Origin of the sequence: Clostridioides sp. ES-S-0005-03 (assembly GCF_020658455.1) — a bacterium.
Classification (GTDB): Bacteria; Bacillota; Clostridia; order Peptostreptococcales; family Peptostreptococcaceae; genus Clostridioides.
Map to the genome: position 1 here is coordinate 403,700 of NZ_JACVWI010000002.1, position 230,686 is coordinate 634,385.

Consider the following 230,686-nt stretch of genomic DNA (forward strand, 5'->3'; position numbering starts at 1 on the left):
AGCTTGAAAAAAATATTGAAAAAAAACATATTAAGTTATGGAATGAAGGGAAAATTGATTTTTCTACTACTCGTTTTAGTAGTATTGTCCCTATGTTACAAGATGCAGGAGTAAATTTTCACTTCATATATCCTGACATAAATTTATTGAAAAGTACTTTTAATGAATTAATAAAGGACATTCATCTGCATAGAATGAAGGTAAACCAACCTGGTGTAATATATATAACAGTTAAAGATATGAACCATTATGATTATACTATAGACCAAATTTATAAAATATTAAACAATCTAAAAAAAGATAAATTAACTGATTTTATAATTGAAAAGGATACTAGCTCTTTTAAGATTTTTACTAAATGTGAGACCATTAAATCATTAACTAAAAATTTCACTACATGTTATATAAAAGAATCTATTGAAAATAGTATAAACCTTAAAGTATGTGTTGGGTATGGAATTGGTAATAATATAAAACAAGCCATGTCTAATGCTATAAATGCTAATAAGGAATCTAAAATAAATCCTTTAAACTACAGTTTCTTAGTTAATGAAAGTTATGAGACAATAGGCCCTTTACTATGTGATAAATTACTTACTGTTTCAAATAAAGTAACTCCACACATAAATACAATTGCTAAAAATTCCAAATTGTCTACTCTTACTATTCAAAAGATTATATCCGTTATTGAAATTCTACAAAGAGATGAAGTTACTCCTAAGGAATTATCTTCTTGTTTAAATGTAACAGTAAGAACTGCCAATAGATTTTTAAGTAGTCTACTAAAGTCTGGAAATGCTACTATATTATACGAAAAACAAAACTCAACAAAAGGTAGACCTGAGAGGGTATACAAATTATTTATATCAGAAAACAAACATTAAAATCTAGAGTACATAAAAATATTTTATCATTGAATAGTAAATAAAGTTATATGATTTTCTAAAAGGTATATCCCATATTTGTTTTTTAAGATATACCTTTTGTGATATTTATTAATAATTTATGTTATTCCCTATTAAAATTATTTTCTAGCCATTTCACTTCGCAATGAGCAAATAAACAGTAAAATTTTATGTTCTTTTGATAATGAAAAAATGCTGGCATAAAAATTGTACTCTTATATTTTAAACTTTATATCTCATTTAAGGAGTTGGAATATCATCTGGAATAGGACACTTATATGTTTTTCCATTCATAGATTTATCGAATTCTTCTTTTGCCTTTTTAGCTATATCTGGATTATTCAGTATCTTAGCTCCAAACATAGCCATAATTTTTGCCGCATATATCATACCTTTTTCTCCAATAGAACTTCCTGCACAAGATGTAAACTGCCAACTATGCCCAGGTGCCCCTAAGTTTGTACATCCTGTAAAAAAGTAGGCTGTAGGAACTATATGCATTACATCTCCAATATCAGTAGAACCATAGCTATTAAAGTTCGTAACATTTCCTCCACCATAATATAGATGAGTTCCTTCTGGTAAATTATATTTATTTATCATAGCCTTATATTGTTGTGGGCTTTGTCTATCTAATTCAGCTGCAAAATCCAATTCATCTTGAGTCCAAGGATCTTGTTTAATATTATCCATACATTCTGACACAAGATTTGCTAAGACATGATTATTTAGAGTATTATAACATCCTCCTAAAAACTCTACTTCAACCTCAGTCTCAGTCATCATTGCAGCTCCTTTTGCTACTTTTATAAGTCTTTCATATGTATTTTCTACAGCTTCCCTACTTAAAGCTCTTGTATAATACCATACTGATGCTTTATCAGGAACTATGTTAGGTGCTACTCCTCCACCTGTAATGGTATAATGAATTCTTACATCAGAAGTAACATGTTCTCTCAAATAATTAGCTCCTACATTAGTAAGTTCTACAGCATCTAAAGCACTTCTTCCATTTTGCGGGTCTGAACCAGCATGTGCAGTTTTTCCTTTAAAATGAAATTTTACAGAGTTAACAGCTGTTGATATGCCAACTGTAGCTTCACTAATTTTATTTGGATGGAAATTTATAGCTAAGTCTAATCCTTTAAATGCACCACCTCTAGCCATAAATCCTTTACCTGTTAACTGTTCTTCTCCTGGACATGCATAAAATACTATAGTTCCACTTAAATTGTTTTCTATCATTTCTCTTTTAAGTCCTACTACTGCTCCTACATGTGCAGTACATAATAAGTTATGTCCACATCCATGACCATAACCGCCCAATTCAAATGCTTCTTGCTTTGTTGAAACTTTTTGGTTTAAACCAGGTAGCGCATCAAACTCTCCCATAAAACCTATAACTGGTTTTCCTGAGCCAAAACTAGCCTTAATAGCTGTATCTAAACCTCCTACTCCTATTTCTACATCAAATCCTTCACTTCTTAGAAAATTTGCTGTATTTTCACATGCTTTGAATTCTTTAAATGCTTTCTCTGGATTTTTCCATATTTTCTTACTTAAATCATCAAGTTTGAGTCTTTTTTCATCTATCTCATTTATAGAAATATTTCCTATCATTAACTTTACCTCCCATAAATCTATTTTACATTAACCAAATATAAGTGGACCTATTATACTAGCAAATGCCACTGAAGCAATAGTTACAGTAACAAATCCCCCTATAATCATTTTTGGTAATAAATAATCTGTTGCCCTTTGCTTCTCTTCTACAGTTCCTTCCATAGCATCAATACCTTCATTAGAAATTATCTGTGTTGCTGGATAAGCAAGCATACAAGTTACACCAATTGCTGCTGACATTCTTGGAGAGTATCCTAATAACTTTCCTACAATTGCAGTAAATAGTATTATGAATACAGCTCCTACAACTAGAATTCCTATAGTTGGAACAATCATTGCAAATAATGCTGTTGGAGTTACCTTAGCAAGTCCTCCAGGTAACATTAACATACATCCAAACATTATAATTCCATTAGATTGAGATTTATCTAAAATTCCCTTTTCTAAAAATCCTATTCGTGTAAAAATTAAACCTACTAACAAGCATGCTATATTTGGATTTAAATAATAATTTGCTGGAGTAAATCCTGGTATTAGAGTAGCTAATCCTACAAAGTTCCCAATCATAGCAACAAATGAAAGTTTTGCAAGATATACTAGATTGGAGGATTTCTTATTTGATTCTTCTTTAAAAATTCTCATACTTGGAAGCTTAAAATTACTCTTTGATACATCCTTTAAGAAATCTCCCCTATCTCTTTTAAATTTTAATTCTTTATTTATGCAATATGTTGTTATAGGAATACCAAAGAATTTTTGAAATGACAATACTAGGATTACAAATGCTGCAAGTTCAGGTCTATTTGCTGCTTCTGCAACCGTTGTTACAATAATACCAGCAACAGTAGAACCTGCTATTGGAGGTGCTGCTATTAAAGCATACTCTCTACCAAATAACATACTACCAACTGTGAAACAACCAACCGCTATGCCTACAATACCTACTAATGCAATTACAACTGTTTTCCATTCATGGCATAAATCCTCAAGGTTTATAAGCGTTCCCAAGTTGGTTATTAACAATGCTATACCAAAGTTACTCATTGCAGCTAATATCCCTGATGCTCCTGTAACGTCTTTTGGAAGAATATTTGTCCAAAAGCCTAATAAAAATATAATACATACAAATAGCAATGTTGAAATTGCACCTTTTGTTTTCTTAGATAAAAACTCACTAAAAGCATAAATCATTACACATACAGTAAAGCAAGTAAGCGGATTCCAAAAATTTTCCATTGTTGTTTCCTCCTAAATATAATAATTTTTATCAATAAAACAATAATTATAAAGTGTGTATTCTGTAGTTATTCTCAACTACATATAGCACAATTTGATATTTTTTGATGATATTTTATACGTCTCAAATTATTCCTAAAATACCTAATATAAATTAATAACATATCCATTAATATTGTTAAGAGATACCTTATTTTAACTATTTCTTTTAAGTCTTCTTTAGGTGCAAACTTGTATTTGCTAATGCCTCCCCTCTTTAAGTTAGACTATATCTAGCGACTTTAGAAATCGTATTCCTAGCAATAACAATTATTTGTCATATTAAATAAATGATAAACTATATGTCTATAGTAGTCCTAAATTATTCTTAAATTAGTAAAAAAAAATAAATTTACTAAAATAAGGTCACTAGTTTTTATTTTGTCAAACTATTCTTGATATAAATTATAATTTCAAACTTTACTTTTGTCAATATATTCTGACAATAAATTACAAGTTTATAGTTTTAGAATTATTCTTAATCTTCTTATATCACCATGTACTTTATACTTAAATGATTATCATTCAGAAGTTATTCTAGAAGATTCCTACTATATATTACTTTTTATACAATATACTTTTTTAAGATTGAATATAATGTTATGTATCTATTTTTCAATAAAAATACTCCTATTTTATCATGAGCTATTTATCCAACATGCCTTTAAGATAAATTGGTGGATACTTTACACCTTTTAATTCTTCATTGCTTTTTAAAAGTTTATTATTATTTTCCATATCATAAATTTGTAACATTACTTTATTTACATATAGAGCATAATAATCATCACTATAAAAATATTGATATTCATATTGAGGGTCATCTTTGTAATATACTCTATATAGTATTCCTTTGTAGCTTGCTTTCTTTGCTTTTTCTCTTGTAATACTCTTTATATTATCTTTTGAAATATCTTGCTTTACCATATACTTGTTAATATATATTTCAGCCTCCTTCCATGGTTTAATGTAGTTTTTATACACAACAAACCCTGTTACACTTATAATACTTATAATTAATACTCCTAAAATAACTTTATACTTTTTCATATTAATCCTCCCTACTTCAATCTAAATTTTTTTCAGTTCTAATGTTAAAAACTTGATATAATATACTAAAAAAGAGATGTTATATTTTTTTATTAAAATATAACATCTCTCATATTTAGTATCAATATATATGCCCCAACTGGTAGGTTAAGTGACCCCACTGTCAGTATTTTGATTAAGTGGTATGTATTGTCCATTTTAACCAATTTACTATATTTTAATTGCTCTACTATCACATATAAACTGTAATATCACATCTGCTGCTTTTTTTGAACCTCCTGCATTATAAAAACTTTTTGATAGTTTAGTTGCATTTTCTTTGTATTCATTATCATTCATAACTTGAAATACTGCATCTTTAATATCTTTTGATTTATTTTCTTTTAACATGAGCCCTGCGCCCAAATAAGTAACTCTATTAGCTACCATTCTCTGCTCCGAATGTTGTGGAAATAATACCATAGGTACTCCATAATATAAACTTTCATTAACACTATTCATCCCACAATGAGTAATAAACACATCAGTTTCTTGAAGTACAGTAGTCTGTTTGACACTATTTTTAACTTCAAAATTATTTGGTATATGTCCTAAACTTTTAATATCAGTATCACTACCAACAGACATAATTACATCAACCTCATAATCTTCAAATGCATTTATACAGTTTTTATAAAAGTTAATATTTTTATTATTAATTGTACCAAGTGAAATATATATTAGCTTTTTCTTTCTCTCTTTGGATCCAATAATTACCTTTGATACTGATGGCCCTACAAATGAATATTTACTAGAAAAAGTTTCTACCATTGGTTGAAATTCTTTTGATGTATATACAATAGTATTCGTATCATCATCATTAGAAACTATAGAAATAAAGTTTTTTACCTCATATCCTTTTCTTCGTAAAAGCTTTATTTTTTTATTAATGCGTCTCATACCAAAAACCATACGTATAATTTCTATAAAGCTTTGTTTCATCATCTTCGCTGTATGTTTATTAATCGCGAAAGTTGTTGTAGAACATATATATGGAATATTAAGTTTTTGTGCAAATAATTTTCCCCAAAAACTTAGTGAATCTGATACAATACAATCTGGATTAAATTCTTTAAGTTCTCTACAAACTTTTTCATCTAAAGATATGGTAGTATCTACTATCATCTCAATTAACCCAGAAAAATCTTTACCAATTTTTTTCTCATCTCCAGGACGTAATTCTGGAAGATATTTATCACAACAAATAAATTTTGCTCCAGCACCTTCAATTTTATCTTTAAATTCATTAAAAGAATAGTACAATACCTCATTCCTTCTATCTACCAATTCACGAACTACTTCAACGGTAGGATTGGTGTGACCATATGCAGGAATACTGAAAAATACTATTTTACCCATATTTTATCCATCCTTTTATAATTTTTTTAAATTACTCTTCTTTACTTATTACCCCCATATGACCTATAAAATTTATCAAATCACGTTGATGAACAATTCCTAATCCTCTTTCTTCATCTCCTAGTATCAATAATTTGTCCCCTGAGTTTGTATTAAATACATCCCTTGCTTCTTTTGGAATAACAATCTGACCACGTTCACCAACTACGACAGCTCCAAAGAAAAATTTTCCTGTAGGTGGTACTATAATCCCTGATTTTTCTTCAGAATGATTAACTAAATCATCTAATCTGACATTATACAATTTTGCAAGTTTAATACAACTATCTATATCAGGAGTAGATTCTCCATTTTCCCATTTTGCTACTGATTGTCTAGAAACATTAAGTTTCTCAGCTAATTCTTCTTGTGTGTACTGGTGAATTTTTCTTAGTCTTTTCAAATTCGTATTAATCATATTTTTCATACCTCCTATGTTTATAGTATTAGATTTATTACTTAAATTCTATCAACTAATCTTAACATTCATGTATATATTTTTATACATAAAAAAGAGCTATCACAGAACAAATTTAATTTATTCATGCGACAACCCCTTTTTGCTAAATCACTTTACTTTACTCACCTTTTCTTACATCATCTTCACCAATATGTTGTATTCCAACAAATATAAGATTTATTAGCTCTGTTAGTGATTTCCATTGTGATTTTTTTGAATCAAGATAATAATAATTTCTAGTTCCTTCTCTACGTACATTAACAATTTCTGCTTCTTTCAATATTTTAAGATGATGAGATACAGCAGGACGAGAAAGATGTGTTTTTTCTGTAATTTCTCCTACTCGTATACCATTGAAGTCACTTTCTAGGAGTGTTATTAAAATTAACTGTCTAGTTTCATCTCCCATAGCAGAAATAGCTTTACGACATTCTTTAAATTTAGATGTTATTTCTTGTATTCTTTGCTGACATTCTTTTTCCATAAACTCCTCCATACCTTATAAGTATCTAACACTTGCTGGTTCTTTTTGTGCAGTACGTCTATATTTAACATCTGGATATCCAATCACTAGTGTCATAAGTACATGATTCCTGTGTTTTAGACCTAAAAGTTTTTTTAACTTTGGTGAATTATTTGCTACATCTGAAAAATATCCACTAAATAAAACCCCCAGACCATAAGATTCTGCCATTAGTGCCATATTAGATGCTGCAAGTGAACCACTAATCTTATCTTTTGTTACTATCATTATTGCAATAGGAGCATGCTTGAAGAAAAAGTTATCATCAACCTCAACTTCCTTTGAATATTTAACAGCAATATTTGCAATAGGTTTTATTTTTCTAAAAAATCTCACTGCTTCCTTTTCATATATTGCTTTTTTATTGTCTAAAACAATATATGATACATCTTGTGAATTTTTAGCACTAGGTGTGTATCTACCTGCTTCAATAATTTGCTTTACAATTTCTGAAGAAACTTCTTTATCTTTAAATTTCCGGATACTTCTTCTAGATTTAATTGCCATTAGTAATTCATCTGAGTCTAAGTTTGGCTTATTTGTAAGTTCTATTGGTGGTTCATCAAACCCTGTAAGTGTAATAGCTTCTTTGGGACAGATTGCTGCACAGTGTCCACACATTAGACAATCTTGCTTTTTAATTACTGATTTTTTATTTTCTATAATTATATTATTTACTGGACAATCATTTTTACAAAGTCCACATCCAATACAAAGGTCTTTATTAACTTCAATTATATGTTGATATTTCATATACATTCATCTACCTTTCGTTCATTAGTTTAAACTATTATAACACGAAGATGTTTTTTATATTCATTGGTAAAGAATTTGATTACCATTAAATTTTTAATACCTCTATTACACAAGTTTTTCATAGATTTTAAAGTATTATAGGTTTTGTATAATAAAAAAGACAAGCTTGAAATTTAAGCTTGTCTTTTTTATCTCTTACTATAAAATAAACCCTCTCTTCCTTTTTAGCAAATCTCTCCATGAATCCTGCTACATTATTATCAACTAATAACTTTCCTTTGTTTAATCCTAATAACTCATATCAATAATTTGGCACATGTTTAGAATCGGTAACGATGATAACACATTTTTCATTCCAAAATAAATTCAAATTTATAGTTTATACAATATCTATGCTTCATAAAATACACCTACTATTTCTTTTTTGGTATGTGCACTTAAAAGCCTTTCACTTATATCTTTACCACCTAAAATATAAGCTATTTTAGATATTAACATTATATCTTCTTTACCTTCAGATTGTGGCATAGCAAACATAATTACTAATTTTACAGGCAAGCCATCTATACTTGGCCAATCTACACCTTCTCTAGATTTACCTATTACCACAGATGCTTTCTTTACATACTTTGTTTTTCCATGTGGCATAGCCATTTGATAACCTATACTTGTAGAGCCCATTTTCTCTCTATGCTTTAGTGCCTTTATAAACTTACTTTTTGAAGTTATACTTCCTTTATCATATAATTTATCTACTAATTCTTGTATTATACCTTCTTTTGTAGTTGATTTTAAGTCTAAAATAACACTTTCTTCGCTTAATATTTCTCTAATTTCCATTTATTTTCTCCAGTACATTGTTATCAAATAATATTTTAATATCCTCTTCTCTTTCGCAATCTATTATATAATTTATATAGTTCTTTTGCCTATATAGATTTGATACTTCAATCAGAATATGTTTTAAAAAACTATGATTACTAGTTTCTAAGTAAAGGTCAATCGTTCTATTAATATTATCGACATTCATTATTCCCTTATTTACTTTACTTTGATTGCATATATATATATTTAAATCTTTTCCTAATGCAATAGATTCATACTTACTGCTTAAATTCATACCTATTAAACTTCTCATCTGGCTTACATCAAAATTAAAATATATATTATCTTTTAAATATACTCCTAATAAGTTTGTATCTAAGTCCATACTTTTTCTAGGTTTATTAAGTAAAGCATTTTTTATATTATTAATATCACTTTCCATTAATAGTACTGATACAACTATATGTGATTTCTCTTTCAAATCTAAATTTACAGTAGATATTACAAAATCTACATCATCCAAATTTCGCTTATTCAACTGATGCATGGGAATTATATCAACTATAGTCCATTCAGGAAATTCTCTTTTTAATCTAGCAGCAAGAAGCTGAGATGTTCCATATCCTGTATTACAAACTACTATTACTCTTTTACTACTCATATTTCTTTCTATAGCTGCTTGAAAATATGTAGCAATATACGAAACTTCATCTATACTAATATTCTTCAGATTATAATGCTCTGTCATAATATTTATAGTCATCATGCATAACCCCAATACCTCAGAAAATCGCTCTTGTATCTCTTCTAATAATGGGTTTTTTATTTGGATATCATATCTTAATCTGTTTAACATGTGTCTTACATGAGATGTCAGACTTTTTTGCAGTAGTTCATCATCTTTAAGATTTATATTTAAAAACTGTGACATATTCTCTATCATTATAGATGATATTTTTTCACTATCACTTAATATATCTGATTCATCATTGCAACGCTTATTGCTTTCGCTACTAAATCCAGATGATACTAAATATATATATATATATTTAATTTCATCTTTAGTTATTTTTACTCTGTATCTATTTTCTATTTTACCTATAAGTGTAGTGACCTTTTGATATACTAACTCATCCAAATTACATATAGAGACTTCCTTTTCTTCCTGAAAATCTATTTGATTACCTTCTTCAACTCTCTTTAAGCATATAAGTATATGTGTAATTAAATTTATATAGTAGGGCTGACTTATAACATATCCTAAATTATCTTCTAATTCTGTAATTATAGTTTCTACAAATATGATAGAATCAATATCAAATAAATTTATCAATGCACTAAATGTAGCAGAATCTAATCTGGTTAACTCAGATATATCGTGCTGTTCATAATTTTCATCTAATAAATCATCTACCATCTTAGCAATCGATTTCCTTATATCTACTTCTTTACCTATAATTTTAGTTCCCTCTAAGGTTTTATTAAGTTTTAAATTATATTCTTTTATCCATTCCTCTATATATTTAAAATCATTTACTATAGAAGTTTTACTTACATAATATTTATCCGATAACTGATTTATTGAAGTTATATTATTTGAATTTAATAATAGATATTTTAAAATTTCCATTCTTCTTTGCTCTACTGATAAAGACTTATTTCCCTTTGGTTGTATATTTAAACTATTAATTAGGTCTATATCTTTCTTTGCTGACGCTTCTATTAATATTCCGCAACCCCTTTTTATATCAATTTTTATATCGAAAGTTTCTAAATATATCTCAATCATCTTCAAATCTTTTTGTAATGTTTTATCTGATACATTTAATTTATCTTTAAAGTATTTTATAGGTCTATATTCACTTTCATTTAATATCAATTTAAGAAATTCAATTTGCCTTGATGCAAGCATACTTATGCCCCCTACCCATTTTTTGATATTTCTATTAATTACTATTTTAGCATATTTAATAACTATGTAAAAATACTAAAATACTTCTGTATCATAAAAGAATTTATGATACACTTTACAAAATCGATATAATATAGGATATAATTTTAAAATAAAAAATAAGGATATTGAGAGGTTGCTAACTACTTCCAATATCCTTATTTTAGCTCTTATTTATAATTTAAGCACCAAGTACTTCAACTTCACCACTTCCACTCTTTATAGTAGGCTTTGTTATTCCTATAATTAAAGTTGTTATTACTGTGCCAGCTAATATACAAGCTATATACGCAACTGGTGCACTACATGCAAATGGTATTACAAATATTCCTCCATGTGGTGCCATCAAGGTTATATCTAAACTCATACATATTGCCCCACCTATACAAGAACCAATTATGTTTGCCGGAATCATTCTTAACGGATCTGCAGCTGCAAAGGGTATTGCTCCTTCCGTTATAAAAGATGCTCCCATTATAGCAGTTGGTAGTGCTGACTTTCTTTCTTCTTTAGTAAACTTATTTTTAAATATTAACATGGCTAATGCTATTGCTAATGGAGGTACCATTCCACCCACCATTAATGCTGCTGATGGTTCAAATACATTACTAGAAAACATAGCTAATCCAAATGCAGAAGCTGTTTTATTAATAGGTCCTCCCATATCTGATGCCATCATTCCTGCTAATATTGCACCTAATAATACTTTATTAGTTCCAGACATACTTTGTAACCAGGACTGTAAAGCTTCATTTAACCATGATGCTGGTGTATTAACTACGAAGAACATTATAGCTCCACTTGTGAATGCAATCAGCAGTGGACATATCAGTACAGCATTTACCCCTTTTAATACATCTGGTAAGTTTTCTGTTATCTTCATTACTCCTAAAGCTATATATCCAGTTGCAAATCCTGCTACCATACCTCCTAGGAATCCTGAACCTCCAATAACTGCCATAAAACCAGCTATCATAGCAGGAGCAAAACCTTGTCTTCCTGCAATTGATTTAGCTATAAAACCAGCAAGTATTGGTATGAATAACTTAAATGCTGAATCGCCTCCAAGTTGTCCAAAGAATCCAGCTATAGGATTGTATGTTTCATGAGTTGGGTCTGATGCAAATATACCAAACATAAATGCTATAGCTATACCAATCCCACCTATTACTACAAATGGAATCATTTCAGATACACCATTCATTAAGTGCTTATAAATACCTTTTTTCTCTGACCCTTGAAGTATTTCTTTTGAATCTTCTAAAGTTTTTCCACCTGGCTTAATTTCTTTAGCCATTCCATTTTCAGCATTTATAATTAAATTTTTGGCTAATGAAACATTCTTAGCATCTGCTACTTTCTTTTGTAATACTTTCTTTCCTATAAATCTACTTGTTTGAACTTCTCTATCACAAGCTATTATTACGTATTCAGCTCTTTTTATATCTTCTTTAGTTAACTTATTTTCTACACCTATGGCTCCATGTGTTTCTATTTTAACTTCATATCCAAGTTCTTGACCTGCTTCTTCTAACGCTTTTTTTGCCATAAAAGTATGAGCTATACCTGTTGGACATCCTGTTATTCCAACTATAAGACCTTTATTTTGATTATTACTTGAATCTCCTGATTCTACAGCTTTATAATTAAATATATCTAATATTTCATATGGAGTTTCTGCACTTAGTAGGTTCTTAATAAGATTTTCATCCATTAAATATGTAGCTAGTTTAGATATAATCTTAAGATGCTCGTCTAAACCTGACTCTGGAACTGCTATCATAAAAAATGACCTAAGTTTTTGACCATCATTATCCGTGATATCCTTATCTGTTCTTAAATACATCATTACAGGTCGCTTTACTGTACTTGACTTAGCATGAGGGATAGCTATTAAATTTCCCATGTTAGTTGGTGATTCTTTTTCACGTTTATTAATATCAATTATAAACTTTTCTTTATCATTTATATAATTTCCATGATACAAATGATTTGCCATATAATCAATTACATCTTTTTTAGTTTGTAATTGTTTATCTAATACAATACAATCACTACGTAATATTTTATCTACCATAAATTCGCCCCTCCCTTTAATTTGTTATCCAATCACTGATTCTTCTTTTGGTGAAAAGCATTTTAATTTATCTATGTCATTGAATAAATTCATTTTAAATTCTATAACTTCCCTTGCAGCTTCTATACATTGTGGATATATAGCATCTGGTTCATATAAACTTGGATTTTGTTCTAATACTTCTCTGCACTTCTTATAATACGCTGATTTAACATCACTTGAAATATTTACTTTACAAACTCCTAGTTTAACTGCTTGTGCTATTTCTTCATCTGGATTTGACGATCCGCCATGAAGAACTAAAGGTATATCTACTACTTCTTTTATTTCTTTTAATAAATCTAATTTAAGCTCTGGTTTAAACCCTTTTGGATATATACCATGTGCTGTACCAATTGCAATGGCTAATGTGTCTACACCTGTTTTTTCAACAAAATCCCTAGCTAATTGTGGATTTGTATATATTATTTCATCAGAACCACCTTCTCCTGATGTTCCAGTTGTTCCTATTGTTCCAAGTTCTCCTTCTACAGATATATTTAATCCTTTTGCAATTTCTACTACTGCCCTAGATATTGTTACATTTTCTTCATATGATAAATGTGAGCCATCAATCATTACTGATGTAAATCCACATCTTATAGCTCTTAATATTTGACTTTTATTTGCTCCATGATCTAAATGTATTACCATAGGTACCTTACTCTTATGTGCTTCTTCTATACAACTAGCTACAAAGCTATCTTCTAGGAAACTTAACTCATTTGGGTGTATTGCAAGTATTACTGGTGCATTTTTTTCATTAGCACTCTGTACTACTGCTTTAAGTATTTGCCCACTCCCTATATTAAATGCTGGTACTGCAAATTGATTTTCTTGTGCTACTTTTAACATTTCCTTCATATTTATTAACATATTATACCTCCTGATATTTTAAATTTTAGTTTTGATTTGTTTGTGATTTATTTTGTTGTTGTTATATTTAAATAATATCAGGATAATAAAAGTTCGAAAATGACAATAGTTTTCCTTTTGAAAAAGGAACTTTTATTATACATTCTGAGTTCCTTTTCACTAAATAATTTTTAGAAGTCTATATCATAGTTAATTGCAAAGACTCTTTTAAAAAAACTATTCCATTAGATGATAAATTCCATTCTCTATACTCAATAAGCTCAAAAGCAGACTCCAGTAATTGCGATTGTTTTATAAGTATTCATTTAAACTCTACAACAGGTAGTATCTTCATGGATTATAGAAATAATTTTTAAAATGGTAAAAGTGTAATAGTATATGGTCATCATTTGAGAAATAAAACTATGTTTGGTGAGCTATTTAATTTTAAAGATACTCGTACCATAGTGCATGCTATATTAGTATCAAAAATATTAAAAAGAAGTTGTCTCAAAATTGATTTTTTCTAATCAAACTTTAAGTTCAACTTCCTTTTTGGATTTTTATATATTATTTTTTATTATTTCTTTTTTAATTATCTTAAATTTTGATGGTAGGTAAAATAGAAAAAATCATACATATCATTAGTTTTATATTCTTCTTCCCTAATCTAAATCTTCACCATTTGAAGCAATTACTTTCTTATACCATTCAAAACTTTTCTTTTTCGTTCTTCTCAAACTTCCATTACCAATATTATCTCTGTCTACATATATAAATCCATAACGCTTTTCCATTTCACCTGTACCAGCACTTACTAAATCAATAGGCCCCCATGTAGTATAACCTAATAAATCTACACCATCTATAGAAACTGCATCGTACATAGCTTTTATATGCTCTCTTAAATAATCAATTCTGTAATCATCTTCTACATAGCCATTTTCATCAGCTATATCTTTTGCACCTAATCCATTTTCTACAATAAATAATGGCTTTTCATATCTATCATATACATGATTTAATGTAATTCTTAGACCTAGTGGGTCAATTGGCCATCCCCATTGGCTGTATGAAAGATATGGATTTTTAGCAGATGTAAATATATTTCCTTCAGCTACATCATCTGAGTTTTCATCAGTTCTAACACAACGGCTGTTGTAATATGAGAATGAAATAAAATCTACTGTATATTTATTCAATAATTCAATATCACCAATCTCCATTTCTGGTGTAATACCCTTTTGTTCCATATATTTTAATGCATAATTAGGATATTTTCCTCTAGATTGCACGTCTACAAAGAAATAATTTTCTCTATCTAACTTCGTAGCTTCCCATACATCATTAGGATTGCAACTATAAGGATATACACTTCCAGCCGCAAACATACATCCAACTAAGTTATTTGCATCAACTTCATGTGCTATTTTAGTTGCAACTGCACTAGCTACAAGTTCATGGTGAGCAGCCTGATATTTTATCTTTTCAACATCTTCTCCTTCCTCAAAACAAATACCAGCACCCATAAATGGAGCATGTAAAATCATATTTATTTCATTAAAAGTTAACCAATACTTCACTAATCCTTTATATCTTCTAAAGATAACATTACATAGTTTCTCATAAAAACCTATCATTTTACGATTACGCCATGCACCATACTTTTCAATCAAATGCATTGGACAATCAAAATGTGTAATAGTAACTAGTGGCTCTATTTCATATTTTTTACATTCTTTAAATATATTTTCGTAAAACTGAAGCCCCTTTTCATTTGGTGTTTCTTCGTCACCTTTTGGGAATATTCTACTCCATGCAATACTCATTCTATATACTTTAAATCCCATTTCACCAAATAACTTTATATCTTCTTTATAATTATGGTACATATCAATACCAGTTTGAGCTGGATAATAATGCTCATCATCAAAATCAAACATTTTTAATTTTCCTGTAATAACTGCTGTTCTATCTTTTCCTGTTGGACATACATCTACATTTGCTAGACCTCTTTCATCTTCATTATATCCACCTTCACATTGATTAGCTGCAGTAGCTCCTCCCCATAAAAAATCTTTTTTAAAACTCATAGTTAAGCCTCCTAAAATTACAACTAAAGCATTAACTTATGCTAATGCTTTAGTCTTTTATTAATACTTTAATCTCTTCCTAAAATATAACTGTAATCAGATTATCTTCTAATTCAGCATTTTTACTTTTTGTTTCTACCACATCTAAAAATTGTGATGAATTTGTAATAACAACTGGAGTTACAACACTATATCCCGATTTCTTTATTACATCAATATCAAAGTTTAATATAGTTTGACCTTTTGTAATCCTATCACCTTGCTTTATACATGCCTCAAAACCTCTTCCTTCTAACTGAATAGTATTTAATCCAATATGAATAAGCACTTCAACACCTTCATCTGAGAGAATTCCTATAGCATGTAAACTTGGGAATAAAGTTGTAACCACTCCATCTACTGGCGCAACTACCTTTCCATCACTAGGTATTATTGCTACACCTTGACCTAGTACACCAGATGCAAATGCCGCATCCTCTATATCACTTAAATTTAATACTTCACCTTTTATAGGGCTTACTACTATTTCTTTTTCTAATTTAGTAGACTTAACTTCTTTTGTTTCTTCTTTTATTTCCTCTTTTCCCTTATCTTTTGCTTCCTCTTTCTTGTCTTTATATAACACCATAGTTAATACAAAAGCTACAACCATTGATATAGCTATACCAGAAAGAGCTACTATTAAGTTACCCGTTCCCCCATCTGGTTCAATCATTGCTGGAAGTTCGAATATTCCCATCCCTCCAGTTATAAACTTTCTAAGATTAAAGAATCCATAGAAAGCTCCTCCAATACCACTAGCAATACAACTTATTATAAATGGTTTCTTTAAAGGTAATAATATTCCATAAATTGCTGGTTCTGTAACTCCAAATATACCAGATATAAAGTTTGGTATTGCCATCTCTTTTAATTTCTTATCTTTAGTCTTAAAGAATATCGCTAATACAACTGCTGAACTTGCAAATGTACAAGCAAAGAATGGCATCATAACATTATCGTATCCTAAAGTCATAACATTGTTTATATATACAGGAATGAATCCCCAGTGCATACCAAAAATAACAAGAATTTGCCAAGTGAACCCTACTATAGCACCTGCTAATAGTGGACTAAAATCTCTTATCGAAATTACAATTTGCGAAATAAGTGTAGAGCCAAATGTTGCTATAGGACCTATAACTATAAGTGCAACAGGTATTGCTACCAATAATGTAAGCATTGGTACAAAGAAAAACTTAACTAAGTCTGGAACAATCTTGTTAAATAATTTTTCACACTTAGATGCAAAATACACTATAAATATAATTGGTACAACTGTTCCAGTGTAATCCATTGATATTATTGGTAATCCAAAGAAATCAATATATACTGGTGATGCAAACATTGTTCCTTTAAATAAAGTATACATTGCATCTGTACCTGCGGATATACTGCTACCTTGTATGGCAGGATAACACATTGCAGCTCCTAGTGCTAATCCCAACATTGGTTTTAGACCAAATTTTTTAGCTGAAGTATATCCTAAAAATAAAGGAAGGAATATAAATAATGCATCTCCTGCTGCATTTATTACCATATATCCACCAGACACATTACTATATAATCCCATTGCTACAAATAAAGCATTAAATCCTTTTAACATACCACAGGCTGCCATTATTCCTAGTACTGGCTGAAAAATTCCTGATATTATATCTATACATTTATCCAACATACTACCAGACTTTTTCGTTTCCGAATTTGCACTTGAGTCATCTAAGCCAATTATTTCAACTACATCTTTATAGACAGCTTCAACATGATTTCCTATAACTACTTGATATTGCCCTCCACTTTTCATTACAGTAACAATACCTTCCATATTTTTCAACACATCGTCATTTGCTATACTTTCATCTTTTAATGTAAAACGTAGTCTTGTAATACAGTGTACTAATCCACTAATATTTTCTTTTCCACCAACATTTTTTACTATGTCTTGTGCTAATTGTTTGTATTTTCCCATTTTTTCCTCCATATTTCTTTTAAATTAATTTTTTGAAATTTGAAGGTTTGGCCAACTCAATGTTACCATCCAACCATAGGTATAGTTTTGTTAGTATCACTCCTTTCAATAACCCTTACTATATACTGCCTATATACTGCTGAAAAATTATCAACTTACATATTTGAATCTTTAACTACTTTAGCTAAATGTATTGTTAAATATATAAGTTCATCATCTGTTAATATGTAGTTATATTGTTTTTTAATAAAATTGTTAATTTTAACTACACATTCAAACTCTTTATTATATTTAGACCTAATAATAATTAATAAGTCTTTATCTGTCTCACCTTCATGTACACTATTTGAAAGTAATCTCTGTGCAAAAAATTTCAGATGCATTATAAATCTATAATAAAATACTGATTCCTCATGAAATTCTATCCTAAAATGATATCTAACTATACTAAGTACTTCTTGTATTAACTTTGTAATATCAGATGCCAAAGTATGACCTTCACTTAACTGAGCATTTACTATATGAAAAGCTATAAATCCAGCTTCATCTTCAGGTAATTTTACACCTGTTTTGCTTTCAATAATATCTAGCGCTTTCATTCCAATTTCAAACTCTTCTTTATAGAACTTTTTAGTTTCCCAAAGTATTGCATTCTTTACGTTTATTCCTTCTTTCATTCTTTGAATTGCAGAATATGTATGGTCACTTAATGATATATAAATACTTTCATTTAACTTCTTGTTTAACTTTATTTGTGCATACTCTATAATTTCACTTGATAATTTCATGTGCTCCATAGGAATATTATTAAGTAATTCCTGCAACTTATTTGATATTTCTTTATTTGATATTCTAAATACTTTATTTACTTTAGTTTTATCTATTAAATCGCCTTTTGATTTTTGATATCCAATGCCTCTGCCCATGACAATAATTTCTTCATCATTGCCATCTAATGTAATTACAACATTATTATTTAATATCTTATTAATTATCATGATTATCCTCCTTTTGAGCATAAAAAAAGCTTATCCATAATAATGGGCACAATCCTTCCTAGGATACTGCTATTATTAATGAATAAGCTTAGCTTGTACTTAAACAATTACTACCTAATTCCAATTATTATGATAAAACATTAGATATATTTTGTCAACGTTTTCTTTCAATGTATTTTATAATGACAGTACACGCTCTACCCATAATCAAATTTATGGAGATATTAATAATCGACTTTTGTATTTCTTCACAAGTAAATGAAATGTCTCTACAGTCTATCCATGCCAAATATATGCTTTATGGCTTTGTAAATTTAATATATTCAAAATTCTCTTTTATAAACTATGACACATAACTTAAGTTATTATCTATTTATTCATAATTCTTAATCCATAGTGAGATTTTCTTTCTAGATTAAGATTGTTTTTTTCTAAATAAGAATCAATATCTTTTTTATATCCTTTTACTACTAACCTACTTGCCCTTAATATTTCTAGTATCTTGTATATAGTTATATTAACCTCCATTTAAGATAATACATGAGATTATACTTTCAACGTTTGACTTAGGTTGGTCTAGATACTTTAGATAAATATGAAAAATCATTTTGTAGTGTTCTTTTGGAGGCAGAATACTTATCTATGAAATATGCTATAGATAGATATTTATTTGTGTTTTCTAAATCATTTATAATATTTAATATTCGCATTCTTACACCTCCCTATTATTTATTCTTACGTTCTAAAAATAATGTGAAATTATTTTGTTTTTTATTACTTGTGTAATTTAATATCCATTTGTGTAAGATGCTTATACTGTTATTATATTATCTATAGTTCAGAATAAGCATCTTTTATTGTAAATGTTTAATTATTTACTTTAAAGTCAATTTATATAGATTATTATTATACATACATTTTACACTTTTTTGTAATCTATTTTTAAATTTAAACTTAATTATTCATTAAATAATTAAATCCTCACTTAATTATGTGTATTCATTAGAATTTAGGTATTTTCTATTATTATATTTAATAACACAATAGGATATTTTTTGAAATAAAAACTAAATGATAGTTCAACCTTTTATTGTTGTTTAAATATTATGAACACAGAGATAACTATAATAAATTATTTATAGCTATTCTATTTTACTTAAAAACAAAGAGCCGCGCTTGTGCTGATAATTTAACTTATAAAAAAAGGTATTGACTATATAGCCAATACCTTTTTCTGCATGTTCCCTTTATCTAGTATTAAATCTACCATGTACTAGTTTAGACATATATTCTATGAATTTTAAAAAGACGGTGGAGTTACTGCAAATACAACCTCACAATCACAATTTCCTATATTTTCCCATTTATGACTTGAGTGTGGAAGTATTTTTACACTATCACCACAATTTAAATCAATTACATTATTCATTAAATAAAGCCTTACACTTCCTTTAATTACATAAGCAACTTCTTCCCCTCTATGGCTAAATTCTTCTTTTGAAGATGATCCTTGAGGTGGTATTTTCATAAGCATAAATTCTATTTCTCCTTTTGAGTTTGGAGTTAGTAATTCATATGCAAAGCTATCATCTTCAGAAAACATAATCTTTTTACGACTTTCCTTTCTAACAACTAAACTTTCTGTTGCTACATCATTTATAAAAAAATTAAATAGCGGTATATCTAAGGCACTAGAAATTTGTTTTAATGTATTAATAGACGGATTAGCACTTCCTTTTTCTATCTGACTAAGCAAAGATGAAGTAACACCTGTTAAATTAGCTAATTCTTTAATAGTCATATTTTTTCTTTTTCTATATTCAGTAATATTTTTTGATATATCTACCTCATTCATCTATAATCTACCTCATTCATCTATAATCTACCTCATTATTATATATTTTTACTATTATATAAATTATTATATCAATCTATACTATATTACGCAATTACACAATCCAAGTAAATTTAATTATATTTACTTTTTCTAATTATAATTAAATTACATTGACTACACAAATAAAAAATGTTAGTATTAATTAAAAATTATTAATTTTAATCATATATATTTTAATATAATTTAATATACAACATAAATTATATTAACTAAAGTGAAAGTAGAGGTACATGTTATGATGAATATAAACTCAAGCACATGGGCTGAGGTAAATTTAACTAATATAAAATATAATGTAGATAACGTAAAAAAAGCTTTAACTAAAGATACTATGCTATGCTGTGTTGTAAAAGCAGATGCTTATGGACATGGAGCTATAGAAGTATCTAAGTTCTTAGATAAAGAAGAAAATGTTGATTTCTTTTCAGTAGCTCGATTAGAAGAAGGTTTAGTACTTATAAAAGCAGGTATAAAAAAACCTATTTTATGTATGGGTTATACAAATACTAATAAAATACAACATGCAATAGATAGTAACATAAGAATTACTGTATATTCTTTAGAAATGGCTATGAAAATAGATGAATTAGCTAAATTAAGCAATAAAAAAGCTTATGTACACATAAAAATTGATACTGGTATGAGCAGAATAGGTTTCTTAGTTAATGAACAATCTATATCAGAAATAAAGAAAATGTTTACTTTAGAAAATTTAGTGATAGAAGGTATTTATACTCACTTTGCAAAATCAGATGAAGAAAATAAAGAAACTACTTACAAGCAAGTAGAGAAATACAATAGAGTTATAAGTTCATTAGAACAATCTAAGTTAAATATACCAATAAAACATGTATCAAATAGTGCTGCAATTTTAGATTTAAGAGAATGTGATTTTAATATGGTTAGATTAGGAATATCTTTATATGGTTCTTATCCATCATCTGAAGTTAATAGAGATATAAAACTAAAAACAGCTTTAGAATTAAAAACTATAGTTAATAATATAAAGAATATAGAGAAAGGAACTAGTGTTAGTTATGCTGGTATATATACAGCAGATAAAGATGTTAAGATAGCTACATTATCAGTTGGTTACGCGGACGGATTCCCTAGAACACAAAAAAATCCTCAAGTATTTATAAATGGTAGATTATTAAATATAGTAGGAAGAATGTGCATGGATCAAACTATGGTTGAAATACCAAATGATCTTGATATCAAGATGGAAGATGAAGCTATCTTAATAGGTGATATAGACGGAATAAGAATAGGTGACATATCAAGTAAGGTGGGAACAATAGACCATGAAATACTTTGTTGTATAACTAAAAGGGTAAACAGAGTATATATAACAAACTAGAGCAAGTAAATAATTAATTATCTGTTAGATTAATTTTTATGATATAGATTTAAATTTTGTATTAATATTATCTGGTAATACTTTGCTTTGTTGCATCAACTTAATCTATCTAATCCACATTGCTTTATAATATTATTATTTCTTACCCTAGCTTATCTCTGAATATTTATATTTTTTATAGTATCAGTACATGTACATTAATTTACTTGTATTATTTAATCATTTCAAAATAAAAAGGTATTGACTTTCGAGCTAATACCTTTTTATGGATTTAAGCGGTGGAGACGAGTGTACAAGAATCATGCCCACGATTAACTTATCCCCAACCTTATTATAAACCTCTAATAAAAACTCACATGCATTTATTATTCTATAATATAATACAACAGAAGAAACTACAGTTTATGAGTGGTGGCTTCATATAGTCCTAGTTTCTACAGTAAGTAGGGAGGAAGGTGTATTCTGTGTAACTAATGATAAATTTTATTATAGGAGCTATTAACTCTGTTTGTATTGATTTAAGTACTAATTACATATATGATAAAGTAAAAAACCACTTATCTATTAGCTGTAGAAAAAGTGGTCTAGAATTTGAATTTAAAATTAAATTCAAGTTCACTAAAAAGTAATCTATACTAGAAACCACTGTTCTACACAATTAGATTGTAGTTTCTTTTTGTTTTATCTATAATTATATCATACTACATTAAATTTAAAAATAAACCTTAAATTTATTTATTACAATTCATTAGTTTAAAAAAATATTTTGAATCATTAGTTTTATAAAGGTTTAACCAAGAACTTAATGCTTCCTCTTTAAAAACATCTAAAACTTTTAAAACTTGTATCGTAAATTCTAAGGGTGCTATTCCTGAAGCAGTAATTAAATTTTCATCGCTAACTGCAGATTCCATTTTATAATATTTTTCTCCAGAATAACTTGGTATCATCATTTTAAGAAATTCTAAATCATTACTTGTATGATTTCTAAAATCTAGTAATCCTTTTTTAGCTAACCCTAAAGCAGCACCACAAATAGCTGCAACTATAGACCCTTGTGTGAAAGCTTCTTTAGTTTTTTCTAATATTTCTTCATGAATTTGCGATGTCCAAGTACCTCCTCCTGGTAAAATTAATACATCATTACTTTCAATATTGCACTCTTCTATTGTCATATCTGGTAACACTTTCAATCCACCCATTGTTATAATAGGATTTTTATCAATTCCTACTGTAATTACTTTTAATGGTTTTAATCCTTTTTTAAAATATCTTCCTGTATTTAATTCAGCAGTTAAATATCCAACTTCCCAATCTGACATAGTATCAAATACATACATATATACTTTTCTATTTTTCATTTTTTTCTCCTTATATGATTAATTAATATACCTTATTGTAAAATAACTTAACTGACATACTCTGTCAGTTAAGTTATTAAATTTGATAGTGATTAATTAATTCGAGTAAATTTTCAACCATTTTATCTCTAAGACTTAATGGTTCAATTATTTGTATCGATTTTCTATAAGGTATAAGTATGTTTGGTACATAGGTAAATATTATATCTTCTTGAAGTTTAAATATTACTTTATTTGGAGCCCTTTCTTTCAAATAGTATGCTAAAAACCAATGCTGACATAAGTTGTCCAATGCATTCATCCTTCCTTCTATAACTAATGTTATAAGATTATCTTCATCTTTTGTTTCATCTATAATCCCTTTTATAAAAAATTCACTTGCAGAGAATTCCTTTGGTCTACTAAAAGTATTTGATGTTTCTATGATACTACTAATTCTATCTACCCTAAAACTACGAATCTCATTTCTCATTTGACAAAATGCTACTATGTACCAATTATTATTCCAACGAACAATTCCATATGGATTTATAATCCTACATTTTGATTTTTCTTCACGACCTGTACGATAGTTGATTTCTATAGATAATTCATTTACTATACTATTTTTCAACTTTTTAAGTACAGATTCTATAGATATTTTTCCAGTGGGTTTTATTACTTCAAAACCTATTAAATGTTTTGTTAAAATTTCTTCTTGTTTTTGATTTGAATACATTTTTAACTTTGATGTTACTTTATCTAATGTGTCATCTAAGAAACATCCCTCTTCTTTAGCAAATATAGCTGCATGAAGTAGAGCAGTTTGCTCTTCTGTATCAAAAAAAAGAGGTGCTTTAATGAAGTTATTTAAAAGGCTATACCCACCATTATGACCTGTATCTGAAATTATAGGTACTCCACTAGCAGATAATGCATCAATGTATCTGTAGACAGTCCTTATATTTATTTCTAGTTTTTCAGATATTTGTTTTGCAGTAACTTTTTTATCTGAGTTTAATATCCATAATATAGACATCATATTGTCAATTTTAGCCATGAGATTCACCTCTTTATATCTGTTGTATAAAGTTATTATATAACATTTTGATTGATTTTCTACAAATAAAAAAATATCAGCAAGTTACTAATATTTTTTGTGGATTTTAATGGTGGAGACGAATCACAAGAATTATACCCACGATTATATTTTTATATTACATTTTTCAAAGTAGATTTCAATAGTGAAAAATGTAATATTATCTAACCTTTATTTATACATGAAAAACGATATATTCTCACCTAGCAATTGCTCATAGAATTTACTTAATATAGGATTACTCCCTTCCTTTTCTTTCTGAACTTGAATTATCATTGGAGATTCAACCTTTTTTATATTTTTCTTATCAAAAAATTGAGCTCTTGTTTTACCTACCGAATATTTATTATATAAATAATCCTTATACTGTTTTTCAAATTCTAATTTCTTTTCTTTCTTTAACTTATAAAATATCTGATATTTAAATAACCAAAATTCATTATTCCATGTATATGAATTTGATAATTTAGATTCAATTGTTTCAAATAAAATATTCCAGTTTATAACTTTATTTTTTAAATATATTTCTATGCCTATTATTGAGCTAAAATCATCTTGTGTTCTAATAATTTCTAATAATATTGATTCATCTAATATATATCCAATATCTAGTTTGTAAATTATACTCAATATAGCCAATAATTCTTCATTATATTCTAGTTCAATATATTGATTTATATTATCACAAACCTGATTTTTCATATTACTTATACTCTTGCCTATATATCTTAATATATCTGGTTCGTTTATAACCTTTATAAAATCTAAAAAATAATTTGATATTTGAGGTCTCATCAAAACAATATTAAATAGATATTCCCATATATTACTTTTCCATGCATTTTTACTTAATTGATTATTTTCAAATGCCTGAGTAAGAGCCTTAAATAATAGCTTTAAAGATCCTTTTTTTCCTTCTTTTTCTTTTAGTATTGAATAATCTATAAAATTATAAATTATCCTTCTTTCTTTAGATATAGTTAGTGTGTCATAGTTTAACTTGGATGATTTAATATATGTAAAAAATTTATCTATATCTTCATCAACACCAAAAGGAAATATATCTATTATATTTTTATCTTTTTTTATTTTCAAATTTAATTTTTTTAATTCTTTATATAATGTATTATAAAATTCTATTTGTTCATCTTCACTATTATATGCAAGTTCAAAATCATCAACATATCGTACATAGTTAAACTTATCTAATTTCTCGTCAACTTTACACATATATATCTCAGATATTAATCTTGATGTGAATGGTCCGGTTGGTATGCCATGAGTTTCTCCGTATTGGCATCTCTGGATTAAAGAATCCAATTGATTATAGTATTTATTATCTATATGTTTATTCCTTTTAGCTACCTCTTTTCCTACTAATGCCCATGGTATTGAGTGTGTATATATACTAGGATAAAAATTTTCTATATCAGTCTTAAATATACGCCTTTTCCCTAATCTATTTTTATATCTTAATATTTTCCCCTGTAAATAGCTTTTATTATAAAATTCATTAGATAATGACTTATTACTACTATTTAAAATATCTATGTATATTGCTTTATTTATATTTATGTGTTTGCATAAAGAGATATAAGAATACATGTTAGGATACTTATATATTCTTCTTTCTTCATCATTTTTATATATAGAAAATATTATCGGTTCAGTTTCCCTCTTATAACCCGATTCAAATTTATCTAGTATTTTACCTAAGTTTTTATATAAATCATTACAATTAAATATATCTTTATGTATTGTACTCGATGAAGTGTAATTTAATTCCCTAGCGTATATCGAAGTTTTATTATTATTTTTCTTAAAATCAAAATATCCATATCTTAATAAATAATCTAATGTAAAGTATTTTTGTAGTGTCATAATTTTCCCCTAATAATTATTTTCACATCAAAAAATGTATTGATAAACTCACCAATACATTTTTCGTGGATTTCAATGGTGGAGACGAGGGGAGTCTATAAGTGGTTATTTGATTGTTTTGTTGGTTTTTATAAGTGCAGGTATATAGCTATTTAGTTATGATGTTGGAGCAATTTTTCGGTTATTTTTTATTGTTTATTTTTGTAGTTGGGGTATTATTGGGGTATAATTTTCTACTTTTCAAAATTATTGCTAATTCAATAATATAAATCAAACTCTCAGTTAAGTTTTTTAATGAATAAGTAAATTTACGACTAATTTAGTGTAATTTAAACAATACAATGATTTAGAAAATAGTTTGAAAAATTCTAAATTTATAACTAACTTAGTGTAATTTAAACTCTTTAGACATTATTCTTCCTTCATAAGACATCATTTCATTTATAACTAACTTAGTGTAATTTAAACTTGAAGTTCACAATGGATGTTTTAATGGAGTTACAAACATTTATAACTAACTTAGTGTAATTTAAACCTGCGAATAGCACAAGAAGTGAATTCTATACTCAACAATTTATAACTAACTTAGTGTAATTTAAACTTTAAAGTTCCGTACAAATAATGCTAAGTCAAAAGAATTTATAACTAACTTAGTGTAATTTAAACTAGAAATTATGTCCTATTTGTACTGGGAATAGGTACATTTATAACTAACTTAGTGTAATTTAAACCTTCAACTTCATGGCATATCTAAACTATAATAAGATAAATTTATAACTAACTTAGTGTAATTTAAACTATAGTATCCCACATTTCTATTTCATGCTTTAATTTATTTATAACTAACTTAGTGTAATTTAAACTCTCCAAAATCAAAACCATAACCAGGACAAGACCAAATTTATAACTAACTTAGTGTAATTTAAACCTTTTTGCTTTCACCTGCATTTTTTACTTTTACCTCATTTATAACTAACTTAGTGTAATTTAAACGATATGGCAACACAAGCATCTGCTAGACTTAATGGATTATTTATAACTAACTTAGTGTAATTTAAACCCCAAATAAAACTATAGTAATTCCAACACTTGTAGGGTTATTAAAATAAGTAATTTGCAGTGAGCCACCAGTAGTGTTTTTAGCTAAAAATAAAAATACAGTTATAAACCTTGCCATCACTAGCTCACAGACATTCACACATATTTTTCGCTCACTGCAAAATTATTCTACTGTAACATATAAAACTTATAGTAGATATAAATTATAACAAATTCTCAATAAAATATTTTAATTATTTATATTATAACTCTCTTAACAATCAAGATTTAATTAAAAATCTAATCAAATATTAGACCTAGTTTATCGTTATAACTATAACTTGTAACGACTATATCTCCACATTCATAAAACATCTTTTTATTATAATTGTATCTTTTTACAGATACATTTACAAATAATGAACTCGCTTCTAAATACATTTTTTTATCAATATACAACTTGTACTCTTCTAAAAGACATTCAGGCACAACACTAATTGTATCATTATTTAACATATCATTATTAGCAGATTTATTCCAGACCCCTAACCTCAGATTTTTCATTATAATTTCTAAAGCAACTTTATGTTTATTATATTTATCCATATCTATATCTAAATAGACATTATCTAAATAAAATGGAACTTTACTCTCATCAACTATAGAATTATCATTATGTATTATATCTGATATTACTATATCAGTCCTATTTATTATATCTTCATCATATATATTAAGCTTTCTATCATAATCATATATATAAATATTGCTCAACTCAATATTATCTCCTTTTCTATTTACTCTACCAAACCTTTGTAACAATGAATCTAAAGGAGCTAACTCTGTATAAAGAACATCATAACTTATATCCAAACTTACCTCTATACTTTGAGTCCCTATCAATAAAAAACTCTCATCTATTCCTTTTTCCGCCTGTTCTCTATCTCTAGTATTAAATCGACCATGTATTAATTTAGGATTATATTTTTGAAGCCTTCCATATAACTCTTGAGATAAATCTACTGAATTAACACATATTAATACTCTTTTTCCTTGCATTAAATCATTTTCTATTTTATGTATGCTATCAAGTATTCCTTCATTTAATCTATTCAATCTATGTCTAAATATTAAATCTTTACTATCTGGTTCAATAATTGTACTTATTTGCAATCTTTCCTGTATTAACTTTTTTAAGCAAGTTGGTATACTTGCACTCATTATACATATTTGTACATTTAAGTTTTCTTTTAAATATTTTAAAAATTCCAATGTATAACACAATACTCTTGTATCAAAACAATGTATTTCATCAACTATAAATATACTATCTTTTAATTGTGATAATAGCATTTCAAATCTCTTACAAGAAAATACTGACTTTACTAATTGAAATATAGTACATACATTAATTTGTTTTACACTCTTTTTGTATATCTGGTAAAGTTGTTTTATATCTTCTTCATCACTAATTTTATTCAAAAAATATGGAGCTTTACTGTGTAACATACTTACGCTTATATTTCTATTATATAAATTTTCATATAAAGAATTTATGCTTGCTGTATAAGGAAGTATATAATACACTCTCTTACTTTTATCTTCATTTTGGACTAAGTTACTCCAATACAATGATGTTGCTGTTTTTCCAAGACCTGTCATAGCCATTATCATTATATCTTCATTTTTATCCATATTTAAAACTTTTTCTTGTATTGAATTATAACTTACACCCTTTGGTAGACTAAAATCTTTAATAGAATTAAATCCTTTATCTATACTTTTAATTCCAGCAGAAGCTATATGGTCACAATATTGCAAGTAACCTTTTAATAATATATTTTCAAGTTTTCTAGTATCATCATTTCTTGCTCTTGATATTTCCTTTATAAATGGTCTTATATCTTCTACTTCAATATCTAATAGTTCCTTTAATTCCTTTAATTCAATTTCATAAATAGAATTTGTTATTTGACCCTCTAGAAACTTTATATCTTTATGGTGGGTTAATATAGCTAACTTCTGACCTCTATTTAAATACTTAATACTTGCTGATAATAACTCATGTCTAACCCTTCTTGTGCTACTTTCAATATTATCTTGAAAGCTTTTTACTACTTTCCCTACATCATGACATACAATTGCCTCATATAAATCATTTTTCATATCATTAGATATATTATATATACTAACTAATTGATTCATTATGTAATTCATATCTTCATTATGCTTATCTATACTTGTCCCATCTGATTTAGCTTTATATTTATATAAATTATTCATGATATATCCTTTATAAAGTCTCCTTTAAATATTTTAAGTAACTTTCAAAAGCTTGATGTACATTTGATATTTTCATAAAATCATACTCTTCAAACTCTTCTTCTAAATACTTCTTTATTTGTTCCTTTTCATTATTAACTTCTATCTCATTAAATGTATCATCATAAAATTTATTTATTCCAATCCATATATCGCTTTTTCTAAATTCTTCATTTTGTTCTATAGATTCTTTTAACATCTCTACATCTAAGCCATTTTCTTTGATAATACCCTGAAATACATTATTTCCCCATGAATACTCTCCCAATATAACAAATTTTGGTTTTGTATCAGTTAAATGATTTGTCTTATTACCTTCTACGCTTAAGTATTCTAGTGATTTTAGGAGAGCTTCTATTCTTTTAAACTTTTCTTCTTTATCTAACTTTTCAACTCCAATTGATTTAGCTTCTAAAGTTGTATAATCTCTATGCTCACTTGCTATATCAGATATATCATATTCTCCTATCTTTCCTATATTAAGATTTGCTATATTTGTATGTACCCCTGAATATACCTCAACTTGATATGGCATACTATCTCCTGTAGTTCCACAAACATTCCACTCCCATTCAACCTTTCTATTTGATACATTTATTAAAGAGTTCATTTGCCATCTTGACTTTCTTTTTTTAGTTATATTTGCTTCATATTTCTTTTTATTTTGTTTATATATTTGTTTTTCTTCATCTGATAATTCTTTGTATACATCTTCTTCTATAGATAATTTTTCTGCCATCATAAACCCAAATATATCATCTGTCGCATATTTAAATGGGTTTGGAACCAATTTTACTTGTTTACCATCTTTAGTTTTAACATTTTGTTCATAACCACAAACTTGTTCCATAAATAGCTTTTGATTGTATTTTTGACATTGACTTGAGATTCTACTTCTGCTCCCTATTTTTTTAGTATAAGTAGAATTCTTATATGAATTATTTTTCTTTTCTACTTCACTACTACTTCCATTTAATCGCCCACATAAAACTTCTATTGCATACCCTATATTTAACATTCTATTTGAATTTTTATTTTCCATTTTAACCCTCCATAATATTATTAAATTAAACTTACTAATATTAAATTTTTAATCTGTCTAAAGCTTCTTATATCATCCAACTCAATATAATCCTCTGCTTCAAATAGTTTTTCTCCAGTTTTTTCATAATACATTTCATTTAAGTTAACTAACCAGTCCTCATATGCATAAAATTTTCCTAACATTTTAAGCTCCTTATATATTTTGTCTATATCTAAGTCACTAGTTTTTAATTTATCCGTTAATTTTTTTATTATATCTATTTTGACTTTTTTCAATACATTTACCTCCCTGTTTAAAAAAATAACAAGTTCATCAAAATTCTTTTGTTCTTTCTCATCCATTTTTTCTTCCTTTTTTACCCTATATACTTCTCTGAGATAATTGCTTTCTAAAGTCCCATTCAAGATATACCTATCCAAATGTAACTTTTCAAAGTTTGATAGTAGTGCTTTTTCCTGTAATTTTATTAATAAATTCACATATTTATTTTTTATTCTATTTACCTGAATATCCTGAGATTGGCCAGAGTTATTAAACATATATTGCTCTATATCACCATCAAATAAGTTATATTTACACACTAGACTTTCTAATAATTTTACAATTGAATACTTTTCTTTTTCTTTCTTTGCTCCTAACTCTACATCAGTTAAATTTTCTTTTTGAATACGGAAAGTATAATCTTCCATAAATTCGCTTGATGTAGAATTGTATAAAAAAGCATACCTACTTACTCTACAATTCAGAATTGAATACATAGTCAATACTAAACAATATGGACATACATTCAAACCTTGCAAATTATTGGAGAAATTATAAAATGTATTTGCAACCAAATTAGGCATATAACTTCTCCCTATATTGTATTCTTTATCTTCAATTTTGACTTTGGCCTTATATTGACCACATAAACTACAATATTCATCTCCTTGATTTTTAACAAAACCTTTTAACTTCTCATTTAAAGTAACTTTTCCTTTTGGTTGAGTTAGCATAGAATTGCTAAAGCACATACTTTTTAAATTAGAGTATTTTTCGCAACTTACAAATTCTTCAATTTTATCACTCATTAAATCTATACTATTCTCTATATCTTGATAAGTTATATCATTAATATCTTTGTTCAGATAATAAGCCAACACATATAGACCATTATCAACAAATACATTGTAACTTCTATCCATATTAAGCCCTCCTAGAAGTTATATAAGTTAGTAACCCCATTCCTATACTATTTTTTTCACCTAATCCACAATAATAAATTACTTCTTGCATATCTTTATTAGCTTGTACAAATATTTCAAAATCTGTATATCCAATTATAAATCCTTTTCCTTTTATATTAGTTATATATTTCTTTTTTACTGCTAATACATCCTCAATATCAAAGTATAGTTCACCAGTATATTCTTTATTATGTATAAGCTTATACTTATTTCCTAAATTATCATGTAATGCTTTATAAAACTCTTCTTGCATTGGATTTAAGTATACTTGTTTCCTACTTTTTAAATCATATAAACTCACTACAATAGGTGACCTTACTTTATAAAGTGTTATATTATTAAAATTTTTCTTTGAATCTTCTTCTATATCTGAAACTTTAAACTCTATATTATTCAATTTAAATACTTTAAATTTAATAAAACCTTTTATAATATTATTCAATATATCATCATATCCACTTAAAATTAATTTGATTTTTGTTTGGGGATTTAAATGTATTCCCTCTTTTAAATACTTAGCATTTTCAAACATAATTGTGTAATTAAATAATTTAAATACTTTCTTATCCACCTTATAGCCTTCATTGTGAAGACTTAGTGCTTTTCTTTTATCATTAATTTCTATAGCCTCATATATCCTTTTCATTAGCTCATACTGGTAATTGTAATCTAATACAACTTCATTATCCACTGTGAGTATCAAATGTCTTCTTACTAAATGCATTTAATTACTCCCCCTTTTTTCCATTTCCATAAAAAAATATTCTGTTGCTCATCTTCATCATAATATTTACCATATTCAAACTCATCATTTTCTCTTACCATTGAAGAATATATATCATAATAACCTTTTTTTTCATTATACTCTGTCAATGTATTTATTCTTTTTATCATTCCATCTCCAATATTAATATCTGTATATTGATTGTATCCAATAGCTTTTTTATCTATTAGATTTACTTCAATTTCACTTAAAGATAATACCTTCGCTAAACAATTAGTCTTACCTAAGCATAGCGGCTCATTAAATTCTATATTTTTATCTATGTTAGTATATATGATAAGTTTAGGATTAATTAGGTATTCAATGGGACATACATCAGTTTGAAATCTATCGCTATCTGTCAATGTTTTTACATTTGGATTGATTTCTTTATATATAGTCTGTAAATCTTTAAATGTACCATCATGATATATAACATATCCTAATATAAAATCATCTATTTCTTCACCATATATATTTTTTAAAATTCCGACAACTGTTGATATTGGTGGAATTTCATATGTTCTTTGTATCTTGCTATGCATAGGAATTTTAAAGTGAGCCATATCTCCAATTATTTCGATTTTATTTAATATCATTTTATCTCCTCAAATATTTAGTTAAAATACTCCATTTTATTTATAAAATTAGACATTCATTTATAAAAACCTTTAATTTTTACCATTATTTTCCTAAAAGTAACAATATATAACTTAATTAGATTATTTTAGTGAAGTTTTTAAAAACTTTACACTTACCTTAAATCAAGGTTCTCCTTCAAACTTTCAATATAGTACTTGTAATTTTTTAAAATATTTCTATGTATGTTCATTTATTTAACAATAAAAATACATTTCTATGGATTCATCATACATGTTAGTACTTAATTGATTTTCATCAATAACTTAAGATATACCTAATCGGTTAGACTAATATACCTCAAATACTTAATTTCTAAAAGTAGCTGTTATACTTTAGCAACTACCTTTTCCTAATAAATTCTTTGATTTTTTATATCAGTATTTGTTGTTAACTAGTTTAGAATATATACTTTATACATCTCTGCCATACATAAGTATTATTTACTATCTTTTATAATTTGCTTCAAATCATCAATACTCAAAACATTATCTTTCTTCCTGTGAATCATTCTATGACAATTTGAACATATTGGCACCAAATCTGTTTTGGGATTTATATTGCTTTCTTCTCCAACAGAACTTAATGGTTTAATATGATGAATTTCTATGTATCCCTTACCTCTGTCTCCATACGTTTTTTCGAAGTCAAACCCACATACAATACACTTTGTGCCATGATATTTTATTGCTTCTATTCTATTTCTGGGGTTACGCTCATACTGTTTCCCATAAACATATTTAACTTTCCCTTCTTTTCTAATTTCAGTTTCTAATTCTATGTTAATAGTATTAATGTTCAAAGGATTATCTTGACTTATCTCCTCTAATACATCGTCTTCTATTTCAGTAGTAAAAATGAATTCTATGTTAAAATTATTACTATCAAGTTTTATGAATCTTATTTTAGGTAAATTTGTTTTTCCTTCTATTTTATTTTCTAAGAATTTCTCATAATACTCAGGAAATATACTTCTTAGTAAATCTCTAAACTTAGATTTCCAAATTATTCTACTTCTTGGATTCTCTAATTTATCCATCTCTATAACTGCACTATAATAATTATCATTATATTTAAAATTCACATTTTTCTTTTCATTCTTTCCTAAATTATTTATCTCAAAAAAATGTCTTATTTCTATTGGAACTCCTGTCCCATTATGTTTTAATGTAGATTTATCAATTGTTTTTAAAGCTATTTTCTCATCTAATAACTCCCAAGAGTCAACTATTATAGGATACTCATTTATATTTTTAATTTCTAAAAGTATATTAATAATTTGACTGAAATGTATCTCATCTTCCTTAAGAACTTCAATTGCTTTATCTATTGTGTATCCGCTAAAAATACCTTTATGATTTTTATTTATTCCTAAATGATGTAATATACCCATTGATTGATAATCTTTACTTTGTTTTGATGATAAATCTAGTATCTCATCATCTATATTTCTATTACTCATATTATTTTTAAATAAATAATTATAAACTACTTTGTTTATTTGCTCTGATGTGTATTTATTAAACTCTCTTTTTCTATCATTAGACTCTAACTTAGGTATTGTCATATTCTCCTCCTCAATTGATTATTTTAGATTTTAATAAAATTATTGTATCATATATTTATTATTAAAATATATTGTGCTATTTATCAAAATACATAAATCCTACAATATCATTGATTGCATAAAAACAAAAGAGGGCATACCTATACCCTCTTTATTAAATATATTTATTTTAAACAATATAATTAATATATACTTCACTTAAAGTATTCTAGTACAACTTATTAATAATCTCGATTTACTATTTAATTATTCTATTGAGATACACAAATTAATTACTTCAACAACTCTATTATAAATTTTGCTCCTGTTTTAAATCCTAATTTATAACTAAGTTCCCTTTCAAATTCTATTAATGAATTAAACAAATCATTTAATTCAACCAACAGATATTTCTTATCATCTTCCAAATTTTTTTCCAATAATTCATTAATTTTTTTAACCTCTTTCCAACATTCAATATAATACTCATCTTTTTCTAAAATACTTCTATACATATGTTCATTTATCCAATAATCAAAATATATTTCTATAATTTCATCATACATTTTAGTACCTCCTTGACTTTCATCAGGTACTTAATATATACTTAAGTTGCTAGGTTAGTGTACATTAAGTACCTAATTTATAAAGGTAGTTGTTATATTTATATGGCAACTACCTTTTTCTAATAAGCATTTAAATCTAAACTCAATATATTTTAAATTTCTATTACATCTAATTAAGTTTTATATATTTACCATTCAATACTTCTTGAAACATAATTTATCTATTACTTAATAAGTCATACTTCTTTTTTATATCTCTTGTATCTTCTTACATTCTTCAAAAGAAAACAAATTTCCTATATACCAATATGGCCTAAATCCTGACTCACCATCTCTATTTTTAGCAACAATAATCTCACTTAAATTAGCACCAAAACCTTTTTCTCTTCGTCTCAGCTCTCTTATATCCTCAATTCCCATTGTCTTACAATAATTAAGAGCTTCTTTTTCTGTAGGTCTATGAATATATATAACTGAATTAGAATCCATATATATCTGCTTTGAGCTTCTCATTACTCTATCACCCTTAGGTCTTTCATCCTTCAATTCATCATTTAATTGAGCAAGCTGAATAACTGGTATATTAAAATCTAAAGTAATCTTTTTTATTTGCCTTGATAAGTCAGCAAATTTAGCTTCTCCTACTTCTTTGCCTTCATAATCCAAAATTTGCAAATAATCAATTATGACTAAGCTAGGCTTAATACTCTTTATTTCTCTCTTTATCCCTGATATTGTATTTACAGAGTCATTTATATAAAGATTATTTTCCTGATTTATTATGCTTAAAGCTTGTATATATTTGACTATTTCTTCATCATTTAGATTTCTATTTTTCATCTTTACAACTGATATTCCAGTTAGTGATGCTATATTTCTAAATAGAATCTGTATATCGCTCATTTCTCCACTTATAAAAAGTACTTTCTTACCTTGAAATATTACATTTCTAAGTATTTGTAACGCCAATGCTGTTTTACCTCTTCCACTTTTAGCTGCTATTGTAGTTAGTTCACTCCCATATAAACCTCCTATAGTATCATCTAAGAACTTTATTCCAGTCTTAATACCTTCATTTATTTCATCATTTATATATTCAAAGGCTCTCTCTGATATGGCTGTTATACTTGAATCCTTTTTTATTAATTTCTGATTAGCTTTATTTATATCATTTTCTAACTGATATATAAGGGTATTATCATCTATTTCGCCAAGACTGAATTTATTGAATTTATCAATTATATTTCTATTTTTATATTTTTCAATAACTATACTGACATAACTCATAAAATTTGATACTGTTGGGACTATTGTTGACAAACTGGTAATATAGCTTATACCTCCAATATTATTCAAATGACCTTTTCTCTTTAATTCTTCTGTAAGAGTTATTATATCTATTACTTCATTTCTCTTATTTATTTCTTTTATAGCCTTAAATATGTATTTATGTTCCTCATGATAAAACATGTCTTCATTTAACATTTGATCTAACTCTTCTACTATTGTTGAGTCTAATAAAATGCTTCCTAATATTGATTGCTCTGCTTCTGTATTTTTAATTAAGTTGTTTGAATTATTTATAATATAACCTCCCTACCACTTTAATTGTGAGTCATCTGGATTATATACCTTTTCATCTTTATTTAGGTCAGTTTCCTTGCTATGATAATTGCCCTCTAGTATCTTGGTAAAATTACTTGAATTCATTATCCAATCAAAATTTGCTTTCCATCCTGTATTATTATTTCCATTCAGAAAACTTGTTTTACTAACTATATTTATAACCTCTAATACAGCTTCTTTATCATATTCTCTTATTATTGAATTTATTCTCCTCTTTCTTGTGTCTGTTAGTTTCTTGACCTTTGAAAGTTCAATACAAGTTGAGTTAAATTTGCTTATAATTTCACTATATATAATATTATTTTCATTCTTTATATTCTTGATTGTTGTTGATTGATTGTTAATCGTCTGTTGATTAGGTTGTTGATTTTCTATGTTCTCTTGGTAAAGCTCCCAGTTTTCAATAGTTATGACTATATATTTGTTTGTTGTTTCGTATGTTAGAAAACCAGCATTTTTAAAAACCAACAAACAACTTCTAACCATTTGATAACTAACTCCTTTACCACATCTTTCAGCTATTTTGCTATAAGAAGAAATAAATTGTCCAGACTTTATTTTTATCCTTTTATTATCTATAAAAACATGATTTTCTTTATGACTAGCCATAAGTAATAGAGTTATTAATATTACTTTTCTTTCTGGTTTAATATCTTTCCAAATTGATTTATCCAACAACTCCCTGTAAAGCTTTATCCACCCTTTATTGCTCAATTGCAAACACCTACTTTAAGACTATAACTTGATACCATTTGCATTTTCAATAAACCAATCATCCAATTTGTTTTTTATTATGTATACTCGATTATTTATCCATATACAAGGGAAACCTTTATTTTTAGAGTGACATAACTGCCTAAATTTTGATTCTCCTATAGGATAAAGCTTAGATGCTTCTTTACATGTTATAAGTTCAGCTTTATTTCTTTTCGCATTTTCAATAATTTTATATCCTTGCTTTTTTTCTTGTGCTTCTTCTTCATTCTTTACAATAATGTTTAAAGTAGCTTGTAATGTCTTTAAAACTTCTAAATTATTATTCTCTTTCATATTTTACTCCTCCTTACTAAAAAATAATTCTTCTACTGTTGTATCTAAAGCTCTAGATAGTTTAATCATCAAATCATTGCTTGGATTATTAGCCTTACCTGTTTCCAAGTTTGACAAATAATATCTTGATATGCCAACTCTATCTGCTAGTTCTTGTTGCTTTAGACCTTTTTTAATCCTAAATATTTTTAAATTGATTCCCATACTTTTTCCTCCTTTTTTCTAGTTTACATTCGTAAACTTTACATTTTAATTATAATGTCGACATATGTGTGCTGTCAATAAGAATATATTATTTTTCTGTTCTCATTTGTGTACTTTTGGGATATACTTTATACGAGGTGATAATATTGCAAATTGGAAAAAACTTAAAAAAGATAAGAAAACAAAAAGAACTAACACAGATTCAACTTGCTGAAATTAGTGGCATCTCAAGAAATGCTCTAATAAATTATGAAAATGATAAAAGAATACCTAGTATAGATACCTTATCAAAACTCGCTAAAGCTTTGAAAATTGAAAAGACTATCTTTTATTTTGATATTGAAAATGAAGTAATGACTAATGAAGATGTTTTATACTTTTTACAGTCTTTATTCCCAGAAGAATACTATTCTTTTGATGAATTTTTAAATGCTATTTCAAATCTTATGGAAGATGATGATATTAGAATTACCTCAAGTTTATTGCTAGGTGCTTGGTCTGATAAAGACCAATATTATAAACTTGGTGAGAAATTAGAACTAAATGAAAATCAAGTTTATAATTGGATACTTTCAGATTGTATATCTAATACTGAATTAGATTTTTCATTACATCCTGATGACATAAAAGAAATTATTAAAAATGATGTTCTTACAAAACAATCAATTGATGATTTACTAGATATTGGTCTATCAGAAGAAAATATAGAAGCAATCTATGATTACTTTAGTGAGGCAACAGATAATGGGAGTAACATTCGACTAAAAAAGTTAATATCTCAAAAAGAAAATATGACTATTAAAAATAATGATTACTTTAAATTATTACAAGAAAATAACGAATTAAAGGAAAAAAATAAAAAGCTTGAAAATACACTTAAAGAAATAAAAAAACTACTAACTAAAATATAAAATAATATCAATACTATCTAAAGCAATGATAAAAAACTATGAAAGGAGCTACAATCATGAATAAATCATATATACCAAAATACATATATAAATTCCCTACTAACCTACCTCATGGAGATAAAAAATATACTTTAACATATATTAGAAGAATGATAAGTGAATTTGTATATGATATGGGTAACCTAGAAAATAACCCCTTTACATTCCCAGAAGTACAAACATTACTTGATGGTATAACAGTAGGTGGCCATAAATTAAGTGACCAAAATCAAATACTAAATATAAAATCATCATGGGATTATGTAATAAAATTAAGTAACAAAGAAAACTTATCTTTAAATAAAGATACAATTTGCTCTATACATAAAATAGTTGCAAAAGATGAAGCTCTAATTGTTGGAGATTTTAGAAACGGTAACATAGGTATAGCTGGTACTACTCAATATGAGTGCATAGAAGCCACTCTATTAAAGGATTTATTTATAAGTGACATAAGTATCATAAATAAAATAACTAACCCCTTAGAAAAGGCTATAATAATAAATTTATGGTTGTCCTATTGTCAATTCTTCTATGATGGCAACAAAAGAACTGCTAGACTTACCTCAAACCTAATACTTATAAGTAATGATATAGGAGTTCTATCAATACCAGCTAAGCATAAACAAGAGTACAACACATTGATGCTAAACTTCTATGAAACACTAGAAGCTGATGAAGTTATAAAATTCTTATTAGAAAAATGTATTACATTCTTTGATGGATATAACTATAAATCATATAAGGAGCTGTTTAAAAATGGCAACTAAAAGAGCTAATGGTGAAGGCTCTATCGGAAAATATAAAGATGGTTGGCGTTCTCGTATAATGATTGGTTATAATGAAGATGGTAAACCAATAAGAAAAGAATTTTATGGTAAGACTCAAAAGGAAGTTAAAGATAAATTAGAGGCTTATAAAAAACAATATTATTTAAGCTCTGATATTTCAGATGATAAAATAACTTTAGAGCATTGGTTTTACAATTAGTTGTTTGAATATAGAATAAAAGATTTAAAACCTAAGTCATTTGAAAGATATGAAAGCATCTATCGTAATTATATTAAAGATACTGATTTAGGCAATGTTAAATTAAAAGACTTAAGAGTATCTCACATACAAAAATATTACAATAGATTGCTTGATTCTAATAAAAGTATACCTACTATAAGACAAATAAACACTAAACTGAAAACCTGCTTATCAGAAGCTGAAAAACAAGGTCTTATACAACGTAATTATTGTACTATGGTAAATATACCAGTTGAGAAAAAGGAAAATAAGCTTGAAATATTGACTCTTGAACAACAAAAGAGTTTTATAAAAGCTATAGAGGGGCATAAATTAGAGGTATTATTTTTACTTGCTCTTGGTACTGGACTTAGATTAGGAGAATTATTAGGACTTAAATGGTTTGATATTGATTTTAAAAAGTCTAATTTAACAGTTAAAAGAACTCTTCAAAGAACATATTTTATAGATAAGACTGGAAATAGAGAGCTTAAAGTATTAGAACAAGAGCCAAAGACATCAAATTCTTACAGAACTGTGCCTATTCCAAAGGATGTCTTAAATAAATTGAAAGAACATAAAGTAAATCAAAATACAGATATATTAAAGGCTGGAGAATTATATAGAAATGATAATTATGTATTTTGCAATGAATTAGGTGCCCCTATAGATGATAAAAGACCTTTAAGGAATTTAAAATCTATATTAAACAGATTAAATATAGAACCTATAAAGTTTCATGGTCTTAGGAAAACTTATGCAACTAGACTTTTTGAAAATGATGTCCCTCCTAAAACTGTACAAGTTTTAATGGGTCATTATGATATATCAATAACTTTAAATATATATACTCAAGTTATGGAAGATAAAAAAGTAGAAGCTGTAGAAAAACTAAATGATATATTTTCACTATAATAATTAAAAGGATTGTAATCATATCTATGAAGTAAATATAATTACAATCCTTTTAATCTACAAATTTAATAAACTCAAAATAACATTCATAATTCAAAAATATTTATATACTAAGCATAAGTTTAGTTATAAATATTACACTCTAATAATTTTTTTGCCCTACATCTTACTATATAGTGATTATCTAATTTATATTTTTCAAGAATATCTCTATACTGGAATGCATTTTCTTCCTGTCTTTTTATATTACTTATTATAATCAGTTTGATCCTATAATCAGTATCATTACCCATTTGATTAATAAAACTTAAACTTAACTCATCATTGTATTTATTAAAAAAAGCAAAAAAAGTATCAATTACTTCAGATCTTACTTCATAGTTATTATCATTTATATATCTTGATACAAATTGAATTAGTATAATGTAAATATCTTCAGGTATATTTCCTATATAACTATTTTGAATAAAAATGTTTATAACTTCCAATATCTTAATATTTTCATACACATTATCATTATTGTAATACCCTAATAAATTCATAATTTCATTTTTATTAATATCTAGATTAATAATTTTATAAAATATATAATTTGCAAAAAGTGTAAGCTCACTCTCTTTATTGAAAAAACCCTCACAAAAACCCTTTTGTACTTTTACCTCAGATAAGCCATTATAATATTTCTTCCAATCGAAATGCAAATTTTTATTCTTGCTAATATACATTAAGTATATTAATAAATGTATTGTACTTATTTTTTCATGTATGACTTGTCTTTCATTCATTAAACAATCTCTACATACTGTTGCTATTGGATTTATCAAATCATAATGACATAAAAGCATATCTGAATCTTTAATTATATTTTTGATTATATCTTGAGGATTATATCCATATCCAACATATATACCACTTTCTTGCTTTAAATTTCGAGCTTTAATTTCTTCTATACATTTAAGTATTTCATTATAGGAATCTTCCTCTCTATTAAATATATTTAATTTATAAACTGTATTGAAATCACTAAAATTATTTTCAACTAAATTATCTAGAGTCTCACTATATCCTAAATCTGATTTTCTTAATATTATAATTAATAGTTTTAAATACTCATAATTTACGTTCATATTTTTATTTTTTACAATAGTACTTATAATATCTATTATTTCTTTAAAATTATATTCTTCTACATTGTTGAAGTTTATTAATTTTAATATTTCAAGTATCTTATCTAAATAAACATATTTCTTATTTTTAATTGTCCTAATTAAAAACACTATAGTTTTGTTAATATTTATACGAGATATATTATTTTTTATTGCTTCAAAAATTATATTATCTAAATCATTAACAGTTCTTTCAGAATATAGCCATTCATCAAATATAGTAAAAATCTCTTCTTCTACTTTAATATAATAATTTTCTTCGAGATAATAACCTAAACAGCTAAATATATTCAATTTAACTCTTTTTCTTTGATATGTAAGAGAAATTCTATTTGAGATGCTATATAAATCATTTATTTTATTTAAACTACATGTTGAAATTATATCTGAATGCCTGTTACATATGTCTTTAACTGTTTTTAAATCAGAACATAAAATACTATATCTTAAAGCCTCAAATCCAAAAAAACTACTTTTATAAATATTATAAAAGTTATAAAATATATCTTTTAATAATTTTATAACTATATTTATATGTATATAAGAACCATAGTATACTGAAAGTGTATAATATTTACTCAATTCTTCTAATATCCCATTTAGTTCAATACCAAATCTAACTGTATATGGTCCATCCATATTATTCTCATTAATAACTTTTAGCAGCTTATTGTATATATTCTTTGATATTCTATCTAATACAGGATAATATAATATGTCAGGTTTATCATTTAATATTTTTTGAGTTTCACTTTCAAATAAATATACATTACTTCTGTTATTATGAATATAATTTTCCAAATGTCTTTTATCTATTAAAATATCATTAATAATCCACATATCTATCTTGTTATTTAATGCTTCATCATAAGCTTTATTTAAATATTCAATAGCCTTATCAACATCATCATTATAGCAGCATTTTATGCTATACCATCTCTTTTCTACTATGCTTTTAATAATATTAACATGTGATTTAGATACTAATTTTATTAAATTATCAATGGAACTTTCATCATAATCTACTTCACATAATAATAATTTTATAAAATATAAAAATCTTTTTTCTATATCACTAATATTTTCAATAGATTCTTCTTCTTTCTCATGAAAGGTATTTTTAGATTTGAAATACTCACTAATTATAGTAAAATCATTAATCATATTCTCATTTATTTCCACTTTATTTATTTTGTTAAAAAATAAATTATTGTTTTCAACAATATTATCGTTATTATATTCCTTATGAGAATTTCTGTCTATCATCCTATTCTTGCAATATTCTCTATAAATTCTAATTATGTCTTCTATAATAGCTTTATATCCCTCTTCTAAAAAATCTTTTTTATTTGTTATAGTCATCCATTTATTAGAATTGGGTTTTTGAAGTTCTTTTTGTATATTAGTTATATCTTTAGCATTATCATTATAAAATAAATATATTGACTTTTTCTGTAAAGTTGTAGCATGCTTCCACTCTCTCATGACTCCATCAGAACAATTATATCTTTCATTATCTATAAGAAATAGTATTATATCGCTATCTTCAAGTCTATTTAGGTATTCTTCCTGTATATTCATAGAAGAAGGTGTAGTTTCTTCAAATACATATGTATGAATAAATCCAGTTTCCTCAAGCAAATTTTTTAGTCCAATTCGTATAATCTCATAGTCTTCATTATACGACCCACATTTTGAACTAATAAATACTTTTATCTTATCATTTAAAAATTTAAATGCCATGTATATATCTATCCTTTCTATAGTAATTTTCCAATCAATTTAATTTTAAGATATCTACTTTTCAGCTTATAACCACAATACTTCTCAAATTTATTATTTTTATTAAAACAAAATATAACTTTTTTTATTTTAATATCTTAAATAATCATTCTTATATATCTCATTTATTCTAAATAAATCTATTTCATTTAAAGATTCACAGTTCAATATAATTTTTATTTTAGATGGATAGTTGAATTTAACTCTACTTATTTTAAGAGACCAAAGCATATGCTCTAAAAGTTCTTGATTTGAAATTCTATTTCCAATATTACTAAATCTTATAATCCCTGAACCTAATAAAGGTATTTCAATTATCCTAGAAGCATACACTCGATCCAACTCACTCCAAAAACCAACTAAAAATTCTATATATTCTGATAGTGTTATTTCTGCTTTATTCTCATCATTAAATCTACTAAAAGCTGTTAATAGATACTTTTCTTTGTATTCTAAAACAGTACCTATCTTATACTTTTGTTTTTTCTCAGATTTTCTACTTTGGTTAATTTCTCTTCTATTTCTCTTTAAGTATGTATCATTTTCTATTGTATAATCTAATTCATTTGTATCACCATTAAGTATGTTATTTATAAATTTTCCATTTAAAGACTCTCTTGAAATTATTTTATCATCAACTTGTGTATCAAAATACTCATTAAAAGTTATAACTTTTAATATTCTATCTTCTCGTAATTCATTATTAACACCAAAGATATCACCTTCAAGAATCTCTATTTTAGAATCATTAATATTCAAGCTTATCGATTTTAGTCTACTTGCTTTATTCCAACTATATAAATAATATATAAGAAATGAAATTAAAGATCCTATAACTATCTCCATTTTATAATTAGATAGCAGGTTATTAAATAATGCTGAAGCAATACCTATAATCCAACCAGTAAATGCTCCAATTTTCATTATAGTATTCTTCAGTAATATTTTATTATTTATACTTTTATTTCTTTTCATAAAATCACCCCTCCTTGTTAAAATTAGATATTTTATTTCTTTAAAAATATACTATTCTACATATAATCCCTATCCACTTAATATATTTACTTAGCTTTTATTCAATATTTTTTATTATTTTACTTTTCTATATTTCTCATTAGCAATTTTAAAAAATTCTATAATTATAGTACAATTTAGTATTTTATTCCTAAAATAAAAGATACTAGTTAATAGAAACTATCATTCCCAAGTATTTTATCACTAATTTTTTAAAATCAATGGATGTGAATCACAAAAATAATATCCACAGTTTATTATTTTTATATAATGTAACATGAACTTATCATTAAATTTCTTCTTAGCTTCTTCTAAATTATACTTTAGTGGTTTTCTGGTGTCACTATCTAAAATCCATTGTTTACACCCAAACCACCCTATTACATAAATCCCATAATTACAATATCTTTTGAGCACATATCTCTTAGCTAACTCTTCTTCTAAATCTGATTCTAGTGATTTATTCCAGCAACATTTAACTTCAATGTATAGATTTAATTCATTTGTACCACATAGTCCATTAATTTTTATATCAATAATTTCACCATTATCTCTACCTTGAGTCTTAAATAATTTAACCTCTCTATTTACAGATATATAGAGCCTATAAAGTTTCATGGTCTTAGAAAAATTTATGCAACTAGACTTTTTGAGAAAGATGTTCCTCCTAAGACTGTACAAGTTTTAATGGGTCATTATGATATATCAATAACTTTAAATATATATACTCAAGTTATGGAAGATAAGAAAGTTGAAGCTGTAGAAAAGTTGGATAAAATATTTTCATTGTAAAAATTAAATCCATAAAACTACTATGATTTCATATAGTTAATTACAAAATCAAAATAAGGATACAAATTAATTTCATATTATCTTGTATCCTTAATTCGTATCTAGTTTTAACTATTTATCTTGGATAGCCTTTATGATACATTAATCCATTTTCTAGCATTAATTCTTGAGCCAAGTATATATGACCCTTACAGTGCATATCTGATACACCCTCACTTATAAGTTTATATGTTTCAGAAGTATATAAATAATCCATACTTTCTTCCAAGCTTTTTCCTGTCTGTTTGGAAAATTCTAATATGATTTTTTTATATAGTATTTGTAATAATATTTTATTTGCTTCCATAAGCACTATACCTCCTCTTCACATCTAAACTTTAAATATTTATCTATTACATTTTGATTAGTTATACATATTTGTTCATTTGGTTTATAGTATTTTAATCTTTTTAAAGCTCCATCTTTTTCAATAAGATTATCTTGATACAGTTCTATTGTATTGTAAATCTTATCATCAGCAATGCCACCTATTATAACATCATATTTCATATATACATCACTCATGTTTCTACATTCTAATATAAAATCAAGCCATTCTAAATTATAACTATTGAAGATTTTTACCTTGCAGTTTTCTTTTAATTTATCAATATCTAGAGAATAGCTATTTAAATATGCTTTTTTACCCCTTTTCTTAAAACGTTCTGTCCAGTTAAGTGCCTGTGTTTTTATACTAGTTAAATAGAATCCTTTTCCAAAATCTAAAGAATCTCTTGAGAAGATAATATTAGGCGTTTTTACCACACAGTATGAACCATGATATACAATCATTACATCACGCCCTTTTCTTTAAGCACTTGTATTAAATCTTGCACTATATAACTTTTACTTTGAGAATGTAGTGCTTCATAGCAAGGTATTATATAGTTATCTAAAATATCAGTATCATGTTTAAGAAGTTTATAAACTCCTTCTGAATCTATATCCAATTTTTCTGCTAAAGCTTCAATGCAAAAAATAGAAAATTCTAGTTTTCTTTCATCCATTACAAACCTCAACTCCTATCAAACTTATATAATATATATTTTTATTAATTAACAACTTAAACTATTTTACATTTATAAAAATATTATATCATAAAGTAGATATTAAAATTCTATGTTACCTAATATCATAATAAATAAAGGCTTTTTATACACCCTAAATGCACCCCAATATACCCCAAAAAAATCTCTTTTTCTGTAGTTGGGGTACGGTTGGTGGATTTCATCACCAAAATAAAAAATACCAGTCAATAAAGACTAGTATTTTCAAGTATTTCATCATTCTTTTTTAAAAATTGGTGGAGACGAGGGGAGTCGAACCCCTGTCCGCAAATCTTTTCCTCGCTGCATCTACATGTGTAGCCAACTTTACTAATATCTCACCTTACATAACGCCAAGTGGCAGGCTCTATGCTTAGCCAGTCCCAATTAATCTACCCTAAGTCGAGACACCCTCAAAGTAGTTCCCTGCATAATGACGTCCAGTCTTAGCCGGCAGGAGGGCTAAGAGGGACGAGCAGCAACTAGGCTGCTATCGCGAAATTATCGTCTGCGTTTATTTTAAAGTTCCCCAGTTTTTACGTGACCCAGAGTAACACGACACGCAGCCTCAAGTTCCAAACCCACGTCGAAACCTTTACGCCCCCTTGAGTAGTTTATAGTCCATTAGACTCTTCGCAAACTTTATCACCATTCTTATTAAATTTTTAATGTATATATAATATAATACTTTTAAGAATAAAAATCAATGTTATGTTCTAGATAATAAAGAATTTTATTCTAAAAAATACATTTTTAACTAGTTTAATATTTCCCTGTCATTTCTCTTTCTATACGTCTTTGGGCATCTTTCTTAGCCATATCTTGACGCTTGTCATATAACTTCTTACCTTTTGCTAAAGCAATCTCTACTTTAACTTTACCATTTTTTAAATATAAACTAAGTGGTATAAGTGAATACCCCTTTATAGTAGTTGCTCCAATAAGTTTTCTTATCTCATGCTTGTGAAGCAATAACTTTCTCACTCTTAGAGGGTCAACATTAAATATATTTCCTTGCTCATATGGACTTATATGAACTTGTTTTAAAAATACTTCACTGTTATCTACAGATGCAAATCCATCACTTAGGTTGACTTTACCCTGTCTTATTGATTTTACTTCTGTTCCTTTTAATTCAATTCCACACTCATAGGTTTCCTCTATAAAATATTCATGTCTTGCTCTTTTGTTTGTTGCTAATATTTTTTTACCAGCCATATAAATCTCACCTTCTTTGCTAGAAATTTCTTTAATATATACTAAAAATTTACTAATTATTTTATATCTACAAATCTTTTGACTACCCTGTATGATAACATATTCAAGTACTTTAGTCAATATGACAACTCATACATTAAACTAATTAAGCAAGATATATTAAATAATATAACAACATATTGTAAGAAATTGCATCTACTCTATTTAATGCAAAGTCAAAATAAATTACTAAAAATAATCTATCAAACTCAAAACAAAAATTTTAATACTCTAATACCTACTTCTAACTTTTCACTTTTCACTTTTCACTTTTCACTTTTCACTTTTCACTTTTCACTTTTCACTTTTCACTTTTCACTTTTCACTTTTCACTTTTCACTTTTCACTTTTCACTTTTAAATAATTTTAACACTCCCATAAAATATAATACCCACAAATTATAAATACTACTCAAAATACGTACTCAAACAATATACTTCAATTATAAATATTCTTAAAATTTCTTAATATCTATGTAAAACTTTGATGATAAAGTAGCTAATTTTTCAAAAAAAATGTAATATATAGTTATATCTTATAATATTTTAGAGATAAATTTTAATATAGTAGGGAGAAATTTGTATGGATTTAAGCAAAAAAGTAAAAATTTTAGAAAATACATCAGATGGTAGAAGTGAATTTGAAATATTAGAATTTGAAAAACTTGAAGGTGCTTCTAGCCCAATGATGGCAATGGGATTATATTTTGCTAGAGAAGCTGGCTTGAAGGCTAGACAAATTAAGATAAAATTAAATAATTCATCAATAAAAACAGAAGCTGGTGCACTGTACTATTATAAAGGAAAGATATCTTCTGAAACTAAAATTGGTGGTGTTGGAGGTCTTTTCAAAAAAGGAATATCAGGAGCACTTACTAATGAGTCAATGATGAAACCTACATATAAGGGTACTGGCGAAGTTTACTTAGAGCCTTCTTTTAGACATTATTTATTTATGAGCCTTGATAATGATTCTATAATCGTCGATAAAGGTCTATTCTATTGTTGCTCTGACACTATAGAAATAAAGGCATTTACGCAAAAGAACTTCTCTTCTGCTTTACTTGGCGGTGAAGGTTTCTTCCAAATAGAGTTAAGTGGTACTGGTGTAGTTGTTCTAGAATGTGTTGTGCCTCAAAGTGAAATTGTAGAATATGAATTGAGCAATGGAGAAGAATTAAAAGTAGATGGTAACTTTGCAATAGCCAGAACATCTGGAGTTAATTTTTCTGTTACAAAGTCAGATAAATCTTTAATTGGTTCTGCTTTAAATGGTGAAGGTTTCTTAAATACATTTACTGGAAATGGTACAGTTTGGTTAGCTCCTACTCAAGTAATGTACGAAAAACTAAGCTTTGGAGCCATGCCTACTAATGATAATATGAATAATAAGGTTTCTAAGCAAAAATAGAAATTTTATGAAAATTTTATAAAACCATTCATGTAAAGTTAATATAAAATATACTTTTGACATCTTTAGATAAAATTTAGTAAATAGATATATTTTATAATATAAAGACATCAGTGTAAATATAAAAAAGCTGTAGGTAAATTTGTTTCTACACAAATCTACTTACAGCCTCAAATCTACTAATAGCCTCTTTTATAAATATAAATTCATATTTAAAAATATATTCTTTTTATCTGATGCTCTAATTCAAATCTTATCTGCGTTAAATCATTCAATTATCAATAAATCCAATTAAATAAAATTATTGATAGCATGTATTATAAATCTAATAACTTTTATTATAGTTCTGATTATTAACCTAAAAATGCCTATTATTAATCTATTTAATTTACCTACAATAAACAATTTTAATCTAACTAACCAATCTTTCTCTTTATTGGCTTTATCAAAAGAGATACAACTATAAGCACAATACTTCCACATATCAACCAATACTTTTCATCAAAGCTACCTCGACTCATAGACATTATAAAGAAATTTCCAACATACTTATCTTTAGTCATCATATTTAAAATTAAATATCCTATAGATAACATATATCCTATAATAGTATTGTTAAATAAATTAGAAAATAACATACCTAAACTTCCTATAAACATAGCTGATGCAAAACTCCCCACAATATATTTAAATATAGGAAAATTGCCTCCAAGATGTTTTAACATCAGTACAAATCCAGCAATTAACACAAGCATACTTATAATTGACATTATTATTCTTATTAATTGTATAACTACTTGAGATACTGATTTTGATGATACTATCTCATCAATTTCCTTTGATTGTTCTAAGTAAAATATAGGAACTATCATTATTATTCCTACTATTATAACATAGTTTTCAAGACATATAGCTGCTGAAACACTATCTAAATTTGCTACCCCTTGTATAAATGGAATCAAACATAACATACCAATTGAACATATTAGATTAATTAGAGTGCTTAATTTGAAGTTTTCTTTTATTAAAACTAAATAATTTTGAAAACTTTGAACCAACATTAAGATTCCCCCTTCTTTTTTGTTCATATAAAAATGTAGTTATCAAGACAATTATTAATGCTCCCAATCCTATTAAAAGTCTATTACTCATAATAGTATTAAAGTTTTCTGCTATAATAGTTCCATTTAGTACATTATTATGTCTTATCATTAGTCCCATTGATGGATAATCTCCTTCAAGACCTATAGAGTTTATACTGTAAAACCACCAAATTAATTGAACAATAATTGCTACTGGTGTGTCTGTTAAAACAGTCAGACTCACTCCTACAGCTGTAACTATCATAAGAGTTGGCAATAACCACCACAGTGTATATTTTATAAATGCTAAATTATCAACAGAAATTCCTTCATCTTTAGCAAATGAAATTAAAGGAAGTAATTCTTTTATACCTAAAATTAAAACTGGCAACATCATCATAAATACAAGAGCAAAATATCTTGATAAAATTATTTTAGATGTTGATACTTGTTTTGAATAGACAATTTCGCTCATTCTTGAACGTCTATCTTTCATTGACATAAAAACTGCTACAAATACTGGAAATATACTTAAAATTATACCAATATAGTCACAAAAAATTCTTGCATAACCATTAGTTACTTTATCTTTTTGAATTGTATAGTTATAATTTTGCATAGCTTCTTCATAAGTAATTGGAACTATACCAAATCTTTGTAATTTATCAATGGCATATGCAGACCCACCACCTAAAATTTCATCTACGCTTTGCATTATTTCTTCAAATCTTTCAAATGATAATTTAGAAGAATTTATTTCTATATTTTCTCCACTTTCCCAAATTGAGTTTACTTTGTCAATACTGTTACCAGTTATCTCCTCAATATACTTCTCTATAGTTTGAGTTTTGCTTTCATTTAATTTTATATGCTTAATAATTCCCATTGGATATGTTGTATATGAATTTTCTTGATATTCTCTAATTAAACTTATAGTTGCACTTGGAATTACTTTATCAGACTTCAAAGATTCTTTTTGACCATATGGATATTGATTGTGTTTTAAGTAGTATTCATCAATGTTTTCTACTCTTTGAGGAGCAACTAATGGATTCCCTTCATTAGGAATATTTTTGCTTACATCTTCTGAAACTGAGCTTCCAAGTTGTGAAATATAGAAAACTACTAATACTACAATAAAAACATAATAGACTGTACTTTTTAATATGTTTTTACACTCTTTTATAAATAGATTCATATCTTATTTCCTCCCATCATAAGCATATAGCCATCTTCGATAGTTGGATTACATTCTACTGCTGTTTCAAAAGGTTTTTCTTCTGATATGATTCTAAGTGTAGCTTTTCCACCTTGAGTCAACATACCTATAACTACAAATCTATTTTTTATATTTTCTATGTCCTTTTTATCTACTTCAACACTATATACTTTTCCATAAGCAAGTTTTGTTAATGCCTCAGTTGTTCCATTATATATAACTTTTCCATTATCTAATATAGCTATATTTTCACAGGTTGCTTCTATGTCTCCTACAATATGTGTTGATAATATAACTATTCTATCATTGGCAATCTCACATAATAAATTTCTAAATCGTATACGCTCTTCTGGGTCAAGTCCTGCCGTTGGTTCATCTACGATTAAAACTTTAGGATTGTGAATCAGCGCTTGGGCAATTCCAAGTCTTCTATTCATACCTCCAGACAAAGATTTTACTTTTACTCTTTGATGATTAGTTAAATTTACTTTACTTAATAACTTATTGATAATTTTTCTTCTTTTTCCTGATGGTATATTTGATAAAACAGCTAGATAATCCATTGCTTCATACACTGTCATATTTGGATACATTGAAAAATCTTGAGGAAGGTAACCAACCATATCTCTAATTTCTTTCGTTTTTTCTATAGGAATTCCACACATATCTATTGAGCCATCAGTTTTTGACAATAAAGTAGCTAGAATTCGCATAAATGTTGTTTTTCCTGCTCCATTTCTTCCCAAAAGTCCAAACATTCCACTATCAATTTCAATGTTTACATTTTCAAGAGCCAATTTTGAACCAAACCTCTTACTGAGATTAGACACTGATATTTTCATTTCCATATATAAGTACACCCCCATAAATCATTTTATAGTATTTTATTTTTATTAATTTTTTATTATATTTCCATAATAAATTCTAAAACTTAAGATATTATTTAGAAATTTCTAAATTTTTTCTAAAGATTCTAATTTCTCTTAATAAATAAAATAAATACGCTTATATACTAATGACTTCTGTACTATAGTGATTTAAAAATAATTGAAGTGTCTAAAAATAATATTACTATTTAAAAAGTTCTTTTAAAATTACTATAATTGGATTACATTCTACTGCTGTTTCAATATGTACGTTTATAAAGGCATCATTTACTCATATCTAACTTTATTAAAATTTACAACTTTATAGTAAACAACTTTATAAAACTTACAATCTTATGATAAATAGCTTTATAATAATCATTACATTATACAAAATATTACAGCTTGTCCCTCATTAGAAGCTACTTGCATAAATTTTTTAAGTTCGATTAAATTAGCCCATACATATTCAAAAAATTCATCCTCATCTTCATCATCCATAACAGGATAAATTTCATTTTCTAGCATTTCACTGACACTAAATTTTTTTCTAAATTCTTGTTCTTCCAAATTGTTCATTGCCTCTGATAGTTTTTTTACATCATCGGGTGTAATCAGCATAGGATAAAATTCTCCTTCAATTTCCATAAATGTGTTTCCACTCAACACTAATTTACTAAAAATATTAGCATCATCTCCACCAAAAGGACAACCAGTTAGAGTAAACTGAATTGCATGCCATGCTTTATCAATATTAATACTGCTATCTTCCTGCACATCTTCAAACATAAAATCCTCTAAGTTATCTGTTGATTGTTGTAATTTCAAAATATTTTCTTCACTTATTCTAAAGTAACTTCCTATCATGCCCATAATTACTTACCTCCTAAGTAGTATTTTTATAATTTTAACTCATAACAAAAGGTATTGACAAGAAAATTCACTAAAAAAAATGTCATTACATCTTAAAAATCAAAGTATACATGAGGTAATATTTCTGATGTTGAACCAAAGAATTTTATTACGCACACACATGCACTAATATTGCATAAATTAGTTCTATCTTTTTAGTAAAATACATGTGTTATCGTGTCAAAATTATATAAAATAAAAAATAAGTGTATCTCAATTTCTAAATGATACACTTATTTCCTATAAAAATCTATTTTTTTAATATATATTTTTGCTAAATGCTAAATATGGTCTAAACATCTACTTTTTATCAAATATTCTACATTTAGTCATACCATAAACACTACAAATTTTCATGTCTACTTTTAAATATTTCTGTATTTTCCTATTTTAAGATATTAATTTTTTCCTGTTTACTCTTATTTTCAAATATTAAACCTTATTCTTTATATTTTGTTTATTCTTCAATCTTTTCAACTATCTCAAAGTCAATTTCTTTAAAGTCTACATTTACACCTTCAACTTTTATCTTAACAAGGTCACCTATTTTATATGACTTCTTGGTTCTCTCACCTAACACACTATAAGAACTTTCATCATAGATATAATAGTCATCATTCATATTTGCAAGTCTTATCAATCCTTCTATAGTATTATCTAGCTCAACAAATATTCCAAATGAAGTTACACTAGATACAACACCTTCAAACTCTTGACCAACTTTATCCTTCATATAAAGAGCCTTATAGAAGTCATGTACATCTCTTTCAGCCAATTCTGCTTTTCTCTCTTTTTCAGATGATTGAACAGATGCATAATCTACTATAGTAGTAAGTTGCTCTTGTCTCTTTCCATTTATCTTATTATTTAAAGACTCTTTTATTATTCTATGAATTTGAAGGTCAGGATATCTTCTTATTGGTGAAGTAAAGTGACAATAGAATTTAGCAGCTAACCCAAAATGTCCACTACATTCTGGTGAATACTTAGCCTGTTTTAAAGAACGAAGCATTATGGTACTGATTGCTCCCTCTTCTGTTTTGCCTTTTATCTTCTCTATTATTCCTTGTAATGCCTTTGGATGTACTTCTTCTTTATCACCTTTTATCGTATATCCAAATGTAGATATAAATTTACTCAATTCTTCCATTTTTTCTAAAGATGGTGTTTCATGTATTCTATACACAAATGGTATACCCATCCAATAAAAATGTTCAGCAATTGTTTCATTACTTATAAGCATAAACTCTTCTATTATTTTATTAGAAATTCTTCTTTCATATGGTTTTATATCTGCAACTTCTCCATTTCCATTTAGAATTATCTTTGCTTCTGGGAAGTTAAAGTCTATAGCCCCTCTTTTTTCTCTTCTTGACATAAGAATTCTAGCCAAAATTTCAGAATTTTTAAAATCATCTACAACATGTTCAAAAGTCTTTTTAAGCTTTTCATCATCTTTTTCTAATATATCGGATACTTCTGTATAAGTCATTCTAGCCTTTGAATTTATTATAGATTCACATATTTCATGCTTAACTACATTTCCCTTATGGTCTATTTCCATAAATATAGAAAGAGTTAATTTGTCTTCAAATGGATTTAAACTACATACTCCATTAGAAAGAGTCTTTGGCAACATTGGAATTACTTTATCTACTAAATACACAGATGTAGCCCTTTTTAAAGCTTCTTTATCTAATTTATTTTTTTCTCTTACATAATGTGTAACATCAGCTATATGAACCCCTAATTTAAAGTTTCCATTAGATAATACCTCTATTGATATAGCATCATCTAAATCTTTTGCGTCATCTCCGTCTATAGTAAATATATTTAAATCTCTTAAATCTCTTCTTCTTTTTACCTCTTCTTCTGGAATTTCAACAGCAACAGCTTCTGCTTCTTGCAATACCTTTTTAGGAAATTCTTCTGGAAGACCATGTTCTCTTATTATAGAGTCTATTTCTACTCCTCTTTCACCTTTTTGACCCAGTATTTCTATAATCTTTCCTTCTGGTTTTCTATCTTCTTGTGGCCATACTGTAATTTCACAAACTACCTTATCATTATCTACTGCACCACTAAAATATCTTTTAGGTATATATACATCCTTAGTAAATTTCTTATTGTCTGGTGTTACAAATCCAAAAGTTTTACTTGATTGAAAAGTACCTACTATTTTAGTTATTTCTCTCTTTATAATTTTTACGATTCTTCCTTCTGCTCTTTTTTCTTCAGTTGCAGGTACAACTATCTCTGCCATAACTCTATCATTATGCATAGCTCCATTTATATTGTCACTTGAGATAAATAAATCTTGTGTGTATTCAACATCAGATTCTACAAATCCAAAACCTTTTTTATGTGATGTAAATTTACCAACAAAATATCCCATTTGATTTGATGATACTATTTTATTTTTCTTAGTAAAACATATATATCCATCTTCCTCTAATTCTTCTAAAAAATTATAGAACATTGGCATTTCTGATGAATGTATATCAAAAATTTCTGCTAATTCTTCCTTTTTTAGAGGATTATATGCACTTTCGTTTATTAATCCTAACAAACTCTCTTTAAGTCCTGGTATCATTTTTTCCTCCTATTTTACTTTCTTGTTATATTATTTTTTTAGTTTTCTATTATATTACCCTTTGTATATCTTCTATATTACCTTTCATATATCTTCACACACCGTTTTTTATATTCTTTTATTATTGTTTCAAGTTAAATCAATTATTATATGTTTTTTATATTTAATTGAAATTATCTTAATAAATCTTTAAAAAAGTTATGATAATTCTCTAATAATAGTTTAAGTTATCATAAGCACAATTGTAATTTACTTAAAATATCATTATTACAGCTACTTTATCACCTAATTATACACCATCATATAGAATTGGTAAAATATTCATTCCATCTAAGTATTACTATATAATAATTTATTCTATTAGTATACTCAAATTAAGTTAAATTTATATAACTCAATTAATTTTTTAAATATAACTTTTTATAATATAAAACTTATAATAAAAGTAAATTTATATGTTAAATTAGGTTGATTTTTTATTGTTTTTTATTTATTCTAATATTAAAGGCTTGCAAACGTTTTTTGACAAGTCTTTATTTTATATAAATTAAATAAATTTTTTTATTATAAATAATATATTAAATTTAAACTAATCTACTTATTGGAGGAGATAAACTTGGAAGAAGTAATTGCAAAAATTATTACCATAGAAAATGGTTTTAAAGAAATCGAAAATATTGCTAAAAAAATTGTGAAAAATAATGACTCAAAGAAGTGTTATTATCTATCAATTTACTTATATAGATCAGAATACTATCAAGTAAGAGAATTAGCAGTGTTTATATTAGGCTTTATATCAATAGATATTTCTGAAGCCTTATTATTTTTAAAAAACAATGTGAGTAAAGATGAAAACTGGAGAGTACAAGAAATATTAGCTAAATCATTTGATTATTATTGTAGTGAAGTTGGATATGATAAATCACTTCCTGTGATAAAAGAGTGGTTAAGTTCTGACAACCCAAATATAAAGAGAGCTGTAACAGAAGGACTTAGAGTTTGGACTATCCGAGACTATTTTAAGACCAACCCCACTGTAGCTATATCATTGCTTTCTAGTTTAAAAGATGAGGACAGTGAATACTTAAGAAAATCTGTTGGAAATGCTCTCAGAGACATAAGTAAAAAACATCCAGATTTAGTAAAAAACGAATTAAACTCATGGGATGTTTCAAATAAAAAAGTTGAACTTGTATATAAACTTGCTTCAAAACGTATTTTGGCAAAATAAATTGGAGGTGACTATACTTGAAGCTTCGTGAAAAATATACATGTCCATTAGAACTAACACATGATATGATAAAAGGTAAATGGAAGTCTATTATATTATGGAGATTACGTATAGGTCCAACTTCTCTATCAAAACTAGAAAAAGAGATTAATGGAATCAACCAAAAAATGTTGCTTGAACAACTTAAAGAATTGATTGAATTTGGTCTGGTTGATAAAAAAACCTATGAAGGATATCCACTTAAAGTTGAATATTCACTTACACCTATTCGTGGAAAGCAGATGTTAGATGCTTTGGCTATAATGCAAGATATAGGAATTAATTTCATGCTAGAGAATGGTAAAGTAAGTAATTTACCATTATTTACAACTGGTATATAATAAACTTACAGAAAATTTTTATTAATTTATTATATATTTAGGAGGCAAATTATTATGAAAGTAACTAGTACAGGTATAGTAAACGGTGTTATAGAAGATAAATATGGAAAAAGAGGAAATCAATTTAATAAAGGTGGTATGCCTACATATTCATTACCTCTAAAATTTGAAGATGCTCCAGAGCATACAGTGTCCTTTGCTGTATTTTTAGAGGACAAAGATTCAGTTCCTGTATGTGGATTTGCATGGATACATTGGCTAGCTGCAAATATAACAAAAGATGAATTAAAGGAAAATGAAAGCATAACAGCTACTGATTTTATTCAAGGGACTACTAGTTGGCATAGTAAATTAGGTGATATTGGTAGATTAGAAGCTAGTGTTTATGGTGGTATGGCTCCTCCAGATAGACCACATGTTTATGAAATACATGTGTTTGCCCTTGATACTACTCTTAATCTTGAAAAGGGATTTTATATGAATGAGTTTTTTGAAGCCATGGATGGGCATATTTTAGATAGATTTACACTTAAAGGGAGTTATTCTAATTAATTAGATTTACTATAGCTAATCATTAATTTGTTACACTTAATTAATGATTAGCTTAATTGCTATTAAATTATTTTTCTATTTTAATTAATTGTTGATTCAATGGATTCGAATTATTTTTTATATTTTATTTAACTATTAAATCAATTAATTTCAGGTTATTTCTTATATTTAACTAATTATTATTTTATGCCTTATTAAAAGAAGATATCAACACATTTAATAAATCTATATAAAATTTCGAGGAGTTATTATGATAAAAAAAATAGACCATGTGGTCATTACTACTAATAATATAGAAAACTGCATAAATTTTTATAAAAAGCTTGGTTTTACATTAAAGATGGCAAATGAAAGATATGAACTTTACTCTGGAGATTTCAAAATAAATGTCCATTTAAAAGGTCATGAACTTTCACCTCACAGCAAAAACGTACAAACAGGTAGTGCTGATTTGTGTTTTGAGATAAATACTAATATTGACATGATAAAAACAAACTTAGAACAAAATGGGATTAAAATTGAGCAAGGAATTGTAGAACGCACAGGAGCCTTTGGTAAAATGAAGTCTATTTACTTAAGAGACCCTGATGGAAATTTAATCGAATTGTCAAGTTATGGAGAATAAACTTTGGAAAATTTAATTCTATCTATAAATGTCGTTCTTCCTTTGTTTCTCACAATGTCACTTGGGTATGCTCTGAAAAAATTAAGTTTATTTGATGAACATACTTTAAATAAAATGAATAATGTTTGTTTCAAATCTTTCCTGCCATTACTATTATTTTTTAATATATACAATACGGATTTAAATGGTTCTCTTAACCTCAAGCTTATGGCTGTAGCTATTATAAGTATTTTTTCAATCTTTTTACTCTTAGTTTTTATTATACCTAAAATTGAAAAAGATAATAAAACAAGAGGTGCATTAATACAAGGTATCTTTCGCAGTAATTTTGTTATATTTGGTATACCTGTAACAATCTCACTATTTGGTGATAAAAATATTGGGGTTACATCTTTATTAATTGCAGTTATTGTTCCTATGTTCAATGTATTATCAGTCATAATACTTGAGATTTTTAGAGGTGGTAAAATAAATATAAAGCACATGATTAAAGGTGTTTTAACAAATCCTCTCATAATAGCTTCTGTAATAGGATTGATAATGCTTATTTTAAATATTAAAATCCCTGAATTTTTACATAAAACCATTGGTGATATTTCCAAAATTGCTACTCCCCTATCACTTATAATTCTAGGTGGGTCTTTCAGCTTTTCTGCTATAAAAGGACATATAAGACCAATTATACTGGGGGTGTGCGGAAAACTTATTCTTATACCTGCTATATTTTTACCAATTAGCATTTTTCTTGGATTTAGAAATGTAGAATTAGCTTCACTTATGATAATGTTATCTGCTCCAACTGCTATTTCTTCATTTACAATGGCCCAACAGATGAATTCTGATAGTGAACTTGCTGGACAAATTGTAGTATTTACCTCTGCATTTTCCATAATCACAGTATTTATAATAATATTTATCTTAAAACAGAATAATCTTATTTAGTAATATCCTATAGTATAATTTGGTATAATAAGAAATATATACTTGTATTGTAAGAAACACATATTGATAGCATAGTAAATATGTATTGATATTGTAATAAATATATACAGAAAATAAGTACTACTCATAACTCAAAAAAATATAAAAAAGGTGGACTATAATAAATATAGTTCACCTTTTATATTGAAATTTATATTCTCTATTGAAACTTGCATTCTTTACTGAAACTCATAAAATTTCAAGCTTTTTTTAAAAATAGCATATAGCTTATTACTTATAAAAATTATATTGGCATATCCTCTTTTTTTATATTATTTTTTAGCTTTATCAGTTGATAATTCACCTACAGTTGTATACTTAACATCCCCCTCTTTAGGATTTCCTACTTGTACTGGCAGATTAGGTTGTGTTTGCCATTGCCACCATCCACCATCAAATAAAGTGATGTTTTTCCATCCATTTTCATAGCACATTAACCAAGGAATAGTTGCTCTCCATCCAGTTCCACAATAAAATGCTGTATTTGTATCTTTTGTCACATCAATATCTCTAAAATAACCTAATACTTTATCAAAATCTACATAGCTTCCATCTTCATTCATATAATCTTGCATACTGCTTGCATCAGTACCTGCACGCCCCCATACAGCACCCTTTGGCTCTCCAGCTTTATTAATATAATTGTAACCACTTGTTTTTCCAGAGAACTCTTCTAAGCTTCTTATACTTACTAGTCTAAAGTTAGGGTCATTTTTTAATTTATTTTCTACATCTTTTATATCCATTACATATTCTGGATGAGCTGGAACTTTTACACCAAACTCTTTTTGAGATTTTGGCTCTACTGCTCCTTTTTCTACATCATATTTTGCATTTTTCCATGCTTCAATACTCCCATCCATAACTTTAACATTTTTAACACCAGCCCAAAGACAAATGAATGCTATTCTATCTACTCCTGAATCAGAACCATATAGTATAACAGTTGTATCTGATGTAATACCATTGCTAAGTAATACTTTTTCAACTACATCTGCTGGTTTGATATTGTAGTTATCAAAGTCTTTTACTCCTTCATCATTATCATATTCTAAAGAGTCTGTATCAATATGAATAGCTCCTGGTATATGCTGTTTCAAGTAGCCTTCATTTTGTTCAGTTGCTCCCCATGAGCCTTCTGCAATAACATAATTTTTAGACTCTGGTTGATTTCCATCAATAACACTTTTTACCCACTTAGGTGATACAAATACTTTTGTTGTATCAACTGGGTCAGCTGTAACCTTTTCCGCATTAGCATCTTTATTACTTGCTTCATTTGAATTGTTGTTTGAACACCCAACTAATAAAGTCGCAATCATAGCTATACATAATATTAAACTTAATAACCTTTTTTTCACGTTTTTCCCTCCATCTTATCTAGTTTTCATCTAAAAAGTATATCATATAGCTTTTTTCTATTCAATAATTCTACAGCTTATACATAATATTGGCTATACAAAATATCTATACTTCATCTTACTTTTTATACAAAATTTCTATACAGCATTCTATTTATATCTTACTATTAAATTATATTGATTTATATTATAATATTTTAGTAGTAAACATTATAATATAAATCAATATAATATTTTTAGTTTGTCTATAATTTAATATAATAAGGAGAAATACTAATGAAGAAAACACTCTATAGTATTACAATACTATTTCAAATTGCTTTTCTAATAGGATGTAAGATTTTTGAAAAATATGCAAATACAAGAATGGGAATGCATAGGTGGGTAACATACACTAACAGAAACTTTGAAAGAGATTATCCTATTGAATCACTTAAAATAGCTCTAATAGCTATTCTTATCGTTTTTACTATAATTGCAATTATACTGCTAATTCAAAACACTATTTTAAAAAAGAACTATAATTTATTTGGTAAATTAATGGGTCTTTTAACAATAATAATCAACACTCTTTTATTAAAGTTTATATTAACAAATACACAATATACTAACAGTTCCTACTTTTTTTTAATAATGATGCTTAGTATGGTATCTATTTTGCAAATTATCAAGTTGATTGTGCATACTAGAATGATTAAAAATTAGATATATCAAAACTAGATATCAAAAGCTAGATATTAAAAACTATATAACAAAAAATAGATATATCAAAAATTTATTTTATAAATATCTGACTCAATTCATAAAATAAAAACTGGACCAATAATATAAAATCATTAGTCCAGCTTTTATTTTACGTACTTTTTTATGTTGACGTACTTTTATTAAAAACTAAATTTAATTTTTAAATGTAACCAAAATGCACTAATTAAATAATGGCCAGTTATTCAACAATACCACTACTTCTTAACTATAAGTAGTGCCAATGCATTTATAAAAAATAATACTGCTGTTATTTTTGTAACTCTAGCAAGAAATGCTTGTTTTCCTTTTGGTTTAAAGTAAGCTTGACTTCCTTCTCCACCAAACTCTGAAGGTAAAGCATTCTTAGAATCTTGAGGCATTATGCTAATTACTAGTAAAATCCCTAGTACTACTTGCACACCCATTAAAATGTTGCCCATTCTTGCCCCTCCTATCTTTCTATTACTTAAATTTCATTACTCTTTAGTGTATCACAATAATATAGTCATTTCAAGACTATTATGTTATAAATCACAAACAAAACTGATATCAAAAGCCATCAAAATATATCTATAGTTTTTAATTATAGCAATTATTTCAAAGCTTTTATTTATTTTCCTAATAAAAATGGCTTACATATAAAAAGGGATAAGTGCTTTGAAAAATCAATTAACACTTATCCCATTTATCTCTTATAAGATAAACTTAAAATCTTTTATACTATCTTTTTAATCCTTAAAAACTATTTTTTTAAGTTATAGAAAGATTTTAATCCACAGTATCTAGCTTGCTCTCCAACCATTTCTTCTATTCTTAATAATTGGTTGTATTTAGCAACTCTATCAGTTCTTGATGGAGCACCAGTTTTTATTTGTCCAGCATTTACTGCAACAGCTAAATCTGCTATAGTAGAATCTTCAGTTTCTCCTGATCTATGAGATATAACAGCAGTGTACCCTGCTCTCTTAGCCATTTCTATTGCATCTAGAGTTTCAGTTATTGTACCTATTTGGTTAACTTTAACTAATATAGAGTTAGCTACTCCATTTTCAATTCCTTTTTCTAATCTTTCTGTATTAGTAACAAATAAGTCATCTCCAACTAATTGTAATTTGTTTCCTAATTTTTCAGTTAATAATTTCCATCCATCCCAATCTTCTTCATCTAAACCATCTTCTATAGTTATTATTGGGAAGTTGTTTGACCAATCTTCATATAAAGCAACCATTTCAGCAGCAGTTAATTCTTTTCCTTCTCCAGCTAAAACGTATTTTTTAGTTTCTTTGTTGTACATTTCTGTAGCAGCAACATCAAGTCCTAACATAACATCTTCTCCTGGCTTATATCCAGCTTTTGTTATAGCTTCAACTATTAATTCTAAAGCTTCTCTGTTTGAACCTAAGTTTGGAGCGAATCCACCTTCGTCACCTACACCACAAGCTAATCCTTTTTCTCCTAAAACTTTCTTTAATGAATGGAATACTTCTGCTCCCATTCTTAAACCTTCTTTAAAGCAACAAGCTCCTACTGGTAATATCATGAACTCTTGAACATCAACGTTATTATCAGCATGTTCTCCACCATTTAATATGTTCATCATTGGAACAGGTAATTGCTTAGCATTTACTCCACCTAAGTATTGGAATAATGGTAAACCTATTTCATCAGCAGCTGCTCTAGCTACTGCCATTGAAACACCTAATATAGCATTAGCTCCTAATTTACCTTTGTTTGGAGTTCCATCTAATTCTATCATCATTGCATCTATAGCTGGTTGGTCAAATGCATCCATTCCTTCGATTTCTGGTGCTATTATTTCATTTACGTTAGCAACAGCTGTTTCTACACCTTTTCCTAAGTATCTTCCTTTGTCTCCATCTCTTAATTCAACAGCTTCAAAAGCTCCTGTAGATGCACCTGATGGAACTATTGCTCTTCCCATTGCTCCATCTTCTAATACTACTTCAACTTCTACAGTTGGATTTCCTCTTGAGTCTAATACTTCTCTAGCATATACTAATTCAATAACTGACATTTGTATATCTCCCTTCGATTTTTCTATTAGTTAAATTTTCATTTACTGTAAACATCCGTCTACTAGTTTTAATCTACTTATTATATTATAGTACAGAAAGTTATTTTTGAAAATTAGATACAAATTTATTTGATGGGTAAATTTGTAAAAGTTTCTATTTTTATTTTATTTTTTATAATTTTTAACTTATCTATTAGCCAAAATCAATCTTCAATACATAAATATACAGATAAACTTAAAACATGAAACACAAAATTTACAACTAATGATTCTAATAATTTTTGATTTTATAATATATATTAATTATTATTTTTTACATCATTTTATTTAAATTTTATAAAATTCACTTAGACTGAAATACTTTTAAGTTTACTTTATTGTAAGTTACTATTCTACTTATCAATTCAATTTATAAACTTATTAATTCAATTTCTAGCACCTAATTTTGCATATTCAAATTCTTTAGCAAAAATTTCAAATGGCACTAGATTAATAGATAATACTTATTAAGCTTAACTATTTTGAAATAAGTGAATGACCAGTCATTTCTTCTGGTTTTTCTAACTTCATCATATCTAAAACAGTTGGCGCTATATCAGATAATCTTCCTGCGTCTAATAATTTTGCACCTTCAAATTCTTGTCCAACAACCACAAATGGTACTGGATTAATAGAATGGGCTGTTACAGTCTTTCCTGTTTGTGGGTCTAACATGTATTCAGCATTTCCGTGGTCAGCAGTTATTATTGCGCTTCCACCTAGCTCTATTATTTTATCTACTAATTTTCCTACACAAGTATCTACAGTCTCAACAGCCTTTATAGCTGCTTCAATATTTCCTGTATGACCTACCATGTCAGGGTTTGCAAAGTTTAAAACTATAAAGTCAAACTTATCTTCTCCTAGTTTTTCTAAAGCTTTGTCTGTTAATTCATATGCAGACATCTCTGGTTGTAAGTCGTAAGTTGCAACCTTTGGAGAAGGTATTAATAATCTCTCTTCACCTTTGTTTGGCTCTTCTACTCCACCATTGAAGAAGAAAGTAACATGCGCATATTTTTCAGTTTCAGCAGCTCTTAATTGAGTTTTTCCATTTTTCGCAAGATATTCACCCAGAGTATTAGTTAAAGATTGTGGTCCAAATGCTATGTGCACTTCTTTTATAGTTATATCGTACTCTGTTAAACATACAAAGAAGTTTTTAATTTCTTCTCTTTTAAATCCATCAAACTCTTCACTTACTAAAGCTCTTGTTATTTGTCTTGCTCTATCTGGTCTGAAATTGAAGAATATAATTGAATCATTTTCTTTTATACTTCCAACTGCTTTATCATCTTTAACAATAACTGTTGGCATTATAAATTCATCATTTTTTCCATTATCATAAGAGTTTTGAATAGCTTCTTCAATAGAAGTTGCTTTTTCGCCAATACCTCTAGCCATGGCATTGTATGCAAGCTCTACTCTTTCCCATCTCTTATCTCTATCCATTGCATAGTATCTACCAGAAACTGTAGCAAATTCACCTACTCCAATTTCATTCATACTAGCTTGTACTTCCTTAGCATATTCCAATGCGCTTTGAGGGTCAGTATCTCTACCATCAGTAAATGCATGAACATATACTTTTTCTACACCTTTATCTTTTGCCATTTTGATTATAGCTTTAAGATGGTCTATATGTGAATGTACTCCACCATCAGACAAAAGACCCATTACATGAAGAGAATGTTCTTTTGCGTTGTCCATAGCTTCACATAAAACTTTATTATTAAAAAAATCACCATCTTTTATAGATTTTGTTATTCTAGTTAAATCTTGATATACAATTCTACCTGCACCTATATTAGTATGGCCAACTTCTGAATTTCCCATTTGACCATCAGGTAGACCAACATCAAGACCACTAGCATTTATTAATGTGTTTGGATATTCTTTCATTATTCTGTCTAAATTAGGAGTTTTGGACTCAGCAATTGCATTTCCCTTAACTTCCTTATTATATCCAAATCCGTCCATAATAATTAAAGCAACTGGTTTTTTCATCATTTCACTCCTTAGAAATTAACAAGGTCTAAATAGTCATTAGCAGCTAAACTAGCTCCACCTACTAAAGCTCCATCTATATCACTTTGACCCATTATTTCAGCTACATTTGAAGGTTTAACACTTCCACCATATTGTATTCTAACTTCATTAGCTAATTCTCCATATAATCCTTTTATAACTTCTCTTATATAAGATATAACATCATTAGCATCTTCAGCAGTTGCAGTTTTACCAGTTCCAATAGCCCAAATTGGCTCATATGCAACAACTACTTTTGCTAAATCATCTTTAAGAACATTTTCTAAAGCTTTTTCAACTTGAACTTTACAAACATCTTTAGTTTTTCCAGCTTCTCTTTGCTCTAAAGTTTCACCAACACATAGTATTGGGTCTATTTCTACTTCTAAAGCTTTTAAAACTTTTTTGTTTACAGTTTCATCAGTTTCATTGAAGTACTGTCTTCTTTCTGAATGTCCTATTATAACATAGTCCATATCTATTTCTTTTAACATAAGAGGTGAAACTTCTCCTGTAAATGCTCCTTTTTCTTCAAAGTGCATGTTTTGAGCACCTATCTTTATATTTGTACCCTTAGTAGCTTCTTTTAAATCCTTCAATAAAGTAAATGGTGCACATATAACAGCTTCTGCCTTATCAGCATTAACTTTTCCTTTAACTTCATTTACAAATTCTAAAGCTTCCTTTATTGTTTTATGCATTTTCCAGTTTCCTGCAATTATAGGTTTTCTCATTTTACAATCTCCTCTATATAGTAGTTTATTTATTATCTAATGCTGCAATACCTGGTAATTCTTTACCTTCTAAAAATTCTAGTGATGCTCCTCCACCTGTTGATACGTGAGTCATCTTATCACCAAATCCTAATTGATTAACTGCTGCTGCACTATCACCACCACCAATTACAGTAGTTGCGTCAGTTAATTCTGCCATAGCTTTGGCTACTGATAGTGTTCCATTTGCAAAGTTTTCAAATTCAAATACTCCCATTGGTCCGTTCCATACTACAGTTTTTGATTCTTTTATAGCTTTTACAAAGTTTGCTATAGTCTTAGGTCCCATATCTAGTCCCATATAATCTTCTTTTACATTAGCATCTTCTGTTACTATTGGAGTTGCATCTGGTGCAAAGTGGTCTGCCATAACAACATCTACTGGCAATAATAAGTTAACGCCTTTTGCCTTAGCTTTTTCCATCATTTCTTTTGCATATTCTACTTTATCTATTTCAAGTAAAGATGTTCCTACTTCATAACCTTGAGCTTTTAAGAATGTATAAGCCATTCCTCCACCTATTATTAGATTATCAACTTTTTCTAATAGTTCATTTATAACAGCTAATTTATCAGAAACTTTAGCTCCCCCAAGTATAGCTGTAAATGGTCTTACAGGATTGGCAACAGCTTCTCCTAAGAATTTTAATTCTTTTTGAATTAAGTATCCGCAAACTCTCTCTTGTAAAAATTCTCCTGCTCCAACTGTTGAACAATGCGCTCTATGAGCAGTTCCAAATGCATCATTTACAAATATTTCAGCAAGTGAAGCTAATTCTTTAGAGTAGTTTTCTTCATTTTTAGTTTCTTCTTTTCTATATCTAGTATTTTCTAATAACACTACATCTCCGTTTTCCATTTTTTCAGTAGCTTTTTTTGCATTTTCTCCTACAACATTATCATCTGCTGCAAATACAACTTCTTTACCTAACATTTCAGATAATCTCTTTGCAACTGGTGCTAAAGATAATTCTGGTTTAGCTTCTCCCTTTGGTTTTCCTAAATGAGAACATAATATAACTTTTGCTCCTTTAGAAATTAAATATTGAATTGTTGGTAAAGCTCCGTTTAATCTATTTTCATCAGTAATTACACCATCTTGTAATGGTACATTAAAGTCACATCTCACTAATACTTTTTTCCCGCACACATCAATATCTTCTATAGTTTTTTTGTTTAGCATTGACATAAATATCTCTCCTTTTAATAAAGTAATTTTTTATTGCCAAGTATAATATAGTACATACTTTTACCCTATTAAATATATCATATTATCATATTTTTATATATAGTATGTAACATTATTTAGGTGTATTTTATATATTTTTTCTTAAAAAAAGTCCAGAGTCCGTAGTGTTAAACTACAAACTCGGACTTTGTCAATCTACTTTTCTATTTTCTAAAAGCTGACTATTTTGCTAATTGTGCAAAGTATCCTAAAGTTCTTATTAATTGAGAAGTATAAGACATTTCATTATCATACCAAGAAACAACTTTAACTAATTGTTTTCCATCTACTTCCATAACTTTTGTTTGAGTAGCGTCAAATAATGAACCGTAGCTTATTCCGATTATATCAGAAGATACTAACATTTCTTCAGTGTATCCGAAAGATTCGTTTGAAGCTTCTTTCATAGCTGCATTTATTTCTTCAACTGTAACATTTTTTCCTAATGTACAAACTAATTCAGTTATTGAACCAGTTACAACTGGTACTCTTTGTGCTGCTCCATCTAATTTTCCTTTTAATGCAGGTATTACTAAACCGATTGCTTTTGCAGCTCCTGTAGTGTTTGGAACTATGTTTCCAGCAGCAGCTCTAGCTCTTCTTAAATCACCTTTTGGATGAGGACCATCTAAAGTATTTTGGTCATTAGTATATGCATGTATAGTAGTCATTAATCCTTTTTCTATACCATATTTATCATTTAATACTTTAGCCATTGGAGCTAAACAGTTAGTTGTACAAGAAGCTCCTGATATAACTGTTTCAGAACCATCTAATATGTCACTGTTTGTGTTGAATACTATTGTTTTTAAATCTCCAGTTGCTGGTGCAGATATAACAACTTTTTTAGCTCCTGCTTGTATATGAGCTTCTGCTTTATCTTTAGAAGTAAAGAATCCTGTACATTCTAATACTATATCTACTCCTAATTCAGCCCATGGTAGGTCAGCAGGATTTCTTTCTGCTGTTACTTTTATTTCTTTTCCGTTTACTATAAAAGCACCTTCTTTAACTTCTATTTCACCGTTAAATCTTCCTTGAGCTGTATCATATTTAAATAAATGAGCTAACATTTTAGCATCTGTTAAGTCGTTTATTGCAACAACTTCAAACTTATCTTGTTGCTCCATCATTTTTCTTAATGCTAATCTTCCTATTCTTCCAAATCCATTTATAGCTACTTTAACCATTTTCGCTACCTCCTATAAAGTAAATGTATGTTGTCTAGCTCTGTGCTAGTTTTCGACTTTTATAATAATGACAATATCTTATAAGCACTTTCTTCATCTGTTACAAGAACCATGTTTTTATGCATATTTGATATGGCTAATAAGGCTTCTACTTTTTCTGTTCCTGCAAAGATTGCAATAGTTTCTTTTACTTCTTTAACTGTCTCTAAATCAATTCCAACAGTATTTAATTTATAAACTATTTCTCCATCTTTGTTGAAATAATATCCAAATGCTTCTCCAACTGCATTTTTAGATAATATCTCGTTAACTTTATCTTCTGGAAGTTTTCTTCTCTTTGCCATGACATCTGCTCTACCTATGCTGAAAACTAAAATGTCTGTTCTTTTAATATACTCCAAAGTTGTCTTAATCTCTGGCACTTGGCTAAGAGTTTTCATTGCACTCTCGTCCAATTCATCTGGTATATGTAAAAGTTTGCAATTAGAGTGTAATTTCTTACTTACTGAAGCAACTATACTATTAGACTGCATCTCTACATCAGTTCCCATACTTCCTCTAGCTGGCACTATTGTAGAGTTTGGATATCTCTTATCAGTTTTAATAACATTTGAAAACTCTAACATAGTGCTTCCCCCTGTTATTGAAACTATATCTCCATCTTTTAAAATACCTAAGAAATACTCGCATCCATATCTAGTTACATCTTTTAATAAGCTTCCATTTTCATCACAGCTTCCAGGAACTAGTATTACCTTTTTTATTCCAAGCTTTTCTCTGACCCTATCTTGTAACTTAGACAATCCCATGATGTCACTCATGATGTCTTTAAGTTTATCTAATAAATCAGAACCTTCTTTAGTGATAGTCATTCCAGATACAGCAACATCTATAAGTCCTTGTTCTTTTAAAAACTCTGTTTCTGACCTAATTATTCTTTCACTAATTTCTAATACATTTGATAAAGTTCTTCTACCTATTGGTTCACTTAAAGATATTTGTCTTAAAATAGAGTATCTTCTTTCCATAAGTTCAATTGCCTGTGGAATTAGTTTCTTTTGAATTTCTAATAAGTTCTTCATAACATACTCCTTATTGCTTTCCTTTAGGGACTTTTTTTGTCCCTAGTGTTTATTTAAGTCCCACAAGATAATTTTATTTTATAGGATTTGCGTATAGATTTCAATAGTTTTTCAAAAACTTTTTTATTTTTTTGTTTTATAGCAATTTCTCCACCATTTTCAAAGTACAGTATTTTTTATTTTTTATATAATATTTTTTCCATATATTTTTTGGTTTTTATTCTAATATTTTTGGCTCAATCTTGTATGTTCTACTCTGCTAGATTCTATATGTCTTTGTTTTTATACTTTATGTTTTTATTTTTATGCTCTTAAAATTAACAATAACAGTTTATTTATCTCTGTATTTTTTTGACTCTAGTTATCGTTCTAATTCCTGATTTTTCCTAATATTTAATTTTATTTCTAATACTTTTCTTTCCAATACTTAAATTCATTTGTATAATGCTCATTTGTATTTTAATTAGCATTTCCCCTCATTTTACTGATACTTCTTTCTCTTTTCACTAATATTCTTTTCTCTTACTTGAAGACAAAATTCCTAATTCTTCACGATACTTGGCAACTGTTCTTCTTGCAACATTGATTCCTTTTTCTTTTAATAGCTTAGATATATGGTCATCACTTAAAGGTTTCTTTTTATTTTCGTCTTTTATTGTTTCCTTTATAATTTTTTTTATGCTTGTACTAGATGCCATTTCATGATTTTCAGTTTCAATAGCACTACTGAAAAAGTACCTAAATTCATATACTCCAAAAGGTGTCAGCATATATTTCCCATTTACACCTCTACTTATAGTAGATTCATGAAAATCTAATTTTTCTGCTATGTCTTTCATTTTTAAGGGCTTTATATATTTTGTTCCTTTTCTCAAAAACTCATCTTGAGCTTTTACTATTTCTTCTGCAATTTTAAGTACTGTAGTCTTTCTACTTTCTATATTTTTCATAAGCCCTGTTGCCGAATTTAGTCTTTCTTTTATAAATTCTTTTGCACTTTCGTCAGACTGTGAATTTTTTAGTATGTCTTTATAATAACTGTTTATTTTTATTTGATAGGAGTCTTTTTCATTTAAATACACAATAAATTCATCATCAATTTTTTCAACTGTTACATCTGGTTGTATATATACACTTTTTTCTACTGAACAGGTTCTTCCTGGCTTAGGGTCTAATGTTTTAATTATATTTATTAGTTCAACACATTTTTGTAGTGACATATTGTACTTCTTGCTTATCTCTTTATATTTATTATTTGCAATTAAATTTAAGTCTTTTGTAACGATTTCCTCTAAAATTTCATTATATATTCCTAAGCTTGCCATTTGAATCATCAGACATTCTGAAAGACTTCTTGCACCTACTCCACTAGGTTCCAACTGCTGAACACTAATCAAGCATTTTTCAAAAAGTTCCTCATCTATCTTTAAAGTATCAACAATTACTTTTTCCTCAGTTCTCAAATATCCGTCCTCATCTAAGCTATCAATTATATACTCACAGACTTCCATTTGTTTATCTGTTAGCTTATATAAGCTTATCTGAAACTTCAAATCCTCATATAAATTTGACGAATATTTAACTAAATTTTCTAGATTAACTTCATTGTCAGGGTTATAACTTATTTCTGTTCTATCTAAACGTCTTGATTTTTCCATATCTTTTATATATTCTTCCCAATTTATCTCCCCACTTTTCTCAACTTCGACTAATGGGTTATTCTCTGCTTCCCTTTTAATCTCTTCTTCTAACTCCAACTTACTCATATTTAATATTGATAATGATTGCTTAAGTTGTGTAGTCATGATTAGCTTCTGAGACTGAGTTAACTCTAGACTATTATTAAAATTCATTTTGCTCACCTCTCAATTTTATTAAACTTATTTTATAAAAGAAAAACCCTCCTGTATATGTATATTCTATCATTTAAAATATACCTTATGCAAAAGGGTTTTTTTTATTTACAATTTAATTGATTTTTTTTATTTAATATTTATTTTTTTGTTATTTTTTTTTACTATATGGCGTATTTTGAAGTGGTAGTTCAGTTCTAAACTCTTTATCAAATACATAATAGGCATTTTGCACTGCTGGTGCAGTGGGAACTGTACAAATCTCTCCTACTCCTTTTGCACCATATGCCAATAAATCTTTGTTTTTTTCAACTATTACGGCTTGTATTTCTGGTATATCTGTAGATTTAAATAAGCCTAATGTACCAAATTTAGCTGTAGGTACAGAGTTGACTACTGGGTAATCCTCTGTTAAGGCATATCCAAGGCCCATAACAACTCCACCTTCTATTTGCCCCTCTAAACTGATTGGGTTTATAGCTCTTCCTACGTCATGTGCTGCTACTACTTTTTCTAATTTTCCATTTTCATCTAGCATTACAACTTGTGTTGCGTATCCATAAGCTACATGGCTTACTGGATTTTCTTTATCAGAACCCATTTTGTCTGTAACACTTGCATATTCTCCGTAAAATTCTTCTCCCTCTAAATCAGATAATGCTTTTCCAGTTGCTAAAGCTTCTTTTAATTTAATTGATGCAACCTTAGTAGCCTCCCCTGTAAATACTGTCTGTCTTGAAGCTGTAGTATTACCAGAATCTGGTGTCAAGTGAGTATCTGGAACTTCATGCACTATGTTTTCAGGTAGTAAATTTGCAGTTTCACAAACTACTTGAGTCATAACCGTACCAAGACCTTGACCTATACAAGAGGCACTTGTTCTTATATGAACTTTACCATCTTTTATTACCAGTCTACATCTTCCCACATCAGGTATCCCAACTCCTACACCACTATTTTTCATTGCACAAGCTATACCTGCACGTGGGTGTTTTTCATACTCTTCTTTTACAGCTTCTAATGTTTCTGCCATTGCTGTTCCTTCATCTGCAAATTGACCATTTGGTAAAACTTGACCAGGTCTTATTGCATTTTTATATCTTATTTCCCAAGGTGATATTCCAGCCATTTCAGCAAGTAAATTTAGATTACATTCTGTAGCAAAACAACTTTGTGTAACTCCAAAACCTCTAAATGCTCCTCCAGGAGGATTATTAGTATATACTGCTGTTCCAGTTATATCAATATCCTGATAATTGTATGGTCCTGCTGCATGAGTACATAATCTTTGCAATACTGGTCCTCCAAGAGATGCATAAGCACCTGTATCAGATATTATAGTTGCTTTCATACCTGTTAGATATCCATTTTCATCACATGCTGTTGTAAATTCCATTTCTGTAGCATGTCTTTTTGGATGAACAATTATACTTTCTTTTCTAGTAAGCTGTACTTTTACAAATCTCTTTGTGTGGTATGCAAGTAAGGCTGCATGGTGTTGAACACTCATATCTTCTTTTCCACCAAATCCGCCTCCTACCATCTTATTTATCACTCTTACTTTTTCATGTGGTAATCCTAACATATCTGCACATTCATGTTGAGTAGCAAACACACCTTGGTCTGTTGAGTAAATTATTACTCCATCTTCTTCATAAGGACCTGCTACTGCACATTCAGGTTCTAAAAATGCATGTTCTGTTGCAGGTGTAGTGTATTTTTTAGTTACAACGTATTTTGAGTTCCTTATTTTTTCTTCAGCATTTCCTCTTACTAAATGTTCCTTAACAAGTACATTACCTGTTTCATGTATATTTGGAGCATCTTCTTTAAGAGCCTCTGCTGTAGTACTTAAAGGTGTCAATTCTTCATAATCTATCTTAACTAGTTTTTTCGCTTCTTCTAATGCTTCTCTAGTTTCTGCTGCTACTAAAACTATTCCATCTCCTAAGTATCTAGTTATTTCACCTTCTGGAATTAAAGTATCCCAATCTTTCTTTAAGTGACCTACTTTTATAGTTCCTGGAATATCTTTAGCTGTAAGAACTGCAACAACTCCTGGGTAAGCTTTTGCTTCTTCTATATCTATCTTTTTAACTAATGCTCTTGGATATTTGGCTCTAACTGCTGAACCATAAATCATACCTTCTAATCTTATATCATCTACATATTCAGAGTATCCAAGTGTTTTGCCTACTGCATCAACTCTATGAAGACTTTCACCAACTAGACCTTTGCAGTTTACTTTTGGCACATCTATATCTTCTCTAAATATCTTTGCTGCCAAACTCACAGCTTTAATTATTTTTACATAACCTGTGCATCTACATATATTACCTTTTAAAGCTTTTTTTATGTCATCTTCAGTAGGATTATTATTAACGTCTATAAGCGCTTTTGAACTAATTACCATACCTGGGATGCAAAATCCACATTGAACAGCTCCTTGGCTGGCAAAAGAATATGCAAAAACATCTCTTTCTCTTTCTGATAATCCTTCTATAGTTGTTATATTTTTCCCAGCTAATTTATCAGTTTTAAATACACATGCTTTAGTTGCTTTACCATCTATTATGACCATACAAGTTCCGCAAGCACCTTCTGAACATCCATTTTTAACTGAAGTTATATTCATATCTTCTCTAAGGAAGTCTAAAAGTTTTTTGCCTTCTTTTGCAACAACTTTCTCTCCATTTAATATAAATTCTACCATTCTCTAGCCCCCTCTGTTAGACGCCTTTTTATATATCTCCCACTTGGAGTATTACAAATTAATTCTCCCTCTCTAACAACTTCTTTTCCTCTTAAATAAACATGTTCTATTTGACAATTTACTTCATAACCTTCATAAGGCGTATAATCTACATTTTGTAATTGTTTTTTTGCTTCTATTTTAGATTTTTTATTTGGATTTAAAACTAATATATCTGCATCACTACCTATTTCTATAGTTCCTTTTTCAGGATACATTCCAAATAGTTTGGCGGCATTAGTCGATGTTACTTCTACCATCTTGTTGATAGATATTTTATTTTTACAGACTCCATATGTGTATAAAAGACTCATCCTATGTTCCACCCCTGGCGAACCATTAGGAATTTTACTGAAATCGTTTATTCCAAGTTCCTTTTGCCCCCTATAATTAAAAGAACAGTGGTCTGTACCTATAGTATCTATTTGATTATTTAAAATAGCATTCCATAAAATTTCATTATTTTCTTTATCCCTTAAAGGTGGTGACATTACATATTTAGCACTTTCAAATCCTTCTAAATCATATAATTCATCACTTAATAGAAGGTATTGAGGACAAGTTTCAACTATCACATCTACTCCTCTTTGTTTAGCTTTTAGAACTTCTTCCAAAGATTCTTTACAACTTAGGTGAACAACGTACACCTTAGAATTTGCCACTTCTGCTATCTTCATCAGTCTTGAAGTTGCTTCTGCTTCTAATATAGCTGGTCTAGTTAATTGATGATATTTTGGAGATAGATTATTTTCTGCTTTTGCTTTATCCACAAGTTCACATATTATATCCCCATTTTCACAATGGAATCCAATAATTCCTCCTACCTCTTCTGCTTTTCTCAAAGCTTCAAAGATGACACCATCATCAACTTGAAGGCTTCCTTTATATGCCATATACAATTTAAATGAAGATACTCCCTCTTTCACCATGTCTTCCATTTCATTACAAACTGAAGCATTCCAATCTGTTATAGCCATGTGAAAACCATAGTCTGAATAAGATTTATCTCTAGCTTTTTCATGCCATTCATCTAATCCTTCTTTTAAAGAACAACCTCTAGATTGTGTAGCAAAATCTAAGATAGTAGTAGTACCTCCAGCTATTGCAGCTTTTGTTCCTGTTTCAAAATTATCTGCTGTCTTAGTAGTTCCTGTATCTAAATCAAAGTGAGTGTGTGTATCTATACCTCCTGGTATAATATAAGAATCACTAACATCAACTACTTCATCATTTTCTTTTGATATATCAACACCTATATCAACTATTTTCTCATTTTCTATTCTTACATCTGCACAGTAAGTTTTTTCACTTGTTACTACTTTCCCACCTTTTAAAACAATTCCCATATAGACTCCACCTTACTTATAACGTATCAATTTATTTTATCTGAAGAAATTAACTTAAAGTAATTTGATTAGAGAACTTATACACAGTAAATTTATATTTAGATTAAACCATTATTTAATTAAACTAATGTTTAGTTAAATCAACGTCATAAAATTATTAACTTCACGTTGTATTGTTAATGTATAAACTTGCTTATCTAATATATTTTATTATCTTAATATATTTATTACTCTAAGTTAATTACTAAAATTCTATATAATTATTATTCATTAACAGCTTCTACTTGATTGTAGCAAATACTTAAAGCACCTTTTGGACATCTAGTTACACATAATCCACAACCAAAGCACTTATCCACATCTATATTTAATTTATCTGTCACTTCTAAAGCTTCATATACACAGCTTGTTACACATTGTTTACATTTGATACACTTATTATCATCTACAACTGGAGCCACTGCATGAGTTCTAAATCCTCTAGCTGCCATTTTCTTATGAGTTAATCCTTTGATTTCATTAACATCAGCATATCCATTTTCATCTAAGAAATCATTTAATTCTTTAGCAATTTTTCCATATATAGAAGGCCCTTTAAGGATTGCTTCTGTACATACTTGAACAGCACTTGCTCCTGCCATCATCATTTCAGCTACATCTTTTCCACAAGTTATTCCACCAACACCTATAATTGGTATATTTACAACTTGAGAAGCTTCATATATACATCTTATTGCTAATGGTCTTATAGGAGCTCCTGATAACCATCCATATCCTGCTTTACTTCCCATTATAGGGTATCCTGTGTTTACATCTATTGCCATACATGGTCCAAATGAGTTTATCATTACAAGTCCATCTGCTCCTGCTTCTTCAACAGCTTTTGCAATAGTTTGAATATCAGTATGAGGACTCATTTTCATAAATACTGGTACATCTAAAACAGTTTTTGCAGCTTTTAAAGCATTTACTATTGGAGCAACATCTGTGCCTACATAATGAGTTGATAATTCAACTGCATCTGCGTAAGGTTTTACTAAAGGTGCAACCTCAGCTATTTGTTCTGCTGAATATCCCATACTTACTATTACTGGAAGACCTGCTGCTTTTACTTTTTTGTATTCTTCTTCTATCCATTGTTCTTTTGGAAGCTCTGACCATAATTCTGTATTTAAGAAACCACTGTTAGTTTTTGCCATACATGGTCTTGGTACATCTGCTGGTAACACAGATATAGTTTTTGTACATATAGCTCCTGCTCCACCTTTTGCTGCCTCTTGACAGAGATCACCATCTTTTGCTCCAGGACCTGCCGCTGTCATAACTGGATTTAAGAATTCCATTCCATATAAATTAACTTTTAAATTAGCCATATTATTATCTCTCCCTTAATTAAATATATTTTTTAATATTTAGCTTAGATACTCTTTTATATATGTTGCTTTTCATTTATTTCTTCCTATTTTGCTTCTTCAGTCTTAGGAGCTTTTTCCTTTTTTGAACCTAATTCATTGAAGAAGATATTCAAAAGTACTGCTGATAAACTTCCTGTTGTTATTCCACTGTGGAATATCGTTTGCACCCAAGTTGGAAAATTATGATAGAAATCAGGATTTGTCAGTGGTATCATAGATAACCCAACACTAACTGCTACTATCACTCCATTTTTAGTTCCATCAAATTTTACTTTACTTAGAGTTTTTACTCCTCCAACCATTACCATTCCAAACATTGCAAATCCTACTCCACCAAGAACAGGCTTAGGTATTGCTCCTATTATTGCTGCAAACTTTGGTAAGAAACCAAGTACTAGCAATATTACCCCTGCATAAACTGCAATAAATCTTGATTTTATACCTGTAAGTCCAACAATTCCTGTATTTTGACCAAACGGAGTTATTGGAAATGAATTGAATATTCCAGATAAAGCTGTAGATATTCCATCTCCAAATAGACCTCTTTTAATATTTTTACCAGTTACCTCTTTGTCTACCATTTCGTGAATAGCTATCATATTACCAACTGATTCTGTCATAAGTACTAACATAATTAAGCATAATGATAATATTGCAGATGGTTCAAATCTAGGCATTCCAAATTTTAAAGGTACATTTAAGTTAAGCCAACCAACTCCACTTACTGCACTAAAATCAGCCATTCCAACTGCCATAGAAAGTAATGTACCAAGTACTATACCTACCAATATCGCTGTACTATTCCAAATTCCTTTTAAGAACTTAAATGAAAGTAAAGTTATAGCCAATACTGCTAAAGCTAATGCTAATGAGTTTGGTTCAACCGCTTCCAATTTGTTGTCAGTTATCCACTTTATCCCAACTGGGAATAGTGAAATACCTATTACCATAACAACTGTTCCAGTAACTACACTAGGGAAGAATCTTATTAGTTTTTCAAATACTGGAGCAAGTAATATACAAAACAGTCCAGCTACTATTACAGAGCCAAATACTGTCTGTATTGCAACTTGAGAATCACTGTATGATGAGGCTATTGCTGTCATACCTGCCACAGCGGCAAAACTAGTTCCTTCAATTACTGGTATTTTAGCGCCTACAATATTTCCTATACCAACACTTTGTATGAGTGTTCCTATACCTGCCATAAACAAGCAAGCATTTATTAAAAAAACAATACTAGCATGATCTAGTCGTGCAGCACTTCCTATCATCATAGGAACTGCTACCGCTCCTGCACACATTGCTAAAACGTGCTGTAGTGAAAATACCCAGGATTTGGATACAGGTAACCTTTCATCTACTGGAGCTATTTTAGGGCTTTCATTTTGAGACATGTTGGGTCTCCCTTCTATATTTAGTTTAATATTCTATTCCATATATTTTTTATCTATATACTTCATTTAAATTCTACTTTTGTCTAAGTTTTATTTTTAAAACTTATATTCTTCTCTCTTACTTGTATATCAATATCAATTATTTAGATTCTATTCCATAGGTTCTGACTTAGTTCTCTACTCTTAGCTAGAATACTTTCTTCATCAATGTTTACCAATTTTCTGTCTTTCATAAGTACTTTTCCATTTATAATAGTTGTATCCACGCTTCTTCCACTCATTCCAAATATGATGTGTCCCCCTATTGTGTTTTCTGTCAATGGAGTATGTGGTGTATAATCAACTACTATGACATCCGCATAAGCACCTTTTTTAAGTATGCCTAGGTCATTTTTATAATAAGACTTTGCTATTTTTTTATTGTTATCAAATAACATTGTTTGTGATTCTCCAAATCCAACTCTTGGGTCACTTAAGTGGTGTTTATGAATTATATTAGCAACCTTTAACGATTCAAACATATCACTAGTGTATCCGTCAGTTCCTAGACCTACTGTAACACCTCTTTTTAGTAATTCTATTGCAGGAGAACATCCAACTGCATTTCCCATATTAGATTCTGGATTATGAACTACAAATGTATTTGTTTTATTTAAAAGATTGATTTCATCTGTACTTATATATATACAATGAACTGCTATAGTCTTTTCTTTTAGAACACCAAAATCATTAAATCTTTCTAAAACTCTTTTTCCATATTTATCTACATTATATTGTAAGTCTGCTAATCCTTCAGCAACATGTACATGATAACCTGTATCAAGACCAGCCATTTCTGAGGCACACTTATTTAATGTATCATCAGACAATGTAAATGCAGCATGAAGACCAAACATTCCCTTTATCATGTCTGTATCATCTTTTTGAGCATATTTTATGAAATTTACATTTTCATTGATACCTTGTTGTATTGTATCTCCACCATCTCTATCAGATACCTCATAACAAAGGCATGTTCTTATTCCCAAATCTTTTGCAACATCTGATATTGTAAATAAACTACCTTCAATTGCATTTGGACTTGCATGATGGTCATAAACTGTTGTGACACCATTTTTTATACATTCTATATAAGTTGCATATGCACTGTATTTTGTATCTTCTAGTGTAAGTTGTTTATCAAGTCTCCACCATAAATTGTTTAATATTTCTAAAAAATTTTCAGATGGTTTTCCTGGAACTGCCATACCTCTAGCAAATGAACTGTATATATGCATATGTGAATTTATTAGACCAGGCATGATTATCTTCTTGCCTGCATCTATAAATTCATGTCCTGGATATTTCGCTTTCATTTCCTCAGTAGTACCTATATCTTCAATCAGATTGTCATTTATTACAACACATCCATCTTCCATATAGGGATTTAAAGAATCTTGGCTTATTAGCCTCCCATTCCCCACTAAAATCATAAATTTATTCCTCCTTAAAGCTAAGATTTAATTTTTAAGTACTTTTCCTGCTTTAATTTTATTGTATTTTCCTTCTTCAACAACACAATTTCCATTTATAATTACATAATCTATACCTGTCGGATATTGCATGGAATTGATAAAATCATCACATCCACTAACAGTATCCTTGTCAAATATAACTAAGTCTGCAAAATATCCTTCTTTTAGTTCACCTCTATCTTTTATACTAAAGCTTACTGCTGCTTTTTTAGTCATTTTATAAACAGCTTCTTCAACTGTTAGTACATTTAATTCTCTAACATATCTTCCTAGTATTTTAGGGAAAGAACCATATGCTCTTGGATGTGGCTTACCTGCTAAAAGACCATCTGTACATACATTTTGCTCGTCTCTTTTCATAAAACCTATTATATGTTCTTCCAAGCCATAGAAATCTACCATTCCAACTGCATTTTCTTCTTCTTTCAATAAATCAAACGTTGCATCTAACGGGTCTTTACCTCTCATCTTTCCAATTTCTAGCAGGCTCTTACCAATTGTATCTTGATTTTTTTCTGTCTTTACACTTGTTACAAAGATTTGGTCTATTCCAGCAAATTCTATAAAGTTATCCCAACCTTCGATTCCATTTGCTATATCTTTTTTCATTTTTGCTCTTTCGTTTTCATCACTTAATCTTTCTATTAATTTATCAGTTCCTCCTGAATGTGCCCATGGAGGTAAAACTACTCCAAGCATTGTACTTCCAGCTGCATAAGGATATTGGTCAAATGATACTCTTATACCTTCTTTTTCTGCTTTTTCTAAAAGTTCTATAACTTGAGGTATATACTTCCAATTTGATTTACCACAAACCTTAAAGTGTGAGAAGTGAACTTTTACTCCTGATTGCTTTCCAATTTCTATAATTTCTTCCATTGATGTTAAAATTGTATCTGCTTCACTTCTTTGATGAACCACAAATACTCCATCGTATTTTGCTACTACTTTACACATCTCTATAATTTCTTCTGTCAATGAATACGCACAAGGTATATATATAAGTCCAGTTGATAATCCTATAGCTCCTGCCTTTAATTCTCTTTCTGTGATTTCACACATCTTTTGAATTTCCTCTTTAGTGGCAGGTCTATCTTCAAGCCCCATTGCTTCCATTCTTACATTTCCATGAGGTACTAAATAGGTTTCATTTAACCCTACCCCATTTTCATCCATCATTTTTAAATAGTTTTCTGTTGTTTCATATTTCCAATCAATTTCATCACTTTCACCATCTAGGCCTGCTAAATTTTTTCTCCAAGAAGATATATGCTCTTGAGGTAGAGGGGCCATAGATATTCCATCTTGGCCCAACACTTCTGTTGTAATTCCCTGTCTAATCTTTACCTCATTATATGGATTAACCAAAATCACTAGGTCTGAATGGCTATGAGTATCTATGAAACCTGGACATATAACTCTACCTTTTGCATCTATAACTTTGTCAGCTTCTTCGTTTAAATCCTGTGATATTTTTAATATTTTTTCGTTTTCTATTAAAATATCCCCTTCATATGCTGGTGTTTTATTTCCATCTACTATAAGCCCATGTTTTATTAAAGTTCTCACAAAACCATCTCCTAATTATTTTTTATAAACTGATTTTAATATTCCATAATATCCTTCTGCACCTTTGAATAATTGGTCTAACTCTATATGTTCATCTATTGTATGAGCAAGATTTTCTCTAGAAGGACCAAATCCTATAGTTCTTATTCCAGCCTCACCTGCATAATGGCTTCCATTTGTACAGAATGAGTATTGAGTTATTTCTGAATCTATTCCAGCTTCTTTTAATCCTTTGTATGCTGCTTGAACAAATTCATCATCTTCATCGTATAACCAACCTGGGAAGAATCTTTCACTTTCTATAGTATTCCCTGTATAACATTCAGCTTTTTCAGATGCATAAGAAACTTTTGCATTTAATTCTGAGTCTTCTTTCATCATTTCATCTAATAAGGCTTGTATTGGAGCTAGTACTCCTTCTCTTGTTTCTCCAACTAATAATCTTCTATCAAAAGTAGCTTTACAATAATCTGGCACCACTGATGCACCTGGATATGGAGAAGATTTTATATCTGTTAAAACTAATATTCCATCACCTAAAACTGGATGAGTTGGAGGTACTAATTGTTGTATTCTTTGAATTACATTAGCCATTTTATAAACTGCGTTTATACCTTTTTCTGGGTTAGCAGAGTGAGCTGGTTTACCAAAAGTTTCTACAACTATTTCTCCTCTACCTCTTTGACCAATCTTTAAGTTTAGTTCTGAAGATTCTCCGATTACAACATAATCAGGTTTAACAGCTTTACTTATTTCTCTAGCTGAAACTCCTTCAAATATTTCTTCATGAACAACTCCTGCTACATATAATTCACCTTCGAAGTCTTTATTAGTATCTTCTGCAAAGTATGAAACAGCCGCCATCATAGCACTTACTTGACCCTTCATATCAGAAGTTCCTCTACCATATATTTTTCCATCTACTATTCTTGCTTCAAAAGGAGGAACACTCCACTTACTTGCATCTGGAACTGGAACTGTATCTATATGCCCATCAAATAATATTTTTTTCCCTGGTTTGTTTCCTTTTATGCATCCTATTATATTTCCATATCTATCTCTTGACCAGCTGTCAAAACCTAGCATAGCAAAATTTTCTTCAATTGCCTTTACTACATTTTCTTCTTGACCTGAATAACTAGCATTTCTTATTAAATCTTGGCATACTTCAGTTAATTGTTTTTTTCTTATTTCATTTAACATTTTGATATTCCCCCATATAATTTTTAATTTATTGATGCTTCACTTTATTTATTGTTATTTTACTTATTTACTTATTAATATTTCACTTATTAAACTTTTATTTATTTTTTATTTTAAATTTTTTATTTACTTTGGTATTCTCCATTCCAAACTATATCTTTATATTTGTCTGGGTCAGTGTCTCCTTCTGTACTTATTAATAATACTTTAGAGTTTTCATCTAATTTCAAAGCCTCTCTTAAATCTTTTAAATCTTCACTTTCAAGTATTGAAACTAATGCTCCAGTTGTAACTGCTCCAGATTCTCCAGAGATTACTTTTTCATCTCCTCTTAGAGGATTTCCTAAAACTCTCATACCTTTAGCAGAAACCCAGTCTGGTGCTGAAACGAATGCTGATGAATAATTTTTTAATACTTCAAATCCTATAGTATTTGGTTCTCCACAAGCAAGACCTGCCATTATAGTTGGCATATCTCCACCTACAAATCTTGGTTTTCCATCTCCTGCTTCTGCTGATTTATAGTAACAATCTGCCTCATCAGCTTCTACTACTACTGTTATTGGGCATTCGTCATATATTGAAGCAACATATCCTTGAACTGCACCAGCAAGCGAACCAACTCCTGCTTGCACAAATACATGCGTTGGTCTATCTACTCCATATTCTTTTAATTGTTCTATAGCTTCTTTAGCCATAGTTCCATATCCTTGCATTATCCATGCTGGTATTTCTTCATATCCATCCCATGCTGTATCTTGAACCATTACTCCATGGTCATCAGCTTCTGCATAATCATTAGCTAATCTTACTGCATCATCATAATTTAAGTCTGTTATACTAGCATCTGCACCTTCTCCCTTGATTTTATTTAATCTAAATTCAGAAGAACCTTTTGGCATTAATACAACAGATTTTTGACCTAATTTATTAGCTGTCCAAGCAACTCCTCTACCATGATTTCCATCTGTAGCTGTAAAGAAAGTTATTTCTCCTAACTGGTCTTTTATTTCTTTTGAAGTTAATTTTTCATATCCTAACTCTGATATATCTTTATTTAATCTTTGAGCTAAGTATTTACCCATAGAGTAAGAACCACCCAAAACTTTAAATGCATTTAATCCAAATCTATAAGATTCATCTTTAACATATATTCCGCTAACTCCTAATAATTTTGCTAAGTTATCTAATTTAACTAAAGGAGTTTTTTCATATTGTGGAAAACTCTCATGAAATGCTTTAGCTTTTGCAATTTCTTCGTCCTTTAAAAATTCAATTCCTTTTTCTTTTTCCTCTGCTTTAGGTAAGTTATTTAATTTCCATTTTATTTCTCTCATTTATTTTATATTCCCCTTTCAAATTTTTCGATGTCATTATTAATTTTTTATCTTTGTGTCTTTATATAAAGCAATTACTGTGCCAATATTATTTATTCTAAAAATATTTTTTTTATGTTGGAATTACATACTTTTTTCAAATTTATTTAAATGTTGTAAAATCTGAGTGTGAAAAATAAGATTTATAAAAGAAAAAATTCTCATATTGGGAAATTTTTATCAATACGAGAATTATCATTTCGAGAAACCGTTTCTTTGTTTTTATTTTCCTTTATTATGCTTTTACTTTTCTATATGTCTGTTATTTTGTCTTGTATATTACTATTTTTACCTTCTATATTTATATTGTTATAACCTTCTATATTTTATGTTTTTATTTTAGCTTTCTATAATACTGTTATTTTTATGTTTTACATATTTGTACTTTATAAGCTCAAACTTTTATTTTCTATTATTTATACTGACTCAATATCTTACAAGCTTATAATTTTATTTTTATATAGTATTATTACTATATTAGTCTCTTCTAGTGACACTTCTATTATAGAGGCTTTATTTTTATTGACCTACAAATCACATTGCCATACATTTAAAACTATTTTCTATGTTTAATTTATTGTTGTTCCTCTTCTAGTTTTCTGTATAATGTAGCTAAACCTATCCCTAAATCTTTTGCTATTTTCTTTTTTGTCTTTGTATCTCTTCCATATTTATTTAACAACTTATGTATGTAAGTTAACTCCAATTCTTTAATTGAAAGTATTTTTTCTTGGTTTTCTACTATTCCCCCGACTATATCATCTTCAAACTTTTTTACCTCATTATTACTCTTAAAACTATTTCCTTCAATATTATAATAGTTCAAAATATCTAATGGAAGCATATCTTTATAGATTATTCCATCTTCTCCAACTAAATTCATCATATATTCAACTGCATTTTCTAATTCTCTTATATTTCCCGGCCAATTATAATTAACCAACATATTCATTACATTTTTTTCTATTTGATTCAATTTTATATCTAATTCTAAAGAATACTTGGAAACAAATTTCATCATTATAGTTTCAATATCATCTTTTCTTTCCCTAAGAGGTGGCAAATTTATAGGAATTACGTTTAACCTATAGTACAAATCATCTCTAAACTTACCTTCATTCACCAACTTAAGTAAGTTTTTATTCGTTGCAGCAATTACTCTTATATCTAAATCTATAAGTTTATTTGAACCAATTCTTGCAAATTTTCTTTCCTGCAAAACTCTAAGTAACTTTGCTTGTAAAGGCATAGATAAGTCTCCCATTTCGTCAAGAAATATGACCCCTTCATTTGCAAGTTCAAACTTACCAACCTTACCTCCACTACTAGCCCCACTAAATGCACCTTTTATATAGCCAAATAACTCACTTTCAAGAAGGTTTTCTGGAATAGCAGCACAGTTTATAGCAATAAATGGCTTATTCCATCTACTTCCTTCAGCATGTATAGCTCTAGCAATTAGCTCTTTCCCTGTACCACTTTCACCAGTTATAAGAACTGTTGAATTTGACTTTGCTAATTTCTTAGTTCTCTCTTTAACTTTCACCATTGATTCTGAGTTCCCAATTATAGACTCTATATCACTATTTCCCCATCCACTATTGACTTTCCCATGTCCTTTATGGTTTATATATGTCTTATCAAATATAATTATCTTGTCATATTGATTTATATATGGATATACAGGAATTATTTTGGCATTTATATTATAAATTTTGTTATCAATATCAATTTCTAGTAATTCATGTCCATTTGAAGAAGATTCAACAGATACTATTTTTACTGTATTTTCTATTATATCTTTTCCAATATCTAATTTTTTCAAAGCAATATTGTTTATATAAGATATTTTGCTATTTATATCTAATATAACAACACCTTTTTCAACATTTTCAATTATTTCTATCATCATGTTCATTTTTCTACTGCTACTTTTTGACACTTCATGTTCTTCTATCTTCATAGAAATTAAATCGCATATATGATTGACAAACTTCAAATAATTATCTATTTTTGCACTTATTTCTACTTTTTTAGTTTTATCTGTACTAATAGCGCCAATTACTCCTATAGTACGATTATTATATTTTATTGGAACTGCTATTATTACTTTATTTAGGCATTTCATGTAATGGGAACATTCTATACAAAGCTGATTATCACATATATCTAATACGACTAATTCCTGACCTGTCTGTATAACTTTATCATAAAGAAAACCTTCAGTAACAACGCTTTCATTTATTTTTGATTTATACAGACCTGTGCCACTAATTCTTATTAATCTATCATCAACTATTTCAATATCTACATCTAACACGCTAGCTACTGTTTCAGTGTATTTTATCATTTCCTGTTGAAATTCTTTTAATTTACTTACCATAGTTTCCCCCATTAGAATTTAATTTACTAAATTATCAGTTTAGCTATATTTTAACATATAGTTAATTTTTAAAATATATATAAAACATTACTTATTTATATATTTACATTGAAATACATAATAATAATTATAAAAAGATTGTTTTATATTAGGATTACTTTAATTATAATACACAAATAATAAAATAAAAAAAGCTTTCCTCCTATAACAAATATATTTTTGGCACAAAAATATATGTTATATAAGAAAAGCTCAATAGTTAAATATTTAGATAGATTTTTATATAGACTTTTTTAATATAAACTTTTTAATTGTAGACTTTTTTTATTAGTTTTTAATTTTCATTAGTTTTGTCATTGGTTTTATTATTATAATACTGCCATTGCTTCAATTTCTAAAACTGCATCTTTTGGTAATTGAGCAACTTGTACACATGATCTTGCTGGTGGATTTTCTTTAAAATATGTAGCGTACACTTCATTAATATCATTAAAATCTTTTAAATCTTTTACGAAAACTGTAGTTTTAAATACTTTATCCATAGTTGTACCAGCTTGTTCTAGTATTGCTTTTACATTGTCTAAAGAAGCTTTTGTTGCTTCTTTTGGGTCAGATACTAACTCGCCTGTCTTCATGTCTATTGGAAGTTGACCTGATGTAGAAACTATATTTCCAACTTGTATTGCTTGAGAATATGGTCCAATTGCTCCTGGAGCTTTCTCTGTAGCTATTACTACTTTTGACATGATTTCACCTCCTATTATTAAGTTATATTTACAGGAAAATAAAATTTCCTAAACACCAATATTAATATGAACCTCTAGACAAGAAATCAAGTCCAAAGTTTCAAATAATCAATACTCAGATTATTATATTTATTTGTGTTCATGTTAATATTTATTAAAGCAATTAGCATGCCAATTTCTTTTTATTCATAAAACTTTATAGAACCACTTAAAACACCTAAATTGAAACCTTTCCATAAAAAATAATCCGAAAATAGTTTTTTTATAGTACTAATTTTTTTCTCATATCTGGAATTTTACCAACTTGAGAATTCTTGTTTTGAGAATTTGCGAATTTTATTTAAATAGTTCTAAAGTTTTAAGTTATTATGCTATCATGTATGAAAAAACTATGGTTGACAATCCTACTGCTACAAATAGCAACACTTTAATCCAGACCTTATTTACTTTTGTTATCATAGAACCTATTGAAAATATAATAGCCAAGTATAATAGTAACCAAAAAATTATCATTCCACTACTGCTGCTGAAAACTTACAAAACTATTTTTTAATGACCCCATTTATTTTATAAGATATACGTTTATTTTATAAAATATAAGTAAAGTATAAAATTATTTCAGCAACTTTCTCCCTTCTTATTTTTTAAATCTTTTATAGAATTGTATCATGTTTGAGTGAATTTTCATACTATTAAGTCTTTACCTCTACAAAACAATACCTCTCATTTCATGCCTAATAATGTAAGATTACAGCTATTTTATTGATTTTGATAACTTGATTGACTATACTATTATTAGTTTTTATTTGTATATAAAGCTACTATTTATATGCAAAATTTTTATTTATATAGGGGTTTTTAATTATGAACAAAAGTCCATTAACAGCAGAAACAACAGAAGAAATGCTAAAAGTACTAAGTGGGAAAGATTATAATATTGCTTATGATTTTCATAAGCTTGGTCAATCACTCGATTGCAAGATTGAACCACGAACAGGAGCTCGCTCTTATCGTATATTATATTCAACTAAAAAACCAAAGCGTAGTCTATTTACTATTGAATGTAATGAGAAAAAATGGAGAGTTAAAGCAAACCTTTATAATCTAAATACATATAGAGATACTGTGGAGGAATGTTCTAAAACTATTAAAGATAGTATTACAAAAACTCGTACTTGTAAAAAATGTAATCCAAAATGTATTGGTGGTTCTTCATTTGAATTAGATGGCAAGTCCTATTTAACTTGTGTAGGAAGTGGACATTATTTTGCTAATATGGAAGAAATAGATTGGAAAAACCTAAAAAAGTTAATTAGTAAAGAGAATGATATTATGCAGAAATCTGTTTAATATGCTACTAAAACACACATAAATTTAGATATCAAATAAATGATAAAAATGTGCATAGATTTGTATGTATATCAAAATTCTGTGCATATAAAAAAACTGTGGATACCAAAAGGCTGTGGATAAATTTACTTTTCTGTAAATCTAATTATAGCCTTTATGTATTGCTTTTACTATATAATCATTAAAGTTATTTTGTAATCTTAAATTTCCTCCTACGTGTACTGCTTCTATTATATAATCATAAGCATCTATGTTACATTTCAATATCGACTTTATCATATAATAAGTTTTAGATGCATAAGCTTAAGGAGTTATTTGAAAATGATATTACTTTATCCGCAACAGAATAACATATATTAAAATATATTTATAGTAAAGATAATTATTCTATGACATTAGAAAACTATATCAAAAAGAATAAAAGTAGATACTTAAAGGCTTGAATAAAGGAAATCGAATTAGTTGACCAGTTAATGAAAGTGTTTAAGAACCTTGAAAAGATAGAAATTTTGTCTAGAAAAAATGATGTATATAAAGTTAATGTTTTTTATAGTCTGATTTGTCTCTGTCAATGTGACAATACTCATATTAGAAAATCCTCTAGTTATGAAATTTGTTGCTCCTATTAATGTTTTTTTATCTTCTTCACTTTCACTTAATTCTGGAACATCTCCCCCATAATAAGAATTTCCTTGAAGTGTTATATGCTATCATTAAAATTCATCTTATCAGTAGTTGATTTGTTTATAAACCGTTTATATTTTATATATAATTTATTTATATTTATTTTATAATTTATTCACTTTATAAAATTAGTATTTATATTTATGATATGATAATAAAATATGAAGACTGATGCTATGGATGAAAAAACTAATTATCTAGTTTACCAATTATATACAACAAAAAGCTGTAGGTAAATTTGTTTTACACAAATCTACTTACAGCCTCTAAATGGTAGAATACATTTTAGTCTACTATTTATTTTATCAAGATTATTTTGTCTAGATTATTCTGAACTCACTCTATCAATAAAATTTAGTAAATCTGATACTCTTAAAAATCTCTCTTCACTACACTGACTTGCCCATTTCATAGGCATGATTCATTGCTACACTTTCTTTGATGTCACCTACATGCCAAGCTCCTATGCCATACACTATACCTTTTTCCTTAGCACCATTTAGACATGACGTAAATCCTCTGAATCCTTCTAATGTTCTTTCCATAGCCTGCTCACTATTGTCGGCTGCAGCAACGATGAAATAAAACTCTTTTCCAGAAATTTCAGTGTATCTCGAACAAGTTCTATCAATCATAGTTTTCATCTGTGCATTCATAGTATAAAAATAAACTGGAGTTGCCAAAACAATCACATCTGCTTTAATCATTTTTTCAAGAATTTCTTCCATGTCATCTTTTTGTGAACAGTTTCCACCTTTCTCGTAACAGACTCCACATCCTATACAATATTTAACATCCTGATCTTTTAAAAATATTTTCTCTACTTGGTTTTTAGATTCTAATGCCCCTTGCATAAATTGGTCACATAATAAATCAGAATTACCACCTTTTCTAGGGCTTGCAGACAATACAAGTACACTTTTATTCATAAGACAATACCTCCGTTTTTTGACTCTCACTATTATTTTTTAATGTTTTTTCTTTTTCAATAACTTTATCCTCATATCCATCAATTTTACTATTTAATCGTTCTAAAGTTTTCTGCATATCTTCAATTCTTTTAGAAAGCTGATTTCGTTGTTCTATTAAAAGGTCTTTTCTCGCTTTGACAGTTTCGTTCCCTTGTTGAAACATAGTTACATATTCAATCAATGTCTCAATGGAAAGTCCTGCACTTCTCATACATTTGATGAAATTAATCCACTCACAATCTTTTTCTGTAAAAGACCTAATTCCACTTTTATTTCTATTTACAGGTGGTATTAAACCAATTCGTTCATAATATCGTAAAGTATCTGCTGAAAGTTCGTATTTTCTACTTACTTCTGAAATTGTCATACAAATCCTCCTCCTTTCTTGATACTGTATAATTTAAAATCGGATTAAATAGTTTAACTGATATTTCATTAACTTCGACTTTTCTATATAACATTAATTATTTTACTTATATTTCATAAACTTCAACTTTTCTATATAACATTAATTATTTCACTTATACTTAATTAACTTCAAGTTCTTTATATATCATTAATTATTTTATAGTAGCAATTATTTTTCAAATATTTCTGCTACATTCTTTAGAGATTCTACAATTTTGATATGTTGTGGACAATTTTTTTCACACTGTTTACATCCAATACAATCTGATGCTTTTCCATAAGTTTTAGTGTAGTTATTATAATAAACCATTTGTGTTGAAAATCCAGTATTAAGAGCTTGCTTTTCTGCATTGTATAAAGCAAAATAGTTTGGAATAGCGATATTTTTTGGACATCCTTCTACGCAATACTGGCAAGCAGTACATGGAACTGCAATTGCTTCATTTATAATTTCCACCGCTTCATTTATAACATCATATTCTTCCTGTACAAATGGTTCAAAATTTTGCATATACCCTGTGTTGTCTAATAGTTGTTCCATATTTGACATTCCACTTAAAACCATCATGACATTATCTTTACTTGCTGCAAAACGAATTGCCCATGATGGCACTGACATATCTGGATTATAATCATTAAATAATTTTTCTGCTCTTTCTGGTATTTTTGCTAGTGTACCACCTTTTACTGGTTCCATAACTATAACAGGTTTATTGTGTTTCTTTGCTACTTCATAACACTTTCTAGATTGTATACTTTCATTATCCCAATCTAAATAATTAATTTGTAACTGCACAAAATCTACTTCTGGATGCTCATTCAATACTTTGTCTAATAGTTCTGCACTATCATGAAAAGAAAAACCAATATTTTTTATTTTTCCTTCTTTTTTCTTTTCTTCAATAAACTTGAAACTGTCAAATTTTTTAGCTATTTCATAATGTGATACACCAATGTTATGTAAAAGATAATAATCAAAATAATCTACACCACATTTTTCTAACTGTTCATTAAAAATAGGCTCCTGCTCTTCTTTTGTTTTTAAAGCCATTAGTGGTAGTTTTGTAGCTACGGTAAAACTTTCTCTTTTATGTCTCTTTACTAGAGATTCTCTAAGTGCTATTTCACTTTTACCCATATGGTATACATATGCTGTATCAAAATATGTGAATCCTCTCTCTAAAAAAGTATCAACCATATTATTTAAGTAGTCCATATCAATACTTGTAGCATCATTTTCGTCTTTTATTGGTAAACGCATTAACCCAAACCCTAATTTTTTTTGTTCCATTGTCCTGCTTCCCCCTTTATGTATTCTCTACTTTAATTTATGTTTTTAAATATTTATAAATTTTCTATAATTATACTTTACTACTTAGAGTTAACTTCAAGTCAATAGTTTTTTTATTTTTTAATTAAATACTATAAAAATTTATCAAGAAATTCCACCTAAAGTAGAATATTTCCTAACAGATTTAGGAATAAGCTTTGTCCCTGTTTTAGAACACATGAAATAATGGGGAAAAACCTATTTATCAAATGATAAAAATAATCCATCCTGATTTACATATATTCAATGTCGAAAACATTTTCCCAAAGATTTATGATACAATGTTAAATAATAAAATAAAAGCTTTATATTGAATAATCTTATCTGTTAATTTTAAAATGTTACATTTAATAGTAACTTGATTTTAAGATTATATTTTACTAGTTCATACTAAATAATAAAATATAAGGATTGTGAGGTAAAAAATATGAATAAGAAAAACTTAGCTATATTAGTGGCAGGTATGATGTTTTTTTCTAGCTCTTCAGTAATCTTTGCAAACAACGTAACAAAGCAAGAAAGATTAATAGGTAAAACAAGATATGAAACGGCTGTAGAAGTGAGTAAATTAGGATGGGTTCAATCAAAAGTAGCAATTATAGTCAATGGCAACTCTATTCAAAGTGCACTTTGTGCAAATCCTTTTGCTAAATTAAAAAATGCTCCTATACTATTAGTAAATGATAATAGTATAGAAAGTTCAACTAAAACTGAACTTAAAAGACTTGGCGTAGATAATGTATATATAGTGGACAGTGGAAATAGTATATCTAATAAAGTAGAAAATGAAATAAAATCACTCAACATAAAGGTAAATAAAATAGTAGGAAATAATATCTATGAAATGTCTACAAATTTACTTAAAGAAATAGATAAAATAAAAAAAGTAGAAAATGTAGCAGTTGTAAATGGATTAAAGGGGTTATCTGATGCAGTTAGCATAGCTTCTCCATCAGCAATACATAATATGCCTATAATACTAGTATCAGAGGAAAACAGCAATAATAGCAGTATAAATTTCTTAAACAATAGGTATATAAAAAAATCTTATATAGTTGGTGGAAATAAGATTTTATCAGACAATACAGTAAAAAAATATCCGAATAAAGAAAGAATCAGTGGTTCAGATAGAAACAATACCAATGCCAAAATTATTGAACAATTTTACAAAACCAAAAGTATAAAAAATGTGTTTGTTACTAAAGATGGTATGAACAAGGAAAATGCACTAGTAGACGCATTATCAATAGGAGTATTGGCAGCCAAAGAAAATTCTCCTGTAATAATATCTAATGGCACTCTTGTAAACAGCCAAAAAGATTTTATTAACAATAAAGACATAAAAGAAGTAACACAAGTTGGCGGAGGTGATAACCAAAAAGCATTTGAGGATATCTTAAAGCTAAAAAATGTCGATATAAGAAATAAAACTAAAAAAATATCTTTAATTGAAGCTAAGGAAATATTAAAACAAGCTGTTCCAGAAAGTAATGTTTTAGTTTGTTACTACGACCAAGATGATAATAAATACGACAGTAAGGTTATAAAGGATAATATTGTATATGAAGTAGAAATAGATGCCTACTCTGGTAAAATAATAGAAATTGAAAAAGATGATATAAATAATAATTTAGGTGTCAAAAATATATCTTTAGATAAAGCTAAATCTATAATACTAGATGCCATTCCTAATGGTAATTTAATATACTGTAAATATGATGCTGGCGATAATGAATATGAAGCTAAAGTTGTAAAAGATAATAAAACATATGAAATAGAGATAAATGCATTTGATGGAAGAATTATAGATATTGATATGGACGATGATTATGATGATAATGATTATGATGACTCTGATAATAATCACAATAATAGTGATTCTAATTCTAATAACAATAACTCTATAATTAGCATTGAAAAAGCTAAGTCAATAATGCTAAACAAAGTACCTGGTGGTAAAATAGTAAAATTTGAATATGATAAAGATGATAAAGAATATGAAGGCGAAATAATAAAGGGAAATAATGAATATGATATAACAATCAGTGCAATCACTGGAAAAATATTAGAATATGAAGTTGATACAATATAGTGTATGACTCTAATGATACAGTTTATAAAAATTTTCTTATTTGATATTGCTGTAATTTAAATTTGATATTACTGGAATTTTAAAAATTCCAGTAATATTTTTTATTATTAATAACACTAATAACCCTATTTTCCATACATATAATATATCTGAACATAAACTATATATGAATTTTAGATTTTTCATAATATCTATTCTAGTATATCTCTTCTAAACTTATATCTCTTATCCACTATAATCACTTTTTATTTAAGTAAGTCTTGAATTCATGACCAAATAGAATCTCTGGCTTTATATCCACTAGCGTAGGAGTCTCCTTCCAGCTCTTCACTCTTGATTCTATAACTTTATAAAAATCTTCTAAGCTATGGCCTTCTTTTCTTCTTTCAGCTATAAGTTTATTATCTGTTTCTGAATCAAACCTAAAACTTTCCCCTGACTCTTTATTTAACTTTTTTATAATATTTTCATAAATACTTTCTATATAACAATATTCCTCTTCCACATCAGTATTTTTCTTGGAGTTCTTTTTTAATAACTCTTTTTTTAAATTTTTTTTTAATAATTCTTTTTTCTTTGTTACATCTTCTGTTTCATCTACAGTATGAAGTTCTGGGTCATAACCCCATTGTCTATACTCTTTATCTACATAGCTATACATATTGGTATCACTGGTCTTATCTTTGTCATACTTATATTCATGTTTTGATACCTTTTGGATACTATTATTTGTTTCATTAATATTTTCTAATATATCTTCAAAAAAACTTCTACGTTTCTTTATTACACCTGTATCATTACTTTCAGAGCATATATAACTATATACAGAGCAACAATTTCCCTTCACTCCTCGACTTATTAGTCTCAATATTCCTAAATTTATAAATTCATTTACAAGCCTACTTATTGTAGATATTGATAAATCAAGGTCAGATGCAGCCTTTCTTACAGTCATCATAAACTGTCCCCTTGGTAAAGTTCCCCTTAATCTTTGTATATTTTCTTTTCTCATTATATAGTGATTAAACCTTATTTTGTTTACATCACTTCGCTCGTTAAAATATAATACTGCTGAATTTAATTGATAAAAACCATTGTTCATATTCTTATTCCCCCAATTCAAATAAATAGTTGTTTGTAAGTATTTTTGTATTTCTTAATAATTTATTAGATGATTATATTTTATTAAAAATCATTCTTCTATATTTTTCATTTTAAAGTTTTAAAGGCTCTATGTTAATAGATGAGATTTAACTTTTTTATTTAAACAATAAATTTAATAATTTTTTTAATATAAATATTTTATTATTTAGTAAACATTTTCTTAAAATTGATATATTGTTCTTAGTATCAAAGTTTACAACCCTACTAGATATTAAGTTTTTGTCTATGTTATAGTCTCTAACTTTATATAAATGTATAATCAAATATACAATCTAAAAATATATCACTATGTTATACTAAGTGTTACAAAGTAAGATAGAAATTCTCTTATAATATAAATTGTTGTTATATATAAGAAAAACTCCTAATAAAAAATCTATTTAACATTTTTTTACTTTAAATTTCACATACTCAACGCTTTATTTACTATAAATAAGGGTATTTAAAATATATATTTTTACAATAAGGAGGTATACTTATGACCGATTCCCAAATTAAAAAAGAATACTTACGTCGTATTTGCAAAGTACAAGACTACATAGAAGAGCATTTGTATGATTCTCTTTCTCTTGAAGAGCTTTCTAATATAGCAGGTTTTTCAAAGTTTCATTTTCATAGAATTTTCAAAGCGATAGAAAAAGAAACATTGTCACAGTATGTAAATAGGTTAAAACTAGAAGGAGCCACTTCTTTTCTTATTCATCGTACTGATATGACAGTTACTGATATTGCACATTATTTCGGTTTTACTGATTCCGCAGTTTTTTCGCGAGCCTTCAAAAATTATTATAAGATAAGCCCTATAAAATATAGAAACAATTATAGCAAGAATTGCAAAGAACCATATAAAATTTCTCAGTATAATAGACACATATCAAAACTTAAATCTAAAAATAAGAGAGAGGTTAAGGGAGAAATTGAAATCTTAGAACTTGATAATGTAAATACAGCTTATATTAGATACACTGGGTCATATGGAAATTTGGCCAGTCACTTTCCAAAGATTGTAGAAAAACTCTTTGATTATGCAAATGAGCAGAATCTAATTGAACTTGAAAAGACAAAGATATTAGCTATTTATCATGATAATCCTCAATTTACACAAGAACATCATTTGAGGACTAGTATTTGTATGACAATTCCAGATAATATTGTTGTCAAAGAAAATAGCGACCTTGGCAATATTACAATACCTTCTGGGAAATATCTGGTGGGGCATTTTAGTATTTTTCAAGATGAATATAGTGATGCTTGGGATTTTATGTATAATGAATGGCTATCAAATGATGAACATAAACTACGTAATTCTTTTCCTTTTGAAGTATATCTTAATGACCCAAATAGTCACCCACAAAATAAACATATAGTTGATATATATTTACCTATAGAGCCTTTTTAATACTATGATTTCGCTTAACCTCTTCTTATATTAATGATTAAAACATACCAATTTTATAGTTTGATAAAATTAATAAAATGAGGTGAATTAATGAAAGAAATAAAAATCAAAGGTGCAAAAATACATAACCTAAAAAATATAAATATCTCTATCCCCAAAAATAAGCTCGTAGTTGCAACAGGTGTTAGTGGTTCAGGTAAATCCAGTCTTATGTTCGATATTGTATTTGAGGAGGGGCGTAAACAGTACTTACAGTCCTTAGGCATACTTTCAGGCATTGATAATGAGAATAAATTTGACAATATTCAAGGATTAGCTCCTACTATCGCTGTTAAACAAAATATCATCCGTCAGAGTAATCCTCGTTCAACAGTAGGTACTAGAACCAATATTATTAGTATGCTTACACTATTATATACAGGAGAAGGACAAGTAATATGTTCTGCGTGTAACACTCCTGTAGACAACAATCTTATTTGTAATAATTGTGGTAATAAAGAAGAACGCTTAAGACCAAGTTATTTCTCATATACCTCTTCAGATGGAATGTGTATGAAATGTTCTGGACGTGGAGCATACTTTGAGATTAATATTGAAAAACTTATCTTGGATAAGCGCACTACTCTAAAAAAAGTTTTGGATAGAGCCCAAATCACACCAGGATATTTGAGAGTGTTATCTAAAAAATTCAAAGATTACTTAGATATACCATTCTTACAATTGCCTGAGGAAGTACAAAACGAGGTACTATATGGTCACTATGAAAATGGAAAACAAAGTTCTTCTTTAGCAAAAGTACTTCATGGTCGTCACCAAAGAGGTGAAGACTTAAATGGTATTTATAGCATGACTACTTGTTCTGAGTGCCATGGTTTTAAAATTGGTGAAGAAGCACGCCAAGTTTTATTAAATGGAAAGCATATTGGTGAACTTGGAAAGATGAGCATTTTAGAAGTTCATGAATTCCTAAAGTCATTATTGAATCAAGACAAACTAACTATTCTAGGTAAAAATTTAATAGCTGATATTTTAATTAAGACAAATAATCTAATAAAGGCACGACTAGGTCATCTGTCCTTATACAGAGAGATGTCAACTTTAAGTGGTGGAGAAATACAAAGGCTATTTTTAAATTCTCACCTTGATTCAGAGATGGACTCATTAATTTACGTACTTGACGAACCAACTGCGGGATTACATGAATCCGAAAAAATCGACATTCTAAAATCCATTAAAGATTTAAAAGATTTAGGTAACACTGTCATTGTAGTTGAACACGACAAAAATACAATTAATATGGCAGAACATATTATTGATATAGGGCCAAAAGCTGGTATTGAAGGTGGACAATTAATATATCAAGGAGATTTAGAAGGTCTACTTAAGTCAAATGAATCAATTACTGGACAATATATCTCAGGAAAATACTCCATGCCTACTAGAACATCATCTAAAAATATTACGGACATTGAAAAAATGCATTGTATAGTTGTTCAAAATGCAAGTACAAATAATCTTAAAAACATTACTGCATCATTACCTTTAGGTGCTATGGTTGGAATAGCTGGAAAATCTGGTAGTGGAAAAAGTTCCCTTATATCAGATACATTACTCCCTCTTCTTAGAAGTTACTTCAACAATCAAGCAAGTAATAATAAAACCACTCTTAAAGAAAATGAAGTAAGTAATGAGGATGATTATACAATTGTAGAAACTATTGCTGATAAATTAAGTGGTACACAATATATCTCTGGATATTCAGAAATATCTCAAACTCCTATTGGTAGAAATATGAACTCAACTCCTGCCTCTTATATTGGGATATGGGATAAGATACGTGTTTTATTTGCAGGTCAACCAGAATCAATAAAACAAAATTTCACTGCTGGGCATTTTTCATTCAATTCAAAAGGTGCTTGTCCTAAGTGTAGTGGTAGTGGATATGAAAAAATCTGGTTGGGAAATAATTTAAGTATGGACAGTATATGTAATGAGTGTCATGGAAAAAGATTTAATGATGAATCCCTATCCATTAAATATAAGAATAAAAATATCTATGATGTCTTAAATATGAGTGTATCTGAAGCTGTTGTTTTTTTTGAAGATACTCCAAATATTGTTTCACACTTAAAAGTACTAGAACAAATTGGTATGGGTTATATAAAACTAGGTCAACCTACCCCTACTTTAAGTGGTGGAGAATCTCAAAGAATCAAGCTTGCAAAAGAGATTGGTAAAAAACGAAAAGGCAATATCCTCTATGTGTTGGATGAACCCACTACTGGTCTAAGTCTGTATGATACTGCTAAACTAATTCAATTGTTGGATGAATTAATCGAAAATGGAAATTCTGTAATTGTTGTTGAACATGATATAGAAGTTCTAAATACTTGTGACTGGATTATTGAACTTGGTCCAGAAGGAGGAGACAAAGGCGGATATATCATTGCAGAGGGTTCTCCTCAACAACTAAAAGAAAACTCAAAGTCTATAACAGGGAGGTATTTATAATGGATAAAGGCTACTGCTTAGATTTGAAATTTGAAAATATAGACCCTTCAAGTGTTGGAATGGATTCAAAAAAACTTTCACAGCTTGAACCTTTAATAATCTCACAATATAGCAATATAAACGCAATAATCATAGCAAGAAGAGGAAGTATCGTCTTTGAAAAATATTATAATGGTTATAATGCCGACGATACTTTTCATGTTGCATCTGTCACAAAAAGTATCATATCAGCCCTAATTGGTATCGCAATAGACAAGGGTTATATAAAGGATGTTGAGCAAAAAGTTGTTGATTTTTTTCCTGAATATAATTGTAGCCCTGCTGATATATACAAAAAAGCAGTAACTATACGCCACTTGCTTACGATGACCGCACCATACCCTTTTAAAAATACAACTGAATCATTAGAGAGACTTTCTAAACAACGAGATTGGGTAAAATATGCCCTAAATCAACTTGGTCAAAACAAAAATATTGGAACTTTCAAATATTCTTCAGCTGGAGTTCACCTACTTTCAGCTATTATTACAAACACTACAGGAAAGTGTGCTCGTGAATTTGCTAATGAACATCTATTCAAGCCTATTGGTATGAGAGAAATACCCGATTATGATATAGAAAATTTTGATTTTGAAGATTTATTTGGAAAAAATCTTAAAGGTTGGGCAAAAGACAGACAAGGTAATACTGCTGGTGGCTGGGGACTTACATTGAGTGCCAGAGATATGTTACGATTTGGTTCTCTGTATTTAAATGATGGTATTTGGAATAATAAACGTATTATATCTAAATCATGGATTGAAGAATCAACCAAAATGAATTCCAATGAGTATGGTTATCTATGGTGGCTATGTGAAGAAGATGGAGTTCTTTGGTATTCAGCAATGGGAGCTGGAGGAAATGCCATCTGTTGTATACCAAAGTACGATTTGGTTATAGCAATACCATCTAAGATAGTTTTTAAAGCTCGTGATAGATGGCAGCTTATTAAAAAACATATACTTACTTCTATAATAGAATAGTTGTATATGGAATGATTATAACAACCCTCCACTATAACACCAGACTTTCGTTTAGTGATATTATTGTTGATGCTATATACACACAAGAGGAGTTGAATATAAATGAATACCTATACGACATCAGAAATAGCAGACTTGATTAGTATACATCCTAATACAGTACGTTTATATGAAGAACTTGAACTAATACCTAAACCTAAGCGTAACCATAATGGCTATCGTATTTTTAACGATTTTCATATAGAGCAATTTAAATTTGCTCGTACAGCCTTAAAAATTGAAGTTACACAAAGAGGATTGAGAAAAAATGCAATTGAGATTGTCAGAACATCAGCAAATAAAGATTTTGACAAAGCTATTTCTCTTGTTAGTCATTATTTACAACAATTAGAAATAGAAAAATCAAATGCTGAGGAAGCAATCAATATTGTCAAAGAAATTTTAAATGGAAACACACAAGAGACAGACAAGTTATTTTTAACTAGAAAAGAAACCTCAGAATACTTAAAGGTTACAATAGATACTTTAAGAAATTGGGAAATGAACGGGTTGTTAAAAGTAAAAAGAAAGCAAAATGGTTATCGTGTATATACTGATGAAGATATAAAGCGCCTTAAAATTATTAATTCGTTACGCTCTGCAAACTATTCTCTTTTAGCTATTTTAAGAATGTTAAATGCTTTGTCTTGTAATCCCAATGCTAATATTAAAACTGTTATTGACACTCCAAAAGACGATGATGAAATTATCTCAGTATGTGACAAATTGATAACCTCATTGAAAGAAGCGGAATACAACGCAAAAACAATGAAATCTCATCTTCAAAGCATGAAAGAACAATTTTCTTAACCCTCCACTCTAACTCCATACTTTGATTTGTGTGTTATTCTTAAGAGCAAGAAAAATTAAACACACAAATCAAAGGAGGAATAGAATGGAAAACAAAAATACTCATTTTACATGGAAGCAAAAAATCCTTACCTTTTTAGTGAGCCAATATATTTCCCTATTTGGTTCATCACTTGTACAGATGGCAATGATATGGTATATCACACTTCAAACGTCATCAGGCATATGGGTAACAATCTTAACCGTATGCTCCTTCATACCACAAATGCTAATATCTTTTTTGGCAGGTGTATGGGCAGATTACTATAATCGAAAAATACTCATCATTGTATCTGATGCTATAATCGCTGCTTCTACACTAATACTACTTATGCTTATGATGTCAGGAATTAAAGGAGAAAATGAATTAATCGCAATTGCTGTTGTATCTATTATTCGTTCTTTAGGAAGTGGTGTACAGATACCTGCTGTAAATGCACTGATTCCTCAACTTGTGCCAGAGGAACACTTAATGCGTTTTAATGGTATAAATGGCAGTATTCAATCTATAGTACAATTTATAGTTCCTATTGTATCCGCAGCAATTCTTGGTCTAGGAAATAAAATATCTCAAGTACTTTTAATTGATATTATTACTGCAATTATTGCTATTGTATTACTCTGCTTCATTAAAATACCTAAACATAATATAATAAAACAAACTGAAAAAGTATCATTTTTAACAGACATGATATCTGGAATAAAATACTCTTTTTCGGATAAATTTATTAGAAAAGTAGTTTTTACTTATGGCGCTTTCATTTTTCTTTGTGTACCATCAGGCTTTCTTATAGGATTATTGATTGAGCGTACATTTGGTAAGGGGTATATTTATCTATCTATTATTGAAATGATTGGCTTTTCAGGTATGGTTCTAGGTGGATTAGTTATAGGAATATTTGGTGGCTTTAAAAATCGAAATAAGACATTTTTCTTGGCAATGTTATCTTATGCTATCTTTTCTATTATTTTGGGGTCTGTTACACAAGCTTGGCAATTTTTCATATTCATGTTTTTTACCAGTTTTTCAATCCCAATTATTCAAGCAACAGCTATGACCATGTTGCAAGAACATGTAGTACCAGAAATGCAAGGTCGTGTATTGGGCTTACCTACTATTATATATACTGGTCTTATACCTCTTGGGATGATACTCTTTGGACCACTCGCTGATATAGTATCTATTAATTTCTTGATTATTGTTTCAGGTGTAATAATTGCATTTTTTGCTTTATCTATTCCTTATTCAGGACAATTTTATAAGCAAGGCATCTTTAAATCAAAAGAAATTAAATAATATGCCAAAGAAACTAAATAATATACTAAAAAAAATTAAGTAATACACTAAATAAGCTAAGTAATATACTAGAGAAATTTTAATTGTTCTATTTTGATTTTTATACATAATACACTAAGATAGTTTTAATCACTACGATAGTTTTAATTAACCTAGTTCAAATTTTATAGACCTCCGTTTCATTTACATCTTCATTTTCATCAAGAATTAAATGAAACGGAGAAAAGCTATATGCCAATAAGGTTATTATTATTTTGATTCATTTTTAGCATGACACTCAGAACATTCAGAGTCATGTAAAGAAATAATGCCACCACAATAAATACAAGTCCATTTTTTTGATTCCTCTTCCATCAAAGTAGTTATTCCAGACTCTTTAGCTAAAATACTATTTTTTATAAGGCTCTCTTCGTATCTTTTATTGTAACTTTTTTCCAAATTTTTGACCAATTTGCATGGAAATTTTTCACACTCAAAACAGTATTTAATCTTTTCTATCTTTGTACACTCTTTTATAGTACACTTTCTGCAATGTTCTGGTTTCCCCAAGTCACCTGCATAACATCCCTGACAAGGTTTCTTTGAATAACAATGTTTATAACAGACTTTACAGTTCATCCCACAGGGAGCAAACATAATATTTTCAATCTTATTGGGCATTTTCATAATACATTACTCCTTTATATAATATTCTTAATTATTGAATAACCTTAATTATTGAAATCGTGAAATTTTTGAATAGTATCATTATGAAAAATCATTTTAATAAGATACTTTCATCTATCATAACTCTTTATAATCAAATCATCTACTTTACTTACCTTAATCATATAATAAACACATAATATAAGTATATCAATCAATTGTATTTAATTATCTACTGAAAAATAGACTTCTTCTTTTATCCAAAGTCATATACAGCAAAAACCATGCAATACAATGTACAGCTAAAACTACAGCCTCTTTTATAACATTAATATTTCCATCAATAATTTCCATAATTCCTTTAAATGTTGCTATTGATGGCATTATATAACATAAATTTCCTATTCCTCTAATATCAAACCCTAAAAGGTACACTAGTAATGGAGCTCCTATAAATAAAATCATTATTAACTTAATATAAATAATCCCTATCATAAGACCTTCTGATAATTTACCAATAAATAAACCTATTAGTGAGGATATAAATGTAGAAAATACGATAAGTAACAACATCATTACCATATCTAATATTGAAATCCTTAGACATATAAATACAGTTACAATTGAAGATAGACATCCACATAGAAACCCTATAAATATTTTCTGAATAATATATTGACTCCTAGTTTGTGGTAAGATTTCATTGATAAATGAAATTCCATCTTCTTTTTCAGATATGATATTCATTGCATTAAAAGTACATCCCATAAACATAGCTGTAATTAGAATCATAGCAATAAAAATATTTTGAAATTCTTCTAGCACATTGTCTTTAGGTAATATTGTAACCTCAGTATTTTTTAAATTTCCTTTTAATCTAAAAATTCTAGGTAACCTCTTTGCTACATTTTTTATAGCATTAATCTCATTTCCATAAACTATGGTTTGAATTCCCTTACCATTACTAACAACTCCTATTGTATTTGTTTTAATATTTTTAACTTCACTTATTAAATGGCTCTCAGTTTGATATTGTTTCACTGACCCATATCTACTTAGCCATTGCTCTGTTTGTGTAGAAAGGTTGTCTTTTATTGTACCAAATTGCAACTCTCCTATTGAAGATATATCAATAGTTCCAACAAGATTTATTAAAACAGCCATAACAATTGGTAAAAAGAAAGAAATTATGCACATTTTATCTTTTCTTATACTTTTCAACTGATAACGTAATCCTATCAACACTATCCCTCCCTAATCAATTCTTTATCAAAACCATATTTAACAAGTAAAAAAAGAACTATTATTGTCAAAGAACATGCAATAAAATAACTAATTTCACTTGAGAAACTTATAAAAAAAGCATTTTTTAACTCATTGTAAACATGATAAAAAGGGTGATATTTAATCCAACTTATTTCAAAAGATGTATTTGAAGATAAAAACACAGGTGTAGTTATAAATACAGCAACTAAAAGATATGCAAGAGAAAATTGTTTAAAATCCTTTAGTAACATTGAACATCCAAATCCAATTAAAGACATAATAATAGATAAAATTCCAGTTTGAACTAGTATCTGAGGAAGTATTTTTATTCCTTCAAAAAATCCAATATTAATTATTAACAAAAGCACTGTAAAACATAGGTCACATATCAAAAATATAGATACTTTTGATAATATAAAAAGACTTCTTTTTACAGGCAAAATACCTGTGATATACATTACACCCATTTGCTTTTCTTTAAACAGTAATGAAGCAATACCTAAAAATCCAATTGCTACAATTTCAAAGAACAAAATCTCACAAGTCATTTCTTTTCGAAGTTTCATCTCAGATGTATCTTTATCTTTTATTTGAATTACTTCATCTTTTCCTAATATTTTTGTATCATTATCTTTTTCTGATAGTAACAAGTACAATGCATAATCAGCCCTATAATTATCAACTTTTTCAAGACTTTCATGCAAAATTACCTTTGGTCTATTCTCACTAGCATCAATCCCAACTGCATTTGTATCTTTAGATAACTTTGATTTTAAATCATCAATAGAAGAAACAGGATAAATTAGTGAAGATTCATTCACACTTACACTTTTTGCTTTGTACATATAAACACTATTGTGATATGAATCTTCCTCCATAAATTTTATATAACCAAAATTAATATAGCATGAATAAAGTATAAGAGATGAAAATGCCAATATAAAGAATTTGCCATAAATAATCATCCAAAAATCTTTTTTAATTAAGGTAAAAAATTTAGAATACATCAATATAACATCCTTCCTGTATATTTAATAAAAATTTCTTCTAAAGTAGGTTCTTTTGAATGCATACTCACTATTTCATCATATTCAAAAGTTATACCAGATTCTAATTCATCTATATTTAAACTCTTAATCTCTCGTTTCCCATGATATATAAACTCAACTTCAACCTTATTATTACTGTTTTTCACCTTTAAATTTTTAGGGCTATCTATTGCCATAATTTTACCATCTGCAATGAAAGCAACTCTATTACACATTAAATCAGCATCCAACATATTATGAGTAGTTAAAAATATAGTCGTTCCTTTTTTTCGTTCCTCTTCAATAATTTTACGAAACAATACAGCTCCAGATGGGTCAAGCCCACTAGTAGGTTCGTCTAAAAATAACAATCTTGGATTACTTATCAATGCCCTTGCCATACTGATACGTTGTTTCATTCCTTTTGAATAAGATGATACAGGCTTGTTTATAAACTCTTTCTTAAACTCTAACAAATCTAAAAGTTCACCTATATCTCTTCTTTGTCTCTTAGGATAAAATGATGAAAAATATTCAAGATTGTCAATTGCACTTAAATTTGTATATAAATAGGGGAACTCAAATAGGACACCAATTTTTTGATATAAAGATTCTGTATATGCTTCAACTTCTTTTCCAAAAAGCGATACTTGACCACCATACCCTTTTAAAACTCCATTCAAAATTTTTTGTGTTGTGGATTTTCCTGAACCATTAGGTCCAAGAAATCCAAATATCTCCCCTTCTTTTACAGCAAAATTAAGCCCATGTAATATCTGCTTATCTTTTCCATAAGAGAATGTCAATTCTTTGACTTTTATCATACATCATAATCCTCCTTGTCATTTTTTTCTTTTTGTCGTCTATCCCACCATTTTATGAATTTAACTTTAAATGGAATAGAAACTAAAACTATTAATACAATGATTAACCATGTATACCATTTCACAAATACCCCTCCCTCCTGTTTTACTTAGTGGTTTTACCTAGTTGTTATGTTTTATTTATTTCTTTAACTTATTTTATTGTTATCCAGTGAAATCAAAGTGTCTCTCTTGTGAAATCGAAGTGAAATAATAAAAAAGAGGCTTATCTCTATTTTGAGACAGCCCCTTTTTATTAAGTACTTTTTATCAGGATTTTTATTAACTTTTTTAGTTGTCATTTTTATCAACCATTTTCATCTTTCATCTTTTATGATTTATAATCCACTCCTCACTTATCATCAATTGGAATCATAAAGTAAAACTCTACCCCCTTATCACGATTTTTAACTCCATATTTTAAACCTTGCATTGTAAGTATTTGTGAAACAATAGCAAGCCCTAAACCAGAACCCCCTTTTCTTTGAGATTCAGTACTACGATAAAATTTAGACCAAATCTTTGGAATCTCATCCAACGCTATAGTTTTCCCATCATTATAAATCTTAAAAACAAGTAAACCATTACAGCATGTAACAGATAAGTCTAAATTGCCATTATACTTGACATGCTTCTTTGCATTGATAATTAAATTTTCTACTACTTGCTCCATTCTCATTTTATCTACAACAACAAAAACTTTATTTTCTGGCAACTCATAAGTAAAATAAAAATCAATATCTGGAACATCAATTAATATACGCCCTGCTACAGTTTCAACAAATTCTATAAAATCAAAACGCTCTGGATTAAGTTTAGATACTCCTGCTTCTAAAGCAGATAAATCCAATAAAGATACAATCATATTGTTCATTCTGCCAGTTTCTTCTATAATGATATTCATATAAAGCTTCTTCTTTTCTTCATCAGCTTCATCCATAAGAGCCTCTGTATAGGCACGAATAATACCAAGTGGTGTTTTCATTTCATGTGAAATTATGTCCACTAATTCCTTTCTTTGCTCTAATAACATTCTTTCCTTATTTACATCTTTTTCAAGTTGGATATTTGCATCTTCTAGTTCTACTAAAGCCTGTTGTAAATTTGTGGACATTGTATTTAGACTCCTAGAAAGCTCTCCAAATTCATCATTCGTATTAACAGTACATGGATTAGAAAAATCTAGTTGTGACATACTCTTTGCAGATTTATTTATAGAGGTAATCGGTTCTGAAATAAACCTTCCCAATAGAAAATCAATACCTAAAATAAATATAATCATTATTATAAACCAAATACAAAATCCAATCTTACTATTTATTGGAAGCTCTTCAACAATAAGATAAAACAATATAATAATCGCTCCTGCTAATTTAGAAAGAAAAAATACTTTCTTTCTCACCGAGTATAATCCAAAATTTTTCTTAATCCAACTTGACATATTTACATTCTTTAATTTATTTATAAACATTCTTAGATTATCCATTATTTAACCTCGAACTTATATCCTGAACGAATTAATGTAACTATATGATGACCTTCATTACCAAGTTTTTTACGCAGAGTTTTTATGTGTGTATCTACAGTTCGTGTATTTCCTTCAAAATCATATCCCCATATACAATTCAATAGTTTATCTCTGGAAAAAACTTGATTGGGATTTTCCACAAATAAACGTAATAATTCAAATTCCTTATATGTTAAATCAATAAGTTTATCTTCTACATATACTTGCCTTGACTTCAATATAATAAATATCTTCCCTACACTTAATGAACTTTTTGGAATGTCAACAGTATATCTACGAAGTAAGGCTGTCACTTTTGCTAATAACAACTTTGGGCTAAACGGCTTTTTTACATAATCATCAGCTCCATACTCATAGCCTTTTAATTTATCTTCTTCTTCACCTTTAGCTGTCAACATAATAATAGGTATATTAGTCATTTCACGTGAAACTCTACATACTGAGAATCCATCTAAATATGGCATCATAATATCCAATATCATTAAATCTATATCATTATTCTTTAGTATTGTAAGTGCTTCTACTCCATCATCAGCAGTTATGCAAGTATATCCTCCTTTTTGCATATATTCTACAATAATATCTTTCATTCTTTTTTCATCTTCTACTACTAATATTTTAGCCATTATTATTTTATCACCTCAGTTTTTTAACTTTATTTTAGTTTATATTAATTTATTTATTTTGTAACTATTTTTTTAGAAAATAATATGTTTATAAAAATAACCTACCAATTTATAAAAATAGCCTGCCAACTTTGATTCATGTTGGCAGGCTAAGAATTTATAAAATACTTATTATATTATTTTAATACTAGTTTATTTTTTTGATTAAAATATATTCTAAAGCAAATCTCTTCAATTAATGCATAAATTGCACTTGTTATAAAATATAGACCTAGGGCTACTGGAGTTCTAACAGTTATTATAAGACTCGTTATAGTAGTCATTATAATCGTTTGTTTATTAAATGTTCTTTGAGAACTCACCTTAAAATATGGTATATAATTTATTAAATTTGGAGCTAGCATAGTTAATGTGTATATACAAGGTAGTATAAATAAATTATCAGCTGTATTTAAATTAGCAATCCAAGGAATTATAACTGTCGTAAATCCCTTTGGCATGTTTAAGCATACATGATACAGTGCATATATTACTGGCATTTGTAGTAAAATTGTGGAACACCCAATCATACTCTTCATACTTTCCACAGAGTGCATCTGTAGTTGCTTTTCAAGTTCTTTAGCATTATCCTTATATTTTTCTTTTATATGTTCCATCTTTTCTGCCAATTCTTGTTGTTTTTTCATAGAAAATCTTTGTTTTAATGACAATGGCATTAGCATCAACTTTACTATTAAAGTTATAAGTACTATTGCAATCCCAAAATCTCCTGTAAAACTAAATAATATATTTAATACCTCTTGTAGTATATTTGAAATGAAATCCATTCTATTCTCTCCTTTTATCTTAAATTCTTGAACTGTAATAGAATCATTTCAAATTAAAATATACTATAATACCTCCAAATATCATATTTTTGAAAAACAATATAATGCTTAGGCAATCTTTTTTCAGAATATGTAAATCTATTTATAAATATGTTTTTCCTTAAAACATATTTAATTTTATGATATAAGAGGTCTTTACAAAAGTAAATTATGCATCCAAGGATAGATACTAATAATGTCATATAAATTAGTATATATAACAGATTATCCATATCAAATCTCATTACATCACCTCATAAGTATTTATTTTTGTTTTTATGTTTATGTTTATGTTTATGTTTATGTTTATGTTTAAATAATTATAGTATGTTAATCTCTTAATGTCAATATTTTTATACACTATCTATGCTATCCATCCACACCTAAAAGAGTGAGCTTTCTGCACTAGGTTGTAAATATACAAGTACTAATACCTTGATAAAGCTACATTAAATTTTCAGTGTTATTTTTACCAGAATTCTCATGTTCTACTTTTAAAGACAATGACTTTTTTCTAAATTAATGATAAAATAATTAAAACAATTCTTCTATATGTGAATATGTTTTTTGTAAACATAACGTAAATATATTTTATATAAATAGATTTTATCTAAATATATTTTTAAAACTAATATAATCTTTTAAATGAAAACCTTACTTAGAAAAATTAACAAAAATAAATGGAGGTTACTATAATGATAAGCAATTCTATATCGAAAAGACGTAGCATTAGAAAATATAAAAATCAAAATATTTCACATGAAACTATAGAAAAAATAATTGAAGCTGGAATAGATGCACCTTCATCTAAAAATAGACAACCATGGAAATTTATTGTTGTCACTGAAAAAGAAAAAGAATCTATGCTTAGAGCTATGAGCAAAGGTATTCAAAATGAAATTGATAACAATGGACTTCTTCCAGAAAGTCGTCAACATATTGCAGGAGCAAATTATACTGTTGAAATTATGAAACAAGCTCCCATAACAATTTTTATTTTAAACAAGTTGGGAAAGTCACCTTTAGAAAACTTATCTGCTGAAGAACGTTTTTATGAGATGGCAAACATACAATCAATTGGAGCTGCAATTCAAAATATGTCTCTTACAGCTGTAGAATTAGGTTTAGGTAGTCTTTGGATTTGTGATGTGTACTTTGCATATCGTGAATTATGTGAGTGGTTAGATACAGATAGTCAATTGGTTGCAGCAATATCGTTAGGTTATCCTGATGAACAACCAGCAAAAAGACCTAGATTAAAGTTAAATGATGTAACTGAATGGAGATAAATAACTATTTATAATTAAAATATGGTAAGTAAATTCAATAAAAACAATTTACTTACCACAAAAAATAATTTGATTACTATGCTGTTAGAACTATTGAAGATTATCTTATACCTCTACAATCTCCTTATGATTACTCACTACTTTATTTTGCTTTATAGTCAATGATTTCATTTCATGAACTGCAAAATATATACATACCATTGCAGCAGCGGCATCCGCTATTGGCCCCGCATACATTACTCCATCAATACCCATAAACATTGGTAAAATCACTATTAATGGAATTAAAAACAGAATCTGACGAGTCAAAGAAGTAAAAAGTCCCAGTACTGATTTCCCAATTGATGTAAAGAAAGTTGATGATACTATTTGAACACCATTTATAAATGTTAAGAACAAGAAAGTTCTAAAATAATGTTCTGCAAATATAAAGTAAGTTTCATTCCCATTACCAAATATAGATGTAATTTGTCGTGGGAAGAATTGGAAGCATAAGAATGCAATAACAGATATAACAGTTGCACTTCCTACTGCTAACTTATATGCTTCTTTTACACGATTATATTTTTCAGCTCCATAATTGTATCCTATAATTGGTTGCATACCTTGTGATATACCAATAATTATAGATATAAAAATCATATTTACTTTAATAATGATACCAACACAAGCAAGTGGAATTTCACTTCCATAAACTGACCTAGCTCCGTAATATGCCAACGTATTATTCATAACTATTTGTGTTACAGTCATTGCTAATTGGTTAAAACATGAACTTGAACCTAGTGCAAATATATGTTTATAAATTATACTCTCTAATTTAAAACTTTTCTTATGTAGTTTAATATGTTGAAAATTCATTACATAATAAACACTAAAGCCAAAAGATATAAGTTGACCAATAACAGTAGCTAAAGCAGACCCAGCAATTCCCATATCAAGCACAAATATGAATAGTGGATTTAAAATTGTGTTAATAACTGCTCCTACCAACATACAAAACATAGAAGCTTTTGGTTTTCCATCAGCAAGTATCAACTTACTCATTCCAGTAGACATTATAAGAAATGGCAATCCAATTGATGTAATCTTTGTGTATGTGTGTGCATAAGGTAATATTTCTGATGTGGAACCAAAGAATTTCAATAGTGGTGTTAAAAATATTGATACTATTATAAACAAACTTATTCCAAAGATAGCCATTAGACAAATAGAATTTCCCGCTGATTTTGTAGCTTTTTCTGAATTTTTAGCACCTAATTCTAATGAGCACTTAGATGCTCCACCAATACCTAATAATAAAGCAATTGCAGTACATATTGTTGTTAGTGGAAAGCTAACATTTGTAGCAGCATTACCTAACACTCCAACACCTTGCCCGATAAAAATTTGGTCAACTATGTTATATAACGCACTTACTAACATTGCTATAATGCTAGGTATTGCATACTTAGTCAATAATTTTGAAACTTTCTCATACTCCAATGGTTCTTTATATTTTTCTTCCATCTTCCTTCGCCTCCAATTTTGCTTCTTCATTCATATCAATAGCTATAAAAGCAGTCTTTTTTAACATTGACATGAACAACTCTTGCTCTTCTTTTTTAAATGAACTTAACAATTCCTCTACATATCCATTCGTTATTTTTATTATTTCATCATAACATGCCAAAGATTTTTCTGTAGGATACAGATGCCATGTTCTTTTATCTTTAACACTTGGTTCTCTAGTGATAAACCCTTCTTTTTCTAGGTTTGCCAAAGCTCTTGTTATATTACTAGGATTTACAAGAATTCTTTTAAATATAGTATCCTGTGTAATACCTGGATTACTACATATGTGTAATACATAAAAATATTGGCTATTATTAATTCCAATATCAGCCAATTTCCTATCAATATAGTTTGCGTTATATCTATTTATAATGGAAACCCATTTTAATAGCTCTCTCATGTTCTCTCCTTAATATTGTTATTTATATTTTTGTTGCGAGCGCAACAATCTATTTGCTCATGCAATTATTTTACTGCTAAATTTACACTTTGTCAATAGTTCCTAATTCTTAATTCCTTTTAAGCTGTCATGTCAATGTGACATAATATAGTAAATTAGACAAGATGCAAATCCACAGAATTAAAATTAAATGACAACAAGTAAAATCAAGCCATAACTTCTCTATTTCGTTATAATGAATGTAGGGTAATTGAAACGAGGTGAATAGTTAAATGTATGAGTGGCAACAACAAATTCAGATAATCATTGACGAGATTGACAAATGTATTAAAAATTACAACGGCGAAGTCTTAACGTTACGCTTTCTTTCTCGCAAATTGGGATATTCTGAATTTTATACAACGAAAAAATTCAAAGAAATATCGGGTATGCAGTTTAGAGATTACTTGCGGAATAGAAAATTAGCCTTTGCATTAAAAGAGGTTAGGGACAGTGATAAGAGTCTATTGGACATTGCTTTTGATTATGGATTTTCATCACATGAAGCTTTTACCAGAGCTTTCAAAAGAACTTATGGTGTAACACCAAGTGAATATCGAAAAAATCCTAAGCCAGTCGTTCTTCGTACAAAAATAACCCCTTTTGACCGCTACTTTTTAGGATTAGGAGAAATAGGAATGATTAAATCAACAGATGGTGTCAAGATTTATTTTGCAACCATACCTGCACATAAATTTTTGTACATTAAAAACAATGAGAGTAACGGGTATTGGGATTTTTGGAGAAAACAAAACCTTATTCCAGGACAGGACCACGAAACAATTTGTGGTTTGCTCGACAGCATCAAGGGTAAATTGGATGATGATGGTGGAAGCGAAGCTAACTGTGGAAGTGGTCAGATTATGGCTTATATAAACAGTCCAGATGGCAGGCTCTGCGATTGGGGTATTCTCCGTACAGAGTGTTGGGGCGTACGACTTCCTTTTGATTATAAAGGGGAACTTCCGCCACAAATGCTTATGATTGATATTCCTGAAGCCGAGTATATCATCTTTGAACATGGTCCATTTAATTATGAACAGGAAAATTGTAGTGTTGAAGAAAAGATTGAAATGGCTATGGCAACTTTTGATTACATTGGTAAGGGTTACTGTCCTGATATTACCCCTGGAAGAATCATGTACTTTTATTATAACCCAGACCAGTATTTTAAGTACATTAGACCTGTGAAAAAGATGTACGCCTATCCACTGTAAAATCCAAACTAAGTAGATAAGACGTACTCGATAAAATAAAATTTAAGGAGGAAAATTAAAAATGACTAAGTCTATTTGCGGAGTTGATTGTAGGAAATGCGAATTGAGTAACACTTGTAATGGATGTGCTGAAACGAAAGGTCATCCTTTTGGTTCAGAGTGCTTGGTTGCATTATGTTTGAAAGAAGGTAAAGATGCTCTATACAAATTCAAAAAGAATTTGATTGCAGCATTTAATGCACTTAATATACAAGATATGGAAGAAGTCACAGAACTTAATGCACTGAAAGGCTCTTTCATTAACATTGAATATACCTTGCCAAAAGGGCAGCTTGTAAAGTTTTGGGACGATAATAAAATTTACTTTGGAAATCAGCTTAGCAAAAAAGACAGTGACAGATATTATGGAATTATTGCTGATGAAAAATATCTCATGGTATCTGAGTATAGCGTTTATGATTCTGATGCTGAAATTGTAGTATTTAAGCGTTGGATGTAAATGCAAATTGAAAGTTGAATCAAAGATTATTTATAATAGATGGAGGTTCTTTAAGTTAGAAAAATATATTGCTCTTTTTCGTGGCATAAACATTAGTTGTAAAAACAAAGTGTCAATGCCATTATTAAAGGCGGCATTTGAAGGTATGGGATTTTTGAATGTTAGCACCTATATCAATAGCGGAAATGTTCTTTTTCCAGTGAAAGCAACGATAAAAGTGAATGCCAGCACTACAAAAAAATTATTTTTGTTATCTAGCAAGTAAATCTATTATGGGCATAACATGGAGTTCCCAAATTTCAGTTTATCTTTATCATTGACTGACTAGAAAATTTGAAATTGACTAGAAGGTTATAACTGGATGGAAGTAGTTAAATTTGCAAAAAAACAGCTATACGAAAGCATCTGGAGCTATGACAATACCATAAAAGGTTAATAATCTAACGTCGTCATTTGTACAAAACTAAGAAAAAAATAGAGGCTGACTCAGACAATCCACAATATATTGGCTGTTTGGGGTGTTGGCTATAAATTCAGCGAATAAAAACCGCAGATTGTATATAATTCACTAATTAGTGAATTATATACAATCTGCGGTTTTGTGCACTATTCAAATAATTTATATGCTTTTAATCATATTATCATATCAAAGTTCTTATGTAAGTGGTAAATTCAACTCTTAAAACTTAAGATATTGATAATAAACCTAGTGTTTAAGCGATAATCTGTATTTCTGTTTAAAACTTAATTGAAAAACATATTGACAGTCTACCCATTATTTGTAATAATCAATATATCAAAACGATATATAACTAAACAATATATACATAAACGATATTAGGAGGCACTATGTTAGAATACATTATTTTAGGATTTCTGATGGAAAAAGAATTAAGTGGATATGATTTAAAACAAAAGATGTCACAAAGTACTTCATACTTTTTTGATGCTAGTTTTGGTAGTATTTATCCTGCGCTTAAAAGATTAGAAGAAAAAGATTATATCTACTATCGCGAAGTTATAGATGGGGGCAAATTAAAAAAACTATATTCCATAACTGATATAGGGAAATCATACTTTCTCGAGTGGTTAGAAAAACCAATTAAATTTTCTAAGACAAAGCATAACCACCTTGTTAACATATTTTTTTATGAGTACTTACCTAAAGAAATAATTGAAACAAACTTAAAAATGTTGATAGCTGAAATTGAATTACTTTTAAATAAATTAGATGCACAAAAAACTGAGGTAGAACAAAATTGTTGTATTGACCAATACACATGTATGTATTTCACAATGATTTATGGCGTTGACTATTATAGTTTTGTAATTAATTGGTGTAATGATTTATTAAAAAAATTGTAGGATAGAATTACAAAAGTCAACCTACATAATATAAAGGGGTAAAACTTATGAGACTTTTAATACATGATTTAACTGAAAAAGATTTAGATAATTTATTACCTAAACTTGATGACAATATAAAAATACTTTCAAACACTGAAGAAATCCACAAGTGTATTGGTTGTTTTGGTTGTTGGATTAAAACACCTACTACATGTGTCATAAAAGACTATTACAGAAATATGGGTAAATTGATAGCTGATTCTGATGAATTTATTATAATTAGTAGATGTTGTTATGGTGGCTTTAGCCCATTTATTAAGAATATACTTGATAGAAGTATAAGCTATCTCCTTCCATACTTTGTAATAAAGAATAATGAAATGCATCATAAAAATAGATATGAAAAACAGATAAATTTAAAGGCTTTATTCTATGGGGATTGTATTACAGATACTGAAAAAGACACTGCTACTAATCTAGTACGTGCAAATGCTGTAAATCTCAATATGAAGGAACATTCTGTTTCATTTTTTAAAAATCCACAAGATGTAAGAGGTGAATCTTTATGAATATAGTAATGATAAATGGAAGCCCAAAAGTAAAAGAAAATAATTCACAATACTTTTTATCTGAAGTAGAAAAACTTATACAAAAGGATAATGACATTCTCACATTTAAAATAGACAATGTATCTAAATATCCTAAAGCTATTGAAGCCATACTTACTTGTGATAGGTTAATAATTGCATTTCCTCTTTATGTAGATGGCATTCCTTCTCATTTAATTCGTTTTTTAGAGGAATGTGAAGAATGTGCGAAGAAACTAAATAAAAAATCTATTCCAGTATATGCAATAGTTAACTGTGGATTCTATGAAGGGAAACAAACTCATTTAGCAATTCAAATGATAGAAAATTGGTGTAAAAGGGTTAACTTTACATGGGTTCAAGGAATAGGAATTGGTGGAGGAGAAATGCTAGGTTCATTACAATCTACTCCTTTAGGTAAAGGTCCAAAAAAAAGCTTAGGAACTTCATTAGGAGAACTATCAAAGAATATACTTAGTAACAACATAGATAGTAACAACATAGATAGTAACAACATAGATAGTAACACTTCTAGTAAAGATAATATTTTTATATCACCTAACTTTCCTAGATTTCTATTTAAATCTATGTCTAATTATCATTGGACTCCTCAAGGTAAATCAAATGGACTGACTAAAAGTGATATATTAAGAAAATAAAAAATTAATATTAAAATAAATTTTACATAAGATATAAGTATTTTATTTGTCTTTAAAATTATGCATACAAATCTATACAAATCATGTAAAGCTTAAAATACTATATTAAAAACAACTTCTAAAAAGGGGCTGTCTCAAAATAGGGATAAGTCTCTTTTTCATTGTTTAAATAATGAAAATATATTTGATTTCATACAAAAAAAGAGTGCCTCATGAACCAAAAAGCTCATTTTGAGACATCCTCTTTCTATTGTGCATATAAAAAAATATCTTTTTATGCTACATTTAATTATTATTTAGCTTGAATTATATTTAACCATTATTCAGTTTCTATTATATTTAATTATTATTCAGCTTTCCTAATTCTTTCAACAATACTATCCTTAGAAACATTATGATAAACTATTAAAGGCACTATAGACGTTATCAAAAATACTATTAATATACTTATTATAAGCGCCCCTAATGGATAAGCATACACAGAATATCTTAATTTCATAATATTAAACCCTAAAAATGTTGCGATACTTCCAAAAGTAAGATTTACAATAGTTATTATCACCCCATAATAAAAACCTTCAAGCATTATCATTCTTTGAAGCTGTTTTCTTGTCATTCCTACTGCCTCAATCATTGCAAACTCTTGTTTACGAGACATTATATTTGTTATCATAGTATTTATAAAGTTTAGCACTCCAATCAATCCTATTATAAATACCGCACTCATACCTACAATCTTTATAACCTTTTGACTCTCTCTTGCCTCTTCTATATAGATATTTTTTGAATAAACTTTTGTATATGGATTATTGTATTTCTTATTCAAATTATTTATTTTATTTTCAACAGACTTCACATCACCATTTATATCAATTACCAGATTTTCTATATATGGCTTTATAACCATATTTTTAAAGTCATTTTCATTAATGTACATCCCCATATTAAAATTTTGTGCACCATCAAAAACTGCCATGACTTTAAACTCTTTATCTATATATCCTTTCCCTATAGTATCTCCTTTTAAATATCTAAACTTAATTTTATCTCCTGCTTTTATTTTACTTCCTTCATGTCCAGTAATTACTACATATCCACCTTCATCAAATTTTTTCTCATCTATAGAACCTGACAGTATTTTAGAATTCTTTTGAGAATATATAATATTGTTTTTTGATAGTTTACTTAATAATCTACCTGAAGATAATCCAACTGTATCTGAGGCTAAAAAACCATTATTTTCTGCAATTTCTTTTGGGTCTCTGCCCTGAAGAAATTGCTTTTTATATTCTTCATCTACTTTTTGAGTCAATATCTCATCTTTTAAATCTCCTTCATAAACTATATAACTTAAATCCTTGTACACCTTACTTACATTACTCACTCCATCAAGATTCTTAATATCTTTTATAAGATTTTCGTCAATTGGAGCAACTTCGTTATCTTCAGATTTAGCAGTGTCTGCAAGTCCATGACGTATTTCTATATCCCCTAACATCATACCTTCAGCAGCTCTTTCTGGATTAGAGCTACTTATAATTGCAGATACAGTCAAAAATATTATACAACTTAGTGACATAGAAACTAAAACTAAAATAGCTTTGCGTCTATTTCTAAACACATTTGCAAATGCCATCTTATGAATTTTAGAACCACTTTTCCCTCTTTTAGACTTACGTTTAATCTTATTACTTTTATCACTATATCTTACAGCATCTATAGGAGATACAGAACTTACAATCTTAGCAGGTTTTTTGCATGACAATCTAACAGTTACATATGAAAATACAACGGCAAATACAAATATTAACGGATTAAAATATTCAAATGCAGTTTTATTTAATCCATCCATAAACTTACCAACTAGAGGAACAAACACTATTCCTATTAAAAATCCCAATAATAAACCTATTGGTATAGCTATTATACATAATCTATTAGCTTGTTTAATAATCAATTTTTTTAATTGATATGGAGATGTTCCTATTGTTTTTAATAATCCATAATATTTTATATCTTTAACAACTGAAATATAAAAAATATTATAAATTAATAAATATCCACTTAAAAGTATAAGCATTACAATTAAGATTATTGGTAATACATTTTTAACAACTTCTTTGAAAGTAGTTGCTTGTTTACTTAAATATATAGGATTTATAGTTGATTTTCCTGAATAAGGTTGGATTTTCTCAGTTAGTTTATCAAATTTAGACTGCAAATCTTTATCATTAAAAAAATTAAAGGATACACTTGTAGGAGCTACTTCATTTGTTTTTTTGTAATTATCATAGAAAGCTTCACTCGTAAATACATCATGAAGAGGTATTGCTGTAGCTGTTTTGTATTCAAAATATCCAACTAGTTTAAATTTGAACGTTTCTTTTTCATTAGTTAGTACCCCATCTTTAGTTTTTGGAATTATTAATTTTACTTCAGCACCTATTTTATGAGGTATATCTAACATATCTAATATCTTTGTAGGCATGACTATTTCATCATTATTTTTTGGTAAACTCCCTTCAATCATCTCTACATTTGCAGCATTTTCAAGACTTTTTTTATCATAAACGGTTAAATTCACTGTCTGAGTTGAAAACTCTGGATTTTTTAAACTTGCTATGTTTTTTACTATTCCAATACTGTTTTTGTCTACTGAACTATCTTTTTTTATAATTTCAATTTGCCTATTACTTAAAGCTTGAAATTGAACATGGTTCTTTGTCCCATATTCCATAGCTTTGTAACTATTAAAAGCGTCCAACATACTATATCCCACTGTAAACAATGATGTAAACAAAACTGTTGTCAATACTATTGCAAGCACTGAAACTATATTTCTCATTTTATTTGTTTTGAAACTTCTATTACTTAACTTTTTTATAATTTCCTTATTGTTATTCTGTAACATTGTTCTCACCTCTATTTACAACTTTTCCATCCTCAATCCTTATAATTCTATCAGCCATTTGAGCAATTTGTTCATTATGAGTTATCATAATTATAGTTTGGCTAAACTTATTACTAGTAACTTTTAAAAGTCCTAGCACATCTTGTTCTGTTTTGCTATCTAAATTACCTGTTGGTTCATCAGCTAGTATTATTGATGGTTTTGTTGCTAAAGCTCTTGCAATAGCTACTCTCTGTTGCTGTCCTCCTGATAGATTATTTGGTAGGTCATCCACTTTTTGACTTAATCCTAAAACTTCTATTATCTCATCTATATATTTAGTGTCTATTTTACATCCATCAAGTTCTATAGGTAATACTATATTTTCATAAACATTTAGTATTGGAACTAAATTATAATTTTGAAATATAAAGCCTACATTACGTCTTCTAAATATTGTAAGTTCTTCATCATCCATAGCAAATATATCATTATTATCAACAATTACTTTTCCATCACTTGCTCTATCAAGTCCCCCTATCATATGTAACAAGGTACTTTTTCCACTACCTGAAGTCCCAACTATAGCTACAAACTCCCCTCTATTTATACTTATATTTATTCCATCTAAAGCTTTTACTATATTTTCACCTTTTCCATAATATTTTTTTAAATTATTAGTCTCCAGTATTTTCATAATCAAATCTCCCTCTTACTTTATTTTATATATTTTTTAATTGTATATTAAACTTTCACGCTTATTGATTCCTTACTTAGATATTATCATGTAAGCCCCTATCCAATCCTCACAGTGCTGTTATATTTTAGATCTGAATTATAACAATTTCGAGATGTTTTGTGATATTTATTGAAGTGAAACTAAAAATAGTGCATATAATGTTATCTAATAAACACTATATACACTACTTCTAAGAATTTTTGATTTTATTTTCAAGTTATATATTATAAACATCAATTTTAAATAAATGCTAAGTCTAATTTTTCATATAAATATTAAATGTAGTTCCAATATTTTTTTGAGAATCTACTTTTATATATCCATTCTGTTTATTTATAATTTCTCTTGCTAAGTACAATCCAACTCCAATACCTTCTATATTCCCAACTTCTCTACTTCTATAGAACCTTTTAAATATATTGTTTATTTCACTCTCATCTATACCCATTCCATTGTCACTTATGATAATTTTAGTGAATATATCCATTTTATCAGTCTTTATACTTATCTTTCCTTCCTCATTGGTATACTTTACTGCATTTTCTATAATATTAAATAAAGCTTCACTAGTCCACTTTTTATCGTGACAAACTTCAATTTTATCATCTAAATCAATTTCTAGTAATATATTTTTTTCTTCTAATTTTAAAAACACTCCACTTAATGCACTTGCAATAGTATCACTTATTCTGCTTTTAGTCGTATTCAAAGATATAATACCAGTTTCTAACCTAGAAATTTTTATAAGTGCTTTTCCCAACCAGTCCAATTTATTTACCTGACTTTGCATGTTTTCTAAAAACAATACTTGATTCTTTCTATCTAACTCTTTTTGCATTAGAGTCTCATTATACATAGATATATTAGCTATTGGTATTTTTATTTGATGCGATATATCTGATATTAAAGTTTTTATATTTTCTTTTTCCTCTGAATACCTGCTGTTTTTAACTTCCATAACCTCTATCATATATTTAATTTTATTTTGAACTTTTGCAGTTAAAGTATCTTTATTTAAATCAAAGTGCATATTTTTATTACCCGATATAAATTCATCTATGTTATATATGATATTACTACTAAATTCAACTATGTCTTTTCTTATTTTATATACAAAAAATAACGATATAAAAAACATAGTAAATATAAAAATTAAAATTATACAATTAATATTTACAATAAATTCAGCTAAGTCAGGATGCACATATAAAATTTTGTTAGTTTGCATTCTTATTATTATTAAGGATAAACATGACACTATGAAATATATAATAGAAATGTTCTTGTAATAGTTCTTATTTAAACTTTTATTATTTTTCATCTTGTTCACCAACCCACATATAACCTATTCCATAAATAGTTCTTATGTACTTATGCTTTGATGTTTTCTGGTCTATTCTCTTTCTCAATCTATTTATATTTACAGTCAATGCATGTTCTTCCATATACTCACTATCATTGTCCCATATTGCATCTATCAATGCTTGTCTTGTAACTATTTCATTTTTATGTTGCACCAATTTCTTTAGAATTCTATATTCTATAGGTGAAAGGATTATATTTTCGCTATTTCTAGTTACAGTCATATTATCAAAATTAAATTCAAATTCTCCCTCAAATAAGACCTCTTCTTGTATTTCAACATTACATCTTCTAAGCAGTGCTTTTATTCTTTGTATCAATATGTTTATACTAAATGGCTTTGTTATGTAATCATCTGCTCCTATCTTAAATCCATTTACAATATCAGATTCCATATCACATGCTGTCAAAAACAGAATACCTACTTTTGAACTAGCTCTTATTTCTTTGCACAAGTCAAATCCATTTCCATCAGGAAGATTTACATCTAATATCATTAAATCTATTTTTTCTTTCTCAAATTTCTCTTTAGCTTCTTTTAGACTATATGTTGGTACAACTCGAAATCCATCACTTTGTAAGTTAAAACATATACCATTATTAAGCATAATATCATCTTCTACAACCATTATAGTTTCCATTTTATTTCCTCCATATTTTTTATACACATTAAATCATTGAGTTTCCTATTTTATTATACTAATTTTATTTTCTAAAAAACTACTATTCTCTTAACTTTTCATTAATTCAAAATAAAAAGAGTGTATATTTAGTAATTTTAACTAATATACACTCTTCATTTTTTATAAGTTTATAAATATTCTATTTTAGTTTACCATAGTCTTCATCAGATACAGGCTCCAACCATTCATTGAAGGCTCCCTCTGCTGGTACTTCTACAGCTAGATGCTGAAACCAACTATCTGGTGCAGCTCCATGCCAGTGTTTTACATCTGGTGGTATATTAACTACATCGCCTGCATGCAATTCCTGAGCTGGTTTTCCAAACTCTTGATAATATCCTCTACCTCCAGTTACAAGTAAAATCTGTCCACCCTTATGATGTATGTGCCATGAATTGATTGTAGAAGGAGCAAAAGTCACATTACCAATTCCCACACCCTTAGTAGTAAGCATATTTAAATAACATTCTCCTGTAAAATACTGTGCAAATGCTTTGTTCTCTTCCCCAATAGGGAAAACTGCTCCTGTACCTAAATCTCTTTCTCTATCCATATTTAATACCTCCTATGCCTCGCTTAACTATTCTTACATTTTTAGTATACGACTTAAAGTTAACTCAAGGTCAATAGCTTTTCAGTATTATCATAATTTAATTTTTAGATTAACTTTATTCTTTTAAATCATCATAACTCGTTATAGATTTTTTTACATTCAGTAATTGGTCTACAAATTGATTCGCAGGAGCATTTAAAATATTTTCAGGAGTATCATATTGTTGAATGACTCCATGATTCAATACTAAAGTTTTTGTACCCAAAATCAAGGCCTCATAAATATCATGTGTAATAAAGATAATCGTAATTCCTGTTTTTTTATGAATTTCTTTTATCTCTTTTTGTAACTGTTTTCGTGTAATTTCATCAACAGCTCCAAAAGGTTCATCCATCAATAAGATTTCTGGTGAAGAAGCTAAAGCACGTGCAATCCCTACACGCTGTTGCTGACCACCTGATAATTCAGATGGGTATCTTGTTTTCATATCATTTGGTAATCCCACGATTTGCATCCATTTGTCTACAGCATTTTTTATCTCTAACTTATTTTTTCGATTAAGGAGATTTGGCACATATGAAATATTTTCTTCAACAGTCATATGAGGAAAAAGAACACTTCCCTGCACACAATAGCCTATTTTTCTTCTTAATTTAATTAAGTCCTCATTTTTAATGTCTGTTTTATTAATTAAAATATCTCCTCCATCTGGCAAAATAAGACCATTAATCATTTTTAGAAGTGTTGTTTTTCCACTTCCAGATGACCCAATAACAGTTAAAAATTCTCCTTTTTCTATATCTAAATTTAGATTATTTATGATTGTTTTATCATTATATTGTTTTTCAATATTTTTAAATTGTATAATAGGTGTCATTATATTTCCTCCAATTATAAAAGTCCCTTTTTGTTCAAAAACTCACGTGCAACTTCTCTAGGCTCTAAATTATTATTTTCTACATCGTAATTCAATTTAGCCATCTCTTTATCAGTTAAAATATTTTTAACCATCTGAAATACTTTTGAAAGTTCTGGATGTTCCTCTAACACCTCTGAACGAATAACATTTCCACATTGATAAGATGGATAAAAGCTTTTATCATCATTTAAAACTACAACATCTGAAACACTATACTGACCATCAGTTGTAAATATAGGCATTACATCAATTTTTCCCTCATTGATTGCCTGATATTTAAGTCCAATATCTAAATCAACTGTGTTTTTAAAGTGTAAGTCATAGGTATTACATAGTGGAGTATAGCCATCTTCTCTTTCATAAAAATCATACTCTGCACCAAATGTCAATTTAGAAGATATATCTCTCAAATCTGAGATATTCTTTAATTTATACTTATCTGCAATTTCTTTTCTGACTGCCAACGCATAACTATTAGAAAAACCATACATCCCAGTCCACTGCATTTTAAGTTTAGTTTTATATTCAGATTGTAATTTCTCAAACATATTTTCAGTGTATAATTCATTTTTATTCAGTACCATATTCCATCCTGTCCCTGTATACTCTGGATAAATATCAAATTCTCCATTCTCCATAGCTGGCTGAATATTGGATGTTCCTCCGCCTACACCTTGTGTAATTTCTACTTTTAAATCTGTATTTTTTTCAATTAAAATATCCAACATTTCACCAAGAATATATTGTTCAGTCATTGGTTTTGTAGCAATATGAATAGTTTGAGTCTTTGCAGAGTTAAAAAAATAAGATGTAAAGATAGTTGTTATGAGGATAAGACTTCCTAGAATGGCAAATACTTTTTTCCTATTTTTCTTTTTTCTTTTTCTTTGTAAAAATCTTTCTACTAATCCTAGAATAAAATCAAATAACAAAGCCAATAGAGCAATAAGAATGCTTCCAGTGACTGTCATTACTGTGTTGTTTGTTGTGATTCCTCTATATATAGCTACCCCCAGACCACCAGCACCTATAAATGAAGCGATACCAGTCAATGCAATTGTCATAATAACCATGTTTCTAATCCCAGACATAATAACAGGTAAGGCTAGTGGAAGTTTTATTTTATATAGTATCTGAAAGTCTGTACTTCCCATACCTTTCGCTGCTTCAAGTATATTTTTATCTACGTTAGTAATTCCAGTATATGTATTTCTAACCATAGGTAATAATGCATATATAGTAAGAGCAATAACAGCTGTAGTATTTCCAATTCCAGATAATGGTATCAAAAAACCTAACATAGAAATAGATGGTATAGTGTATAGAAAATTGATAGTCCCCAAGATGGGCTTAGAAGACTTGTGAAATTCACTTACAATGATACCAATTGTACCACCTAAAACAATTGCAATTATTATAGAAATAATAGAAATTGTCAAATGTTCGATGGATAGTTTTATAAAAAAATCACTTCTTTCAGATAATAGCGTTAGCATATCGTTTAGCATTACTTACACTCCTTTTATGAGTTTTACTTAATAAGATTCAAATTATAAAATTATAGTTTAGTTATAGACTGCATCTTACTACACTAAGTAAATTATTCCATAAATTACATGTTAAGGTCATAATATAAAACTTTCAAGTAGACACTAAAAAGTAACTAATAGAAAATCCTACCTTGTCAATCTTCATGAAAATAATAAAAAATGTCAGAACCGTTAAAAACTTGCTATTTAAACGGATTTCTGACACTATATTTAATTAAATTTGAATATTTATCATATTATTTATTATTGTTAAACTTAACTATCATATTATATACCCATTATATTTACTCATATATCATCTATATTTATTGTATTTTATCTATTATACTATATATTTTGCTGTTAGCGATATTTTATTGTTAGACAATTGTTTTGGAGTTCCTTCAAAGATTACTTTCCCACCTTTTGTCCCTCCCTCAGGACCCATATCAATAATCCAATCTGCTCTTTTAATTATATCTATATTATGTTCAATTATGATAACTGTATTTCCATTATCTACAATCTCTTCAATTATACTTATAAAATTTTCAATGTCAGCCATATGAAGACCTGTTGTCGGCTCATCTAATATATACACTGAACTTTCCTTATTTAATTCATTAGCAAGCTTTAATCTTTGACACTCTCCTCCAGATAATGTATCCAGAGTTTGCCCTAAAGTAAGGTATCCGATTCCCATTTTTTCAATGCACTGTAATTTCTTTTTAATCTGTTTTAGACTAAAAAATTCAATCGCATCTGAAACTGACATTTCAAGAATTTCTATTATATTTTGCCCTTGAAATCTATATTCTAAAACTTCTTTTTTAAATTTTTTTCCTTCACAAATATTGCAAGTACTTTTTATACTTTCCATAAATGCAAGGTTTGTTTGTACTGTTCCAGAGCCTTTACAATTATCACAAGCTCCTTCTGAGTTTGAGCTAAACAAAGACGCTTTAACACCATTTACTTTTGCAAAACTGTTTCTTATATCGTTCATAATTCCACTATATGTTGCTAAGCTTGACCTAGAATTAGCTGATACAGGGCTTTGGTCTATTAATACAGCATCTGTATTTTGCTTTAAAAATTCATGTTTAATTAATGTACTCTTACCAGCTCCTGCTACTCCTGTCACTAAAGTTAATACACCTTTAGGTATCTTTATAGATATATTTTTTAAATTGTTTTTATTACAATCTTTAACATCTAAATATCCTCTATGTTCTCTTACATTTTCCTTAATAGAAAGAGCTTTATTTAAGGCATTTCCTGTCAATGTCCCACTTGAAAGCAACTTTTCATAACTTCCTTCATATACAACTTTACCCCCATACCTACCAGCTTTTGGACCTACATCTACAATGTGGTCTGCAATTTTAATAACATCTGGGTCATGCTCAACAACTATAATTGTATTTCCTTTATCACGTAATTTTCTTAGAAGATTATTTAATTTATAAACATCTCTTGGATGAAGACCTATACTTGGCTCATCAAAAATATACATCAAATCTACAAGGTTACTATTTAAATATTTTACCATCTTTACACGCTGAGATTCTCCACCTGATAGTGATGATGTTTCCCTATCTAAAGTTAAGTACCCTAGACCTATATCTATGATGTTATTTAGTTTTTCTAGTATTCCTTTAAGTAGAGGTTGTGCTTCTGGCTCATTTATATCTTTAATAACCTTAACTAATTCATCAAGTTGCATACTTGTCAAGTCTGCAATATTGTAGCCATTAATTAAAGATTTATATACGCTTTCATGAAGTCTTCTTCCATTGCAAACAGGACACTTGTCTTCTATAAGGAGTTTACTCAATTTTTTCTTAGTAGTCTCAGAAATTTCTCCTTCTTTACTTAGATATAGACGATTAAACTTAACCATTAAGCCTTCATATGTCATATTTATTTTTCCAGTTTCTTCTACTGTAATCTTTTCTGGCTCACCATATAAAAATTTTTTCAGCTCTTTCTCTGAATAATCACATATTTTCTTATCAATATTAAAGTATCCTGATTCGGCAAATATATTCCAGTGCCAAGAACCCACTCCGAAACCTGAAAGCAAAATAGCGCCCTCATTTAGCGATTTATTCATATCAAGAATATGCTTCATGTTAGGTATTAGTTTTTTCCCAAGCCCATGACAATCTGGACACATACCATTAACATCATTAAAGGAAAACATGTTAGCATTACCTATATGCTTGCTTCCAAATCTAGAATATAAAGCCCTTAAAAAGGAATTTACATCTGTGATAGTACCTAAGGTTGACCTTGAATTACCTCCAAGTCTACTTTGGTCTATAATAATCGGTGTTGATAAATTTTCTATACAATCAGCTTTAACTTCTCCATACTTAGGTAAAAAACTTCTTACAAAAGTACTAAATCTCTCATTTAATTGACGTTGTGATTCTTTTGCAATTGTTTCAAAAACAATAGACGATTTTCCAGAACCAGATACACCTGTAAATATAGTTATTTTTCTTTTTGGTATTTTTAATGAAATATTATCTAGATTATTTTCCTTACATCCTTTTAAAACTATAAATTCATTACCCATACTTTACCCTCCTAAATTGTTTTTATAGCAAATTATAGCACGTGACCTATCCCTTGGTTGTATACTGTAGGGTTTAAAATTTCATATAAAAAGTCTATATAAACTTATTAAGAGCATAAAAAAAGTACCTCAAAATGATTTTTAAAATCATAACTGAGATACTAAACCTTGTCTAATCATAATATATTCTTATTATCCTCAAATACTTTTTTATCATTAGTAAATAATATTTTTAAGATACCTTTATGTAAATTACTTTAATCTTCACTTAACACAGACGTAAGTTCAGGGTCATTTAAAAGGTTTTCAAAATAGCTATGTGCTGAGATATACCCTATACCATACATTTTTCGTTTTGAATTTACAACCTTATATTCATAACACGCACTTTTGACCTTACTATAATCATTAAAATTAGTTGCTTTATAAATAGCTCTTTCATTTCTTGGTATGTACTTTACATATTTTGGTTTTATAAAATACAAGTCATCTTTTATCTTACGTTCACGTTTAAGCTTCTTTAAAACTGCACCATTTTTTCTATGCATTATATGGTCATCGTACTTATAATGATGAGCTATATGAGTGACATCACCCTTAAATTTATGTTCAAAATCTAATATTGTCTTTTCCATTAACTTATAATGTGTCCCCTCTTTTTTATCTATATCAGCAAGTATAATTATATTTTGTTGTTTTACTCCAAGCTCTTTTAGTGCTGACTTAAATTCATTGTTCCTAAGCTCTTCCTTTTGCTTCCTAGTTAAATTTCTAAATTTAGTATTAGCTCTAAAAACGTTCACTCCAGAGCCATCTGATACCAACACAACATATACATTATCAGTTCCACATTGTTTTATTGCATTAACAATAGCACTTCCTCCCCATAAGACTTCATCATCTTGATGCTGTGGGTAAAATACAGCATTAGATTTAAATTTTCTGCTATTGCTCTGTGGAATAGGTGTCTCAAGTTTACCATTAAGGTTAATAGCCATTATAAATATCATAAACAGTATTAATATACTTATGACTATGTGCTTTTTTTTGTTTTCCATTCTTAAAATTTTCTCCTTTTTATCAATTCAAATATCTTGTAAATTTTTGTTGTAAATAGGTTAAAATACACAAATTATTTTACAATAATTTGTAGCTTTATACAATCTTTGACACAAGGCACAATAAACTAAAAAAGCTCTCCAATCGCAATATTACAAATACTGCAATTAGAAAGCCCTTTAATTCTTAAAATTTATTAAGTTTATCTTTCTCAACATATCTTAGATTTCTTTCTTAACATCTTTTAACATATAATTCTTATTTTTAATGGATTATATTTAAATTTCTATATTAATACTGATATTTTAATATTCCACTATTAATGCTACTATTTTAATATTCCACATTCTTTTTATTCTACATTTCCTTTAAAATTTCAAGCAACTCTTCTTCACTATACATATATTTCTCGTTACAGAACTGACATCCAACTTCTGCCTGTTTATCTTCTTCTATTATTTGAGCCAAAGATTTTTTCCCTATTGCCACTAAAGCAGTTTTCACTCTTTCCTTTGAGCACTCACACTCAAATCCAACTTCACAAGTATCAAGTACTTTAGGCTCTAAACCATCTAAAACTCTATTTAATATATCTTCTGGTAAGTTTCCTTCCTTTAACATATTAGTTATTGAAGGTAATTTAGCTACATTTTCTTCTAATTTTGCGATAGTTTCTTCTTCTGCATCTGGCATTAATTGAACTATAAAGCCTCCAGCAAACTCAACTTCATCCTCTTTTGTAAGAACACCTAAAGCTACCACTGATGGAGTTTGTTCTGACACTGCAAAGTAATAAGTAAAGTCTTCTGCAATTTCTCCACTTACTAATGGATAAGTTCCATTATATGGCTCTCTAAGACCTAAGTCTTTAATAACTTTTACAACACCTTCTGTCCCCACTGCTGCTGCAACATTCAACTTTCCATTTGGATAATCTTCAACTTCTACATGAGGATTTCCTACATAGCCTTTTACTATCCCCTTAGAATTTGCTGTTGCGATGATAGTTCCAATTGGTCCACCACCTTTTATTATTACAGTCAATTTATCACTGTCATTTTTCATCATCAATCCCATTATAGATGTTGCTGTTAATGTTCTACCAAGTGCTGCTGTTGCTACTTTTGTAGTTTCATGTAATCTTCTAGCTTCTTCTACTGTATTTCTAGTAGTTGCAACAAATGCTCTAACTTGACCATTTCCTGATGTCGCTCTTAGTACATAATCTTTCATCTGTATTCCTCCACATTTTGTTAATCATACTATTTTTCTATACTATTATTTTTTTCTATATTACTACTTTAAATTACTTTAATTTTTAATACAGAAAACTTTACCTTTTTTATTTTTACCAATAATATTTTATACCTTCATCAATAACATTTTATATTTTCATCAATAATATTTTATATTAATAACACTTCTTTTTGTACACAACAATAAAAGCTTTATTTTTTACATACAAAGAATATCCTTTGACTTTCTTCATTAGGTTTTTCAAATGTAAAATCTCCATAAGATTTTATATCCCTAAATCCAGATTTTTTAAGCATATCAATTATTTCATCCTCAGTATATGCCCTTTGTTGATGTACTTCTTCAAATCTTTCAAACTTTCCATCTTCATCTTTAATAAAAAATGTCAGTTCCATTTCAATCAAATTTTCTTCATCATCAAAGTAATTTTGCCACATATAAGCTATATCTTCTCTGTTTTCTCCATACATATTATTTCCTAATATATTGGCTAATTTATAAAATGAACTTATATCAAATATAAAGATTCCATCTTTCTTTAATAATTCATATGTTTTTGAAAATACATTTTCTAAATCATCATCATAAGTTATATAATTAAATCCATCACAAGCACAAAGTACACAATCCAAATCGGATATATCAAAGTCCAGTTCTGATATATCTTGTTGAAGTAAAACTAACTCTACGCCTTCTTTTTCTGCCTTTTCTCTTGCTACACTAAGCATTTCATCAGATATATCAATTCCAGCTATATCATAGCTCTTTTTAGTTAATGGAATTGTGAGATTACCTGTACCACATGCTAATTCTAATATATTTTTTACTTTTACACCTTCATTAGCTATTATATCTTCTATATATTTAACCCATCCATCATAATCAACTTCATTCATAAGTTCATCATATACAAACGCAAAATCACTATATTGACTCATCCTTTTTATTCTGCCCCTCCACAATCTTTCTCAGCCTCTTTTTGCGTGATGTAAGCATACCTCCAATTCTTCCAGCTTCTTTAGCTGTAAGTCCTGCCCACCCACGTTCTCCAACTTTGTCCATAAGACCTAGTTCAGAGGCTATCTCATATTTCATTATATCATCATTTGTCAATATTTTAGTATTCTTGCCATTAGTTATCTTCTTTTCTCTTTTCATATTTTCTTTCAAAAAAATCACCCCTTCTTATTTGTATTTTTGTCAATTAAAAGAAATTTATACAAATAAGTAAGGGGTATTTATCAATTCATATGTTTTTAAATGTAAGTATTTTAAATATAAGTATTTTAAATTTATGACTTTTTAAAATTATTCTTTCTAAGTATGTGTTATTTATAATTTTAATATATGTTATTTACAGTCTTACCAAAAAAATTGACCTTTTTATATAAGCTATCTACAACTTATTCATTACAAAACTGAATATATTTTAATCTATTGCTTTTTTATATTTTAATAGTTTTGCATAGACATTTAGTGCATTCACACATATTTTTTCATCAAAGTTAAAGTTTATATTATGAAGTCCATTTACAAATCCTTTTTTTTCATTTCTTGAGCCCAACATAAAGAACAGTCCTGGAACTTCTTTTTGATAATAAGAGAAATCTTCTGATATCATAAGTGGGTCTAATTCTATAGCCGTATCCTTTCCAACAGCTTCTACAAACTCTTTATACAAGTCCTTATCGTTTTTAACAGCTATATAATCATCCATAATATTTATATTTACCTTACAGTTATAAGACAATTCAAAGCCTCTAGCAAGTTCTTTAACTCTAAGTTTCATTCTCTCATACACTTCTGGATTAAAACATCTAATAGTGCCTTCCATCTTTATATTTTCAGCTATTATATTTCTTCTAGCCCCTCCTTCAATTCTACCTATAGTCAACACTGCATTGTCTATTGGACTTATATTTCTTGATACTATAGTTTGAAGTGAACTTATAAAGTTTGAAGCTATCACTATACCATCAATTCCATTTTGTGGCATAGCTCCATGTCCACTTTTAGATACTATTTCTATATCAATATCTCCTATTTGAGCCATGAAGTATCCTTCTCTTGTACCTACATAACCTTCTGGTAATTCTGGGTATATATGAAGCCCATATATCTCATCCACATTGTATTTTCTAAGCACACCTGCATCTATCAATGCTTTTGCTCCACCTGGCCCTTCTTCTGCTGGTTGGAATATAAATACAACATTATCATTTAAATCTTCTTTATTATCATTTAAATACTCAATTAATCCAAGCAATATAGTAGCATGTCCATCATGGCCACATAAATGTTTTACACCTTCTTCACTACGAAGACCATCTATATCAGCTCTAAAAGCTATATCTTTTCTTGGCCTTTTGCCTTCTATCACACCTACTATTCCTGTTTCTAAATAAACTTCATATTCAACTCCTATTTTATCAAGATAATCCCTTATATATTTTGAAGTCTTATACTCTTTTCTTCCAATTTCTGCAATAGGATTTAATGCATTCCTATGCTTGTAAAGTTGTTCTTGTAAATACGATGCCTCTCTCATGTAATCTCCTCCAAATTATAATTTATTATAAAAATATTTCTATATCTCTTATAATTAAAATATTATATAATATACTTTCATATTTAAAAATAAAAAACTAAATTGAATATAAAAATATTTTGCATTATTAAATAATTCACCATTAATAATAATTCCCCTGTTTCATAAATCAAAACAGGGGAATTATTATTGAAAAATTTTTAATTTTAGCAAGAGAAGAAGTGTTTAGCAAGTCCACCTTTTGCAGTTTCTTTGTATTTATCCATCATATCGATACCAGTTTCTTTCATTGTTTCAACGACTTGGTCCAAGGAGACAGAATGTGAGCCATCAGTTAATAATGCATACTTAGCTGCATCATAAGCTCTTTGAGCTGCCATTGCATTTCTTTCTATACATGGAATTTGAACATATCCATATACAGGGTCACAAGTCATTCCTAGATGATGTTCAAGTGCTATCTCTGCTGCATATTCAATATGGTCTATAGTACCACCCTTTAAATACGCTACTGCCGCTGCTGCCATCGAACAAGCTGCTCCAACCTCACCTTGACATCCTACTTCTGCACCAGATATTGATGCATTAGTTTTTATTATATTTCCAATTATTCCAGCTACAAGTAATGCTTCAATTATTTTTTCATCATCGTATTTATAAAAATCTTGCATTGCAAAGAATATTCCTGGTATTACCCCAGCAGAACCACAAGTCGGTGCTGTAACTATTATATTACCAGAAGCATTTTGCTCTGAAGCTGCTAGTGCATATGCATATACAAGTGTTGAAAAACTTTTATCTTCTTGATACGCTTTATAAAAATTATTTGCTCTTCTTTTTAATAATAATTTACCTGGTATTACTTCATCTGTGCTTAGTCCATCATCAATAGATTTTCTCATAGCATCTTTTATAGTTTTTATATAGTCTTTTATATCAGATGGTTCACATTCTAACACAAAATCAACTAAAGTTTTATTATTTTCTTTACACCATTTCACTATTTCATCCATAGTGTCTAGGTGATATATACTATTGCTTTTACTGTTTCTTTGACCTTCTTCTGCTATAGTTCCTCCACCAACAGAATATACAGTCCATTCAGCTGTCACATTTCCATCTTTATCTAAAGCTTCAAACTTCATTCCATTTGGATGAAAATCTTTTATTATATCTTCCTGCCAAACGATTTCAACTTTCTTTGGAGCTATAGTTTTTTCAATTATATAATCTGTTAAGTGACCTTTTCCTGTAGCAGCTAAACTACCATATAATATTGCTCTAAAACTTTCTGCATCTGGATTTTCATTTTTAAATCTTTCCGCTGCTCTTTGTGGCCCCATAGTATGAGAACTTGAAGGTCCACTTCCTATTTTAAAAAGTTCCTTTAAAGTATCCATATTATTCCTCCTAAATTTTCTATGTTAATGCTTATTATTTATTTTTACGCACATATTTATTATAACCTAAATATATTAATTATTAGTTATTAAATTCGCATAAAATTTATTTTTTATTTCCATTTTGGTATATTTTATTAAATTAATATGCATATTTTGAGAATAAAACATTTATTTTAAATTTTTTTAATATTAATATAATATAAATATCTTACTTTATACAGTTAAGATATTAACTATACCTATTAAAATTAATTAATTTGTACTATAATTATTATTGTACTTAAAAAATTAAATTTAAATAAAAAAGGAGATTTGATTATATGTTATTTAAAGGTTCTGCTGTTGCTTTAGTTACCCCATTTATGGAGGATAACAATGTCAACTTTGAAAAATTAGGTGAATTAATCGAATACCATATTGAAAATGACACAGATGCACTAGTTGTTTGTGGAACAACAGGTGAAGCTACTACTATGAGTGAATCTGAGATTTTTGCTGTAATAAAATATACAGTTGAAAAAGTCAACAAGAGAATACCAGTTATAGCAGGTACTGGTTCAAACAATACTATGTTGTCTGTTCATATGAGCCAAGAAGCTGAAAAATTGGGAGTGGATGGTCTTTTAATCATAACTCCTTACTATAATAAGACTAATGAAAAAGGTCTTAAACTTCACTTTGAAACAATAGCAAAAAGCGTTAAATTACCAATTATTTTATATAATGTACCAGGAAGAACTAAGGTAAATATAAAGCCATCTGTTGTGGCTGAGCTTGCTAAAATAGATAATATAGTTGCTGTGAAGGAAGCTAGTGGAGATTTAGCTCAGGTTGCAGAAATAGCTAAATTAGTGCCTAAAGACTTCGCTATATACTCCGGTAATGATGATACTATACTACCTCTATTATCATTAGGTGGAAGTGGTGTTATCTCTGTACTTGCTAATATATGCCCTAAAGAAACCCATGATTTAGTAACTAAATTCTTTGAAGGTGACATTGAAGGCTCTAAAAAATTACAACTTGATATGGATACTTTAATTGACGCCTTATTTATAGAAGTAAATCCAGTTCCAGTTAAAACTGCTATGAATATTTTAGGTTTTAATGTTGGAGATTTAAGACTTCCTTTAGCTGAAATGGAAGAAGCTAATCTTAATGTCTTAAAACAAGAATTGACAAATTTTGGATTTAAATTTTAGCAATATTTCTATAAATAAGTTGATTTTTTCTAAAATATGTATTATTATTAGAATAATCAAATTTTAATATCCTATTAACCTAGGGTAGAGGTAGCTGTAAATAAGAGTATCCAATAGGAGCTGGCAAGCGTTAATGATTGGAAAAAGGATTTATAGCCGAAGAAAATATTTCTTGCAATAATATTTTCTGGGATTACACATAAGATGTGTAATACTGTCACTTATTTGTATAGGTGATGAGCTACAGGGTTTACTTTGAGTGATAAACTAGACGTACAAAGTATACCTTTGTACGTTTTTTGTATATAATTAAAGTTGTTAATATAATATTAAAGTTTTTAGACATATAAAAATATTAACATATCTTACTTGTATAGCTAAAATCAAATAATGTTTTAATAATTAAAAATTGGGGTGAATTTAATATGAAAAAAGTAAATGTGGCAATAGTTGGTGCTACTGGAATGGTAGGTAGAACATTTTTAAAAGTATTAGAAGAAAGAAATTTTCCAATAGAAAATCTATTTTTATTCTCTTCTTCTAAATCTGCTGGTTCTAAAGTAATGTTTTGTGGTAAAGAATATATAGTAGAAGAATTAAAAGAAACTTCATTTACTGATAGAGGAATACAAATAGCGTTATTCTCTGCTGGAGGAAGCATTAGTGAAAAATATGCTCCAATAGCTGCATCAAATGGAATCTTGGTAGTAGATAACTCTAGTCAATGGAGAATGAATCCAGATGTTCCTTTGGTTGTTCCTGAGGTAAATCCAGAAGCTATAAAAAAACATAAAGGTATAATAGCTAATCCAAACTGCTCTACTATACAAGCTATGGTTCCTCTTAAACCTCTTGATGACAAATACAAAATTAAGAGAGTTGTTTACTCTACTTACCAAGCTGTATCTGGTTCTGGTGTTAAAGGGGTTGAAGATTTAGAAAAAGGAATGACTGGTAATCCTACTGGATTCTATCCACATCAAATTTCTTATAACTGTCTTCCTCATATAGATTCATTTACTGAAAATGGATATACTAAGGAAGAAATGAAAATGGTAAACGAAACTATGAAAATACTTGATAACTACGACTTAAAAATAACTGCAACTACTGTAAGAGTTCCAGTAAAAAATGGTCATAGTGAATCTATAAACATTGAGTTTAATAATCCATTTGAATTAGAAGACTTAGTAAAAACACTTGAAGAAGCTCCAGGAGTTGTAGTAGTTGATAATCCTGCTAAAAATGAATATCCAACTGCTGTAGAATTTGATGATAGAGATGAAGTGTTTGTTGGAAGAATTAGAAGAGACTTTAGTGTTGATAATGGTGTAAACCTTTGGGTTGTTGCTGACAATATAAGAAAAGGTGCTGCAACTAATGCAATCCAAATAGCTGAAATGGCTATATCATATGATTTAGTATAGTATACAAATTTGTATAAATATATGATTTTGTAAAATATTAATAATAAGTAAAGATAAGCATTAGAAGTAACTGTAATATAAAACACAAAACTAAAAAAGAGGGGATTGATTTTTTATGATATTTAAAGGTTCTGCTGTTGCTCTAGTTACTCCATTTACAAAGGATAGCAAAGTTGATTTTGACAAATTAGGTGAATTAGTTGAATACCAAATAGCTAACGGTACTGATGCTATAGTAGCTTGTGGTACTACTGGTGAAGCTAATACTATGACTGATGAAGAACAACTTGCTACTATTAAGTATGTTGTTGAAAAAGTTAATAAAAGAGTTCCTGTTATCGCAGGAAGTGGTTCTAATGATACTATGCACTCAGTTAATTTAAGTCAAGAAGCTGAAAAATTAGGAGTAGATGCTCTATTAATAATAACTCCTTATTACAATAAAGCCAATAAAGCTGGACTTAAACGTCATTTTGAAACAATCGCTAACAGTGTTAAACTTCCAATTATACTTTACAATGTACCTGGAAGAACTTGTGTTAATATAAGCCCTAGTCTCATAGTTGAACTTGCTAAGATAGATAATATAGTTGCTGTAAAGGAAGCTAGTGGGGACTTAGGACAAGTTGCAGAAATAGCTAGCTTAGTTCCAGACGACTTTGCTATCTACTCTGGTAATGATGATACTATACTTCCTTTATTGTCTTTAGGAGGTCAAGGAGTTATATCAGTACTTGCTAATGTTTGCCCTCAAGAAACACACGATTTAGTAGCTAAATTCTTTGAAGGCGATATAGAAGGTTCTAGAAAATTACAACTTGGTATGGATGCTTTAATCGCTGCTTTATTTATAGAAGTAAATCCTATACCAGTTAAGACTGCAATGAATTTATTAGGATTCAATGTTGGAGATTTAAGACTTCCTCTAGCAGAAATGGACCCAGCAAACTTAGAGGTATTAAAGAAAGAATTAGTTAACTTTGGACTAAAAGTTAATGCATAGTACAAATTAATGCATGATAAAAGACTAAGTTTGGTCAAAAGTTAGCCCTTAATCATAGGAGGAAATTATGTTAAAAGTTATAGCAACTGGTTATGATGGAAAAATGGGCAAGATTTTAGCCGATACTATAAGAGATGATAGTGAACTAGAATTAGTTTGTGTTGCAGCTAGAGGTATGGATAGCTGTGAAGGCAATCTTAAAATTTATGAAGATATGAATACTATAGTTGAAGAAGCTGATGTAGTTATAGATTTTTCTCATCACTCTAATTTAGATAATATTTTATCTTATGTTTTAAAAACTAAAACTCCTTTAGTAATTGCTACTACTGGATATAATGATGAAGAAATTAATAGAATACATGAAGCGGCTAAAGTTATTCCTGTATTCCAATCATATAATATGTCTCTTGGTGTAAATGTATTAGTGAAATTGGTTAAAGATGCAGCTAAATTATTAGAAGGATTCGATATAGAAATAATAGAAAAACATCACAACAGAAAAGTAGATGCCCCAAGTGGTACAGCTGTTATGATTGCTAACGCTATAAAAGAGGTTTTACCAAACGTTGAAAATAATTATGGTAGATATGGGCGTAGTGCAAAAAGACAACCAAATGAGGTTGGTATCCACGCTATAAGAGGTGGAAATATCGTTGGTGAACATGATGCTCTATTTGCTGGAGATAATGAAGTCCTTACAATAAGTCATCAAGCTCAATCTCGTGGTATTTTTGCAAGTGGTTCTATAGCTGCTGCTAAATACTTGGTTAAACAAAAACCAGGATTTTATAACATGGATAGCATGTTAGGATAGTAAAAATCTATATCACAAGTAAAAAATATAAACAAGTAAAAATATATGATATAACAAATAAATTTACTCAATATTATGCTAAAATAATAATGCTATTAAAAAATAAATAATAGTAAGTATATACTAAAGTTGATAAATTAGTATATCTGAGTATATAATAAAAGAAATATAATGAAATACAAGGAGAATTAACAAATGGTAAATTTAAACGATGCTTATGAAATAGCAAGATATATAAAAGAAGTTAAAAAGAAAACACCTGCTAAAGTATATGTAAATACTAACTCTTTACATTTCCAATCAACTGATAAATTTAAAGTATTTGGAAACAATGGTTCTTATGTATTTGTAGGTGACTATGAAGATATAATGGAAGTATTAGATAAACATGGTAACGATATAATAGATACTCATGTGGAATATGATAGAAGAAATTCTGCTATTCCTCTAAAAAATACTTTAAGTGAACATGCAAGAATCGAACCAGGTGCAATAATAAGAGATATGGTTACTATAGAAAAAAATGCTGTTGTAATGATGGGAGCTGTTATAAATATAGGAGCTGTTATCGGTGAAGGTTCTATGGTAGATATGAATGCTGTTATTGGTGCTAGAGGTACTCTTGGCAAAAATGTTCATTTAGGCGCTGGTGCTGTTGTTGCTGGTGTTTTAGAGCCACCTTCTGCTACTCCTGTTATAGTTGAAGATGATGTTTTAATAGGAGCTAATGCAGTTGTTCTTGAAGGTGTTAGAATCGGTAAAGGTGCTGTTGTTGCAGCTGGTGCTGTTGTAACTACTGATGTAGAAGCTGGTGCTGTTGTTGCTGGTTCTCCTGCTAAAGTTATAAAAATGAAAGACGAAAAAACGGCTGATAAGACTAAACTTATGGAAGACCTTAGAAACTTAGATTAATTATAAGATAATATTATTGATTAAAAGGTGTCTCTATATGAATTTAATTCATTAGAGACACCCTCTTTTTTATAGCTATCTAATTTATCTTTGTTACATCCCCTTAATTTACTTGCATGCAATTTAAACATTTTTAATTTATTGATTTTCTTACACTCTAATTAAAATATCCTTAATTTACTGATTTTCTTATATACAAGCTAAGCACTCTTGATTTTATTACATATTAATTAAATACTCTTAATTTAATGATATTACTTTTATACTAATAAATTGAGCCACTATTTACTACTGGTTGTGCATCTTTATTACCACAAAGAACAACCAATAAATTGCTCACCATAGCTGCTTTATGTTCCTCATCTAAAGTCACGACATTATTCTCACTTAAATTAGTTAATGCCATCTCTACCATACTTACAGCCCCCTCAACAATCTTTTTACGTGCTGCTATTATAGCTTCTGCTTGTTGGCGTTGTAACATAGCCGCTGCAATCTCTGGTGCATAAGAAAGGTGAGTAATTCTTACTTCACATACTTCAATTCCTGCAATATCTACCCTAGATTGTAATTCTTTTTGTAATTTATCTGCTATCTCTTGACTACTACCACGAAGAGATTTTTCATCACCATCTTCAGACACATCATATGGATAAAGTCTTGAAACATTACGAATAGTTGAATCACATTGAATTGATAAAAAAGTATTATAATTATCAACATTAAATACAGCTTTAGTTGCATCTATAACTTTCCAAATTACAACAACACCTATTATAATAGGATTTCCTAATAAGTCATTAACTTTTTGCTTTTCATTATTAAGAGTCATTGTTTTTAAAGATACTTTCTTTCCTCTTGGATTAGAGGATATATCTACTTTTTCAGTAGATGAAGATTTTGATACATTAATTCCTGATGATGTTGGATTTACTGCTGAACAAAATGGATTTACCCAATAGTATCCTTCTTTTTTTATAGTTCCATAGTAGTTCCCAAATAAAACTAGAACTATAGCTTCTTTTGGGTTAATCATTTTTAGTCCAAAGCACAGTATAAAATCTATCACTATAAATAAAATACTTAAAACTAACATAAACGAACCTATTCCAGTGAATCCATTGTCAAGTTTTATTATTCCAAAAACCATAACACCTATTGAAACTACTAAAAACAAGATAATCATTATCAAAGCTACTACTCCATTAAATGCTTTAGCATCCTTTTCTTGATAAGTTTTTTCTTCCTTTAACATAGCCACCTCTCCCATCTTATTATATTAAGTTAAGATACTTCTAATTTAATAATATCACTTTTAATGCTCAAATTGTTGGGTTTAAAATTAATACTCTAAATTTATATATTTTTAAAGATGCATCTTTATTGATTTTAATATATTAATATTGATTTTTAAGTAAATTTTATAATATACAAACTTATATTTAATATATGTTAAATATAAATAAAATTTTTTAATATCCAGCAAATTATAAGTTTATTATGACTAATATTATTTTATATAAATTATATTAGTGATAAAATAAACTTATAGAAATATAACAAATTTTTATTAATTTCATAGGAGGATTTTATGTTAAAAGTTATAATTAGTGGTTATAATGGAACAATGGGAAGAGTGTTAGCAGAATGTGTAAAAAAAGATAGTGAATTAGAGTTAGTTTGTGGTGTAGCTAGGTCTGCTGATGAAAATACTTATCATGGTGATACGAAACTTTTTAAGACAATGACTGATGTAACTGAAAAAGCTGATGTTATAATAGATTTCTCACATCATGAAACTTTGGACCCAATCTTATCATACGCACTAAAAAACAATACCTCTGTAGTATTAGCTACTACTGGATATGATGAGGATGAATTAAATAAAATAGAAAAAGCATCAAAAAATATTCCTATATTATTATCCTCAAATACATCTCTAGGTGTAAATATTTTAATAAAATTAGTTAAAGATGCATCAAAAATGTTAGAAGGCTTTGATATTGAAATCATAGAAAAGCATCATAACAGAAAGGAAGATGCTCCTAGTGGTACTGCTAATATGATAGCCAATGCAATTAAAGAGGTCTTACCTGAAAGTGAAAATAGATATGGAAGATATGGTAGAGATTGTAAAAGGAAATCAAATGAAATTGGAATACACTCTATAAGAGGTGGTAATATAATCAGTGACCATGATGTTATATTTGCAGGTGATAATGAAGTTCTTACATTAAGTCACCATTCTCAATCTGATGAAGTCTTTGCAGATGGTTCTATAGTTGCAGCTAAATTTTTAGTTGGTAGAAAGTCTGGACTTTATAAAATGTCAGATATATTAGGATAATTTTTTTATACATAATAAATCTCAATCTAGTTAAATATCCATATTTGAAAATTTGAATACTTAATAGATTGAGATTTTAACATATTTCTAAAGTTTATAACTTATATATCTTTCTTTTGCATATAAATATTCTCTTAGATATTATTTCACTTATTGTTATATAATCTAGTTTTCTTTATTTATCATATAAATTATTGTATTCTATATACTGATACATACCCAGCTGGAGAAGTACCTGTTGTTCCTGAGCCAAAGGTAAAACTTAAAGTTACTGCTGCTGCTCTAGCATCAACTAAAAAACTTAAACTTACACTTACATCTGATGAGGTAAGTGTATTTACTGCTTTTGCTACAAAGTTATTTTGAGCTGTTCCATTAAAGTTAGTCGTAATTGCCATAAACCCTGCAAGTGAAAGCGTAGCACGTATACCAAAAGATACATTATACACTCCTCCAACTGCAAGATTTATAGTACTACTTGTTGGTAAAGTTATATTAGTTCCATTTATAAATGATGAGTTAAATGTAACCAATGTGTTATTCACTAGGCTCGAAGAAGATACAGTAAATTGTGCATTGTTTGATGCTAATACTCCAGTTGCTCCTGTATTTCCTGTTGGACCTGTTGCCCCATTCGCTCCAGTTGCTCCTGTGTTTCCTGTTGCTCCTGTTGCTCCATTTGCACCTGTTGGACCTGTTGGCCCTATTGCTCCTGCTGTTCCTGCTACTCCAGTTGCTCCTGTATTTCCTGTTGGACCTGTTGCTCCATTTGCACCAGTTGCACCAGTTGCTCCTGTTGCTCCTGCTACTCCATCTGCTCCTGTTGGGCCTGTTGCTCCCACTGCTCCTGTTGCTCCTGTTGGACCTGTTGCTCCTGTTGCTCCTGTTGGACCTACTGCTCCATCTGCTCCTGTTGCTCCTGTATTTCCTGTTGGACCTACCTCTCCATCTGCTCCTGTTGGACCTGTTGCTCCTACTGCTCCTGTTGGACCTACTGCTCCATCTGCTCCTGTTGCTCCTGTTGCCCCTGTTGGACCTGTTGCTCCATCTGCTCCTGTTGGACCTACTGCTCCTGTTGGGCCTACTGCTCCATCTGCTCCTGTTGGGCCTGTTGCTCCATCTACTCCTGTTGGACCTATTGCTCCATCTGAACCTGTTGCTCCTACTGCCCCTGTTGGACCTACCTCTCCATCTGCTCCTGTTGGACCTGTTGCTCCTATTGCCCCTGTTGCTCCTGTTACTCCATCTGCTCCTGTTGCTCCTGTATTTCCTGTTGCCCCTGTTGCTCCTGTTGCTCCATCCGGACCTGTTGCTCCTGTTGCTCCATTTGCTCCAGTTGCTCCTGTGTTTCCTGTTGGTCCTGTTATTCCATTTTCCCCTGTTGCTCCTGTTGCTCCTGTGTTTCCTGTTGGACCCGTTATTCCATTTGCCCCTGTTGCTCCTGTTGCTCCTGTATTTCCTGTTGCCCCTGTTGCTCCTGTTGCTCCTGTTGGTCCTGTTGCTCCTGTTGCTCCATTTGCTCCTGTTGCTCCTGTATTTCCTGTTGGTCCTGTTATTCCATTTGCTCCTGTTGCTCCTGTATTTCCTGTTGGTCCTGTTATTCCATTTGCTCCTGTTGCCCCTGTTGCTCCTTTAGGACCTGTAGGACCAATTGGTCCTGTTGGTCCCGTTGGTCCTACATCTTGATATAAACTTGGACCTAAATTGTCTTTGTAATCATCCATATAATAAATCCTCTCTATTTTAAAATTAGAGCAATATTATATAAGTATCTAACATTGCTCTATATAATTATATGAATAGACAATTTATTATGTGATAATACATCTATTTACTTATGTCAACATCTATTTACTTATATCAACATCTATACTTTGATTTTTAAATTCTATTATATTATTAATTTCTTTACTCCAATCTTCTATTGTTGGCGTTATTTTTAGGTTTTTAACATCTTTCTTAATTTCATACTCTAAAGAAGATTCAATATAATTACCCTTAGAGTAACTTAAGTCATAACCTCCTGCTCCACTAAGTAATTCTAAATCTTTTCCTCTTCCATCTTTAAGTGCAAACTCAAGTATCTTTGGTGTATCATCACCTTTATTGAAATTATATTTGTTAGTTTTAAATCCATAAATCACTCTGATTTTCGTAGGAGAGACTCTTACTTCTTTTAAGACTAAATCCACATCAATATTTTTATTTTTTAATTTTACATTTTTATCTACATTATAAACTCTTGTATCTTTGACTATATTTGAACCATTTATACTTGTATTAAATGTCCAATTCCCGCTAAGATAGCCATTTAGGTGTTCACCCTCTACTCCTCCCATATTTCCTATCTCTATCTCTTTTGATGTTTTTATATCTTTATTTAATTCATACTCAACTTTATTTATACTTATATTTATATCATAGTCTTTATTTAAATCCACATTTTTTAGTAAATCAAAATTTTCAATATCGCCTTTTCCATCTCCATCTTTATCCAGATTATCAAGCTTACAAGTCATAACCATATTAGTAGTACCATCTTTATTTTTTTCTGATGTGGAAGGACCTGTTATTGAAACAAAATTCATATCTCCAACCTTTATTTTGATATCATCAATTCCTAAAAATCCTTCTTGTTTCTTTAATCCCAAAGCATCTTTATCAAGTTTGCTATCATCAACACTTATATTTAAAAATAATTCTCCATCGCCAAGCATAATCTCATTTAACTTTATATCTATTCCTTTATCTGTAGCAATATCATCTACAATATTTTTATAAGGTTTAAGTTCTTCAGTATCCTTATTAAAGAAATATTCTATCTGCTTTCCAAGATGTTGCATATATGCTAAGGTAGTTTCATTAGTAAATGCAGTTGAACCTAAAATAACCACTGATAATCCTCCTACTAAAGCATATCTCTTAAAATTATTCTTTTTACTATATTGAACCTTAGATTTCATTCTCTTCTTCATTTCATCTTTTTCTTTATTACTTAATACAACATCATCGTATTTTTCTATATCTATATTTGTTTCATTAAATAAATCAAATTTATCTTTCATAAAAATTCTCCTTTTATTCTATATTTTCTATATTTAAATTCTTAATTATCTTATCTCTAAACTTTCTTTTTATTTAAATGCAGCCTCAACTTCTTTCTTCCTCTTGATAATCTATTATGTAAGTTTTCAACGGTGGTTTCATTTTGTATAGCTATATCCTTTAGTGATACATCTTCTAAATAATATCTTCTAAAAATTTCTGCATCTTTATCATTTAATGTACCTATAAGGTCATTTATTTCCTCTTCAATTTCTCTCATACTCAACTCTTTATCTATATATGGTATTTCTTCATGTTCTATATTTAAATAAGTGTTACTACTTATATACTTTTTCCTATAATTAATCGCTCTGTATTTAGAAATAGAACCTATCCAGTTTTTAAAAGAGTTTTTTTCATTATCAAATTTTTCTATGTTATTCCAAATTGCCAAAAGCACATCATCAATACATTCTTCCTCATAAATTTTAGCATTCATAAGAGTCCTTCTAACTATAGATGCTATAAAATTCCCATACTCATCTATAAGCATTTCCATACCCTTTTCTTTTTTCTTTATTATATTTTTAATTATCAATTTATCCTCCAAGTTAACTCCTCCTTTGTAAAAGCTTCTACAACTACTAATACAATTAAAAATCGTATTTCCTATCAAATTTTCAAAAATTTTTTATATTTCCAAACACAGAATTAAAACTTGGATAAAACTATAAAAACAATTTTACTATGTTGGACTTATAGCTTGATATAAATAGAAGATAATTCCAAATCAGACCTAAAAATAAAAAGGTACCTCAATATAATTTATCAAAATCATATCGAGATACCTATAAAATTAAATAATTGCTTATCTATCTTCATCAGTTACATTAAATATATAAGGAACATTCCTATAGTAATCCCCAAAATCAAATCCATATCCTACTACGAATTTGTCTTCTATCTCAAACCCACAATAATCTGGTACTAAATCAACCTTTCTTCTGCTTGGCTTGTCTAAAAGTACACAACATTTTAAACTAGCAGGATTTTTAGCTTTTAGATGCTTTAAAACAAAATCCATAGTTAAGGCAGAGTCAGTAATATCGTCTACAACCAATACATCATATCCTTTTATATCAGTAGTTACATCTGAAACAACCTTAACTGTTCCAGTGCTTTCTTCACTGTTTCCATAACTAGAAGTAGTCATAAAGTTGACTCTAAGAGGTAAATTTATATTTCTAACTAAATCTGCACAAAATATAAAACTTCCTTTTAGTAGAGACACAATCATAAGATTTTTATCTTTGTAGTCCTTCTCTATAATTGCTCCTAATTCTTTTAATTTATCATTAATTTTTTCTTCTGAATACAATACTTCCCATTTTTTTGTTTCTATATCCATAAAAAGACCTCCAATTGTAATAATCCTTCTTAATTTTATAAGAGATTGCTCACTTTTTCAATACTCTTATTCAATATTAGCCAATATTATTGAGTTTTTAAGTATATTCAACAATTATTAACAAGATATTATCTATTTTAAGTAAATCATATATCTCTACTAAATCATATACTATATATTTTAGACAAAAAAGAAAAAACTTGCACTAGCAAGTTTTTCCCATTTATACATAATCATAATTTATTAGAGGGTACTAATTAAATTTATTTATATCACCTTTACTATATATTGCAATATAAGAAATATTGTAATACATTAATCAACTTTATTCATGTCATTCATTACATTTAATATTATCTCATCTGTTATAGACATACCTTTATCACTTACTCTTCCTAAGTTTTGTATACTTTGCTCAACACTTGAACCAACTATACCATTTAATGGTGGTACAAAACAGTCTTGCTTAGCTATTATAGCACTTTGTATTGCAGCAGATGCAGCAGATGATAATTTTAATGCACAACCAGCTTTTGCTCCGTCACATATCATTCCACTTAAGTCAGCTATCATATTTTCTATTGCACCTTCTATTTGTTTTTCGCTTCCATCCATAAGCCAAGATATACCAGCAGTTGCTCCAGTAGATGCTGCAACTCCACAGCCACATACAGCAGATAATCTACCTGTATAATTTTTAATATAACCAGTTACTAAATGAGATATAGCTAAAGCTTTTGCTAGTCTTTCATCAGATTGTGGGAATTTTTTGTTGTAAGCAACAATTGGAAGAATTGCTGTTAATCCGTGATTTCCACTACCATTTGAACTCATAACAGGCATTTTTACTCCTGCCATTCTTGCATCTGAAGCTCCAGCAGTTAACATCATTGCATAGTTTATAACATCATTACCTAAAAGACCTTCTTCCATAGACTTTTTGATTCCGTATCCAACACCAATTCCAGTCTTTTGTTTCAATCCATATTCAGCCATTTCTTCATTCATTTTTACTCCATCTAGTAAAAACTCTATATCTTTAAAATCAATGCCTTCTACATTCTTTATTAATTCTTGTATAGTTACAGTATCCATTAAGCTCTCAACTTTTTCTGCTGAAGCATTTGAAACTGATACTTTTGGTTCATTATCCAATAATACTTCTCCATCTTTTTCTAAAAATGTAAAGTTATCATGTTTAGTTCTTATTCTAACTTTAGCATTATGATTTACTCCTTTTAATGCAACTTCTATAAAAACTTTCTCTCTTGTATCAGCAGGTGTTATTGATAAAGGAGTATTGTCCATATAATCTTCTGCTATTTTAACTTCTTCCTTTGTTAAAGTTTCTAATACACTTAATCCATTTTCAGAGTGTCCTCCTATTATCCCTAGAGCTGCTGCTATTTTTAATCCTAATCTTTCAGTTCCTGGTATACCTACACACATACCATTTTTATAGATACTAGGGCTAACTAACATATGATTTTCTACTATTTCTTCTCCTAGTAATTCTTTTGCCTTTGCACATGCTAGAGCTAAAGCTACTGGTTCAGTACATCCTACTGCTGGTTTAACCTCTGCTTTTAACATTTCCACTAATTCTTTTCTTATATCTCTCATTATATATAAACCTCCCAATTAAGTTTAATTTTAGTACTTAAATAATTTTATTAAATAATTTCTTATCTATATTTATAGCAAAATACATGCCACATTTTTTATTTTTTTCAATTTTTTCACTTTGATATTGTATATCCATTGAAATAACTGCTTTTAATTATATTTTTTTTTACTCAGATATAGATTTTATATTTTTTTTACTCGCTAAATAGACGACAATTTCGCAAAAAGACAAAAAAAAATCTCAAAATGAGATTCTATATCATTTTGAGACGATTATTATTTTAATAGTTACTATTTTTTAGATTCTCAGGATTTAAGCATCCACTACTCTTTATAGACTATTGTTATTTGTTTACATTTAAATTTTATATCACTTTTTATTGTATTCTTATATTACTTTATATCACTAAGAAATTATATTGTATTTTTCAATTTTTCTATATAATGTGGCTCTTGATATTCCAAGTGCCTTGGCTGTTAATTCTTTATCTCTTTTATAATCTTTGTATTTATTTAAAGCTTTTATTATCTCAATTTTCTCAAGTTCTTCTAATGGAATTATCTTATCACTTCTAACTTCTAATTCTTCTATTGATGTATTTTTAATCTTCTGAGGAATTACATTCATCGTAATTATTGGAGATGAAGACATATTCACACTGTATTCAATAATATTCTGCAATTCTCTTATATTCCCTGGCCACCTATATTCAATCATAGCATCGACAACCCTAGTATCTATATCGATAACATTTTTATCTAGTTTTTTTGAGTATTCTCTAATCATATGCTTTATTATAAGTGGTATATCATCTTTTCTTTCTCTTAAACTTGGGAGCTTTATTGGTATGACATTTAATCTATAATATAAATCTTCTCTAAAAGTTTCATTCTGAACCATTTTTTCTAAATCTTTATTTGTCGCAGCAATAATTCTTACATCTATAAGAACATTAGATTTACTACCAATCTTGTTGAGCTCTTTTTCTTGTAATACCCTCAACAACTTTGACTGTAAATGCAAGCTCATATCTCCTATTTCATCTAAAAATATACTTCCTTTATGGGCTATTTCAAACATACCAAGTTTTCCACCTTTTTTAGCCCCTGTAAAAGCACCTTCTTCATATCCAAATAATTCACTCTCTAATAAATTATCTGGTATCGCTGCACAGTTTACAGCTATAAAAGGATTATCTACCCTATTACTATGGTTGTGTATAGCTCTTGCAAATAGCTCTTTACCTGTTCCACTTTCACCAGTAATAAGTACTGTTGAAGTAGATTTAGAAGCCATTAAGGCTTCTTTTTTTGAATTTCTTATAGCTATACTCTCTCCAATTATATTTTCCAGTTTTATCTTATAATCTTTATTCATCTTATTGTAGTTTTTTATAGCATCTCTTTTATCTATAAAGTCAATAACATATCCTTTTAGTTCATTTTTTAATATTATTTTATTGATGTTATATATCCCTTTTGAATCATATCCGTATCTCCTATAAAAAAAGCTACATGATTTGTCCTTCTTAAAGTTATTTATAGAAGGTTTCTTTATAAAATCTAGCTCAGTGAATATATCTTTCCCAGTTATATTGTCCTTTAGATTGAAAAGCTCTTTAAACTTTGAATTATATTTATCAATCTTACCATCTACATCAATGGACACAACAGCTTTATCCATATTGTTTAATAAAGTCTCTAATTTTTTCTTTTCTAATTCTAGTTCGTATGTTTTAATTTGAGCTTTTAGTTTATTGGATATCAAGTCTGCCATCTTACATAAAAAGTTTATAAGTCCACTTTTATTATTTTCTATAATCTGTGCTTGTTCTTTCGTAAATGCTATAAGACCTATAACACCATGAGACTCTCCATCACATATAATTGGGCAACATACTTCTGCAAACTCCACACAGACATTATTTTTATAACATTCTCTACATATATCACTGCTCTTTGGGTCATCAATTAGTATTGTAATTTGTTCTGTAAGTGACTTTTTAAAAGCTGTATATTTATCTACTTTTTCACCTATTTTATCTACATATATACCTGTACCCGCAATCCTAAATAAGTCTCTATTTACTATAGTTACATCTATATTGAGTACTGAAACTATAGCTTCAGCTATGTTCTGAATATCAGATTTTATATATTCTAAATCTATCATAGTTATCATTCCTTATTTTTTCTTAACATAAGTATTTGTCTTATTTCCTTAAGGATTAAATATATCTTATTTAAAGTAAATTGAATTGACATTAGGATTACAAAGAGCATAACAATTATTATTAACTCATAATTTATTTCCATATCTACATCTCCTTATAACAAAAGACTAGGCTTAACCTAGTCTTTTATATTATATCCATATTTATATTTTAACTCATTTATCTTCTTTTTCCCACATAAATATATTTTAATTTATTTGACTCTTTAATCATACCATCAAAATTTAATCTTGAAAATATATTAAATACTTCATGTGGATAGTGAATCTTTGCTACAGAACCACAAAATTTATGCTTAAGATAGTTTAGTTTAACTTTTAAATTTTTTAAGTTTAAATCTTCTAATATAACCTCTCCATTACCTTTTAAAACTCTTTGTATTTCAGATGAAGCTTTTTCACAATCTGTAATAACATTAAATTGGTCTACTATTATTATCTTGTTGAACTGATTATCATCAAACGGCAAAAACTCTAACTTACCTTTAACTACATTGCAATTTTCATTATATACTAAAGAATAACATACATCTTCATAGTTACTATTCTCTAGTATAGTCACAGAAGTACCAAGACCTCTTAATCTCTTGCCTAGGTTTCCTATATGGCCAACAAGCAATATTTTATCCCCTACATTATACTCAATTGTATCCAAAAAACATTCTAATTCATCAGATGTATATTTAGCTTTAACTGGCTGTCTATTTATCTGATATAATATGCTTTTCACAATGCTTCACCTCTTCATTTTCTCAATTATAAATTATGTACAGATTACATTATAATAAATGGCGAGCAACTATTCAAGAGATATTTCATTAGTATTTTTTTAAACAATCTTTATTTATTTTTAATATATTATTATAGCAAATTTATTAGTTTTTTTAATGAAAAAACAATATATTTTTAATATTTAATCATTATTATTTTCATCTAATTTTTTTATTTTTGATATAGATACTTCATATGCCATTTTTTTCACTACATTATCCTCATCTATTTTTTTCTCATACTCTCTACTTTGAACTCTACCCCAAAGCTGTATTCTATCACCAACTTTTAAGTTTTTTGCAAACTTTGCATTTCTCCCCCAAACTATTGATGGTATATAATCAGATTTATTATAAGGTCTGTTTATAGCTACCAATAAATCAGTTATTTCCCTTCCTAAAGGAGTTTTCCTATACACAGGCTCTTTACATACATACCCATCTAGAAATATGCTGTTTGGGTCTTTATTTTCCTCTTCTATAGCCTTTATTTCTCTAACAAATACTGTAAGCACTAATCTATTTTTATTATTTAAGGTTTTATTATATGATCTCAATTGACCTACAACATTGACTAAATTTTGTTTATTGATATCAATATCTTGAAGAAGTCTCTCTGACACAGTCATAGGAAGTGTATCAAAGGAATCACTTAGTCTGTTTATCTTTATTTTCACATTATAAAATTTCTCTCCAAATATCTCATGACTAAATTCTAGCTTATTGTCTAACTCCCCTCTTAAGTTTACTACGTTATTCTCATCTTTAACAGCTATCATATTTTATCCCTCCACAATTGTTAATTCTTATATTTCTGGTATCAGCTTATATAATAAATATATTTGTGAGTGATGTATTTTATTACAAATCTTTGATTGCTGTTTAAAACTTTTTATTTATTTATAAATTTCATTTAATCTTTTGATTTAAAGTTTGTAAAACTATTATGGATTCATACAATATATTATTTATTTTAATCAAAATTAATTATTAAATTACTCCTTATCTACTTTTAAGTCATATATAACTCAAGGCTAATTTATACACATAAGCAATATCAATATTTCAAATTAATTCAAATGATTCAGATAACTATCAAGTCATTATAAACTCAATTTTCTTCAATTATAAGTTATATTCGACTTATTATACTAATATTTTTGTTAATATACATCAATATATTAACTTTTTTTCTTATATCTAGTATTAAATTTAAATATTTAACTTCAGTTTACACCTTAACTTTAGAAAATATAGCTATATTTATACTTAATTTACTAAACTTATATATATATTGTATAATTGGCACACTAATTGCTTTATATAATTATATCTAATAAATAAAAAACTGCCTTAGAACATTAATATTAACGTTCCAAAGCAGTTTATAATTTTTATTGTTAGCTGTAATATTTAATAAATACTAAGCAGTCTTTTTATTTTTATTTGCAGCCATTATCATTGTAGCAGAAGTGTAAGCTATAACTATTATTACTAATGCTTTTAATATATCCATTGGTAAAGTTTTTACTATATATGCTGCTACGAAAACCCCTATTAAACCACAGATAGCTATTATAACTGATGCTTTTTTAGTATATGCATCTTCTTTTATGAATTTCATACTTGCAACTGGCATTAATAATGCACAAGAACCCATAACTATTGGGAACGCAACTTTTGCAGACATTCCTAAGAAGTAAACCATTGCCATACCTGGAGCATATAGTCCTATACCAGCTGTCATTAAAGCACCTAGTATAAAGTTACCTACTACACCTATTACTAACTTAACACCAGTAAGACCTAATTCATTTCCTCCACCTGGTAATACATTAACCCAAGGATGACCTAATAACATTAATATTGCTGTTAATGCTAGAGTCACACCCATAACCATTTGTATCTTTCTTTCGTCCATTTTAGCTATTATTCCTGCACCTATATATGAACCAACTGCTGCTGCTACAACCATAGATACTAGAGTTACACCATCAACTGGTATGATTGATGTAAATATAAATGCTTCAGTAACAACTGGAATAGTATGTGCTACGTTTAACGTACCAGGCATTTTCTTATCTGGTATGTTTAATTTTAAAGCTTTTGACATTGCTATTGTTGGAGCAAATGAGCCTATTCCTAATGTATCAAAAAAATCTGTTATAAATCCTGTTACAGCAACTTTTGGAGTACTTTGTTCTTCTAGTTTCCCCTCTTTGTTTGCTTTAGCTACGTCTTTACCAAATACAACTGCAAAGATTGCTGCGAATACTACGTATAATGCCTTTAAGATTGCTACCATAATCCATCCTCCTGTTTTTTTATTTTTTTATATATTCTGAATCTTATAGCCTAAAAGCTATAGAATAGTAACCAGCAAGAGGTTACTATTCTATTTTAATTTCCCAATTTATTTGTTTCTATTTAAGAATAAATCCATGTTTAAGTGGATCTTCTTCATCTATTACAAAGTGATTAAATCCAGTTATATAAGCAGAACCACTTATTTTAGGTACTACAGCATTGAAATCTGCAACTTTAGTTTCTTCAACTATTTCACCTTTGAATAAAGTTCCTAATATACTTTCATATACGAATTTTTCTCCTACTTTTAATTCACCTTTAGCATGTAAAGTAGCTAATTTAGCACTTGTTCCAGTTCCACATGGAGATCTGTCAACTTGACCTTGACCAAATATAACTACGTTTTTGTAAGTAGCTTCTGGATGAGTTGGCTCATCATATATTTCAACTAAATCTACAGTTTTTATATGAGCTAAAGTTGGATGTTGTATTTCTATTTTTTCGTTTATTATATCTCTAAGTTTCATAGCTAGTTCAGTTAATTTACCAGCATTTTGAGGTTCTATTTTTAAACCTAATTGACTTGCATGTATTATAGCAAAGAAGCTTCCACCAAATGATATATCAAATTTAACTATTCCAACACCTGGTAAGTCAACTTCAACACCTTCTTTATATAAGAAAGCTGGTACGTTTAAGAATGATACTTCTTTAGCTTTTCCATCTACAACTGTAACATCCCCTCTTATTATTCCTGCTGGAGCTTCCATAACTACATGAGTTATAGGCTCTACTGCTGGAACTACACCTGTTTCTATAGCTGCTGTCATAGCTCCTATTGTACCATGGCCACACATGTTAAGGTATCCGCCACCGTCCATGAAGATTATTCCAAAGTCAGCATCTGGGCAACAAGGTTGAGTCATTACAGAACCAAACATATCATTATGTCCTCTTGGCTCTAACATTATAGCAGTTCTTAAATAATCTAGATTTTTTTCTAAATATTCTTTTTTCTCAGGCATAGAATTTCCTTTTATGTTAGGTATTCCACCTACAACTATTCTAGTTGCTTCTCCTGCTGTATGAGAGTCTATAGCTTGTATACTTCTGCTAAATTTCATATCAAATTCCCCCTTAGGTTTATTTTGCGTTTTTACGCATTTTTAGTTTTAGAAAAGCTAATGCTTTTTTTACATCAACTTCATCCAAGTGATTGTCTCCAACTACTTCTGTTTCTATGTAGCCTGTTGTCTTTTTATAATCAATTATGGTAGCTTTATCTAAGTACTGATTGGTAACTACTAGACCATCTGCTCCCATAATAGTAAGACCTACTGTAAGTATGTCTGATTTTACAAACTCTGATATAGCATTTGTAAAATCAATATGCTGGTTTCCTGCCATATCTAAGGTTATAATCACTCCATCAGGTCGCAATGCTTCAACCCATCTTCCAAGCCTGGCTGATAAAAAGGATTTCCATTCATTGTGCTCTGATGTACCAACTACAACTACTCCTAGCAAATCTACATCAGGATCATTGTCTATTAAATCAAGTAATGGGTCTCTAAAAATCTGAAGTGATGTGTTTTTCATTGATGTAGAAATTCCCACAAAACTCATCCCCTTACTTAAATTTTTTATCCATGCTTTCTCATTTTTAATTTTAAAAATGCCAAAGCTTTTTTAGCATCAATCTCATTTGTGTTGTTTTCTCCAACAACTTCTGTCTCAATACCTTCTTTTGATTTGTTCATATCAACTATGGTATCCATATATTGATTGCTTACAACAAACTTAGCTTGAGTACCATTAAATGTTACTCCAACTACAGGTATATCTCTTTTTCCTATTTCTTCAAATGTATTAGCATAGTCAACATGTGAGTTTCCCCAACCATCTGAAGAGACTATAGCTCCATCTACTCTCATAGCTTCCAGCCAAGCAGCTGTTCTCTGTCCTACAAAAGTTTTATTTTCATTTCCATCTGGAGTTCCTACTACTATTACTCCAAGTAAATCTACATCTTTATCACTTTCAACTATATCCAAAAGTGGGTCTCTAAAGTGATGAAGAGATGTTTCTTTTGTTGAAGGTCCTATTCCCATAATATCCACCTCTCTTAAGTCATAGCTCTAAGGGCACCATCTCTATATTCATTAGGAGATATAATCATAGGTACATTTCCCATATCTATAATTGATGTTCCTCCTTCAAAACCACTAGGTTCCTTTGAGAATAACTGATTGTCATACATAGCCCCTTGACCTGCTATTTGTTTTACTATGACAACCTTTTTTGCATTTGGTCGAATTTTGTCAAAATATTCACGAACTTGAGTAGCATTTCTTCCGTCTTCCATTTTCAAAGACGTTCTTATTTCTTGTATAAAATCATCACATGCTTTAAATGCTGCAAGTGGAAGTGTTCTTTCAAAAGGTAAACCTCCCTTAAGAGTTACATCCACATGGATTATATAGTCTTCAACTGATGGAGTCCCATATCTACCAAACACCATTTGTTCACTCAAAATTCCTTCTGAAGAACCAAATTCATGCATTTGATTTCCATCTTCGTCTGCACCAGTTAGCATTACATATACACCAGTTAAAGTATGTGTAATTCCCTCTCCCAATCTGCCTAAAACTTTGGTTGATATTGGTATAATGTCCATAATAGTATTAATTTCCCTGTCATAGTCTCCAGGTTTTATAATATCTACTTTTATATCTGTTATTAAATCTTCTCTTGCTTTTATTTCATCTATACTTGATAAATCAATTGTAAGTACATCTTTCTTTATAGAAGTTTTTGAACCGAAATTAACTTCATTCATATGAAACGGTTTTATAACAAGTCTTCTCATTATTTTTTCTTCCATAATAGCCACCTTTGTTCTTAAAACCCCTCTCCTAATTATGTAGGAGAAGGGTTTTGTATTTTCAAATATAAATTACATTTTAAACGTGAGCTTTATATTCGTATGGTAATGGAACTATCTTACCAGCAGATGGTATAGCAACTAATTGCTCTAATGTATCTCTTAATATATGTGTTTGCATTTCTATGTTATGTGGTTCACCAGCATTAGCACCCATTGGAACTAATGGAGCAACTGCTCTAGGAGTTCCGTTTTGTCTAACTACTGGAGGAAGAGCTGCGATTATTATTGTAGGTATTCCAGCTTCCTCTATTGCTCTCTGCACGATCACGGCAGTTCTATGGCAAGTACCTCAGCCAGCTGTCATGACTACACCGTCTACTCCCTCTTCTTTAAGTTTAGCAGCGATAGCAGGACCAGTTTCTTCAGTGAAGACATGTTGGTTTCCTCCACCACCCATGAATGCATAGTGCATAGGAGCTACTGCTTTTATAAATCCTTCTGCAGCTAATTCATGTAATCTATCTATAGGGAACATACAGTTTATATCTTTATTTACATCTCCATTATCGTATCCACCATGTGATACCATCATTTCATCAACTGTAGCTGTGTTAGGTACAGCTCTAAAAGTAGTATCTCCTGCTAGATTGAATCTCTTGTCAGATTTTAAGTGAACACCAGCTGCTGTAGCTAAAGCTATAGTCATATCTTTTAATTCTTTAGTTACAGGAGTCCAAACTGGAGGAGGTGTTATTGGAACAAATATTTCAGATTGAAGTCCTTGTACTGTTGTAAGGCTCATATATTTCCTCTCCCTTCTATTTTCAAACGATTAATTATTATTATTTTTCTTCTTCTTGCTTCTTTTTAGCTTGCATTTCTGCTTGCTTTTCTTTTTCTCTCCTAATATTTTCTACATACTCATGATTAGGTTCTGGACTTAATACCTCAGGATAGCTTAGCATGAATCCAACCTCTTGACCTATCTTAAGTTCGTAGTCAGTTATAAGCATTCTATTAGGTATTTTAAATTGTCCAAGTCTACCTTTTAGGTCTATAGTTACTCCACCACCCATGATTTCGACTATAACACCCTCATAAAAAGTCTCTGATGAGATATATTTTAATCTATCCATTATAATTTTACCTCTCTATACTTATTTTAAACTTGGATCTAAATTTATATTGTTATCTAAATCTTAGTTATTATCTAAATTTTAGTTTTCGTCTTTTTCGTATATTTCTCTTCTCTTCTTACTCATTGGTAAAGATTGCTCATTATCTTCTAATACTATTTTTTCTCCTGTAGCTTTTTCTATAGCCTCTATGTTATTTAACTTAACATTTGGATTCCATTTTCTTTCAGGAGCTTTAACTTCTACACCTGCAATAGCATTTTTAAGCATAGCCATGATTCTTATAGCCTCTTCTGGAGCTAATGTATTGTTTGATAATATTTCATTTTCTATACCTTGCTTAGACTTGTTATTGTCTACCATGTGAGTCATGTATTTATTACCAACAACTAGAGCACCTTGAACTGCTGAATAAGTTACACCAACTACTGGTATACCTCTCATACCTATTTGCTCTATGTGAGATGCGAAATCTATATGGTTGTTTCCGAAACCTTCAGTAGTTACTACAGCTCCATCAACTTCCATAGCTTCAACTAACATACCTAATCTCTTAGATACATAGAATTTCTCAGCATTTACTTGTGGAGAACCAACAAATACAACACCTACTAAATCTATTTCTTCATCTTGCATAGCTCTTATTACTAATGGCTCTCTCCAGTAATGTCTTGACATTTCTTTTGATGCAGGTCCTATACAAGTTAATGCATGGATACCACCATCTAATACTTCAAGTGGAGATAATACAACTGGCATGTTTCCTAAGTCAACGTTTGGTTGAGCTCCTAATGTACCAACTGGTTCAACTGGTAATATTAAGTTATCATGCATTGCACCTTGTCCCATTATTTCTTTTATAACAACAACTTTCTTTTTACCTTCTCTTCTATATTGCTCGATTACTTCTTCGTCTACTACTAAAGAGTTGTCAACTTTCTTTAAAGCTTCTCTTATCTCTTGAGTTATATAATCAAAAGCACGGTGAGCAGCTAAAGGTCCTGGTCTTTCCATGTTAGTTCCAGCTTTTATTGTTACTTGACCTTTGATGAATATTTCACCTTTGTCAGCAGCACCTGGTCTACCCCACATTATAGTAGTGTTTAATTCACCTTCTGAAGAACCGAATTCACCTATTTGAACTCCATCTTCATCTGTACCAGTTAATACCATTATAGCTCCATCTATAACTCTTGTTATACCTGAACCTAATTCGCCTTCTTCTTTAGTAGCGATTGGTTGTATATCTAATACAGCCTCACTGTAAGTTTCATACTTATCAGGAGTTATTATTTCTAATTTAACATCAACAACTAATTCTTGAGTGTCATTAGCTTCCTTACATATTTCTGCTGCATTTCTGATGTATAAAGTAGTTCCTTCTATTTTAGTTTCATCAGCAAATTCAACTTTGTCTATTTTAAAGTGTTTTTTAGTTAAGCTTCTTAATAATTTCTTTTCTTCAGCTTTTGGAGCTACTTCTGCTACTGCACCTGCTACTGGAGCAGCAACGTTTGCTACTGGAGAAACAACTCCCGCTTGACCAGCTACTGATAAAGGTATTTCTAAGCTTATATCTTTACCTTCACCTATGTGTATTTTAACTGTTTCACCTAAAACTCCTGTGCTTACTGGCACTACTGCTTCTAAAGCTGCTGGAGCTTCTTCTACTACTGCTTCTTCTACTACTTCTTTAGCTTCTCCTGCTTTGTATCCTTCTACATTTTCTGTAGTCATTGGAGATAGAGCATCTAAAGTTTCTTTTAACTTAGCTCCTAGTACTTGACCTATAGTTAATCCATTTTCTGGTATTGTTAATAATCCAGAATCCTCTAAGTCTGCAAATATTGCTGGATCTTCTAAGTTTTCTGGTGCTATTATTGTTCCCGCTTCAAATCTACAACAACATACTGCTGGGTCATTTGCATGGGCTTGAGCTGTTTCTAAAGTTATTGACATAGTATAAAATACCTCCTTACATTATTTTCTTATTTATTATTTTAAATCTCGATTCCTCAACAGGTAACCCCTTAACTGAGGAATCAAGTAAATTAAAACCGGCTTTAATAGTTATATTTCAACTATTATTTTTGTGGTACTACTCCCATTTGAGCAGCTATTTTCAAAGGTATTTCTAAGTTTATATCTTTACCTTCTTTTATGTGTATTTTTATTACTTGACCTGTTGTAGCTTGAACTGTAGCACCTTGAGCTGGCGTTACTTGAGCTACTGGAGCTTCTACTTCTTTAGCAGATTCTTCAGCATCTGTTTTTGCTACTTTATATCCTTCTACATTATCTGTAGTCATTGGAGATAATGCATCTAAAGTTTTTGTTAATTTAGCTCCTAATACTTGACCAACTGTTAAATGATTTTCTGGAATAACTAATAATCCTGAATCTTCTAAATCTCCAAATATTGCTGGGTCTTCTAAGTTTTCTGGTGCTATTATTGTTCCTTCTTCAAATCTACAGCAGCATACTGCTGGATCATTTGCATGGGCTTGAGCTGTTTCTAAAGTTATTGACATAATAAAATGCCTCCTTCATTTGATTTTTAATTTATATTGATGCCCTAACACTCTTAATAATTAACATATTTACTGTTCCCTACTAACAGCCCTAAGTGTTAAAACTTTTCAACTTACATAAATCGTCATAATTAATACTATTTTTTTCTCATTTGAAGTCACTTTATATATAAGCAATTCCTATGCCAACTTATTAACAAAAAGATATTTTCTATAATACAACCTTCCTCTATCGCTATTTTTAGCCAAATATTATATAACTATTTATTTACAACACCCTGTTTTTTATGTTTGGAAACATTTTCTCAAAAGAAAAAAAGTGTCAATTAATCAACACTTTTTTATTTTTTTTAACACAGTCACATATATCATACTACTCCAAACATTGATTTTGCTTGGTTTCAAATTAAAGATTATTATTTTGTCAAAATTTAGTCATGTGTCATATTTTAGACACATCTATTTTATACTGATCTATCTTATAATATAACGTAGTTCTTGGTATGTTTAATATTTTAGCAGCTTTAGCTTTATTTCCATTAGACATTTTAAGTGCCTTTGTTATATTTTTTACTTCAATCTTTTGAGTAGCTTTCGTCAAATCTAGAGGATATTCTTCTTCCTCTGTATTGTTATTTCTAGAATCCATCATATAGCTTGGTACATCATCTACTTCTATTCTAGGATTTTGGGATAGGACAACAATATTTTCAATTGTGTTTTTTAATTCCCTTATATTCCCTTTCCATCTATAATTTTGAAATATATCAATTACATCTTTACTTATTGTAAGAACAGGCTTATTGTTTTGTTTGCATATTTCTTCCAAGAAACTATGCACTAATAATCCTATATCTTCTTTTCTCTCTCTAAGAGGTGGTATTTTTATTTCTACAACATTTAATCTATAATATAAATCTTCTCTAAATTTTTCTGCTTTTACCATTTTTTCTAAATCTTTATTAGTAGCTGATATTATTCTAGGATTTATTTTTATTGTAGTATCTCCACCAACTCGTCTTATTTCTTTTTCTTGCAATACTCTAAGCAATTTAGCTTGCATACTAAGAGGTAAATCTGCGATTTCATCCAAAAATACTGTTCCATCCTTCGCAAGTTCAAATATACCTATTCTACCTTTTTTACTTGCTCCAGTGAATGCACCTGATTCATAACCAAAAAATTCGCTCTCAAATAATTCATTTGGTATAGCACTACAGTTAACAGGTATAAATTGACCTTTTCTCTCACTATAATCATGAATAGCTCTAGCAAATACTTCTTTACCTGTACCACTTTCGCCCCAAATGAATATACTACTGTTGGTTCTAGCTACTTGTTTTGCAATCGCTTTCGATTTTTCCAATTTATAACTTTTACCTAAAATCTTGTCAAAGCTACCTTTAGATAAATTTTTTACTTCATCTTTTAAATATTTTAATGTATCATTTACTTTTTCAAGTTCAAGAGCTAATATCTTAGCTTCTGTAACGTCTACTTCAGTACATACAACACCAATGAATTCTTCTTTATAAAATATAGGATTTGCATGAACTAATGCATACATGTTTTCTTTTTTGTCAGTAAAATATAAATCACTCATACCGACTTTACTATTTAGTACTTTTTCTGAAATAGTATTTTCCAAAAACTCGTTCATCGGTCGACCCACTATGTCTTCAGACTTTATATCATACCTTTCTTCCATAAAATTATTCCATAAAATTACAACACCTTCATTATTTATAGCACAAATTCCTTCTTTAATCTGACCTATAATGTATTTTAAAGTTAATCCATAATCTTCTAAATGCATGTATAAATAATCTCTAATATGCTCTTGTTTCAAGACACCAATGATTTTATTATCTCTAAGCACAGGAAGAATACCTATATTTTTTAATATCATTATATCTCTACACTCATCTAAGGTTAAGCCTTCACTGACATATATAACATCTTTTTTCATTATAAGTTTTACTGGTTGGCCTTCATATTTTTTATGCATCTCATAAAGATTATGTATATCAGTCATAGATATAATTCCTTTTAATTCACTAGATGAATCTATTACCATTAGAGTTTTTGTATTACTTCTTATCATTTCTTTTATTGCACTTTCTATTTTTGTGTCTTCGTCTATAGTTGTAAATTTTGTATCCATTACTTCTTCTACTTTTTTTACTTCTGGTATCGAAAACATAAAGTCCCCCCTTTATAGTAGTACCTCATCAAAACTTATTTATATATATTTATTCTAGCATATTATAATAATAATTTATTGAATAATTAATATTAAAATTTCTTAAGAGATTAATATCTAAATTTGTATAATCACTAAAATTGACTTTTAATTCATACAAATAAAATCAAATGAATTATATACTTAGTACATTACTTTTTCAATACTATTTTCACCTTCAAACCATTTTTCTATTCATAAAACAGTTAGTGTACACTTTAAAATAAGTTATACTTACGCAAAAAAAATGTCTCAAAACGATTTTTAAATCAATTTGAGACAATGTATTTTTAAACTTAATAAATAATAATCTAGATTAATTTTTTGCTCTTTTACAATGATACCCTAATCCACAAATTGCAATTATACCAATAAATACATATGACATTATTTGAGTTTCGTCACCTGTTTTTGGTGATTTTACCACTGTATCATCTGTTGGTGGTACTGGTGGGTTTATTACTGTATCATCTGTTGATGGTACTGATGTATCTACCACTGTATCACTTGTTGGTGGTACTGGTGGATTTACCACAGTATCATCTGTTGGTGGCACTGGTGGGTTTATCACAGTATCATCTGTTGGTGGTACTGGTGGGTTTATCACAGTATCATCTGCTGGTGGCACTGGTGGATTTATCACTGTGTCATCTGTTGGTGGTGATGGCTTATGTCCATTTGAGTCTCCTCCTCCTGATGGTGGTACTGGTGGATTTACAGTATCATCTGTTGGTGGCACTGGTGGATTTACATCTGAACCTCCATCTGTTGGTAAACCTATATTAAAGTTAACTTCTTCACCATTCTTTTGTTCTATTGTATAACTCAATAAATTTTGCTTACTAGCTGGTAATAAAGATGAATGGTCTTTCTCTCCAAAATCAAAAACTGACTTATAATATTGAATAGCTTTAGGGAAAATATAATCATAAGATACTGCAGAGATATTAGCCTTTGAATCTGGCTTTTCAACACTTTTAAGTTTAAATTTATGTTGTGTTGAAACTTCTACTTCACCTGTACCTATTATATTGCCCTCTTCGTCATAGGCAGTTACTCCATTTGGCAATCTTAACTTAACTACACCACTATAACCCACTAAAGCTATAGCTTCTGTTTCATAAGTTCCATCTTCATTTTTATCAAATTTAATATCAGTTGAACCATTGCTTAGGCTAGGTTTTCCTGTATCATCTGGTTTTAGTTGTTTATGACCTGCATCTAACAATGCTTCTAAATAAGCTTTTATATTTATTGCTTGTTCTTTACCTTTTTGATATTCAACTTTTTCTTCTTCAGTCTTTGCACTTTCTATAAGTATATCATAAAAGTTTATACTTCCTTGATATTGTTTAAGTTTTGCTTGTTCATCCACTTGTCCAAGCATAATCCATATTGCACTTTGAGTTGCTGAATAAACTGCACCTTCATTTTCTTCTCCACCTAAATTGAACTGTTGTTTATATCCAAATCCATCAAATTCAGAACCTGCATAGATTATAGATTTAATTGCATCTTCATTTTTATTTTCTTGACCATTAAAATCTTCTGCTGGTAAATATGGACTCTTACCATCACTGGTTGGAGCTTTTAGATGATTATTATAACAAAATGCAGTTTGTTCGCCATCTTCTCCATCTATTATATATTTGTTATCTTTAGTACTTGCGCCTATAAGACCCTCTACTATATAATCAAAAGTTAACGTCTTTGTAATATCATCAAATCTTATATCATAATAAGGTCTATTTGAACCATCTTCTTTTAGTAAACATGTATTTTTTACTTTTGCTTTTTTATCATACCATAGATGTAAATTTTGATCTTTTGAAGTAAGTACTTGTCTAATTTCTGATTGTTCATCTGTTTTTACAGATTCTTCATCTTCCCAGAAATTATATACAATTTTAGTTATCTGAGATAAAGTCATATCAAGAATTTTCTCAATATTTTGCTTTAAGTTCATTTCTTCTACTACTAGTTCTTCTTCTGGAGTTTGTTCTTCTAAAGGCTGTTCTCCTTCTGGAGTTTGCCCCTCTGATGGTTGCTCTCCCTCTGGAGTTTGCCCCTCTGATGGTTGTTCTCCCTCTGGAGTTTGCCCCTCTGATGGTTGCTCTCCCTCTGGAGTTTGTCCCTCTGATGGTTGTTCCCCTTCTGGAGTTTGTCCCTCTGATGGTTGCTCTCCTTCTGGAGTTTGTCCCTCTGATGGTTGCTCTCCTTCTGGAGTTTGTCCCTCTGATGGTTGCTCTCCTTCTGGAGTTTGTCCCTCTGATGGTTGCTCTCCTTCTGGAGTTTGCCCCTCTGATGGTTGTTCTCCCTCTGGAGTTTGTCCCTCTGATGGCTTCTCACCATCAAGAACTACATCTTTGCCCTTCATTTCAGCAGCGTAAGATACTATTGGCGTAAATGTAGCAAATACCATACTAAAAGCGATGGCTAAACTAATTATGCTTGATTTTTTAATTTTTACTTTCAAAATTCTCCTGATACTAAAAATATATATTGTATCTATCTAATATAATTCAAAATATTATATTCTTGTATAGATTTGATTCCACAATACATCTTTAGCGTGTTCAATTAGGGTCGTTAATCCTAACCAGTTCTCTAATGAACTTCTTAATATTTCTATTAAGCACAGACTATATCATTACCTAATAATTAGGTACTCCCCATTTCCCCACACTTGTAGGTACGAGATTTCTCTCTAGTCGTTGAAGTTTCTTCTTTTCGAAGCTTACCTGCTGATTATCCATTTTTAAGGCACTTAGGATTTAACCTTATGCTATCTAACTAATTTTTTCTACTTTCGTAACCATCAAGTATCTATCAAATAGACACTCTATCACATCTATCCTTATTTCATGATTATGTTGTGGTTTAGTTAGCTTTAGGAACTTCCAGCAATTAAAGGAGTTTTGGGCAGATGTTCTGCCACTCTACACTCTTTATGAATGTAGGGAGCTATTTCAAAAATATATTTTATATTTATTTATATTTACTATGATTTATGTACTTTATTATATCTGTTTATATATTTTTGATAATTAAAAGTTACTCCTATTTATATTTATAGCAGGTTGCACTACTAACTCCATATATCCCTTAAGTGCCCAAATTTAAGATATACTTCAAAGTTTCTATAAATAGGTTTTTGTAATTTTTATTTTTTTAATATTTTGTTCAATGCTTTAACTCTTTAAGTGCACTTTTTATGAATGTATTAAAATACAAACTAATATTTCAAAATAATTTTTCTAATATAAGACAAAAATTCGTTTCTATACTAAAAAAGATACCATGGAGTATCTTTAAATAACACAAAAACTTTTACTCTATTGGATAGTTAACTAAATTTAATTTATATATGTCAACACAAATCACATACTTGAGCTTTACTATTTTTGTCTGATATAATTTTAATAGCTATTGTCATTATTATACAATATAGATTAATTTTTGTCTATTTTTTCCATTTCATTTATATATTTTATAAATTTAACTTATATATTACATAAAAAAACATCCTCAGAAGTAATTTTTAAGACTCACTTCTAAAGATGTTTTTATTATATGATTTTACATTAATTAATATATGATTTTACATTAATTAATTATTTTATTTTTAATCTTACGTCACCTTTTATTCTTCTTATTAATGGGTGATTAACTGTTCTCATTACATGGTCAGTTATATGATATACACCTAATTTTAATTTTGGTGCAGAACCCATTACTGTATTACTACAGTCAGTACAGTTACCTATTAATATAACTTCTGCTCCAGCTTTTTTAAATTCTATACATTTTTGAGCTTGTCCTGGACAGTGTCCTGGATTTTCACATTTTAATGCACCTTTTATTTCTTGAGCTTGTTTACATTTTTGAACTGATACTATATCAGTAACGCCCATTTTAGCTGCTATGTCTCTCATTCTTTCTTCGTTAGGTCCACATGCACAGACTAAAAGACCCATTTTTCTTTTTTCATTAACAAATGGCATAGTAACTATTATACCACCACTAGTTTTAGTTATTGGAGTATCTAAAGTAGTAGCTTTTCCTGTGAAAGGTCCTCCTAGGATTATTTCACCATATTCACCTTTTATTCCACCAGCTCTTTCAATTAATTCTCCAACAGTAGTTCCGATTGGCACATCTTCAAATACTATAGATTCTTTTCCACTGTTTAATTGACCAACTACAGTTATATTTTTAGATATAACTGGTCTTTTTTGCTCAACAGCTTCTACTATTCTAGTTAATGTTTCTACGTTTATTACTACTGCATTAGCTTCTGAAGGTAATTGAGTTGGCTCAAGTAATTTTCCTAGAACATCTCTTACTATAGCTCTCTCTTCTCCCATTGGGTACATATCAACTAGTTCAGCAACTTCTATATTGTCTCCTGGTTTTATTACTTTTTTGAATGCTGCTATTGCTTCTGGATGTTTGCTTTTTATTGCTAGCATACCTTTTCCAGCATTAGTAACTTCCATAGCATATTTTATACCTTTGTAAACTATTTCTGGATTTTCTTCTATTTCTTTTATGTTATGAGCTAGTAAAGGTTCACATTCAGCTGCATTTGCTAATATTGTTCCACCTTTTAAATCTATGTTTAATTTTATATGAGTAGGGAATCCTGCTCCACCCATTCCTACAACTCCAGCTTCTTTAATTAAGTCAAGTATACTTTCTCCTTTTAATGGTTCAAAAGTATCATCTTGTGCTTCATCAGCTTCAATTACTATAGCTTGGTCATTTATTTCACTTATTTTTCCACTAACACTGGCATAAATATTTGCTCCTAATCCAGCTGGTTCTGCGATTAGAGTTCCTTTTTTTACTACATCTCCAACACTTACTACTGGCTTATCTGGACCACCAACGTGTTGTTTTAATAAAATAGAATATAGTTTGTTCAACTAGTACGCCCCCTTAAATATATTAATTTTTTTTATAAGCTGTTCAAATAATATTAATCTTGTTTTTCTATTACAAGACTTTAACATATTGTTTATTTCTATAGAACATATCGCTTATTATCAAAGCAATTTCTATGCCAACTTTTAAACAAAGTTATACCCTTTGAAAATACTATCTTACAGCGTTTATAATTCAATTTAATCATTTAAACCCAATAAAAAAAAGTCAATTATTAGACGTTTTTTTTACTGATTTAATCTATAATTATTGATATTACATACATACATAAAAAAGTGTCAAAAAACAGACACCGTCTTTTTATCGACACTTTTCTAACATATACTATATAATTTTCCACAACACTGCTAAAAATATACATTTATTAATTATTAATTTTTTAGTTTTTGTACTCCATTAGAATCAACTATGTAATTGTCTTTATATAATAAATCAGATATTTTTACTAAGCTATATCCATCTTTTTTAAGTCTATTTATTATGGTGTCCAAATAGTTATCTACATCATTTATATTAGCATGAAATAAAACTATTGAACCAGGCTGAGATTCTTTTATTACTTTTTCAATTACATGATTTGGGCCAAGCTCTTTCCAATCTATCGAATCTACATCCCACTTAATTACTTTATAACCTAAATCCCCACAAATGTCCATAGCTTTATTGTTTACGTCTCCAAAAGGTGGTCTAAATAGATTAGTCTTTTTACCTGTTATGCTAAATATTTTTTCCGATGTAGTTTCTATTTCTTCTTTTATATCCTCTTTTGATATCTCTTTTAAATTAGCATGTGTATTTGAATGATTTCCAATCTCATGTCCTTTTTCATCTATAGCTTTAACAATTTCTTTGTTATCATCCACCCAACTACCAACTAGAAAAAAAGTAGCTTTTATGTTATGTTTATCCAAAATTTTAAGAATATCATCCATGTTATCAGTTCCCCAAGCAACATCAAAACTCAGAGCTATCTTTTTCTCATTTGTATCAACTCTATATATAGGCATTTTTGAGTTATCAGATTTAGAGCACACATATTTTATTCCATAAACAAGAGCAAATATTAGTACCAATAATAATGAAAAAAATAAAACACTATATATTAAAGCTTTAGTTCTCTTAACTTCTCTTTTCATACTGTTCCCCCTTTTAAATAAATTCTTCTATATTTAAAATTTATTTTTTTTTAGCTCAAAAAAGTACTGTAATATTTAATTTATAGGACAACAAATAAAAAAATAAACTCTATATTAGGCCAATTAAATCCTTTAAAATACTACTTTTTTTAATTTTTTTATATTTTTTACATTTTTACCTTTATTTTTCTGTATATATTATTTTTATTTTGGAGAAATTAGTATTAACATCACATAAATAAAAGTGTTGTTAGACATCATAAACTAATTATTTAAGGAGGAAATTTACTATGTCAAATTCAAACAGAACAGTAGTGCCAGAAGCAAAAGCAGCTTTAAATCAAATGAAATTAGAAATAGCTAACGAAATAGGTTTATCTAACTATGAAAACATAGACAAAGGTAACTTAACAGCTAGAGAAAATGGATATGTTGGTGGATACATGACTAAGAAATTAGTTGAAATGGCTGAAAGACAAATGGCTGGAAAATAGATAGTAAATTTTGACACCTGGGTATCAACAGGGCTGCCGATTGGTAGCCCTGTTTTCTTGTCTTCATTTATAAAATTAATTTTATCTAATTTGTTAAAGATTAATGATACTATACAAATTATTCTTTTAATTTTGTATAAATTAGTTTAATATATTATATATAGAAATAGTTTGACGGAGGATGATATTTATGTTTGAAAACTCATCTGAAGAATTAGCTTATCACAAACTTTTAATTTTGTATATATTGGAAAAAATTAAAATGGATTTAACTAATTCTCAAATAACTCAAGTAGTATTAGAGACTGAAATGATGAATTACTTTTCATTACAACAGCTTTTATCTCAGCTTATGGAATCTAAGTTTTTGACTACATATAAAGACTCTGACAGAGAATATTATGCTCTTACTCAAAGAGGTGTAGAAAGTCTAGAATACTTTTTTAATCGAATACCTACTAGTGTTACTGAAAAAATAGACAAGTATATAGATTCTAATAAAGAAAATTTACTAGCAGATACTCAAGTAAAATCTAGCTTCGTAAAACAAAGTGATAATGAATTTATTGTCAATCTTAGAGTCATAGAAAATCAATCTAACTTAATAGATTTAAATCTAAATGTTTCATCAGAGAAACAAGCAAAACTTATTTGTAACAATTGGAAAAACAATGCATCTTATATGTATGCTGAAGTTATCGACTTACTTATAAGAGACATACATTAAGGCCTACAAACAAACTATAGTTGTAGGCTCTTTTCCTACCTTGATTACTTTTATTAATTTATTATTTGCAGTTTCATATACTTTAACTGAGTTTTCTTGAGTATCTGATACAAATAATAACTTTTCATCTTTAGATATTTCTAATCCCTGAGGAATTCCATCTATTTCAATATTTCCAATATATTTACTTGTTGTATAATCCAAAATTCTTACATTATTATAACCCAAGTCAGCAACATAAACTTTTTTCCCACTATAATTAAACCTTATTTCTACTGGCAATAAGAATTCATATAATACCTTTTTTATATCCATACTTACTTCATCAACTATTACAAGCTTTCCATCAAGTGTTGATATATACATTTCTTTCTTTTGTTTATCAAGTGCTATATGCCATGCTCTAAAGTCCATATTGATTTTCTTTTGTATACTTTTATTTATTGTGTCTATACATACTATCGAATTTATACATGGTACATATAACTTTTTACTCTCTCTGTCAAAATCAAATCCATGTGGCATATTATCAACACCAATGATTCCTATTGGATTTAATGTATTTTTATCCAACACATATATGCTATTTGAATCTTCATTTGCTACAAATAGCTCATTATCACTAAGCATAACTTGACTAAGACTTCCTCCTATAGAAACAGTATCAATTATTTTATCATTACTTAAGTCTAAAACATATAGTATTCCATTGCTCGAACTAGGTATGTATATCAAATTTTTTTCCTTTTCTATGCAAAAATGATGTGGATATATATTATCCTCTAATACTATTTCTTTTTCTAGTTCAAGTGTAGAATAATCAACTATACTAATGCTCTTTGATAGGTAGTTAGAAATATAGATTTTCACATAACCCCTCCTCTCTACAATACATATACTACAATAATATATTATTTTATTAGCTTGTATTATGCTTTATAGTTGCATTATTATACATATATTTGGTATTATTATTGATGTTGACACAATGAAATAATAATTAATGGAGGTCTTTTTTATGAAGGTTACTTTTAACCCAAGTGGTGTTTGTTGTAGAGAGATGTTTTTTGAAGTTGATGAAAATAATGTGATTGTTGATGCTGAGTTTATAGGCGGATGTAATGGAAATTTATTAGGGCTTAAGAGTTTAATAATTGGTCAAAATGCTCTTGAAATTGCTGATAAATTAAATGGTATTGATTGTGGAGGTAAGGGTACTTCTTGCCCAGACCAATTATCTAAAGCTATTCGTCAATCTATATAGATATTACTAATATATAGTGATACGCTAATCTAAAAACTGATTTCATTAAAAAAGGAGTTGTCTATTATTTTAGCCAACTCCTCTTTATATATCTTTTATTTATATCCATATATTTATATCTATGTATTTATTTTATAAGATTATAATTTCTTTACCAAAGTTCTAACTGTGCCTATCATATATAAAGAACCTGCACTTATTATAATATCATCTTTGTTTGATGTTTCCAATGTATAATTAACTGCATCTTCTATTTCATGCTTTGATGTTACATCACTTACATATTTTAATATTTTTTCTTTTAATATATCTGAATTTATAGCTCTTGGATTATTAGGAGTTGTTGTCACTACTTTGCTAAATTTAGGCATTAGTATGTCCAAGACACCATCAATATCTTTATCTTCCAACATGCCTATTAATAAAGTTAGTTTTTTGTCTTTAAAATGTTTATCAAGTGCTTTTGCTAAAGATTTTGCTCCATCTTCGTTATGTGCTCCATCTATTATAAATATTGGACTTTCTTTTATCTTTTCTATTCTTCCTGGCCATTTAGTAGTTATAAGACCTTTTCTTATAGATTCTTCACTTATATTATCTAATTTTTTTATATCTTTTAGATATTTTAGTACACTCATTGCCAATATAGAATTATTTATTTGATGTTCACCTATCAACATTATTTCAAGATTCTTATAAGTTTCTCCCATTATATTACAGTCATATATTTGAGAGTTTATGTTTGATTTTTTTATATTTATATCATCAAAATTAACTTCTATGTATTTTGCATTTTTTTCTTTGCAAACTGACTTTATAACATCCTTTGCTTCATCAGTCTGGTCATATACAAGTACTATTCCATTTTCCTTTATTATACCAGCTTTTTCATATGCTATTTTTTCTATTGTATCTCCAAGTATTCCTGTATGGTCTAAACTTATAGATGTTATTACACTTACAAGTGATTTTGTTATTATATTTGTAGCATCATATCTTCCACCTAATCCAACTTCTAAAGCTACAAAATCTACTTTCTGCTCGGAATAGTAATAAAATGCCATTGCAGTAACCACTTCAAATTCAGTTGGATATGCATAACCTTGGCTTACCATGACTTCTATCTTTTCTTTTATTAAACCAATTATTCTAGCAACATCTTCTTGTGGTATATTCTCTCCATTTACTCTTATACGCTCAGCAAAAGTTTCTAGATATGGAGATGTGTATAAGCCGACCTTATATCCACTTTCTCTTAATATATTAGAAATAAAAGAACACACTGAACCTTTTCCATTAGTTCCAGCTACATGTATTATATTTAAAGTTTCTTGTGGATTTCCCAACAGTTCTAATAATTTTCCAATATTCTCTAACCCTAATCTTATACCAAACTTATTGGTTTGTGATATATATTCTAATGCTTCTTCATATTTCATTATCTAATTCCCCCTGTATTGGCATTTTATTTTATGTTATCTAATTATAGTATATTTTTAACTTTTAATCTACTAACAAAGAATACATATAATCTAACACCTTCTACATTAAATTTAGTTAATAAATTTTTATTTATCTTTTGTATTTTTATATCTTTCTACTAATTCAGTTAATGTATATATTGAAACTAAGTCATATTTTGATATATCCATATAATTAAATTTCAAATCAAATCTTTTCTCTAATTTTTCTAATAGATTAAAACAATTATCATAAACTAATCCTATCTCTTTATTAAAAAGACTACATTGAAATAATTTTTCATTCTCAGCTTCAGTATTTAAACACTCTCTAATAACATCCGCAACTTCCATAAGCAGAGCATTTTCCTTATCATATAAATCCACTTTAAAATCTGGAATCCTACTATACTTATCTAAATCACGACTACTCCAACAATTTTTGGTTGCTAGAGACTCAAGTTTTTTATTTAACGCAGATACTGTTATGTTTGGTTCTTCTGACAATATTTTAGCTATTTTCCCAGTAAATTTTGCAGCTACATAACTATTACATTTTGGTGGCAATCTGAAAGAATTATTTATATCACAACTTATATATGAATTACTATCCATAACACATTGAACATCATATTTTTTATTGTACCAAAAAGAATTCTCTATATCTAAAGTAGAAGCCCTTACACCTATAACATTGTTAAACATAGCTGGATAACTCAAGTCAAAGTTATTGGCTAAGGAACATACTATTATCTTTCCTTTTCTAAACAATTCATAGCAAACTTCAAATAAACCTTTAACACTTTCTACACCTATAACTGATAAACTTAAGTTAATCAGTCTTATATTAGTATCCAAAAGGTATTTTAATGCCTCTTCAAGAACCTTTATATTTGCAATACTATCTTTACCTAAAACTTTTATCACAAATAGTTCTACATCTTCATACTCCTTTTTTATTATTGATGCACAAGCAGTTCCATGACCATCCTCATCATCAAATTTGTCTGATATAAAGATATAGTCATGCATACATTCAAAAGCAATTCCTCCAACTAAGTTATCTTTTAAGTAATCATGTTCTTTATCTATTCCTGTATCTAATACTGCAACCTTAACTTTATTATTCATATCACATATATTCTCCATTACTAAAAGTTTTTAATATATCTACATTAATAGTTCATCTTAAACTTTAATTTATGTGGCACAATTTATCTTTTAAATGCTATATTTGTTGCTAAAAACGTAAAATAAGTACACTATATACTTAATTCATCTTAATTATATCAATTATTGTCATTAAATTGTTAAATATTACGATAAAATTTTTAGATTTATATCACATTTTAGAATTATTTGTAAAAAGGGGACTGTCTTTTTTATTAGACAATCCCCTTGTATATTTTATTATTTATTATTCACAATTAATTATATTTCATATTTTGTAATTTAAATGTTATATATCTTAATTCTATTTATCTAGGGGAATAATTATCTTTATATGTTGTACAACCCATTTAAGCACTATTCTAAAAATTAATATCCGTAAGTAATATTAAAAAACTATATTTTGTTAGTATCTAAAAAATCCAATCAAATAAAATTTCTCTTGCATGTTAAATAATACCATATATCTATACATTATATCATATTTCAATAAATAAATTGCATAAAAGGAAATCTTTTAATAGAATTAAACTATTTATAAAATCATTACCATAAGTTCTACAGACTATAAGTGAATTTTTGATACTTACAGGCTACCATCTTAATCATTGATATAACTAGCTAAAATAGCTATAATAAAATGAAACAATTATTTATAGAATTTTATAAATATTCATTATTTTTAAGGGGTGATTGTATTTGAAAAAAGACATGTCAAAAAGAGAAATCTTAAAGGAAAGCTTTCTAGCATCAATCCCAATATTTCTAGGATATATTCCCTTAGGACTTATTTGTGGTATTATGCTTCAAAAATCAGGTCTACCAGCCTTCTATATATTGTTTATGTCATTTATAGTATTTGCTGGTAGCTCACAATTTGTAGCTGCTTCTATGCTCGCTTCAAACGGAAGTATTACTTCAATAATTTTAACTACATTTATATTGAATCTTCGCAACTTCCTAATGAGCTCTAACTTACATATGCACATAAAAAATAAGAACATGAAATTTTTAATGTATTTTTGTCATGGTGTTACAGATGAAACATTTGCTATAAACTTAGAAAAATATACTTATGGAAATTGGACTGATACACATGCTTTATACTTAAATAACCTTTGTATAATAGTATGGGCTGTAAGTTGCTTCGTGGGTGCATTTCTTGGAGAGATTGTTCATATAAGCGATTCTGTTGCTGGCTTTCTGCTGACAGCTATGTTCATTACTCTAATAGTTAATCAAATTAAAAATAAAATATATGTACTTGTTTCTATACTTTCTATATTATTATCAGTAGTTTTATATACTTTCTTTAAGAATAGTTTAGTTATTATAATAGCATCTATTTTATCTGCTTTATTTGGTTTTTATATTCAAAAATTAACACATAGAAAGGAAGGCAACTATGAATAATAACTACATAATTATAGTTATCTTAGGCATGGCAATTGTTACTTATATTCCAAGAATTTTACCTATGATAATATTCTCAAAAAATGATATGCCTGAATCTATTAAAGATATCATGAAATTTATACCTATTGCTATACTTAGTTCACTAATAGCAAAAGATATTTTCTTTAATGGAGATAATCTATACCTTTCATTTACTAATCCTAAGATTATTTCAGGCATAATAGTACTATTAGTAGCTTATAAATTTAAATCTATTGCAGTATCAATAGCTGTAGGTGCAATATCCATATTTTTATTTGGAATTATATTATAATACTATATACAACATATGATATAGTACAAAATATAAAATATACTATATTGAGGTTAATATTTAAAAATTAAATTAATGCAGATTATAATTGGGATACCTTACATATAAAACAATATTGATAACTACTAAATTACCACTTTACATAATAGAAACTGTCTTAATATAGAAAATTTCTTCTACATTAAGACAGCTTTGAATCAATAGCTTTGTGATGACATTAAATATTTTTTACTATATTTCTTTACCTTTTTCAAAATTAATACATTATATCACATAACAAGCTTGTTAAAGTTGCTTTTAAATCTTTAAGTCTGTACTTACTAATAGGTATAAATTTTTCATTAATAGTAATCATATTGTCTCCAATATCTTCTATTCTTCTCAAGTTAACAATGAAACTTGTATGACATCTAAAAAAGCCATTTTCACACAATAACTTTTCCGCTTGTTTCATACTCATATTAGCTTTATAATCTCTACCTGATGTATGTACAACTAAATCTCTCTTTACAGTTTCAACATACAAAATAGAATCTATCAGTATTCTGTTAAATCCTTTTTTATTGTACAAAACTATATAACGCTCCTTCTTTCTTTGAAGGTTGTCAATACAAAGATTTACACCCATTGCGAAATTACTATACTCTATAGGTTTTACTAAATACCTATAAGCACGAACTTCATAACCTTGTGGGGCATACTCTGAAAAAGCTGTCGTAAATATAATCTCTACCTTTTCATCAAATTTTCTTATTTTTTTAGCCACCTCGATTCCATTAATATCTTTCATTTGGATATCCAAAAATATAATGTCAATTTTTTCTGGGTATTTGGAGAGTAAATCTTCTCCACAGGAAAATTCCAATATTTGATAATTTAGACACCTTTCAGACAACAGTTTTTCTGCAAACTCTTTTAGTATGCTTCTTTGTATTTTCTCGTCATCACATATAACTACCCTAAACATAATATCACCTCCAAATCTAAAATATCATTTAGTTTACTTTATTTCAATTTACAAACTGTATCTAACTAGCTTTATATTTAAATTTTGATATAAATTTAAATTGTCGATTAAATTACTCATAACAATTATTTTTGATATATAAACTTATTTTTTGACATATTTATCTTTTTTTTTAACTATACAACATAAAAAATATAGGAAAACAAACGCAACATGTATTTATTATCCTATATTAAATATTATAATATATCAATTTTTTATTGATTATAAAGTTCAAAAATATAAAATTAATACAGTCATAATAAGATAAAAATATCACATATCTCTAAAAAATTATAACATCATATTTATCTACATAGAAAGAAAAACATACAAAGAATACATATTTAGTACTCTTTGTATGTTTTTATCCCACACATTTATTTTACTTTAGTTTTTAAATTTGCTAATCTTTCCTCAACAGATTTAATCATTTCTTCAAATTTTTCTTTTTTAGCTTTTTCTTCTTCTATTAAGCTTTCAGGAGCTTTTGCTAAGAATCCTTGATTTGCAAGTTTTCCATTAACTCTCTTTATCTCTCCCTCTAACTTTTTCATTTCTTTAGATAGCCTTTCAATTTCTTTTTCAAAGTCAACTAATTCATTAAGAGGTATGAATATTTCAACACCATCAATAACTACACCAACTGCATCTTCTGGTACATTTGATTTGTCTTTTGCTATCTCAACAGTTGAAGCAGATGCTAAAGTTATAAAATAATCCTTACCAAGTTCAATAGTTTCTATCTTATCTTCACTTGGTACTATTATTAATTTAGCCTTCTTAGAAGGTGGTACATTCATTTCTGCTCTCACATTTCTTATACTTCTTATACCTTCCATTAATAAACTCATCATTTCTTCTTCATCAACCATATTATCTTCTTCATTATATTTTGGCCATTCAGATACTATTATACAACCTTCAACAGTAGGAAGATGAGTGTATATTTCCTCTGTTATAAATGGCATATATGGATGTAGTAATTTTAATATTTTTTCAAGTACATAAGTTAATGTATATAAAGCAGCAGACTTAGCATCTGTATCGTCTCCATATAATCTAGGTTTTACCATTTCAATATACCAGTCACAGTATTCTGACCAAGTAAAATCATATATCTTTTGTAATGCTATCCCTAAATCAAATTTATCCATGTTATTAGTAGCTTCTTTTACAATATTATTGGCTCTTGATATTATCCATTTGTCAGCTAGAGTTAAATTATCTTTTACATTTTCTCTATTTATATTCTTAATTATCTCCTCATCAATATTCATAAATACAAATCTTGATGCATTCCACAATTTATTAGCAAAGTTTCTAGCAAATTCTACTCTTTCCATATAGAATCTCATATCATTTCCTGGGGAATTTCCAGTTGTTAATGTAAATCTTAGTGCATCAGCTCCATATTGCTCGATTATTTCTAATGGGTCGATACCATTTCCTAAAGATTTACTCATTTTTCTACCTTGAGAGTCTCTTACTAAGCCATGAACTAGTACATGGTCAAATGGCTTTTCATTCATACAGAACATACCTGCAAATGCCATTCTAACTACCCAGAAGAATATTATATCGTATCCTGTAACAAGTACACTTGTTGGATAATAATAATCTAATGCATCTGTCTTATTTGGCCATCCTAGGGTAGAGAAAGGCCATAATGCAGAACTAAACCAAGTATCTAGTGCGTCTTCATCTTGTTTAAAATGAGTGCTTCCACATTTAGGACATTTATCTGGCATCTTTTTAGCAACTACTATTTCTCCACACTCTTGACAATAGTAAGCTGGTATTTGATGACCCCACCATAATTGTCTTGATATACACCAATCTCTTATATTTTCTAACCATTGTAAATAAGTTTTATCAAATTTATCTGGAACAAATTCTAATTCTCCTTTTTTAAGAATATCTATAGCTGGTTTTGCAAGTTCTTCCATCTTAACAAACCATTGCTCTGATAATCTAGGCTCAATTACTGTATGGCATCTATAACAAGTTCCTACATTGTGATTATGCTCTTTTATCTTGATTAGATACCCTTGTTCTTTTAAGTCTGCTATGATGGCTTTTCTACACTCAAATCTATCCATACCTTCATATTTTCCACAAACTTCGTTCATAGTTCCATCTTCATTCATTGTATTTAATTGCTCAAGATTATGTCTTAAACCTACTTCAAAATCGTTAGGGTCATGAGCTGGAGTCATCTTAACAGCACCAGTTCCAAACTCTAAATCTACATAACTATCTGCAACTATTGGAAGTTCTCTTCCTACTAATGGAAGTATTGCTGTTTTTCCTATTAAGTGTTTGTATCTATCATCGTCTGGATTCACAGCTATACCAGTATCCCCTATCATTGTTTCAGGTCTAGTAGTAGCTATTTCCAAGAAGTCTTCACTATCTTTTAATGGATATTTTATATGATAAAAGTTTCCATCCTGCTCTTCATGCTCAACTTCTGCATCTGATAAAGTAGTTTTACAGTCTGGACACCAGTTTATTATTCTATTCCCTCTATATATATGTCCTTTTTCATATAGGTTTACAAAGAACTCTATAACTGCTTCATTGCAACCTTCATCCATAGTAAATCTTTCTTTATCCCAATCACAAGAATCTCCTAATTGTTTAAGCTGATTAACTATTTTTCCTCCAAATTCGTCTCTCCATGCCCAAGCTCTCTTCAAAAATTCTTCTCTTCCTATTTCGTATTTAGTCTTACCTTCTTCTTTTTTTATTCTTTCAACAACTTTAACTTCAGTTGCTATAGAAGCATGGTCAGTTCCTGGAAGCCAAAAAGCTTCATATCCATCCATACGTTTCCATCTAATAAGTATATCTTGAAGAGTATGGTCAAGAGCATGTCCCATGTGCAATTGACCTGTTATATTTGGAGGCGGCATCATTATTGTAAATGGTTTTTTATCTGGGTTTGGTTTAGATTTAAAATACCCTTCATCCATCCATTTTTTATATAGCCTAGCCTCAAAATCTTTAGGGTTATAAGTTTTTGATAAGTTCGTATTTTCCATTGTATTGCCTCCTATATTTTTATAAATAAATTTTTTAAATATTTTTGGGAATAAAAAAGAGCCTTTCATCCTCTTTTAAAAGGACGAAAAGCTCGCGTTACCACCTTAATTCCAAAGATTAAAAATTCATCAACACATAATTAAATTAATAGTTAATGACAATCTTAATAACTTTGACTCTCAAAGAATTTAACGATTCTAACCGTCTAAACTTACTAATAGTTCAGTTTAGAAACTCCAAAGCTACATTCAGCAAACCTTATACTTAGAAAATCTTACAGCCAGTGAATTTTCCTCTCTTTTAGTAGTATTTACTTACTCCTCTTCTTCTTAGTCTTTAATATTATATATTATTATATACAAATATTATTCTCTTTGTCAATTATTTTTATTTTATTTTTTCTGAATTTTCCCAATTATCATTTTTTATATTCTATGCTAATTATTATAATCTATACTATTTTTTTAAATTATTTTGTTTTACATAGTCAATAATTATTCTATTACTTTATTGACATTTTTACTACTATTTTATCAATTTTATGTTAGTTTCACTTTATATGTTATTTTCCTATATGACATTTTAACTATAATATTTCAAATGTAATTAAGTTATGTATTATATTTTATAAATGCTTTATTTTATATTTTTTAAAGTTCACTATAGGTTTTCTTGCCAGAAGTTTTTAGGCATAACATTCTCTGTAATTGGCAATATAGTATATCCTCTCTCTTTTAAAATTCTTATCATATTATTTAAAGCATTTACACTTTGTTCTTTTTCATGAATTAATACTACTAATTCATCTCTTTTTCTTCCATAATATAAAATATTACTAACTATTTGACTTGTGGACGATTTCCAGTCTTGTGTATCTAAATTCCAATCCCAAATTAGGTAATTATTTGCCATAAGCTTATCGTATGAACCTTCTGGCATATATGGCTTACTTCCATATGGTAGTCTTATTAACTTTGAGCTTTGACCAGTTATATCCTGTAGCGTTTTATTACATGTGTCAAATTCTCCAACTGTTACTTCTGGACTCTTATACAACTTATGTATATCATGACTTACACTATGAAATCCTATCGAATTTTGTTCTTCTAAGACTCTCTTCACCTCTTCTTTGTGGTTTTTCATATTTTGATTAAGCATGAAAAATGTCGCTTTGACATCATTTTCTTTTAAAATATCGAGCAACGCATTTGTATATTTTGATGGTCCATCATCTATTGTTATGTATGCAACTTTTTCAGATGTAGCTCCTGGTCCTTTCCTCTCTTCTTGAGATGTTTTATATATAATTTCTCCTAAAGTGTTATTTTGAGAAAGTAATTCTAATGTAGTTTTATCTTTTGTATTGAGATTTTCAACTGGAACATTGTTAATTTTTTCTTCTAATAATGTCCCAGTTAAAATTAAAACAGCCACAAGAAATACACGTATAATTACATGAAAAACAGTTTTATTATCTTTAATTTTCATCCCCCATATCTCCCTTTTTATAAAAACATAAACTCAAACTAAAAAAATTATTTTTTATATTTATTGTCCTTCTTATTACTTTTTATGTCTCTGCTAAATATTTTCTTTACTTGTTCTTCTTCTTTTTCTCCCAATGATTCTACTCTCTTTATTCCCATAGAAGTTAAAAATTGTAGAACATTTAAATTATCAAATGGTGTTTCCATATTTGTACTTTCACTGTATTCATCAACATTCTTAGTACCTTCTTCTACACTTAAAATACGCTTAGGACCTCCCACACAACCTCCTACGCAACCCATTCCTTCTATGAAAGTAGCCTCTATCTCTTTATTTAAAACTTTCTTCAGACCATCCATACATTCTTTTGTTCCTTCAAATGCTTTTTCTTTAAACTTTATGTTTTTATCAATTCTTCTAACTGATAATTTGACTGCTTTACTTACACCCCCTGTTCTAGCATAAACTCTACCTGAAAGAGATGCTTCTACTCTATTACTTTCATCCATTACTGCTGGATTTAGTTCTAATGCATCAAATATTTCCTGTAATTCTTTAAACGTAAGTACAAAATCAACTGCATCCTTTATATCTTCCAACATTGCTTCTTTCTTCTTTGCCATACAAGGGCCTATAAATACAACTTTAGCCTCTGGATTTAAAATCTTTACAGCTCTACCACAAGCAATCATAGGTGACACAGATGGTGATACCTTATCTAATATTTGAGGAAAACTATTTTGTATTAAGCTAACCCAAATAGGGCAACAGCAACTAGTTATAAAGCATCCTTCTTCGTCCTTTTTCATATGCTCATAATAGTCATATGCTTCTTTTGCAGTAAGCATATCTGCTGCTAAAGCAACTTCTATCATATCTTCAAATCCTATCTTTTTTAATGCAGTTCTTAACTTACCAGGACTTACATCTTTTCCAAATTGACCTACAAAAGCTGGTGCGACTATTGCATATACGGGACTTTTTATATCTTTTAATAGCTTTATCATTGGTATGAATTCAATCTTATCTGATATCGCACCTAATTTACATCTTGACACACAATCACCACAGGCACTACATGTATCTTCCTCATTACAATTAATATGCTTATTTCTTATATTGCATGACTCATCTTCTTTATTATTTTCATCACAATATTTACAAGCATCTGATATTATAGATATTATTGGTCTTTTTACTTCATCCAAATTTACAGCTTCGTGCAATGCATCTTTTAGGTTTTTATCTGTATCTCCTGTTACATCCAATCCCATAGTTACCCTGATTAAATTCACCATAGTATCTTTGTCAAATTGATTATCAAAATTTTCGTTTAACTCTTCACTTAAAATTTTTTCAGGCAAGTTTTCAATATCTTCTGTATCCTCATTCCATACTGCCTTTACAAGTTCTCCAAAAAGCTTCATTTTGTATCTTTCTAATATTTTAGAATTATCATTTATAGTATTCATAAAAAATAGTACCTCCGTAAATTAAACTTATATATGTTTAATATTTACAAAGATACTATTTTTTATTTATTATTTATTGACTATTATTGATATGACTTATTTAATTTTTTCAATAATTCTATTTCAAGCATTATTTTCATTAAATGATAGTTAAACACTGGACTTTTTTCTTCATCTACATTCCAATCCAGTTCATCCACACCATATGTTTTCTTAAGGTATTTATATGTATGCTCTTTTAAATAGAGTTTATTTTCTAGTAACTCTATAGATTGCATGTGAAAGTGGATTTCTCTACATATCCTTAAGGCATTTTCTATTTTTTCTATATTGGTTTCACTTAAACTATAGTCTAACTCGTCGATAAGTTTTGAATATATTTCTTCCAATTTTTCTACTTCTTCTTCAAATTTTTCTACATCTAGATTTTCTTTTCTAAGTATTTTTTCTTCAATAAGCAACATTGAAAGTTCTTCTATTTTTTTAAACTCATCTATAACACTATTTAGGTAGTTTGGTCTAGCAACATAATAATTAACGAGTACACCAAATAAAACTCCTACAGATGTATCTAATACCCTGTGTAAAGAATAGTATACGGGGTCATTGTTTCCTACACCTAGATGTATGGCTAGAAAAGTGACACAGGCAACAACTACTGACTTTATTTTAAACAGATTACATAGATATATTGAACACATTACACCAAGACCACATAAAAATGGGTCTCCTGCTTTGGTGATAGCAAATAAAAATCCTATTATACCACCCAAAATAGTACCTTCTACTCTATTGATTCCTGTCTTTAAAGAACCTTTCACTGTGTCCTGAACAGAAATTATACATGCTACTAGAGAATAAAACATATTCTCAACCAAATAATTACCAAGAAGCATACATAAAGTTACACTAATTCCTGTCTTTATAGTCCTCATACCCATCTTTTGAAGTTTCAAATTTCCACCTCCTAAAAGCACCTTATATAAAATACGCATCCTCATATTTAATATGTTCCTAGTATATCACAATTTTTTAAATTTACCCATTAATCGCATTTTTTTAACAATTGCTTTTTAATTTAGACAATAAAAAAACTGCTATAAAGCAGTTTTTTATCCTATCTCTACCATTTTACCTTCAATTGCAAAGATTATTTTTTCACATACATTTGTTATATGGTCTCCAATTCGTTCAAGGTATCTTCCTATAAGTAAAAGTTTTACACCTTGATCTATTGTATTTGAATTTTCATGCATTATTTTTAAACAATCAATTTGTACTTGCTCATATAAATCATCTACAATGTCATCTTTACTTCCAACATTATAAGCTATACTTGCATCAAATGATATTAAAGCCTCTCTAGTTTGAGACATCATATTCTTACATTCCTTTGCCATTTTAGGTATATCTATCAACTCTTTTATATAAGCTTCTCCACCTATTTTCAACATTTCTCTAGCTATATTTGCTGCATAATCTCCAATTCGTTCTAATTCTATTGATATGTTTCCCAAAGAATAAATAAATCTTAAGTCTCTCGCCATTGGCTGTTTTAGCACTATTAATTCTATACTTTTATCTCTTATTTCTTCTCTCAATTTATTTATTTCTTCATCATCATCCACTACTTTTCTTGCACCTTCTAAATCTTTTTCTATCATACAAGTTACAGACTTTTCTATTGCCTCTTCACATTTTTCCATCATAAGTACTGTCTGCTCTTTTAAAGTATCAATACTTATATCTAAACTATTATTGACCATTGTCTAACTCCTTTATAGTTATATATTTTAACCGAATCTACCTGTTATATAGTCTTCTGTTCTTTTATCCACAGGAGTAGTAAACATAGTTTTTGTATCACTAAATTCTATAACCTCTCCATTTAGGAAAAAAGCTGTTTCATCTGATATACGAGCAGCTTGTTGCATATTATGTGTAACTATGACTATTGTATAGTCCTTTTTCAAATCTTCTATAAGTTCTTCTACTTTTAATGTTGAAATTGGGTCTAAAGCAGATGTAGGTTCATCCATAAGTATAACTTCTGGTCTCATAGCAATTGCTCTCGCTATACATATACGTTGTTGTTGTCCTCCAGATAATCCTAATGCAGATGATTTAAGCCTATCTTTAACTTCCTCCCAAATAGCTGCTCCCTTCAAACTTTCTTCTACTATCTTGTCTAGTTGCTTTTTATCTCTTAACCCATGCGTACGAGGTCCATATGCAACATTATCATATATACTCATAGGAAATGGATTGGGTTTTTGAAATACCATTCCTACTTTTGTACGAAGGTTTATAACATCATCTGAAGTATAGATATCTTCTCCATCAACGGAAATAGTCCCTGTAATTGTTACATTTTCTATTAGGTCATTCATTCTATTTAATGTTCTTATAAAAGTAGATTTTCCACATCCAGATGGACCTATTAAGGCAGTAACTTTATTTTCTTTTATATCCATATTTATTTTATTTAGAGCTTGTTTGTCACCATAAAATAAATCCAAATCTTTTACACTCATTTTTATTTTATTGATTAATTCCATCATTCACACCTCTTAAATTTAATAATTAGCCTTATTTAACTTCTTAGCAACAAATCTTGCTAACATATTTAATACTAATACAATTACTATTAAAACAATACCTATACTAGCTGCTGTTGCTATGTCTCCACTCTCTTTAGTTAATAAGTATGAGTGTACAGTTAGTGTTCTTGCACTATCAAATATTCCTCCTGGCATCTTAGCTACAGTACCTGCTGTAAGTAGTATAGCAGCTGATTCTCCAATTATACGACCAACTGACAATATTACTCCTGACAAAATTCCTGGTACTGCACTTGGAAGTACTACTTTATATAAAGTTTGAAATTTAGTAGCTCCTAATGCTAGAGATGATTCCCTATATGATTGAGGAACTGTCTTTAAAGCTTCTTCTGTTGTACGAATTATTACTGGTAATATTATTATTGCAACTGTAAGTGACCCTGCAACTATTGAATATCCCATTTTTAAGGTAACTACAAAGAAAATTCCTCCAAATAATCCATAAACTATAGATGGTATTCCTGACAAACTTTCAGTGGCAAACCTTATAGCTGTAACTGCTTTTCCTTTTTTAGCATATTCTTGTAAATATATAGCTGCTAAGATTCCTATTGGTGTTGCTACAATTATAGAAACCAATACAGTATATAATGTTGTAATTATCATTGGGAATATACCACCATCACCTGATGCTGAATAATTACTAAATAAGAAGTTAAAATTCATATTTCCGATTCCCTTTATAAATATAAATCCTACTATAACTACTAGTGATACTATTGTAAATAATGCTGATAGATATACTAATAATTTCAATATATTCTCTCTGAACTTTCTCATCTTAATTTACCGCCTTATTTGAAAGTTTATTTAAAACTAAGTTTAAAATTAATATAAATGTAAACAATACTACTCCAGTTGCAAATAACATTTCTTGATGTGTCCCAAATGCATATCCCATTTCAAGTGCTATATTAGTTGTAAGTGGTCTTACACTATTTGTTATAGAAGTTGGCATAACTGGTGAATTTCCTGCAACAAGTATTACTGCCATTGTCTCTCCTAAAGCTCTTCCTACGCCTAGTACTACTGCTGCTAATACTCCAGACTTTGCAGCTGGTAATACAACTTTAAATATTGTTTCTATTTTTGATGCACCAAGTGCTAATGAACCCTCTTTATATGCTTTTGGTACTGCTCTTATAGCTGTTTCTGATACAGATATTATTGTTGGAAGCATCATTACTGCTAATACTATTATTATTGCTAATAAACTCTGTCCTTTTGGAAGATTAAATATACTTTGTATCATTGGAACTATTACTGCAAGGCCAAACACCCCATATAGTACTGAAGGTATACCTGCCAGAAGTTCAACTGCTGGTGACATTATTTTTGCTAATCTTTTAGGTGCTACTTCTGCTATAAATATAGATGTTAATATTCCAATTGGTACTCCTATTACAAGTGCACCAATTGTAGCAACTATTGATGCTGCTATCATAGATGATATTCCAAACTTATTAGCTGAAGGAACCCAATCCGCACCTGTTAAAAAATCTATAAATGAGTATCCCTCAAATATAAAAGGTCTTAACCCTTTATAAAATACAAATCCTATTATCAAAAGTAAACTTGCGACTGCTACTAAAGCACTTAATAGAAATATATTTTTTGCTACTTTTTCAACTATATATTTAGTCTTATTTCCATTATTGTCATTTTTTTCTAAACCTACTAACCTAGATTTTACTATCATAATATCCTCCCATTTAAAATATACCTATTTATTTTCGTTCTGTATTTAAAATTTAAATTTTTATAAGTTCGTTATCATTAAATTTTCTATATTTTTATTCTACTTTTTTTAAGTTAAATCTATATTAGGTTTAAGTTAAACAAGTGTAAAATTATATTCACTTTTTTAACATTAATTTTACTTTTTGGACTATATTTGACATTTACTTTACAATTTAACTATATTTGGCAACAATAAAATAGCAGATATAAGTAATAATACGTACTACACGTAATTTATTATTTATATCTGCTATTAAAATTTGTTAACTAGATTTAACCTTTTATAATCTATATATTTATTATTCCTTATTAAAGTAATACCCTGCTCCTCTTATTGTTATGATTTTTTGAGGATTTTTGTAATCTTTTTCTATTTTCTTTCTCAGTCCGTTCACTGCAACTACTACACTATAATTATCCTCTAGATAATCATTTAACCATACATGTTCATATATCTCTTTGGTAGTTAAGGTCTTTTCTGGATTCTCTATAAAATAGTTCAACAACTTATTTTCTGTTGGAGTTAATTTTATTATTTTATCTTCTAATTTTATTACTCCACTTGTTCTATTGTATTCTTCTAATCTTGTATTGCTTTCATTGTTATTTATATATGAATTTACTCTTCTTAAAATTGCTTTTACCTTTGCATATAGTATTTCCAAATTTAAAGGTTTGATTAAATAATCATCACCACCAGAATTTAAAGCATTTAAAATACTTTGGTCTTCATTTATATAAGTCATATAAACAATCGGACATGTAGTTACATTTCTAATCTTTTTACATAAAGTCCATCCATCACCATCAGTTAAGATTATTTCTAAAAATATCAAATCGTATTTATTGCTAAATATTTTTCCAATAGCTTCTTCACAGTTATACGCCAAATCTACATTTATTCCTTTTTGCTCCAAGAAATTTTTTAATTCCTGGCAATTATTCTTGTCTCCATCTATTATTAATATCTTAGTTTGCATTATAATCACTCCTAAATATCATTATTCTTTTATATTAAATAACTATTTATTATAAAAAACATAAACTTAATTTTATTGTAAAAACAGTTCCTTTTCCCAACTCTGAATCTACAAAAATCTCTCCATCATGCTCTCTTATAATGGATTTAACAATATATAATCCTAACCCTTGACCTTTTGAAGTACTATTGTCCCTTTCTGTAAAGAATCGGTCAAATATCTTTGGTATATTTTCTGCTGGTATACCTTTACCATTATCAGAAATTTTAATAATTGCAAATCCATCTTCTTTATTCACTGACAAAATTATTTTCCCATCAAATGAAGTAAAGCTCAAAGCATTATAAATTAAATTTTCAAATGCTCTAGCCAATCTTTCTTTATTTACTTTTGCATATATTTTTTTATCTAATATATAAACTTCAAAATTTACACCACATGCTTGTGTATCTGGTAAATTATTTTCATATACCTCTTTAATAAAATCATTCAGACATATTTTTTCACTAAGACCAATTTTTTTATCTTGTAATGTAAATTCTTGTAAACTACGTACTCTATTTTGAACTTCATTTGATTTTTGGTTTATTGCATAAAGATAGGTTCTTGTCTCCTCATCTACATGAATATTCCCCAACTTTATTAAATCTATAAATGCCTGTATAGCTGAAACAGGTGCCTTTAAATCATGTGCTACATCTGCCAAGAATTTTTTACGTTCATTTAATAGTGTTGTAAGTTCATTAGTTCTTACTTCAACTTCATGCTCAAGATTTTGTGTGAGTTTTTCATTTTCTTTTATTATTATTCTATTTCTATTTATCATCATAATAGAAAACAAAATAACTATTAAAAAACCACAGTATTCTGTTTGCCATCCTGTAAATATAGGTTCAAACCTATTACTAGTCACTATATCAAATAATATACTGACACCAAACACTATGTTTGCTGAAACTAAAATATAGGAGCTTAATTGCTCAAAGTATGTTTTTTTATAAATTGAAACTATTGAAGACATCAATATATAAATAAATACAACATATTTATATATGTCTATTAATTTTCCATAGATATTAACAAAGTATATATCATATGGAAGAAGAATAACTGGTATCACAATGGATATGATACACATAGTAATTCCTAATGGTAAAATTAAAAATCTATATACTTTATTTCTTTCAATTTTGGATATATTTCCATTTATACAAATAATACATAAAACTGCTATAAAGTATGATGAATCTTCAACTGCATATGTAAAGTTCACTAAAGGAAGCCCCATTAAATGTATAAAAGGATATGACACGTGTATAGCAAAAAAAATACACATACATCCAAAGTATAAATATAGCTTGCTTTGTTTTGAAAGTACCCAAACAGCTAGAGAAAATATAGCTATTGCAATAGTTGTAAAACAAATAACACTATAAAAAACTAATCTATAAAATATCATATTACTTACATCTTTTGTTTTTCCTAATGCAGGTGGATAATACAAACCGCTATAATAATGTGAGAAATTGGACACATTGATTATAATTTCTGTATCTTTCTTTGCAACAAAACTTACTACTGTGTTTTTAATTTTAGGTCTATATCTTTCTGTACCTATATCTCCTAACTTAGAGACTATTTCACCATTTATCCAAACTTCACTTGAACAAAAGATTTCTGGAAGTTCTAGGCTTAGTACTTTGTCTTTACCTTCATTTTTTATCCTCATGCGATAAGTTGCATTTCCATATGGCGATTGTTTTTCTTTTCTCATGGAAAAATCTGGATATTGTCCTATAAAAATGTATTCTGGTTTTATATGTTTCTCTCTAAAATCTTTTGGCTTAAATATCTTATGGTTATAAAATTCCCAATCATCTATTAGAAAAACAAGTTTATTTTTAGAAAAAGTATCCTCATATATAGTTAAAATTCCATCACTTGCTCTAATAGACTTATATGTATATTTATTATCATATTTATAAAGAAAATTTAATCCTATTATTGCCAACAGAGAGACTATCAATACAATGAGAGTTCCTTTTAGTACATTAGACTTTTTCATTGCATTAACCACATCTCTTTCTTTTGTAGTAATATTAAATGATAAAATAAGAACTATTTATTGCTTACATTATCTTGCTTATGGTACAAACTTATATCCTTTACCCCACACGGTTTGAATATATTGATGCTCTCTGCTTAAAGAATTAATTTTTTTCCTCATCTGTGCAATATGAACTTGTACAGTATGTTGATCTCCAACATCAGGCATTTTCCAAACTTGATTATATATCTCTATTTTTGAAAATACTTGTTCTTTATTTTCAGCTAAGAATAATAGTATTTCAAACTCCATGGTGGTTAAGTCAATACCCTTTTCATCAAAGGTTACTTTTCTTGAATTTACATTTATTACTAGGGATGAAAACTTTAACACATTAGGAACTGATGTAATGTTTTTATATTGCCTCATCCGAGCATAGATTCTAAGTTCAAGTTCTTTTAAGCTATATGGCTTTGTTATATAATCATCTCCTCCAGATAAAAAACCTTGAACTCTTTCCTCTTCATGTTCGTAATTAGATAAAAATATTATAGGTATGTTAACCTTTTCTTTTATAGCATTACATATTTTATATCCATCTGAATCTGGTAGTGCAATATCTAGTATTATACAGTCTAAAACTATACTTTCTACTATCTTCATTGCACGTTTAGCAGTCTCTGCTGTGTATACGTTAAAACCTATGTTAGAAAAATAAATTTGATTTATGTTTAAAATATCAACATCATCATCTACAACTAATAAGTTATACATTACACCACTCCATTCAAAAATATTTTAATCATAATCTAAAGTTATAAGTATTACAAATTATAATGTTTTACCTCTTATCTAACTAATATTATTATTTTATAATATCTTTACAAACTAGACTATAAAACTTAAGTATTTTTGAATAATTCTTGAACATTGTCTTAAATATTAAGCATTCATTATTAAATACTAATCAAAGTCTCCGATTGTTGGAAAATGGAACTTAAAATCATTATATCTCATATATATACGATATTTATAGAAACTTGTCCATTAGCCAGTTTGAGTATTGATTTATACGATTTATATGGTTATAATATAAAATAAATTGTATTATTTTGGTAAGTACATTGTTATAAAAAAATTATATTATGTATTTTAATTGATTATAAAATTATTATATATTCGTTATAATTGCATTATATTTTTAAAAAAATTTCCCTTTTCCAACAAAGGGCTACTTTGGCTAAATATAGCCATTTATATATATAAGTAAAGTTATTAAAGCTTATAATTTTCAAATTTCATATCAACTATGTTAAATTTAAAACAAAAAAAAGGCTATGCAATATAAAATTATATTCATAGCCGGTTGCACCACTAACTCCATATACCTCTAGATGCCCAATAATAAGATATACTTCTCAGTTTCTAAAATATTTTCATTAAACTTGTTTAAATTGTTCTGATAAATTTCATTTCTATTCTAACATTGTAATATTATCTTGTCAATATTTACATATTTTTTAAATATAATGTACTAACTATATATATTTTTTATTTAAAAATGTTTATATTTCTATCATCAATAATAGACAATACCCTGCAAGTTATAGTAGCATTTTTATAAGCTGACTTTGCAGGGTATCATATATTTTTTTATGTTAAGTTTTTATCTTAATAATTAGCTTTATCTTATTGATTAACTTTAATGAATCCTTTTTCTGAAACAAGTGCTTGTCCTTCATCACTCAATATATAGTCTATCAAAGCCTTACCTTTTTCTGATAATTTATCTTCTTTATTAACTAATATAAATGGTCTTGATATTGGATATTTATTAGCTATTACATTGGCATCAGTTGCATCAACATCATTTACTTTTAAACTATTTACTTTCTCATCAACATATCCAAATGATATATATCCTATAGCATTTTTATTTCCTTCAACTGTAGTTTTTATATTTCCTGAACCATCACTTATTTGTGCATCTTTAGTCAATTCTTCTGACTTGAATCCTACAATTTCTTGGAATCCATCTCTAGTTCCTGAACCTTCTTCTCTTGATACTATTACTATTGGTTCATCATTTCCATTAACTTCTTTCCAGTTAGTTATCTTTCCTGTGTATATACCTTTTATTTGGTCCATTGTAAGATTTTTTACTGGGTTGTCTTTATTAGTTATTAATGCTATACCGTCTATTGCTATCTTAGTTTCCTTTAATCCAGCACTTTTTTCTTCATCTTTTAAATCTCTTGAACTCATACCTATTTCAGACGTTCCTTCTATTGCATTTTTTATACCTCCAGAAGAACCAATTTGTTGTACTTCTACACTAACACCTTGATTTTTTTCCTGAAACTTCTCTCCAATAGTTTCCATAAGAGGCCCTATTGAAGTTGAACCTGAAACAGAAACTTTATTTGAATCTCCTGAACCTCCAGAGTCAGAACCACATCCTACTGCTAAGACTCCAACCAACATTGTACTAGCTAAAAGAACTCCTATTTTCTTTTTGAACATTTTACTTACCCCCGCTTATATTTTAATTTTTTTGTTTTCATATTTGCTATATTTTAATAATACATATTTTTTGTTAAGTGAATATTAGAGCGAGGTTAAGTAAATGTAAATATTGTTAAATACATGTAAAAATTTAATTTTATATAGTATATTTAAAATTAGATTAATTTTTTTAAGTGTTTTCCAATCAACACTAGTATAATACATCATATAATATTCTTATAATTTTTTATCTAAGCTATTAATTTATCATATTTTATAATTCTTTTTCTAATTTATTAACCAAACTAGCAAACACATTTAAAGCTTCTTCTATAGATTGTTTTTTCGTCATATCTACACCAGCAGATTTCAATTGTTCTAAAGGATACTCTGACCCTCCACTTTTTAAGAAGTTTATATATCTATCTACAGCTTTACTACCTTCTGAAAGTATCTGTTGACTTAATGCACTTGCAGCAGAAAATCCTGTAGCATACTTATACACATAGAAATTTGAATAAAAATGTGGAATTCTTGCCCACTCTATCCCTATTTGCTCATCTACTATTGCAGATTTTCCATAATACTTCTCATTTAATTTATAGTATATATCAGTAAATTCATCAGCAGTAAGTGGCTCTCCACTTTCTACTCTTTCATGTACAATTTTTTCAAATTCAGCAAACATAGTTTGTCTATAAACAGTAGTCCTAAATTGCTCTAAATAATAATTTAATAGATATATAGTTTCATCTTTAGACTTAGAATTTTCTAATAAATAATTTATAAGAAGTAATTCATTTAATGTAGATGCAACTTCTGCAACAAATATTTTATAATCTGAATATAAAAATGGCTGACTTGTTCTCGAATAATGGCTATGGACAGAATGACCTAATTCATGAATTAATGTAAATAGAGAGTTAAGGTCATTTTTATAACTCATTAATATATAAGGATGTGAATCATAGCTTCCCCAAGAGTAAGCTCCTCCTTTTTTACCTTCATTATCATATACATCAATCCAACCTTCTTCAAATGCATTTTTTATAACTTTTAAGTATTCTTCTCCTAAAGGCCTAAGTGCCTCTAATATAATGCTCTGTGCTTTTTCATAAGGTATATCCATATCAAATTTATCAGTTAGAGGAACATATAAGTCATACATGTGTATTTCATTTAATCCCAAGAACTTCTTTTTAAGTTCAACATACTTGTTCAAAGTAGGAATACTTTCATCTATTGCTGATATAAGATTATTATAGACCTCTAGGCTTACATCATCTGAAAATAGCGATGCTTCTATTGCTGAATTATATTTTCTAGTTTTTGCATAAAATATCTCTGACTTTATTCCACCATAAAGTGTTGAAGCAAATGTGTTTTTATATTTTCCATAAGTAGAAAATTCTCCTTCAAAAGCTTCTTTTCTAACTCTTCCATTTTTACTTTTTATAAATAGAGAATAGTTTGAATGTGAAAGTTTAACCTTATTACCCTTTTCATCCTCTATCTCAGGAAATTCCATATCTGCATATGCTAACATATCATATACATTTTCTGGAACTGTTGATAATTCAGATGTAGCTGCAAGTATTTCTTCTTCTTTTTCACTCAAAGTATGAGGCTTATCTCTCAATATATCTTTTATATATTTTGTATAAAATGATAACTTCTCATCTTTCAAATATTCATTTAATCTGTCTTCTTCTATAGACAGTATTTCTGGAACTATATAAGAAGTAGCCACTCCTAAATCAGTTGATAACATTTCTGTCTTAGTGGCTCTTCCTTGATTATCATTGATTCTAGTATCTTCATGTTGTTTCATATGAGTATATACATATAGATTTTGGATGATTCTAGATGCATTTTCAGAGATACTTAATACTTTGTATAAATTTTCCTTACTCTCAGAAAATTTACCTTTGTATTCTTTTACTTCTTGAATAAGATTTTTTACTTTACTTATGTCTTTTTCAATATCTTCTTTAGTAGAGTACATCTTATCTATTTTCCATTTGTATTTTTCTTCTATCGTACTTCTATCAGTTCCCATATTATACACCTCTATTTTAATTCATTTTTATATTTTATTTACTTTACAAAATATATTGTATATATTTTAGTCCAAATAATCTACATTTATTACTCCTTCTATCATATTTATTTCTTTCATAATATCATGTAAGTGTATTCTCTTATCATAAGATATAAAAAAGTTTACTTTCCAATATTCTTCACTACGACATTCTATTTCCATATTCCTTACAATAAGTTGATTTTTTTCAAATTTATCATATAAAAAAGGTATTGAATCTAAATTATTTATTTTTAATATCAATACATTTTTTTCTTGACTAAATAGAAACGTATTTAGTATCCTAAGCACAAATAATGCTATCATTACAAACAACCATCCTAAAATTGCTAGTTCATAATAACCATAACCAACTGCTATACCAATACATGCAGTTGCCCACATACCAGCGGCTGTAGTAAGCCCCTTCACTCCACCTTTGTTCTTTAGAATTGCTCCTGCACCTAAAAAACCAATTCCAGACAACACTTGAGCAGGCATTCTTGCTGGGTCAGCATTTGTATATAAACTATAGTCAGACAATAACTGGATTGAAGTTATTGAGGTAATACAAGAACCTATTGCTATTAATATATGTGTTCTAAATCCTGCAAATTGCCTTATCTTTTCTCTCTCTAGTCCTATTATTCCTCCTATAACTAATGCTAATAATAATCTTATTGCTATCTCCTTAGTTCCTATATCGCCCATAATATAAAACCTCCTGACCCAATTATAATTTATATCATATAAATAACTTCTACATCATATCATACAGATAATTTCTATATCAGAAATAACATCTTATACCTTAATATTATTATTAGTATATGATAAATAGTAATATCTGTTAATTTTTAATACAAAAAAACCCACAACTGTGGGCTATTTGCTTAAGTACATGTATTTATTTATTAATATATCTATTTTCTTACTTGATTCTACGAGCTCTTCTTGAAATATTTCTGGATATTCTATGTATGTATTTATCTCTTCCCTAACTGCTTCAATTTCATTTTTTAACGCTTCTAATTCATTGTTCGCCATAATAATCACCACTATTACAAATTTGTATATTTTTATATACATTTTATCAAACAATATTATATTTTGTCAATATTATGTCAATAAAACTTACTATAAAAATGCTTTAATTTGGGCACCGTATACCTAGATACTAATCCTACAAACATACCCGTTACTAATGATGCCATTAACATAAATGGCAAGTATCCTATAGCAAGTATATTTTCTATTATTAAACTTGCAACTATTAATTGACCTATATTATGCCCTATTGCCCCTAAAATACTTATTCCTATCATTGATAATCCCTTTATTTTACTTGCTAAATACATAAATAAAAGGCTCAAATAAGCTCCTCCTATGCTAAATAAAAGATAAGATAGAGGACCTGCAAATATTGATGACAAAATTACCCTGATAGTAACAATTATAACAGTATCTCTGACACCTAACAACATTAATGAAATTAAAGTTATAATATTACTCAAACCCAATTTTGCTCCTGGAAATATAATTATAAGAGGGTTTGGTATATATGTCTCTAGTACATATAAGGCTAAACTGTATCCTATCATAAGACCTAAAAATGTCATTTTTCTAGTTTTCATTAAGTTAATTCCTCCAAATTTTATATATCATATTACATTATAATACAAAATATATAAAAACACCTAATTTAGACTAAAATATTCTATAATATATTTAAAGTAAATATCATCAATTTGAACTTGTAATTCCCCCTATAATCCTTGACTTTTTGTATCATACTTGTTACAATTTTAATGATAATGAATTTCATTAGGAGGTGTTAATAATGACTGTTTACGATTTGAAAATAGGAGAAAAAGGACTTATTAATAATATAGATGGAGATATTAAATTATCTAAAAGATTACTTGCACTTGGATGTATAAATAGTACTGAAATAGAGGTTAAAAAAGTTGCTCCATTTGGAGACCCCATTATAATTAGATTTAGAGGATTTGACTTAGCTATTAGAAAATCTGATGCTAAAAATATTTCTTTACAATAATAGAGGAGGAGCTACCTGTGATTAATGTAGCATTATTAGGAAACCCAAATGTTGGTAAGACTACTGTTTTTAACCTGCTTACAGGCTCAAATCAGTATGTTGGTAACTGGCCTGGTGTTACTATTGAGAAAAAAGAAGGATTTATTGGGAAAGAAATAAAGGTTGTAGATTTACCTGGTATATATGCAATGGATACTTTCTCAAATGAAGAAAAGGTTTCTAAGTCATATTTAGAAAATGAAGATGTTGATGTAATAGTGAATGTAGTAGATGCTTCTAACTTATCAAGAAATCTCTACTTAACAACTCAACTTATGCAATTTAATAAACCTATCATTATACTGCTTAACATGTTAGATATTGCAGAATCTAAGGGTGTTAATATAGATGATAAAAAATTAAGTGAAGAACTTGGAGTAATTGTTGTTCCAATCATCGCAAAAAAGAAAGATGGCGTAGAAAAAATAGAATCAGAAATTAAAGATGCTACTAAAAAATCATTTAAATATCGAACAGACTTTGGAAGCGAAACAGAAACGTATAAGAAGTTAGAATCTATCTTATCAAGATGTACAAAGACTACATATACACACAAAAAATCTATCAGTGATAAAATAGACAATATAGTTTTAAATCCTATATTAGCCTATCCAATATTTATTGGTGTATTGTTTCTTTTATTTAAGTTCACCTTTGATTGGGTTGGAGGCCCACTTCAAGAGGGCTTTGCAGGCCTTATAGAAGCTTATATCTCTACACCCGTTAGTGATATGTTAGCTAACTCTAGCCCATGGTTTAAATCACTTATTGTTGATGGAATAATTGGAGGTGTTGGTGGTACTTTACCATTCTTCCCTTTAATATTTACATTATTCTTTGGTATATCTCTATTTGAAGATAGTGGATATATGTCAAGAACAGCATTTTTGATGGATAAAGTTATGAGAAAGGTTGGTCTATCTGGTAAAGCTTTTATACCCATAGTTATGGGTATGGGATGTTCTTCTCCTGCTATAATGGCAACTAGAACACTAGAAAGTGAAAAAGACAGAAGAGTTACAGCTCTTATTGCACCACTTATGACTTGTGGAGCAAAGCTACCTATATATGCATTATTTGTAGCTATATTTTTCCCACACAATGCTGCTTTAGTAACTACATCATTATACTTGGTCGGTATCATTATGGCAATTGTGGTTGCACTAGTTTTAAATAAAACAGCTTTTAAGACAGAGGCTGAACCATTTATATTAGAGTTACCAGAATATAGAATACCTACTATAGACGCACTTATTAAAAATACTTGGAATAAATCAAAAGGTTTTTTAATAAGAGTAGTTACTGTAATGTTTGCAATGTCAGTTGTTATTTGGGGACTTTCTTCATTTAATGTATTTGGATTTACAGAAGATATAAATGTAAGCTTTTTAGCTACTATAGGTCATATTATATCTCCTATATTTAAACCTCTTGGTTTTGATGACTGGAGAACTTCAGTTGCTATCTTAAGTGGTCTTGGAGCAAAAGAAATCGTGGTAAACTCTTTGAATATACTATATGGTAATTTGACTGTTGTATTACCAACAATATTTAATGGTGTTACTGCATATACATTCTTAATATTTACAGCTCTATATACTCCATGTATAGCTGCTCTTGCAACTATGAAAAAAGAATATGGAAATAAAATGATGTTTACATCATTTGCATATCAGTTTATATTAGCATGGATAATGGCTTTTATAGTTAAAAGTATTGGCGGAGTATTATTTATGGGAAATTCAATAATGGAGGCTTTAATCGGCGGAATAATCATAGTTCTTGCATTTTTAATTTTATTTAATAAATTTAAATCTACCAAAAATGGAAGTGGCTGTAGTGGATGTTCTGGTTGTTCTGGATGTCCAAGTACTAATTCTTGCTCAGGTGAGGAAAACAGTAATAAAAAAAGTAGTACACACTAATATGTAAATATTTTAATTTAAAAATAAATTTAAAGAGCTATCTTTCAAAAATAGTTCTTACAAAAATCTTGTTATAACAATATAGAAGCTATCACACAAACAAATGTAAATTGTTGTGTAATAGCTTCTTTTTTACTTATTTAGTCTCTTATTTACTTATTTAGCCTCTTATTACCTAACTTCATGTTCAACTCCCTATGTTTCTACAAATCAATCTTCTTTTGTTTTTACCTCATATGTTTCTTCACCATCATATAATTCTTTGAATAATTTTGCAGTTTTTTTACCTGCTTTTGCATAAGCTTTTCCAACTTCAACACCAGTTTCATGGTATGCTTTCCCAATTTTTTTAGAAGAAGATACTATATTTTCTATTTCTTTTTTTATACTATTCATATAAAATTCCACCTTTCCAAAAACTTGATTTTTATTTTAGATAGAGTATACTATTATATAATATTATACACAATGTATAAATTATAAATATTTTGTATAGTTCTATACAAATTAAATAAATTTTGTATGAATTTATACATATATCAAAAAATTATTGGAGATAATTAGAAGATGAAAAAAGAAAGAAGAGAAATAAGAAAATCAAAAGAAGCAATAAAGCAAGCATTTATTAAACTAAGTATAAATAGTGATATTAGTAAAATTACTGTGAAAGAAGTTTTAGAATTAGCTGATGTAAGTAGAGGAACATTTTATGCACACTTTAAAGATATTTATGATGTTCAAGAACAAATAGAAGAAGAGCTATTCAATAAATGTATAAGTCTAATGAAGGAAAGTAATATTTATGATATTGTTGAAAATCCATATCCTCAAATTTTAGAAATTGTTACCTTTTTCCAAGAACATGCAAACACAATTAAAAATTTATCTTGTAATGGTAAAAGTACATCCTTTTTTTATAAATATAAAGAAATACTGAAAAAAGGCATTCAAGAAAGTAGTCATACAATAGAAGATAAAGAAACAGTTGATATTTTGGATGCTTGTATTATAGGAGGAATTATAGATGGCTGTTTAGAAATGATTTCTAAAGAATATAGTGGAAATAATTCAGAAACAGCAGAAAAAACTGCAAAAATTATTAGTATATTTATTACAAAAGGTATGCATGGGCTGAAAAATAAAATATAAAATAAAAATTCCTATGGTATCATTAAAAAACCATAGGAATTTTTATTAATTATGGTTATAATTATTAATTAATTAGAACCATAAACTTCTTCTTTTGTATAACATTTGCTATCAATTAGTATCTTATCTAAATTTTCTTTTATAACCAAGCGTCCAATAATAAGACTCGCTGATATTGGTTTTTCACTACCATGATCCAAAGTGTCAGTATAGTTAATTCTTTCTCCTCTAGCCACGTAATAGGCTTCATTTATAGCGGTTTATGCTAATACCTTTCCGTCCATATATAGTACTTGATTGTGTTCCTGCAATGATTTGTTTCACTGCTTCTAACTGGGCATCCATATCTGTAGTATCTTTAGGTCTTATAATTAAGACATATATACTACTGTCAATTAGCTCTATGCACACTTCATTTTGTGTTTTTCTATCTTTAATAGAACTAAGACATATATCAATTTCAACACCAAGTTCTTTTGCTAGTTTTTCCATATATCAAAAACCGTTAAAATAATAGATTCTATTGGCTATTTATATAAATATTTTATTTTAAAATAAAATTCATATTATCAAACTAATATTTAAAAAGATTAATACATATCTATATAATCTGTAAAAAATCAATATGAAGATTACTTCTTTTTTATTTAGTAGAATTATAGTTGTTAATACATATAAATAATGTCTCAAAATAAACTACAAAATTCATTTTGAGACATATATTTTTATCTTATTCTTAATTTACTATTTACTCATATCTTTAGATTTATCTATGCAAGCGACAATAGATTTTATAACTGCTGATCTAAATCCTTCTTCTTCTAACACTTTAACTGCTTCTATAGTAGTTCCTGCTGGAGAACAAACCATATCTTTTAATTCTCCTGGATGTTTTCCAGTTTCAAGAACCATCTTAGCTGAGCCCATAACAGCTTGAGATGCAAATTTATAAGCTTGCTGTCTTGGCATACCAGCTAGTACTGCTGCGTCTGCAATAGCTTCTATAAACATAAATACATATGCAGGAGAAGATCCGCTAATACCTGTAACTGTATCCATTAAATATTCTGCTACTATTTCTGCTTCTCCGAATGATTCAAATAGAGCTTTAATCATATTCAATTCTTCATCAGTAACATTTGAATTTTTACAAAGAGCTGACATACCTTCTCCAACAAGTGCTGGAGTATTTGGCATTACTCTTACTATCTTTTTATCTGAACCTATAATGCTTTCAAGAGTTTCTATAGTTTTTCCTGCTGCTATTGATACTATTATTTTACTTGCATCTATTAATTCTTTAAGTGGAGCTAAAGCTTTTTCACATATATTAGGCTTAAGTGCTACTATCACTACATCTGAATTTGCAACAGCCACCTTTGAATCAGTTGTAGTATTTATTCCAAATTGTTCTTTTACTTTATCTAAAGCAACTTGACTTAAGTCTGATACAGTTATATCTTCTGCTTTTACTAATCCTGATTTTACTATACCACCTATCATTGCACTTCCCATATTTCCTGAACCAATAAATCCTAAAGTTTTCATATCAAATCTCCTCTTTTTCTATTAGTTTTTATTTTAAAGTAGCTAAATTTATAATATTTTAACTGCTTAAAATTATCTTAGTTATTATAAAATATAATTTTATTATGATTATTATAAATTACTTCTTTATATAGTTTATTAAATATAAATTTAACGATTTTTTCATTAAACTCAACGAGCTAACTTCCTATCCAGAAAGTTAGCTCAGAATTAATCTAAAATTTTTTAAAATGGTATCTGGTAATATATACTATTATACCAGTTACATTTTTATATAGTAAGAAGTTTTATTTACAAACAATCCTAGAATGTTTGCTCAGTTCTACCTATTATTTCATCTTGTAATGTTCTACTTAAATTGTTGAAATGGTCACTATATCCTGCAACTCTAACTATTAAGTCTTTGTAATCTTGAGGATTCTTTTGAGCCTCTAATAATACATTTTTATCAAATACATTGAATTGTATATGATGTCCATCCATATTAAAGTATGCTCTTACTAGATTAGCCATGTTGTCTAATCCTTTTTCACCTTGTACTACTGATGGTGCAAATCTTTGATTTAACAATGTTCCACCAGTTTTTATATGGTCCATCTTAGCACAAGATTTTATAACTGCTGTAGGTCCATTAGTATCTCCACCTTTTTCTGGAGAGATTCCTTCTGAAACTGGTTTTGCACAAAGTCTACCATTTGCACTTGCTCCCATAATTTCTCCAAAGTATACATGGCAAGTAGTTGGCAACATATCTACTCTATATTCTCCACCACAAACAGTTGGTCTACCAGTTACTTCATTGTAATATGCATTAAATATTTCTTCCATTATTCCATCAGCATAATCATCATCATTTCCATACTTAGGAGTTTTATTTGAAACTATATTAAGTATAGCTTCATATCCTTCAAAGTTAGAATCAAGTGCCTTAAGTAATGTATCCATATCAAATTTTTTCTTGTCAAATACATTATATTTTATTGCTGTTAAACTATCTGTTATAGTTCCTATACCAACACCTTGTATATATCTAGTGTTATATCTTGCTCCACCTCTTTGATAGTCTTTACCTTTTGCTATACAATCATCAACTATTGTAGACATAAGTGGGCAAGGCATATGTTTTGCACATATATTTTCTATTACAGCATTTCCTTGTATTTTTATATCAATCATATAATGTAACTGCTTTTTAAATGCGTCAAATAATTCTTCATAAGATTTAAAATCTCTAGGGTCTCCAGTTTCAATACCTATTTGCTTTTTCGCAATTGGGTCATAACCGTTATTTAGTGTTAATTCAAGTATTTTTGGAATATTCATATATCCAGTTAAAACATATGCTTCTTTACCAAAACATCCAGTTTCAACACAACCACTAGTTCCTCCAAGTCTTGCATCTTCTATAGTTTTACCAGCTTCCATAAGCTCTTGAACTATTGCTTCAGTATTATAAAATGCTGGTTGACCCCATCCTTTTCTTGATATTTCACAAGCTCTCTTTAAGAATTTTTGAGGAGTCTTTTTACTTATTTGAACATTTGAACTAGGTTGTATTAATTTCATTTCATCCATAACATCAAGTATTATATAACTAACTTCATTAACACCATCTTGACCATCTGGATTTATTCCACCAGTATTTATATTTGCAAAGTCTGTATATGTGCTACTCTCTTTCAGTGTTATACCAACTTTTGGTGGTGCTGGTTGATTGTTAAATTTAACCCATAAACATTCAAGTAATTCTTGTGCTCTATCTCTATCTAATATTCCATTTTCTACATCTCTTTCATAAAAAGGATTTAGATGTTGGTCTAGTCTTCCTGGAGTAAATGCATCCCATATATTAAGCTCAGTAGTAACCCCTATATGAACAAACCAGTACATTTGTATAGCTTGATGATAAGTTTCTGGTTTATGAGCTGGTACAACATCACAAGTTTCAGCAATTAACAATAAGTCTTTTTTCTTAGCTTCATCAGTTTCTTCTTCTGCCATTTTTCTTGCCTTTTCAGCATATCTCTTTCCTAATATAACCATTGCATCACAAGCTATTGCCATAGCTTCTAAATCAGCTTTTTTATTATATGCATCTAAGTCATTAAGGAAATCTAATTCTTTTAGTCTTGCTTCTATATCTTTCTTTAAATCTAAAAATCCTTTTTTATATATTGTATCTCCACAAACTGTGTGTCCTGGAGCTCTTTGTTCCATAAACTCTGTAAACATACCTGCTTCATATGCTGCTAACCATTCAGGTGTCATAGCATTTATTATCTTATCTCTGGTTTGTCTCTTCTTCCAGAAAGGTATTATTTCCTCTTGATGTATTTTTCTAGATTCTTCAGACACACTAAAATTTATTATGTCTCTATTATGCATTACTTCTAAATCTTCCATTGTATGACAACAAATTTCTGGATATGTTGGTGCTCCATTAGGTGAATCTCCTTTTTCGCCTACTATTAATTCTCCATCATTTATACTAAGAGTTCTGTTTTCAATGTAATGTTTAAATGATAAAGCACGAAGTACAGGAATTTCTACACTTCCTTCATATTTTTTATAAGCTTCTGTCATAAGTACTGCTCTTTCAATAGATATGTGTGGTTCTGCATTAACACTTTCTTCTCTTAATTTTTTAGTTCTTTCAAAAGTTCCTCTTAACATTTTATTACCCCCCAATCTTAGTATTGAAATTACTTGCTTCAAACAGCCTTTTTATTTCTTCTAATTTTTCTTCAGTAGGTCTTTGTAACTCTTCTCCTTCATACTTTTTATAAATTTTATCATACTTATGTTTACCAATATTATGATATGGAAGAAGACTTACATCTTTTATATTCAAAGGCTTTAAAAACTCTATCATTTTTTTAACCTCTAAATTTTCATCATCTACATTTACGCCTACAATTAATGGTATTCTTATATTTATATTAGCTCCTGATTCACTCAAAAGTTTAACATTTTTAAGTATTAAATCATTTGATTTTCCTGTAAATTTTATATGTTTTTCCTCATCAATAAGTTTAATATCGTATAAGAACAAATCTGCACATTCAGCAACTCTTTCGTAATTTTCTGACTTTGCATATCCACAAGTATCAATTGCCACATGAATTCCCTTTGATTTACACATGTTTATTACTCCACAAATAAAATCCATATCTTGAGCCATTACTTCTCCACCTGATAAAGTTACTCCTCCACCTGATTCTTCATAGAAAATTCTATCTTTTTCTATCTCTTTAACCAGTTCTTTAACAGAATACTCTTGACCTACTATTTCTCTAGCATTGTTTATACAATAATCTAAACAAGTTTCACAAAACTCACATTTTTCTTGGTCTAGACATATTTTTGTTTCACCTTTGTAAATTGCTTTGTGAGGACATATATTTATACATGCTTCACATCTTGAACATCTCTCTTCATTATACAAAACTTGTTTTGTATATGTTTGACTTTCTGGATTATGACACCAAACACATTCAAGTGGGCATCCTTTAAAAAAAACTGTACTTCTTATCCCTGGACCATCATGTATACTACATTTTTGTAAATTTATAACTAATGGATTCATAATTTTTTCACCCCTAAAGAATATCCATTCCTTTTTTTTCATCTTTATGTAATTCATCTTCATAGGTTATTTCTATGAAAAGCATTTCTACAATTACATAATACTATATTCGTTATTATTTTGTCTATATTTTTTTAGTAATATTAAAAATTTTTATTTTATTATGATATTTATATTGATTTTATAAATTAAATTTAAATATTTATTAATTTTATTTTTATAAGTAAATATAGATAATCTCTATAAACAATATGTTATTTTAATTAATTTAGATATATATACTATAAAAATTAAATAAAAACAGAGACTACACTTTACCATGTAGTCTCTGTTTCTCTAGTAACATTTAGAATTTTACATTTATTGTTACTGCTTTTCCGCCTCTATTTAATGTAATTTTTGTGCTAGCACCTTTTGAGAAAGTATATAACTTTTTATTAAGGTCATTCATACCAGTTATATCTGCATCTCCTACTTTAGTTATAATATCCCCTACTTTTACTCCTGCTTTTTCTGCTGATGAACCAGATATTACTTCTGCAACATATACTCCTTTGTCAGTACTTAATTTTGTACCTGTAGCTGCTTCATAATTTGATACATCTGTTCCTTTTATACCTAAAGTTACTTTTTCATATTTTCCAGTTTTTATTACTTCTTCAACTATACTTTTAGCTGTATTGATTGGTATCGCAAATCCTAACCCTTCTGCTTGAGAAGCTTTTGCTGTATTTATACCAATTACTTGACCTTTTTGATTTAACAATGGCCCTCCACTATTTCCTGCATTTATACTTGCATCAGTTTGTAATAACCCTGTCATATTAGTTTTTTCTGTTTGTATAGTTCTATCTAATCCACTTATTATACCTTGAGTAACTGTCTTTTGGAAGTCTAGTCCAAGTGGGTTACCTATTGCTATTGATATATCTCCAACTTTTACTTTATCACTATCTGCAAATTCAGCTGGTGTTAATCCAGTTTTATCAACTTTAACTATGGCCAAATCAAGTTGTTGGTCAAACCATACCACTTTACCTGATGTTGTTGAACCATCATTAAATAAAACATTAACACTAGTTGCTTGGCCATCTGATATAACATGAGAATTAGTAAGTATATATCCATTTGAATCTACTATAATCCCAGTTCCTACTCCTTGTGTTTCAGTTGGTATTGCAAACATATTACTAGTATCGACGCTAGTTGTCGTAATACCTACAACAGATGGTGTTGCCTTTTCTGCAACTGCTTGGTAAATGTTTTGGCTCTTTCCATCATCATTTACAACTATGGGCGTAGAACTTCCTGTAGATTTACTTCCTAAATTATCTTTAACTAAAATTATTGTTAGCAAACTACTAAGTATTGAACTTATTATAGCGACTAATATTACTAAACTTATACCTTTCTTTCTTCTTGACATCTCATACCACTCCCTATCTAAATATAATATAAATTATCAAAATATATTTTTCCCAATTTTCCATAAAAAAATGAAATCATCTATTTTGAGTAAACTCTCTTTCGATGATTTCATTATATTATTCTAATCTTAATTAAACCTTAACTATCTAAAATTATTTAAGTCTTTTTTCTAATTCTTCTTTTTCTTTTTCATAACCTGGTTTTCCTAGTAAAGCAAACATATTTTTCTTGTATGCTTCTACTCCTGGTTGGTCAAATGGATTAACTCCTAGTAAATATCCACTTATTCCACAAGCTTTTTCAAAGAAATACACTAAATATCCAAAATTATACTCATCTAACTTAGGTATATTTATTACCAAGTTAGGCACTTTTCCATCAGTATGTGCTAATAGAGTACCTTCAAAAGCTTTATGATTTACAAAATCTACAGTTTTGCCTGCTAAATAATTTAAACCATCTAAATCTACTTCTTCTGAATTTATAGTTATATTTTTCTTAGAACTTTCAACATTAAGTACTGTTTCAAATAAAAGTCTTTTTCCATCTTGAATATATTGTCCCATAGAATGTAAGTCTGTTGAAAAATCTACAGAAGCAGGAAATAATCCTTTATTTTCTTTTCCTTCACTTTCTCCATAAAGTTGTTTCCACCACTCACTCATATAATGTAGTTGAGGTTCATAGTTAACCAATAACTCTACATCTTTTCCTTTTCTATGTAAAATTGTTCTAGCTACAGCATATTTATAACTGTCATTATTTTTTAAGTCAGAATTTTGAAATGCTTCACGAGCATCATTTGCACCATTCATTATGGCATCAATATCAAGTCCTGCAGCTGCAATAGGAAGTAATCCAACAGCTGTTAATACAGAAAAACGACCACCTACATCATCTGGTATTACAAAAGTCTCATATCCTTCTTCTGTAGCTAATTCTCTAAGCGCCCCTTTACTTGAATCTGTTGTTGCATATATTCTCTTTCTAGCTTCTTCTTTTCCATATTTTTTTTCTAAATAATTTTTAAATATTCTAAAAGCAAGAGCTGGCTCTGTAGTAGTACCTGATTTAGATATTACATTTACAGAAACATCTTTACCTTCAATTACATCTAGTAAATCCATAATATATGTTGAGCTTATGTTATGACCTACAAAATATACTTCAGGAGCATTTCTTTGCTCTTTTTTAAGCCCATTTCTAAAAGAATGACTTACCATGTCTATCGCAGCTCTTGAACCCAAATAAGAGCCTCCTATACCGATTACTAAAAGAACCTCAGAATCAGATTTTATCTTCTCAGCAGATTTTTTTATTCTAGCAAACTCTTCCTTATCATAATTTTTAGGAAGGTCTATCCATCCTAAAAAAGTATTTCCTAAACCAGTTTTATTATGTAACATATCATGTGCCACATCTACATACGGCTGCATGACATCTATTTCTTTTTGGCAAAAAAATTCCGTAGCTTTACTATAATCAAAATTTATTTTTCCCATTTAAATCCCTCTTTTCAGCATATGCGTTTTACAGAGATTATAACATAAAATCTAGGTGTTTTTTTAAAAAGTTTGCCACAAAATAATGCATATATCCTCAAGCATTATTAGGAAATCGATTCTTCTAAATATTACAACTATTTGTCAATTATAAAATTTTAATTAAATAAATGAATAGTCCAATAGCAAAATGTTATCTTTTTATTTCTCTCATATATATAAAATGTAACTTATTATAAATGTATTTTTCTTAACAATAATCTGTTGATTAAAATAATTAAGAATGTTATGCTAATTGTAATTATTAAAAGGGAAAAGAGGTAATTTAATATGTTTAAGCAAAGATTATTTAAGTTATTATCTAGCACATTGGTACTTAGTATGTTATTTACAGCTACTCCAAATATTGCTTTTGCTGATAATGACACAAACAATATCTCCGATAAGTATCAAAGCTCTGATATAGAGTTAAATGATTATAGTAAAGGTTCGGAGTCTTACACAAAAACTAGAGCTCTTGCTAAAGAGAAAATTCAAACTTTACTATCTAAATACGGAGCTGTAAGCGCTCAATATGCTCTAATTGATAATGGTAAAATTGAGATTTCTGGAAATGGTGGAGTATACAGCAAACAAGATAATAAAAATTTAACTAAGGATAATATGTACAATATTGCATCTATCAGTAAAGTATTTACTACTACAGCTGTTATGAAATTGGTTGAACAGGGAAAAGTAAATTTAGATACTCCTGTTGTAAAATATATACCTGAATTTAAAATGGCTGATGATAGATATAAAGAAATCACTCCAAGAATGTTATTAAATCACTCATCAGGGCTAATGGGAAGTAGTTTTAAAAATGCCCTTTTATTGGGAGACAATGATTCTTATAATCATGATAATTTCTTAGAAGAATTAAAGAAACAAAGATTAAAAGCTAAGCCAGGAGCTTTTTCTGTTTATTGTAATGATGGATTTACTTTAGCTGAAATTTTAGTAGAAAGAGTATCTGGTATGTCATTTACTAATTTTCTTGATAAATACATAAACAATCCACTTAACTTACAAAACACAAAAACTCCAGAAAATAGCTTTGATAGTTCAAAACTTGCAAAAGCCTATGTACCTTATTGGGAAGATGCAGTTCCACAAGATAACCTTAATACTATAGGTGCAGGTGGTTTATATTCAAGTGCAGAAAATCTATGTACATTTGCACAAACATTTATGAAAAAATCAAATGGAATTCTTTCTCCTGCTTCAGTAAAAGCTATGGAAAGTAAAGAATATTTAAATGGTCTATGGCCTGAGGGAGAAGACTCTATCCTTGGATATGGTTTAGGATGGGATTGTGTCAACACTTATCCATTTAATCAATATAATCTAAAAGCACTTACAAAAGGTGGAGATTCTTTATTATTCCATAGTAATCTTACAGTGCTTCCAGATGAAAATATGGCAGTTGCAGTTGTTTCTTCTGGTGGAAGTAGTCAACTTAACGAAGTAATCGGACAAGAAATTTTACTATCTGCATTAAAAGAAAAAGGTAAAATTAAAGAAATAAAACCTGATAAAACATTTAGTAAGCCACAACAAGTCAAAATGCCAAGTTATTTAAAAGAAAATAGTGGACTTTATGCTTCTTCAAATATGCTAAAAGTTGATGTTAATGATAATGGTACTCTAACAGTATCTTCTCCATACATAGAAAATGGACCTGAAGATAAATATGTATACATAGGTCAAGATAGATTCGTATCTGAAAAAGGTAATAGTTGCCTAAAATTTGTAAAGGAAAAAAATAATATCACATATTTAAATATCAGCTCTTATGATGATGTTCCTGGATTAGGTCAGACAGCAAGTTTATACTATGTAGCTCAAAAGGTAGATAGCAATAATATATCAAATAGTGTCAAAGAAGCATGGGAAAAAAGAGGTGAAAAAGGCTACTATCTAGTAGATGAAAAATATACTTCTCAATACTATATGTTTGGTTCTGTTAAAGCAATTCTTGGTGTTTCTGATAAAACTCCAGGTTTTTTAGCTAATACTAAAATAATAGATGAGAATAATTCAAATGCTTTTATAGAAATACCTGGTGTAATGGGTCGTGATTTGAGTGATATCAAACTGTATAAAGAAAATGGTACAGAATACCTAAAATTTGCAACACAAACATATGTAAGTGAAGATTCTCTAACTAATTTATCAGCAGAAAAATCTTTTACATATCAAATAGATTCAAAAGGGTATGCAAAATGGTACAAAATTGGCGATGATATAGCAAATAAAAAAATAGAAGTTAATCTTCCTCAAAATTCATCTTTTGCAGTTTATGATGATAAAGGAACTCCTGTAAATTACTCTTTAGTGACAAAGAATAATAGAGTTAGATTGCCAAAAGGAGGCGTAATAGCTTTCTTAGGAAGTCCAAATGCCAAATTTGAAGTTACATACCAAGATGAAGTAAATGCAAATGCATTAACAGGAACTGATAGATATGAAACTTCTATTAAGATAAGCCAAGCAGGTTGGGAAAACGCTGAAAATGCCGTTTTAATAAATGATTCTGCAATTGCAGATGCTTTGGCTGCAACACCATTTGCATATAAAAAAGATGCTCCTATATTGCTAACTGGAAGTTCTCAAATAAATGAGAAGACTTTAGCTGAATTAAAGAGATTAAAAGTTAAAAATGTATATGTAATCGGTGGTGAAGCTTCTGTAAACGAAAAATCTTTAGATACTATAAAGTCAGATAATATGTCTGTATCTAGAATTTCAGGAAATGATAGATATGAGACTTCTCTAAATCTTGCTAAAGAATTAAAAGGAATTAGTAATGTATCAAAAATATCAGTAGTTAATGGTGAAAAAGGATTAGCAGATGCAGTAAGTATTGGTGCAGCATCAGCTCAAAATGATATGCCTATAATACTTACTAATGAAAATAGTAATATAACTGAAATAAATGATTTATTCAAAGATAAAAAAATAGATAAATCTTATATAATAGGTGGAGAATATACAGTTTCTAAAAATATAGAAAACAAACTTAAAAATCCACAAAGAATATCAGGTAGTACTAGAAATGAAACAAATGCAAAAGTAATAAAAGAGTTCTACAAGGATTCTAATATAAATAACCTATATGTAGCTAAAAATGGAATCAATAAACAAGATGATTTAATAGATGGTTTATCTGTTGGGGTTTTAGCTGGAAAAACTAAATCTCCTGTAATACTAGTAGGAAATTTACTAGACTATAGTCAAAAAGAACTATTTAAAACTATGAGATTTAAATCAGTAACACAAATTGGTGGAAATGGAAATGAAAATTCATTTAAACAAATTAAAGAAATAGCTTAATATTTTGATTATAAAATATACAGTGTTATAAACAAATTGTATCGCCATTAGACATTAAAACAATTATTCTTTATGATGATTCATTAAGAATAATTAGCCTAAATTTTAAAGGAGTTGAACTTAAAATTTGATTAGAAAAAATCAATTTTAAGACAACTCCTTCTTTTTTGTTCATTATCTATTTTAATTCTTATTTTATTTTAAATTACTATTTTTAATCAGTTCCCAATCTCTTAGCTATAACTTGTTGTGCTATATTAACAGCGTGGTCAGATATTCTTTCTAGATTACTTATTACATCTAAATAAATAACTCCATTTTCTATACTACATAAATTATTATTCAATCTATACATATGATTAGCTCTACAAGATTTCTCCATTATATCAACTTGCTCTTCAATTTTTATAACCTTACAGGCTAAATCCACATCATCAGTTCTCATTGACTCTAAAGCATAAGTATAAGCTGAAACAACTTTATTGTACATAATATCAAGTTCAGCTTGTCCTTCTTCAGAGAAAGAAATATTTGAATCTATTGCAACTTGAGATAATTCAGCTATATTTTTAGCATGGTCACCAATTCTTTCTATATCATTAACTGTATTAAATAAGGTGTCTACAACTTCTCTAGAATTATCATCTAAAGGTGCCTTTGAAAGTTTAAGCAAGTAATTTAAGATAGCTTTTTGTAAATCATTTATTAGTTTTTCACGTCTGTATGTCTTATCTATTTTTTCAGTTGAATGTTCTACTAACGCTTCCATAGATGCATTTAAGCTTTCCTTAGCTTTTTCTCCCATACGAAGTGCTTCTTTTATCGTATTGGCAAGAGCTATGGAAGGAGTTTCTATCATTCTATCATCTATATATTTAATAGTCTTAGCTTCATCTTCATCTGCATCACCAGCTTTATCAGGAACAAGCTTAATGGCTAGTTTTATGATAACCTTTGTAAATGGTAGAAGTATTAAGACGGATATAATATTAAACAATGTGTGTGTATTAGCTATTTGTCTTGCAACATTACTTGGGTCCCAACTTGTAACTAAATTTACAATTGGTTTATTCAACAACAATAAGAATATTACTGTTCCCAAAACATTGAAGATTAAATGCATCATAGCTGCTCTTCGTGCATTTTTATTAGCACCAATACTTGATAGCAATGAAGTTACACATGTACCAATATTTTGACCATAAAGAATTGGTAATGCTGCTGCTAGTGGTATTAAACCTTCTGCTGCTAATGCAACCAACATACCCATAGATGCACTTGAACTCTGTATTATTGCTGTAATACCAAATCCTAATAATAGTCCAAGTAGCGGATAATTACCAAATGTAACAAGTAAATCAGTGAACCCTTGATAGTCCTTTAATGGTTCAACTGCCATTTTCATAAAATCCATACCTGTAAATAATATCCCAAAACCTATAAGTATCTCGGCTATATTTTTTATTCTAGGTTTATTTCCAAATAAATAAAGTATAATACCTATACCTAATGCTACTGGAGCCATTCCAGCTAAATCAAAAGATACTAATTGGGCTGTAACAGTAGTACCTATATTAGCACCCATTATAACCCCTATTGCTTGTTTTAAAGTCATTATGCCTGCATTTACGAAACCAACAACCATTACAGTAGTAGCACTTGAACTTTGTATTACTGCTGTAACTCCTGTACCTACTAAAACTCCCATAAATAGATTACTAGTAAGTAATTTTATTATCTTTTTTAATTTTGTCCCAGCAGATTTTTGCAGACCTTCTCCCATAAGGTTCATACCATATAAGAACAGCCCTAATCCACCCATTAGACTTATTATAATATTCAAATTATTTCCTCCTTGTAAAGAGATTACTATATTTAAAAATTTTATAACCTATTGTATTTTATCAAATTATAGGAGTAGTAATGTTAAATTCATGTTAAATATTAAAAAATCATTAAGTTTATGTTAAATTTTTGTGTTATTAGCATATTTTTGTATTATTTTTTCTGAACATTTTATACCATCTACTGCTGCTGTGACTATTCCACCTGCATATCCAGCACCTTCACCACAGGGATATAAATTTTTAATACTTATTGACTCCAAACTGTTTTCATCTCTTACTATTCTTATTGGTGATGATGACCTAGTTTCTACACCAGTTAAGACTGCATCATGCATTGCAAATCCATTTAATTTTTTATCAAGAGATATAAATGCTTCTCTCATAGTTTCTACCACAAAACTAGGCAAACATTCATTGAGATTTGTAAGCTTGTATCCAGGTTTGTATGATGGTTCAACACTTCCTAAATTTTCAGAAGTCTTATTATTAATAAAATCTCCAACAAGTTGAACTGGCGCATTGTAATTTTTACCACCTAATTCAAAAGCTAATTTCTCATATTTTTGCTGAAAATGAACCCCTGCTAGTGGATTATCACTATCAAAATCTTCTGGAAGTACATTTACTAGAAATGCACTATTAGCATTTATTTTATCTCTTGCATGTTCACTCATTCCATTTGTAACTATTTCAAAATCATTTGATGCAGATGCTATGACACTGCCTCCTGGACACATACAAAAAGTATATGCTGTTCTTCCATTTGAGACATGTTCTATAAGTCTATAATCAGCAGCTCCTAGTCGAGGATGATTATAAAATTCCTTATACTGTGCTTTATTTATCAAGTCTTGAGGATGTTCAATTCTAGCTCCTATTGCAAATGGTTTCTGAATTATTTTTACACCTCTTGAATGCAACATCTCATAAGTATCTCTTGCACTATGCCCAACAGCTAATATAACTGCATCTGTATCTATTTTTTCACTATCATTTACAATTACAGATTGTATAGAATTATTTAATACAACTATATCTGTAACTTTTGAATCAAATTTAACTTGTCCACCTAGATTTATTATTTCATTTCTTATATTTTTAACTACACTTTTTAATATATCTGTACCAACATGTGGCTTATGTGAATATAATATTTCATCTGGTGCTCCAAACTGAACTAATTCTTCTAGCACTTTTCTACATCGTATATCTTTTATTCTAGTTGTGAGTTTCCCATCTGAAAAAGTTCCTGCTCCACCTTCTCCAAATTGAACATTTGAATTATTTTTAAACTTTCTAGTCGTCCAAAAATTACTTATGTCCTTAGTTCTACTATCAACATCAAGACCTCTTTCAAGTATAATTGGTTCATAACCCATTTGAGCCAAAATAAGCCCTGCAAATAGACCAGCTGGTCCACTTCCAATTACTAAAGGTCTATTATTCAATTTTTTATGACCCATAGCTACATTCACATATTTTATATCTTTTATTTTTGTTACATCTTTTATTTTTGAGCTTAGTATTTTACTTTCATCTCTAACTTCTACATCTACAGAATAAACAAATTCCATCTTCCCTTTTTTTCTAGCATCTATAGATTCTTTATATATACTATATTTTATTAAGTTTTTTTCTTTTATTCTTAATTTCTTAAGTACAATATCTTTTAATAAAGATATATCTTTATCGATTCCAAGTTTTATATTAGATACCCTTAACATATTGTTTTCCTCTCTTAGATTATAATATAAAAAAGCTAGGGTTACTCCTAGCTTTCTACAAATATAACTTCTATATTCTCTTTTACTAGATTTTCTACCCAAATTTCGTCTAGCACAAATTTCTTTATTTTGTCTACAATAAGTTCTTTATCCAAATCTTTTTTTAGATTTTTTACTAAAACCATTGCTTCAACTGATTTATTCAATCTTTCAACGTATAAAGAATTAACTTTAATTAATATAACCCTTAATTCACATATATATAAATCTTCACTACCTAAAGTGATTTCATCATCGTATTTATATACACTAAATTCATATATGTTTTCATATGGTGTTATATTTTCTATACCAATAAACTCCATTAACTTATCCTCTTTTAGTTATAAGGCCTCTTATAACTTTCATGTTATTAAATACCTTTTCTAAGAAGTTTTCTGCTTCTTCATTATCCAAAAGATTTATTTCAAGATTTTCATTTTCTACAATATTTTTAGATTTGCAGTACTCCTTAGCAACTTCTACTAGTTCATTTTTTCTATCCATAGATAAATCGAACTCTTTATAGTCTATTATTATATATTGTTTAGTATCAGGTGATACACCATTATTATATCCTATTTCTATATGATAAATAACTGCATATATTTCTTCTCCGTCGTATACAGGTACTGCTGGGTTAGATTTTATAAAGTTTGTTGATACAGCAATTGCATTTCCTAAACTAAGACTCATTATTAATACCTCTTTCTACACATTATACATATATTATACTATAGATTCTTTATCTATGACTTAAAGCTTTTTATAATTAATTAAGATATTTTTAAATCTTTGTATCTTTTTCCTAATGTACTAGAGCTTATATCATATTTTTTTGATATTTGCACTTGAGTTATAGGTTGTCCTGCTTCTTTCTTAACATAGTACTCAACAGCAGCTGCCCAACCACTTTCAGCTCCTTTTATATTTTCATGACTTTTCTTATATTCATTCCAGAACTCTATACATGCATCTATATTTTCTTTTTCCACATTTTCTTTAAGAGTATCTAAAACTTTACATTCTACTTCAGCTAATTCACCTTCTAAATTAACTTTTTTATTATCATTTTTATCTCTTTCTCTTTTTAAATATTCGGCTATACTTGGGTCTAAAAGCTGTTGTATATATTTATATAATACATGTGTATGATAAATTAAGAACGTCTTCATATCTTTATATAGGTCTTTATATTGATTAAATAAATTCATAACATCATTTAAAATTATATCTTTAACTTCATTTGATATACTTATAGTTACATCTATTAATATATTAGTTCCTTCAACATCAATTATTCTAGCTATCATACAGCTTCCGATTTTAAAGCTTCTTAGAAGTTTTACATCTTCTGTGTAAAGTTCTTTCCCACTTAAACAATCTCTTAAAACTATTTTTCCTGTAGAAATTTCTTTTACTTCGTAAATGCTTACATAGGATTCAAACAAACTTTTTAATATTGAAATTTCTGATTGACTTAGGTTTGCACCATTCTCTTCAAGAAATCCAACCGTCATGACCTTTTTATTTTCCATTATGTGGTCTTGTATTAAATACGTATTAAAAAATCTTTCGAACTTTTCATTTACAGTATCATTTTGCATTATATAAAACATTTCTTTAGCTTTTTCACATTCATCTTTGAATCTATCCTGTCTTGAATAATCATATAATTTTGAATATAAATCTGTATATTGCTTTTGTGAAAGTTCAGTTTTTCTGCTTGCTCTTTCTGAAACAATATCTTTATTTAAACAACATTTCTTGTATTTTTTGCCACTTCCACAAGGGCATAGCTCATTTCTCCCTAACAATATGACTTCCACTCCCTTATTATTAAATTAAAGTACAATTTGTTATTATACCATTTTTTTATCAATCAATCTATAGTATAAGCAAATATTATCTCAAATTTACTTATATTTTGGTATAATATATTCACTTTAATTAGGATTTCGATAAAATCACTAACAATCCCTCTTACAGAAATGGATTATCGTAAAACTAATTCTTCTATAAAGTTTTATGAACTGATAATAGTTTTTTACTTTATCTATTCTTTTTTGTTATGTGACTCTAATTGTCATTTTACATTCTACAAGATTGTTTTTTTCTTGTTTATATTCGTTTGAAATGTTTTTGGCCTCAAGATTACTTGTTTTTAATTTATTAATTTCTATTTTTTCAATTTTATTATGTAACCTTAAGTTCTTCATTACACCTTCAAGTTTCAACACATTTTCAAGTTCTCCATTAACTTTTACTTCTAAATTAGTTTGTTTTTTACTGTAGTTGTCTAAGCTACTTTCTTGATTGATGTATTCCACATTTACAATATCTCTCAATTCATTTTCTACTAATAATACTATATCTTTATTTGTTTTTTTATCTAAAAATGAGTTATTAAAATTATTTTTTAATTTTGTATTACTATCTAATTCAACATTTTTTACATATCTATCATCTTTGTACCCATTACCTTTAATTTTGTAATTATCTTGTCGTTTTATTTCATTCACTATATTTTGTTTTTCTTTCTTCAAATTAGTTAGGTTCTCTTCTAGAGGTCTGGACATTACATTAACTACTAATACAATAATTAATATTAGCAATATTTTCATCAGATTTTTTTCTCTCTTATTTAATTTCAAAATTAATCACCTGTCTAACTTTTTATTCTAAATTTATAACATTCTCCATCTCTTATAATGCTGTCTATATAGTAATATTTTATGTAATTTATTTTTCTTAAATTATCTAAAATATCTAGATTATCACATACTCCTTCCATCTCCATTTTGTTTTTATCTATAGATATTTTAGTAATGTTATCTGTTCCAACTATTTCATATATTTTTTTAATTTCATCAAGCTTTATTCTAGAAAACTTTTCTTTTGTTTTTTCCAGATTTGGTACAGTATATTTAGATTCATTTATGGGTTTATTGTGACTTATATAATTTTCTAATTCATTTATAGATTTCATATACATAAACATTTTTAATGAAACACATATTAAAATTGATATTATCGTTATTTTATAGATTTTATTATATCGCTTAGTTTCTTTAAATCCATTTAAAAAATTTATTGTTTTATAAGCTTTCATTTAAATAATCATCCCTATACTGCTTATATAAGTTATACTAGTATCTCTTAAACCCTTATCAAAATTATTTTCCACCCTTACTTTATTTTTTAATCTCAATGGATTTACTTCAGCAATTTTTTCTGTATCTTTAAAATACTCCTCTATAAAACAATTTTCTATACCATAATAATAAACATATTTAAATCTACTTATTAATTTTTTTACTGAGTCATAGGATTTTATTTCTTTTGATAATAGATATGTTTCTTCTATTTTTTTATTTTTTATTATGTTTATAATAAATTGATTTTTTTTGCATTCTATAAACACTCCATCTTCTATAAAATTATCTATTAAATTTAAACTTATAAGTTTTTGTAGTATATCAAAATTTATGTTTATCGCTTTTGGGTTCATATTTAGACTTTCTGAAATGATTTTAATTACTTTGATAATATTTTTAGGAAAAAGAATTACTTGTATATTTAACTTGTCCTTACTAGAGTTTATAATTTTATATTTTATTGAATAGTTATTTATGTTTATTGGAATATATTGTGTTATCTCAAATTCTATCATGTTTAATATGTCTCTTTTTTTCTTAGTATTCAATATCTCAATATTTCTAATAACTATGTCTTGAGTTTGAATATTAAAGTACAAATTTTTGTATGATTTTTTTATATTATTTATTTCATCTTTTACTAATTTTACTACATTTTCTACATATCCAGTTTTTTCAATCTCATCAATATCACTTTTAATATTAAAGCTTACTTCTTTTATAATAGATTTATCTATAAATATTTTTTTATAGTTTTTTCTTAAAAGTACAACCCTTATATAATCGTCATTTATTTCTAAAGTTAAAAATTTTTTAATTATAACCATCTCCTCCTTAGGTGATAATAGCTTTTAAACTTTACACAGTATATTTGATTTTTACAGAGCCTATATAGTATTTATATAGCCATATTTTAATTATATAAATACTTAATCTTTTATTTATGCATATATTAACTTTAAATAATCAATACGTATTTAAATCATTTAATTATGTTTTGAATTAAACTTAATATATCTACAATTCATTATAATTTAATACTAAAAATATCTTTATAATTTGACACTAAAAACGTATAAAAACAAATATTATCTTGGATAAAATTGTTTTGAGTTTACATTTACACTTATATCTGTACCATCATCACTTATAACAAGTTCAAACTTACCTGATGTACTTTGAGGAACTGGAACTGTACTTAGATAACCTTTTTCTTTAAGTGATTCTACACTTAGAGATTCCGCTATATTTTCATCATCATTAATAGCCATACTCGCTGCGGTTACTATATTAGCTGCGTTTGTATAATCCGCATTTATCTTAGCACTTTCTTGGACCTTACCATATTTAACTAATGCTATACTAGATATAACGCCTAAAATTGTTACTACTACAATCATCTCAACAAGTGTAAATCCTTTTCGTTTTTTATTTATCAATTAAATTTTCGCTCCTTTTTAAAAGTTTTATTTAGTAAAATTTATTTTTATATTAGAAACTAGTAATTGCATCAAACATTGGAATAACCATTGATAAAACAAAAACTCCAACAATAAATCCCATGAATACAATTATTACAGGCTCTACAAATTTCATTATCTGCTCTATTTTATTATTTAATTCATTTTCATAAAATCTGTTTATTACATCTAGACTCTTATCGAGTTTTCCACTTTCTTCACCTGTATTTGCCATTGAAACAAATAACTTAGGAAATATATTTGCTAGATTCAAAGACTTACCTATACTATTTCCTTTTTTTATATAATTATTAGAAATCTTTAGTCTCTCATAAATGAATTCATTATCTATGACACTTGCTGACATCTCTATTGCATCCACTATTTGTATTCCACTACTAAGCAAAATAGATAATGCCCTTGAAAATCTAGTTGTAGCTATTAATTGATTAACTCCTTTTAAAAAAGGTATTTTGAATTTAAATGAATTAATTAATTTCTTTAGGTTATTATTCATTATAAAAAAATAAATAGTTACTATTGAAATCAATATAAGACTAAGTATTAAATAACCTAGATGATTTGTAACTATTATAGAAATTCCTATTAAAACCTTAGTTATGAAAGGTGGTTCAATTCCATTACTGGCAAAAACCACCTGAAAATTTGGTATCACAAATATAAAGATAAATACTATTGATATTACAGATAATATGATAAGTATTATTGGATAGATTAAAATAGTTATTATTTTTGTTTTTAATTTATATTCTTTATCGTAATAATTAGATAAATCGCTCATTATTATATCTAAGTTTCCGCTGGTTTCACCCGCTTTTATCATACTTATAAAAAATTTAGAAAATGTTCCTGTGATTTGAAATGATTCTGCTATGGAATTCCCATTTTGAATATGATTTGATACTGTATTAAACAAACTTTTTACTTTTTTACTAGATTGTCCTTCAATAATTTGAAATATCTTTGTAATTTCACATCCAGATTCTAGTAAAATACCTATCTCTTTGCAAATTACTCTAAGCTCTTTATTGCTAATCTTGTTTAATACTAAATGAATCTTGTCTAAATTATAAAATATACTTTCAGATGATTTCATGTATTATAATTCCTTCCAAATTATATTAATTATAATTAAATAAGCTCGATATTTTCTACTTTAATATGTTAATTTTATTTTATCTAGATACGATTTACAATCGAGACTTTTAATTAAAATCGATTGTATAAAGTTTAGTTGTACTATTAAATTGAATTAAATTATTTCATTTACCACTAAACATTCTTCTAATGTTGTTATTTTTTCATTTATTAGCCTTTGACAGCTATCTTCAAATGTTATCATTCCATTTTTTTGTGCTACTTCTTTAACAATACTAGAATCCTTCATATCCCTTATACATGTTTTTATATCATCATTGATTTCTAGAATTTCATAAATTGCTGTTCTACCAAAATAACCTTTGTCATTGCATTTTTCACAGCCTACAGCTACTTTAGTATTTACATCTCCACTAAAATCATCTTTTATCATAATCTCATGACTACAATGATTACAAACCTTTCTAACTAGTTTTTGAGATATTACACCTATAAGAGATGCATTTAAAAGATATGGTGGGATTTGCATTTCCAATAGTCTAGCTATAGAAGATACTGCATCATTAGTATGCAAAGTGCTTATAACTAAATGGCCTGTTATAGCGGCTCTTACTGCTATCTTAGCTGTTTCTGCATCTCTGATTTCTCCAACCATTATTATATCTGGGTCTTGTCTTAATATAGCTTTAAGACCTACGTCAAAACTCAACCCTACTTTTGAATTTACTTGTATTTGACTTATTCCATCCATCTTGTATTCTACTGGATTTTCTATAGTCATTATATTTTTGTTTATCCCTCTTAAATCATTTAATAAAGAATATACTGTAGTAGTCTTTCCACTCCCTGTAGGCCCTGTTACTAATAATATTCCAGCTCTTTTACTTATTATATGATTTATAGAATTTATAGCTTCTTCTGAAAATCCAAGTTCTGATTTATCTTTTAAAAAAGTATCTCTATTAAGGATTCTCAAAACAATTTTTTCACCATATACAGTTGGGATTGATGAAACTCTAATGTCAATTAAACTATCATCTAGCTTTATGTCTACTCTTCCATCTTGAGGAAGTCTTTTTTCTGTTATGTCCATTGAAGCTTTTAATTTAACAACTGTAGCTAATGCTGGATAAACATCTATTAAAAATTTTGATATTTCTTTTAACTCTCCATCAACTCTCATTCTAACTATCAAATGCTCTTTAAATGGTTCTATATGTATATCACTTGCGTTCTCTTTTATAGCTTTCTCTATAAGATTTTCAAATAATTTTTTTGCATAATTTTCATCAAGTTCAAAGCTATTGTAATATTTTTCTATCTTCTCACTTATAAGTTCTCTTCTTTCTTTTTTTAATATAATTTCTTTCCCTGTTGCTAGTCTCAAGTCTTGTAGTGCATATATGTCTTCATCTTCTATTTCTACTACTAGATTGTCATCTTGAAATTCCACTGGAAATACATTATATTTTTTTGCAAGTTTTTCTGGTATTAACATTGGTAAACTGCTTTCCTCTAATATAATCTTACTCACCCTTTATATACTTTAATTTATTAGGTATTTTTAGTTTTTTCATAGAGATATTTTCTTCAGCTTTTATACTAACTTTCATTGGATAAGTACTTTGTATACTATCTAAATATTTACTACCTTTATCTACGTAACTAGATAGTTTATCTTTATCACCAATACATTTTATTTCATAGGGTTGTGCCACTGGAACTCCATTTATATTTATATGGCTACCTGCAAGTACAACTTCTGAGTACTGATTAATTCTTTGACCATTTATTTCTATGTATTTTCCTCCATTTGCTTTTAATTCATTTATGACTTTCACAAGGATTTTATTGTAGTCTATGCTATTGGCAATGTTTCCTGTTTTTTCATCTATGGCATCTATACTTAATACTATTCCGCTACCATTTACATCTGAATATGAAAGACTCTCCCTAAGACTTTCTATTTTAGAGATTTCATCAGAATTCTTTTGATTTTTCTTCATTGAATTAATTTCTTTATCTAATTTATCTTTCTCTTTTGCCAGTTCTTTTATAGATTTTCTTGTTATTCTTATTTCTTTTCTTATTGACTTATCCTTACTTGTATAAACTGTTTCTTCATTGCTATAATCTCTAAATATGGTTCCAACAAGCATACCTAAAATAGTACTTGCTAGTATTATAAACACATATTGTTTTTTCATACTGTATTACTCCTTACAAATTTATTTTTATATGATAATTTTCTTTAATTAAATATTAAACATTTACATATGCTTATTATATCAGAGTTATATGTTAAAATTCATCTTTAGTATATAATATCATACATTATACTTATGCCCCTACCCTACTAACATCGAATATATGGGTACATTGGATTTTGCTGTAGAAGAAAAAAATAACTTAAGTCGCCTTAAAAATAGTTTTTTCTATTTCCAATTTTTAAATATAATAAAATTAATGCTTTAGAAAATGTAATTGTAAATATAAATCTATTAAAATCTAAAATAGAAAAAGGAAATGAGTTTTTACTAGTTCATTTCCTTTTTATTTATAAATTAAAATATTTCTCCAATATAATTTAATTATAATAAATCTATATGTATACAAAGTATTAATATTTTACATCTCATTTAATTTTCTTTTTAAGTCTTCAACATATTGTATTTGTATTTTTTTTAAATTCATAAAGAGATAAGATAAAACTTTTATAATAGGATTTTTAACATATATATTTTCTATAAACACTATTTTAGTTTTTTCATTCTCTTCAGAAAATTCACCTTGCCAATTACCATAGAAAAATTTATTTTCCATGTTAAATTTATAAAGCTTATTTTTAGTTTTTTCTGTAACAGTAAATTTTGTACTGTTTCCATCCTTATTGTACTCAATAAAAATACTTCCATCATCGAATACTTCAATTTTACTTATATCACTTCTCCATTTATAATCACGATTGTCTGTAACTATATTCCAAACTGTTTCCACATCTGCATTAAAGTAAGCTGTTATCTCAGATACTCTATATTTTTTCATAAACTCCTCCTATTTTTTATTGGAACCCAAATTTCACTAACATAATCATCTTTATTACTATCTCCTTCAAGGTAAAGTTCAAAATTTAAATCAGCAACTGGTTCATAGCTAGAGCATTGGAAAAACTCACTATATATTTTTACCCATAAGTTTTGAATAGAATTTGGCATGGCACCTGTACACTTAAAAATAGCCCACTTATGAGAAGGTATTTTAAATAAGGTAAATTTATCATTTTTAGGTTTTTCATCCGTCTCAACAGCTGCATAATAATTAAATAATTGTTTGTTTTGTGAAACTGCCATTTCATCTATTCCTAAAATCCCACCTTTTGTAATAGTGTTTTCTTTTACATAAGAAATTAGTTCTCTATACAAACTACTCTTAAACAAGTCTTGCCAAAACCTTGGTATTTGTTTTCTAAATACATCTTCATCTTTCGAAAATTGTTTTTTTAAAGCAATTACTGAAAATTCTCCCTCATCGACAATTTTGTAATCTAAAGTATTTCCTCCATCTAAAGATATTTTTAATGTTATCTTGCTAAATGATTTTAGGCTTGAATTTCCTTTTCTAGCAATAGATGGCGTTATTCCATGAAATCTAACAAAGGCTTTAGTAAAGCTTTCTGCTGTTTCGTAACCATATTTAAAAGCTATGTCTATAATTTTACTATTTGAAGTAGTTAATTCAAGCCCAGCTAGTGTTAATCTTCTATTCCTAATATATTCACCAACAGATATACCTACTAATACACTAAACATTCGTTGATAATAAAACACTGACATATTTGTATACCTTGCTAAATATTCATAATCTAACTTTTCTAAAATATTTTCTTCAATATAATCAATAGATTGTTGTAATCCATATAGCCATTTCATTTCATATGTACCCCCATATTTTATAATAAATTCTCTAAATTTTCTTGTCTTTTTGTGCAAAGATTTATCTGTTTAAATTATAGCAAAAAACAGCAGACTGCCATAGCTTTAAAGCCATAGCAGTCTGCTGTTGATTATATATACTAGTTAATATTAATTTTAAACAGACATACTTTATATATTTTCCTCATATTTTGAGATTCTCTTAACTAATTCATCTCTCAATTTTCCTACTTCATCAAATCTCATATTCGGACTATAGTAACTTTCTATAATATCATGTTTTGATTTAGCTCTCTTAAGATTTAAAATTGACCAACAAATTAAGTCATCTAAAACTTTCTCATCAAATTTAATATCTTCTTCGTATTTAAGTAATTTTTCTCTATTTAAAAATTGATTCAAATCAATTGTATCTTCATCTTTAAAAGTACTGCTTATAGTTATTCCTATATCTAAATCAGTTAATAATATAGTTTCAATTTTTTCAGGAATAAGCGGATAGTGATAAACTTCTACATTCAAACCTTTCTCAATTGCTTTTTTGTACACTTTACTCAAAAGTGTAGTTTTCCCAGAGCCTATTTCCCCTGATAAATAATAAACCTTCCCTACATCCTTTAAAATATGTTCTGTATAATCTAAGCATCCTACAGGAGTTATCCCTGAGCCAAATAAATGCTTTTCTTTCTTTAACTTTCCTGTACTATCTACTCCATCAAATAATCTTTTTATGAATTCTTCTGTAACTAAATTTACTTTTCCATAGTCCATACAGTCAGAATATTTTTCCTCGATATCTCTAAAAATTGGCTCTGCTGATTTTAAAAATTTAAATGCTCTTTTAAAAGCATTACTAATATCTTTATCATAGTTTGAAATTTCTTGTCTATTTTTTTCTAACTCCTCTGTATTCCAGTAATCTCCTAAATTAATTATTTCGTCCAAAGCACCTGGGAGTTTAGGGTCTACAGTATGTGGAGCAGTTGCATCCATAAGTACCACGCCTAGTTTCTTTATAACTACACCATCCAACGAACTTGGGTCAGAAGGGCAATGATATAATTCAATATCATATCCTCTATGCAAAAACTCTTTATAAATTTTTTTCATTAGTGAGGATTTTCCTACTCCAGGTCCACCCTTTAAACAAAAAACTCTTTTTACATTTTCCGGAATTATATAGTCAAAAAAAGAATATGAGCCTTGTGATGTGTTTCCACCTGGAAATGCCTTTTTTATCTTTCCTTCCATATTAGCGCCTCCTCATAATTTACCATACCTCTTAATTAAGATATTAATATTATACGAGTTTTGTTACAGCTTTATGCTTTTACTAAATATAAAACTTATCATTCAGCAATGACAATAACTTATTTTACTTAATTTCAATCTATTATTTTACTCTAATTTAGATTTTGTCCAAAAGTATAATAAAACCTTCTATATTGTGGTGTAACTGTCTGTGTTGCTTAAATCTAATTGTCTCGATTGTTATTTTATGTTAAAATAAAATTAAAAAATACATCTGTTTTTCTTCAGAAATGGGTGAAATTCCCTATCGGCGGTAAAAGCCCGCGAGCCTTATGGCAGAATTTGGTCAAATTCCAAAGCCGACAGTAAAATCTGGATGGTAGAAGAAAATAGTATACGAGTACCTTTATGTAATTTTACATGAGTAATCTATACAAATCCTTCAACTACCGCATTTATTCATGAAAATAAACATATTCTAAGGTACCTAAGACATAGGTGCTTTTTTGTTGTTTATTTTGTAACTATACTGTACTTATAAAACAAAATCTACTATGTAAAAGATTGGGGTGTTATCAGTGAAACAAAAATGGATAGTATTAATTATCATCTGTATTGGTGTATTTATGTCTACTCTTGATGGAAGTATACTAAATATCGCAAATCCTACAATTGCTGCCGACTTTAAAATTAATATGTCGCAAATCCAATGGGTAGTTACAGCTTATATGTTGGTTGTAACAGCTACTATGTTGTTTTTTGGGAAATTTGGCGATAAGGTGGGTTCAAATTATCTATATACGTTAGGATTTTTTGTATTTACAATAGGTTCCTTTCTATGTAGTATATCTAATAACCTAACAACATTGATTTTATCAAGAATATTTCAAGCAATTGGAGCAAGTATTTTAATGGCAACTGGACTTGGTATAGTTTCTAATGCATTTCCAGCAAATGAGAAGGGAAAGGCTATAGGAATTACTGGAGCAGTAGTTGGGATAGGGAATATGAGTGGTCCTGTAATTGGTGGAATACTTTTAGAGCACTTTGGATGGCCTTCTATCTTCATAATCAATATACCTATTGGTATTATAGCAGTTTTTCTTGGAATAAAATTTCTACCAAAACCTATTTTAGATGAACAAAACAAAAGTTTCGATATTCCAGGACTTCTATTATTTGCATCTTGTACCACACTTATCTTACTTGCAATGAATGGAGAAGGAAATACAAAATGGTATCTAGGAATAGTAGCAATTATAGCATTTTTAATGTTGGTATTAAGAGAAGTAAAATTTGAACAAAGTTTTATTGATTTACCTTTGTTTAAAAATAGAAATTTCACTATAGGCAATATTATTGGAATAGCTTGTTATTTTCCTCAAATGGCAGTATCTTTTCTACTTCCTTTTTATCTAGAACAACTAAAAAATTTATCTCCTCTGATGGCTGGTTCTGTCATGACTGTTCATCCACTTATTATGGTACTTATAGCACCTATTTACGGTTCTCTTTCTGACAAACATGGTGCAAAAAATATTCTGACTGTATCTTTTTCATTTATGACTATTGCTCTGGTTGGAATGGCACTTTTAAAAGCTGATTCTCCATTATATCTTTTGATTCTATGCTTAATTATTTTTGGCGTTGGATTAGGTTCTTTTAGTTCACCAAACAATAGTAGTATCTTGGCAGACGTTCCTCCTCAAAAACAAGGATATGGGGGAAGTTTTCTTGCAACTGTTCGTAATTTGTCATTTGCTCTTGGAACAGCCTTTTTCAGTAGTTTCTTTGCACAAAGACTTACATATCATCAAAAGTCTACAAGTCATACACTAGCTTATGTTGCGGCTAGTAATCAATCTTACTGGATTGCAGCATCAGTATGCTTTATAGGACTCATACTTACCGTTTGCTTTATGAGAAAGACAGAAAAATCTACTTCTTAGTCAAAATTCATTACTAATTATATAAGTCAGTAAATCTTTAAACAAACTAATTTACACTAATTTTATTAATTTTATTAATTTTATTAATTTCTAACAATAATTACTGATATTTATTGCTTATAAACAACAAGGATGCCACAAAATTTCCCTTAAAAACATTTTGAGGCATCCTTTATTTGATTTTAATATATATAAACACTTAAAATTAATCTACTGTTATTTCATATCCATGTTGATTGTATTGACTTACAATTTCTTCCCAAAGTTCTTCAACACCAGTCTTTTTTAGCGAAGAAACAGGAATTACTTTTTCACTACTCTCCATTTGCAATTTCTTTCTTATAATACTTATATGCTTTTGATATTGTCCTCTAGATATTTTGTCTGCCTTAGTTGCAATAACTACACAGTTATATCCAAAATGTTTTATCCATTCGTACATAAGTTTATCGTCTGCTGTAGGTTCATGTCTAATATCTACAAGTAGGAATATAGAACATAATTCTTGTCTACTTTCTAGATATCGTTCCATTATACCTCCCCATTTTTCTTTTTCAGATTTGGCTATTTTAGCATACCCATATCCTGGAAGGTCTACAAAATAAAATTCGTTATTTATAAGATAAAAATTTATAGTTCTAGTTTTTCCTGGTGTTTGACTAGTTCTAGCAAAGTTTCTTCTATTAAGTAATGTATTTATTATTGATGATTTTCCAACATTTGACCTACCAGCCAGAGCTATCTCTGGGATACCTTCTGCTGGATACTGTGATTTATTCACAGCACTCATAGTTATCTCTGAACTTCTAATTTTCATTTTTTTCACCACTCTTTAATAAAGCTTGTTCTAATACTTCATCCATATGCTCTACAAGTACAAACTCCATCTTTTCTTTTACATTTTCTGGTATCTCATCTAAATCAGCTTCACACTCTTTAGGAATTAGAACTTTTGTTATGCCAGCTCTATGAGCTGCTAATAGTTTTTCCTTAACTCCTCCTACAGCTAACACTCTACCTCTTAAAGTTATTTCTCCTGTCATAGCTATATTACCTGGTACAGGTCTCTTAGTAAGTGCTGAAATCACTGCAAGTGCCATAGTTATACCAGCTGATGGTCCATCTTTTGGAACAGCACCTTCTGGAATGTGTATATGAATATCATTAGTTTTATAAAAATCAGGGTCTATATCAAACTTGTCCACTATTGATCTTATATAAGAAATACCTGTCTTAGCAGATTCTTTCATAACATCTCCTAGTTTTCCAGTTAATACAATTTCACCCTTTCCTTTAAGCACATTTACCTCTACTTCAAGGGTAACTCCACCAACTGCTGTCCATGCAAGTCCATTTACAAGCCCTATTTGAGGATTAAGCTCTGCAAGTTGGTATTTAAACATATCTTTTCCAAGATATTTTTCTAAGTCAGACTTATTTACAACAACTTCTTCAAGTGTTGGGTCCTCAACATATTTTTTGGCAATTTTTCTACAAACTTTACCAATAGTTCTTTCTAATGTTCTTACTCCAGCTTCTCTTGTATAATGATTTATTATGCTTCTTAAAGTTTCATCATCCATTTTTACAAAATTCTCTTTTAAAGCATGCTCTTTAATTTGTTTTGGAAGTAAGTATTGTTTTGCTATATTTAACTTTTCTTCTTCTATATATCCAGATACTTCTATTACTTCCATTCTATCCAATAATGGTCTTGGAATATTGCTTAAACTGTTTGCTGTTGTAACAAATAGTATCTTTGATAAATCAAAAGGTATTTCTAAATAGTGGTCCACAAAATCCTTATTTTGCTCTGGGTCCAATACTTCCAGCATAGCTGAAGCTGGGTCACCTTTATAATCTGCTGCCATTTTATCTATCTCATCAAATAAAAACACAGGATTTTTAGTCTGAGCTTCTTTGACTCCATTAATTATTCTTCCTGGAATAGAACCTACATAAGTCCTTCTGTGTCCTCTTATTTCGGCTTCATCTCTAACGCCACCTAAAGATATTCTTACAAATTTTCTATTTAATGCTCTTGCTATTGATTTGACTATAGATGTTTTCCCTGTCCCTGGAGGTCCAACTAGACATATTATAGGACCTTTAAGTGATTTAGCAAGAGTTCTTATGGCTAAATACTCTAATATTCTTTCTTTAACCTTCTCCAGCCCGTAATGATCCTCATCTAGTATAGCTTGTGCTTTAACTATATCTAGTTTATCCTTTGTTTCTTTATTCCATGGTAATGAGAATATAGTATCCAAATAATTTCTACTTACAGATACATCTGGAGACATTGAAGATATCTTTGAAAATTTATCAATTTCTTTTTCTATTTTCTCTTTAGTAGTTTTAGGTGCTTTTATTTTTTTAAGCTTTTCTCTATACTCATCT

Annotated in this window: 201 protein-coding genes, 1 other RNA gene, 1 pseudogene, 1 CRISPR repeat array, 4 riboswitches and 1 other annotated feature (2 of these 209 cut by a window edge); of the genes and pseudogenes, 45 read left to right on the plus strand and 158 right to left on the minus strand. The window is 28.4% G+C overall.

Features of this window, described 5'->3' with window-relative positions; genetic code table 11:
- On the plus strand, nucleotides 1-884 hold the 3' portion of the coding sequence (locus tag IC218_RS10915; protein WP_227481943.1) for a hypothetical protein. Its footprint begins 442 nt before the window's first position; only the last 884 of its 1,326 coding nucleotides appear in the window; the start codon falls outside the window, past its left edge; it ends in the stop codon at nucleotides 882-884.
- A gap of 261 nt (nucleotides 885-1,145) precedes the next feature.
- On the opposite strand, the gene IC218_RS10920 is transcribed toward IC218_RS10915, so the two are convergent.
- The 17 genes from IC218_RS10920 to IC218_RS11000 all read right to left on the minus strand — a co-directional run bounded on the left by IC218_RS10920 (nucleotide 1,146) and on the right by IC218_RS11000 (nucleotide 20,730).
- Nucleotides 1,146-2,525: a M20 family metallopeptidase gene (locus tag IC218_RS10920; RefSeq protein ID WP_227824407.1), complete on the minus strand. Its 1,380-nt coding sequence runs from the start codon at nucleotides 2,523-2,525 to the stop codon at nucleotides 1,146-1,148.
- A 30-nt stretch (nucleotides 2,526-2,555) separates the two neighbouring features.
- Nucleotides 2,556-3,764, minus strand: coding sequence for a hypothetical protein (locus IC218_RS10925; RefSeq protein WP_227433832.1), 1,209 nt, complete (start codon nucleotides 3,762-3,764; stop codon nucleotides 2,556-2,558).
- Nucleotides 3,765-4,448: 684 nt separating this feature from the next.
- Nucleotides 4,449-4,853 carry a DUF3139 domain-containing protein gene (locus tag IC218_RS10930; protein ID WP_227824408.1) on the minus strand — a complete coding sequence of 135 codons (405 nt, stop codon included), beginning with the start codon at nucleotides 4,851-4,853 and terminating at the stop codon, nucleotides 4,449-4,451.
- Nucleotides 4,854-5,063: 210 nt separating this feature from the next.
- Nucleotides 5,064-6,251: a macrolide family glycosyltransferase gene (locus IC218_RS10935; protein WP_227824409.1), complete on the minus strand. Its 1,188-nt coding sequence runs from the start codon at nucleotides 6,249-6,251 to the stop codon at nucleotides 5,064-5,066.
- Nucleotides 6,252-6,282: 31 nt separating this feature from the next.
- The gene (locus IC218_RS10940; RefSeq protein ID WP_227824410.1) at nucleotides 6,283-6,708 is read right to left on the minus strand and encodes a helix-turn-helix transcriptional regulator; all 426 of its coding nucleotides are present in this window, start codon (nucleotides 6,706-6,708) and stop codon (nucleotides 6,283-6,285) included.
- A 160-nt stretch (nucleotides 6,709-6,868) separates the two neighbouring features.
- Complete coding sequence (locus tag IC218_RS10945; RefSeq protein ID WP_227433828.1) at nucleotides 6,869-7,234, minus strand: ArsR/SmtB family transcription factor; 366 nt, start codon at nucleotides 7,232-7,234, stop codon at nucleotides 6,869-6,871.
- A gap of 15 nt (nucleotides 7,235-7,249) precedes the next feature.
- Nucleotides 7,250-8,026, minus strand: coding sequence for a nitroreductase family protein (locus tag IC218_RS10950; RefSeq protein WP_227433827.1), 777 nt, complete (start codon nucleotides 8,024-8,026; stop codon nucleotides 7,250-7,252).
- Nucleotides 8,027-8,419: 393 nt separating this feature from the next.
- Nucleotides 8,420-8,869 carry a PTS sugar transporter subunit IIA gene (locus IC218_RS10955; RefSeq protein WP_227824411.1) on the minus strand — a complete coding sequence of 150 codons (450 nt, stop codon included), beginning with the start codon at nucleotides 8,867-8,869 and terminating at the stop codon, nucleotides 8,420-8,422.
- Nucleotides 8,859-10,766 (minus strand): BglG family transcription antiterminator, encoded by a 1,908-nt coding sequence (locus IC218_RS10960; protein ID WP_227824412.1) that lies wholly within the window; start codon nucleotides 10,764-10,766, stop codon nucleotides 8,859-8,861. Before IC218_RS10960 ends, IC218_RS10955 begins: the two co-directional genes overlap by 11 nt.
- Before the next feature lie 220 nt (nucleotides 10,767-10,986).
- Complete coding sequence (locus IC218_RS10965) at nucleotides 10,987-12,882, minus strand: fructose-specific PTS transporter subunit EIIC (RefSeq protein ID WP_227824413.1); 1,896 nt, start codon at nucleotides 12,880-12,882, stop codon at nucleotides 10,987-10,989.
- A gap of 24 nt (nucleotides 12,883-12,906) precedes the next feature.
- The gene (locus IC218_RS10970) at nucleotides 12,907-13,797 is read right to left on the minus strand and encodes a ketose-bisphosphate aldolase (RefSeq protein ID WP_227824414.1); all 891 of its coding nucleotides are present in this window, start codon (nucleotides 13,795-13,797) and stop codon (nucleotides 12,907-12,909) included.
- A gap of 644 nt (nucleotides 13,798-14,441) precedes the next feature.
- Entirely contained in the window at nucleotides 14,442-15,869 is a 1,428-nt protein-coding gene (locus IC218_RS10975; RefSeq protein WP_227433822.1) for a 6-phospho-beta-glucosidase, read from the minus strand.
- A gap of 79 nt (nucleotides 15,870-15,948) precedes the next feature.
- Nucleotides 15,949-17,877, minus strand: a complete 1,929-nt coding sequence (locus tag IC218_RS10980) for a beta-glucoside-specific PTS transporter subunit IIABC (RefSeq protein WP_227824415.1) — start codon at nucleotides 17,875-17,877, stop codon at nucleotides 15,949-15,951.
- A 155-nt stretch (nucleotides 17,878-18,032) separates the two neighbouring features.
- Complete coding sequence (gene licT / locus IC218_RS10985; RefSeq protein WP_227481934.1) at nucleotides 18,033-18,875, minus strand: BglG family transcription antiterminator LicT; 843 nt, start codon at nucleotides 18,873-18,875, stop codon at nucleotides 18,033-18,035.
- Between the two features lie 369 nt (nucleotides 18,876-19,244).
- Complete coding sequence (locus IC218_RS10990; RefSeq protein ID WP_227824416.1) at nucleotides 19,245-19,403, minus strand: hypothetical protein; 159 nt, start codon at nucleotides 19,401-19,403, stop codon at nucleotides 19,245-19,247.
- Between the two features lie 38 nt (nucleotides 19,404-19,441).
- Nucleotides 19,442-19,585, minus strand: a complete 144-nt coding sequence (locus IC218_RS10995; RefSeq protein WP_227824417.1) for a hypothetical protein — start codon at nucleotides 19,583-19,585, stop codon at nucleotides 19,442-19,444.
- Nucleotides 19,586-20,175: 590 nt separating this feature from the next.
- Nucleotides 20,176-20,730 carry a helix-turn-helix domain-containing protein gene (locus tag IC218_RS11000; RefSeq protein WP_227824418.1) on the minus strand — a complete coding sequence of 185 codons (555 nt, stop codon included), beginning with the start codon at nucleotides 20,728-20,730 and terminating at the stop codon, nucleotides 20,176-20,178.
- A 277-nt stretch (nucleotides 20,731-21,007) separates the two neighbouring features.
- Between IC218_RS11000 and alr the strand changes: the two genes are divergently transcribed.
- Nucleotides 21,008-22,132: an alanine racemase gene (gene alr / locus IC218_RS11005; RefSeq protein ID WP_227824419.1), complete on the plus strand. Its 1,125-nt coding sequence runs from the start codon at nucleotides 21,008-21,010 to the stop codon at nucleotides 22,130-22,132.
- A 731-nt stretch (nucleotides 22,133-22,863) separates the two neighbouring features.
- Here alr and IC218_RS11010 read toward each other — a convergent pair.
- The 14 genes from IC218_RS11010 to IC218_RS11075 all read right to left on the minus strand — a co-directional run bounded on the left by IC218_RS11010 (nucleotide 22,864) and on the right by IC218_RS11075 (nucleotide 38,477).
- Nucleotides 22,864-23,493, minus strand: coding sequence for a type 1 glutamine amidotransferase family protein (locus IC218_RS11010; protein ID WP_227824420.1), 630 nt, complete (start codon nucleotides 23,491-23,493; stop codon nucleotides 22,864-22,866).
- A 76-nt stretch (nucleotides 23,494-23,569) separates the two neighbouring features.
- A complete protein-coding gene (locus tag IC218_RS11015; protein ID WP_227824421.1) occupies nucleotides 23,570-24,532 on the minus strand; it encodes a helix-turn-helix transcriptional regulator in 963 nt (320 codons plus the stop codon).
- Nucleotides 24,533-24,742: 210 nt separating this feature from the next.
- A complete protein-coding gene (locus IC218_RS11020) occupies nucleotides 24,743-26,452 on the minus strand; it encodes an RNA-directed DNA polymerase (RefSeq protein WP_227824422.1) in 1,710 nt (569 codons plus the stop codon).
- Between the two features lie 306 nt (nucleotides 26,453-26,758).
- A CRISPR array of direct repeats spans nucleotides 26,759-27,512; the repeat unit is 29 nt; unit sequence ATTTATAACTAACTTAGTGTAATTTAAAC.
- 278 nt (nucleotides 27,513-27,790) lie between these two features.
- Entirely contained in the window at nucleotides 27,791-29,773 is a 1,983-nt protein-coding gene (gene cas3, locus IC218_RS11025; RefSeq protein ID WP_227824423.1) for a CRISPR-associated helicase Cas3', read from the minus strand.
- A 10-nt stretch (nucleotides 29,774-29,783) separates the two neighbouring features.
- A complete protein-coding gene (locus tag IC218_RS11030; RefSeq protein WP_227824424.1) occupies nucleotides 29,784-30,854 on the minus strand; it encodes a DNA repair protein in 1,071 nt (356 codons plus the stop codon).
- A gap of 20 nt (nucleotides 30,855-30,874) precedes the next feature.
- Nucleotides 30,875-32,041 (minus strand): hypothetical protein, encoded by a 1,167-nt coding sequence (locus IC218_RS11035; RefSeq protein WP_227824425.1) that lies wholly within the window; start codon nucleotides 32,039-32,041, stop codon nucleotides 30,875-30,877.
- Between the two features lies 1 nt (nucleotide 32,042).
- Nucleotides 32,043-32,807, minus strand: coding sequence for a CRISPR-associated endoribonuclease Cas6 (gene cas6 / locus IC218_RS11040; protein ID WP_227824426.1), 765 nt, complete (start codon nucleotides 32,805-32,807; stop codon nucleotides 32,043-32,045).
- A complete protein-coding gene (gene cas5, locus IC218_RS11045) occupies nucleotides 32,798-33,445 on the minus strand; it encodes a CRISPR-associated protein Cas5 (protein WP_009891534.1) in 648 nt (215 codons plus the stop codon). Before cas5 ends, cas6 begins: the two co-directional genes overlap by 10 nt.
- 479 nt (nucleotides 33,446-33,924) lie before the next feature.
- Nucleotides 33,925-35,052: an HNH endonuclease gene (locus IC218_RS11050; RefSeq protein ID WP_160743625.1), complete on the minus strand. Its 1,128-nt coding sequence runs from the start codon at nucleotides 35,050-35,052 to the stop codon at nucleotides 33,925-33,927.
- A gap of 272 nt (nucleotides 35,053-35,324) precedes the next feature.
- Nucleotides 35,325-35,597, minus strand: a complete 273-nt coding sequence (locus tag IC218_RS11055) for a DUF6809 family protein (protein ID WP_054271625.1) — start codon at nucleotides 35,595-35,597, stop codon at nucleotides 35,325-35,327.
- A gap of 249 nt (nucleotides 35,598-35,846) precedes the next feature.
- On the minus strand, nucleotides 35,847-37,184 hold the full coding sequence (locus IC218_RS11060) for a replicative DNA helicase (RefSeq protein ID WP_413926941.1): 1,338 nt from the start codon (nucleotides 37,182-37,184) through the stop codon (nucleotides 35,847-35,849).
- A gap of 9 nt (nucleotides 37,185-37,193) precedes the next feature.
- Nucleotides 37,194-37,937, minus strand: a complete 744-nt coding sequence (locus IC218_RS11065) for a hypothetical protein (RefSeq protein WP_227824427.1) — start codon at nucleotides 37,935-37,937, stop codon at nucleotides 37,194-37,196.
- Between the two features lie 21 nt (nucleotides 37,938-37,958).
- Nucleotides 37,959-38,273, minus strand: coding sequence for a hypothetical protein (locus tag IC218_RS11070; RefSeq protein ID WP_003433761.1), 315 nt, complete (start codon nucleotides 38,271-38,273; stop codon nucleotides 37,959-37,961).
- A 3-nt stretch (nucleotides 38,274-38,276) separates the two neighbouring features.
- Nucleotides 38,277-38,477: a helix-turn-helix transcriptional regulator gene (locus tag IC218_RS11075; RefSeq protein WP_009891540.1), complete on the minus strand. Its 201-nt coding sequence runs from the start codon at nucleotides 38,475-38,477 to the stop codon at nucleotides 38,277-38,279.
- Nucleotides 38,478-38,614: 137 nt separating this feature from the next.
- Here IC218_RS11075 and IC218_RS11080 point away from each other — a divergent pair, with 137 nt between their 5' ends.
- Genes IC218_RS11080 through IC218_RS11095 form a run of 4 tightly spaced genes read left to right on the plus strand, consistent with a single transcriptional unit; the run spans nucleotide 38,615 to nucleotide 41,353 of the window.
- On the plus strand, nucleotides 38,615-39,388 hold the full coding sequence (locus IC218_RS11080; RefSeq protein WP_227824428.1) for a helix-turn-helix domain-containing protein: 774 nt from the start codon (nucleotides 38,615-38,617) through the stop codon (nucleotides 39,386-39,388).
- Between the two features lie 56 nt (nucleotides 39,389-39,444).
- Entirely contained in the window at nucleotides 39,445-40,197 is a 753-nt protein-coding gene (locus IC218_RS11085) for a Fic family protein (protein WP_227824429.1), read from the plus strand.
- Nucleotides 40,187-40,417, plus strand: coding sequence for a hypothetical protein (locus tag IC218_RS11090; RefSeq protein ID WP_227824430.1), 231 nt, complete (start codon nucleotides 40,187-40,189; stop codon nucleotides 40,415-40,417). The genes IC218_RS11085 and IC218_RS11090 overlap by 11 nt, the downstream gene beginning before the upstream one ends.
- The gene (locus IC218_RS11095; RefSeq protein WP_227824431.1) at nucleotides 40,418-41,353 is read left to right on the plus strand and encodes a site-specific integrase; all 936 of its coding nucleotides are present in this window, start codon (nucleotides 40,418-40,420) and stop codon (nucleotides 41,351-41,353) included. It abuts the gene before it with no gap.
- Nucleotides 41,354-41,475: 122 nt separating this feature from the next.
- Here IC218_RS11095 and IC218_RS11100 read toward each other — a convergent pair whose 3' ends face one another.
- The 3 genes from IC218_RS11100 to IC218_RS11110 all read right to left on the minus strand — a co-directional run bounded on the left by IC218_RS11100 (nucleotide 41,476) and on the right by IC218_RS11110 (nucleotide 45,933).
- Nucleotides 41,476-44,262 (minus strand): hypothetical protein, encoded by a 2,787-nt coding sequence (locus tag IC218_RS11100; protein ID WP_227824432.1) that lies wholly within the window; start codon nucleotides 44,260-44,262, stop codon nucleotides 41,476-41,478.
- Between the two features lie 129 nt (nucleotides 44,263-44,391).
- Nucleotides 44,392-45,276, minus strand: coding sequence for a macro domain-containing protein (locus tag IC218_RS11105; RefSeq protein WP_227824433.1), 885 nt, complete (start codon nucleotides 45,274-45,276; stop codon nucleotides 44,392-44,394).
- Nucleotides 45,277-45,519: 243 nt separating this feature from the next.
- On the minus strand, nucleotides 45,520-45,933 hold the full coding sequence (locus IC218_RS11110) for a hypothetical protein (protein ID WP_227824434.1): 414 nt from the start codon (nucleotides 45,931-45,933) through the stop codon (nucleotides 45,520-45,522).
- A gap of 12 nt (nucleotides 45,934-45,945) precedes the next feature.
- Between IC218_RS11110 and IC218_RS11115 the strand changes: the two genes are divergently transcribed.
- Nucleotides 45,946-46,107, plus strand: coding sequence for a tyrosine-type recombinase/integrase (locus IC218_RS11115; RefSeq protein WP_413926942.1), 162 nt, complete (start codon nucleotides 45,946-45,948; stop codon nucleotides 46,105-46,107).
- Between the two features lie 115 nt (nucleotides 46,108-46,222).
- On the opposite strand, the gene IC218_RS11120 is transcribed toward IC218_RS11115, so the two are convergent.
- The 5 genes from IC218_RS11120 to smpB form a co-directional block, all read right to left on the minus strand.
- Nucleotides 46,223-46,453: a hypothetical protein gene (locus IC218_RS11120; RefSeq protein ID WP_021397360.1), complete on the minus strand. Its 231-nt coding sequence runs from the start codon at nucleotides 46,451-46,453 to the stop codon at nucleotides 46,223-46,225.
- A gap of 5 nt (nucleotides 46,454-46,458) precedes the next feature.
- Nucleotides 46,459-46,938: a DUF3990 domain-containing protein gene (locus IC218_RS11125; protein WP_227824435.1), complete on the minus strand. Its 480-nt coding sequence runs from the start codon at nucleotides 46,936-46,938 to the stop codon at nucleotides 46,459-46,461.
- Complete coding sequence (locus IC218_RS11130; RefSeq protein ID WP_227450928.1) at nucleotides 46,938-47,153, minus strand: DUF3791 domain-containing protein; 216 nt, start codon at nucleotides 47,151-47,153, stop codon at nucleotides 46,938-46,940. Before IC218_RS11130 ends, IC218_RS11125 begins: the two co-directional genes overlap by 1 nt.
- A gap of 294 nt (nucleotides 47,154-47,447) precedes the next feature.
- Nucleotides 47,448-47,797: a transfer-messenger RNA gene (ssrA, locus tag IC218_RS11135) on the minus strand.
- Between the two features lie 157 nt (nucleotides 47,798-47,954).
- Nucleotides 47,955-48,410 carry an SsrA-binding protein SmpB gene (gene smpB / locus IC218_RS11140; protein ID WP_054275121.1) on the minus strand — a complete coding sequence of 152 codons (456 nt, stop codon included), beginning with the start codon at nucleotides 48,408-48,410 and terminating at the stop codon, nucleotides 47,955-47,957.
- Nucleotides 48,411-49,031: 621 nt separating this feature from the next.
- Here smpB and IC218_RS11145 point away from each other — a divergent pair.
- A complete protein-coding gene (locus IC218_RS11145) occupies nucleotides 49,032-49,859 on the plus strand; it encodes an AIM24 family protein (protein WP_227824436.1) in 828 nt (275 codons plus the stop codon).
- A gap of 416 nt (nucleotides 49,860-50,275) precedes the next feature.
- Here the strand turns inward: IC218_RS11145 and IC218_RS11150 are convergent, their stop codons facing one another.
- The 5 genes from IC218_RS11150 to rnr form a co-directional block, all read right to left on the minus strand.
- Nucleotides 50,276-50,920, minus strand: coding sequence for an ABC transporter permease (locus tag IC218_RS11150; RefSeq protein ID WP_227824437.1), 645 nt, complete (start codon nucleotides 50,918-50,920; stop codon nucleotides 50,276-50,278).
- A complete protein-coding gene (locus IC218_RS11155) occupies nucleotides 50,850-52,139 on the minus strand; it encodes an ABC transporter permease (RefSeq protein ID WP_227824438.1) in 1,290 nt (429 codons plus the stop codon). Before IC218_RS11155 ends, IC218_RS11150 begins: the two co-directional genes overlap by 71 nt.
- On the minus strand, nucleotides 52,136-53,008 hold the full coding sequence (locus IC218_RS11160) for an ABC transporter ATP-binding protein (protein ID WP_227433788.1): 873 nt from the start codon (nucleotides 53,006-53,008) through the stop codon (nucleotides 52,136-52,138). Before IC218_RS11160 ends, IC218_RS11155 begins: the two co-directional genes overlap by 4 nt.
- Nucleotides 53,009-53,407: 399 nt before the next feature.
- Nucleotides 53,408-53,899 carry a YfbM family protein gene (locus IC218_RS11165; RefSeq protein WP_227481916.1) on the minus strand — a complete coding sequence of 164 codons (492 nt, stop codon included), beginning with the start codon at nucleotides 53,897-53,899 and terminating at the stop codon, nucleotides 53,408-53,410.
- A 496-nt stretch (nucleotides 53,900-54,395) separates the two neighbouring features.
- Nucleotides 54,396-56,531, minus strand: coding sequence for a ribonuclease R (gene rnr / locus IC218_RS11170; protein ID WP_227433786.1), 2,136 nt, complete (start codon nucleotides 56,529-56,531; stop codon nucleotides 54,396-54,398).
- A 616-nt stretch (nucleotides 56,532-57,147) separates the two neighbouring features.
- Between rnr and IC218_RS11175 the strand changes: the two genes are divergently transcribed.
- The 5 genes from IC218_RS11175 (at nucleotide 57,148) to IC218_RS11195 (ending at nucleotide 60,261) form a co-directional block, all read left to right on the plus strand.
- Complete coding sequence (locus tag IC218_RS11175) at nucleotides 57,148-57,762, plus strand: DNA alkylation repair protein (protein ID WP_227481915.1); 615 nt, start codon at nucleotides 57,148-57,150, stop codon at nucleotides 57,760-57,762.
- A 17-nt stretch (nucleotides 57,763-57,779) separates the two neighbouring features.
- On the plus strand, nucleotides 57,780-58,142 hold the full coding sequence (locus IC218_RS11180; RefSeq protein WP_227481914.1) for a winged helix-turn-helix transcriptional regulator: 363 nt from the start codon (nucleotides 57,780-57,782) through the stop codon (nucleotides 58,140-58,142).
- Nucleotides 58,143-58,196: 54 nt separating this feature from the next.
- On the plus strand, nucleotides 58,197-58,694 hold the full coding sequence (locus IC218_RS11185; RefSeq protein WP_227481913.1) for a YbhB/YbcL family Raf kinase inhibitor-like protein: 498 nt from the start codon (nucleotides 58,197-58,199) through the stop codon (nucleotides 58,692-58,694).
- A 250-nt stretch (nucleotides 58,695-58,944) separates the two neighbouring features.
- On the plus strand, nucleotides 58,945-59,319 hold the full coding sequence (locus IC218_RS11190) for a VOC family protein (protein ID WP_227481912.1): 375 nt from the start codon (nucleotides 58,945-58,947) through the stop codon (nucleotides 59,317-59,319).
- 54 nt (nucleotides 59,320-59,373) lie between these two features.
- A complete protein-coding gene (locus IC218_RS11195; protein WP_413926957.1) occupies nucleotides 59,374-60,261 on the plus strand; it encodes an AEC family transporter in 888 nt (295 codons plus the stop codon).
- Between the two features lie 311 nt (nucleotides 60,262-60,572).
- On the opposite strand, the gene IC218_RS11200 is transcribed toward IC218_RS11195, so the two are convergent.
- Nucleotides 60,573-61,661 carry a sulfurtransferase gene (locus IC218_RS11200; RefSeq protein WP_227481910.1) on the minus strand — a complete coding sequence of 363 codons (1,089 nt, stop codon included), beginning with the start codon at nucleotides 61,659-61,661 and terminating at the stop codon, nucleotides 60,573-60,575.
- 276 nt (nucleotides 61,662-61,937) lie between these two features.
- On the opposite strand from IC218_RS11200, the gene IC218_RS11205 reads away from it, so the two are divergent.
- Entirely contained in the window at nucleotides 61,938-62,366 is a 429-nt protein-coding gene (locus IC218_RS11205; RefSeq protein ID WP_227824439.1) for a hypothetical protein, read from the plus strand.
- A 254-nt stretch (nucleotides 62,367-62,620) separates the two neighbouring features.
- Here the strand turns inward: IC218_RS11205 and secG are convergent, their stop codons facing one another.
- The 18 genes from secG to IC218_RS11295 all read right to left on the minus strand — a co-directional run bounded on the left by secG (nucleotide 62,621) and on the right by IC218_RS11295 (nucleotide 88,334).
- Complete coding sequence (gene secG, locus IC218_RS11210; RefSeq protein ID WP_227433778.1) at nucleotides 62,621-62,845, minus strand: preprotein translocase subunit SecG; 225 nt, start codon at nucleotides 62,843-62,845, stop codon at nucleotides 62,621-62,623.
- Nucleotides 62,846-63,147: 302 nt separating this feature from the next.
- Nucleotides 63,148-64,440 carry a phosphopyruvate hydratase gene (eno, locus tag IC218_RS11215; protein WP_227433777.1) on the minus strand — a complete coding sequence of 431 codons (1,293 nt, stop codon included), beginning with the start codon at nucleotides 64,438-64,440 and terminating at the stop codon, nucleotides 63,148-63,150.
- A 516-nt stretch (nucleotides 64,441-64,956) separates the two neighbouring features.
- Nucleotides 64,957-66,486, minus strand: a complete 1,530-nt coding sequence (gene gpmI, locus IC218_RS11220) for a 2,3-bisphosphoglycerate-independent phosphoglycerate mutase (RefSeq protein ID WP_413926637.1) — start codon at nucleotides 66,484-66,486, stop codon at nucleotides 64,957-64,959.
- A gap of 11 nt (nucleotides 66,487-66,497) precedes the next feature.
- Nucleotides 66,498-67,241 carry a triose-phosphate isomerase gene (gene tpiA, locus IC218_RS11225; RefSeq protein WP_227433775.1) on the minus strand — a complete coding sequence of 248 codons (744 nt, stop codon included), beginning with the start codon at nucleotides 67,239-67,241 and terminating at the stop codon, nucleotides 66,498-66,500.
- A 25-nt stretch (nucleotides 67,242-67,266) separates the two neighbouring features.
- Complete coding sequence (locus IC218_RS11230) at nucleotides 67,267-68,469, minus strand: phosphoglycerate kinase (protein WP_227481909.1); 1,203 nt, start codon at nucleotides 68,467-68,469, stop codon at nucleotides 67,267-67,269.
- A 221-nt stretch (nucleotides 68,470-68,690) separates the two neighbouring features.
- Nucleotides 68,691-69,698: a type I glyceraldehyde-3-phosphate dehydrogenase gene (gene gap, locus IC218_RS11235; RefSeq protein ID WP_227433773.1), complete on the minus strand. Its 1,008-nt coding sequence runs from the start codon at nucleotides 69,696-69,698 to the stop codon at nucleotides 68,691-68,693.
- A 59-nt stretch (nucleotides 69,699-69,757) separates the two neighbouring features.
- Nucleotides 69,758-70,780: a sugar-binding transcriptional regulator gene (locus IC218_RS11240; RefSeq protein ID WP_227433772.1), complete on the minus strand. Its 1,023-nt coding sequence runs from the start codon at nucleotides 70,778-70,780 to the stop codon at nucleotides 69,758-69,760.
- A gap of 506 nt (nucleotides 70,781-71,286) precedes the next feature.
- Nucleotides 71,287-72,633 (minus strand): RNA polymerase factor sigma-54, encoded by a 1,347-nt coding sequence (gene rpoN, locus IC218_RS11245; RefSeq protein ID WP_227433771.1) that lies wholly within the window; start codon nucleotides 72,631-72,633, stop codon nucleotides 71,287-71,289.
- 151 nt (nucleotides 72,634-72,784) lie between these two features.
- Nucleotides 72,785-75,346: a selenium-dependent xanthine dehydrogenase gene (gene xdh, locus IC218_RS11250; RefSeq protein ID WP_227433770.1), complete on the minus strand. Its 2,562-nt coding sequence runs from the start codon at nucleotides 75,344-75,346 to the stop codon at nucleotides 72,785-72,787.
- On the minus strand, nucleotides 75,340-76,731 hold the full coding sequence (hydA, locus tag IC218_RS11255) for a dihydropyrimidinase (RefSeq protein ID WP_227481906.1): 1,392 nt from the start codon (nucleotides 76,729-76,731) through the stop codon (nucleotides 75,340-75,342). The genes xdh and hydA overlap by 7 nt, the downstream gene beginning before the upstream one ends.
- A gap of 263 nt (nucleotides 76,732-76,994) precedes the next feature.
- Nucleotides 76,995-78,104, minus strand: a complete 1,110-nt coding sequence (locus IC218_RS11260; RefSeq protein WP_227824440.1) for a 4Fe-4S binding protein — start codon at nucleotides 78,102-78,104, stop codon at nucleotides 76,995-76,997.
- An 86-nt stretch (nucleotides 78,105-78,190) separates the two neighbouring features.
- Nucleotides 78,191-79,543: a nucleobase:cation symporter-2 family protein gene (locus tag IC218_RS11265; RefSeq protein WP_227824441.1), complete on the minus strand. Its 1,353-nt coding sequence runs from the start codon at nucleotides 79,541-79,543 to the stop codon at nucleotides 78,191-78,193.
- A 143-nt stretch (nucleotides 79,544-79,686) separates the two neighbouring features.
- The gene (gene ssnA, locus IC218_RS11270) at nucleotides 79,687-81,015 is read right to left on the minus strand and encodes a putative aminohydrolase SsnA (protein WP_227824442.1); all 1,329 of its coding nucleotides are present in this window, start codon (nucleotides 81,013-81,015) and stop codon (nucleotides 79,687-79,689) included.
- Between the two features lie 27 nt (nucleotides 81,016-81,042).
- A complete protein-coding gene (locus IC218_RS11275; protein ID WP_227481904.1) occupies nucleotides 81,043-82,626 on the minus strand; it encodes an N-acyl-D-amino-acid deacylase family protein in 1,584 nt (527 codons plus the stop codon).
- A gap of 15 nt (nucleotides 82,627-82,641) precedes the next feature.
- On the minus strand, nucleotides 82,642-83,829 hold the full coding sequence (locus tag IC218_RS11280) for a YgeY family selenium metabolism-linked hydrolase (RefSeq protein WP_227824443.1): 1,188 nt from the start codon (nucleotides 83,827-83,829) through the stop codon (nucleotides 82,642-82,644).
- 122 nt (nucleotides 83,830-83,951) lie between these two features.
- Nucleotides 83,952-85,166, minus strand: coding sequence for a diaminopropionate ammonia-lyase (dpaL, locus tag IC218_RS11285; protein WP_227433763.1), 1,215 nt, complete (start codon nucleotides 85,164-85,166; stop codon nucleotides 83,952-83,954).
- Nucleotides 85,167-85,779: 613 nt separating this feature from the next.
- Complete coding sequence (locus IC218_RS11290) at nucleotides 85,780-87,588, minus strand: sigma 54-interacting transcriptional regulator (RefSeq protein WP_227824444.1); 1,809 nt, start codon at nucleotides 87,586-87,588, stop codon at nucleotides 85,780-85,782.
- A gap of 368 nt (nucleotides 87,589-87,956) precedes the next feature.
- The gene (locus tag IC218_RS11295; protein ID WP_227433761.1) at nucleotides 87,957-88,334 is read right to left on the minus strand and encodes a RidA family protein; all 378 of its coding nucleotides are present in this window, start codon (nucleotides 88,332-88,334) and stop codon (nucleotides 87,957-87,959) included.
- An 864-nt stretch (nucleotides 88,335-89,198) separates the two neighbouring features.
- Here IC218_RS11295 and IC218_RS11300 point away from each other — a divergent pair.
- The gene (locus IC218_RS11300) at nucleotides 89,199-89,684 is read left to right on the plus strand and encodes a hypothetical protein (protein ID WP_227824445.1); all 486 of its coding nucleotides are present in this window, start codon (nucleotides 89,199-89,201) and stop codon (nucleotides 89,682-89,684) included.
- Nucleotides 89,685-90,757: 1,073 nt separating this feature from the next.
- Here the strand turns inward: IC218_RS11300 and IC218_RS11305 are convergent.
- The 3 genes from IC218_RS11305 to IC218_RS11315 form a co-directional block, all read right to left on the minus strand.
- Nucleotides 90,758-91,297, minus strand: coding sequence for a flavodoxin family protein (locus IC218_RS11305; RefSeq protein ID WP_227824446.1), 540 nt, complete (start codon nucleotides 91,295-91,297; stop codon nucleotides 90,758-90,760).
- The gene (locus tag IC218_RS11310) at nucleotides 91,290-91,706 is read right to left on the minus strand and encodes a MerR family transcriptional regulator (protein ID WP_227824447.1); all 417 of its coding nucleotides are present in this window, start codon (nucleotides 91,704-91,706) and stop codon (nucleotides 91,290-91,292) included. The genes IC218_RS11305 and IC218_RS11310 overlap by 8 nt, the downstream gene beginning before the upstream one ends.
- Before the next feature lie 210 nt (nucleotides 91,707-91,916).
- Entirely contained in the window at nucleotides 91,917-93,038 is a 1,122-nt protein-coding gene (locus IC218_RS11315) for an aldo/keto reductase (protein WP_227433757.1), read from the minus strand.
- Nucleotides 93,039-93,177: 139 nt separating this feature from the next.
- On the opposite strand from IC218_RS11315, the gene IC218_RS11320 reads away from it, so the two are divergent.
- Complete coding sequence (locus IC218_RS11320; protein WP_413927154.1) at nucleotides 93,178-93,264, plus strand: winged helix-turn-helix transcriptional regulator; 87 nt, start codon at nucleotides 93,178-93,180, stop codon at nucleotides 93,262-93,264.
- A 240-nt stretch (nucleotides 93,265-93,504) separates the two neighbouring features.
- On the plus strand, nucleotides 93,505-95,169 hold the full coding sequence (locus tag IC218_RS11325) for a cell wall-binding repeat-containing protein (RefSeq protein ID WP_227824448.1): 1,665 nt from the start codon (nucleotides 93,505-93,507) through the stop codon (nucleotides 95,167-95,169).
- A 238-nt stretch (nucleotides 95,170-95,407) separates the two neighbouring features.
- Here IC218_RS11325 and IC218_RS11330 read toward each other — a convergent pair whose 3' ends face one another.
- Nucleotides 95,408-96,271 (minus strand): conserved phage C-terminal domain-containing protein, encoded by an 864-nt coding sequence (locus IC218_RS11330; protein WP_227824449.1) that lies wholly within the window; start codon nucleotides 96,269-96,271, stop codon nucleotides 95,408-95,410.
- Nucleotides 96,272-96,811: 540 nt separating this feature from the next.
- Here IC218_RS11330 and IC218_RS11335 point away from each other — a divergent pair.
- From IC218_RS11335 to IC218_RS11355, 5 genes are all read left to right on the plus strand, one after another.
- Nucleotides 96,812-97,732: an AraC family transcriptional regulator gene (locus IC218_RS11335; protein WP_227433754.1), complete on the plus strand. Its 921-nt coding sequence runs from the start codon at nucleotides 96,812-96,814 to the stop codon at nucleotides 97,730-97,732.
- A 90-nt stretch (nucleotides 97,733-97,822) separates the two neighbouring features.
- Entirely contained in the window at nucleotides 97,823-100,243 is a 2,421-nt protein-coding gene (locus IC218_RS11340) for an excinuclease ABC subunit UvrA (RefSeq protein WP_227824450.1), read from the plus strand.
- Nucleotides 100,243-101,265 carry a serine hydrolase domain-containing protein gene (locus IC218_RS11345; protein WP_227824451.1) on the plus strand — a complete coding sequence of 341 codons (1,023 nt, stop codon included), beginning with the start codon at nucleotides 100,243-100,245 and terminating at the stop codon, nucleotides 101,263-101,265. Before IC218_RS11340 ends, IC218_RS11345 begins: the two co-directional genes overlap by 1 nt.
- Before the next feature lie 102 nt (nucleotides 101,266-101,367).
- Complete coding sequence (locus IC218_RS11350) at nucleotides 101,368-102,114, plus strand: MerR family transcriptional regulator (RefSeq protein ID WP_227824452.1); 747 nt, start codon at nucleotides 101,368-101,370, stop codon at nucleotides 102,112-102,114.
- Nucleotides 102,115-102,199: 85 nt separating this feature from the next.
- The gene (locus IC218_RS11355) at nucleotides 102,200-103,450 is read left to right on the plus strand and encodes an MFS transporter (RefSeq protein ID WP_227824453.1); all 1,251 of its coding nucleotides are present in this window, start codon (nucleotides 102,200-102,202) and stop codon (nucleotides 103,448-103,450) included.
- A gap of 249 nt (nucleotides 103,451-103,699) precedes the next feature.
- Here the strand turns inward: IC218_RS11355 and IC218_RS11360 are convergent, their stop codons facing one another.
- The 8 genes from IC218_RS11360 to IC218_RS11390 all read right to left on the minus strand — a co-directional run bounded on the left by IC218_RS11360 (nucleotide 103,700) and on the right by IC218_RS11390 (nucleotide 110,233).
- Nucleotides 103,700-104,116: a DUF3795 domain-containing protein gene (locus tag IC218_RS11360; RefSeq protein WP_227824454.1), complete on the minus strand. Its 417-nt coding sequence runs from the start codon at nucleotides 104,114-104,116 to the stop codon at nucleotides 103,700-103,702.
- Nucleotides 104,117-104,323: 207 nt separating this feature from the next.
- Entirely contained in the window at nucleotides 104,324-105,337 is a 1,014-nt protein-coding gene (locus tag IC218_RS11365; protein ID WP_227824455.1) for an ABC transporter permease, read from the minus strand.
- Between the two features lie 2 nt (nucleotides 105,338-105,339).
- A complete protein-coding gene (locus IC218_RS11370) occupies nucleotides 105,340-106,368 on the minus strand; it encodes an ABC transporter permease (RefSeq protein ID WP_227824456.1) in 1,029 nt (342 codons plus the stop codon).
- Nucleotides 106,368-107,213: an ATP-binding cassette domain-containing protein gene (locus tag IC218_RS11375; protein WP_227824457.1), complete on the minus strand. Its 846-nt coding sequence runs from the start codon at nucleotides 107,211-107,213 to the stop codon at nucleotides 106,368-106,370. Before IC218_RS11375 ends, IC218_RS11370 begins: the two co-directional genes overlap by 1 nt.
- Nucleotides 107,210-107,338, minus strand: coding sequence for a hypothetical protein (locus IC218_RS21925; RefSeq protein ID WP_255615811.1), 129 nt, complete (start codon nucleotides 107,336-107,338; stop codon nucleotides 107,210-107,212). The genes IC218_RS11375 and IC218_RS21925 overlap by 4 nt, the downstream gene beginning before the upstream one ends.
- Nucleotides 107,339-107,604: 266 nt before the next feature.
- Nucleotides 107,605-108,738, minus strand: coding sequence for a sensor histidine kinase (locus tag IC218_RS11380; RefSeq protein WP_227824458.1), 1,134 nt, complete (start codon nucleotides 108,736-108,738; stop codon nucleotides 107,605-107,607).
- A complete protein-coding gene (locus tag IC218_RS11385; RefSeq protein ID WP_227824459.1) occupies nucleotides 108,738-109,406 on the minus strand; it encodes a response regulator transcription factor in 669 nt (222 codons plus the stop codon). The genes IC218_RS11380 and IC218_RS11385 overlap by 1 nt, the downstream gene beginning before the upstream one ends.
- 176 nt (nucleotides 109,407-109,582) lie before the next feature.
- Nucleotides 109,583-110,233, minus strand: coding sequence for a YidC/Oxa1 family membrane protein insertase (locus tag IC218_RS11390; RefSeq protein WP_227433749.1), 651 nt, complete (start codon nucleotides 110,231-110,233; stop codon nucleotides 109,583-109,585).
- A gap of 734 nt (nucleotides 110,234-110,967) precedes the next feature.
- On the opposite strand from IC218_RS11390, the gene IC218_RS11395 reads away from it, so the two are divergent.
- Complete coding sequence (locus IC218_RS11395; protein WP_227824460.1) at nucleotides 110,968-111,561, plus strand: nitroreductase family protein; 594 nt, start codon at nucleotides 110,968-110,970, stop codon at nucleotides 111,559-111,561.
- 105 nt (nucleotides 111,562-111,666) lie between these two features.
- Here IC218_RS11395 and IC218_RS11400 read toward each other — a convergent pair whose 3' ends face one another.
- Complete coding sequence (locus IC218_RS11400) at nucleotides 111,667-113,070, minus strand: MATE family efflux transporter (RefSeq protein ID WP_227481893.1); 1,404 nt, start codon at nucleotides 113,068-113,070, stop codon at nucleotides 111,667-111,669.
- Nucleotides 113,054-113,515: a MarR family winged helix-turn-helix transcriptional regulator gene (locus IC218_RS11405; protein WP_227433746.1), complete on the minus strand. Its 462-nt coding sequence runs from the start codon at nucleotides 113,513-113,515 to the stop codon at nucleotides 113,054-113,056. The genes IC218_RS11400 and IC218_RS11405 overlap by 17 nt, the downstream gene beginning before the upstream one ends.
- A 272-nt stretch (nucleotides 113,516-113,787) precedes the next feature.
- Between IC218_RS11405 and IC218_RS11410 the strand changes: the two genes are divergently transcribed.
- From IC218_RS11410 to IC218_RS11435, 6 genes are all read left to right on the plus strand, one after another.
- Complete coding sequence (locus IC218_RS11410; protein WP_227433745.1) at nucleotides 113,788-114,771, plus strand: helix-turn-helix transcriptional regulator; 984 nt, start codon at nucleotides 113,788-113,790, stop codon at nucleotides 114,769-114,771.
- A gap of 61 nt (nucleotides 114,772-114,832) precedes the next feature.
- A complete protein-coding gene (locus IC218_RS11415; RefSeq protein WP_227433744.1) occupies nucleotides 114,833-115,270 on the plus strand; it encodes a DUF3795 domain-containing protein in 438 nt (145 codons plus the stop codon).
- Nucleotides 115,271-115,277: 7 nt separating this feature from the next.
- The gene (locus IC218_RS11420) at nucleotides 115,278-115,535 is read left to right on the plus strand and encodes a DUF1697 domain-containing protein (protein ID WP_227433743.1); all 258 of its coding nucleotides are present in this window, start codon (nucleotides 115,278-115,280) and stop codon (nucleotides 115,533-115,535) included.
- 584 nt (nucleotides 115,536-116,119) lie between these two features.
- Entirely contained in the window at nucleotides 116,120-116,635 is a 516-nt protein-coding gene (locus IC218_RS11425) for a helix-turn-helix transcriptional regulator (protein WP_227433742.1), read from the plus strand.
- A 47-nt stretch (nucleotides 116,636-116,682) separates the two neighbouring features.
- Complete coding sequence (locus tag IC218_RS11430) at nucleotides 116,683-117,186, plus strand: flavodoxin family protein (RefSeq protein WP_227824461.1); 504 nt, start codon at nucleotides 116,683-116,685, stop codon at nucleotides 117,184-117,186.
- A complete protein-coding gene (locus IC218_RS11435) occupies nucleotides 117,183-117,863 on the plus strand; it encodes an NAD(P)H-dependent oxidoreductase (protein ID WP_227824462.1) in 681 nt (226 codons plus the stop codon). The genes IC218_RS11430 and IC218_RS11435 overlap by 4 nt, the downstream gene beginning before the upstream one ends.
- Nucleotides 117,864-118,209: 346 nt before the next feature.
- On the opposite strand, the gene IC218_RS11440 is transcribed toward IC218_RS11435, so the two are convergent.
- The 14 genes from IC218_RS11440 to IC218_RS11505 form a co-directional block, all read right to left on the minus strand.
- Nucleotides 118,210-120,774 (minus strand): ABC transporter permease, encoded by a 2,565-nt coding sequence (locus tag IC218_RS11440; protein WP_227824463.1) that lies wholly within the window; start codon nucleotides 120,772-120,774, stop codon nucleotides 118,210-118,212.
- A complete protein-coding gene (locus tag IC218_RS11445) occupies nucleotides 120,761-121,450 on the minus strand; it encodes an ABC transporter ATP-binding protein (RefSeq protein ID WP_227433738.1) in 690 nt (229 codons plus the stop codon). Before IC218_RS11445 ends, IC218_RS11440 begins: the two co-directional genes overlap by 14 nt.
- 298 nt (nucleotides 121,451-121,748) lie before the next feature.
- Nucleotides 121,749-122,813, minus strand: a complete 1,065-nt coding sequence (locus tag IC218_RS11450; protein ID WP_227824464.1) for a sensor histidine kinase — start codon at nucleotides 122,811-122,813, stop codon at nucleotides 121,749-121,751.
- Entirely contained in the window at nucleotides 122,803-123,495 is a 693-nt protein-coding gene (locus IC218_RS11455; RefSeq protein ID WP_227824465.1) for a response regulator transcription factor, read from the minus strand. The genes IC218_RS11450 and IC218_RS11455 overlap by 11 nt, the downstream gene beginning before the upstream one ends.
- 181 nt (nucleotides 123,496-123,676) lie before the next feature.
- On the minus strand, nucleotides 123,677-124,090 hold the full coding sequence (locus IC218_RS11460) for a cupin domain-containing protein (protein ID WP_227433735.1): 414 nt from the start codon (nucleotides 124,088-124,090) through the stop codon (nucleotides 123,677-123,679).
- A gap of 115 nt (nucleotides 124,091-124,205) precedes the next feature.
- Nucleotides 124,206-124,967, minus strand: coding sequence for an ABC transporter ATP-binding protein (locus IC218_RS11465; RefSeq protein ID WP_227481883.1), 762 nt, complete (start codon nucleotides 124,965-124,967; stop codon nucleotides 124,206-124,208).
- Nucleotides 124,968-124,981: 14 nt separating this feature from the next.
- The gene (locus IC218_RS11470) at nucleotides 124,982-126,517 is read right to left on the minus strand and encodes a glycine betaine ABC transporter substrate-binding protein (protein ID WP_227824466.1); all 1,536 of its coding nucleotides are present in this window, start codon (nucleotides 126,515-126,517) and stop codon (nucleotides 124,982-124,984) included.
- A 364-nt stretch (nucleotides 126,518-126,881) separates the two neighbouring features.
- The gene (locus IC218_RS11475) at nucleotides 126,882-129,122 is read right to left on the minus strand and encodes an ATP-binding cassette domain-containing protein (RefSeq protein ID WP_227824467.1); all 2,241 of its coding nucleotides are present in this window, start codon (nucleotides 129,120-129,122) and stop codon (nucleotides 126,882-126,884) included.
- Between the two features lie 257 nt (nucleotides 129,123-129,379).
- Nucleotides 129,380-130,180 carry a PIG-L family deacetylase gene (locus IC218_RS11480; protein WP_227824468.1) on the minus strand — a complete coding sequence of 267 codons (801 nt, stop codon included), beginning with the start codon at nucleotides 130,178-130,180 and terminating at the stop codon, nucleotides 129,380-129,382.
- Nucleotides 130,181-130,538: 358 nt separating this feature from the next.
- On the minus strand, nucleotides 130,539-131,414 hold the full coding sequence (gene hslO / locus IC218_RS11485; RefSeq protein WP_227824469.1) for an Hsp33 family molecular chaperone HslO: 876 nt from the start codon (nucleotides 131,412-131,414) through the stop codon (nucleotides 130,539-130,541).
- A 215-nt stretch (nucleotides 131,415-131,629) separates the two neighbouring features.
- A complete protein-coding gene (locus tag IC218_RS11490; RefSeq protein ID WP_227824470.1) occupies nucleotides 131,630-132,376 on the minus strand; it encodes a class I SAM-dependent DNA methyltransferase in 747 nt (248 codons plus the stop codon).
- A complete protein-coding gene (locus IC218_RS11495; RefSeq protein ID WP_227433989.1) occupies nucleotides 132,363-132,596 on the minus strand; it encodes a small, acid-soluble spore protein, alpha/beta type in 234 nt (77 codons plus the stop codon). The genes IC218_RS11490 and IC218_RS11495 overlap by 14 nt, the downstream gene beginning before the upstream one ends.
- A 271-nt stretch (nucleotides 132,597-132,867) precedes the next feature.
- Nucleotides 132,868-133,986: an N-acetyldiaminopimelate deacetylase gene (locus IC218_RS11500; RefSeq protein ID WP_227433728.1), complete on the minus strand. Its 1,119-nt coding sequence runs from the start codon at nucleotides 133,984-133,986 to the stop codon at nucleotides 132,868-132,870.
- 206 nt (nucleotides 133,987-134,192) lie between these two features.
- Complete coding sequence (locus tag IC218_RS11505; protein WP_227824471.1) at nucleotides 134,193-135,386, minus strand: L-serine ammonia-lyase; 1,194 nt, start codon at nucleotides 135,384-135,386, stop codon at nucleotides 134,193-134,195.
- Between the two features lie 323 nt (nucleotides 135,387-135,709).
- Here IC218_RS11505 and dapA (IC218_RS11510) point away from each other — a divergent pair, with 323 nt between their 5' ends.
- From dapA (IC218_RS11510) to dapD, 5 genes are all read left to right on the plus strand, one after another.
- Entirely contained in the window at nucleotides 135,710-136,591 is an 882-nt protein-coding gene (dapA, locus tag IC218_RS11510) for a 4-hydroxy-tetrahydrodipicolinate synthase (protein ID WP_227433726.1), read from the plus strand.
- A gap of 77 nt (nucleotides 136,592-136,668) precedes the next feature.
- Nucleotides 136,669-136,843: riboswitch (Lysine riboswitch) on the plus strand.
- A gap of 173 nt (nucleotides 136,844-137,016) precedes the next feature.
- Nucleotides 137,017-138,018 (plus strand): aspartate-semialdehyde dehydrogenase, encoded by a 1,002-nt coding sequence (locus IC218_RS11515; protein WP_227433725.1) that lies wholly within the window; start codon nucleotides 137,017-137,019, stop codon nucleotides 138,016-138,018.
- A 115-nt stretch (nucleotides 138,019-138,133) separates the two neighbouring features.
- Nucleotides 138,134-139,021, plus strand: a complete 888-nt coding sequence (dapA, locus tag IC218_RS11520) for a 4-hydroxy-tetrahydrodipicolinate synthase (RefSeq protein ID WP_227433724.1) — start codon at nucleotides 138,134-138,136, stop codon at nucleotides 139,019-139,021.
- Between the two features lie 67 nt (nucleotides 139,022-139,088).
- On the plus strand, nucleotides 139,089-139,838 hold the full coding sequence (gene dapB, locus IC218_RS11525) for a 4-hydroxy-tetrahydrodipicolinate reductase (RefSeq protein WP_227433723.1): 750 nt from the start codon (nucleotides 139,089-139,091) through the stop codon (nucleotides 139,836-139,838).
- 195 nt (nucleotides 139,839-140,033) lie between these two features.
- Nucleotides 140,034-140,750 (plus strand): 2,3,4,5-tetrahydropyridine-2,6-dicarboxylate N-acetyltransferase, encoded by a 717-nt coding sequence (gene dapD / locus IC218_RS11530; RefSeq protein WP_227824472.1) that lies wholly within the window; start codon nucleotides 140,034-140,036, stop codon nucleotides 140,748-140,750.
- Between the two features lie 265 nt (nucleotides 140,751-141,015).
- Here dapD and IC218_RS11535 read toward each other — a convergent pair whose 3' ends face one another.
- Complete coding sequence (locus tag IC218_RS11535) at nucleotides 141,016-142,005, minus strand: SPFH domain-containing protein (RefSeq protein ID WP_227824473.1); 990 nt, start codon at nucleotides 142,003-142,005, stop codon at nucleotides 141,016-141,018.
- Nucleotides 142,006-142,341: 336 nt separating this feature from the next.
- Here IC218_RS11535 and dapB (IC218_RS11540) point away from each other — a divergent pair, with 336 nt between their 5' ends.
- Nucleotides 142,342-143,097 carry a 4-hydroxy-tetrahydrodipicolinate reductase gene (gene dapB, locus IC218_RS11540; RefSeq protein ID WP_227824474.1) on the plus strand — a complete coding sequence of 252 codons (756 nt, stop codon included), beginning with the start codon at nucleotides 142,342-142,344 and terminating at the stop codon, nucleotides 143,095-143,097.
- A gap of 191 nt (nucleotides 143,098-143,288) precedes the next feature.
- Here the strand turns inward: dapB (IC218_RS11540) and IC218_RS11545 are convergent, their stop codons facing one another.
- The 21 genes and pseudogenes from IC218_RS11545 to IC218_RS11640 all read right to left on the minus strand — a co-directional run bounded on the left by IC218_RS11545 (nucleotide 143,289) and on the right by IC218_RS11640 (nucleotide 169,365).
- Nucleotides 143,289-144,821, minus strand: a complete 1,533-nt coding sequence (locus tag IC218_RS11545; protein ID WP_227824475.1) for an exosporium protein — start codon at nucleotides 144,819-144,821, stop codon at nucleotides 143,289-143,291.
- Nucleotides 144,822-144,944: 123 nt separating this feature from the next.
- Nucleotides 144,945-146,162, minus strand: coding sequence for a DUF4179 domain-containing protein (locus tag IC218_RS11550; protein ID WP_227433718.1), 1,218 nt, complete (start codon nucleotides 146,160-146,162; stop codon nucleotides 144,945-144,947).
- 56 nt (nucleotides 146,163-146,218) lie between these two features.
- Nucleotides 146,219-146,752 (minus strand): sigma-70 family RNA polymerase sigma factor, encoded by a 534-nt coding sequence (locus IC218_RS11555; protein ID WP_227824476.1) that lies wholly within the window; start codon nucleotides 146,750-146,752, stop codon nucleotides 146,219-146,221.
- A gap of 258 nt (nucleotides 146,753-147,010) precedes the next feature.
- The gene (hpt, locus tag IC218_RS11560) at nucleotides 147,011-147,550 is read right to left on the minus strand and encodes a hypoxanthine phosphoribosyltransferase (RefSeq protein WP_227433716.1); all 540 of its coding nucleotides are present in this window, start codon (nucleotides 147,548-147,550) and stop codon (nucleotides 147,011-147,013) included.
- 315 nt (nucleotides 147,551-147,865) lie between these two features.
- Nucleotides 147,866-149,173, minus strand: a complete 1,308-nt coding sequence (locus IC218_RS11565; RefSeq protein ID WP_227824477.1) for a serine dehydratase subunit alpha family protein — start codon at nucleotides 149,171-149,173, stop codon at nucleotides 147,866-147,868.
- 409 nt (nucleotides 149,174-149,582) lie between these two features.
- Nucleotides 149,583-151,358 carry a sigma-54 interaction domain-containing protein gene (locus IC218_RS11570; protein ID WP_227824478.1) on the minus strand — a complete coding sequence of 592 codons (1,776 nt, stop codon included), beginning with the start codon at nucleotides 151,356-151,358 and terminating at the stop codon, nucleotides 149,583-149,585.
- Nucleotides 151,359-151,569: 211 nt separating this feature from the next.
- Entirely contained in the window at nucleotides 151,570-152,139 is a 570-nt protein-coding gene (locus tag IC218_RS11575; RefSeq protein WP_227433713.1) for a class I SAM-dependent methyltransferase, read from the minus strand.
- 183 nt (nucleotides 152,140-152,322) lie between these two features.
- Complete coding sequence (locus IC218_RS11580; RefSeq protein WP_227433712.1) at nucleotides 152,323-152,958, minus strand: single-stranded DNA-binding protein; 636 nt, start codon at nucleotides 152,956-152,958, stop codon at nucleotides 152,323-152,325.
- Nucleotides 152,959-153,602: 644 nt separating this feature from the next.
- On the minus strand, nucleotides 153,603-154,484 hold the full coding sequence (locus IC218_RS11585) for a TSUP family transporter (protein ID WP_227433711.1): 882 nt from the start codon (nucleotides 154,482-154,484) through the stop codon (nucleotides 153,603-153,605).
- Between the two features lie 118 nt (nucleotides 154,485-154,602).
- On the minus strand, nucleotides 154,603-155,610 hold the full coding sequence (locus IC218_RS11590) for a proline racemase (RefSeq protein WP_227824479.1): 1,008 nt from the start codon (nucleotides 155,608-155,610) through the stop codon (nucleotides 154,603-154,605).
- A gap of 19 nt (nucleotides 155,611-155,629) precedes the next feature.
- The gene (locus tag IC218_RS11595) at nucleotides 155,630-156,103 is read right to left on the minus strand and encodes a glycine/sarcosine/betaine reductase component B subunit (protein WP_413927327.1); all 474 of its coding nucleotides are present in this window, start codon (nucleotides 156,101-156,103) and stop codon (nucleotides 155,630-155,632) included.
- Nucleotides 156,104-156,129: 26 nt separating this feature from the next.
- Nucleotides 156,130-156,597: a glycine/sarcosine/betaine reductase component B subunit gene (locus IC218_RS21930; protein ID WP_003422094.1), complete on the minus strand. Its 468-nt coding sequence runs from the start codon at nucleotides 156,595-156,597 to the stop codon at nucleotides 156,130-156,132.
- Between the two features lie 14 nt (nucleotides 156,598-156,611).
- Complete coding sequence (gene prdD, locus IC218_RS21935) at nucleotides 156,612-157,370, minus strand: proline reductase cluster protein PrdD (protein ID WP_255287823.1); 759 nt, start codon at nucleotides 157,368-157,370, stop codon at nucleotides 156,612-156,614.
- 79 nt (nucleotides 157,371-157,449) lie between these two features.
- Nucleotides 157,450-158,175 (minus strand): D-proline reductase (dithiol) protein PrdB, encoded by a 726-nt coding sequence (gene prdB, locus IC218_RS11605; RefSeq protein WP_079739805.1) that lies wholly within the window; start codon nucleotides 158,173-158,175, stop codon nucleotides 157,450-157,452.
- A gap of 40 nt (nucleotides 158,176-158,215) precedes the next feature.
- A complete protein-coding gene (locus IC218_RS11610) occupies nucleotides 158,216-158,509 on the minus strand; it encodes a CBO2463/CBO2479 domain-containing protein (protein WP_227433709.1) in 294 nt (97 codons plus the stop codon).
- An 81-nt stretch (nucleotides 158,510-158,590) separates the two neighbouring features.
- Entirely contained in the window at nucleotides 158,591-160,468 is a 1,878-nt protein-coding gene (prdA, locus tag IC218_RS11615; protein ID WP_227824481.1) for a D-proline reductase (dithiol) proprotein PrdA, read from the minus strand.
- A 310-nt stretch (nucleotides 160,469-160,778) separates the two neighbouring features.
- Nucleotides 160,779-161,040 (minus strand): annotated as a pseudogene (locus IC218_RS22225) (D-proline reductase (dithiol) proprotein PrdA); the annotation flags it as partial.
- Between the two features lie 442 nt (nucleotides 161,041-161,482).
- Nucleotides 161,483-163,243 (minus strand): sigma-54 dependent transcriptional regulator PrdR, encoded by a 1,761-nt coding sequence (gene prdR / locus IC218_RS11625; protein WP_227433706.1) that lies wholly within the window; start codon nucleotides 163,241-163,243, stop codon nucleotides 161,483-161,485.
- Nucleotides 163,244-163,598: 355 nt separating this feature from the next.
- Nucleotides 163,599-165,758, minus strand: a complete 2,160-nt coding sequence (locus tag IC218_RS11630) for a Cys-Gln thioester bond-forming surface protein (protein WP_227824483.1) — start codon at nucleotides 165,756-165,758, stop codon at nucleotides 163,599-163,601.
- A gap of 589 nt (nucleotides 165,759-166,347) precedes the next feature.
- A riboswitch (cyclic di-GMP riboswitch) is annotated at nucleotides 166,348-166,433 on the minus strand.
- Between the two features lie 463 nt (nucleotides 166,434-166,896).
- A complete protein-coding gene (prdC, locus tag IC218_RS11635) occupies nucleotides 166,897-168,210 on the minus strand; it encodes a proline reductase-associated electron transfer protein PrdC (RefSeq protein WP_227433704.1) in 1,314 nt (437 codons plus the stop codon).
- Between the two features lie 390 nt (nucleotides 168,211-168,600).
- Nucleotides 168,601-169,365, minus strand: a complete 765-nt coding sequence (locus tag IC218_RS11640) for a polysaccharide deacetylase family protein (protein WP_227824484.1) — start codon at nucleotides 169,363-169,365, stop codon at nucleotides 168,601-168,603.
- Nucleotides 169,366-169,655: 290 nt separating this feature from the next.
- Between IC218_RS11640 and IC218_RS11645 the strand changes: the two genes are divergently transcribed.
- Together IC218_RS11645 and IC218_RS11650 are read left to right on the plus strand one after the other, a co-directional pair.
- The gene (locus IC218_RS11645; protein ID WP_003422115.1) at nucleotides 169,656-169,859 is read left to right on the plus strand and encodes an alpha/beta-type small acid-soluble spore protein; all 204 of its coding nucleotides are present in this window, start codon (nucleotides 169,656-169,658) and stop codon (nucleotides 169,857-169,859) included.
- A gap of 190 nt (nucleotides 169,860-170,049) precedes the next feature.
- Nucleotides 170,050-170,586 carry a DUF4364 family protein gene (locus IC218_RS11650; protein WP_009891708.1) on the plus strand — a complete coding sequence of 179 codons (537 nt, stop codon included), beginning with the start codon at nucleotides 170,050-170,052 and terminating at the stop codon, nucleotides 170,584-170,586.
- A gap of 3 nt (nucleotides 170,587-170,589) precedes the next feature.
- Here the strand turns inward: IC218_RS11650 and IC218_RS11655 are convergent, their stop codons facing one another.
- Nucleotides 170,590-171,456, minus strand: coding sequence for a YncE family protein (locus tag IC218_RS11655; RefSeq protein WP_227433702.1), 867 nt, complete (start codon nucleotides 171,454-171,456; stop codon nucleotides 170,590-170,592).
- Nucleotides 171,457-171,604: 148 nt separating this feature from the next.
- Between IC218_RS11655 and IC218_RS11660 the strand changes: the two genes are divergently transcribed.
- Nucleotides 171,605-171,850, plus strand: a complete 246-nt coding sequence (locus tag IC218_RS11660; protein WP_227433701.1) for a TIGR03905 family TSCPD domain-containing protein — start codon at nucleotides 171,605-171,607, stop codon at nucleotides 171,848-171,850.
- A 140-nt stretch (nucleotides 171,851-171,990) separates the two neighbouring features.
- On the opposite strand, the gene IC218_RS11665 is transcribed toward IC218_RS11660, so the two are convergent.
- Both IC218_RS11665 and IC218_RS11670 read right to left on the minus strand, forming a co-directional pair.
- On the minus strand, nucleotides 171,991-173,289 hold the full coding sequence (locus tag IC218_RS11665; protein WP_227824485.1) for a bifunctional folylpolyglutamate synthase/dihydrofolate synthase: 1,299 nt from the start codon (nucleotides 173,287-173,289) through the stop codon (nucleotides 171,991-171,993).
- A 129-nt stretch (nucleotides 173,290-173,418) separates the two neighbouring features.
- Nucleotides 173,419-174,441 (minus strand): S8 family peptidase, encoded by a 1,023-nt coding sequence (locus IC218_RS11670; RefSeq protein ID WP_227433699.1) that lies wholly within the window; start codon nucleotides 174,439-174,441, stop codon nucleotides 173,419-173,421.
- Nucleotides 174,442-175,179: 738 nt separating this feature from the next.
- Between IC218_RS11670 and IC218_RS11675 the strand changes: the two genes are divergently transcribed.
- Together IC218_RS11675 and IC218_RS11680 are read left to right on the plus strand one after the other, a co-directional pair.
- Complete coding sequence (locus IC218_RS11675; RefSeq protein WP_227481866.1) at nucleotides 175,180-175,893, plus strand: AzlC family ABC transporter permease; 714 nt, start codon at nucleotides 175,180-175,182, stop codon at nucleotides 175,891-175,893.
- Complete coding sequence (locus tag IC218_RS11680) at nucleotides 175,886-176,209, plus strand: AzlD domain-containing protein (RefSeq protein WP_227433697.1); 324 nt, start codon at nucleotides 175,886-175,888, stop codon at nucleotides 176,207-176,209. Before IC218_RS11675 ends, IC218_RS11680 begins: the two co-directional genes overlap by 8 nt.
- A gap of 256 nt (nucleotides 176,210-176,465) precedes the next feature.
- Here IC218_RS11680 and rgaR read toward each other — a convergent pair whose 3' ends face one another.
- The 17 genes from rgaR to IC218_RS11765 all read right to left on the minus strand — a co-directional run bounded on the left by rgaR (nucleotide 176,466) and on the right by IC218_RS11765 (nucleotide 196,830).
- Nucleotides 176,466-177,176 carry a two-component system response regulator RgaR gene (rgaR, locus tag IC218_RS11685; protein ID WP_227433696.1) on the minus strand — a complete coding sequence of 237 codons (711 nt, stop codon included), beginning with the start codon at nucleotides 177,174-177,176 and terminating at the stop codon, nucleotides 176,466-176,468.
- A gap of 419 nt (nucleotides 177,177-177,595) precedes the next feature.
- Nucleotides 177,596-180,262: a valine--tRNA ligase gene (locus IC218_RS11690; RefSeq protein WP_227824486.1), complete on the minus strand. Its 2,667-nt coding sequence runs from the start codon at nucleotides 180,260-180,262 to the stop codon at nucleotides 177,596-177,598.
- A gap of 76 nt (nucleotides 180,263-180,338) precedes the next feature.
- Nucleotides 180,339-180,603, minus strand: a binding site (T-box leader).
- Nucleotides 180,604-180,923: 320 nt separating this feature from the next.
- Nucleotides 180,924-181,751 carry a polysaccharide deacetylase family protein gene (locus IC218_RS11695; RefSeq protein WP_227433694.1) on the minus strand — a complete coding sequence of 276 codons (828 nt, stop codon included), beginning with the start codon at nucleotides 181,749-181,751 and terminating at the stop codon, nucleotides 180,924-180,926.
- A gap of 47 nt (nucleotides 181,752-181,798) precedes the next feature.
- Nucleotides 181,799-183,223 (minus strand): [Fe-Fe] hydrogenase large subunit C-terminal domain-containing protein, encoded by a 1,425-nt coding sequence (locus tag IC218_RS11700; protein ID WP_227824487.1) that lies wholly within the window; start codon nucleotides 183,221-183,223, stop codon nucleotides 181,799-181,801.
- 83 nt (nucleotides 183,224-183,306) lie between these two features.
- Nucleotides 183,307-184,179: an FUSC family protein gene (locus tag IC218_RS11705; RefSeq protein ID WP_227433692.1), complete on the minus strand. Its 873-nt coding sequence runs from the start codon at nucleotides 184,177-184,179 to the stop codon at nucleotides 183,307-183,309.
- 156 nt (nucleotides 184,180-184,335) lie between these two features.
- Nucleotides 184,336-184,989, minus strand: coding sequence for a phosphate signaling complex protein PhoU (gene phoU / locus IC218_RS11710; protein WP_227433691.1), 654 nt, complete (start codon nucleotides 184,987-184,989; stop codon nucleotides 184,336-184,338).
- Nucleotides 184,990-185,016: 27 nt separating this feature from the next.
- Nucleotides 185,017-185,781: a phosphate ABC transporter ATP-binding protein PstB gene (gene pstB / locus IC218_RS11715; RefSeq protein ID WP_227433690.1), complete on the minus strand. Its 765-nt coding sequence runs from the start codon at nucleotides 185,779-185,781 to the stop codon at nucleotides 185,017-185,019.
- A gap of 18 nt (nucleotides 185,782-185,799) precedes the next feature.
- Nucleotides 185,800-186,624 carry a phosphate ABC transporter permease PstA gene (pstA, locus tag IC218_RS11720; RefSeq protein WP_227433689.1) on the minus strand — a complete coding sequence of 275 codons (825 nt, stop codon included), beginning with the start codon at nucleotides 186,622-186,624 and terminating at the stop codon, nucleotides 185,800-185,802.
- Between the two features lies 1 nt (nucleotide 186,625).
- Nucleotides 186,626-187,543 carry a phosphate ABC transporter permease subunit PstC gene (pstC, locus tag IC218_RS11725; protein ID WP_227824488.1) on the minus strand — a complete coding sequence of 306 codons (918 nt, stop codon included), beginning with the start codon at nucleotides 187,541-187,543 and terminating at the stop codon, nucleotides 186,626-186,628.
- A gap of 340 nt (nucleotides 187,544-187,883) precedes the next feature.
- On the minus strand, nucleotides 187,884-188,564 hold the full coding sequence (locus tag IC218_RS11730) for a response regulator transcription factor (RefSeq protein ID WP_227433687.1): 681 nt from the start codon (nucleotides 188,562-188,564) through the stop codon (nucleotides 187,884-187,886).
- A 49-nt stretch (nucleotides 188,565-188,613) separates the two neighbouring features.
- Entirely contained in the window at nucleotides 188,614-190,629 is a 2,016-nt protein-coding gene (locus IC218_RS11735; protein ID WP_227824489.1) for a sensor histidine kinase, read from the minus strand.
- A gap of 78 nt (nucleotides 190,630-190,707) precedes the next feature.
- Entirely contained in the window at nucleotides 190,708-191,385 is a 678-nt protein-coding gene (locus IC218_RS11740; protein ID WP_227433685.1) for a response regulator transcription factor, read from the minus strand.
- 577 nt (nucleotides 191,386-191,962) lie between these two features.
- Nucleotides 191,963-192,046, minus strand: a riboswitch (cyclic di-GMP riboswitch).
- 254 nt (nucleotides 192,047-192,300) lie between these two features.
- Nucleotides 192,301-193,134 carry a phosphate ABC transporter substrate-binding protein gene (locus tag IC218_RS11745; protein WP_227433684.1) on the minus strand — a complete coding sequence of 278 codons (834 nt, stop codon included), beginning with the start codon at nucleotides 193,132-193,134 and terminating at the stop codon, nucleotides 192,301-192,303.
- 256 nt (nucleotides 193,135-193,390) lie between these two features.
- Nucleotides 193,391-195,175: an oligoendopeptidase F gene (gene pepF / locus IC218_RS11750; RefSeq protein WP_227824490.1), complete on the minus strand. Its 1,785-nt coding sequence runs from the start codon at nucleotides 195,173-195,175 to the stop codon at nucleotides 193,391-193,393.
- A gap of 66 nt (nucleotides 195,176-195,241) precedes the next feature.
- Nucleotides 195,242-195,907, minus strand: coding sequence for an MgtC/SapB family protein (locus IC218_RS11755; protein WP_227433682.1), 666 nt, complete (start codon nucleotides 195,905-195,907; stop codon nucleotides 195,242-195,244).
- A gap of 174 nt (nucleotides 195,908-196,081) precedes the next feature.
- Nucleotides 196,082-196,243, minus strand: a complete 162-nt coding sequence (locus IC218_RS11760; RefSeq protein WP_009891746.1) for an aspartyl-phosphate phosphatase Spo0E family protein — start codon at nucleotides 196,241-196,243, stop codon at nucleotides 196,082-196,084.
- A gap of 77 nt (nucleotides 196,244-196,320) precedes the next feature.
- Nucleotides 196,321-196,830 carry a Gx transporter family protein gene (locus IC218_RS11765; RefSeq protein ID WP_227433681.1) on the minus strand — a complete coding sequence of 170 codons (510 nt, stop codon included), beginning with the start codon at nucleotides 196,828-196,830 and terminating at the stop codon, nucleotides 196,321-196,323.
- A 206-nt stretch (nucleotides 196,831-197,036) separates the two neighbouring features.
- On the opposite strand from IC218_RS11765, the gene IC218_RS11770 reads away from it, so the two are divergent.
- Both IC218_RS11770 and feoB read left to right on the plus strand, forming a co-directional pair.
- Nucleotides 197,037-197,255 (plus strand): FeoA family protein, encoded by a 219-nt coding sequence (locus tag IC218_RS11770; protein ID WP_227433680.1) that lies wholly within the window; start codon nucleotides 197,037-197,039, stop codon nucleotides 197,253-197,255.
- Between the two features lie 17 nt (nucleotides 197,256-197,272).
- Nucleotides 197,273-199,219, plus strand: coding sequence for a ferrous iron transport protein B (gene feoB, locus IC218_RS11775; protein WP_227824491.1), 1,947 nt, complete (start codon nucleotides 197,273-197,275; stop codon nucleotides 199,217-199,219).
- A gap of 210 nt (nucleotides 199,220-199,429) precedes the next feature.
- Here feoB and IC218_RS11780 read toward each other — a convergent pair whose 3' ends face one another.
- Nucleotides 199,430-199,615, minus strand: coding sequence for a hypothetical protein (locus tag IC218_RS11780; RefSeq protein ID WP_227433678.1), 186 nt, complete (start codon nucleotides 199,613-199,615; stop codon nucleotides 199,430-199,432).
- Between the two features lie 171 nt (nucleotides 199,616-199,786).
- Between IC218_RS11780 and IC218_RS11785 the strand changes: the two genes are divergently transcribed.
- On the plus strand, nucleotides 199,787-200,368 hold the full coding sequence (locus tag IC218_RS11785) for a TetR/AcrR family transcriptional regulator (RefSeq protein ID WP_227824492.1): 582 nt from the start codon (nucleotides 199,787-199,789) through the stop codon (nucleotides 200,366-200,368).
- Nucleotides 200,369-200,436: 68 nt separating this feature from the next.
- Here IC218_RS11785 and IC218_RS11790 read toward each other — a convergent pair whose 3' ends face one another.
- The 7 genes from IC218_RS11790 to IC218_RS11820 all read right to left on the minus strand — a co-directional run bounded on the left by IC218_RS11790 (nucleotide 200,437) and on the right by IC218_RS11820 (nucleotide 208,432).
- Nucleotides 200,437-200,604: a hypothetical protein gene (locus IC218_RS11790; protein ID WP_227824493.1), complete on the minus strand. Its 168-nt coding sequence runs from the start codon at nucleotides 200,602-200,604 to the stop codon at nucleotides 200,437-200,439.
- Nucleotides 200,605-200,614: 10 nt separating this feature from the next.
- On the minus strand, nucleotides 200,615-200,860 hold the full coding sequence (locus IC218_RS11795) for a hypothetical protein (RefSeq protein ID WP_227824494.1): 246 nt from the start codon (nucleotides 200,858-200,860) through the stop codon (nucleotides 200,615-200,617).
- A gap of 252 nt (nucleotides 200,861-201,112) precedes the next feature.
- The gene (gene proC, locus IC218_RS11800; protein ID WP_227433674.1) at nucleotides 201,113-201,916 is read right to left on the minus strand and encodes a pyrroline-5-carboxylate reductase; all 804 of its coding nucleotides are present in this window, start codon (nucleotides 201,914-201,916) and stop codon (nucleotides 201,113-201,115) included.
- 303 nt (nucleotides 201,917-202,219) lie between these two features.
- The gene (gene hypD, locus IC218_RS11805) at nucleotides 202,220-204,589 is read right to left on the minus strand and encodes a trans-4-hydroxy-L-proline dehydratase (RefSeq protein WP_227433673.1); all 2,370 of its coding nucleotides are present in this window, start codon (nucleotides 204,587-204,589) and stop codon (nucleotides 202,220-202,222) included.
- Between the two features lie 4 nt (nucleotides 204,590-204,593).
- Nucleotides 204,594-205,502, minus strand: coding sequence for a trans-4-hydroxy-L-proline dehydratase activase (locus IC218_RS11810; protein ID WP_227433672.1), 909 nt, complete (start codon nucleotides 205,500-205,502; stop codon nucleotides 204,594-204,596).
- A gap of 346 nt (nucleotides 205,503-205,848) precedes the next feature.
- On the minus strand, nucleotides 205,849-206,928 hold the full coding sequence (htrA, locus tag IC218_RS11815; protein ID WP_227481856.1) for a serine protease HtrA: 1,080 nt from the start codon (nucleotides 206,926-206,928) through the stop codon (nucleotides 205,849-205,851).
- A gap of 154 nt (nucleotides 206,929-207,082) precedes the next feature.
- Nucleotides 207,083-208,432: a glucose-6-phosphate isomerase gene (locus IC218_RS11820; RefSeq protein WP_227824495.1), complete on the minus strand. Its 1,350-nt coding sequence runs from the start codon at nucleotides 208,430-208,432 to the stop codon at nucleotides 207,083-207,085.
- 330 nt (nucleotides 208,433-208,762) lie between these two features.
- Here IC218_RS11820 and IC218_RS11825 point away from each other — a divergent pair, with 330 nt between their 5' ends.
- Nucleotides 208,763-211,807, plus strand: coding sequence for a serine hydrolase (locus tag IC218_RS11825; RefSeq protein ID WP_227824496.1), 3,045 nt, complete (start codon nucleotides 208,763-208,765; stop codon nucleotides 211,805-211,807).
- 214 nt (nucleotides 211,808-212,021) lie between these two features.
- On the opposite strand, the gene IC218_RS11830 is transcribed toward IC218_RS11825, so the two are convergent.
- From IC218_RS11830 to IC218_RS11900, 15 genes are all read right to left on the minus strand, one after another.
- Nucleotides 212,022-213,650 (minus strand): Na/Pi cotransporter family protein, encoded by a 1,629-nt coding sequence (locus tag IC218_RS11830; protein ID WP_227435832.1) that lies wholly within the window; start codon nucleotides 213,648-213,650, stop codon nucleotides 212,022-212,024.
- Between the two features lie 123 nt (nucleotides 213,651-213,773).
- Entirely contained in the window at nucleotides 213,774-215,378 is a 1,605-nt protein-coding gene (locus tag IC218_RS11835) for an NAD(P)/FAD-dependent oxidoreductase (protein ID WP_227824497.1), read from the minus strand.
- A 47-nt stretch (nucleotides 215,379-215,425) separates the two neighbouring features.
- Complete coding sequence (locus tag IC218_RS11840) at nucleotides 215,426-215,743, minus strand: hypothetical protein (protein ID WP_227435827.1); 318 nt, start codon at nucleotides 215,741-215,743, stop codon at nucleotides 215,426-215,428.
- A gap of 4 nt (nucleotides 215,744-215,747) precedes the next feature.
- Nucleotides 215,748-216,113: a hypothetical protein gene (locus IC218_RS11845; protein WP_227435824.1), complete on the minus strand. Its 366-nt coding sequence runs from the start codon at nucleotides 216,111-216,113 to the stop codon at nucleotides 215,748-215,750.
- Nucleotides 216,114-216,193: 80 nt separating this feature from the next.
- A complete protein-coding gene (locus tag IC218_RS11850) occupies nucleotides 216,194-217,234 on the minus strand; it encodes a YecA family protein (protein ID WP_227435821.1) in 1,041 nt (346 codons plus the stop codon).
- A 252-nt stretch (nucleotides 217,235-217,486) separates the two neighbouring features.
- On the minus strand, nucleotides 217,487-218,071 hold the full coding sequence (locus tag IC218_RS11855; RefSeq protein ID WP_227481851.1) for a hypothetical protein: 585 nt from the start codon (nucleotides 218,069-218,071) through the stop codon (nucleotides 217,487-217,489).
- 14 nt (nucleotides 218,072-218,085) lie between these two features.
- Nucleotides 218,086-218,529, minus strand: coding sequence for a hypothetical protein (locus tag IC218_RS11860; protein WP_227824498.1), 444 nt, complete (start codon nucleotides 218,527-218,529; stop codon nucleotides 218,086-218,088).
- The gene (locus IC218_RS11865; RefSeq protein ID WP_227824499.1) at nucleotides 218,530-219,402 is read right to left on the minus strand and encodes a pilus assembly protein PilM; all 873 of its coding nucleotides are present in this window, start codon (nucleotides 219,400-219,402) and stop codon (nucleotides 218,530-218,532) included.
- A 261-nt stretch (nucleotides 219,403-219,663) separates the two neighbouring features.
- On the minus strand, nucleotides 219,664-220,014 hold the full coding sequence (locus tag IC218_RS11870) for a type II secretion system protein (protein WP_227481849.1): 351 nt from the start codon (nucleotides 220,012-220,014) through the stop codon (nucleotides 219,664-219,666).
- Between the two features lie 52 nt (nucleotides 220,015-220,066).
- Entirely contained in the window at nucleotides 220,067-221,152 is a 1,086-nt protein-coding gene (locus IC218_RS11875; RefSeq protein WP_227824500.1) for a type II secretion system F family protein, read from the minus strand.
- Nucleotides 221,153-221,308: 156 nt separating this feature from the next.
- Entirely contained in the window at nucleotides 221,309-222,652 is a 1,344-nt protein-coding gene (locus IC218_RS11880; RefSeq protein WP_227481847.1) for a GspE/PulE family protein, read from the minus strand.
- A 28-nt stretch (nucleotides 222,653-222,680) separates the two neighbouring features.
- A complete protein-coding gene (locus IC218_RS11885; protein ID WP_227435794.1) occupies nucleotides 222,681-223,361 on the minus strand; it encodes a DUF881 domain-containing protein in 681 nt (226 codons plus the stop codon).
- A 421-nt stretch (nucleotides 223,362-223,782) separates the two neighbouring features.
- Nucleotides 223,783-224,199, minus strand: coding sequence for an SRPBCC family protein (locus IC218_RS11890; RefSeq protein WP_227824501.1), 417 nt, complete (start codon nucleotides 224,197-224,199; stop codon nucleotides 223,783-223,785).
- Nucleotides 224,196-225,083 carry an AraC family transcriptional regulator gene (locus tag IC218_RS11895; protein ID WP_227824502.1) on the minus strand — a complete coding sequence of 296 codons (888 nt, stop codon included), beginning with the start codon at nucleotides 225,081-225,083 and terminating at the stop codon, nucleotides 224,196-224,198. Before IC218_RS11895 ends, IC218_RS11890 begins: the two co-directional genes overlap by 4 nt.
- A gap of 174 nt (nucleotides 225,084-225,257) precedes the next feature.
- The gene (locus IC218_RS11900; RefSeq protein WP_227481844.1) at nucleotides 225,258-226,337 is read right to left on the minus strand and encodes an ATP-binding protein; all 1,080 of its coding nucleotides are present in this window, start codon (nucleotides 226,335-226,337) and stop codon (nucleotides 225,258-225,260) included.
- 276 nt (nucleotides 226,338-226,613) lie between these two features.
- Nucleotides 226,614-226,729, plus strand: a riboswitch (FMN riboswitch).
- Between the two features lie 186 nt (nucleotides 226,730-226,915).
- On the opposite strand from IC218_RS11900, the gene IC218_RS11905 reads away from it, so the two are divergent.
- Nucleotides 226,916-228,286, plus strand: coding sequence for an MFS transporter (locus tag IC218_RS11905; protein WP_227824503.1), 1,371 nt, complete (start codon nucleotides 226,916-226,918; stop codon nucleotides 228,284-228,286).
- A gap of 205 nt (nucleotides 228,287-228,491) precedes the next feature.
- Here IC218_RS11905 and yihA read toward each other — a convergent pair whose 3' ends face one another.
- Together yihA and lon are read right to left on the minus strand one after the other, a co-directional pair.
- Entirely contained in the window at nucleotides 228,492-229,103 is a 612-nt protein-coding gene (gene yihA, locus IC218_RS11910; protein WP_227435760.1) for a ribosome biogenesis GTP-binding protein YihA/YsxC, read from the minus strand.
- Nucleotides 229,093-230,686 carry the 3' portion of an endopeptidase La gene (gene lon / locus IC218_RS11915; RefSeq protein ID WP_227435758.1) on the minus strand. 770 nt of this gene lie beyond the right edge of the window, so only the last 1,594 of its 2,364 coding nucleotides appear in the window; its start codon lies beyond the right edge, outside the window — the gene reads right to left on this strand; it ends in the stop codon at nucleotides 229,093-229,095. Before lon ends, yihA begins: the two co-directional genes overlap by 11 nt.

Excerpts from the sequence above, each read along its gene's own strand:
- IC218_RS11205 (WP_227824439.1), top strand. The coding sequence starts at position 61,938 with ATGAAGAAAACACTCTATAGTATTACAATACTATTTCAAATTGCTTTT.
- IC218_RS11300 (WP_227824445.1), top strand. The coding sequence starts at position 89,199 with ATGAACAAAAGTCCATTAACAGCAGAAACAACAGAAGAAATGCTAAAA.
- IC218_RS11195 (WP_413926957.1), top strand. The coding sequence starts at position 59,374 with ATGTCACTTGGGTATGCTCTGAAAAAATTAAGTTTATTTGATGAACAT.
- IC218_RS11505 (WP_227824471.1), bottom strand. The coding sequence starts at position 135,386 with ATGGATACTTTAAAGGAACTTTTTAAAATAGGAAGTGGACCTTCAAGT.
- IC218_RS11740 (WP_227433685.1), bottom strand. The coding sequence starts at position 191,385 with ATGTATAACTTATTAGTTGTAGATGATGATGTTGATATTTTAAACATA.
- IC218_RS11425 (WP_227433742.1), top strand. The coding sequence starts at position 116,120 with ATGTTAGAATACATTATTTTAGGATTTCTGATGGAAAAAGAATTAAGT.
- IC218_RS11480 (WP_227824468.1), bottom strand. The coding sequence starts at position 130,180 with ATGGAAAACAAAAAAAAGCACATAGTCATAAGTATATTAATACTGTTT.
- IC218_RS11120 (WP_021397360.1), bottom strand. The coding sequence starts at position 46,453 with ATGGAAGCAAATAAAATATTATTACAAATACTATATAAAAAAATCATA.
- IC218_RS11640 (WP_227824484.1), bottom strand. The coding sequence starts at position 169,365 with ATGAAAAGAGAAGTTAAGAGAACTAAAGCTTTAATATATAGTGTTTTA.
- cas6 (WP_227824426.1), bottom strand. The coding sequence starts at position 32,807 with ATGCATTTAGTAAGAAGACATTTGATACTCACAGTGGATAATGAAGTT.
- IC218_RS11665 (WP_227824485.1), bottom strand. The coding sequence starts at position 173,289 with ATGAAATATGAAGAAGCATTAGAATATATATCACAAACCAATAAGTTT.
- IC218_RS11445 (WP_227433738.1), bottom strand. The coding sequence starts at position 121,450 with ATGAAAATACTGGAGACTAATAATTTAAAAAAATATTATGGAAAAGGT.
- IC218_RS11570 (WP_227824478.1), bottom strand. The coding sequence starts at position 151,358 with ATGATAACTATGATAGATTTAGAATATATAAAATCTGATATTCAGAAC.
- yihA (WP_227435760.1), bottom strand. The coding sequence starts at position 229,103 with ATGAAAATTAGAAGTTCAGAGATAACTATGAGTGCTGTGAATAAATCA.
- IC218_RS11055 (WP_054271625.1), bottom strand. The coding sequence starts at position 35,597 with ATGTATGATGAAATTATAGAAATATATTTTGATTATTGGATAAATGAA.
- rnr (WP_227433786.1), bottom strand. The coding sequence starts at position 56,531 with ATGATACCAGGACTTAAAGAGAGTTTGTTAGGATTAATAAACGAAAGT.
- dapA (WP_227433726.1), top strand. The coding sequence starts at position 135,710 with ATGTTATTTAAAGGTTCTGCTGTTGCTTTAGTTACCCCATTTATGGAG.
- dapA (WP_227433724.1), top strand. The coding sequence starts at position 138,134 with ATGATATTTAAAGGTTCTGCTGTTGCTCTAGTTACTCCATTTACAAAG.
- IC218_RS11410 (WP_227433745.1), top strand. The coding sequence starts at position 113,788 with ATGTATGAGTGGCAACAACAAATTCAGATAATCATTGACGAGATTGAC.
- IC218_RS11515 (WP_227433725.1), top strand. The coding sequence starts at position 137,017 with ATGAAAAAAGTAAATGTGGCAATAGTTGGTGCTACTGGAATGGTAGGT.
- IC218_RS11785 (WP_227824492.1), top strand. The coding sequence starts at position 199,787 with ATGAAAAAAGAAAGAAGAGAAATAAGAAAATCAAAAGAAGCAATAAAG.
- IC218_RS10930 (WP_227824408.1), bottom strand. The coding sequence starts at position 4,853 with ATGAAAAAGTATAAAGTTATTTTAGGAGTATTAATTATAAGTATTATA.
- IC218_RS11450 (WP_227824464.1), bottom strand. The coding sequence starts at position 122,813 with ATGAAAAATAATAAAAGTTTAAATAAGAACTATTACAAGAACATTTCT.
- IC218_RS11670 (WP_227433699.1), bottom strand. The coding sequence starts at position 174,441 with ATGAATAATAAAGTTAAGGTTGCAGTATTAGATACAGGAATAGATAAA.
- IC218_RS10945 (WP_227433828.1), bottom strand. The coding sequence starts at position 7,234 with ATGGAAAAAGAATGTCAGCAAAGAATACAAGAAATAACATCTAAATTT.
- IC218_RS11820 (WP_227824495.1), bottom strand. The coding sequence starts at position 208,432 with ATGGGAAAAATAAATTTTGATTATAGTAAAGCTACGGAATTTTTTTGC.
- IC218_RS11660 (WP_227433701.1), top strand. The coding sequence starts at position 171,605 with ATGAAGGTTACTTTTAACCCAAGTGGTGTTTGTTGTAGAGAGATGTTT.
- IC218_RS11020 (WP_227824422.1), bottom strand. The coding sequence starts at position 26,452 with ATGACACTACAAAAATACTTTACATTAGATTATTTATTAAGATATGGA.
- IC218_RS11035 (WP_227824425.1), bottom strand. The coding sequence starts at position 32,041 with ATGGATAGAAGTTACAATGTATTTGTTGATAATGGTCTATATGTGTTG.
- IC218_RS11160 (WP_227433788.1), bottom strand. The coding sequence starts at position 53,008 with ATGGAAATGAAAATATCAGTGTCTAATCTCAGTAAGAGGTTTGGTTCA.
- IC218_RS11745 (WP_227433684.1), bottom strand. The coding sequence starts at position 193,134 with ATGTTCAAAAAGAAAATAGGAGTTCTTTTAGCTAGTACAATGTTGGTT.
- IC218_RS11415 (WP_227433744.1), top strand. The coding sequence starts at position 114,833 with ATGACTAAGTCTATTTGCGGAGTTGATTGTAGGAAATGCGAATTGAGT.
- IC218_RS11835 (WP_227824497.1), bottom strand. The coding sequence starts at position 215,378 with ATGTTAAGGGTATCTAATATAAAACTTGGAATCGATAAAGATATATCT.
- eno (WP_227433777.1), bottom strand. The coding sequence starts at position 64,440 with ATGTCAGTTATTGAATTAGTATATGCTAGAGAAGTATTAGACTCAAGA.
- IC218_RS11305 (WP_227824446.1), bottom strand. The coding sequence starts at position 91,297 with ATGAATAAAAGTGTACTTGTATTGTCTGCAAGCCCTAGAAAAGGTGGT.
- IC218_RS11390 (WP_227433749.1), bottom strand. The coding sequence starts at position 110,233 with ATGGATTTCATTTCAAATATACTACAAGAGGTATTAAATATATTATTT.
- IC218_RS11610 (WP_227433709.1), bottom strand. The coding sequence starts at position 158,509 with ATGGATAGATTAAAATATATCTCATCAGAGACTTTTTATGAGGGTGTT.
- licT (WP_227481934.1), bottom strand. The coding sequence starts at position 18,875 with ATGATAATTAATAAGATATTAAATAATAATGTTGTAATTACATTAGAT.
- IC218_RS11890 (WP_227824501.1), bottom strand. The coding sequence starts at position 224,199 with ATGAAAAAATATAGAGTATCTGAGATAACAGCTTACTTTAATGCAGAT.
- pstC (WP_227824488.1), bottom strand. The coding sequence starts at position 187,543 with ATGATAGTAAAATCTAGGTTAGTAGGTTTAGAAAAAAATGACAATAAT.
- IC218_RS11000 (WP_227824418.1), bottom strand. The coding sequence starts at position 20,730 with ATGAATGAGGTAGATATATCAAAAAATATTACTGAATATAGAAAAAGA.
- IC218_RS11030 (WP_227824424.1), bottom strand. The coding sequence starts at position 30,854 with ATGGAAAATAAAAATTCAAATAGAATGTTAAATATAGGGTATGCAATA.
- dapB (WP_227433723.1), top strand. The coding sequence starts at position 139,089 with ATGTTAAAAGTTATAGCAACTGGTTATGATGGAAAAATGGGCAAGATT.
- hypD (WP_227433673.1), bottom strand. The coding sequence starts at position 204,589 with ATGTTAAGAGGAACTTTTGAAAGAACTAAAAAATTAAGAGAAGAAAGT.
- IC218_RS11900 (WP_227481844.1), bottom strand. The coding sequence starts at position 226,337 with ATGGAAGGAAAGATAAAAAAGGCATTTCCAGGTGGAAACACATCACAA.
- secG (WP_227433778.1), bottom strand. The coding sequence starts at position 62,845 with ATGGGCAACATTTTAATGGGTGTGCAAGTAGTACTAGGGATTTTACTA.
- IC218_RS11240 (WP_227433772.1), bottom strand. The coding sequence starts at position 70,780 with ATGAAGAACTTATTAGAAATTCAAAAGAAACTAATTCCACAGGCAATT.
- IC218_RS11190 (WP_227481912.1), top strand. The coding sequence starts at position 58,945 with ATGATAAAAAAAATAGACCATGTGGTCATTACTACTAATAATATAGAA.
- IC218_RS11110 (WP_227824434.1), bottom strand. The coding sequence starts at position 45,933 with ATGAAACTTTATAGGCTCTATATATCTGTAAATAGAGAGGTTAAATTA.
- IC218_RS11050 (WP_160743625.1), bottom strand. The coding sequence starts at position 35,052 with ATGACAATACCTAAGTTAGAGTCTAATGATAGAAAAAGAGAGTTTAAT.
- IC218_RS11385 (WP_227824459.1), bottom strand. The coding sequence starts at position 109,406 with ATGGCTAAAATATTAGTAGTAGAAGATGAAAAAAGAATGAAAGATATT.
- IC218_RS11315 (WP_227433757.1), bottom strand. The coding sequence starts at position 93,038 with ATGGAACAAAAAAAATTAGGGTTTGGGTTAATGCGTTTACCAATAAAA.
- gap (WP_227433773.1), bottom strand. The coding sequence starts at position 69,698 with ATGGTTAAAGTAGCTATAAATGGATTTGGAAGAATAGGAAGATTAGCA.
- IC218_RS11565 (WP_227824477.1), bottom strand. The coding sequence starts at position 149,173 with ATGAGAGATATAAGAAAAGAATTAGTGGAAATGTTAAAAGCAGAGGTT.
- pstA (WP_227433689.1), bottom strand. The coding sequence starts at position 186,624 with ATGAGAAAGTTCAGAGAGAATATATTGAAATTATTAGTATATCTATCA.
- IC218_RS10935 (WP_227824409.1), bottom strand. The coding sequence starts at position 6,251 with ATGGGTAAAATAGTATTTTTCAGTATTCCTGCATATGGTCACACCAAT.
- IC218_RS11880 (WP_227481847.1), bottom strand. The coding sequence starts at position 222,652 with ATGTTAATACCAGAAAAACTTGCAAAAAAATATAATGTATTTCCAGTG.
- IC218_RS11700 (WP_227824487.1), bottom strand. The coding sequence starts at position 183,223 with ATGAATACTATAAATGATAATTCTAAAATATTAGAAAGATACAAAATG.
- IC218_RS21930 (WP_003422094.1), bottom strand. The coding sequence starts at position 156,597 with ATGGGAATAGGACCTTCAACAAAAGAAACATCTCTTCATCACTTTAGA.
- IC218_RS11865 (WP_227824499.1), bottom strand. The coding sequence starts at position 219,402 with ATGGTTATAATTAAAAAATTTTTAACTTTAGAAATAAATGACGATTAT.
- gpmI (WP_413926637.1), bottom strand. The coding sequence starts at position 66,486 with ATGAAAAAACCAGTTGCTTTAATTATTATGGACGGATTTGGATATAAT.
- IC218_RS10960 (WP_227824412.1), bottom strand. The coding sequence starts at position 10,766 with ATGCTTGCATCAAGGCAAATTGAATTTCTTAAATTGATATTAAATGAA.
- hpt (WP_227433716.1), bottom strand. The coding sequence starts at position 147,550 with ATGGATATAGAAACAAAAAAATGGGAAGTATTGTATTCAGAAGAAAAA.
- IC218_RS10995 (WP_227824417.1), bottom strand. The coding sequence starts at position 19,585 with ATGCGAATATTAAATATTATAAATGATTTAGAAAACACAAATAAATAT.
- IC218_RS11535 (WP_227824473.1), bottom strand. The coding sequence starts at position 142,005 with ATGTTAAAGGAAGAAAAAACTTATCAAGAAAAGGATGCTAAAGCATTT.
- IC218_RS11885 (WP_227435794.1), bottom strand. The coding sequence starts at position 223,361 with ATGAAAAAACAATATGTGTTTATAATACTAGCAAGTACTATTTTAGGT.
- IC218_RS11755 (WP_227433682.1), bottom strand. The coding sequence starts at position 195,907 with ATGGGCGATATAGGAACTAAGGAGATAGCAATAAGATTATTATTAGCA.
- IC218_RS11350 (WP_227824452.1), top strand. The coding sequence starts at position 101,368 with ATGAATACCTATACGACATCAGAAATAGCAGACTTGATTAGTATACAT.
- IC218_RS11550 (WP_227433718.1), bottom strand. The coding sequence starts at position 146,162 with ATGAAAGATAAATTTGATTTATTTAATGAAACAAATATAGATATAGAA.
- IC218_RS11230 (WP_227481909.1), bottom strand. The coding sequence starts at position 68,469 with ATGTCAATGCTAAACAAAAAAACTATAGAAGATATTGATGTGTGCGGG.
- IC218_RS11310 (WP_227824447.1), bottom strand. The coding sequence starts at position 91,706 with ATGACAATTTCAGAAGTAAGTAGAAAATACGAACTTTCAGCAGATACT.
- IC218_RS11015 (WP_227824421.1), bottom strand. The coding sequence starts at position 24,532 with ATGGCTAAAATTGACAATATGATGTCTATATTATGGATATTAAACTCA.
- proC (WP_227433674.1), bottom strand. The coding sequence starts at position 201,916 with ATGAAAACTTTAGGATTTATTGGTTCAGGAAATATGGGAAGTGCAATG.
- IC218_RS11260 (WP_227824440.1), bottom strand. The coding sequence starts at position 78,104 with ATGGCTAATTTAAAAGTTAATTTATATGGAATGGAATTCTTAAATCCA.
- alr (WP_227824419.1), top strand. The coding sequence starts at position 21,008 with ATGATGAATATAAACTCAAGCACATGGGCTGAGGTAAATTTAACTAAT.
- IC218_RS11695 (WP_227433694.1), bottom strand. The coding sequence starts at position 181,751 with ATGAAAATTAAAGATAATAAAACTGTTTTTCATGTAATTATACGTGTA.
- IC218_RS10970 (WP_227824414.1), bottom strand. The coding sequence starts at position 13,797 with ATGTTAATAAATATGAAGGAAATGTTAAAAGTAGCACAAGAAAATCAA.
- IC218_RS11355 (WP_227824453.1), top strand. The coding sequence starts at position 102,200 with ATGGAAAACAAAAATACTCATTTTACATGGAAGCAAAAAATCCTTACC.
- IC218_RS11875 (WP_227824500.1), bottom strand. The coding sequence starts at position 221,152 with ATGAAATCATCTGAAAGTATATTTTATAATTTAGACAAGATTCATTTA.
- IC218_RS11860 (WP_227824498.1), bottom strand. The coding sequence starts at position 218,529 with ATGAAAGCTTATAAAACAATAAATTTTTTAAATGGATTTAAAGAAACT.
- IC218_RS11690 (WP_227824486.1), bottom strand. The coding sequence starts at position 180,262 with ATGGAAAATACGAACTTATCAAAAACTTATAACCCTAAAGATTTTGAG.
- IC218_RS11495 (WP_227433989.1), bottom strand. The coding sequence starts at position 132,596 with ATGAAAAGAGAAAAGAAGATAACTAATGGCAAGAATACTAAAATATTG.
- dpaL (WP_227433763.1), bottom strand. The coding sequence starts at position 85,166 with ATGAGAGAAATAAAATGGAAATTAAATAACTTACCTAAAGCAGAGGAA.
- IC218_RS11265 (WP_227824441.1), bottom strand. The coding sequence starts at position 79,543 with ATGTCTCAAAATGAAAGCCCTAAAATAGCTCCAGTAGATGAAAGGTTA.
- IC218_RS11070 (WP_003433761.1), bottom strand. The coding sequence starts at position 38,273 with ATGAAAGAGAATAATAATTTAGAAGTTTTAAAGACATTACAAGCTACT.
- xdh (WP_227433770.1), bottom strand. The coding sequence starts at position 75,346 with ATGGTAGAATTTATATTAAATGGAGAGAAAGTTGTTGCAAAAGAAGGC.
- IC218_RS11400 (WP_227481893.1), bottom strand. The coding sequence starts at position 113,070 with ATGGAAGAAAAATATAAAGAACCATTGGAGTATGAGAAAGTTTCAAAA.
- dapB (WP_227824474.1), top strand. The coding sequence starts at position 142,342 with ATGTTAAAAGTTATAATTAGTGGTTATAATGGAACAATGGGAAGAGTG.
- phoU (WP_227433691.1), bottom strand. The coding sequence starts at position 184,989 with ATGGTCAATAATAGTTTAGATATAAGTATTGATACTTTAAAAGAGCAG.
- IC218_RS11145 (WP_227824436.1), top strand. The coding sequence starts at position 49,032 with ATGGATTTAAGCAAAAAAGTAAAAATTTTAGAAAATACATCAGATGGT.
- IC218_RS11105 (WP_227824433.1), bottom strand. The coding sequence starts at position 45,276 with ATGAAAAGAAATAAAAGTATAAATAATAAAATATTACTGAAGAATACT.
- IC218_RS10940 (WP_227824410.1), bottom strand. The coding sequence starts at position 6,708 with ATGATTAATACGAATTTGAAAAGACTAAGAAAAATTCACCAGTACACA.
- cas5 (WP_009891534.1), bottom strand. The coding sequence starts at position 33,445 with ATGATATTAAATAAAATCGAAATAATTGGAGATATGGCTCACTTTAAA.
- rgaR (WP_227433696.1), bottom strand. The coding sequence starts at position 177,176 with ATGTTTAGGGTAGTTATATGTGATGACGAGAAAATACAAAGAAGCATA.
- IC218_RS11645 (WP_003422115.1), top strand. The coding sequence starts at position 169,656 with ATGTCAAATTCAAACAGAACAGTAGTGCCAGAAGCAAAAGCAGCTTTA.
- IC218_RS11585 (WP_227433711.1), bottom strand. The coding sequence starts at position 154,484 with ATGGTAGCAATCTTAAAGGCATTATACGTAGTATTCGCAGCAATCTTT.
- IC218_RS11590 (WP_227824479.1), bottom strand. The coding sequence starts at position 155,610 with ATGAAATTTAGCAGAAGTATACAAGCTATAGACTCTCATACAGCAGGA.
- IC218_RS11085 (WP_227824429.1), top strand. The coding sequence starts at position 39,445 with ATGAATAAATCATATATACCAAAATACATATATAAATTCCCTACTAAC.
- IC218_RS11125 (WP_227824435.1), bottom strand. The coding sequence starts at position 46,938 with ATGATTGTATATCATGGTTCATACTGTGTGGTAAAAACGCCTAATATT.
- IC218_RS11795 (WP_227824494.1), bottom strand. The coding sequence starts at position 200,860 with ATGGAAAAACTAGCAAAAGAACTTGGTGTTGAAATTGATATATGTCTT.
- IC218_RS11340 (WP_227824450.1), top strand. The coding sequence starts at position 97,823 with ATGAAAGAAATAAAAATCAAAGGTGCAAAAATACATAACCTAAAAAAT.
- htrA (WP_227481856.1), bottom strand. The coding sequence starts at position 206,928 with ATGTCAAGAAGAAAGAAAGGTATAAGTTTAGTAATATTAGTCGCTATA.
- IC218_RS11345 (WP_227824451.1), top strand. The coding sequence starts at position 100,243 with ATGGATAAAGGCTACTGCTTAGATTTGAAATTTGAAAATATAGACCCT.
- IC218_RS11825 (WP_227824496.1), top strand. The coding sequence starts at position 208,763 with ATGTTTAAGCAAAGATTATTTAAGTTATTATCTAGCACATTGGTACTT.
- IC218_RS10980 (WP_227824415.1), bottom strand. The coding sequence starts at position 17,877 with ATGGGAAAATACAAACAATTAGCACAAGACATAGTAAAAAATGTTGGT.
- IC218_RS10950 (WP_227433827.1), bottom strand. The coding sequence starts at position 8,026 with ATGAAATATCAACATATAATTGAAGTTAATAAAGACCTTTGTATTGGA.
- IC218_RS11840 (WP_227435827.1), bottom strand. The coding sequence starts at position 215,743 with ATGGAGTTTATTGGTATAGAAAATATAACACCATATGAAAACATATAT.
- cas3 (WP_227824423.1), bottom strand. The coding sequence starts at position 29,773 with ATGAATAATTTATATAAATATAAAGCTAAATCAGATGGGACAAGTATA.
- IC218_RS11330 (WP_227824449.1), bottom strand. The coding sequence starts at position 96,271 with ATGAACAATGGTTTTTATCAATTAAATTCAGCAGTATTATATTTTAAC.
- IC218_RS11895 (WP_227824502.1), bottom strand. The coding sequence starts at position 225,083 with ATGAAATGGCTATATGGATTACAACAATCTATTGATTATATTGAAGAA.
- prdA (WP_227824481.1), bottom strand. The coding sequence starts at position 160,468 with ATGTCAATAACTTTAGAAACAGCTCAAGCCCATGCAAATGACCCAGCA.
- IC218_RS11580 (WP_227433712.1), bottom strand. The coding sequence starts at position 152,958 with ATGATAGCTGTTAAAGATGAGAATAACGTAGTAAACTTAAGAGGGGAG.
- IC218_RS11810 (WP_227433672.1), bottom strand. The coding sequence starts at position 205,502 with ATGAATCCATTAGTTATAAATTTACAAAAATGTAGTATACATGATGGT.
- IC218_RS11290 (WP_227824444.1), bottom strand. The coding sequence starts at position 87,588 with ATGGTAAGTAAATTAAAAGAATTTCAACAGGAAATGATAAAATACACT.
- IC218_RS10920 (WP_227824407.1), bottom strand. The coding sequence starts at position 2,525 with ATGATAGGAAATATTTCTATAAATGAGATAGATGAAAAAAGACTCAAA.
- IC218_RS11780 (WP_227433678.1), bottom strand. The coding sequence starts at position 199,615 with ATGAATAGTATAAAAAAAGAAATAGAAAATATAGTATCTTCTTCTAAA.
- prdD (WP_255287823.1), bottom strand. The coding sequence starts at position 157,370 with ATGGAAGAAAAAATAATGAGAAGACTTGTTATAAAACCGTTTCATATG.
- IC218_RS11500 (WP_227433728.1), bottom strand. The coding sequence starts at position 133,986 with ATGAGAGAGGCATCGTATTTACAAGAACAACTTTACAAGCATAGGAAT.
- IC218_RS11375 (WP_227824457.1), bottom strand. The coding sequence starts at position 107,213 with ATGATAAAAGTCAAAGAATTGACATTCTCTTATGGAAAAGATAAGCAG.
- IC218_RS11490 (WP_227824470.1), bottom strand. The coding sequence starts at position 132,376 with ATGAGTCAATATAGTGATTTTGCGTTTGTATATGATGAACTTATGAAT.
- IC218_RS11460 (WP_227433735.1), bottom strand. The coding sequence starts at position 124,090 with ATGGATAGAGAAAGAGATTTAGGTACAGGAGCAGTTTTCCCTATTGGG.
- IC218_RS11845 (WP_227435824.1), bottom strand. The coding sequence starts at position 216,113 with ATGAGTCTTAGTTTAGGAAATGCAATTGCTGTATCAACAAACTTTATA.
- IC218_RS11770 (WP_227433680.1), top strand. The coding sequence starts at position 197,037 with ATGACTGTTTACGATTTGAAAATAGGAGAAAAAGGACTTATTAATAAT.
- IC218_RS11765 (WP_227433681.1), bottom strand. The coding sequence starts at position 196,830 with ATGAAAACTAGAAAAATGACATTTTTAGGTCTTATGATAGGATACAGT.
- IC218_RS11360 (WP_227824454.1), bottom strand. The coding sequence starts at position 104,116 with ATGAAAATGCCCAATAAGATTGAAAATATTATGTTTGCTCCCTGTGGG.
- IC218_RS11185 (WP_227481913.1), top strand. The coding sequence starts at position 58,197 with ATGAAAGTAACTAGTACAGGTATAGTAAACGGTGTTATAGAAGATAAA.
- IC218_RS11100 (WP_227824432.1), bottom strand. The coding sequence starts at position 44,262 with ATGGCATTTAAATTTTTAAATGATAAGATAAAAGTATTTATTAGTTCA.
- IC218_RS11155 (WP_227824438.1), bottom strand. The coding sequence starts at position 52,139 with ATGAATCTATTTATAAAAGAGTGTAAAAACATATTAAAAAGTACAGTC.
- IC218_RS11545 (WP_227824475.1), bottom strand. The coding sequence starts at position 144,821 with ATGGATGATTACAAAGACAATTTAGGTCCAAGTTTATATCAAGATGTA.
- IC218_RS11440 (WP_227824463.1), bottom strand. The coding sequence starts at position 120,774 with ATGTTACAGAATAACAATAAGGAAATTATAAAAAAGTTAAGTAATAGA.
- IC218_RS11650 (WP_009891708.1), top strand. The coding sequence starts at position 170,050 with ATGTTTGAAAACTCATCTGAAGAATTAGCTTATCACAAACTTTTAATT.
- IC218_RS11430 (WP_227824461.1), top strand. The coding sequence starts at position 116,683 with ATGAGACTTTTAATACATGATTTAACTGAAAAAGATTTAGATAATTTA.
- IC218_RS11465 (WP_227481883.1), bottom strand. The coding sequence starts at position 124,967 with ATGACACCTATTATACAATTTAAAAATATTGAAAAACAATATAATGAT.
- rpoN (WP_227433771.1), bottom strand. The coding sequence starts at position 72,633 with ATGAATTTTAATAATAGTCTAGAGTTAACTCAGTCTCAGAAGCTAATC.
- IC218_RS11395 (WP_227824460.1), top strand. The coding sequence starts at position 110,968 with ATGATAAGCAATTCTATATCGAAAAGACGTAGCATTAGAAAATATAAA.
- prdR (WP_227433706.1), bottom strand. The coding sequence starts at position 163,243 with ATGTTTTCGATACCAGAAGTAAAAAAAGTAGAAGAAGTAATGGATACA.
- IC218_RS11010 (WP_227824420.1), bottom strand. The coding sequence starts at position 23,493 with ATGAAAAATAGAAAAGTATATATGTATGTATTTGATACTATGTCAGAT.
- IC218_RS11680 (WP_227433697.1), top strand. The coding sequence starts at position 175,886 with ATGAATAATAACTACATAATTATAGTTATCTTAGGCATGGCAATTGTT.
- IC218_RS11150 (WP_227824437.1), bottom strand. The coding sequence starts at position 50,920 with ATGTTGGTTCAAAGTTTTCAAAATTATTTAGTTTTAATAAAAGAAAAC.
- pepF (WP_227824490.1), bottom strand. The coding sequence starts at position 195,175 with ATGGGAACTGATAGAAGTACGATAGAAGAAAAATACAAATGGAAAATA.
- IC218_RS11325 (WP_227824448.1), top strand. The coding sequence starts at position 93,505 with ATGAATAAGAAAAACTTAGCTATATTAGTGGCAGGTATGATGTTTTTT.
- IC218_RS11435 (WP_227824462.1), top strand. The coding sequence starts at position 117,183 with ATGAATATAGTAATGATAAATGGAAGCCCAAAAGTAAAAGAAAATAAT.
- IC218_RS10965 (WP_227824413.1), bottom strand. The coding sequence starts at position 12,882 with ATGGTAGATAAAATATTACGTAGTGATTGTATTGTATTAGATAAACAA.
- IC218_RS11280 (WP_227824443.1), bottom strand. The coding sequence starts at position 83,829 with ATGTTAAATGAAATAAGAAAAAAACAATTAACTGAAGTATGCCAAGAT.
- IC218_RS11730 (WP_227433687.1), bottom strand. The coding sequence starts at position 188,564 with ATGCAAACTAAGATATTAATAATAGATGGAGACAAGAATAATTGCCAG.
- IC218_RS11335 (WP_227433754.1), top strand. The coding sequence starts at position 96,812 with ATGACCGATTCCCAAATTAAAAAAGAATACTTACGTCGTATTTGCAAA.
- IC218_RS11405 (WP_227433746.1), bottom strand. The coding sequence starts at position 113,515 with ATGAGAGAGCTATTAAAATGGGTTTCCATTATAAATAGATATAACGCA.
- pstB (WP_227433690.1), bottom strand. The coding sequence starts at position 185,781 with ATGGAATTAATCAATAAAATAAAAATGAGTGTAAAAGATTTGGATTTA.
- dapD (WP_227824472.1), top strand. The coding sequence starts at position 140,034 with ATGGTAAATTTAAACGATGCTTATGAAATAGCAAGATATATAAAAGAA.
- IC218_RS11075 (WP_009891540.1), bottom strand. The coding sequence starts at position 38,477 with ATGGGAATCAATTTAAAAATATTTAGGATTAAAAAAGGTCTAAAGCAA.
- IC218_RS10955 (WP_227824411.1), bottom strand. The coding sequence starts at position 8,869 with ATGGAAATTAGAGAAATATTAAGCGAAGAAAGTGTTATTTTAGACTTA.
- smpB (WP_054275121.1), bottom strand. The coding sequence starts at position 48,410 with ATGGCTGGTAAAAAAATATTAGCAACAAACAAAAGAGCAAGACATGAA.
- IC218_RS11470 (WP_227824466.1), bottom strand. The coding sequence starts at position 126,517 with ATGCTAAACGATATGCTAACGCTATTATCTGAAAGAAGTGATTTTTTT.
- IC218_RS11380 (WP_227824458.1), bottom strand. The coding sequence starts at position 108,738 with ATGGATAATCTAAGAATGTTTATAAATAAATTAAAGAATGTAAATATG.
- tpiA (WP_227433775.1), bottom strand. The coding sequence starts at position 67,241 with ATGAGAAAACCTATAATTGCAGGAAACTGGAAAATGCATAAAACAATA.
- IC218_RS11760 (WP_009891746.1), bottom strand. The coding sequence starts at position 196,243 with ATGGCGAACAATGAATTAGAAGCGTTAAAAAATGAAATTGAAGCAGTT.
- IC218_RS11295 (WP_227433761.1), bottom strand. The coding sequence starts at position 88,334 with ATGTCAAAAGTAGTAATAGCTACAGAGAAAGCTCCAGGAGCAATTGGA.
- IC218_RS10925 (WP_227433832.1), bottom strand. The coding sequence starts at position 3,764 with ATGGAAAATTTTTGGAATCCGCTTACTTGCTTTACTGTATGTGTAATG.
- ssnA (WP_227824442.1), bottom strand. The coding sequence starts at position 81,015 with ATGATTTTAGTGGGGAATGGGAGGCTAATAAGCCAAGATTCTTTAAAT.
- IC218_RS11475 (WP_227824467.1), bottom strand. The coding sequence starts at position 129,122 with ATGGGTAATGAATTTATAGTTTTAAAAGGATGTAAGGAAAATAATCTA.
- IC218_RS11455 (WP_227824465.1), bottom strand. The coding sequence starts at position 123,495 with ATGGAAACTATAATGGTTGTAGAAGATGATATTATGCTTAATAATGGT.
- IC218_RS10975 (WP_227433822.1), bottom strand. The coding sequence starts at position 15,869 with ATGAGTTTTAAAAAAGATTTTTTATGGGGAGGAGCTACTGCAGCTAAT.
- IC218_RS11130 (WP_227450928.1), bottom strand. The coding sequence starts at position 47,153 with ATGGATGAAAGAAAACTAGAATTTTCTATTTTTTGCATTGAAGCTTTA.
- IC218_RS11090 (WP_227824430.1), top strand. The coding sequence starts at position 40,187 with ATGGCAACTAAAAGAGCTAATGGTGAAGGCTCTATCGGAAAATATAAA.
- IC218_RS11165 (WP_227481916.1), bottom strand. The coding sequence starts at position 53,899 with ATGGGCATGATAGGAAGTTACTTTAGAATAAGTGAAGAAAATATTTTG.
- IC218_RS10990 (WP_227824416.1), bottom strand. The coding sequence starts at position 19,403 with ATGGAGGTTAATATAACTATATACAAGATACTAGAAATATTAAGGGCA.
- IC218_RS11735 (WP_227824489.1), bottom strand. The coding sequence starts at position 190,629 with ATGAAAAAGTCTAATGTACTAAAAGGAACTCTCATTGTATTGATAGTC.
- hslO (WP_227824469.1), bottom strand. The coding sequence starts at position 131,414 with ATGAAAGATTATGTACTAAGAGCGACATCAGGAAATGGTCAAGTTAGA.
- IC218_RS11370 (WP_227824456.1), bottom strand. The coding sequence starts at position 106,368 with ATGTATTCTAAATTTTTTACCTTAATTAAAAAAGATTTTTGGATGATT.
- hydA (WP_227481906.1), bottom strand. The coding sequence starts at position 76,731 with ATGGGAATTGTTTTAAAAGGTGGGAAAGTAGTAACAAGTGAAAAAACT.